Source organism: Halomonas sp. B23F22_10 (assembly GCF_043496975.1).
Classification (GTDB): Bacteria; Pseudomonadota; Gammaproteobacteria; order Pseudomonadales; family Halomonadaceae; genus Halomonas; species Halomonas smyrnensis.
Genome location: NZ_JBIEKF010000005.1, coordinates 56,526 through 276,897, shown reverse-complemented (window position 1 = coordinate 276,897; position 220,372 = coordinate 56,526). Strand labels below are relative to the sequence as shown.

The 220,372-nt window shown below is 68.6% G+C and carries 205 protein-coding genes, 1 tRNA gene, 2 other RNA genes and 1 pseudogene (1 of these 209 running past the window's edge); 107 read left to right on the top strand and 102 right to left on the bottom strand.

Going from position 1 to position 220,372, the window contains the following annotated elements; genetic code table 11:
- The 3 genes in view from dxs to ACGTNF_RS13500 are tightly spaced (at most 35 nt apart) and all read right to left on the bottom strand, a layout consistent with a single transcriptional unit that may run on beyond the window.
- Window positions 1-1,535: the 5' portion of a 1-deoxy-D-xylulose-5-phosphate synthase gene (dxs, locus tag ACGTNF_RS13510; protein ID WP_394602120.1), read on the bottom strand. It extends 430 nt beyond the left edge of the window; only the first 1,535 of its 1,965 coding nucleotides appear in the window; its start codon is at window positions 1,533-1,535; the stop codon falls past the left edge of the window.
- A 35-nt stretch (window positions 1,536-1,570) separates the two neighbouring features.
- Window positions 1,571-2,458 (bottom strand): (2E,6E)-farnesyl diphosphate synthase, encoded by an 888-nt coding sequence (gene ispA / locus ACGTNF_RS13505; RefSeq protein WP_394602119.1) that lies wholly within the window; start codon window positions 2,456-2,458, stop codon window positions 1,571-1,573.
- Window positions 2,445-2,747, bottom strand: a complete 303-nt coding sequence (locus tag ACGTNF_RS13500) for an exodeoxyribonuclease VII small subunit (protein ID WP_394602118.1) — start codon at window positions 2,745-2,747, stop codon at window positions 2,445-2,447. Before ACGTNF_RS13500 ends, ispA begins: the two co-directional genes overlap by 14 nt.
- A 296-nt stretch (window positions 2,748-3,043) precedes the next feature.
- Between ACGTNF_RS13500 and serA the strand changes: the two genes are divergently transcribed.
- From serA to ACGTNF_RS13475, 5 genes are all read left to right on the top strand, one after another.
- Window positions 3,044-4,294: a phosphoglycerate dehydrogenase gene (gene serA / locus ACGTNF_RS13495; protein ID WP_394602117.1), complete on the top strand. Its 1,251-nt coding sequence runs from the start codon at window positions 3,044-3,046 to the stop codon at window positions 4,292-4,294.
- A 152-nt stretch (window positions 4,295-4,446) separates the two neighbouring features.
- A complete protein-coding gene (gene trhO, locus ACGTNF_RS13490; protein ID WP_394602116.1) occupies window positions 4,447-5,427 on the top strand; it encodes an oxygen-dependent tRNA uridine(34) hydroxylase TrhO in 981 nt (326 codons plus the stop codon).
- 279 nt (window positions 5,428-5,706) lie between these two features.
- A complete protein-coding gene (locus ACGTNF_RS13485; RefSeq protein WP_394602115.1) occupies window positions 5,707-7,056 on the top strand; it encodes an 8-oxoguanine deaminase in 1,350 nt (449 codons plus the stop codon).
- Window positions 7,057-7,130: 74 nt separating this feature from the next.
- A complete protein-coding gene (locus tag ACGTNF_RS13480) occupies window positions 7,131-8,486 on the top strand; it encodes a uracil-xanthine permease family protein (protein ID WP_394602114.1) in 1,356 nt (451 codons plus the stop codon).
- A gap of 194 nt (window positions 8,487-8,680) precedes the next feature.
- A complete protein-coding gene (locus ACGTNF_RS13475) occupies window positions 8,681-9,517 on the top strand; it encodes an IclR family transcriptional regulator (RefSeq protein WP_394602113.1) in 837 nt (278 codons plus the stop codon).
- Window positions 9,518-9,581: 64 nt separating this feature from the next.
- Here ACGTNF_RS13475 and ACGTNF_RS13470 read toward each other — a convergent pair whose 3' ends face one another.
- Window positions 9,582-10,046, bottom strand: coding sequence for a MarR family winged helix-turn-helix transcriptional regulator (locus ACGTNF_RS13470; RefSeq protein WP_394602112.1), 465 nt, complete (start codon window positions 10,044-10,046; stop codon window positions 9,582-9,584).
- A 124-nt stretch (window positions 10,047-10,170) separates the two neighbouring features.
- On the opposite strand from ACGTNF_RS13470, the gene hmgA reads away from it, so the two are divergent.
- The 3 genes from hmgA to maiA all read left to right on the top strand — a co-directional run bounded on the left by hmgA (window position 10,171) and on the right by maiA (window position 13,241).
- On the top strand, window positions 10,171-11,478 hold the full coding sequence (gene hmgA / locus ACGTNF_RS13465; RefSeq protein WP_394602111.1) for a homogentisate 1,2-dioxygenase: 1,308 nt from the start codon (window positions 10,171-10,173) through the stop codon (window positions 11,476-11,478).
- An 87-nt stretch (window positions 11,479-11,565) separates the two neighbouring features.
- On the top strand, window positions 11,566-12,585 hold the full coding sequence (locus ACGTNF_RS13460; RefSeq protein WP_394602110.1) for a fumarylacetoacetate hydrolase family protein: 1,020 nt from the start codon (window positions 11,566-11,568) through the stop codon (window positions 12,583-12,585).
- 11 nt (window positions 12,586-12,596) lie between these two features.
- Entirely contained in the window at window positions 12,597-13,241 is a 645-nt protein-coding gene (maiA, locus tag ACGTNF_RS13455) for a maleylacetoacetate isomerase (RefSeq protein ID WP_394602109.1), read from the top strand.
- Between the two features lie 91 nt (window positions 13,242-13,332).
- Here the strand turns inward: maiA and ACGTNF_RS13450 are convergent, their stop codons facing one another.
- Window positions 13,333-14,178 carry a LysR family transcriptional regulator gene (locus tag ACGTNF_RS13450; RefSeq protein ID WP_394602108.1) on the bottom strand — a complete coding sequence of 282 codons (846 nt, stop codon included), beginning with the start codon at window positions 14,176-14,178 and terminating at the stop codon, window positions 13,333-13,335.
- Window positions 14,179-14,439: 261 nt separating this feature from the next.
- Here ACGTNF_RS13450 and ACGTNF_RS13445 point away from each other — a divergent pair, with 261 nt between their 5' ends.
- Both ACGTNF_RS13445 and pyrB read left to right on the top strand, forming a co-directional pair.
- A complete protein-coding gene (locus ACGTNF_RS13445) occupies window positions 14,440-16,206 on the top strand; it encodes a SulP family inorganic anion transporter (RefSeq protein WP_394602107.1) in 1,767 nt (588 codons plus the stop codon).
- 60 nt (window positions 16,207-16,266) lie between these two features.
- Entirely contained in the window at window positions 16,267-17,295 is a 1,029-nt protein-coding gene (gene pyrB, locus ACGTNF_RS13440) for an aspartate carbamoyltransferase (RefSeq protein WP_016854132.1), read from the top strand.
- 91 nt (window positions 17,296-17,386) lie between these two features.
- Here the strand turns inward: pyrB and ruvX are convergent, their stop codons facing one another.
- The 8 genes from ruvX to ACGTNF_RS13400 form a co-directional block, all read right to left on the bottom strand.
- Window positions 17,387-17,833 carry a Holliday junction resolvase RuvX gene (gene ruvX, locus ACGTNF_RS13435; RefSeq protein WP_394602106.1) on the bottom strand — a complete coding sequence of 149 codons (447 nt, stop codon included), beginning with the start codon at window positions 17,831-17,833 and terminating at the stop codon, window positions 17,387-17,389.
- 159 nt (window positions 17,834-17,992) lie between these two features.
- The gene (locus ACGTNF_RS13430; RefSeq protein WP_016854134.1) at window positions 17,993-18,553 is read right to left on the bottom strand and encodes a YqgE/AlgH family protein; all 561 of its coding nucleotides are present in this window, start codon (window positions 18,551-18,553) and stop codon (window positions 17,993-17,995) included.
- Window positions 18,554-18,625: 72 nt separating this feature from the next.
- A complete protein-coding gene (locus ACGTNF_RS13425; protein ID WP_394602105.1) occupies window positions 18,626-19,549 on the bottom strand; it encodes a TonB family protein in 924 nt (307 codons plus the stop codon).
- 16 nt (window positions 19,550-19,565) lie between these two features.
- Window positions 19,566-20,534 (bottom strand): glutathione synthase, encoded by a 969-nt coding sequence (gene gshB / locus ACGTNF_RS13420; RefSeq protein ID WP_016854137.1) that lies wholly within the window; start codon window positions 20,532-20,534, stop codon window positions 19,566-19,568.
- Between the two features lie 84 nt (window positions 20,535-20,618).
- Complete coding sequence (locus tag ACGTNF_RS13415) at window positions 20,619-21,341, bottom strand: CvfB family protein (protein WP_394602104.1); 723 nt, start codon at window positions 21,339-21,341, stop codon at window positions 20,619-20,621.
- Window positions 21,342-21,431: 90 nt separating this feature from the next.
- Complete coding sequence (locus ACGTNF_RS13410; protein WP_394602103.1) at window positions 21,432-22,163, bottom strand: 16S rRNA (uracil(1498)-N(3))-methyltransferase; 732 nt, start codon at window positions 22,161-22,163, stop codon at window positions 21,432-21,434.
- A 113-nt stretch (window positions 22,164-22,276) separates the two neighbouring features.
- Complete coding sequence (secB, locus tag ACGTNF_RS13405; protein WP_016854140.1) at window positions 22,277-22,798, bottom strand: protein-export chaperone SecB; 522 nt, start codon at window positions 22,796-22,798, stop codon at window positions 22,277-22,279.
- A gap of 42 nt (window positions 22,799-22,840) precedes the next feature.
- Window positions 22,841-23,263, bottom strand: coding sequence for a rhodanese-like domain-containing protein (locus ACGTNF_RS13400; RefSeq protein ID WP_016854141.1), 423 nt, complete (start codon window positions 23,261-23,263; stop codon window positions 22,841-22,843).
- Window positions 23,264-23,474: 211 nt separating this feature from the next.
- Here ACGTNF_RS13400 and gpmI point away from each other — a divergent pair, with 211 nt between their 5' ends.
- The 3 genes from gpmI (at window position 23,475) to ACGTNF_RS13385 (ending at window position 27,843) form a co-directional block, all read left to right on the top strand.
- Window positions 23,475-25,046 (top strand): 2,3-bisphosphoglycerate-independent phosphoglycerate mutase, encoded by a 1,572-nt coding sequence (gene gpmI / locus ACGTNF_RS13395; RefSeq protein ID WP_394602102.1) that lies wholly within the window; start codon window positions 23,475-23,477, stop codon window positions 25,044-25,046.
- Window positions 25,047-25,093: 47 nt separating this feature from the next.
- Window positions 25,094-26,212 (top strand): murein hydrolase activator EnvC family protein, encoded by a 1,119-nt coding sequence (locus ACGTNF_RS13390; RefSeq protein ID WP_394602101.1) that lies wholly within the window; start codon window positions 25,094-25,096, stop codon window positions 26,210-26,212.
- 311 nt (window positions 26,213-26,523) lie between these two features.
- The gene (locus tag ACGTNF_RS13385; protein ID WP_394602100.1) at window positions 26,524-27,843 is read left to right on the top strand and encodes a S41 family peptidase; all 1,320 of its coding nucleotides are present in this window, start codon (window positions 26,524-26,526) and stop codon (window positions 27,841-27,843) included.
- Window positions 27,844-28,007: 164 nt separating this feature from the next.
- Here ACGTNF_RS13385 and ACGTNF_RS13380 read toward each other — a convergent pair whose 3' ends face one another.
- The 4 genes from ACGTNF_RS13380 to ACGTNF_RS13365 all read right to left on the bottom strand — a co-directional run bounded on the left by ACGTNF_RS13380 (window position 28,008) and on the right by ACGTNF_RS13365 (window position 32,668).
- Window positions 28,008-29,300, bottom strand: coding sequence for a UbiH/UbiF/VisC/COQ6 family ubiquinone biosynthesis hydroxylase (locus tag ACGTNF_RS13380; protein ID WP_394602099.1), 1,293 nt, complete (start codon window positions 29,298-29,300; stop codon window positions 28,008-28,010).
- On the bottom strand, window positions 29,297-30,520 hold the full coding sequence (gene ubiH / locus ACGTNF_RS13375; protein WP_394602098.1) for a 2-octaprenyl-6-methoxyphenyl hydroxylase: 1,224 nt from the start codon (window positions 30,518-30,520) through the stop codon (window positions 29,297-29,299). Before ubiH ends, ACGTNF_RS13380 begins: the two co-directional genes overlap by 4 nt.
- Window positions 30,521-30,661: 141 nt before the next feature.
- Complete coding sequence (pepP, locus tag ACGTNF_RS13370) at window positions 30,662-31,999, bottom strand: Xaa-Pro aminopeptidase (protein WP_394602097.1); 1,338 nt, start codon at window positions 31,997-31,999, stop codon at window positions 30,662-30,664.
- Between the two features lie 81 nt (window positions 32,000-32,080).
- Window positions 32,081-32,668: a UPF0149 family protein gene (locus ACGTNF_RS13365; protein ID WP_394602096.1), complete on the bottom strand. Its 588-nt coding sequence runs from the start codon at window positions 32,666-32,668 to the stop codon at window positions 32,081-32,083.
- A 153-nt stretch (window positions 32,669-32,821) separates the two neighbouring features.
- Here ACGTNF_RS13365 and ACGTNF_RS13360 point away from each other — a divergent pair, with 153 nt between their 5' ends.
- The 3 genes from ACGTNF_RS13360 to ACGTNF_RS13350 all read left to right on the top strand — a co-directional run bounded on the left by ACGTNF_RS13360 (window position 32,822) and on the right by ACGTNF_RS13350 (window position 33,993).
- Entirely contained in the window at window positions 32,822-33,121 is a 300-nt protein-coding gene (locus ACGTNF_RS13360) for a cell division protein ZapA (RefSeq protein ID WP_016854149.1), read from the top strand.
- Window positions 33,122-33,167: 46 nt separating this feature from the next.
- Window positions 33,168-33,352: non-coding RNA, 6S RNA (gene ssrS / locus ACGTNF_RS13355), on the top strand.
- A gap of 8 nt (window positions 33,353-33,360) precedes the next feature.
- The gene (locus ACGTNF_RS13350; RefSeq protein ID WP_152477731.1) at window positions 33,361-33,993 is read left to right on the top strand and encodes a 5-formyltetrahydrofolate cyclo-ligase; all 633 of its coding nucleotides are present in this window, start codon (window positions 33,361-33,363) and stop codon (window positions 33,991-33,993) included.
- A gap of 504 nt (window positions 33,994-34,497) precedes the next feature.
- Here the strand turns inward: ACGTNF_RS13350 and ilvA are convergent.
- Window positions 34,498-36,117: a threonine ammonia-lyase, biosynthetic gene (ilvA, locus tag ACGTNF_RS13345; RefSeq protein ID WP_394602094.1), complete on the bottom strand. Its 1,620-nt coding sequence runs from the start codon at window positions 36,115-36,117 to the stop codon at window positions 34,498-34,500.
- Between the two features lie 48 nt (window positions 36,118-36,165).
- On the opposite strand from ilvA, the gene rpiA reads away from it, so the two are divergent.
- The 9 genes from rpiA to pelG all read left to right on the top strand — a co-directional run bounded on the left by rpiA (window position 36,166) and on the right by pelG (window position 50,541).
- Window positions 36,166-36,840: a ribose-5-phosphate isomerase RpiA gene (gene rpiA, locus ACGTNF_RS13340; RefSeq protein WP_016854153.1), complete on the top strand. Its 675-nt coding sequence runs from the start codon at window positions 36,166-36,168 to the stop codon at window positions 36,838-36,840.
- 228 nt (window positions 36,841-37,068) lie between these two features.
- Window positions 37,069-38,043 carry an NAD-dependent epimerase/dehydratase family protein gene (locus ACGTNF_RS13335; protein WP_152477729.1) on the top strand — a complete coding sequence of 325 codons (975 nt, stop codon included), beginning with the start codon at window positions 37,069-37,071 and terminating at the stop codon, window positions 38,041-38,043.
- Window positions 38,044-38,076: 33 nt separating this feature from the next.
- The gene (locus tag ACGTNF_RS13330; RefSeq protein WP_394602093.1) at window positions 38,077-40,884 is read left to right on the top strand and encodes a bifunctional glycoside hydrolase/polysaccharide deacetylase family protein; all 2,808 of its coding nucleotides are present in this window, start codon (window positions 38,077-38,079) and stop codon (window positions 40,882-40,884) included.
- A 28-nt stretch (window positions 40,885-40,912) separates the two neighbouring features.
- On the top strand, window positions 40,913-44,602 hold the full coding sequence (locus ACGTNF_RS13325; RefSeq protein ID WP_394602092.1) for a tetratricopeptide repeat protein: 3,690 nt from the start codon (window positions 40,913-40,915) through the stop codon (window positions 44,600-44,602).
- Between the two features lie 15 nt (window positions 44,603-44,617).
- Window positions 44,618-45,154, top strand: coding sequence for a hypothetical protein (locus ACGTNF_RS13320; protein WP_016854158.1), 537 nt, complete (start codon window positions 44,618-44,620; stop codon window positions 45,152-45,154).
- Window positions 45,155-45,161: 7 nt separating this feature from the next.
- Window positions 45,162-46,523 carry a PelD GGDEF domain-containing protein gene (locus tag ACGTNF_RS13315; RefSeq protein WP_016854159.1) on the top strand — a complete coding sequence of 454 codons (1,362 nt, stop codon included), beginning with the start codon at window positions 45,162-45,164 and terminating at the stop codon, window positions 46,521-46,523.
- On the top strand, window positions 46,510-47,595 hold the full coding sequence (locus tag ACGTNF_RS13310) for a tetratricopeptide repeat protein (RefSeq protein WP_394602091.1): 1,086 nt from the start codon (window positions 46,510-46,512) through the stop codon (window positions 47,593-47,595). Before ACGTNF_RS13315 ends, ACGTNF_RS13310 begins: the two co-directional genes overlap by 14 nt.
- Window positions 47,586-49,169 carry a GT4 family glycosyltransferase PelF gene (pelF, locus tag ACGTNF_RS13305; protein ID WP_394602090.1) on the top strand — a complete coding sequence of 528 codons (1,584 nt, stop codon included), beginning with the start codon at window positions 47,586-47,588 and terminating at the stop codon, window positions 49,167-49,169. The genes ACGTNF_RS13310 and pelF overlap by 10 nt, the downstream gene beginning before the upstream one ends.
- On the top strand, window positions 49,141-50,541 hold the full coding sequence (gene pelG, locus ACGTNF_RS13300; protein WP_394602089.1) for an exopolysaccharide Pel transporter PelG: 1,401 nt from the start codon (window positions 49,141-49,143) through the stop codon (window positions 50,539-50,541). The genes pelF and pelG overlap by 29 nt, the downstream gene beginning before the upstream one ends.
- A 27-nt stretch (window positions 50,542-50,568) precedes the next feature.
- Here the strand turns inward: pelG and waaA are convergent, their stop codons facing one another.
- Genes waaA through ACGTNF_RS13285 form a run of 3 tightly spaced genes read right to left on the bottom strand, consistent with a single transcriptional unit; the run spans window position 50,569 to window position 54,384 of the window.
- Window positions 50,569-51,867: a lipid IV(A) 3-deoxy-D-manno-octulosonic acid transferase gene (gene waaA, locus ACGTNF_RS13295; RefSeq protein WP_394602088.1), complete on the bottom strand. Its 1,299-nt coding sequence runs from the start codon at window positions 51,865-51,867 to the stop codon at window positions 50,569-50,571.
- Window positions 51,867-53,297 (bottom strand): bifunctional D-glycero-beta-D-manno-heptose-7-phosphate kinase/D-glycero-beta-D-manno-heptose 1-phosphate adenylyltransferase HldE, encoded by a 1,431-nt coding sequence (gene hldE / locus ACGTNF_RS13290; RefSeq protein WP_394602087.1) that lies wholly within the window; start codon window positions 53,295-53,297, stop codon window positions 51,867-51,869. Before hldE ends, waaA begins: the two co-directional genes overlap by 1 nt.
- Window positions 53,287-54,384, bottom strand: coding sequence for a glycosyltransferase family 9 protein (locus tag ACGTNF_RS13285; RefSeq protein ID WP_394602086.1), 1,098 nt, complete (start codon window positions 54,382-54,384; stop codon window positions 53,287-53,289). The genes hldE and ACGTNF_RS13285 overlap by 11 nt, the downstream gene beginning before the upstream one ends.
- Here ACGTNF_RS13285 and ACGTNF_RS13280 point away from each other — a divergent pair.
- Window positions 54,383-55,090: a 3-deoxy-D-manno-octulosonic acid kinase gene (locus ACGTNF_RS13280; protein WP_394602085.1), complete on the top strand. Its 708-nt coding sequence runs from the start codon at window positions 54,383-54,385 to the stop codon at window positions 55,088-55,090. The two genes, ACGTNF_RS13285 and ACGTNF_RS13280, sit on opposite strands and share 2 nt — an antisense overlap.
- Window positions 55,091-55,233: 143 nt before the next feature.
- On the opposite strand, the gene ACGTNF_RS13275 is transcribed toward ACGTNF_RS13280, so the two are convergent.
- A complete protein-coding gene (locus ACGTNF_RS13275; RefSeq protein ID WP_394602084.1) occupies window positions 55,234-56,355 on the bottom strand; it encodes a glycosyltransferase family 4 protein in 1,122 nt (373 codons plus the stop codon).
- 36 nt (window positions 56,356-56,391) lie between these two features.
- On the opposite strand from ACGTNF_RS13275, the gene ACGTNF_RS13270 reads away from it, so the two are divergent.
- From ACGTNF_RS13270 to ACGTNF_RS13260, 3 genes are read left to right on the top strand one after another with little or no spacing between them, the layout of a single operon-like run.
- Window positions 56,392-57,480 (top strand): glycosyltransferase family 9 protein, encoded by a 1,089-nt coding sequence (locus ACGTNF_RS13270; protein ID WP_394602083.1) that lies wholly within the window; start codon window positions 56,392-56,394, stop codon window positions 57,478-57,480.
- Window positions 57,477-58,244, top strand: coding sequence for a glycosyltransferase family 2 protein (locus tag ACGTNF_RS13265; protein ID WP_394602082.1), 768 nt, complete (start codon window positions 57,477-57,479; stop codon window positions 58,242-58,244). Before ACGTNF_RS13270 ends, ACGTNF_RS13265 begins: the two co-directional genes overlap by 4 nt.
- Window positions 58,231-59,871 carry a sulfatase-like hydrolase/transferase gene (locus tag ACGTNF_RS13260; protein ID WP_394602081.1) on the top strand — a complete coding sequence of 547 codons (1,641 nt, stop codon included), beginning with the start codon at window positions 58,231-58,233 and terminating at the stop codon, window positions 59,869-59,871. Before ACGTNF_RS13265 ends, ACGTNF_RS13260 begins: the two co-directional genes overlap by 14 nt.
- A gap of 7 nt (window positions 59,872-59,878) precedes the next feature.
- Here the strand turns inward: ACGTNF_RS13260 and waaF are convergent, their stop codons facing one another.
- Window positions 59,879-60,892, bottom strand: coding sequence for a lipopolysaccharide heptosyltransferase II (waaF, locus tag ACGTNF_RS13255; RefSeq protein ID WP_394602080.1), 1,014 nt, complete (start codon window positions 60,890-60,892; stop codon window positions 59,879-59,881).
- Window positions 60,885-61,841 (bottom strand): ADP-glyceromanno-heptose 6-epimerase, encoded by a 957-nt coding sequence (gene rfaD, locus ACGTNF_RS13250; protein WP_394602079.1) that lies wholly within the window; start codon window positions 61,839-61,841, stop codon window positions 60,885-60,887. The genes waaF and rfaD overlap by 8 nt, the downstream gene beginning before the upstream one ends.
- 273 nt (window positions 61,842-62,114) lie before the next feature.
- Here rfaD and glyQ point away from each other — a divergent pair, with 273 nt between their 5' ends.
- The gene (gene glyQ, locus ACGTNF_RS13245; RefSeq protein ID WP_040477865.1) at window positions 62,115-63,059 is read left to right on the top strand and encodes a glycine--tRNA ligase subunit alpha; all 945 of its coding nucleotides are present in this window, start codon (window positions 62,115-62,117) and stop codon (window positions 63,057-63,059) included.
- A 1-nt stretch (window position 63,060) separates the two neighbouring features.
- Window positions 63,061-65,127, top strand: a complete 2,067-nt coding sequence (gene glyS, locus ACGTNF_RS13240) for a glycine--tRNA ligase subunit beta (protein ID WP_394602078.1) — start codon at window positions 63,061-63,063, stop codon at window positions 65,125-65,127.
- 139 nt (window positions 65,128-65,266) lie between these two features.
- Here the strand turns inward: glyS and ACGTNF_RS13235 are convergent, their stop codons facing one another.
- Entirely contained in the window at window positions 65,267-66,199 is a 933-nt protein-coding gene (locus tag ACGTNF_RS13235) for a LysR family transcriptional regulator (protein WP_394602077.1), read from the bottom strand.
- Between the two features lie 104 nt (window positions 66,200-66,303).
- Here ACGTNF_RS13235 and ACGTNF_RS13230 point away from each other — a divergent pair, with 104 nt between their 5' ends.
- The 3 genes from ACGTNF_RS13230 (at window position 66,304) to gmhB (ending at window position 68,834) form a co-directional block, all read left to right on the top strand.
- Window positions 66,304-67,023 (top strand): SDR family oxidoreductase, encoded by a 720-nt coding sequence (locus ACGTNF_RS13230; protein ID WP_394602076.1) that lies wholly within the window; start codon window positions 66,304-66,306, stop codon window positions 67,021-67,023.
- 49 nt (window positions 67,024-67,072) lie between these two features.
- On the top strand, window positions 67,073-68,125 hold the full coding sequence (locus ACGTNF_RS13225; protein WP_394602075.1) for an SDR family oxidoreductase: 1,053 nt from the start codon (window positions 67,073-67,075) through the stop codon (window positions 68,123-68,125).
- Window positions 68,126-68,255: 130 nt separating this feature from the next.
- Window positions 68,256-68,834: a D-glycero-beta-D-manno-heptose 1,7-bisphosphate 7-phosphatase gene (gmhB, locus tag ACGTNF_RS13220; RefSeq protein WP_394602074.1), complete on the top strand. Its 579-nt coding sequence runs from the start codon at window positions 68,256-68,258 to the stop codon at window positions 68,832-68,834.
- A gap of 118 nt (window positions 68,835-68,952) precedes the next feature.
- On the opposite strand, the gene gyrB is transcribed toward gmhB, so the two are convergent.
- From gyrB to dnaA, 4 genes are all read right to left on the bottom strand, one after another.
- Window positions 68,953-71,373 carry a DNA topoisomerase (ATP-hydrolyzing) subunit B gene (gyrB, locus tag ACGTNF_RS13215; protein ID WP_394602073.1) on the bottom strand — a complete coding sequence of 807 codons (2,421 nt, stop codon included), beginning with the start codon at window positions 71,371-71,373 and terminating at the stop codon, window positions 68,953-68,955.
- Window positions 71,374-71,384: 11 nt separating this feature from the next.
- Window positions 71,385-72,500 carry a DNA replication/repair protein RecF gene (gene recF, locus ACGTNF_RS13210; RefSeq protein WP_016854180.1) on the bottom strand — a complete coding sequence of 372 codons (1,116 nt, stop codon included), beginning with the start codon at window positions 72,498-72,500 and terminating at the stop codon, window positions 71,385-71,387.
- A 4-nt stretch (window positions 72,501-72,504) separates the two neighbouring features.
- Window positions 72,505-73,608 carry a DNA polymerase III subunit beta gene (dnaN, locus tag ACGTNF_RS13205; RefSeq protein WP_152477708.1) on the bottom strand — a complete coding sequence of 368 codons (1,104 nt, stop codon included), beginning with the start codon at window positions 73,606-73,608 and terminating at the stop codon, window positions 72,505-72,507.
- Between the two features lie 70 nt (window positions 73,609-73,678).
- Complete coding sequence (dnaA, locus tag ACGTNF_RS13200; RefSeq protein WP_026068327.1) at window positions 73,679-75,145, bottom strand: chromosomal replication initiator protein DnaA; 1,467 nt, start codon at window positions 75,143-75,145, stop codon at window positions 73,679-73,681.
- Window positions 75,146-75,660: 515 nt separating this feature from the next.
- Between dnaA and rpmH the strand changes: the two genes are divergently transcribed.
- From rpmH to mnmE, 4 genes are all read left to right on the top strand, one after another.
- Window positions 75,661-75,795: a 50S ribosomal protein L34 gene (rpmH, locus tag ACGTNF_RS13195; protein ID WP_008959105.1), complete on the top strand. Its 135-nt coding sequence runs from the start codon at window positions 75,661-75,663 to the stop codon at window positions 75,793-75,795.
- Window positions 75,796-75,808: 13 nt separating this feature from the next.
- Window positions 75,809-76,204 carry a ribonuclease P protein component gene (gene rnpA, locus ACGTNF_RS13190; RefSeq protein WP_394602072.1) on the top strand — a complete coding sequence of 132 codons (396 nt, stop codon included), beginning with the start codon at window positions 75,809-75,811 and terminating at the stop codon, window positions 76,202-76,204.
- Between the two features lie 204 nt (window positions 76,205-76,408).
- Window positions 76,409-78,091, top strand: a complete 1,683-nt coding sequence (gene yidC, locus ACGTNF_RS13185) for a membrane protein insertase YidC (protein WP_394602071.1) — start codon at window positions 76,409-76,411, stop codon at window positions 78,089-78,091.
- A gap of 110 nt (window positions 78,092-78,201) precedes the next feature.
- The gene (mnmE, locus tag ACGTNF_RS13180) at window positions 78,202-79,572 is read left to right on the top strand and encodes a tRNA uridine-5-carboxymethylaminomethyl(34) synthesis GTPase MnmE (RefSeq protein ID WP_016854185.1); all 1,371 of its coding nucleotides are present in this window, start codon (window positions 78,202-78,204) and stop codon (window positions 79,570-79,572) included.
- A 29-nt stretch (window positions 79,573-79,601) separates the two neighbouring features.
- Here mnmE and ACGTNF_RS13175 read toward each other — a convergent pair whose 3' ends face one another.
- From ACGTNF_RS13175 to rdgB, 4 genes are all read right to left on the bottom strand, one after another.
- Entirely contained in the window at window positions 79,602-80,447 is an 846-nt protein-coding gene (locus ACGTNF_RS13175; protein ID WP_394602070.1) for a 23S rRNA (adenine(2030)-N(6))-methyltransferase RlmJ, read from the bottom strand.
- Window positions 80,448-80,523: 76 nt separating this feature from the next.
- On the bottom strand, window positions 80,524-81,195 hold the full coding sequence (locus tag ACGTNF_RS13170; RefSeq protein WP_016854187.1) for a YiaD family glycine zipper/OmpA-like lipoprotein: 672 nt from the start codon (window positions 81,193-81,195) through the stop codon (window positions 80,524-80,526).
- A gap of 78 nt (window positions 81,196-81,273) precedes the next feature.
- On the bottom strand, window positions 81,274-82,440 hold the full coding sequence (gene hemW / locus ACGTNF_RS13165; RefSeq protein WP_394602069.1) for a radical SAM family heme chaperone HemW: 1,167 nt from the start codon (window positions 82,438-82,440) through the stop codon (window positions 81,274-81,276).
- A complete protein-coding gene (gene rdgB, locus ACGTNF_RS13160) occupies window positions 82,437-83,045 on the bottom strand; it encodes an RdgB/HAM1 family non-canonical purine NTP pyrophosphatase (RefSeq protein WP_394602068.1) in 609 nt (202 codons plus the stop codon). Before rdgB ends, hemW begins: the two co-directional genes overlap by 4 nt.
- 386 nt (window positions 83,046-83,431) lie before the next feature.
- On the opposite strand from rdgB, the gene ACGTNF_RS13155 reads away from it, so the two are divergent.
- The 3 genes from ACGTNF_RS13155 to ACGTNF_RS13145 all read left to right on the top strand — a co-directional run bounded on the left by ACGTNF_RS13155 (window position 83,432) and on the right by ACGTNF_RS13145 (window position 86,966).
- Window positions 83,432-84,112: a LuxR C-terminal-related transcriptional regulator gene (locus tag ACGTNF_RS13155; protein WP_394602067.1), complete on the top strand. Its 681-nt coding sequence runs from the start codon at window positions 83,432-83,434 to the stop codon at window positions 84,110-84,112.
- A gap of 125 nt (window positions 84,113-84,237) precedes the next feature.
- Window positions 84,238-85,668 (top strand): sigma-54 interaction domain-containing protein, encoded by a 1,431-nt coding sequence (locus ACGTNF_RS13150; RefSeq protein WP_394602066.1) that lies wholly within the window; start codon window positions 84,238-84,240, stop codon window positions 85,666-85,668.
- A gap of 221 nt (window positions 85,669-85,889) precedes the next feature.
- Window positions 85,890-86,966 carry a transporter gene (locus ACGTNF_RS13145; protein WP_152480063.1) on the top strand — a complete coding sequence of 359 codons (1,077 nt, stop codon included), beginning with the start codon at window positions 85,890-85,892 and terminating at the stop codon, window positions 86,964-86,966.
- Between the two features lie 67 nt (window positions 86,967-87,033).
- Here the strand turns inward: ACGTNF_RS13145 and ACGTNF_RS13140 are convergent, their stop codons facing one another.
- The 9 genes from ACGTNF_RS13140 to ACGTNF_RS13100 form a co-directional block, all read right to left on the bottom strand.
- Entirely contained in the window at window positions 87,034-87,696 is a 663-nt protein-coding gene (locus tag ACGTNF_RS13140; RefSeq protein ID WP_394602065.1) for a hypothetical protein, read from the bottom strand.
- A gap of 23 nt (window positions 87,697-87,719) precedes the next feature.
- Window positions 87,720-88,433: a C39 family peptidase gene (locus ACGTNF_RS13135; RefSeq protein ID WP_394602064.1), complete on the bottom strand. Its 714-nt coding sequence runs from the start codon at window positions 88,431-88,433 to the stop codon at window positions 87,720-87,722.
- A 50-nt stretch (window positions 88,434-88,483) separates the two neighbouring features.
- Window positions 88,484-88,870: a hypothetical protein gene (locus tag ACGTNF_RS13130; RefSeq protein WP_394602063.1), complete on the bottom strand. Its 387-nt coding sequence runs from the start codon at window positions 88,868-88,870 to the stop codon at window positions 88,484-88,486.
- A gap of 102 nt (window positions 88,871-88,972) precedes the next feature.
- On the bottom strand, window positions 88,973-90,112 hold the full coding sequence (locus ACGTNF_RS13125) for a hypothetical protein (RefSeq protein ID WP_394602062.1): 1,140 nt from the start codon (window positions 90,110-90,112) through the stop codon (window positions 88,973-88,975).
- Between the two features lie 553 nt (window positions 90,113-90,665).
- Entirely contained in the window at window positions 90,666-91,901 is a 1,236-nt protein-coding gene (locus tag ACGTNF_RS13120; RefSeq protein ID WP_394602061.1) for an AAA family ATPase, read from the bottom strand.
- Window positions 91,902-91,937: 36 nt separating this feature from the next.
- Window positions 91,938-93,227: a glutamate-1-semialdehyde 2,1-aminomutase gene (hemL, locus tag ACGTNF_RS13115; RefSeq protein ID WP_394602060.1), complete on the bottom strand. Its 1,290-nt coding sequence runs from the start codon at window positions 93,225-93,227 to the stop codon at window positions 91,938-91,940.
- A 197-nt stretch (window positions 93,228-93,424) separates the two neighbouring features.
- Complete coding sequence (thiD, locus tag ACGTNF_RS13110) at window positions 93,425-94,288, bottom strand: bifunctional hydroxymethylpyrimidine kinase/phosphomethylpyrimidine kinase (protein ID WP_394602059.1); 864 nt, start codon at window positions 94,286-94,288, stop codon at window positions 93,425-93,427.
- Window positions 94,288-94,719, bottom strand: coding sequence for a protoporphyrinogen oxidase HemJ (hemJ, locus tag ACGTNF_RS13105; protein ID WP_016854201.1), 432 nt, complete (start codon window positions 94,717-94,719; stop codon window positions 94,288-94,290). Before hemJ ends, thiD (ACGTNF_RS13110) begins: the two co-directional genes overlap by 1 nt.
- Before the next feature lie 8 nt (window positions 94,720-94,727).
- Window positions 94,728-96,503 (bottom strand): chloride channel protein, encoded by a 1,776-nt coding sequence (locus ACGTNF_RS13100; protein ID WP_394602058.1) that lies wholly within the window; start codon window positions 96,501-96,503, stop codon window positions 94,728-94,730.
- A 128-nt stretch (window positions 96,504-96,631) separates the two neighbouring features.
- On the opposite strand from ACGTNF_RS13100, the gene argC reads away from it, so the two are divergent.
- The 25 genes from argC to ACGTNF_RS12975 all read left to right on the top strand — a co-directional run bounded on the left by argC (window position 96,632) and on the right by ACGTNF_RS12975 (window position 122,354).
- Entirely contained in the window at window positions 96,632-97,666 is a 1,035-nt protein-coding gene (gene argC, locus ACGTNF_RS13095) for an N-acetyl-gamma-glutamyl-phosphate reductase (RefSeq protein ID WP_394602057.1), read from the top strand.
- 223 nt (window positions 97,667-97,889) lie between these two features.
- Window positions 97,890-98,243: an iron-sulfur cluster insertion protein ErpA gene (erpA, locus tag ACGTNF_RS13090; RefSeq protein WP_016854204.1), complete on the top strand. Its 354-nt coding sequence runs from the start codon at window positions 97,890-97,892 to the stop codon at window positions 98,241-98,243.
- A gap of 114 nt (window positions 98,244-98,357) precedes the next feature.
- A complete protein-coding gene (locus tag ACGTNF_RS13085; RefSeq protein ID WP_152480053.1) occupies window positions 98,358-99,116 on the top strand; it encodes a transporter substrate-binding domain-containing protein in 759 nt (252 codons plus the stop codon).
- A 95-nt stretch (window positions 99,117-99,211) separates the two neighbouring features.
- On the top strand, window positions 99,212-99,883 hold the full coding sequence (locus ACGTNF_RS13080) for an amino acid ABC transporter permease (protein WP_016854206.1): 672 nt from the start codon (window positions 99,212-99,214) through the stop codon (window positions 99,881-99,883).
- 14 nt (window positions 99,884-99,897) lie between these two features.
- Complete coding sequence (locus ACGTNF_RS13075; RefSeq protein WP_394602056.1) at window positions 99,898-100,671, top strand: amino acid ABC transporter ATP-binding protein; 774 nt, start codon at window positions 99,898-99,900, stop codon at window positions 100,669-100,671.
- Window positions 100,672-101,208: 537 nt separating this feature from the next.
- Entirely contained in the window at window positions 101,209-103,104 is a 1,896-nt protein-coding gene (gene mnmG, locus ACGTNF_RS13070; protein WP_394602055.1) for a tRNA uridine-5-carboxymethylaminomethyl(34) synthesis enzyme MnmG, read from the top strand.
- A complete protein-coding gene (rsmG, locus tag ACGTNF_RS13065; protein WP_152480049.1) occupies window positions 103,101-103,754 on the top strand; it encodes a 16S rRNA (guanine(527)-N(7))-methyltransferase RsmG in 654 nt (217 codons plus the stop codon). Before mnmG ends, rsmG begins: the two co-directional genes overlap by 4 nt.
- Before the next feature lie 64 nt (window positions 103,755-103,818).
- Entirely contained in the window at window positions 103,819-104,589 is a 771-nt protein-coding gene (locus ACGTNF_RS13060) for a ParA family protein (RefSeq protein WP_016854210.1), read from the top strand.
- A gap of 37 nt (window positions 104,590-104,626) precedes the next feature.
- The gene (locus ACGTNF_RS13055; protein ID WP_394602054.1) at window positions 104,627-105,553 is read left to right on the top strand and encodes a ParB/RepB/Spo0J family partition protein; all 927 of its coding nucleotides are present in this window, start codon (window positions 104,627-104,629) and stop codon (window positions 105,551-105,553) included.
- Window positions 105,554-105,767: 214 nt separating this feature from the next.
- Window positions 105,768-106,154 (top strand): ATP synthase subunit I, encoded by a 387-nt coding sequence (locus ACGTNF_RS13050; RefSeq protein ID WP_394602053.1) that lies wholly within the window; start codon window positions 105,768-105,770, stop codon window positions 106,152-106,154.
- Between the two features lie 14 nt (window positions 106,155-106,168).
- Window positions 106,169-106,993 carry a F0F1 ATP synthase subunit A gene (gene atpB / locus ACGTNF_RS13045; RefSeq protein ID WP_394602052.1) on the top strand — a complete coding sequence of 275 codons (825 nt, stop codon included), beginning with the start codon at window positions 106,169-106,171 and terminating at the stop codon, window positions 106,991-106,993.
- A gap of 58 nt (window positions 106,994-107,051) precedes the next feature.
- Window positions 107,052-107,279: a F0F1 ATP synthase subunit C gene (atpE, locus tag ACGTNF_RS13040; protein ID WP_016854214.1), complete on the top strand. Its 228-nt coding sequence runs from the start codon at window positions 107,052-107,054 to the stop codon at window positions 107,277-107,279.
- Between the two features lie 75 nt (window positions 107,280-107,354).
- Window positions 107,355-107,825: a F0F1 ATP synthase subunit B gene (locus ACGTNF_RS13035; protein ID WP_026068332.1), complete on the top strand. Its 471-nt coding sequence runs from the start codon at window positions 107,355-107,357 to the stop codon at window positions 107,823-107,825.
- 14 nt (window positions 107,826-107,839) lie between these two features.
- Window positions 107,840-108,379 carry a F0F1 ATP synthase subunit delta gene (locus tag ACGTNF_RS13030; RefSeq protein WP_016854216.1) on the top strand — a complete coding sequence of 180 codons (540 nt, stop codon included), beginning with the start codon at window positions 107,840-107,842 and terminating at the stop codon, window positions 108,377-108,379.
- Between the two features lie 16 nt (window positions 108,380-108,395).
- The gene (gene atpA / locus ACGTNF_RS13025; protein ID WP_016854217.1) at window positions 108,396-109,940 is read left to right on the top strand and encodes a F0F1 ATP synthase subunit alpha; all 1,545 of its coding nucleotides are present in this window, start codon (window positions 108,396-108,398) and stop codon (window positions 109,938-109,940) included.
- 71 nt (window positions 109,941-110,011) lie between these two features.
- Window positions 110,012-110,893, top strand: a complete 882-nt coding sequence (atpG, locus tag ACGTNF_RS13020; RefSeq protein WP_394602051.1) for a F0F1 ATP synthase subunit gamma — start codon at window positions 110,012-110,014, stop codon at window positions 110,891-110,893.
- Window positions 110,894-110,959: 66 nt separating this feature from the next.
- Window positions 110,960-112,336, top strand: a complete 1,377-nt coding sequence (gene atpD, locus ACGTNF_RS13015) for a F0F1 ATP synthase subunit beta (RefSeq protein ID WP_016854219.1) — start codon at window positions 110,960-110,962, stop codon at window positions 112,334-112,336.
- A 24-nt stretch (window positions 112,337-112,360) separates the two neighbouring features.
- Window positions 112,361-112,792 carry a F0F1 ATP synthase subunit epsilon gene (locus tag ACGTNF_RS13010; RefSeq protein ID WP_394602050.1) on the top strand — a complete coding sequence of 144 codons (432 nt, stop codon included), beginning with the start codon at window positions 112,361-112,363 and terminating at the stop codon, window positions 112,790-112,792.
- Between the two features lie 340 nt (window positions 112,793-113,132).
- Complete coding sequence (gene mgtE / locus ACGTNF_RS13005; RefSeq protein ID WP_394602049.1) at window positions 113,133-114,503, top strand: magnesium transporter; 1,371 nt, start codon at window positions 113,133-113,135, stop codon at window positions 114,501-114,503.
- 80 nt (window positions 114,504-114,583) lie between these two features.
- Window positions 114,584-115,381, top strand: coding sequence for an undecaprenyl-diphosphate phosphatase (locus ACGTNF_RS13000; RefSeq protein ID WP_394602048.1), 798 nt, complete (start codon window positions 114,584-114,586; stop codon window positions 115,379-115,381).
- A 29-nt stretch (window positions 115,382-115,410) separates the two neighbouring features.
- Window positions 115,411-116,517, top strand: coding sequence for an FAD:protein FMN transferase (locus tag ACGTNF_RS12995; RefSeq protein WP_394602047.1), 1,107 nt, complete (start codon window positions 115,411-115,413; stop codon window positions 116,515-116,517).
- Between the two features lie 45 nt (window positions 116,518-116,562).
- Entirely contained in the window at window positions 116,563-117,930 is a 1,368-nt protein-coding gene (gene glmU / locus ACGTNF_RS12990; RefSeq protein ID WP_016854224.1) for a bifunctional UDP-N-acetylglucosamine diphosphorylase/glucosamine-1-phosphate N-acetyltransferase GlmU, read from the top strand.
- Window positions 117,931-117,940: 10 nt separating this feature from the next.
- On the top strand, window positions 117,941-119,773 hold the full coding sequence (glmS, locus tag ACGTNF_RS12985) for a glutamine--fructose-6-phosphate transaminase (isomerizing) (protein WP_394602046.1): 1,833 nt from the start codon (window positions 117,941-117,943) through the stop codon (window positions 119,771-119,773).
- Between the two features lie 14 nt (window positions 119,774-119,787).
- The gene (locus tag ACGTNF_RS12980; protein ID WP_394602045.1) at window positions 119,788-120,660 is read left to right on the top strand and encodes a DUF72 domain-containing protein; all 873 of its coding nucleotides are present in this window, start codon (window positions 119,788-119,790) and stop codon (window positions 120,658-120,660) included.
- A gap of 347 nt (window positions 120,661-121,007) precedes the next feature.
- Window positions 121,008-122,354, top strand: coding sequence for a sodium-dependent transporter (locus ACGTNF_RS12975; RefSeq protein ID WP_016854227.1), 1,347 nt, complete (start codon window positions 121,008-121,010; stop codon window positions 122,352-122,354).
- A gap of 99 nt (window positions 122,355-122,453) precedes the next feature.
- Here ACGTNF_RS12975 and ACGTNF_RS12970 read toward each other — a convergent pair whose 3' ends face one another.
- Complete coding sequence (locus ACGTNF_RS12970) at window positions 122,454-122,663, bottom strand: PA3496 family putative envelope integrity protein (RefSeq protein WP_394602044.1); 210 nt, start codon at window positions 122,661-122,663, stop codon at window positions 122,454-122,456.
- A 201-nt stretch (window positions 122,664-122,864) separates the two neighbouring features.
- Between ACGTNF_RS12970 and hexR the strand changes: the two genes are divergently transcribed.
- On the top strand, window positions 122,865-123,725 hold the full coding sequence (hexR, locus tag ACGTNF_RS12965) for a transcriptional regulator HexR (protein ID WP_026068333.1): 861 nt from the start codon (window positions 122,865-122,867) through the stop codon (window positions 123,723-123,725).
- On the opposite strand, the gene ACGTNF_RS12960 is transcribed toward hexR, so the two are convergent.
- A complete protein-coding gene (locus tag ACGTNF_RS12960) occupies window positions 123,688-124,830 on the bottom strand; it encodes a glycosyltransferase family 92 protein (RefSeq protein ID WP_394602043.1) in 1,143 nt (380 codons plus the stop codon). The genes hexR and ACGTNF_RS12960 overlap by 38 nt on opposite strands.
- Window positions 124,831-124,971: 141 nt before the next feature.
- On the opposite strand from ACGTNF_RS12960, the gene uvrD reads away from it, so the two are divergent.
- On the top strand, window positions 124,972-127,170 hold the full coding sequence (uvrD, locus tag ACGTNF_RS12955; RefSeq protein ID WP_394602042.1) for a DNA helicase II: 2,199 nt from the start codon (window positions 124,972-124,974) through the stop codon (window positions 127,168-127,170).
- Window positions 127,171-127,347: 177 nt separating this feature from the next.
- A complete protein-coding gene (locus ACGTNF_RS12950) occupies window positions 127,348-128,448 on the top strand; it encodes a TRAP transporter substrate-binding protein (protein WP_394602041.1) in 1,101 nt (366 codons plus the stop codon).
- Window positions 128,449-128,465: 17 nt separating this feature from the next.
- On the opposite strand, the gene ACGTNF_RS12945 is transcribed toward ACGTNF_RS12950, so the two are convergent.
- Window positions 128,466-128,873 (bottom strand): acyl-CoA thioesterase, encoded by a 408-nt coding sequence (locus ACGTNF_RS12945; protein ID WP_394602040.1) that lies wholly within the window; start codon window positions 128,871-128,873, stop codon window positions 128,466-128,468.
- A gap of 150 nt (window positions 128,874-129,023) precedes the next feature.
- Between ACGTNF_RS12945 and ACGTNF_RS12940 the strand changes: the two genes are divergently transcribed.
- The 6 genes from ACGTNF_RS12940 to cysZ all read left to right on the top strand — a co-directional run bounded on the left by ACGTNF_RS12940 (window position 129,024) and on the right by cysZ (window position 135,240).
- Window positions 129,024-129,968, top strand: coding sequence for a PstS family phosphate ABC transporter substrate-binding protein (locus ACGTNF_RS12940; RefSeq protein ID WP_394602039.1), 945 nt, complete (start codon window positions 129,024-129,026; stop codon window positions 129,966-129,968).
- 68 nt (window positions 129,969-130,036) lie between these two features.
- Complete coding sequence (locus tag ACGTNF_RS12935) at window positions 130,037-131,263, top strand: ABC transporter permease subunit (protein WP_394602038.1); 1,227 nt, start codon at window positions 130,037-130,039, stop codon at window positions 131,261-131,263.
- The gene (pstA, locus tag ACGTNF_RS12930; protein ID WP_394602037.1) at window positions 131,260-132,822 is read left to right on the top strand and encodes a phosphate ABC transporter permease PstA; all 1,563 of its coding nucleotides are present in this window, start codon (window positions 131,260-131,262) and stop codon (window positions 132,820-132,822) included. The genes ACGTNF_RS12935 and pstA overlap by 4 nt, the downstream gene beginning before the upstream one ends.
- A gap of 28 nt (window positions 132,823-132,850) precedes the next feature.
- On the top strand, window positions 132,851-133,663 hold the full coding sequence (gene pstB, locus ACGTNF_RS12925; RefSeq protein ID WP_152480272.1) for a phosphate ABC transporter ATP-binding protein PstB: 813 nt from the start codon (window positions 132,851-132,853) through the stop codon (window positions 133,661-133,663).
- A 24-nt stretch (window positions 133,664-133,687) separates the two neighbouring features.
- Window positions 133,688-134,416: a phosphate signaling complex protein PhoU gene (phoU, locus tag ACGTNF_RS12920; RefSeq protein ID WP_016855936.1), complete on the top strand. Its 729-nt coding sequence runs from the start codon at window positions 133,688-133,690 to the stop codon at window positions 134,414-134,416.
- A gap of 83 nt (window positions 134,417-134,499) precedes the next feature.
- Complete coding sequence (gene cysZ / locus ACGTNF_RS12915) at window positions 134,500-135,240, top strand: sulfate transporter CysZ (RefSeq protein ID WP_394602036.1); 741 nt, start codon at window positions 134,500-134,502, stop codon at window positions 135,238-135,240.
- Between the two features lie 73 nt (window positions 135,241-135,313).
- On the opposite strand, the gene phoR is transcribed toward cysZ, so the two are convergent.
- The 4 genes from phoR to ACGTNF_RS12895 all read right to left on the bottom strand — a co-directional run bounded on the left by phoR (window position 135,314) and on the right by ACGTNF_RS12895 (window position 138,868).
- The gene (gene phoR, locus ACGTNF_RS12910) at window positions 135,314-136,627 is read right to left on the bottom strand and encodes a phosphate regulon sensor histidine kinase PhoR (protein ID WP_394602035.1); all 1,314 of its coding nucleotides are present in this window, start codon (window positions 136,625-136,627) and stop codon (window positions 135,314-135,316) included.
- A 1-nt stretch (window position 136,628) separates the two neighbouring features.
- Window positions 136,629-137,318 carry a phosphate regulon transcriptional regulator PhoB gene (gene phoB, locus ACGTNF_RS12905; RefSeq protein ID WP_016855933.1) on the bottom strand — a complete coding sequence of 230 codons (690 nt, stop codon included), beginning with the start codon at window positions 137,316-137,318 and terminating at the stop codon, window positions 136,629-136,631.
- Window positions 137,319-137,442: 124 nt separating this feature from the next.
- Window positions 137,443-138,336 carry a 4-hydroxybenzoate octaprenyltransferase gene (gene ubiA / locus ACGTNF_RS12900; RefSeq protein WP_016855932.1) on the bottom strand — a complete coding sequence of 298 codons (894 nt, stop codon included), beginning with the start codon at window positions 138,334-138,336 and terminating at the stop codon, window positions 137,443-137,445.
- A 55-nt stretch (window positions 138,337-138,391) separates the two neighbouring features.
- Window positions 138,392-138,868: a chorismate--pyruvate lyase family protein gene (locus ACGTNF_RS12895; RefSeq protein ID WP_394602140.1), complete on the bottom strand. Its 477-nt coding sequence runs from the start codon at window positions 138,866-138,868 to the stop codon at window positions 138,392-138,394.
- 138 nt (window positions 138,869-139,006) lie between these two features.
- On the opposite strand from ACGTNF_RS12895, the gene ACGTNF_RS12890 reads away from it, so the two are divergent.
- From ACGTNF_RS12890 to ACGTNF_RS12880, 3 genes are all read left to right on the top strand, one after another.
- A complete protein-coding gene (locus ACGTNF_RS12890) occupies window positions 139,007-140,167 on the top strand; it encodes an NAD(P)/FAD-dependent oxidoreductase (RefSeq protein ID WP_394602034.1) in 1,161 nt (386 codons plus the stop codon).
- Between the two features lie 166 nt (window positions 140,168-140,333).
- Window positions 140,334-140,609, top strand: a complete 276-nt coding sequence (locus tag ACGTNF_RS12885) for an HU family DNA-binding protein (protein WP_016855929.1) — start codon at window positions 140,334-140,336, stop codon at window positions 140,607-140,609.
- A 77-nt stretch (window positions 140,610-140,686) separates the two neighbouring features.
- Window positions 140,687-141,043, top strand: coding sequence for a hypothetical protein (locus ACGTNF_RS12880; protein WP_394602033.1), 357 nt, complete (start codon window positions 140,687-140,689; stop codon window positions 141,041-141,043).
- 191 nt (window positions 141,044-141,234) lie between these two features.
- On the opposite strand, the gene recG is transcribed toward ACGTNF_RS12880, so the two are convergent.
- Together recG and ACGTNF_RS12870 are read right to left on the bottom strand one after the other, a co-directional pair.
- On the bottom strand, window positions 141,235-143,316 hold the full coding sequence (gene recG, locus ACGTNF_RS12875; protein WP_394602032.1) for an ATP-dependent DNA helicase RecG: 2,082 nt from the start codon (window positions 143,314-143,316) through the stop codon (window positions 141,235-141,237).
- On the bottom strand, window positions 143,313-144,233 hold the full coding sequence (locus ACGTNF_RS12870) for a hydrogen peroxide-inducible genes activator (protein ID WP_394602031.1): 921 nt from the start codon (window positions 144,231-144,233) through the stop codon (window positions 143,313-143,315). The genes recG and ACGTNF_RS12870 overlap by 4 nt, the downstream gene beginning before the upstream one ends.
- Before the next feature lie 101 nt (window positions 144,234-144,334).
- On the opposite strand from ACGTNF_RS12870, the gene ACGTNF_RS12865 reads away from it, so the two are divergent.
- Window positions 144,335-145,210: an SDR family oxidoreductase gene (locus tag ACGTNF_RS12865; RefSeq protein ID WP_394602030.1), complete on the top strand. Its 876-nt coding sequence runs from the start codon at window positions 144,335-144,337 to the stop codon at window positions 145,208-145,210.
- Here ACGTNF_RS12865 and thpR read toward each other — a convergent pair.
- The 7 genes from thpR to ACGTNF_RS12830 all read right to left on the bottom strand — a co-directional run bounded on the left by thpR (window position 145,207) and on the right by ACGTNF_RS12830 (window position 151,881).
- Window positions 145,207-145,764: an RNA 2',3'-cyclic phosphodiesterase gene (thpR, locus tag ACGTNF_RS12860; protein ID WP_394602029.1), complete on the bottom strand. Its 558-nt coding sequence runs from the start codon at window positions 145,762-145,764 to the stop codon at window positions 145,207-145,209. The two genes, ACGTNF_RS12865 and thpR, sit on opposite strands and share 4 nt — an antisense overlap.
- 184 nt (window positions 145,765-145,948) lie before the next feature.
- The gene (gene ridA, locus ACGTNF_RS12855; protein WP_016855923.1) at window positions 145,949-146,338 is read right to left on the bottom strand and encodes a deaminase RidA; all 390 of its coding nucleotides are present in this window, start codon (window positions 146,336-146,338) and stop codon (window positions 145,949-145,951) included.
- 90 nt (window positions 146,339-146,428) lie between these two features.
- Window positions 146,429-148,561: a RelA/SpoT family protein gene (locus ACGTNF_RS12850; protein ID WP_394602028.1), complete on the bottom strand. Its 2,133-nt coding sequence runs from the start codon at window positions 148,559-148,561 to the stop codon at window positions 146,429-146,431.
- A 54-nt stretch (window positions 148,562-148,615) separates the two neighbouring features.
- Window positions 148,616-148,879 (bottom strand): DNA-directed RNA polymerase subunit omega, encoded by a 264-nt coding sequence (gene rpoZ, locus ACGTNF_RS12845; RefSeq protein ID WP_016855921.1) that lies wholly within the window; start codon window positions 148,877-148,879, stop codon window positions 148,616-148,618.
- A gap of 126 nt (window positions 148,880-149,005) precedes the next feature.
- The gene (gmk, locus tag ACGTNF_RS12840) at window positions 149,006-149,620 is read right to left on the bottom strand and encodes a guanylate kinase (RefSeq protein WP_152480027.1); all 615 of its coding nucleotides are present in this window, start codon (window positions 149,618-149,620) and stop codon (window positions 149,006-149,008) included.
- A gap of 79 nt (window positions 149,621-149,699) precedes the next feature.
- The gene (locus tag ACGTNF_RS12835) at window positions 149,700-150,896 is read right to left on the bottom strand and encodes an MFS transporter (RefSeq protein WP_394602026.1); all 1,197 of its coding nucleotides are present in this window, start codon (window positions 150,894-150,896) and stop codon (window positions 149,700-149,702) included.
- 121 nt (window positions 150,897-151,017) lie between these two features.
- The gene (locus ACGTNF_RS12830) at window positions 151,018-151,881 is read right to left on the bottom strand and encodes a YicC/YloC family endoribonuclease (RefSeq protein WP_394602025.1); all 864 of its coding nucleotides are present in this window, start codon (window positions 151,879-151,881) and stop codon (window positions 151,018-151,020) included.
- Between the two features lie 110 nt (window positions 151,882-151,991).
- Between ACGTNF_RS12830 and rph the strand changes: the two genes are divergently transcribed.
- Complete coding sequence (gene rph, locus ACGTNF_RS12825) at window positions 151,992-152,729, top strand: ribonuclease PH (RefSeq protein ID WP_394602024.1); 738 nt, start codon at window positions 151,992-151,994, stop codon at window positions 152,727-152,729.
- Between the two features lie 137 nt (window positions 152,730-152,866).
- Here rph and ACGTNF_RS12820 read toward each other — a convergent pair whose 3' ends face one another.
- Window positions 152,867-153,634 carry an exodeoxyribonuclease III gene (locus tag ACGTNF_RS12820; protein ID WP_016855916.1) on the bottom strand — a complete coding sequence of 256 codons (768 nt, stop codon included), beginning with the start codon at window positions 153,632-153,634 and terminating at the stop codon, window positions 152,867-152,869.
- 91 nt (window positions 153,635-153,725) lie between these two features.
- Between ACGTNF_RS12820 and pyrE the strand changes: the two genes are divergently transcribed.
- The 3 genes from pyrE to rep all read left to right on the top strand — a co-directional run bounded on the left by pyrE (window position 153,726) and on the right by rep (window position 157,117).
- Window positions 153,726-154,406: an orotate phosphoribosyltransferase gene (gene pyrE / locus ACGTNF_RS12815; protein WP_394602023.1), complete on the top strand. Its 681-nt coding sequence runs from the start codon at window positions 153,726-153,728 to the stop codon at window positions 154,404-154,406.
- Between the two features lie 120 nt (window positions 154,407-154,526).
- The gene (gene trmL / locus ACGTNF_RS12810; RefSeq protein WP_394602022.1) at window positions 154,527-155,063 is read left to right on the top strand and encodes a tRNA (uridine(34)/cytosine(34)/5-carboxymethylaminomethyluridine(34)-2'-O)-methyltransferase TrmL; all 537 of its coding nucleotides are present in this window, start codon (window positions 154,527-154,529) and stop codon (window positions 155,061-155,063) included.
- On the top strand, window positions 155,060-157,117 hold the full coding sequence (gene rep, locus ACGTNF_RS12805; RefSeq protein WP_394602021.1) for a DNA helicase Rep: 2,058 nt from the start codon (window positions 155,060-155,062) through the stop codon (window positions 157,115-157,117). Before trmL ends, rep begins: the two co-directional genes overlap by 4 nt.
- A 96-nt stretch (window positions 157,118-157,213) precedes the next feature.
- On the opposite strand, the gene ACGTNF_RS12800 is transcribed toward rep, so the two are convergent.
- Both ACGTNF_RS12800 and ACGTNF_RS12795 read right to left on the bottom strand, forming a co-directional pair.
- A complete protein-coding gene (locus ACGTNF_RS12800; protein WP_394602020.1) occupies window positions 157,214-157,993 on the bottom strand; it encodes a c-type cytochrome in 780 nt (259 codons plus the stop codon).
- Window positions 157,994-158,239: 246 nt separating this feature from the next.
- Complete coding sequence (locus tag ACGTNF_RS12795) at window positions 158,240-159,391, bottom strand: baeRF3 domain-containing protein (RefSeq protein ID WP_394602019.1); 1,152 nt, start codon at window positions 159,389-159,391, stop codon at window positions 158,240-158,242.
- A gap of 233 nt (window positions 159,392-159,624) precedes the next feature.
- Here ACGTNF_RS12795 and ACGTNF_RS12790 point away from each other — a divergent pair.
- A tRNA-Arg gene (locus ACGTNF_RS12790) sits at window positions 159,625-159,701 on the top strand.
- A 193-nt stretch (window positions 159,702-159,894) separates the two neighbouring features.
- Window positions 159,895-160,641: a sulfite exporter TauE/SafE family protein gene (locus ACGTNF_RS12785; RefSeq protein WP_394602018.1), complete on the top strand. Its 747-nt coding sequence runs from the start codon at window positions 159,895-159,897 to the stop codon at window positions 160,639-160,641.
- A 48-nt stretch (window positions 160,642-160,689) separates the two neighbouring features.
- On the opposite strand, the gene ftsZ is transcribed toward ACGTNF_RS12785, so the two are convergent.
- Both ftsZ and ACGTNF_RS12775 read right to left on the bottom strand, forming a co-directional pair.
- Window positions 160,690-161,787 carry a cell division protein FtsZ gene (gene ftsZ / locus ACGTNF_RS12780; RefSeq protein ID WP_394602017.1) on the bottom strand — a complete coding sequence of 366 codons (1,098 nt, stop codon included), beginning with the start codon at window positions 161,785-161,787 and terminating at the stop codon, window positions 160,690-160,692.
- A 349-nt stretch (window positions 161,788-162,136) separates the two neighbouring features.
- A complete protein-coding gene (locus ACGTNF_RS12775) occupies window positions 162,137-163,063 on the bottom strand; it encodes a LysR family transcriptional regulator (protein ID WP_016855906.1) in 927 nt (308 codons plus the stop codon).
- A gap of 159 nt (window positions 163,064-163,222) precedes the next feature.
- On the opposite strand from ACGTNF_RS12775, the gene ACGTNF_RS12770 reads away from it, so the two are divergent.
- Window positions 163,223-163,999 (top strand): ferredoxin--NADP reductase, encoded by a 777-nt coding sequence (locus ACGTNF_RS12770; protein WP_016855905.1) that lies wholly within the window; start codon window positions 163,223-163,225, stop codon window positions 163,997-163,999.
- A gap of 153 nt (window positions 164,000-164,152) precedes the next feature.
- Here the strand turns inward: ACGTNF_RS12770 and glnK are convergent, their stop codons facing one another.
- The 3 genes from glnK to ACGTNF_RS12755 form a co-directional block, all read right to left on the bottom strand.
- On the bottom strand, window positions 164,153-164,491 hold the full coding sequence (glnK, locus tag ACGTNF_RS12765) for a P-II family nitrogen regulator (RefSeq protein ID WP_016855904.1): 339 nt from the start codon (window positions 164,489-164,491) through the stop codon (window positions 164,153-164,155).
- Window positions 164,492-164,635: 144 nt separating this feature from the next.
- Window positions 164,636-165,958, bottom strand: a complete 1,323-nt coding sequence (amtB, locus tag ACGTNF_RS12760; protein WP_016855903.1) for an ammonium transporter AmtB — start codon at window positions 165,956-165,958, stop codon at window positions 164,636-164,638.
- 39 nt (window positions 165,959-165,997) lie between these two features.
- On the bottom strand, window positions 165,998-166,336 hold the full coding sequence (locus ACGTNF_RS12755) for a P-II family nitrogen regulator (protein WP_016855902.1): 339 nt from the start codon (window positions 166,334-166,336) through the stop codon (window positions 165,998-166,000).
- 301 nt (window positions 166,337-166,637) lie between these two features.
- Here ACGTNF_RS12755 and ACGTNF_RS12750 point away from each other — a divergent pair, with 301 nt between their 5' ends.
- A complete protein-coding gene (locus ACGTNF_RS12750; protein ID WP_016855901.1) occupies window positions 166,638-167,039 on the top strand; it encodes an accessory factor UbiK family protein in 402 nt (133 codons plus the stop codon).
- Between the two features lie 74 nt (window positions 167,040-167,113).
- Window positions 167,114-168,619 carry a YifB family Mg chelatase-like AAA ATPase gene (locus tag ACGTNF_RS12745; protein ID WP_394602016.1) on the top strand — a complete coding sequence of 502 codons (1,506 nt, stop codon included), beginning with the start codon at window positions 167,114-167,116 and terminating at the stop codon, window positions 168,617-168,619.
- Window positions 168,620-168,664: 45 nt separating this feature from the next.
- Here ACGTNF_RS12745 and ACGTNF_RS12740 read toward each other — a convergent pair whose 3' ends face one another.
- Both ACGTNF_RS12740 and ACGTNF_RS12735 read right to left on the bottom strand, forming a co-directional pair.
- The gene (locus tag ACGTNF_RS12740) at window positions 168,665-169,174 is read right to left on the bottom strand and encodes a hypothetical protein (protein ID WP_394602015.1); all 510 of its coding nucleotides are present in this window, start codon (window positions 169,172-169,174) and stop codon (window positions 168,665-168,667) included.
- Window positions 169,171-170,154, bottom strand: coding sequence for an alpha/beta hydrolase (locus ACGTNF_RS12735; protein WP_016855898.1), 984 nt, complete (start codon window positions 170,152-170,154; stop codon window positions 169,171-169,173). Before ACGTNF_RS12735 ends, ACGTNF_RS12740 begins: the two co-directional genes overlap by 4 nt.
- 230 nt (window positions 170,155-170,384) lie before the next feature.
- Here ACGTNF_RS12735 and ACGTNF_RS12730 point away from each other — a divergent pair, with 230 nt between their 5' ends.
- Both ACGTNF_RS12730 and ACGTNF_RS12725 read left to right on the top strand, forming a co-directional pair.
- Window positions 170,385-172,559, top strand: a complete 2,175-nt coding sequence (locus ACGTNF_RS12730) for a malate synthase G (protein ID WP_394602014.1) — start codon at window positions 170,385-170,387, stop codon at window positions 172,557-172,559.
- 153 nt (window positions 172,560-172,712) lie between these two features.
- The gene (locus ACGTNF_RS12725; protein WP_394602013.1) at window positions 172,713-173,126 is read left to right on the top strand and encodes a PaaI family thioesterase; all 414 of its coding nucleotides are present in this window, start codon (window positions 172,713-172,715) and stop codon (window positions 173,124-173,126) included.
- Here the strand turns inward: ACGTNF_RS12725 and ACGTNF_RS12720 are convergent.
- A complete protein-coding gene (locus tag ACGTNF_RS12720) occupies window positions 173,102-173,494 on the bottom strand; it encodes a DUF423 domain-containing protein (RefSeq protein WP_394602012.1) in 393 nt (130 codons plus the stop codon). The two genes, ACGTNF_RS12725 and ACGTNF_RS12720, sit on opposite strands and share 25 nt — an antisense overlap.
- A gap of 232 nt (window positions 173,495-173,726) precedes the next feature.
- Between ACGTNF_RS12720 and thiS the strand changes: the two genes are divergently transcribed.
- The 3 genes from thiS to trmB are packed head-to-tail and all read left to right on the top strand — an operon-like array spanning window position 173,727 to window position 175,543.
- The gene (gene thiS, locus ACGTNF_RS12715) at window positions 173,727-173,927 is read left to right on the top strand and encodes a sulfur carrier protein ThiS (protein WP_016855894.1); all 201 of its coding nucleotides are present in this window, start codon (window positions 173,727-173,729) and stop codon (window positions 173,925-173,927) included.
- Window positions 173,928-173,960: 33 nt separating this feature from the next.
- On the top strand, window positions 173,961-174,758 hold the full coding sequence (locus ACGTNF_RS12710) for a thiazole synthase (RefSeq protein ID WP_394602011.1): 798 nt from the start codon (window positions 173,961-173,963) through the stop codon (window positions 174,756-174,758).
- Window positions 174,759-174,796: 38 nt separating this feature from the next.
- Window positions 174,797-175,543 carry a tRNA (guanosine(46)-N7)-methyltransferase TrmB gene (gene trmB, locus ACGTNF_RS12705; RefSeq protein WP_152479947.1) on the top strand — a complete coding sequence of 249 codons (747 nt, stop codon included), beginning with the start codon at window positions 174,797-174,799 and terminating at the stop codon, window positions 175,541-175,543.
- A gap of 357 nt (window positions 175,544-175,900) precedes the next feature.
- Here the strand turns inward: trmB and ACGTNF_RS12700 are convergent, their stop codons facing one another.
- The 7 genes from ACGTNF_RS12700 to ACGTNF_RS12670 form a co-directional block, all read right to left on the bottom strand.
- Window positions 175,901-176,815, bottom strand: coding sequence for an AEC family transporter (locus tag ACGTNF_RS12700; RefSeq protein ID WP_394602010.1), 915 nt, complete (start codon window positions 176,813-176,815; stop codon window positions 175,901-175,903).
- A 120-nt stretch (window positions 176,816-176,935) separates the two neighbouring features.
- A complete protein-coding gene (gene bamJ, locus ACGTNF_RS12695; protein ID WP_394602009.1) occupies window positions 176,936-177,634 on the bottom strand; it encodes a BamJ family beta-barrel-assembly machinery protein in 699 nt (232 codons plus the stop codon).
- Between the two features lie 133 nt (window positions 177,635-177,767).
- The gene (locus tag ACGTNF_RS12690; RefSeq protein ID WP_152480264.1) at window positions 177,768-178,211 is read right to left on the bottom strand and encodes a universal stress protein; all 444 of its coding nucleotides are present in this window, start codon (window positions 178,209-178,211) and stop codon (window positions 177,768-177,770) included.
- A gap of 25 nt (window positions 178,212-178,236) precedes the next feature.
- The gene (locus ACGTNF_RS12685; protein ID WP_026068539.1) at window positions 178,237-179,523 is read right to left on the bottom strand and encodes a TRAP transporter large permease; all 1,287 of its coding nucleotides are present in this window, start codon (window positions 179,521-179,523) and stop codon (window positions 178,237-178,239) included.
- A 31-nt stretch (window positions 179,524-179,554) separates the two neighbouring features.
- On the bottom strand, window positions 179,555-180,133 hold the full coding sequence (locus ACGTNF_RS12680) for a TRAP transporter small permease (protein WP_016855887.1): 579 nt from the start codon (window positions 180,131-180,133) through the stop codon (window positions 179,555-179,557).
- Between the two features lie 183 nt (window positions 180,134-180,316).
- On the bottom strand, window positions 180,317-181,339 hold the full coding sequence (locus ACGTNF_RS12675; protein WP_152479944.1) for a TRAP transporter substrate-binding protein: 1,023 nt from the start codon (window positions 181,337-181,339) through the stop codon (window positions 180,317-180,319).
- A gap of 112 nt (window positions 181,340-181,451) precedes the next feature.
- The gene (locus ACGTNF_RS12670; protein ID WP_394602008.1) at window positions 181,452-181,967 is read right to left on the bottom strand and encodes a TIGR02444 family protein; all 516 of its coding nucleotides are present in this window, start codon (window positions 181,965-181,967) and stop codon (window positions 181,452-181,454) included.
- A 50-nt stretch (window positions 181,968-182,017) separates the two neighbouring features.
- On the opposite strand from ACGTNF_RS12670, the gene ACGTNF_RS12665 reads away from it, so the two are divergent.
- Window positions 182,018-183,964: an ABC-F family ATP-binding cassette domain-containing protein gene (locus ACGTNF_RS12665; RefSeq protein WP_394602007.1), complete on the top strand. Its 1,947-nt coding sequence runs from the start codon at window positions 182,018-182,020 to the stop codon at window positions 183,962-183,964.
- A gap of 9 nt (window positions 183,965-183,973) precedes the next feature.
- Here ACGTNF_RS12665 and dtd read toward each other — a convergent pair whose 3' ends face one another.
- The 4 genes from dtd to thiD (ACGTNF_RS12645) form a co-directional block, all read right to left on the bottom strand.
- The gene (dtd, locus tag ACGTNF_RS12660) at window positions 183,974-184,411 is read right to left on the bottom strand and encodes a D-aminoacyl-tRNA deacylase (RefSeq protein ID WP_394602006.1); all 438 of its coding nucleotides are present in this window, start codon (window positions 184,409-184,411) and stop codon (window positions 183,974-183,976) included.
- A 63-nt stretch (window positions 184,412-184,474) separates the two neighbouring features.
- Window positions 184,475-185,053: a chalcone isomerase family protein gene (locus tag ACGTNF_RS12655; protein WP_152479941.1), complete on the bottom strand. Its 579-nt coding sequence runs from the start codon at window positions 185,051-185,053 to the stop codon at window positions 184,475-184,477.
- A 149-nt stretch (window positions 185,054-185,202) separates the two neighbouring features.
- Window positions 185,203-186,048 (bottom strand): universal stress protein, encoded by an 846-nt coding sequence (locus ACGTNF_RS12650; RefSeq protein ID WP_394602005.1) that lies wholly within the window; start codon window positions 186,046-186,048, stop codon window positions 185,203-185,205.
- Between the two features lie 99 nt (window positions 186,049-186,147).
- Complete coding sequence (gene thiD / locus ACGTNF_RS12645; protein ID WP_394602004.1) at window positions 186,148-186,969, bottom strand: bifunctional hydroxymethylpyrimidine kinase/phosphomethylpyrimidine kinase; 822 nt, start codon at window positions 186,967-186,969, stop codon at window positions 186,148-186,150.
- A 62-nt stretch (window positions 186,970-187,031) separates the two neighbouring features.
- Between thiD (ACGTNF_RS12645) and ACGTNF_RS12640 the strand changes: the two genes are divergently transcribed.
- On the top strand, window positions 187,032-187,463 hold the full coding sequence (locus ACGTNF_RS12640; protein ID WP_394602003.1) for a YqaA family protein: 432 nt from the start codon (window positions 187,032-187,034) through the stop codon (window positions 187,461-187,463).
- Between the two features lie 65 nt (window positions 187,464-187,528).
- Here ACGTNF_RS12640 and ACGTNF_RS12635 read toward each other — a convergent pair whose 3' ends face one another.
- The 6 genes from ACGTNF_RS12635 to ACGTNF_RS12610 form a co-directional block, all read right to left on the bottom strand.
- Entirely contained in the window at window positions 187,529-188,635 is a 1,107-nt protein-coding gene (locus tag ACGTNF_RS12635; RefSeq protein WP_394602002.1) for a TRAP transporter substrate-binding protein, read from the bottom strand.
- A 179-nt stretch (window positions 188,636-188,814) separates the two neighbouring features.
- Window positions 188,815-190,218 carry a TRAP transporter large permease gene (locus ACGTNF_RS12630; RefSeq protein ID WP_394602001.1) on the bottom strand — a complete coding sequence of 468 codons (1,404 nt, stop codon included), beginning with the start codon at window positions 190,216-190,218 and terminating at the stop codon, window positions 188,815-188,817.
- Window positions 190,218-190,778: a TRAP transporter small permease subunit gene (locus ACGTNF_RS12625; RefSeq protein WP_394602000.1), complete on the bottom strand. Its 561-nt coding sequence runs from the start codon at window positions 190,776-190,778 to the stop codon at window positions 190,218-190,220. Before ACGTNF_RS12625 ends, ACGTNF_RS12630 begins: the two co-directional genes overlap by 1 nt.
- A 143-nt stretch (window positions 190,779-190,921) precedes the next feature.
- Window positions 190,922-191,728, bottom strand: coding sequence for an endonuclease/exonuclease/phosphatase family protein (locus ACGTNF_RS12620; protein WP_394601999.1), 807 nt, complete (start codon window positions 191,726-191,728; stop codon window positions 190,922-190,924).
- Between the two features lies 1 nt (window position 191,729).
- Window positions 191,730-192,359 (bottom strand): thiol:disulfide interchange protein DsbA/DsbL, encoded by a 630-nt coding sequence (locus ACGTNF_RS12615; protein ID WP_016855874.1) that lies wholly within the window; start codon window positions 192,357-192,359, stop codon window positions 191,730-191,732.
- A 139-nt stretch (window positions 192,360-192,498) separates the two neighbouring features.
- A complete protein-coding gene (locus ACGTNF_RS12610) occupies window positions 192,499-193,164 on the bottom strand; it encodes a c-type cytochrome (RefSeq protein WP_394601998.1) in 666 nt (221 codons plus the stop codon).
- 177 nt (window positions 193,165-193,341) lie between these two features.
- On the opposite strand from ACGTNF_RS12610, the gene yihA reads away from it, so the two are divergent.
- Window positions 193,342-193,956: a ribosome biogenesis GTP-binding protein YihA/YsxC gene (gene yihA, locus ACGTNF_RS12605; protein ID WP_152479933.1), complete on the top strand. Its 615-nt coding sequence runs from the start codon at window positions 193,342-193,344 to the stop codon at window positions 193,954-193,956.
- 60 nt (window positions 193,957-194,016) lie between these two features.
- Here yihA and ACGTNF_RS12600 read toward each other — a convergent pair whose 3' ends face one another.
- From ACGTNF_RS12600 to argH, 7 genes and pseudogenes are all read right to left on the bottom strand, one after another.
- Window positions 194,017-194,790, bottom strand: coding sequence for an HAD family hydrolase (locus ACGTNF_RS12600; RefSeq protein WP_394601997.1), 774 nt, complete (start codon window positions 194,788-194,790; stop codon window positions 194,017-194,019).
- Window positions 194,787-195,707 (bottom strand): tyrosine recombinase XerC, encoded by a 921-nt coding sequence (locus ACGTNF_RS12595; RefSeq protein WP_394601996.1) that lies wholly within the window; start codon window positions 195,705-195,707, stop codon window positions 194,787-194,789. Before ACGTNF_RS12595 ends, ACGTNF_RS12600 begins: the two co-directional genes overlap by 4 nt.
- Complete coding sequence (locus ACGTNF_RS12590) at window positions 195,700-196,419, bottom strand: DUF484 family protein (RefSeq protein WP_394601995.1); 720 nt, start codon at window positions 196,417-196,419, stop codon at window positions 195,700-195,702. Before ACGTNF_RS12590 ends, ACGTNF_RS12595 begins: the two co-directional genes overlap by 8 nt.
- Before the next feature lie 43 nt (window positions 196,420-196,462).
- Window positions 196,463-197,296, bottom strand: coding sequence for a diaminopimelate epimerase (dapF, locus tag ACGTNF_RS12585; protein WP_394601994.1), 834 nt, complete (start codon window positions 197,294-197,296; stop codon window positions 196,463-196,465).
- A complete protein-coding gene (lysA, locus tag ACGTNF_RS12580) occupies window positions 197,296-198,576 on the bottom strand; it encodes a diaminopimelate decarboxylase (protein ID WP_152479928.1) in 1,281 nt (426 codons plus the stop codon). Before lysA ends, dapF begins: the two co-directional genes overlap by 1 nt.
- An 86-nt stretch (window positions 198,577-198,662) precedes the next feature.
- Window positions 198,663-198,767, bottom strand: a pseudogene (gene lptM / locus ACGTNF_RS16290) (LPS translocon maturation chaperone LptM); the annotation flags it as partial.
- Window positions 198,767-200,203: an argininosuccinate lyase gene (gene argH / locus ACGTNF_RS12570; RefSeq protein ID WP_394601993.1), complete on the bottom strand. Its 1,437-nt coding sequence runs from the start codon at window positions 200,201-200,203 to the stop codon at window positions 198,767-198,769. The gene argH and the pseudogene lptM, both read right to left, overlap by 1 nt.
- 300 nt (window positions 200,204-200,503) lie before the next feature.
- Here argH and hemC point away from each other — a divergent pair, with 300 nt between their 5' ends.
- From hemC to ACGTNF_RS12550, 4 genes are read left to right on the top strand one after another with little or no spacing between them, the layout of a single operon-like run.
- Window positions 200,504-201,436: a hydroxymethylbilane synthase gene (gene hemC / locus ACGTNF_RS12565; protein ID WP_394601992.1), complete on the top strand. Its 933-nt coding sequence runs from the start codon at window positions 200,504-200,506 to the stop codon at window positions 201,434-201,436.
- A complete protein-coding gene (locus tag ACGTNF_RS12560) occupies window positions 201,436-202,224 on the top strand; it encodes a uroporphyrinogen-III synthase (RefSeq protein WP_394601991.1) in 789 nt (262 codons plus the stop codon). The genes hemC and ACGTNF_RS12560 overlap by 1 nt, the downstream gene beginning before the upstream one ends.
- A 6-nt stretch (window positions 202,225-202,230) precedes the next feature.
- Complete coding sequence (locus tag ACGTNF_RS12555) at window positions 202,231-203,757, top strand: uroporphyrinogen-III C-methyltransferase (protein WP_394601990.1); 1,527 nt, start codon at window positions 202,231-202,233, stop codon at window positions 203,755-203,757.
- On the top strand, window positions 203,754-205,010 hold the full coding sequence (locus ACGTNF_RS12550) for a heme biosynthesis HemY N-terminal domain-containing protein (protein ID WP_016855861.1): 1,257 nt from the start codon (window positions 203,754-203,756) through the stop codon (window positions 205,008-205,010). The genes ACGTNF_RS12555 and ACGTNF_RS12550 overlap by 4 nt, the downstream gene beginning before the upstream one ends.
- A gap of 170 nt (window positions 205,011-205,180) precedes the next feature.
- On the opposite strand, the gene ybiO is transcribed toward ACGTNF_RS12550, so the two are convergent.
- Entirely contained in the window at window positions 205,181-207,508 is a 2,328-nt protein-coding gene (gene ybiO / locus ACGTNF_RS12545; protein ID WP_394601989.1) for a mechanosensitive channel protein, read from the bottom strand.
- A 281-nt stretch (window positions 207,509-207,789) separates the two neighbouring features.
- Here ybiO and crcB point away from each other — a divergent pair, with 281 nt between their 5' ends.
- Together crcB and ACGTNF_RS12535 are read left to right on the top strand one after the other, a co-directional pair.
- Window positions 207,790-208,176, top strand: coding sequence for a fluoride efflux transporter CrcB (gene crcB, locus ACGTNF_RS12540; protein WP_152479921.1), 387 nt, complete (start codon window positions 207,790-207,792; stop codon window positions 208,174-208,176).
- A complete protein-coding gene (locus ACGTNF_RS12535; protein ID WP_394601988.1) occupies window positions 208,173-208,562 on the top strand; it encodes a fluoride efflux transporter FluC in 390 nt (129 codons plus the stop codon). Before crcB ends, ACGTNF_RS12535 begins: the two co-directional genes overlap by 4 nt.
- A gap of 129 nt (window positions 208,563-208,691) precedes the next feature.
- Here ACGTNF_RS12535 and pgi read toward each other — a convergent pair whose 3' ends face one another.
- Genes pgi through pyk form a run of 3 tightly spaced genes read right to left on the bottom strand, consistent with a single transcriptional unit; the run spans window position 208,692 to window position 212,344 of the window.
- Complete coding sequence (pgi, locus tag ACGTNF_RS12530) at window positions 208,692-210,359, bottom strand: glucose-6-phosphate isomerase (protein ID WP_394601987.1); 1,668 nt, start codon at window positions 210,357-210,359, stop codon at window positions 208,692-208,694.
- Window positions 210,360-210,408: 49 nt separating this feature from the next.
- A complete protein-coding gene (locus ACGTNF_RS12525; RefSeq protein WP_394601986.1) occupies window positions 210,409-210,885 on the bottom strand; it encodes a methylglyoxal synthase in 477 nt (158 codons plus the stop codon).
- Window positions 210,878-212,344 (bottom strand): pyruvate kinase, encoded by a 1,467-nt coding sequence (gene pyk / locus ACGTNF_RS12520; protein ID WP_394601985.1) that lies wholly within the window; start codon window positions 212,342-212,344, stop codon window positions 210,878-210,880. The genes ACGTNF_RS12525 and pyk overlap by 8 nt, the downstream gene beginning before the upstream one ends.
- A 357-nt stretch (window positions 212,345-212,701) precedes the next feature.
- On the opposite strand from pyk, the gene gap reads away from it, so the two are divergent.
- Window positions 212,702-213,706: a type I glyceraldehyde-3-phosphate dehydrogenase gene (gene gap / locus ACGTNF_RS12515; RefSeq protein WP_394601984.1), complete on the top strand. Its 1,005-nt coding sequence runs from the start codon at window positions 212,702-212,704 to the stop codon at window positions 213,704-213,706.
- A gap of 90 nt (window positions 213,707-213,796) precedes the next feature.
- Here gap and ACGTNF_RS12510 read toward each other — a convergent pair whose 3' ends face one another.
- The 3 genes from ACGTNF_RS12510 to smpB form a co-directional block, all read right to left on the bottom strand.
- On the bottom strand, window positions 213,797-214,540 hold the full coding sequence (locus ACGTNF_RS12510) for a M15 family metallopeptidase (protein WP_394601983.1): 744 nt from the start codon (window positions 214,538-214,540) through the stop codon (window positions 213,797-213,799).
- A gap of 394 nt (window positions 214,541-214,934) precedes the next feature.
- Window positions 214,935-215,313: a transfer-messenger RNA gene (ssrA, locus tag ACGTNF_RS12505) on the bottom strand.
- 42 nt (window positions 215,314-215,355) lie between these two features.
- Window positions 215,356-215,847, bottom strand: a complete 492-nt coding sequence (smpB, locus tag ACGTNF_RS12500; RefSeq protein ID WP_016854004.1) for an SsrA-binding protein SmpB — start codon at window positions 215,845-215,847, stop codon at window positions 215,356-215,358.
- 129 nt (window positions 215,848-215,976) lie between these two features.
- On the opposite strand from smpB, the gene ACGTNF_RS12495 reads away from it, so the two are divergent.
- A complete protein-coding gene (locus tag ACGTNF_RS12495) occupies window positions 215,977-216,420 on the top strand; it encodes a type II toxin-antitoxin system RatA family toxin (protein ID WP_394601982.1) in 444 nt (147 codons plus the stop codon).
- Window position 216,421: 1 nt separating this feature from the next.
- Entirely contained in the window at window positions 216,422-216,721 is a 300-nt protein-coding gene (locus ACGTNF_RS12490) for an RnfH family protein (protein ID WP_394601981.1), read from the top strand.
- A 12-nt stretch (window positions 216,722-216,733) separates the two neighbouring features.
- Here ACGTNF_RS12490 and ACGTNF_RS12485 read toward each other — a convergent pair whose 3' ends face one another.
- Entirely contained in the window at window positions 216,734-217,156 is a 423-nt protein-coding gene (locus ACGTNF_RS12485) for an outer membrane protein assembly factor BamE (protein WP_016854001.1), read from the bottom strand.
- A 72-nt stretch (window positions 217,157-217,228) separates the two neighbouring features.
- On the opposite strand from ACGTNF_RS12485, the gene fur reads away from it, so the two are divergent.
- The gene (gene fur / locus ACGTNF_RS12480; RefSeq protein ID WP_016854000.1) at window positions 217,229-217,675 is read left to right on the top strand and encodes a ferric iron uptake transcriptional regulator; all 447 of its coding nucleotides are present in this window, start codon (window positions 217,229-217,231) and stop codon (window positions 217,673-217,675) included.
- A 101-nt stretch (window positions 217,676-217,776) separates the two neighbouring features.
- Here the strand turns inward: fur and recN are convergent, their stop codons facing one another.
- The gene (gene recN, locus ACGTNF_RS12475) at window positions 217,777-219,450 is read right to left on the bottom strand and encodes a DNA repair protein RecN (protein ID WP_394601980.1); all 1,674 of its coding nucleotides are present in this window, start codon (window positions 219,448-219,450) and stop codon (window positions 217,777-217,779) included.
- Between the two features lie 233 nt (window positions 219,451-219,683).
- Between recN and grpE the strand changes: the two genes are divergently transcribed.
- Window positions 219,684-220,313: a nucleotide exchange factor GrpE gene (grpE, locus tag ACGTNF_RS12470; protein WP_394601979.1), complete on the top strand. Its 630-nt coding sequence runs from the start codon at window positions 219,684-219,686 to the stop codon at window positions 220,311-220,313.
- The last annotated feature ends 59 nt before the right edge of the window (window positions 220,314-220,372 follow it).

Genomic DNA, 220,372 nt, shown 5'->3' with positions numbered 1-220,372 from the left:
AGCGGCTCGAGGTGCGCCGGCATCTCGCTGCCCGGGCCGGTGCCGCGCGGATAGCGCACCGCGGCGGGACCGGCGTGATGGTAGGCGGCGCTGAGCATGGCCCGGCACTCGGCCTCGTCGGCCGGCGCCAGCACCACCAGGCCCGGCACGCAGCGCAGGAAGGACAGGTCCATGGCGCCGTGGTGGGTCGGGCCGTCCTCGCCGACCAGGCCGGCGCGGTCGATGGCGAAGGTCACGTCCAGCTCCTGCACCGCCACGTCATGGATCAGCTGGTCGTAGCCGCGCTGCAGGAAGGTGGAGTAGATCGCCACCACCGGCTTCATCGCCTCGCAGGCCATGCCGGCGGCCAGCGTCACCGCGTGCTGCTCGGCGATCGCCACGTCGAAGTAGCGCTCCGGGTATTCCTGGGAGAAGCGGATCAGGTCGGAGCCCTCGCGCATCGCCGGGGTGATGCCGATCAGCCGCTCGTCCGCCGCCGCCATGTCGCACAGCCAGTCGCCGAAGACGTTGCAGTACTTTTTCGGTTTGGGCTTGGGTTCCGGCTCGGGCGCAGGCGCCGGCTTGAGCGGCGGCGGGGTGTCCTTCTTCTGCGGCTCGCCCTTCTCCAGCTTGGTGATCGCGTGGTAGCCGATGGGATCGGCCTCGGCGGGCAGGAAGCCGCGGCCCTTGCGGGTCTTCACGTGCAGGAACTGCGGGCCGTCCAGGTCGCGCATGTTGCGCAGGGTGTGGAGCAGCGCCGGCAGGTCGTGGCCGTCGATGGGGCCGATGTAGTTGAAGCCCATCTCCTCGAACAGCGTGGCCGGGCTGACCATGCCCTTCATGTGCTCCTCGGTGCGCCGCGCCAGCTCCAGCGCGCCGGGCAGGTGCGAGAGCACCTTCTTGCCGCCCTCGCGCATGCTGGTGTAGGGCTTGCTGGCGAGGATGCGCGCCAGGTAGCTGGCCAGGCCGCCGACGTTCTCGGAGATCGACATCTCGTTGTCGTTGAGCACCACCAGCAGGTTGGCGTCGACGTGACCGGCGTGGGCCAGGGCCTCGAAGGCCATGCCCGCGGTCAGGGCGCCGTCGCCGATCACCGCGCAGGCGCGGCGGTTCTCGCCGCGGGCCCGGGACGCCAGCGCCATGCCCAGCGCCGCGGAGATCGAGGTGCTGGAGTGGCCGACACCGAAGGTGTCGTACTCGGACTCGGCGCGCCGCGGGAAGGCGGCCAGCCCGCCGTACTGGCGGATGCCGGTCATGGCCTCGCGGCGCCCGGTGAGGATCTTGTGCGGATAGGCCTGGTGGCCGACGTCCCACACCAGGCGGTCGTGGGGCGTCTCGAGGGCATGATGCAGCGCCACGGTGAGCTCCACGACGCCGAGGCCGGCACCGAAGTGCCCGCCCGAGACGCCCACGCTGTAGAGCAGGTAGGCGCGCAGTTCGTCGGCCACCTGGGCGAGCTGGGCATCGTCCATGGCACGCAGGGCGGCCGGTGTTTCCAGGGTGTCGAGCAGCGGCGTGGCCGGACGCTCGAGCGGAATGTCATCGAACAGCTTCATGAAGACTCTATCTGTCAGGGCGGCCGCGGGCCGCCTCAGTGGTCACGCTCGATCATGTATCGGGCCAGTTCGGCCAGGGGCGCGGCGGCCTCGCCCAGCGGCGCCAGCGACGCCACGGCTTCCTCGACCAGCTCGTCGGCCCGGGCCCTCGCACCCTCGAGCCCCAGCAGGCTCGGATAGGTGGGCTTGGCGCGGGCGGCGTCGGCGCCGGAGGCCTTGCCCAGCGTCTCGGTGTCGCCGGTGACGTCGAGCACGTCGTCATGGACCTGGAAGGCCAGGCCGATGGCCTCGGCGTAGCACGCCAGGGCCTCCAGCCGGGGGTCGTCGTCGGCCACCGCGACCAGGCCCCCCAGGCGCACCGCGGCGCGGATCAGCGCGCCGGTCTTGTGGCGATGCATGGTGGCCAGCGCGGTGACGTCAGGGTGGCCGCCCACCGCGGCCAGGTCCAGCGCCTGTCCGGCAACCATGCCGTCGCGGCCGGCGGCGTGGGCCAGGGTGGCGATCATCGCCGGCAGCCGCGGATGGGCGGTCTCGGCCAGCACCTCGAAGGCCAGCGCCTGGAGGGCGTCGCCGGCGAGGATCGCCGTGGCCTCGTCATAGGCGCGATGCACCGTGGGCTGGCCGCGGCGCAGGTCGTCGTCGTCCATCGCCGGCAGGTCGTCGTGGACCAGCGAGTAGGCGTGGATCAGCTCCAGGGCCGCGGCCGGGGCGTCCAGCTCGGCATCGGCGGCACCCAGGGCGCGGCCGGCGGCGTAGACCAGCACCGGCCGCAGCCGCTTGCCACCGACCAGCACGCCGTGGCGCATCGCCGCCTCGAGGCGGGCATCGGCCACCTCCCGGCGGGCGAAGAGCGTCTCCAGGCGGGCATCGGCCCGTGCGCGATCGGCGGCCAGTCGCGCCACTAGGGTGTCAGCGTTCACCATCGTCCTCCGCGGGCGGGGCGTAGGGCTGCAGATCGATGCCGCCGCCCTCGCCTTCGGTCAGGGTGCGCACCTTGAGTTCGGCCTCGTCGAGGCGGCGCTGGGCGTCGCGGGTCAGGCGCACGCCCTTCTCGAAGGCTTCCAGCGAGCCCTCGAGGGTCAGTTCGCCGGACTCCAGCCGCTCCACCAGCGCCTCCAGGCGCTCGACGGTCGCGGCGAAGTCCGCCGGTGCGGCCTCGCCTTCGGAGGGGCTGTCTGCCTCGCCCCGGGGCCGGCTTTGCTGTTCCGCCATGGCTTTCCTCGTCAGTCGCTCCCACCATGAGGGCGACAGTATACACGCTCCCCCCCGGGGGTCGTCTGCCCCGGGCGTGCCGGGGCGGACGGCCCCCGCACGGCACGCCGGGCGGGCCTTATCATGCATGCGGCTCAAGTCGGCGACGCAGCATTTTCATCCCGGGATTTCCGCGCTGTGGTAGCATTAGCCACCTCATTTCGAGCCGACAGCGGTTCAGGCTTCCGCCCTGGCGAAGGGCGCCAGCACCGGCCTGAGCGGCATGCGGCGCGCACCGTAGAAGGGTTGATTCGACCATGGCCAAGACGTCCCTGGACAAGAGCAAGATCAAGATTCTGCTGCTCGAGGGCATCCACCAGAGCGCGGTGGACCACTTCCTCAATGCCGGGTACACCAACATCGAGCACCTGCCGACCTCGCTGGACGAGGAAACGCTGATCGAGAAGATTCGCGACGTCCACTTCATCGGCCTCCGCTCCCGTACCCAGCTCAACGAGCGCGTGTTCAGCGCCGCCGAGAAGCTGGTGGCCGTGGGCTGCTTCTGCATCGGCACCAACCAGGTCGACCTGGACGCGGCCCTGGTGCGCGGCATCCCGGTCTTCAACGCCCCCTACTCCAACACCCGCTCGGTGGCCGAGCTGGTGCTGGCCGAATCGATCATGCTGCTGCGCGGCATCCCCGAGAAGAGCGCCCGTGCCCACGAGGGCGGCTGGCTGAAGTCGGCCAAGAATTCCCACGAGGCCCGCGGCAAGGTGCTTGGCATCGTCGGCTACGGCAGCATCGGCGCCCAGCTCTCGGTGCTGGCCGAATCGCTCGGCTTCGACGTCATCTACTACGACGTGGTGACCAAGCTCGGCATGGGCAACGCCCGCCAGGTGGGCAGCCTCGAGGAGCTGCTGGCCCGCGCCGACATCGTCAGCCTGCACGTGCCGGACCTGCCCTCCACCCGCTGGATGATCGGCGAGGAACAGATCGCGCTGATGAAGCCGGGCAGCATCCTGATCAACGCCTCACGCGGCAGCGTGGTGGTGATCGAGGCCCTGGCCGAGGCGCTCGAGGCCGGCCGCCTCAACGGCGCCGCCGTGGACGTCTTCCCGGTCGAGCCCAAGGGCAACAACGAGGAGTTCGTCAGCCCGCTGCGCGGCCTGCCCAACGTCATCCTCACCCCGCACATCGGCGGCTCCACCCTGGAAGCCCAGGAGAACATCGGCATCGAGGTCGCCGAGAAGCTGGTGACCTACTCCGACAACGGCACCACCATCACCTCGGTCAACTTCCCCGAGGTGGCGCTGCCGTCGCACCCGGGCAAGCATCGCCTGCTGCACATCCACGACAACGTGCCGGGCGTGATGTCCGAGATCAACCGGGTGCTGTCCGAGAACGATATCAACATCCTCGGCCAGTTCCTGCAGACCAACGAGCGCATCGGCTACGTGGTCATCGACGTCAACAAGGACTACGGCCAGAAGGCACTGGAAGCGCTGAGCCAGGTCACCCACACCAAGCGCGTGCGGGTGCTCTACTCCGAGACCAGCTTCGAGGGTTGATCGCCCGAACGCCCCTCGCCCCGCTGACGACCCCGGCCACGCGCCGGGGTCGTCGCGTTCGGGCCCGGGATGCGCCCGCATCGGCGGAGCGGTAGAATGCCGCCACCCCAACCCGGTCCGTCCTTTGCGAGGACGACAACCAGGAGATCACCATGACCACACCTCAGACCACGGGGGGCATCGTCGTTGCCGCCCTGTACAAGTTCGTCACCCTCGACGACTTCGAAGACCTGCGCGAGCCCCTGCGCCAGGCCATGCTCGAGCACGACGTGAAGGGCACCCTGCTGCTGGCCCGCGAAGGCATCAACGGCACCGTGTCCGGCACCCGCGAGGGCATCGACGCCCTGCTGGCCTGGCTGGCCCGCGACCCGCGCCTGGCCGACGTCGATCACAAGGAATCCTACTGCGACGAGCACCCCTTCTATCGCACCAAGGTCAAGCTCAAGCGCGAGATCGTGACCATGGGCGTGGACGGCGTCGACCCCAACGACACCGTCGGCACCTACGTCGATCCCGAGCAGTGGAACGCGGTGATCAACGATCCCGAGGTGCTGGTGATCGACACCCGCAACGACTACGAGGTCGCCATCGGCTCCTTCGAGGGCGCCGTCGACCCGCAGACCAAGTCGTTCCGCGAGTTCCCCGAGTACGTGAAGGCGCACTACGACCCCAGCCGCCACAAGAAGGTGGCGATGTTCTGCACCGGCGGCATCCGCTGCGAGAAGGCCTCCAGCTTCATGCTGGGCGAGGGCTTCGAGGAGGTCTTCCACCTCAAGGGCGGCATCCTCAACTACCTGGAGAAGGTGCCCGAGGACCAATCGATGTGGCGCGGCGACTGCTTCGTGTTCGACAACCGCGTGACCGTGCGCCACGACCTCAGCGAGGGCGAGTACGACCAGTGCCACGCCTGCCGCATGCCGATCTCCGCCGAGGACCAGCGCTCCGAGACCTACGAGCCCGGCGTCAGCTGCCCGCACTGCTTCGACTCGCTGCCGGAGAAGACCCGCGCCGCCGCCCGCGAACGCCAGAAGCAGATCCGCCTGGCGAAAGCGCGCGGCGAGCCGCATCCGCTGGGCCGCGATCCGCGGCAGATGAAGCCGGCGCCCCGGCCGACCGCCGACGAGACCGACTGAGGCGGCATGGCGCCCCCGGCGTCGCCGCCCTCGCCACCGCCGCGTCCTCGACGCGGCGGTTTTTTTGCCCGGCCGAAAACGCCAGGCTCCGTTAGACTTTCTAAGACTTTCGTCGCGAGCCGGGCTCGACAGCGTGCCATGTTGTACACAATACTGTCTTGGTCTGCGACACAGACGCCGTACACAACACAACAAAGGCACCTGAACCAAGGCCCCGCGCCGAGACTCGACGAGGCTTGGGTAACCCTTTGTTGTCCACCGCACCCTCGGGAGGACAACATGACCGCCAATGCCCAGACCCTGTGGATCCGCCACCCCCGCGCCTGCAGCGATCCCGCCGCCGCCGGCGGGGTGGTGATCCGCGATGAACGCATCGTCGAGGCCGTGCCGGCGGGCGCCACGCCCGCCACGCCGATCGATGCCGCCTTCGACGCCTCTCGGCACGTGCTGCTGCCCGGGTTGGTGAACACTCACCACCACTTCTATCAGACCCTGACCCGCGCCTATTCGCCGGCGCTGAACAAGGCACTGTTCCCCTGGCTGACGACGCTCTACGACGTCTGGGCCCACCTCACCGAGGAGCAGCTGGCCGTCGCCAGCGAGCTGGCCATGGTCGAGCTCCTGATGAGCGGCTGCACCACCGTGGCCGACCACCACTACGTGTTCTCCGGCGCGCTTGAACACGCCATCGACGTCCAGGTGGCGGCCGCCCGCCGGCTCGGCGTGCGCGCCGCCCTGACCCGCGGCTCGATGAGCGTGGGCCGCGACGACGGCGGCCTGCCGCCGCAGTCGGTGGTGCAGGACGAGCGCACCATCCTCGACGAGAGCGCGCGGCTGATCGACGCCTATCACCAGCGCGGCGACGGCGCCATGACCACCATCGCCCTGGCGCCCTGCTCGCCGTTCTCGGTGAGCCGCGAGCTGATGCAGGAGAGCGCGCGGCTGGCCGAGGCCAGGGACGTGCGCCTGCACACCCACCTGGCCGAGACCGAGGACGAGACCGCCTACTGCGAGCGGCTGTTCGGCATGCGCCCGCTGGACTACCTGGAGGCCACCGGCTGGCTCTCGTCGCGCACCTGGCTGGCCCACGGCATCCACTTCGACGACGGCGAGATCGCCCGGCTCGGCGCCGCCGGCACCGGCATCGCCCACTGCCCGTCGTCGAACATGGTGCTGGGCTCGGGGCTGTGCCGCACCCTGGAGCTGGAGGCCGCCGGCTGCCCGGTGGGCCTGGCGGTGGACGGCTCGGCCTCCAACGACCACTCCAACCTCGCCGAGGAGATGCGCCAGGCGCTGCTGCTCGGCCGGCTGCGCTACTCACCGAGCGAGGTCAGCCACGACGACGTGATCCGCTGGGCGACCCGCGGCTCGGCCGGCTGCCTGGGCCGCGACGACATCGGCGGCCTGGTACCCGGCCAGCAGGCCGACCTGGCGCTGTTCCGCCTCGACGAGGCCCGCTTCTCCGGCGCCGAGAATCCCGTCGCCGCGCTGCTGCTGTGCGGCGCCCATCGCGCCGACCGGGTGATGGTCGCCGGCCGGTGGCGGGTGGCCGAGGGCCGACCGCTGGGCGTCGACCTCGACGAGCTGCTGGCCCGCCACGACCGCGCGGCCCGGGCGCTGAGGGCGTAGCGAACGGCAAACCGTAAAGCGACAGCACACATCACAGGGTTTCCGCTTCAACAACGACAACAGGAGCCACCACCATGTCGACCCCCGAGACCACCGAGACCGCCGGCGAGGCGGCGACGCCACGGGTGCGCAGCACCCACGACGTCAACGCCATGCCGCCCCTGCACCGGGCGATCCCCCTGGGGCTGCAGCACGTGCTGGCGATGTTCGTCGGCAACGTCACCGTGCCGATCATCATCGCCGGCGCCGCCGACCTGCCCGAGGACCAGACCGCCTTCATGATCCAGGCGGCGATGTTCGTCGCCGGCATCGCGACCCTGGTGCAGTCGCTGGGGCTGGGGCCGATCGGCGCCCGGCTGCCGATCGTCATGGGCACCAGCTTCGGCTTCGTGCCGGTGCTGATTCCCATCGCCGTGGGCATGGGCCTGCCGGCGGCGCTCGGCGCGGCGCTGTGCGGCGGCATCGCCATGGCGCTGGTGGGGCTCTTTTTGCCCTGGTTCCGCTTCCTGTTCCCGCCGGTGGTCACCGGCACCTTCGTGATCATGCTCGGCACCCTGCTGATGCCGGTGGGCTTCGCCTACGTCGGCGGCGGCTTCGGCGCCGAGGACTTCGGCGCCCTGCACAACCTGCTGCTGGCGGCGCTGGTGCTGCTGGTCACCCTCGGCCTGCACCAGTTCGGCCGCGGCATCTGGTCCGAGGCCGCGCCGCTGATCGGCCTGGTCGCGGGCTATGCGGCGGCCACCGCCTTCGGCCTGGTGGACGTCGGCCCGATCGCCGCGGCGGACTGGGTCTCGCTGCCCATGCCGCTGACCATCGGCCTGGAATTCCACCTGGCCGCCATCCTGCCGGTGGTGCTGCTGGCGGTGGTGACCTGCGCCGAGTCGATCGGCGACATCGTCGGCACCACCGCCGGTGGCCTCGACCGCGAGCCCACGGCCAGGGAGCTCTCCGGCGGGGTGATGGCCGATGGCCTGGCCAGCGTGTTCGCCGCCGTCTTCAACGCCTTCCCGCAGATCAGCTTCAGCCAGAACGTCGGCATGGTGGCGCTGACCGGGGTGGTCAGCCGCTTCGTGGTGGCCATCGGCGGCGGCTTCCTGGTGCTGGCGGGGCTGCTGCCCAAGCTCGGCGGGCTGATCTCGAGCATCCCCAACGCCGTGCTCGGCGGCGCCGTGCTGATCATGTTCGGCATGATCGCCAGCGCCGGCATCAAGATGCTCTCCCACATCGACTTCAACCGCCGCAACATGGTGATCATCGGCGTCTCGCTGTCGGCGGCCATCGGCCTGCCGGCCCAGGAGGGCCTCTACGCCGGCCTCGCCGACAACGTCCAGGCGATCATCGAGTCCGGGCTGATTCCCGGCGCGCTGTGCGCCATCGTGCTCAACCTGGTGCTGCCCGGCCGCGACCGCGTGTTCCGCAACGACGTCTGACACGCGACGCGCCCGGGGATCCCGCTCCGGCCAGCCCGAAGGTCCCCTCCCGGCCGCCTCGCCCGAGGCGGCCGTCTCGTTGGCCCCCTGCGCGCCGGCCGGCAAGTTGGAAACCATTTCCGCTGGCAAGACAGTTCCTGCCCGACGCGGTATGCTGAACGACTACTCGACCAGTCGCAGCAGGAGATCAGGCAGTGAGTGAAGGCAAGCGCAGAACGGCGGGACGCCCGGCGAGCGGCAAGGGCAGCGGCGGCCATAGCCAGTCCCTGGTGCGCGGACTCAACCTGCTGGAGCGCCTGGCGGGCAATCCCGGCGGCCTGGCGCTGTCCGAGATCGCCGAGCAGGCCGAACTCGCCCCCTCCACCACCCACCGGCTGCTCCAGGCCCTGCAGAGCCAGGGCTACATCACCCAGGACAACGAGCTCGGGCTGTGGAAGATCGACGTCAAGACCTTCCGCATCGGCAACAGCTTCCTCGAGGCCCGCGACTTCGTCGCCGCCAGCCGGCCCTTCCTGCGCCGGCTGACCGCCCAGACCGGCGAGACCGCCAACCTCGGCGTGCGCGACGGCAGCACCGCGGTGTTCCTGGCCCAGAGCGAATCGCCGCAGATGATGCGCATGATCACCCGCCTGGGCTCCCGGGCGCCGCTGCACGCCTCCGGCGTGGGCAAGGCGCTGATGGCCTGGCTGCCCGACGACGAGCTGGAGCGGGTGCTCGACGAGCGCGGCCTGGCGCGGGTGACCGTCAACACCCTCCACGACCCGGTGACGCTGCGCGAGAGCCTGGCCGAGATCCGCCGCCAGGGCTACGCCTGCGATCGCGAGGAGCACGCCATCGGCCTGCAGTGCGTGGCCGCCTGCATCCACGACGAGCAGGGCATCCCGCTGGCCGCCATCTCGGTCTCCGGCCCCAAGGCGCGGATTCCCGAGGCTCGCCTGCCCGAGCTCGGCGAGCAGATCCGCGAGGCCGCCGAGGAGATCACCGCCCGGCTGGGCGGCCGCATTCCCGCCGCCGACGAACTGCCGGCCTGATTCGACCGCTTCCCCCAGGCGGTGTTTGAAAAGGCAGCGAGCGCAGCCACTTTTCAGGCATCGCCTACGCCTCCAGCTTCGTCAGCTGGCTCTCGAGCCGGCTCATCAGCTCGAACAGCTGGCGATATTCCTCGATCGACAGCGGCGCCACCAGCGCCGCCTCCAAGGCCCGGGCCTCGGGAATCAGCGCCGCCAGCAGCGCCTCGCCCGCCGCGGTGAGCCTGAGCTCGTGGCGGCGCTGATCCTCCGGCGAGGGCCGCCGGCGGATCAGCTCCCGCGCCTCCAGCCCCTGCACCGCCCGCGAGACCCGCGCCTTGTCCATGCGCGTGGCCTCGCGAATCTGCTTGGCGGTCAGCTCCTCGCGATGATGCAGCCAGGCCAGCACCCGCCACTGGGCCACGGTCAGGTCGTGGCGGGTCTCGTAGAGGCGCGCCAGCGCCTGGCTGATGCGGTCGGCCAGGTGGTTGAGGCGGTAGGGCAGGAACTGGTCGAGGTCGAAGCGTTCGACGGGGGCATCATCGGGCGTCATGGGCATCTCGTCGGGGCGGTGTCGGGCGTACTACCAAGGTCGTGAGATGGTTGCATATGAAACCAATGGAGGCTAGCCTGCCCCTATAGTTTCATTTGAAACCATATCCCGCGAGGGCGCCACAATGACAACATCGCTCGACCATCAGCCGGGCTTTCGCAACCACTTCGCCAGCGAGGCGCTGCCGGGCGCGCTGCCCGAGGGCCAGAACTCGCCCCAGCGCTGCCCCTACGGCCTCTACGCCGAACAGCTCTCCGGCTCGGCCTTCACCGCGCCGCGCTCCCACAACCTGCGCAGCTGGTTGTATCGCATCCGCCCCTCGGTGGCACAGAGCGCCTACGAGCCGCTCGATGCCGGCCGCGTGGCCACCGCGCCGCCGGCGCGCCCCGCCGCCGACCCCAATCAGATGCGCTGGGACCCGCTGCCGCTGCCCGAGGCGCCCACCGACTTCCTCGACGGCCTGCTGACCGTCGCCGTCAACGGCGATGCCGCCACCCAGACCGGCTGCGGCGTGCATCTCTACGCCTGCAACCGCGACATGACCGAACGCTTCTTCTATGACGCCGACGGCGAGCTGCTGATCGTGCCCCAGCTCGGCGCCCTGCGGCTGCGCACCGAGTTCGGCGAGCTCGAGATCGGCAACGGCGAGATCGCGGTGATCCCGCGTGGGGTCAAGTTCCAGGTGCGCCTGGCCAGCGATTGCGAGCAGGCCCGCGGCTACGTCTGCGAGAACTACGGCAGCCCCTTCGAGCTGCCGGGCTTGGGGCCGATCGGCGCCAACGGCCTGGCCAACCCGCGCGACTTCCTGACCCCGGTGGCCGCCTATGAAGAGGTCGAGGGCGACATCGAGCTGGTGGCCAAGTTCTCCGGGCGCTTGTGGCGCACCCGGCTCGACCACTCGCCGCTGGACGTGGTGGCCTGGCACGGCAACTACGCGCCCTACAAGTACGACCTGGCCAACTTCAACACCGTCAACACGGTGAGCTTCGACCATCCCGACCCGTCGATCTTCACCGTGCTGACCTCGCCGTCGGACACCGCCGGCACCGCCAACCTCGACTTCGTGATCTTCCCGCCGCGCTGGATGGTGGCCGAGGACACCTTCCGCCCGCCCTACTTCCATCGCAACCTGATGAGCGAGTTCATGGGCCTGATCCACGGCGAATACGACGCCAAGGCGGAGGGCTTTTCGCCCGGCGGCGCCAGCCTGCACAACGCCATGTCGCCCCACGGCCCGGACGCAGAGACCTTCGACAAGGCCACCCAGGCCGAGCTCGAGCCACGATATCAGGGCGACACCCTGGCCTTCATGTTCGAGAGCCGCTACGTCTTCCAGCCCACCGAGACGGCGCTGGAGGCGGACTTCCGCCAGCGCGACTACGTCGACGTGTGGCAGGGGCTGGCCTCGCACTTCGACCCGAATCGGCGATAACCGCTACCGAAGAAGATGAGCGCCGGGGACAAGACGCTCTGGAAACCGGACGCCCCGAATCCTCTGACATACCAACAGGAACGCCCCATGAAACTCGCCACCCTGAACGTCGGCCGCGACGGCGAACTGATCGTCGTCTCCCGTGATCTGACCCGCGCCGTGCGCGCCACCGACATCGCCGCCACCCTGCAGCAGGCGATCGAGCGCTGGGACGAGCTCGCCCCGCGCCTCGAGGAGCGCTACGCGGCGCTCAACGCCGGTCGCGCCGAGGGCGCCTTCGACCTCGACGTCGCCGCCCTGCACTCGCCGCTGCCGCGCACCTACCACTGGGCCGACGGCTCCGCCTACCTCAACCACGTGCAGCTGGTGCGCCGCGCCCGCGACGCCGAGATGCCCGAGACCTTCTGGACCGACCCGCTGATGTACCAGGGCGGCGGCGACAGCTTCCTGGCGCCCACCGAGGACATCGAGGCGGTCAGCGAGGACCACGGCATCGACTTCGAGGGCGAGCTCGCCGTGATCACCGACGACGTGCCCATGGCGGTGACGCCGGAGCAGGCCGCCGGCCACATCAAGCTGATCATGCTGGTCAACGATGTCAGCCTGCGCGGCCTGATCCCCGGCGAGCTGGCCAAGGGCTTCGGCTTCTTCCAGGCCAAGCCGGCCTCCAGCTTCTCGCCGATCTGCGTGACCCCGGACGAGCTGGGCGACGCTTGGCAGGAAGGCCGCGTCCACCTGCCGCTGACCGTGCACCTGAACGGCGAGAAGTTCGGCGAGCCCGAGGCCGGCCCGGACATGATCTTCGGCTTCCCCGAGCTCGTCGCCCACGCCGCCCGCACCCGCCACCTGGGCGCCGGCGCCGTGGTCGGCTCGGGCACCGTGTCCAATCCCGACGCCGACGGCGGCCCCGGCAAGCCGGTCGCCGACGGCGGCGTGGGCTACAGCTGCCTGGCCGAGGTGCGCATGGTCGAGAAGATCCTCCACGGCGAGAGCCGCACCCCCTTCATGCGCTTCGGCGACCGGGTGCGCATCGAGATGTTCGACCGCGAGGGCAAGAGCATCTTCGGCGCCATCGACCAGCGGGTCGTGAAGTACGAGGCGCAGTGAGGAGGCAGGCCATGACCACGCTCTACGGCTATTTCCGCTCGTCCGCCGCCTACCGGGTGCGCATCGCGCTGAACCTCAAGGGCCTGGCCTACGACCAGGCCCCGATCGACCTGGTGGCCGGCGAGCAGCGCGGCGAGGCCTATCTGGCCGACAATCCCCAGGGGCTGGTGCCGACGCTGGTCACCGACGACGGCCTGCGGCTGACCCAGTCGCTGGCCATCTGCGAGTACCTGGAGGAGGTCCACCCCGAGCCGGCGCTGCTGCCCGAGGCCCCCGCCGAGCGCGCCCGGGTGCGCGCCCTGGCTCAGCTGGTGGCCTGCGAGATGCACCCGCCGAACAACCTGCGAGTGCTCAGGTACCTGACCGGCGAGCTCGGCGTCAACGAGGCGGCAAAGCTTGGCTGGTATCGCCACTGGGTCCACGAGGGCTTCACCGCGCTGGAAACCATGCTCAGCCGCGAGGCCGGCAGCGGCCAGTTCTGCCACGGCGACGCCCCGACCCTGGCCGATGTCTGCCTGGTGCCCCAGGTATTCAACGCCGAGCGCTTCGACTGCGATCTCTCGGCCTACCCGCGCATCCGGCGCATCGCCGACAACGCCCGCGCCCTGGACGCCTTCCGGCGGTCGGCCCCGGGCGAGCAGCCGGACGCGCGCTGAGCGTTCGGCAGCAGCTCCCCACATCCCATCTCATATTCCCCCGATGAAGAAGGGCGCCAACGGCGCCCTTCTTTTCGATGCGAACGCTCACTCACTTGAGCTTGCCGAGCAGCTCCCGGATCAGCTCGCGATGCTCGCCGTGGAGGCGATAGGCCACGTAGGCCCTGAGTTCGATCGGCGGCGCGTCCTCGACCATGAACAGCCGCTCCTCCCGGCAGTGAGGCGCCACGATGTCCCGCGGCAGGTAGGCGGCGCCGCCGCACTCCAGCAACAGGTTCAGGGCGATGCGCCCGCTGTTGACCCGGCCCCGCGCCAGCAGCCGCTGGGGGAAGTGGCCGTCGTGGACGCTGGCGAAGGCGGTGCCCCACTCGACCCGGATGTAGCCGTCGCCCACCGCCTGCTCGGCGCACTGGCCGGGGCGGCTCGACACCATCACCAGCGGAATGGTCGCCACCTCCTCCACACCCACCTCGCGAATACGCGGGGTATCGTAGAGGAAGCCGACGTCGATCATGTTCTGCTCGAGCTTCTCCACCACCCGCAGCGGCGTGCTCTCCTCGGCGCGGATGCCGAGCGTCGGGTAGGCGCGATAGATGTCGGTGAGCCACGCTTGGAGGAAGATGTCCCACAGGCTGGCGACGCCGGCCACCACTAGCCGCCGCTGGTGGCGCTCGCTGAGCGCGGTGTCTTCAAAGGCCCGCTCCCAGGCGTCGAGCAGGAAGCGCGCGTGGCGCTCCATGCGCTCCCCGGCGGGAGTCAGGCCGATGCGATGATGGCCGCGGCTGAACAGCGCCAGGCCCATGTGCTCCTCGAGCTGGCGGATGCGCGCGCTGACCGTGGAGGGCGAGACGCTGAGGCTCTCGGCGGCGCGGCCGAAGTTGCGCAGGCGGCTCACCTCGAGGAAGGTTTGCAGCAGTTGAGTATCCAGGGCGGTCACCTTCGGCTTTTCCGTTCATGAAGCCCAAAAAATTTTGTTTTTCAGGATAACGACTTTTCCATAGGCTATGCCCGCAAAGTCGACGAGCGAAGGCTAGACAAGGCAAACATTGGCGAGAAAGCGGAGTTTACGAGGGGTAAATGAGCATTTTGACCGGGCTCGCGCACGAGCCGACGTTTAACGCCGTATAGCCGAGCGCAGGCACTTTTGGGCATTGCCTAGGCTATCGCCTCCCATCCATCCGACATTCGAGGTTCCCCCATGGCGTCCCGACTCTCGCGTTACCTGCCTTTCCTGAGCTGGGGCCGGGACCTCGATCGCAGGATGATCTCCGCCGACCTGATGGCCGGGCTCACCGGCGCCATCCTGGTGCTGCCCCAGGGCGTCGCCTATGCCTTCATCGCCGGCCTGCCGCCGGAAGTCGGCCTCTATACCGCCATCGTCGCCGCCACCGTCGCCGCGCTGTTCGGCAGCTCCTGGCACATGATCTCGGGGCCCACCGCGGCGCTCTCCATCGTGCTGGCCAGCGTGGTCGGCGGCCTGGGCACGCTGACGCCGGCGGAGTACCTGGGCGCGGCGATCACGGTCACCCTGCTGGTCGGGGGGATCCAGCTGGCCATGGGGCTCTTGCGGCTGGGCAGCCTGGTCAGCTTCATCTCGCACACGGTGGTGATCGGCTTCACCACCGGGGCGGCGATCCTGATCGCCACCAGCCAGATGCAGCACGTGCTCGGCGTCGAGGTGGCCGGCCAGGGCTTCCTGGTCGAACTGGCCGGGCTCGTCCGCGCGCTGCCGGAGACCAACCCCTACGCGCTGGCCGTCGCCCTGATCTCGCTGATCACCTCGGTAGTCGCGCGGCGCCTCAACCGCCGCAGCCCGCACCTGCTGCTCGGCCTGGCCACGGGCAGCCTGGCCTGCTGGCTGCTGGACGGCGAGGCCCACGGCGTCGCGCTGGTCGGCGCCCTGCCCGGCACCCTGCCGCCGCTGACGCTGCCCGAGCTGTCGCCGGACAGCCTGCGCGTGCTGACCTCCGGCGCCTTCGCCATCGCCCTGCTGGGGCTGATCGAGGCGGTGTCGATCGCCCGCGCCATCGCCCTGCGCTCGCGCCAGGTGATCGACGGCAACCAGGAGTTCATCGGCCAGGGGCTGTCCAACATCGTCGGCGGCTTCTTCTCCTGCTACGCCAGCTCCGGCTCCTTCACCCGCTCCGGCGCCAACTACGACGCCGGTGCGCGCACCCCGCTGGCCTCGGTGTTCGCCGCCGCGCTGCTGGTGCTGATCCTGGTCTTCGCCCCGGGCATCACCGCCTACCTGCCGCTGCCGGCCATGGCCGGCGGCATCCTGCTGATCGCCTGGAACCTGATCGACGCCCGGCACATCGTGCAGCTGGTGCGCGCCAGCCGCCACGAGGCGATGGTGCTGGCAGCCACCGTCGCCGCCACCCTGCTGGTGGCGCTGGAGTTCGCCATCTATATCGGCGTGCTGCTGTCGCTGGTGCTCTACCTCAAGCGCACCTCGCGGCCGACGGTGATGGAGGTGGCGCCGCGTCAGGATCATCCGCGCCGCCATATCCGCAACGTCCACCGCTACGAGCTCACCCAGTGCCCGCAACTGAAGATGCTGCGCATCGACGGCTCGCTGTTCTTCGGCGCCACCGACCACGTGCAGCGTCGCCTGCGGGTGTTCAGCGCCGCGCCCGGCACCCGGGTGCTGCTGATCGGCAAGGGCATCAATTTCATCGACACCGCCGGCGTCGAGCTGCTGCTGCAGGAGGCCGAGCGGCTGCGCGACCAGGGCGGCGACCTGATGATCAGTTCGCTCAAGGGCACCGTGCTCGACGAGCTGCGCCGACGCGGCGACCTGGCCCGGCTGGGCGAGGAGCGCTTCTTCGAATCGTCCGCGGAGGCGCTCGACGCCATCGTGCCGACGCTGGACCCGGAGGTATGCCGGCACTGCACCCTGCGCGTCTTCGACGAGTGCGCCCAGATGCCCGCGCCGGACGAGGACATCCTGGCGCGGGAGGGCTGAAGCCAGGCGCCACGCGGAGTACACTAGCGCGCGACCCCCACCGCCAGCCGAGGCCCGCGCATGAGTTCTCACCTGCTCTCCGTCGATTCCCTGTCACGAGATGACGTCGATCACCTGATGCGCGTGGCGGCGCGCATGGAGCCGATCGCCCAACGCCGCAAGGTCACCCGGGTGCTGGAGGGCGCGGTGCTCGGCAACCTGTTCTTCGAGGCCAGCACCCGCACCCGCGTCAGCTTCCACACCGCCTTCTGCCGGCTCGGCGGCAGCGTCTGCGACACCACCGGCTTCACCTTCTCCTCCATGGCCAAGGGCGAGTCGCTCTACGACACCAGCCGGGTGATGAGCGGCTACTGCGACGCCATCGTGATGCGCCACCCGGAACAGGGCGCGGTGGCCGAGTTCGCCCAGGCCACCCACGTGCCGGTGATCAACGGCGGCGACGGCCCCGGCGAGCACCCCAGCCAGGCGCTGCTCGACCTCTACACCATCGAGAAGGAATTCGCGCGGCGCGGCAAGGCCCTGACCGGCGCCCACATCCTGCTGACCGGCGACCTGAAGTTCGGCCGTACCGTGCACTCGCTGATCAAGCTGCTGTCGCTCCACGACCCGATGCGCCTGACCCTGGTCTCGCCCCCGGGCCTGGAGATGCCGCAGCACCTGATCGAGCTGGTCGCCTCCCGCGGCCATCGGGTCGAGACCCGCGAGAGCCTGGCCAGCGACTTCTCCGACGTCGACGTGGTCTACACCACGCGCATCCAGAAGGAGCGCTTCACCGCCGAGATGAGCGAGGGCTTCAGCCTGTCGCGGGAGTACAGGGTGGACAAGGCGTTCATGGACCAGCGCGTCAACGACCACGCCATCGTCATGCACCCGCTGCCCCGCGACAGCCGCCCGGACGCCAACGACCTGGACGTGGACCTCAACGGCGATCCGCGCCTGGCGATCTTCCGCCAGACCGACAACGGCATCCCGGTGCGCATGGCGATCTTCGCCACCCTGCTCCAGGTCGAGGACCAGATTGAGAAGGACCTGCGCGACGTGCCCTGGTTCGTGCCGAAGACCGTCGGCGTGGACGACGCCCAGTTCTGACGGGCAAGAAGGAACGAGACAGACAGCCAGAAACGGTAACGGGCCGGCGAATGCCGGCCCGTTGCCGTCAGGAGAGCGGGAGCGAAGAGGATCAGGGCCGCGGCGGCAGCCCCTCTGCCCGCGCCAGCCAGGCCTCGAGGATCAGCACCGCGGCCAGGCCGTCGACGCTGTCCTCGCGGTAGTTGCCGCGGTGGCCGGCTTCCCGGGCGATGCTCTTGGCCTCGCGGGTCGAGCCGCGCTCGTCGGCCATCTCGCAGGGCACGCCATAGCGGCCGTAGAGGCGCTTGCCGAACTTGCGCGCGCGGGTGCTCATCACGCTCTCGCTGCCGTCCATGTTGAGCGGCAGGCCGACCACGAACAGGTCGGGCCGCCACTCGTCCACCAGCCGCGCGATCCGGTCCCAGTCGGGGATGCCGTCGCACGCCGGCAGCGGCTCCAGCGCCCGGGCGCTGGCGGTGAGCTCGTTGCCCACCGCCACGCCGATGCGGCGGGTGCCGAAGTCGAAGCCCAGGATCAGGCGCTGGCCACTGGCACTCATCGGCAAGGCTCCTCGAGGCGGCACCCGACCGACGAACGCGCCGAGCGACAGCCAGGCCAGGCGCCCGGAGGCGAGTCAGCGGAGTTGACGCGGGGGTCAATGAGCATCGCGAGTCTCCGGGCAACACCGCCTGGGCGAGCGCAGGCCGTTCCGTTCATGTCAGCTGTGGCCCGCTTCGCGGGTCATCAGGTTCAGATCGATGCCCAGCAGGTTGGCGCTGGCGCCCAGGCGCTGCTCCGGCGGCACCTCGAAGAGCACGTCGGCGCGGCCCTCCACGGTCAGCCAGGTGTTGTCCATCAGCTCCTGCTCGAGCTGACCGGACTCCCAGCCGGCGCAGCCCAGGCAGACCAGGAACTTCTCCGGGCCGCGGCCGGCGGCCAGCGCCTCGAGCACGTCCATGGAGGTGGTCAGGGCGATGTCGTCGGTCACCTGCAGGCTGGAGTCCCACTGCTGGCTGTCACCCTCGTGGAGGATGAAGCCGCGGTCCTTGTGCACCGGGCCGCCGTAGTAGACGGGGGCGCTAAGGTGCGGACTGGCGCTGCATTCCAGCTCGAGCTGCTCGAACAGCGCCTCGAGGGTCAGCTCCTCCATGGGGTGATTGACGATCACGCCCATGGTGCCCTTGTCGTCGTGGTCGCAGAGGTAGCTGAGGGTGCCGGCGAAATTGGGATCTTCCAGGTGCGGCATCGCCATCAGGAAGTGGTTTTTCAAGCTTTGCATGGAGCTCCCCAGCGGAAGGCAGCGCGCATCGGGCGCGCCTGCCGTTTGTCTGCGCGCACCGCCGTCGGGTAGCTAGCGCGCGCCGTAATCGTTGCCTTCGCCGAACCGCCAGATGCGGCTGATGGACAGGCTGTCCAGCTCGCCCATGCCCGCATCGAAGGGGCGGTACGGCGCGGCGCCGTGGACGGTGTCCAGGGCCGCCCGATCGAGTTCGGGATGTCCCGAGGATTGTATCACTTCCGCCCGCCTGACCTGACCGTCGCGGCCGATCACCACGCGGATGCGCAGCTGGCCGGCGAGCTCGCGCGGCGCCGGGTGGACGCGGTTGCCGTAGTCCTCGACCCGGCGCGTCCAGTCGTCGATGTAGCGGGCCTCGGCGGCCCGCTGGGCCGCCGGCCGCGCCGCCCCCGAGGCGTCGCCGGCATAGTCGGCGGACAGCCCCTGCTCGCGGATGCTGGCGGTGGCCTGGGCGAGCAGGTCGCGCCCCGAGGTCGAGGGCACGCTGGCGGCCGCGGGGGCCGTGGCCTCGGCCGAGCGGGGCGCACTCTCGCGCGGCTCGGGGCTGGCCGTCTGCTGCGGTCGCTCGGCGGTGGCCGGCGCCTCCGGCAGCGGGCGCGCCTCGGGTTCGGGAGATGCCTGGGCCTCGGGCTCCGCCGGCGTGGCCGGGTCTACCGCCTGGTCGACCTCCGCCGGCGGCACCGACGACTCGGCCCGGGGCGTGGCGCGTGACGCCGCCGGCGGCGATTCCACCGCCTCGCCGGCGGCGCGCTGGGCCGCCTCGGCCAGCGCCTCGGCCGTCACCGGCGCCTCGGCGGGGCGCGTCACCAGCACCACGTCGAGGCTGGTGCGCTCCGGCGGCGCCGGGGCGAACTGGCGGCTGGCCACCACGCCGATGACCGCCAGATGCAGCAGCAGCGACACGCCCCAGGCCAGCCAGTAGCGGTAGGCGCGCGTCACCGGCGCATAGCGGATCGGGTCGTTGACGGGGGCGGCCACGGCGGCGTCTCCCGGGTCAGCCCCGGCGCGCGGCGAGCCGGTCGGCGACGGCGTCCATCAGCTGGCCGGCGATGTCGGTGCCGCGCTGGTCGTCGATCTCGCGCACGCAGGTCGGGCTCGTGACGTTGATCTCGGTGATGTAGTCGCCGATCACGTCGAGGCCGACGAACATCAGGCCCTTCTCGCGGATCATCGGCTGCACCTGGCCGATCAGCCAGCGATCGCGGTCGGTCAGCTCGCGGCTGACGCCCTGGCCGCCGGCGGCCAGGTTGCCGCGGGTCTCGCCGGCGCTGGGAATGCGCGCCAGCCCGTACTCGACCGGCTCGCCGTCGACCAGCAGGATGCGGGTGTCGCCGTTCTTGATCTCCGGCAGGTAGCGCTGGGCCATGATCTGGCGCCGGCCGCCCTCGGTGAGGGTCTCGATGATCGCGCCCAGGTTACGGCCGTCCGGCTGGACGTGGAAGATGCCGCTGCCGCCCATGCCGTCGAGGGGCTTGAGGATGACGTCGCCGTGCTCGGCGTGGAAGGCGCGCAGTTCGGCATCGCGGCAGGACACCAGGGTCGGCGCGCAGCACTGCGGGAACTGCTGGGCGAACAGCTTCTCGTTGCACTCCAGCAGCGCGCGGGTGGGGTTCACCACCAGCACGCCCTCACGCTCGGCGAAGCCCAGCAGGTGCACGGCGTTGAGGAAGTGGCCGTCCACCGGCGGGTCCTTGCGCATCAGCACCACGTCGAGCTCGGCCAGCGGGCGCGCCTCGGCCTCGCCCAGCGTGTACCAGCGCTCGGCGTCGCGGAACACCTCGAGGTCGCACATCCGGGCGTGGGCCCGGCCGTCGCGCAGGAACAGGTCCTCCTGCTCCATGTAGTGCAGCGACCAGCCGCGGTCCTGGGCGGCCCACAGCATGGCCAGGCTGGTGTCCTTCTTGAAGCTGAGGTCGGCGATGGGATCCATCACCACGCCGACCTTGAGGGGGCGTTGGCTCATCGGTCTACTCGTCTGCGCCGGGCGATCCCGGCGGGGAATGATGGCGAGCAGTATGCCGCAGGGCCGCCATGGACTCCAAGGCGCTCAGTCCTGCTCCCCCCCGGGCGCGAAGCGGATGCCGCCGCTCTCGATGGTGATGCGGCGCTGCTTGTAGAGCCGGCCGATGGCCTGCTTGAAGGCGTTCTTGCTGACCCCGAGCCGGGCCTTGATCTCGCCGGCGGGGCTGGCGTCGGACAGCGGCAGATAGCCGCCGCTCTCGCGCAGCGCCTTGAGCACCGCCTCGCCGACCACGTCGAGCCGCGCCGGGCCCGGCGGCAGCAGCGACAGATCCAGGCGGCCGTCCTCGCGGACCCGCTTCACGTGGCCCTCCAGGCGCTGACCGCGGCGCAGCGGCCGGGTCACGTCGTCGTGATAGAGCAGGCCCCAGAAGCGGCCGTCGACCACCGCCTTGTAGCCGAGATCGGTCTGGTCGGCGATCACCAGCGCCACGGCGCTGCCGGCGGCCAGGCCTTCGGCATGGTCGTCGAGGTGGCGGTCGAGGCGCTGGGTGGCGAAGGGCCGGCCGCGGTCGTCCTCGCGGATCATCACCAGCACCCGGCGCCCCACCGTGGGGCGGAAACGCTGCTCGCCGAAGGGCAGCAGCAGGTCCCGCGAGTGGCCCCAGTCGAGGAAGGCGCCGGTCTCGTTGAGCATCACCACCGGCAGGTAGGCAACTTCGCCGACGCTGGCTCGCGGCTCGCGGGTGCGGCGCATGGGCTCACGGCGGGAATGGGCCGCCTGGGGGGCGGATCGGCGGGAGTCGGACATGATCGGGATTCCACTGCGAGTGTGCCGTCATTATGGGCGCGGCCCGACGACGGGAAAAGGCGCCGGGCGCGAGGGCGGAGCGAACGGGGCTCAGACGTCGCCGAAGCGATTCTGCAGCAGCGTCAGGGCGACCACCGGGGCGGTCTCGGTGCGCAGGATGCGTGGCCCCAGGGTCAGGGCGGCGAAGTCGGCGGCGGTGGCGGCGTCGATCTCGGCGTCCGAGAGGCCGCCCTCGGGGCCGATCAGCAGCGCCGCGCTGGCGATGGCGTCCTCGCGGTCCAGCGCGCCCGGGGTGCCGGGATGCAGCACCAGGCGCAGCGCCTCGTCGCGCCCGGCCAGCCACTCGGCGAGCGCGACCGGCGCATGCACCGGCGGCACGGTGGCACGGCCGCACTGCTCGCAGGCGCTGGCGGCCACGGCCTGCCAGTGGGCGAGCTTCTTGACCTCGCGTTCGCCCTTGAGGCGCACGTCGCCGTGCTCGGTGTAGAGCGGGGTGATCTCGGCCACGCCCAGCTCCACGGCCTTCTGGATGGCGTAGTCCATGCGATCGCCCTTGGAGATCGCCTGGCCCAGGTGCACCGCCAGCGGCGACTCGCCGCGACCCTCATGGAGCGCCTCGACGCGGGCCACCACGCGCTTGCGTCCGGCCTCGACCAGCACCGCCTCGGCCTCGCTGCCGTGGCCGTCGAACAGCCTCAGGGGGGCGCCCTCGCCGAGGCGCAGCACCCGGGCCACGTGGCGGGCCGGACCTTCCGGCAGGACGACGTCGGCGCCGACGGCCAGCGCGGCATCGACATGGATACGGGGGGCCTTGATCGCCATGGGGAAGACACTCTCCTGAGGACGGTCGAAACGATAAGCGCCGGAGCAGGCCTGCGCGAGGGAGATGCCCTCGCGCCGCTCTGCCCCGGCGCGATGCTGCCGGCGACGGCCGCTTACTGCGTGGCCTGCTCGCCTTGCTGCTGCTGCTGGGCCTCGCGCTGCTTCTTCTGGGCGTAGATCGCCTCGAAGTTGACCGGCGAGAGCATCAGCGGCGGGAAGCCGCCACGGTTGACCAGGTTGTCGATGCACTCACGCGCGTAGGGGAACAGCATGTTCGGGCAGAAGGCGCCCAGGGTGTGCTCGAGCTGGGAACCCTCGATGCCGCCGATGCGGAACAGGCCGGCCTGCTCGATCTCGGCCAGGAAGGAGGTGGTGCCTTCCTCGCTGTGGGTGACCTGGGCGGTGACCTTGATCACCACCTCGTAGAGGTCCTCGCCGACCTTCTGGTGGGTGGTGTTCAGGTCCAGGCCGACCTTCGGCTTGAACGGCTGCTGGAACACCGCCGGGGAGTTCGGCGCCTCGAAGGAGATGTCCTTGACGTAGATACGCTGCAGGGCGAACTGCACCTGGGGCTTGTCCTGCTGGCCGGCTGCCTCGCCGTTGGCGCCGCCGTTCGGGTTGTTGTCTTCCGCCATGGAAAGCAATCCTTTGGTCGTTGGAATGTTAGGAGGGCGCGATCACTTCTTGACCAGCGGCAGGCCGTCGGTCTGCCACTGGGTCATGCCGCCCTTGAGCTTGTAGACGCGCTCGAAGCCGGCCTTGGTCAGCTTGGCCATCGCCACGCCGGCGGTCTGGCCATGCTTGCAGGCCACGATGATCGGCTTGCTCTTGTACTTCTCGAGCTCGCCCAGGCGACCGTCGAGGCCGCTCTGCGGGATGTTGCGGGCGCCGGCGATATGGCCCGCCTTGAAGTCGTTTTTGTCGCGGATGTCGAGCACCACGGCGTCCTCGCGATTGACCAGCTGAGTGGCCTCGCTGGTGGTCACGCCGTTGGCCCCGCCGCTGCGGATCTCGTAGGCGATCCAGGCGACCAGCACCAGCGCGAAGGCGGCGACCAGTAGCGGGTGGTTCTGCACGAATTCGAACAGCTGATCGATCATGATTCGGAAAGACTCTTCTTCGGGTACGCGGTGAACGAAAACCGGCCGGGCCGGCGGCGCCAGTATACATGAAGCCGTGGGACCACCGGGGGCGTGCGATATGACGCCCGGCGGGACCGTGCGATATGATGCCGCAAGCAGAGGCAAGTCGCGACCCCGCCCGAGGCCACAGGGCCAGGGCGGCAACGACCCAACCAAGAGGCTTCGACGCATGACCGACTCATCGACCCCGACTCCCCGCCCGGTGGCCCTGATCATCCTCGATGGCTACGGGCACAACCCGGACCCCACCGACAACGCCATCCTGGCCGCCAACACCCCGGTGATGGACCGGCTGTGGGAGACCCGCGCCCATGCCCTGGTTCACACCGACGGTCGCTACGTGGGGCTGCCGGACGGCCAGATGGGCAATTCGGAGGTCGGCCACATGAACCTCGGCGCCGGACGCATCGTCTACCAGGACTTCACTCGCATCACCAAGGCCGTCGAGGAAGGCGAACTGGGCGACAACGCCATCCTCACCGGCCCGCTGGACGCCGCCGCCGAGGCCGGCCGCGCCGTGCACCTGCTGGGCCTGCTGTCGCCGGGCGGCGTGCACAGCCACGAGGACCACATCCTCGCCATGGCCGAGCTGGCCGCGAAGCGCGGCGCCGCGCGCATCTACGTCCATGCCTTCCTCGACGGCCGCGACACCGCGCCCAAGAGCGCCCGCGCCTCCATCGAACGCGTCAACGCCAGGCTGGCCGAGCTGGTCGGCGCCGACAACGGCTGCGTGGCCTCGCTGATCGGCCGCTACTTCGCCATGGACCGCGACAACCGCTGGGACCGCGTCGAGCAGGCCTACCGCCTGGCCACCGAGGGCAGCGCCGAGCACGTCGCCCAGAGCGCCGAGGCCGGCCTGGACGCGGCCTACGATCGCGGCGAGACCGACGAATTCGTCACCGCCACCGCCATCCTCACCGGCGACGCCCCGGTGCGCATGGAGGACGGCGACGCCGCCTTCTTCATGAACTTCCGCGCCGACCGCGCCCGCGAGCTGACCCGCGCCTTCGTCGAGGACGACTTCGCCGGCTTCGAGCGCCAGGCCCGTCCGCGGCTGGCCGGCGGCAGCCTGGTGACCATGACCCAGTACGCCGCCGACATCCCGGCCCCGGCCGCCTTCCCGCCGGAAGAGCTGCACAACACCCTGGGCGAGGTGATGGAGAAGCGCGGCCTGACCCAGCTGCGCATCGCCGAGACCGAGAAGTACGCCCACGTCACCTTCTTCTTCTCCGGCGGCCGCGAGGCCGAGTACGAGGGCGAGACCCGCGTGCTGGTGCCCTCGCCTCAGGACGTGAAGACCTACGACGAGAAGCCCGAGATGAGCGCCGTGGAGGTCACCGACCGCCTGGTCGAGGCCATCGAGTCCGGCGCCCATGACCTGATCGTGTGCAACTACGCCAACGGCGACATGGTCGGCCACACCGGCGACTTCGATGCCGCGGTCAAGGCCGTGGAGGCCGTCGACGCCTGCGTCGGCCGCGTGGTCGAGGCGCTCGAGAAGGTCGACGGCGCCTGCCTGATCACCGCCGACCACGGCAACGCCGAACAGATGGTCCACCCCGAGACCGGTGTCGCCCAGACCGCTCACACCACCTTCGACGTGCCGCTGATCTACGTCGGCCCGCGTCCGCTGAGCCTGGCCCAGGACGGCCGGCTGTGCGACCTCGCCCCGACCCTGCTGACGCTGATGGACCAGCCGGTGCCCGAGGAAATGACCGGCCGCGTGCTGATCGAGGCGTGAGCCGAGGGCGCTGCCCGGCCCGGCGGCGATGGCTGCCGGGCCTCGTGATGGCCGCCGCGCTGAGCGCCGCCCTGGGGGCCAGCCAGGCGACGGCGGTGGATGAACGCGAGGCGCAGGAGCGCCTCGATGCCATCGGCGAGCGCATCCAGGCGGCCACCCAGGACCTCTCCGCCACCCGCGACGCACGAGACGACGCCAACGAGGACCTGCGCGAGGTCGAGACCGCCCTGGCCGAGACCCATGCCCGGCTGGACGCGCTCCAGGCCGAGAAGCGCGACCTGGGTGACGAGGTCGCGGCGCTCGAGGACCGGCGCCAGGCCCTCGAGGACGAGCGCCAGGCCCAGCTGGCGGCGATCGAGGAGCAGCTCGACGCCCTCTACCGGCTGGGGCCGACGCCGCAGCTCAAGCTGCTGCTCAACCAGGACGACCCGGCCCGCCTGGATCGCCTGCAGGCCTACCTCAACCGCCTCGCCGAGGCCCGCCGGCAGCGGCTCGACGAGCTCGAGCGGCTCGACGCGGCGCTGGCCGACAATCGCCGCGACCTCGACGAGCGCGGCGAACGCCTGGCGCAGCTGTCCGAGACCCTGCAGCAACAGGGCGCCGAGCTCGCCCGCCGGGTCGACGAGCGCGAGGCCCTGGTGGCGAGGCTCGACGACCGCTTCGCCAGCGAGCAGGCGCGGCTGACCGAGCTCGACCAGGATCGCGCCCACGCCGAGCGGGTGCTGCGCCAGGTGCAGGAGCGCCTGGCACGCATGCAGCAGCCGCCGCCTTCCACCAACATCGCCGCCACCCAGGGCGACCTGCCGTGGCCGGTGCAGGGCGGCGTGACCTCGTCGTTCGGCCGCGGCGACGGCGTGCACCGCAACGGCCTGGTGATCCGCGCCCGCGAGGGCACGCCGGTCGAGGCGGTCCACGCCGGCCGGGTGGTGTTCGCCGACTGGATGCGCGGCTTCGGCAACCTGCTGATCCTCGATCACGGCGACGGCGTGATGACCCTCCACGCCCACCTGCAGCGCTTCACGGTCGGGGTCGGCGAGGCGGTCAGCGCCGGCGAGACCCTCGGCGCGGTGGGCGCCAGCGGCGGCCAGTCGTCCGCCGGGCTCTACTTCGAGGTGCGCCGCAACGGCGAGCCCATCGATCCCAACCGCTGGATCGCCCGGCGCTAGAGTTCATACTGGGGCAATGGCACCCCGGCAGCACCCCTCGAGGAGACGCATGAATACCTCCTTGTAGCTCCCGGCGCCCTGCTGCGCTTTCGCATCCTGCTTCGCTTGCAGGACCTGTGCTGACCATCCATGGCCAGCCCGTTCGGAAGGGTCTTCCTCACCCATGGCGCAGGAGCTCCTCTGCGGAGTGTTGCCGGGATCTCCTGCGAGAGCCTCCACCCTTCCAACAGCGTCCGCCGCCACGCTATTCCAATCGCGTCCGCCGCCACGCTATGCTGGAAACCCATCTGCGACACACCGCGAGAGAGTGCATGTTCCCGACGAACGCCCCGCTGCGGCGCCTGAAGGCGGCCCTGCTGCCGGTCGCCCTGCTGACCCTGCCGCTGCCCCTGCAGGCCGCCTCCGACGCCGAGCCGGCCGGCGACGAGCTGCCGGTGGCCGAGATCCAGGCCTTCGCCGAGGTGTTCGAGCGCATCAAGCGGGCCTACGTCGAGGAGGTCGACGACGCCACCCTGATGCGCAACGCCATGCGCGGCATGCTCAGCGAGCTCGACCCGCACTCCACCTACCTGGACGCCGAGGCCTACCGGAGCCTGCAGGAGTCCACCCAGGGCGAGTTCGGCGGCGTGGGCATCGAGGTCGGCAAGCGCGATGGCCAGCTCACCGTGATCACCCCCATCGACGACACCCCGGCCTCCCGCGCCGGCCTGCAGGCCCAGGATGTCATCCTGCGCATCGACGACACGCCCACCGAGGGCATGTCGCTGCAGGAGGCCGTCGACCTGATGCGCGGCGAGCCCGGCACCGACATCCGCCTGACCATCATGCGCGAGGGCGAGAATGCGCCCCGCGAGATGAACATCGAGCGCGAGGTGATCCGCACCGAGAGCGTCAAGCAGGAGCTGCTGGCCCCGGGCTACGGCTACCTGCGCGTCAGCCAGTTCCAGACCCGCACCGGCGAGCAGGTCGTCGATGCCCTGGACACGCTGCGCGACGAGGGCCCGCTGCAGGGTCTGGTGCTCGACCTGCGCAACAACCCCGGCGGCGTGCTGCAGGCCGCGGTCGACGTGGCCGACGCCTTCCTCGAGAGCGGCCTGGTCGTCTACACCGAGGGCCGGCTGCCGGACAGCGCCATGCGCTTCTCCGCCCACCGCGACACCGCCGCGCCGGACGTGCCGCTGGTCATCCTGATCAACGGCGGCAGCGCCTCGGCGGCGGAGATCGTCGCCGGCGCGCTGCAGGACCAGCGCCGCGGCGTGGTGATGGGCACCGAGAGCTTCGGCAAGGGCTCGGTGCAGCAGATCATGCCGCTGGGCGACGACGAGGCGCTGAAGCTGACCACCGCCCGCTACTTCACCCCCAGCGGGCGCTCCATCCAGGCGCTGGGCATCGAGCCCGACGTGCAGGTGGTGCGCGGCCGCCTCGAGGTCGCCGAGAACATCGGCATGCGGGTACGCGAGGCCGACCTGGAGGGCCATCTGGCCGGCAACGGCGAGGACGACGCCCGCGGCGAGATGAGCGAACGGCTGCGCGACGACTACCAGCTCGGCGAGGCGCTCAACCTGCTCAAGGCGCTCAACGTGCTCGGCGAGCGCGGTGCCGCCGCCGTCGGCCGAGGCAACGACGGCTAGCGCCAAGCCGGCAGGCGCCGAGGGCTCCCAACGACCGGCGTAGCGCCCTCGGCATCAGACAAGCGCCCTCGACGAAAGGCGAGAGCCCTCAGCGCCTGACAAGAGCCCTTGTTGGCAGGCGCCTTCAGCGGAGGGCGAGAGCCTTCAGCGCCTGAAAAGAGCCCTCATTTGCAAGAGCCGGGCAGCCGGCCCCGCCGCCCCGCCGCCTGCTGCATCAGCAGCCGCTTGAGCGGCGACAGCCGGTCGACGCAGGACATGCCCAGGTTGCGGGCCAGGGTCAGCGCCGGATGGCGGGCCCCGAACAGCAGCCGGAAGCCGTCCATCATCTTCAGCATGGCGGCGTTGTCGCCGCGGCGGCGCCGCGCATAGCGCGACAGCCACGCCTCGCTGCCCAGCCCCACGCCGCGCCGGCGCGCCGTCAGCAGCTCCTCGGCCAGCACCGCGGCATCCATCAGCCCCAGGTTCACGCCCTGCCCGGCCAGCGGATGGATGCTGTGGGCGGCGTCGCCCACCAGCGCCAGCCCCGGCAGCACGTAGCGTTCGGCGTGGCGCTGGGTCAGCGGCACCGCCAGGGCACCGTCGACCGGCTCCACCTCGCCCAGTCGACCGTCGAAGGCCGTGGTCAGCGCCTGGCCGAGGGCCGCGGGAGAAAGCCCACAGAGCCGTTCGGCGTGCTCCGGCGTGGTCGACCAGACGATCGAGCAGTAATGCTCGTCGCCCTCCACCGTCAGCGGCAGGAAGGCCAGCGGGCCGTCGGCCAGGAAGGCCTGACGCGCCACGCCGCCGTGAGGCTCGGCGGTATGCACCGTGGTCACCACCGCCGAATGGCCGGTCTCGCTGGCCGTCACGCCGATGCCGGCCAGCTCGCGCAGCGGCGAACGGGCACCGTCGGCGGCCACCACCAGCGGGGCGCCGAGACGTTCGCCGCCGTCCAGCACCAGCTCGCGCCCCCCCGGCCCGTGCTCGAGGCCCGTGACCCTGGCCCCGAAGCGCCGCGTCACCGTGGGCAGGCCGGCCAGCCGCGATTCCAGCGCCGCCACCACCACGTCGTTCTCGACGATATGGCCGAGCACCGGCAGGCCGGCCTCCTCGGCGGAGAACGCCACCTCGCCGGTGCCCTCGGCGTCCCACACGCGCATGCCGCGATAGGGGGTCACGCGCCGGCCCTGCATCCACGCCCAGGCGCCCAGCCCCTCGAGCAGGCGCTGGGAGACCGGCGTCAGGGCGCTGACCCGTCGCTCCGGGCGGCCGCGGCCCACGGCCTCGGCGTCCAGCGTCGCCGGGCGCGCGTCCACCAGCGCCACCGCCACGCCGGCCTCGCCCAGCAGGCAGGCCAGGGTCGCCCCGACCATGCCGCCGCCGACGATGATCGCCTCGCCGGCCGGTGTCGCGTCGCGGCGCATGCCGCTCGCCTCGTCATTCACGCCGTCGTCCTCCTTCTTGGGAACCGTCGTCATCGCTCCACCCCCATGGCCCGGCGGGCCAGGGTCCGGCGCAGCGGGCCCAGCAGGTTGAGCCCGATCAGGCCGGCGGCCCGGGCATGGGAGAGCAGGGGGCTGTCGAGGCCAAAGAGCCGGATCAGGCCGTCGCTGAAGCGGATCACGTCGTGGCGGTCGCCGCCGCGGCGGGCCTCGAAGTCGGCGAGGGTCTCGGCGCTGCCGGCGGGGTCGCCGCGGGCGGCGCCGGCCTCGATGGCGGCCACCAGGTCCATCACCCCGCGCAGCGCCAGGTTGAAGCCCTGGCCGGCCACCGGGTGCAGCGAGTGGGCCGCGTTGCCCATCACCGCCAGCCCCGGCCGGGTGGTCTCCCGGGCCGTGACCAGCGACAGCGGATAGGCGTGGCGCTTGCCGACCCGGCGGAAGCGCCCGGCGCGGTCGCCGAAGGCGCGCTGCAGCTGGGCCAGGAAGTCGCCGTCGGAGAGCGCCAGGCGGCCCTTCTCCTGGCCCGTCTCATGGGTCCATACCAGCTCCATGGCCTGGCCCTTGAGCGGCAGCAGGGCGATCGGGCCGTCGCCGGTGAAGCGCTCGTAGGCCCAGCCGTCGTGGGGCCGGTCGAGCTCGACGCCGGCGATCAGCGCGACCTGATCGTAGGGCCGCGCGCGGCTCTCGATGCCGAGGCGCTCCTTGAGCCCCGAGCGTCCGCCGTCGGCCAGCACCGTCAGCCCCGCCTCCAGGCAGGCGCCGTCGGAGAGCGTCAGCCGGTGGCCGCCGGCCACAGGCCGGATCTCCTCGACCCTGGCCGGGCAGTGCCAATCCAGCGGCAGCTCGGCCAGGCGGCGATGCAGCACGCGCCCCAGCCAGGCGTTGGGAATCACCTGGCCCAGGGCCTCGCCGCCGAGCTCCTCGGCGTTCAGCCGGGTCGCGCCCAGGCGCCCCTGCTCGCTGACATGGATGCGGCGGATCGGCGAGGCCTGCTCGGCCAGGCCGTCCCACAGCCCCAGGGTGCGGAAGTGCGCCACCGAGCCCTGGGCGATGGCGCTGGCCCGGGCATCGAAGCTCGGCTGCCAGGGCGCGTCGAGATCCGCCGCCATGGGCGCGGCCTCGATCACGGCCACCGTCAGCCCCAGCCGCTCGATCAGCGGCGCCAGGGCACAGCCCAGGCTGGCGCCCACCAGTCCTCCGCCGACGATGGCGATGTCCACGTGCCGCGGGGCCTCGCCCCCGCCCAGATCGCTCATGGCCGGCTCCTCTCATTCATCACGACTGTCATCACGGCCCTCGTCATCCGGCGCTCATGCCTCGGCGCCGGGGCGCCGATTCACGGCCCATTTTTCATAATGTACGTTACGTAATGGTAATATTTTAGCGCTTGCTAACGGTTATTCCTTGACCATCAGCGCCTCGATATCGGCCACCCGCTTGGGCACGTCGGCGGTCAATACCTCGTGACCCGCCTCGGTCACCGCCACGTCGTCCTCGATGCGGATGCCGATGCCGCGATAGGCGACGGGAATGTCGTCGTCCTCGGGCACGTAGAGCCCCGGCTCGATGGTCAGCACCATGCCCGGCACCAGCGGGCGCGGTTCGCCGTCCTGGCGGTACTGGCCGACGTCGTGGACGTCGAGGCCCAGCCAGTGGGAGGTGGCGTGGAGATAGAAGCGCCGCCAGGCCTCTTGCTCGAGGCAGGCGTCCAGCTCGTCCGGCAGCAGGCCGAGCTCGATCAGCCCCTGGGTCAGGTCGCGCACCACGCCGCGATGGATGGCGGCCAGGGTGGTGCCGGGGCGCACCGCCTCGATGGCGCGCTGCTGGGCGCCGAGCACCACCTCGTAGAGCGCGCGCTGCGCGTCGCCGAAGCGGCCGCCGACCGGGAAGGTACGGGTGATGTCGCCGGCATAGAGGTCGAACTCGGCGCCGGCGTCGATCAGCACCAGGTCGCCGTCCTGCAGCGCATCGGCGTTCTCGATGTAGTGCAGCACACGGGCATTGTCGCCGCCAGCGACGATGCTGGCGTAGGCCGGGCCGCTGCCGCCCTGCCACCGGAACTCATGCTCGAGCTCGGCCTGCAGCTGGTACTCGGCGAGCCCGGGGGCACAGGCGCGCATCGCGCGGCGGTGGGCCTTGGCGCTGACCGCGCCGGCATGGCGCATCAGCGCCAGCTCCGCCGGACTCTTGATCAGCCGCTGCTCGTGCAGGCGCGCGGACACGTCGGCGAAGGCCAGCGGCGGCCGCGCGCCGCGACGGGCGCCGGCCTGCAGCTCGGCGCGGATCGACTCGGCCAGGTGCAGCGCCTCGCTGTCGTCCAGCGGCAGATAGAGGGCGGTGCGGCCGTCGAGCAGCGCGGCGAGAGCCTCGTCGCGCTCGGCGTTGCCGAAGGCCTGGTCGAGGCCATGCACGCGCTCGGCCCCTTCCGCGCCCAGCCGGCGCCCGGTCCAGGCCTCCATCTCCGGGTCGCGATCCTGGCAGAACAGCACGCTCTCGCCGTCCTCCCGGCCGGGCAGCAGCAGCAGCAGGGCATCGGGCTCGGGGAAGCCGGTGAGATAGTGGAAGTCACTGTCCTGACGGAAGGCGTATTCGCTGTCACCGGAGCGGGTGACCAGCGCGGCGCCGGGCAGCAGCACGGCGGCATCGTCGGGCAGCGTGGCCATCAGGCGGCGGCGTCGTTCGCGGTATTCGGCCGGGTCGATGGCGGCGGGGCGAGGCAGGATCTCGGGCGGCATGGCAGCTCCTCGGGCAGGCGGGAGCCCCGCCGAGCGGCGGGGCGGGCATCACGCGGTGCCGGGCCGGCGGCCCGGACCGTCTCAGTGCTTGGTGTAGGACTCGGGGTCGTCGACCTTCTCGACCTGCGGCTGGCCGGGATGCTGCTCGGTGTAGAGCATCATGGCGGCCATGCGGGCGTGCTCGGTGAGGGCGAAGAGGTCGTTCTCGTTCTCCGGGTCGTCATCGAGGTCGGTGTCGATGGCGGCCAGCCCCTTGAGGTCGTCGACCGCCTCGCGCAGCGGCTCGGACCATGCCTTGCGCGGCGCATCGCCGGCATCCTCGATCACCTCGAGGAAGCCCAGGGTCCAGTCCTTCAGGCCCTGGGCGCGCTCGCCGAGGGAGAACAGGTCGTCGGGCAGCAGCGGCTCGTAGTTCATCTCGCTGGCCGAGAGCGCCTCGACGGTCTGGCGGCGCCAGCCCAGCAGGCGCTCGGCGGAGGGCTCGTCGCGGGGCTGCTCGACGCCCAGGTGCTGGCACACGACTTCCAGCCAGCCCTCGGCGCTGAGGTCGTGCAGCGCCAGCGAGGCGCACAGGCGGCCGTCGAGGAAGGCCGGCGACTGCATGCTGCCGTGCAGCAGGAAGGTGTCGGCGATGTCGGAGAAATCCTGGCGTTCGTTGATCAGAGACATGGGACCATCCGGTGCGAGGGCCGCGCGGCGCGTTGACCGGCCGCAAACGGCTCTCTTATAGTGACTTGACGTACGTATACCCCACGATGTTAACGCATCGGGCCCCCATGGCGCCGCACCCCGCGTGCTCCTCCGGGCCCGCCGGAGCCCCCCATGACCGACGCCTCGCGGCCCACCACCGAGATCACCCTGCTGGAGCGCCAGTACGTCATCGCCTGTCCGCCGGACGAGCAGGACAAGCTGGAGCGCGCTGCCCGCTACCTGGACCGCGCCATGCAGGGCATCCACGCCCAGGGCAAGGTGGTCGACCGGGAGAAGGTCGCCATCATGGCGGCCCTGAACATCACCCACGAGCTGCTCGAGACCCTCGAGGAGCGCCGCGCCGGCGAGAAGAGCCTCGGCGAGCTCAGCGCGCGCCTGGAGAAGGCGCTGGCCGACGCGCCCTCGCGCTAGAGGATTCTTCGCTTTGGACGCAGGCCTCGCTCTGCTAGGATAGAGGCGTTCCCTGGGGTGTTCGCCAGTCGTTAAGTCCCTCGAGCCTATGCGCAGTACCCAGGGGGCCAACAGCTAGTCCGGACCCGTGTGCATGTCCGTGCGACGGAAAGCCTGACGGTCCGGCTGCGGCCACCCACCTTGAACCACAGGGTTCAAGGGCCAGAATGACAGCGGCACTCTGGGGAACTCCTTTCTGCATGACCGATCTGCAAGACACCGCCGCCTGCACCGTGCGTGACGACGAGCGACGCGCCCTGCGTCGCGACCTCCGCCGTCGCCGTCGCCGGCTGAGCGCGCAAGAGCAATCTCAGGCCGCCCGGCGGCTATGCCACCAGCTGCGGCGCCTTCCCGAAGTGCAGCGCGCAAGGCGCGTGGCCCTCTACCTGCCCAACGACGGCGAGATCGACCCGACCCGCCTGATGCCCTGGCTGAACGGCCGCGGCGCCCGCGTCCATCTGCCCGTGCTGCGCCCGCTTTCGCCTAACGCCCTGTGGTTCGTGCACTACCACGCCGGCACGCCGATGGTGACCAACCGCTTCGGCATCCCCGAGCCCTGCACCCGGCATGGCGCCCATCGCGCACGCCGCACGCCGGCCTGGGCGCTGGACCTGATCCTGATGCCGCTGGTGGGCTTCGACGACGACGGGCAGCGCATCGGCATGGGCGGCGGCTTCTACGACCGCACCCTGGCCTTCACCCGCGGCCGCGGGCCGCGGCCGCGCCTGATCGGCCTGGCCCACGACTGCCAGCGCGTCGAGCGCCTGCCGGTGGCGCCCTGGGACGTGCCGCTGGATGCCATCGTCAGCGACCGGCGCGTCGTGCGCCCTTGATGGCCTCGCGGGCCATTCCGGCATGAAAAAAGCGGCCGATGCCTGAGCATCGACCGCTTTTTTTCGGGAATCGTCCTGACCGCTGGCGCCTACTGGCCGACCAGCGCCTGGGCGTAGCCGGTCGCCACGACACCGATACCGAAGATCAGCACCAGGATCATGACCAGGTCGGGCTTGCGCTTCATCGTCGACTCCCTTCGATGTGACGGCGCCGTGTCCGGATGACGTTCCGGGCATCGGCTGACGTTGACTGCTTTCGACTATACGGCGTCGAGACCGCCGCGAAAGGCGCATTTGCCCCCTCGAACACCGTTTGTTCACGGTTTCCGGCCAGCCGGCCGCGAGAGCAAGGCCGGAGGCCCGTCGGGGCCGCCTCGAGCGGGGCCACAGCCTAGCCGAAGCGACCGAGCATGACAACCGTCATGCTCGGGAATGAGAGCAAACGGCGCTGTCATGGCCGAGCGCAGCGCGCAAGCAACCGCTCACTCACGCCGCCCGGGAGCGTCACGCCATGAACAGGCGATAGGCGGGGTTGTCCGACTCCTTCCAGTAGCGATAGCCGATCTCGTCGAAGTGCTCCTCGACGTGCCCGCGATCGTCCTCCGGCAGCTGCATGCCGACCAGCACCCGGCCGTAGGCGGCGCCGTGATTGCGGTAGTGAAACAGCGAGATGTTCCAGTCGTGGGGCAGGTGGGTGAGGAAGTTCATCAGCGCGCCGGGACGCTCCGGAAACTCGAAGCGATAGACCTCCTCGTCGAAGCGCTCCTGGGGGCGACCGCCGCCGAGGTGGCGCAGGTGCAGCTTGGCCAGCTCGTTGTCGGTGAGGTCCTCCACCGGATAGCCGGCCTCGCGCAGCTTGTCGATCACCGCCTGGCGATCCTCGCCGCCCGGCTTGACCTGCACGCCGACGAAGATGTGCGCCTGCTCGGGGTCGGCATAGCGATAGCTGAACTCGGTGACCATGCGCTTGCCGATGGTGCGGCAGAACTTCTTGAAGCTGCCCGGCCGCTCGGGGATGGTCACCGCCAGGATCGCCTCGCGCTGCTCGCCCAGCTCGGTGCGCTCGGCGATGTGCTGCAGGCGATCGAAGTTGGTGTTGGCGCCGGAGTTGATGCACACCAGGGTCTCGCCGCTGGCGCCGGTCTGCTGGATGTACTTCTTGAGGCCCGCCAGCGACAGGGCGCCGGAGGTCTCGGAGACCGCGCGGGTATCCTCGAAGATGTCCTTCACCGCGGCGCACATCTCGTCGGTGTTGACGGTGATGACGTCGTCCACCAGGTCGCGCATCACCGCGAAGGGCGCCTCGCCGACCTGAGCCACGGCCACGCCCTCGGCGAACACGCCGACCTGGTCCAGCACCACGCGCTCGCCGCGGTCCAGGGCGGCCTTGAGGCTGGCGCTGTCCTCGGACTCCACGCCGATCACCTTGATCTCCGGGCGCAGGTACTTCACGTAGGCGGCCACGCCGGCGATCAGCCCGCCGCCGCCCACCGGCACGAAGATGGCGTCCAGCCGGCCGGGATTCTGGCGCAGGATCTCCACCGCCACGGTGCCCTGGCCGGCGATCACGTCGATGTCGTCGAACGGCGGAATGTAGGTGTAGCCGTGCTCCTCGATCAGTTCCTGGGCGTGGGCCGCGGCCTCGCCGAAGGCATCGCCCTTGAGCACTACTTTGGCGCCCCGGGCACGCACCGCGGCGACCTTGATCTCCGGGGTGATGCGCGGCATCACGATCACCGCCTTGACGCCCATCTGCCTGGCGGCCATGGCCAGCCCCTGGGCATGATTGCCCGCCGAGGCGGCGATCACGCCCTTGGCCTTCTGCTCGTCGCTGAGCTGCGCCATCTTGTTGTAGGCGCCGCGAATCTTGAAGGAGTAGACCGGCTGGAGATCTTCGCGCTTGATCAGAATCTGGTTGTCGAACCGCTTGGAGAGAAACGGCGCCGACGAGATCGGCGTTTCCCGGGCGGCCTCATAGACCCGGGCCTGGAGAATCTTCTTGACGGTATCTTCGAGCATCCTGACATTCCGATAGTAGCGCGAGGGGCCGCGTGACGCGGCGCGGAGGGAACCTCTATTGGTAGCATTCGCGCCGGCACGGCGTCCAGCACGGCGAGGCGCCATGGCCTATAATGGCGCGGCATTTCCACCCTCCAGCCAGACGAGCACTCCATGACCCAGGACGAACTCAAGGACGCCGTGGCCGCTGCCGCCATCGACGAGATCCGCCCGCTGCTCGGGCGCGACGTGGTGATCGGCGTCGGCACCGGCTCCACCGCCAATCGCTTCATCGACCAGCTGGCCGCGCTGAGCAGCGACTTCCGTGGCGCCGTGGCCAGCTCCGAGGCCAGCGCCGAGCGCCTGCGCAGCCACGGCATCGATGTCTTCGAGCTCAACGAGGTCGGCACCGTGCCCGTCTATGTCGATGGCGCGGACGAAGTGAACGCTCACCTTCAGATGATCAAGGGCGGCGGTGCGGCCCTGACCCGGGAGAAGATCGTCGCCGCCTGCGCCCAGCGCTTCGTGTGCATCGCCGACGGCTCCAAGAAGGTGAAGCGCCTGGGCGACTTCCCGCTGCCGGTGGAGGTGATTCCCATGGCCCGCTCCTACGTGGCGCGGGAGCTGGTCAAGCTGGGCGCCGACCCGGTCTACCGCGAGGGCGTGGTCACCGACAACGGCAATCAGATCCTCGACTGCTACGAGTTCATGATCGACGACCCGGTGGCCATGGAGGCGACACTCAACGCCATCGTCGGCGTGGTCACCAACGGGCTGTTCGCCGCCCGCGGCGCCGACGTGCTGCTGCTAGGCACCGACCAGGGCGTCCAGCGCCTGACGCCGGCCTGACGTCTCCTTGCACAGGGCCGGATATCGCCCGGCCCTGCCCCATCTCTCATACTCCCCCACGAGAAAAACCACCACAGCATAATTAGCCATTACAGGCGGTAGCGGTAGGCCCGCCCTCTTATCCTGCACCCAATAGGTTAATTTCTGTAACTGAGTAACCTTTCAGTTACGGAGATGGCAGCGGCCAGAAGAAGCCGTACGCCATGACAACACGGGGGGTAAGGGAACATGACGCAGTTCGCCCATCGGGTGCTGGTCACCGGCGGTGCCGGTTTCATCGGCTCCCATAGCGTCGAGTTACTGCTGGCAAGGGGGTATCGAGTGCGCGTGCTGGACAACCTTTCCAGCGGCAACCTCTCCAACCTGCCTCTGCAGAACAGGCGTCTGGAGTTCGTCAAAGGCGACATTCGCGATGCATCGAGCGTGGCACAGGCCATGCGTGACGTCAGCCTCTGCCTCCACCTGGCGGCTCAGGTGTCGGTCGTACGCTCCGTCGAGGACCCGGCCGCCTCGGCCAGCCACAATATCCTCGGTACGCTCAATGTGTTTCACGCCGCAGCGTCGGCTGGCGTCGAGCGCATCGTCTATGCCTCGTCTGCGGCCGTTTACGGCATCCCCCGATATTTGCCAATACGCGAGACACTCACTCCATCTCCGATCTCGCCCTACGGGCTGGAAAAGTGGGCGGATGAACGTTACGCAGAGTTGCTGCACACCTCTCAGGGTCTGTCGAGCCTGGGGCTGCGCTACTTCAATGTCTACGGCCCTCGTCAGGACCCGCAATCGCCCTATGCGGGTGTCATTGCACGCTTCCTCGACACGCTCCTGCTCGGACAGTCCCCTCGGATCTTCGGCGATGGCCTCCAGACTCGCGATTTCATCTACGTTCGGGATGTCGCGCGGGCCAACGTGTCGGCCCTGGAAACCGGACACCAGGGCGTCTGTAACGTGGCCACGGGGCAGCGCACCAACCTGTTGGGCTTGCTGGAGACTCTCGGCTCGCTGACCCATCACCCCCCCACCCTTCAGTTTTCGCCGGCCAGGCAAGACGACATTCGCGATTCGTGCGGGCATACCCAGCGCCTCGAGCAGTGGCTCGGCATACAGGCGGAGTGGTCGCTGGAAGACGGGCTCCACGCCCTGGTGTCCAGCACGATTCAGCAGCAGCCGGCCGATGCCATCACGACGACGTCCCATGGTTGAGAGAAGCACGGCACCGCGTGCGAGGTAGAAAAGATGCGCAACATCGTTGGGCTACTCTTCATCGCGATAGCGCTGGCAGCGCTTCCTGACACCGCGCGTGCGGCCACCCCGGACGGCGCCTCTTCGCCCAGCGTAGCCTTCTACTACGGGAATGACGCCCCACTGGAGTTACTGGATCAGTTCGACTGGGTGGCGATAGAAGCGGCCAATCTCGCGCCCAGGCAGCGGGAGCGGCTGGAGCGCCATGGTACGCAGGCCTTTGCTTACGTGAGTGTCGGCGAACTCGATGCCTGGCGTCCCCAGCCCTCGCATCTTCCGGACTCGGTCCTCCTCGAGGACAACCCTCACTGGAACAGCCGGGTGGCCGACCTCACCAGCGACGAGTGGCAACGCTACCTGCTGGAGGAACGCATCCAGCCACTGTGGAACGACGGCTACCGAGGACTCTTCCTCGACACCCTCGACAGCTATCGGCTGTTTGCCCCGGAGGGCAGGGCCGCTCGGCGTCAGCAGCAGGCGTTGGTCGAGCTGATCGGGGAGATACGACAACGCTTCCCCGACATGAAGCTGCTGGTCAACCGCGGTTTCGAGGTCCTCGATCGCATTCATGGCGATATCGTCGGTATCGCAGCCGAGTCCCTTTATCGTCGCTGGAACCCGGCGACCGGCATCTACGGTTCGGTGCCAGACACGGACAGTCAGTGGCTGCATGATCAGCTGAGTCGGGCGAGGGACGAATACGGCCTGCCCACCATCGCCATCGATTACGTGCCGGCCGCCGATCGTGCGCTGGCGCGCCGGACCGCCGAGCGGATAGCGGCCGAGGGGTTCATCCCTTGGGTCAGCGTGGCACAGCTTAATCAGGTGGGCGTTGGGCTCATCGAGCCGGTGCCTCGTCGCATATTGATGTTGTATGACAAGGCCTCTACCGAGGCGGGTGAGCTGGCCAACACCCATGCCCACCGTTACCTGGCCATGCCGCTGGAATATATGGGCTATGCGGCGGAGTATCATGACGTCAACGCCGCACTGCCCGATGACGTCCTGAATGGCCGCTACGCCGGCATTGTCAGCTGGTTCGATGGTCCGATCCCCGATGGACAACGCTACGCCGACTGGCTGCTCGAACAGATGCGCGATGGCCTGCGCGTCGTCATCCTGGGTGACCCCGGGATTCCATTGAATGGCGCCTTGGGCAACCACATGGGACTCATCGAGGGGGCCGAGCAGCGCCAGCTGCGCATCGCGGACCACGACGACATGCTGGGATTCGAAGGCATGCCTTCACGCCCCGCGCCTTATCAGCACGGCTATCAGACCACACGTGCCGACATCATCCGCCACCTGACCCTGGAGGCCCCGGGAGGCCGTTCCCTGTCCCCGGTACTGAGCGGGCCCTGGGGCGGGCTCGCCACCTGGCCCTGGATCCTTCAGCAGGCCGGCGAGGCGCAGCAACGCTGGATTCTCGATCCCTTTGCGTTCCTCGAGACCGCACTGGCCCTCCCCGAGATCCCCGTACCGGACCCCACCACGGAGAATGGTGCCCGCTACTGGATGACACAGATCGACGGCGACGCCTTTGTCAGTCGAGCCGATTTTCCCGGTTCGCATTTCACCGGCGAACTCATGTTGACGGAGGTCCTGCAACGCTACCGTGTGCCGACCACCGTGTCGGTGATCGAGGGAGAGTTCGGACCGCATAGCACGCATCCACATCTCCGCTCACAGCTGGAACCACTCGCCCGACGCATCTTCGAGTTGCCTTGGGTCGAGATGGCCAATCACACCTTCAGTCACCCCTTCCAGTGGGAAAAGCTCGACGAAGGCGATCTCGCCGGACAGGGCGAGACCCAGGCCGGCTTCAATTACAACCTGCCGATACCAGGCTACGCGTTCTCTCTGGAGCGCGAGATCGCCGGCGCCACGGCATACATCAATGACCACCTGGCGCCGCCCGACAAGTCGGTGTCCGTGGTGCTGTGGAGCGGCAACGCCTTGCCTCCGGAAGAGGCCCTTGCGCACGCCGAACGGATCGGCCTGCGAAACATGAACGGCGGCAACACCCACATCACCGACAGCTTCCCCACCTTGACCCGGGTGTCGCCCATGCTGCGTCCCCAGGGCGACTACCTGCAGGTATACGCCCCTCAGACCAACGAGAACATCTACACCAACCACATGCGCGGACCACTGTGGGGCTATCGTCGTGTCATCGAAACCTACCGGCTGACCGATCGTCCCCGCCGGCTCAAGCCGATCGACATCTACTACCACTTCTATTCGGCGGCGAGCCCCGCCGCACTGAAGGCGCTGCAGCAAGTCTACGACTACGTCAGCACTCAGGAGACGCTCCCGGTCTATACCAGCACGTGGAGCGATGTTGCCAGCCAGTGGTACGACCTGGGTATCGCCCGCAGGCTCGACGGTGGTTGGCAGATCCGCGCCGCCACTCGGCTTCGCACCCTGCGCCTGCCCCCGGCCCTGGGCTGGCCGGATCTGGCAGCCTCCCGAGGCGTGGCCGGCGTCAGGGACACCGACACCGGGCGCTATGTCGCCTTGAGCGGCGCCGGTGATTCCCTTCTTCAGCTGTCACCACAGCCTCCCGAGACCCCCCACCTGAGGCTGGCCAACGGCCGTATCTCCCGCTGGGAGCGACACGACGCCAAACGCCTCTCGCTGCGCCTTGCCGCCGAACAGGTCTCCTTGCGCATCGAGCTGGCCGGCATGGATGACTGTGATATCGACGCCCCCGGTGCCAGACAGCAGCAGCAAGGCGACCGGGTGATCCTGAGCTACGCTGGAAGCCACTCCGATCGCATCGAGGTGTCCTGTGACGACTGATCCCCTTCGTTCCCGACATCGGCATCCCATGCGCGCCGGTCACCTGCTCCGACCCTTGACCCTGCGGGGGCTGGGCATCCTGCTGGCGCTCATCCTGATCGGCCTCTTCCCGGCCCGCCACTTCCTGCAGCTCGGCGCCTCACCGGAGACCGCCTACGAACGCATGGCGATCCTCTACCATCAGGCCCTGCTCAGGGTCAGCCCCGACAACGTCGGACTGCGCCTTGCCCTGACCCGCCAGCTCATGGAGATCGGCGAGCTCGCCGCCGCACGCGAGACCTTGGCGCCACTCGGCGGCGACCACGACATCGACATCCAGTGGCTGCTGCTGGAGCTGAACTGGCAGGCCTACGCGGCCCTCCCCGCAGAGGCTCCCGAGCGGGCTCGCCACCTCGAGCGGCTGACCCGGCAACTCGCTGCGCTCGAGTCGCGCGATGATCTTCCACCACCGCACCTGGCCACGATCGCCCATCACTGGCTGGCAATCGGCCATCCCGCCCGCGCGGCCCAATGCTACGAGCAGCTGGCCGAGCGTGACTCACCGAAGGGCTACCACTGGTTGACCCAGGCCGGCTACTGGTGGCTCAAGGCCGGCGCACCGGAGCGCTCGGCCAGGGCCTGGCACCGGGCCTGGCAGATCGCCGGGAATGCCCCTCACGATCTCGGCTGGCTGGGGTGGGTGATCCCCGCGGCCCATGCCCAGCAGGATCCCCTCGGCTCCGAGGACCCGCCACGCCGGGAAGCCGCCCTGGCCGCCTTGACTGCCGCCGAACAGAGCGAGAGCGGCATCGGCGTGGCGTATGCACGGGAATATCTGAGCCACTATCCCGATGATGAAACGTTGCTGACGCTCGGGATTCGCCTGGCACTGGCTCATGACGAACCGGAACAGGCATTCGAATGGTCACAGCACTATCTCGATCTGCATCCCGATGACGTGGATGCCCTCGAGCGCCACGTCTCGATCGCCCTGGGCCTCGACCGTCTGGAGTCGGCCATCGAGGGCCTGGAGCGGCTGCAGCGCCTGGAACCGAATCAGCTCGACCACCTCGAGCGCCTCGCCCACACCCAGCAGTGGGCCGACCAACACCGGCGAGCGCTGGACACTCTGGAGCGGCTGGCCCGGGCCAGCGAACGGGCCGAGCATGATCGCGAGGTCGTGACCCTCGCGCTGAGTCTGCGCTATCGCACCACCGCCCTGGCCGCCCTGCGGCGCCTCAACGAGCGCGGCGAACTGACGCCTGATGAGCGCCATCTGCTGGTCGACCTGCTCGATGCCTTGGGCGAGCCGGACGCCGGCATCGCCCAGATACGCCGCTGGGAAGCCGCCGGCGACGGCGATCGGGAACTGCGCATTCGCCTGGCCACTTGGCTGGAACAGGTCGGCCGTCTCGAGGACGCACAAGATGCCTGGGCCAGGCTAGCGGGTCATTCCGGGCTGGAGGTCGAGGCGACCCGCGAGCGGAGCCGTCTTCTGACCCAACAGTGGCGACTCGACGAGGCCCTGACCGTCCTCGGCCGCATCGACCCCGACAGCACCTCGGCCATGGCCGACGAATACTGGCGCCAGCGCGCCGAGCTGGCCTGGCAAGTCGGCGATGCGAGGAGCAGCCGGCAGGCCTATCGGGCCCTGTTCGCCCGCCATGGCCTGGAGAACGATGAGGCGACGCGCCTCATCCGCACCGCGGGAGACAGCGGCGACCTGTCGCTGGCCATGCGGGTGACTCGCGAACGCTGGGAAGCCGAGCGCGACACCGACGCGATCATGGAGATGCTTGACCTTGCCCAGCGTGAGTCTCGCCCCGACCTCACGCGAGCGCTTTTAGCGATGGTCGAGCAGGATCCCGCCCCCCTGGCCGACTCGCCCCACTACTGGGGAGCCCTGGGCGCCCAACGGCTGCGGGAACGGGATGCTCCCGGTGCCGTCTCGGCGTACCGGGAAGCCCTCGCCCGAGCCCCCGGCGAGCCCTACCTCCGCGCCGGGATGCTCTATGCACTGGCCGCCGACGGGGAGCACGAGATGCTTCGCCAACGCCTCGGCGAATGGGCCGCCGCCGCCCGCGGTCATACCGACCTGATGGCCGCCATGGCCAATGGCCATCGCCAGCTGGGGGAGCTCGACCGGGCATTGAGATGGTATCGCTCGGCAGCCCAGGCTGCGCCTCGGGATACCTGGCTCCAGCTCGATCATGCCGACACCCTGGCATCGACCGGTCACGCGGCAACCGCCTATCGGCTGCGCCATCAGGCGCTCGCCGATCTGCTGCCCGAACTCGCGGCCAACCCGAGCGCCTCGACGCAGCCGGGCCGTGACAGCCGGGAAGATCAGGTCCGGGCACTGGACACACTGACGACACTGGCCGGCCCCGACAGCGGCCGCGGCTGGTACCACACCCTGCTGCTGAAGGCGTTCGACGACACGCCACCGACGGTGGAAGACAGTGATTGGCTGTTCGACGCCAATCTGGCCCTGAACCGGCCGCTGCACGCCCGCTACCTGCTGCTGCGGACCCGCGACCTGGGGCATCGCAGCCCCGACTGGCAGCGCCTGTCGGTCGCGCTGGAGAAGAATGATCGCGCCACCCTGAAGCGATTGCTCGACGATGACACGGCCGCCCTGTCAGCGGCCGACCGGCTCGCTGCCCTCCAGCGGCTGGACCGCCGCCAGGAAGCACTGGCGCTGGCCACCGACTTGACTGCCGCCGGCCATGACCAGCGAGCCGACGCCGTGGCGCTGGCCAACGAGCTGCCCCATCGCCTCGTCACTCGTGCCTCCCACGAGGAACTCGGCGACCTGAGCATCGACAGCGGCCAGCTGAGCTACGAGCGAGCCGGCGAACGCTGGTGGGGCAGGCTCGATCTGGCGAAGCGACGGCTGGATACCGGGAAGCTCGATCTCGAGGCGGACGGCCTGGAACAAGAGAGCGTCGCAGGGCTGACCCTCGGCTGGAACGGCGCACGCAGCGATACCCGGCTGCAGCTGGGCGGCGTCGAGACCGACGACGACACTCGGGTCCAGCTCCGGCTCGACCAGCGCTGGCAGGCGACGTCGCGCCTGGCGGGCGGCGTCTACGGTGCGCTGGGCCAGACCTCCGAGATCGGCGACCTGATGCGGGTACTGGGGGTCGAAGACCGAGTCGGCGCCAATCTCGAATGGCAGCCCACGGCCCGTGACGTCCTGTCGTTCGATGCCAGTCATCTGATCTTCCGCAGCCGCGAGGAGCATGAACGACTGGGCGACGGCATGCGCCTGGAGGCGGATTGGAGCCACGCCCTGGTGGCGGGCGCCAGCCGGCGGCTGGAGCTGCGCCTGATGGCCAGTCACGAGCAACACGATCCGGTGGACCAATTGCCCGAGGACACCGCCGCCCGCCTACCCGCCGGCAGCACACCGGACCGGCTGCTCGACGACAGCAACACCTTCGTGGGCGTCGGGATAGGCATTGCGCGAGGCGAGCCGGGCCACGCCTACCCCCGGGTGGCCTCTCCCAGGCTGCGTTTCGACCTGGATGCCGGCTACCACATGCCGAACGACGAGTTCGCCATCAATACCACCTTCGCTGTCGGCTCCCGGCTGCTGGGCAATGACGAGCTGGGGCTGCGGCTCACCCTCGATCAGGGCACCGAACAGGGGGCAAGCAACAGCGACGACACGCGCTTCGCCATTGCCCTGACCTATCAGTACTTCCTGGGCCGCCAAAAGGCCGCCCGCCACTAGCAAGGAGTGATGCCCATGTCCCGCTCATTCGCTTCCTCACTGGCCATGGCGACGCTCATCGGTCTCTTCGCGCTCGGCGGCTGCGCCGTGACCGACGTGCACCGCTCGGCCCCCCTGGACCCCGATGCACGCTGGGCGCTGCTGCCGATCGCCAACCACTCCGAAACGCCGTTGGCCGGACGACGCGCCGAATCCGGCCTGACCACCCTGCTGCACCAGCATGGCGTCGCGTCGCTGACCCAGGCCCCCCACCCGCCTCCCTCCGGGCTGCTCGACCTCACCGGCGGCCATGACCTGCAGGAGGCCCTGAACTGGGCCCAGCAGCAGGGTATCCGCTATGGCGTCACGGGCTCCGTGGACGAATGGCAGTACAAGACCGGCCTGGATGGCGAGCCCGCCGTGGGCCTGAGCCTGCGGGTGGTCGACGTCAACAGCGGCGAAACGCTGTGGAGCGCCAGTGGCGCACGCAGCGGCTGGGGCTTCAGCACCACCAGCGGCGTCGGCCAGGAACTGATGGCCGATCTGGTCGACGAACTGCCCCTGGAGCGCTGAGGTGAATATGGCGACGCGTTTCGAGCACATCCCGGTCGAGCCGCCACCGCGCTGGCTACGGATGCTGGAGACCCTGGTCATCAGCCTGGCGATACCCGCGCTCGGCTTCATCCTGCATCCCGAGGATCCACTGCTGCTGGAGAGCGGAACGGCCTGGCTGCTGGTGGCGGGACCGCTGTTGATCGGCATTCGTTACGGGTTTGCCTTCGGCTTCGGCAGCGCCCTGATCAGCGTCGCCCTGATCGGCGCCGAGACCTGGTGGCGAACCGGGGCGCTGGTGCCGGACCAGGCGCAGGCACTGCCCAATGCCGTGGCGGTGGTGCTGGTGGGAATGCTGTCGGGCGAGATGGCCGACACCTGGCAACGTCGGCTGCGCCAGTTGGCCACCATCAACCACGATCAGGCCACTCGGCTCGACGAGTTCGTCCGACACTATCATCTGCTACGCGTCTCGCATGATCAGCTGGCCGAGCGCCTGGCCGCCAATCCGTTCACGCTGCGCGATGCGCTGCATCGGCTCGCCCAGCGCTTTCAGCATCTGGCCGAGCACGGAGCACCGCTCCAGCACCACGGTAGCGAGATACTCAGCTTCCTGGCGCTCAACGGCCGTATCCAGCAGGCGGCGCTGATTCGCCTCGACGAACATCATCGTCCCCTCAAGGAAGCACCGGTCTGCTACGGCGGCGGGGTCGGCATCGATCACCAGGACCCGATGATCCTCGCCTGCCTCGAGCAACGCGAGATGCTCTATGCCGGCAACGCCGTCGACCCCCAGCTACCCGAACAGGGCTCGCTGCTCGCGGTGGTGCCACTGATCGATGTGCATGAGCGCATCCATGCCCTTGTCGCGGTCACGCAAATGCCCTTTCTCGACTTCCATCGCGGACAACTGCATCTGCTGGCGGTGCTCGGCGCCCAGCTCGGCGACCTGCTTCACCGGGCCGAAGCGCGTCAGGGGCATGCCTCGCCCGCCGATCTATCCGCCAGCCTGGCGCGTTGGGTCGCCCAGGCCCGACGCAACCACCTGTCTTCACTCCTCGTCACCCTGGAACTCCCGGAGACACTGGACGAGACGCATGGCCGGACCATCATCGACGAAGCCTTTGCCCAGCTGCGCGCCCTGGATCAGGGATGGGTGTTCGGCACGAGGCTGCACACGACCTGCTTGCATATCCTGATGCCGCTGGCCGACGAGCGGGCCGCCACCGCCTTCGCCGAGCGTCTCTGGCAGCGCCTGGAGACCCAGCTGCCACAAGATCCTCGCCAGGAAGGCGTACGACTTAGCCATCGGCTCATCGACGGCCACCGCTCGGCCAGGGCACTTCTGGACGGCCTCGACCTTCAGGAGCGCCACCATGCGGCGGCTTGACGCGCCACCGCGTTCTCCGCTGCCGGTGATCATCCCGTGGCTGCTCGCCGGGCTGACCCTGGAGGGCATCGCCGCCTACTGCCTGCTACTCACTCCCGAGCTGCTCTGGTGGCGCAGCCTGCCGCAGCACCTGATGGCCAGCCTGCTGCTCGCCGTCGGACTGTGGAAGGGACTGCCGAAGGATATCGCACACCCCATGGCCGGTACGCTGGCTTTCCTGCTGGCCTCGCTGATCCTGCTGCCAGGCATCGGTGCCGTGGGGATCGCGCTGGGGGTGCTGCCCGCCCTGCACAGCGCTCGTCGCACCAGGCCGAAGACCTGGCGCCCGCTTCCCATCCCCGACCTGCCATTCCGCGCCGTCCCCCTTCCGGCCGCGAACGACCCCACCCTCCGCAACGGTCTGGGCAGCGTGCTGTCGGGAGTCGGCGATCCCCAGCAGCGTCAGCAGGCGATTCTGGCCTGTCGACACCTGCCCCGGCGGCAGGCCGTCCCTTTGCTACGCCAGGGGCTGATGGATGCCAGCGACGATGTCCGCCTGCTCGCATACTCGATGCTGAATGCCATCGAACGCGAGCTGGATAGCCGACTCCTCGCCTTGACCCGGACCATCGCACAGGGCGACGACCCGGCCGGCCACCGCGCCGAGGCCATCTCGACCCTGTACTGGGAGTATGCCTACCTGGGCCTGGCGCAGGGCAGCACGCTGCGTTATCTGCTCGAACAGGCCCTGGCGTTCATCGACCAGGCGCTGGAGCATCGGACAACTGCCCAGCGCTGGCTGCAGCGCGGCAGGCTGTGCGCGACGCTGGGCGATGTCGCGGATGCCGAGCGCGCCTTCGCGCATTGCGAGCGCCTGGGGATGAACGACGACGACCTGGCACCGCATCGCGCGGAGCTGGCCTTCCGGCAGCGACGTTTCGCGGAAGTGCGCCGGCAGCTGGCCCGGCTCAGTGCCGCCGCTGCCGGCGATCCCACCTTGCATCCGGTGGCCAGCTTCTGGCGTGTGGACGCCGCCCCTCGGGGCGACACGGACACGACCGCCGCCCGGGAAAGACAGGAAGCATGGCAATGACGGACGGCTGGCCGACACTCAGGCGGCGCGCGCGCCCCGCCGACATCATCCTGTTGCTCGAGGGCACCTACCCCATGGTACGCGGCGGGGTCGCCGGCTGGGTCGACCAGCTGATCCGAGGACTGCCCGACCTGCGCTTCGCCCTGGTCTTTCTGGGCGGACGACGACAGGACTACGAGGGGATCCTCTATGCACGACCGGAGAACGTGGTGCACCTCGAGTGCCACTACCTGTTCGACGACATGCTGCAGTCCGGCACGCCGCGGCAACGGCGCGGCAACAGGCGCGCCTTCGCAGCCAGTCGCGAGCTGCATGAGACCCTGCGCGCTCCCGAGGCCAGCCCGGACGCCACCCTGTGTCAGGCCGCTCGGCTGCTGGGGCGTACCGGGGGCCTGAGTCAGGACGACTTCCTGTACAGCCAGGCCGCCTGGGAGCAGATCCTCGAGCACTACCATCGCGACTACCCTGATCCTTCCTTCATCGACTACTTCTGGTCGGTGCGCAACATGCACACCCCGCTGTTTCTGCTCTCGCGCATCGCCAGGCAGCTGCCGCCGGGACGCTGTCTGCATGCCATCTCCACCGGCTATGCCGGCTTTCTCGGAGCCCTGGCGCACCACATCACCCGACGGCCGCTGCTGGTCTCCGAGCACGGCATCTACACCAAGGAGCGCCAGATCGACCTGGTACAGGCCGACTGGATACGCGACCCGACCGACCCCCTGACCCATGGCTTCCAGACCCATACCGGTTACCTGCGGCACATGTGGGTTCGCTTCTTCCAGAGCCTCGGGCGCATGACCTACGCCTCGGCCTGCGGCATCACCACCCTCTACGAAGGCAATCGTCAGCGTCAGCTGCTCGATGGCGCCGCCGAGGACCGCACCCGTGTGATCCCCAACGGCATCGGCATCGAGCGCTTTCGCCCCCTGCGCGATACCACAGGGAGCACAGGGCGGCAGGTCGTGACGCTGCTCGGCCGAGTCACGCCCATCAAGGACATCAAGACCTTCATACGCGCCATGCACCAGCTGTTGTCGCGCGTTCCCCAGGCCGAGGGCTGGATCGTCGGGCCGGAGAGCGAGGATCCCGACTATGCGCGCGAGTGCCACGACCTGGTGCAGCAGCTCGGCCTCGAGACGCGGGTGCGTTTTCTCGGCTTCCAGCGCACCGAGACGATCCTCGCACAGTCCCGCCTGGTGGTACTGACCTCCATCAGCGAGGCCCAGCCCCTGGTGGCGCTCGAGGCCATGGCCGCCGGGGTGCCGGTGGTATGCAGCGACGTCGGCGCCTGTCGTGAACTGGTGCTGGGAAGCGATCGGTCAGAGCGACCCTCGGGGCGCATCGTCCCCATCGCCAGTCCCGGCGCCACGGCGGCTGCCATGGCAGAGCTGCTGGAAGACGACCAGGCCTGGCAACAGGCTCGGGAGGCGGGAATAGCCCGCGTCGAGACGGAATATACCGAGGCGCTGATGCTCTCCCGCTACCGGCAACTCTACGTCGATGCCGGGGCACTGCCCGGTGACGGGAAGGAGACGAGCAAAGATGGCGGGGATCGGCTTCGAACTGCGTAGGCTGCTGCGGCAGGACAGTTACCTGGGGCTGCTGCGTGCCTACAGCTACGCGGGCATCATCGGCTCCGGCCCCTGGGTCTTGTCGATCCTGGCCGTGATGGCGCTGGGGATGATCTCGGCCTCGACCCGGCAGGGTGCCAGCGGTCACGTCACCGAGTTCCTGGTTTCGGTGACCTGGCTGGTGGCCGCGTCGCTGATATTTACCGGCCTGGTGCAGCTGCTGTTCACCCGCTTCGTGGCCGACCGGCTATTCGAGCACCACGCCGAGCGGGTGCTGCCCAATCTCTTCGGACTACTGACCCTGGTGACGCTGGCGGCAGGCACGCTGGGGCTGGCGGCGATGCCCGCCTTCGCCGGCACCGGCGTGGTCTATCGACTGGAGATGGCGGTCGCCTTCGTGCTGCTGAGCAACATCTGGTGCGTGGCTGTCTTCGTGGCGGGCGTCAAGGCCTACCATCAGGTACTAGGCGCCTTTGCCCTGGGCTATGGCGCCACACTCGGCGCGGGCCTGCTGCTGCGCGACCTGGGGCTCGAAGGGCTGCTGGGCGGTTTCGTGCTGGGTCAGGGGCTGCTGCTCTACTGCCTGCTCTTCATGGTGATCCGCCACTATCCCAGCGAGCGGCTATGGGCCTTCGACCTCCACCGTCGGGGGCAACGCCATCTCTCGCTGATCCTGATCGGCCTGAGCTACAACCTGGGCATCTGGATCGACAAGCTGGCTTTCTGGTTCAATCCCGACACATCCGAGTCCATCATCGGCCCGCTGCGTGCCGCGCCGATTCACGACCTCCCGCTCTTCCTCGCCTACCTCTCCATCGTCCCCGGCATGGCCGTGTTCCTGATGCGCATGGAGACGGACTTCGCCGAGCGCTGCAGCGCCTATTACGAGGCCGTTCGCGGCGGCGATACCCTCGACCATATCGAGCTGCTGCGCGGCCAGATGATCACCAGCGTACGACGCGGCATCTACGATATCTTCAAGGTTCAGGGCATCACCATCCTGGCCCTGCTGATGGCCGGGCCGACCCTGCTCGACTGGCTAGGCTTCTCGGCCTGGTATCTGCCGCTGTTCAATATCTTCCTGGTGGCGGTAGGCATCCAGGTGCTGTTCATGGCGATCCTCAACGTGCTGTTCTATCTCGACCGCCTGAGGCCGGCGCTGTGCCTGTGCCTGTTGTTCGCGGGAACCAACCTGGGGCTGACGATGGTGAGCCAACAGCTGGGGCCGGCCTTCTATGGCTACGGCTATGCCCTGTCACTCCTGATCACCTCCCTGGTCGGCCTCGGCATGCTGGATCACGAGTTTCAGCGCCTCACGTATCAGACCTTCATGCTGCAGCCGCCTTGCCGCCCACCCCGGAGCCGCGCCTGATGCCGAAGGCGTGATGCAAGCAAGCACTCACTTCGCTTGGAGGAACCGATCCAGGCCTTCCAGCGTCCGCGCCAGGGCGCCGCGGTTGGCCTCGACCACCACCCGCCCGGCCGCGGCCAGGCGTTCACGCTCCGCCGCATCGCCGAGCAGGCGTGCGAGCGCGTCGGCGAGTGTCGTGGCGTCACTGACCTCCACCAGCGCCTGCCGCTCGCGCAGCGCCTCGGCCACGTCGGTGAAGTTGGCGAGCTCGGGGCCGGTCAGCACCGGCACGCCCATGGCGGCCGGTTCCAGCAGGTTGTGGCCGCCGATCGGCACCAGGCTGCCGCCGACGAAGGCCGCGTCGCCCGCACCGTAGAGCGTGGACAGCTCACCCATGGTGTCGCCCAGATAGACCGCGGTCTCGCCGGTCACCGCCTCGTCCCGCGAGCGCCGCGCCAGCGGCATGCCCGCGTGGCGGCACAGCTCGGCCGCCGCCTCGAAGCGCCGCGGATGGCGCGGCACCAGGATCAGCAGCGCCTCGGGACAGCGCTCCCGCAGCCGCGCATGGGCCTCGAGCAGTGCCTCGTCCTCGCCCTCGTGGGTCGACCCCGCCACCCACACCGGCCGCTTGCCGATCTCGGTGCGCAAGCGCTCACTCACGCCAAAGGCCTTGTCATCACGGGCCAGATCGAACTTCAGCGAGCCGGTCACCTCGGTCTTCCCCGCCGCCATGCCCAGCGCCCGGAAGCGTTCGGCGTCGGCCTCGGACTTGGCCCCCAGCCAGCTGACGTGGGACAGCGCCTCGGCCATCAGCCGCCCGAGGCGACGATAGCCCCGGAAGGCCCGCGGCGAGAGCCGGCCGTTGACCACCGCCACCGGAATGCCCCGTCGCTCGCAGCCGGCCAGCAGGTTGGGCCACAGCTCGGTCTCGAAGAAGATGGCGAGATCGGGGCGCAGGCGATCGAGGAAACGCCGCGCGGCGCCGGGGAAGTCCAGCGGCACGAAGTGATGACTCACTTCGGCCACATCCGCCTCGTACTGCAGGCGTTCGGCGACGGCATGGGCGCGCTCGGCCCCGGTGGCGGTCATGGTGGTGATCACCAGGCGGCGGTCGGGATGACGGCGCGCCAGGGCCTCGATCAGCGGGCGAGCGGCCTGCACCTCGCCCACCGAGGCACAGTGCAGCCACAGGCTATGGGCGCCCTCCGGCGAAACGGCGATGCGCCCCAGCCGCTCGACACGGGAGCGCCCGGGCAGGCTCTCCCGCCACACTCGCCGCCAGACCAGCGGCGAGAGCGACAGCAGCGCGGCGGAGTAGCCGCGCCGCGCCCAGGGATGGCCGGCCATCAGGCCTCGCGGTCGAGGATGGTGGAGATCATCGCCGTGGTGGAGACGCCGTCCTCGAAGCCCAGCACCTGCACCTCGCCGCCGGCCGCACGCACGGCCTCGCCGCCGGCGATGTCCTCGGGCCGGTAGTCGCCGCCCTTGACCAGCACATCAGGCAGCACCGCCTCGATCAGCTGCTGCGGGGTGTCCTCGGCGAAGGGCACCACCCAGTCCACCGCGCCCAGCCCGGCCAGCACCTGCATGCGCCGCGCCAGCGGGTTGATCGGCCGCTTGGGCCCCTTGAGGCGGCCGATGGAGGCGTCGTCGTTGACCGCCACGATCAGCCGGTCGCCGAGCCGGCGGGCGTGCTCCAGGTAGGCCACGTGGCCGGCGTGGAGGATGTCGAAGCAGCCGTTGGTCATCACCACCCGCTCGCCGCGGGCCTGGGCGGCGCGCACCGCCTCGATCAGCGGCGCCTCGCCGATCACCCCGAATTCGGCCAGCTTGTCGCCGTGCAGGGCGGTGTAGAGCTCGGCCACGGACAGCGTGGCGGTACCGGGTTTGGCGACCACCAGGCCGGCGGCCAGGTTGGCCAGGGTCATGGCCTCGGGGAAGCCGTGGCCCGCGGCCAGCGCCAGCCCCAGCACGCCGATCACGGTGTCGCCGGCGCCGGTGACGTCGAACACCTCCCGGGCGCGGGTCGGCAGGTGCAACGGCTCGTGGCCCTCGCGGATCAGCGTCATGCCCTTCTCGCTGCGGGTGATCAGCAGCGCCTCGAGCTCCAGCTCGGCGCGCAGCGCCTCGCCGCGTTCGGACAGGGTGGCATCGTCCGGGCAGGGGCCGGCGACGGCCTCGAACTCGGCCAGGTTGGGGGTGATCACGCTGGCGCCCCGGTACTTGCGGAAGTCGCTGCCCTTGGGATCAACCAGCACCCGCTTGCCGGCGGCCCGCACGCGGCCGATCAGCCCTTGGACATCGGCCAGGGTGCCCTTGCCATAGTCGGAGAGGATCACCAGGTCGGCGTCGTCCAGGGCCGTCTCGACCTCCTCCGCCAGTGGCCCGGTGTCCACGTCGCCGAGGCTCTGCTCGAAGTCGAGGCGGATCAGCTGCTGGTTGCGGCTCATCACGCGGAGCTTGGTGATGGTCGGAATATCGGCGCTGCGAGCGAAGTGAGTGCTTACACCGGCGTCCTCGAGGCGGCGGCTCAGCAGGTCGGCGTTGTCGTCGTCGCCGACCAGGCCGGCCAGCGCCGCCCGCGCGCCCAGCGAGGCGATGTTGAGCGCCACGTTGGCGGCGCCGCCGGGACGGTCCTCGGCCTCCTCGACCCGCACCACCGGCACCGGGGCCTCGGGCGAGATCCGCGAGGTCCCACCGTGGAAGTAGCGGTCGAGCATCACGTCGCCCACCACCAGCAGGCGTGAGTGCTCCAGGGCGGTCAGATCAAGCTTCATCGGAAGGCTCCCTTTCCTGACGGGACGCGGCGATGGCCAGCACCGCCTCGAGATTACGAATGACGTCGTCGGCCTGGATCAGCGACATGGCGTCGGGATGGCGGACCCGCTGCCCCCAGGACAGCGTCTCGGGATCCTTGTGCAGGAACTGGCGCACCGCATCGGGATAGCGGTTCACCACGTGCTCGCGCCAGCAGTAGGGCGCGGCCCGGTCCGGGTTGGTGGTGGCGAACAGGCCGACCACGGGGGTATTCAGGGCGTTGGCCATGTGCACCGGGCCCGAGTCCGGCGCCACCACCGCACGGGCGCCGTCGATCAGCGCCAGCAGGCCCTTCAGCGAGGAGCCGCCGATGGCGTCGATCACCGCCCCGGGCTGGGACAGCGCCTGGATGCGGCTGCCCATCTCGCGCTCCTGGGTGCTGCCGCCGCCGGTCAGCACCGTCTTCAGACCGTGCTGGACCCAGGCGTGCTCGACCACGCTGGCGTAGCCCTCCGCCGACCAGTTGCGGAAGTTGCGCAGCCGCGGGTTGGCGCAGGGGCTCATCAGGATATAGGGCGCGTCGCCGGTCAGCGTCGCGGCCTCGTGCCGGGCGGCGTCGGGGATCGGCATGTCCCACGCCAGCGAGAGATCCTCGACGCCCAGCAGCCGGGCGAAGTCGAGGAACGACTCGAGCACGTGGGCGCGGGGGTGCGGTGCCAGCTGGCGGTGGGTGAACCAGTGCTGGGCATCCTTGGCGCGGGCCTTGTCGTAGCCGACGCGCAGGTCGGCCTTGAGGCCCAGCGAGAGCACGCTGGCACGCAGCGCCTGCTGCATGTGCAGCAGCACGTCGAAGCGCGTGTCCGCGAGCTGCCGCCACAGCTCGCGCATCCCCGAGAGGCCGGTGGCCTTGTCGTAGACGACGAACTCGACCCCCGACATACCGGCCAGTAGACTGTGCTCGCCCTTGCCGATGATCCAGGTGATGCGCGCATCGGGCCACCGACGCTGCAGCGCGCGGATCGTCGGAACCAGGTTACAGACATCGCCCAGGGCGGAAAGGCGCAGCACGCCGATATGGGCGGGGCTGGCGGGCAGAGGATGCTTCATGCGATTGGCAACGCTTCAAACGGGAAAGGTTTACATTTTATATGATGCGGACAGTTTATGTGACGCCGATGGGGCGCCACAAATCGGCCCGCCAACCTTCGATCCCGACCACTGGCGCCGTCAGGGCCTCGTCACCGGCGAGGCCCCCGGCCGCGGCGCCAGCCTGTTCCTGGCCGCCGGCGAGGCCGAGTGGGTGCTGCGCCCCTACCGCCGCGGCGGCCTGGTGGCCCGGGTGAGCGAATCGCGCTATCTGTGGACCGGCGCCGAACGCAGCCGTTCCTTCCGCGAGCTGCGCCTGACCGCCCACCTGTTCTCGCTCGGCCTGCCGGTGCCCCGCCCGGTGGCGGCGGTCACGACCCGCCACGGCCCCGGGTACGAGGCCGCGCTGATCACCGTGCGCCTCTCCGGCGCCCGCGCCCTGGCCGAGCGGCTCCATGACGCCGACGACGCCCTGCTAGCGCGGGTCGGCGCCACGGTGCGCCGCTTCCACGACGCCGGCCTCGACCACGTGGACCTCAACGCCCGCAACCTGCTGATCGACGACGACGGCACCGTGTGGCTGATCGACTTCGACCGCTGCCGGCTGCGCGCGCCCGGCAAGTGGCAGGAGGCCAACCTCGAGCGGCTGGCCCGCTCGCTGGCCAAGTTCGACGCCGCCCCCGCCATGGCCGCCATCCGTCGCGGCTATGACTCTATTCAAGATTAGCGATGAGCTTTGCCGGCGCCTAAGCTCCGGGGTGCCGGACCATCGCGAGGGCGCTGTAAATACCTCCCTGTAAGCTACTTTTGCCTTCCTTGGCAAAAAATCCTCGCTCCACCTTACCCCCGGCGCTCATCGACTAGGATCTGCTACGCACCGTACTCCGTCACCAGCGCCTCGACGTGGCTCGCCAGGGTGAAGTCCTCCAGCACCCGCGCCCGGCCCGCCGCGCCGAGCCGCTCGCGCAGCGCGCCGTCGTCGACCAGCTCGGCCAGGGCCGCGGCCCAGGCCTCGGGCGATTCGGGATCGGCCAGTCGCCCGGTGTCCGGGCTCACCAGCTCCGGAATCGCCCCGCTCGAGGCCCCCACCACCGGCCGGCCGGCGGCCATGGCCTCGATTACCGTCAGCCCGAAGGCCTCGTTGCGCGACGGCGTGCAGACCACGTCCAGCGCCTGCAGGCAGCGCGGCAGGTCGGCGCGGAAGCCGGCGAAGGTCATGCGGTCACCGAGCCCCAGCGCCTCGACGCGCTCGCGCAGCGCCTCGACGAAGGCCGCGTTGCTACCCTCCTCGGCCGTCAGCCCGCCGATCATCACGCCATGCCAGGCCGCGCCAGCGCGCGTTTCGGCCAGCCGCGCCAGCGCCTCGATCCACACCCGCTGCCCCTTGCCCGGAGTGATGCGCCCCGGCAGGCCGATCGCCACCGCGCCCTCGGGCACGCCCAGCTCGGCGCGCAGCCTGTCGCGCTCGGCATCGGCCGGCTCGGCCACATAGGGCGCCGGATCGATGCCGAGATAGAGCCGGCGGATGCGCTCGGCGGGCAGCGGGAAGGCCTGGAGATTGCGGGCGCGGGTCGCCTCGCTGATCGAGAACAGCCGGGTGACGCGGCCGTAGGCCCAGCGATGGTAGACATCGCGCTTGGGCCGGGTGACGCCCATGTGATCGGTGAAGAACAGCCGGAGCCCCGGGCGCAGCGTGGCCAGCAGCGCGCCCAGGCGCAGGTCGCTGGACTTGTGGCAGTGGATGGCCTCGATGCCGTGGGCCTTGAGGTAGTCCAGTATGCGCCCGACCCGCCACAGCGCCTGGCCGCGGGACGGCACCGTCAGCGGCGTGACGCCGACGGCCTCCAGGCTCGCCGCCACCCGCGAACCGGCGAGCGCCAGGCCGTGGGCCTCCCACCCCTGGCGGGCCAGCTCGGGTATAATCCGCGCAGGATACATTTCCAGTCCGCCCCAGCCGTTCGAGAGGCAGAGCTGCATGACCTTGGGTCTCAAGGCATCCTCCATTCGGTATCGGGGCTCGGGAGCCCCATGACGAGTTTCTCCGATCAACGGCCGCCGCGCCTGCTGGTGGTTCGCAACGACAAGCTCGGCGACTTCATGCTGGCCTGGCCGGCCCTGGCGGCCCTCAAGGCCGCCTCGCCGCGCCCCCACGTCAGCGTGCTGGTGCCGAGCTACACCGCCCCGCTGGCCCGCGCCTGCCCCTGGATCGACGAGGTGATCCTCGACCCGGGCGACGACGCCGGTCATGAGGGTCGGCGCGAACTGCTGGCCGAGCTGAAGGCCGGCCGCTTCGATGCGCTGCTGACGCTGTTCTCCACGCCGCGCATCGGCTGGCTGGGCTGGCGGGCCGGCATTCCGCTGCGCCTGGCGCCGGCCACCAAGTGGGCCCAGCTATTCTACAACCGCCGCGTCACCCAGCGCAGGTCGCGCTCGGAGAAACCCGAGTACGTCTACAACCTGGAGCTCGCCGAGTCGCTGCTCGAGGCGCTGGGCATCACGGTGCCGGCGCGGCCGGCGCCGCCCTGCTGGCCGCTGGACGACGCCGAGCACGCCCGCCAGCGCCGTCTCGTGGCCGAGGCCACCGGGCTCAGTGATGACCGCCCCTGGCTGTTCCTGCACCCCGGCAGCGGCGGCTCGGCGGTCAACCTCGCGCCCGAGGCCTATGTGCGGCTGGCCCGCGACGTCGACGCTCGGCTGCGCGAGACGGACACGGCGCCGGCCTGGGTGATCACCGCCGGCCCCGGCGAGACCGACAACGCCGACGCCCTGTGCGAGACGCTGCGCGAGGCCGGGCTCGAGGCCCGGCGCCTGCCACCGAGCGCGGGGCTGGAGGCCTTCGCCAGGAGCCTCGCGGCCGCCGACCTGTTCATCGCCGGCTCCACCGGGCCGCTGCACGTCGCCGCCTGCCTGGACCGGCCCACCGCGGGCTTCTACCCCTCGCGGCGCTCGGCCACGCCGCTGCGCTGGCAGACCTGCAACGCCGAGGACCGGCGCCTGGCCTTCTGCCCACCCGAGGGCGCCCACGAGGCGGACATGGCATCCATCGATCTGGCCGCCGCCGCCGAGGCCATCGCCGCACGCCTGACTTCCTCTTCGATCAGCGAGACCCGCCCATGACGCCCATCTCCGGCATCATCATCACACTCAACGAGGCCGACAACGTCACCGACTGCGTCGTCTCCCTGCAACGGGTCTGCGACGAGGTGATCGTCGTCGACTCCGGCAGCCAGGACGACACCGTGGCGCTGGCCGAGGCCGCCGGCGCCCGGGTGATCCACCAGCCCTACCTCGGCGACGGCCCGCAGAAGGCCTTCGCCGTGCCCCAGGCCGCTCACGACTGGATCCTGGCGCTGGACGCCGACGAGCGCCTCGACGACGACGCCATCGCGGCGGTCCAGGAGCTGGCGCTGGATGACCCGCAGCAGGCCTTCCGCTTCAAGCGCCGCAACTTCGCCGGCCGCCACTGGATCCGCGCCGCGGGCTTCTATCCCGATCCGGTCACCCGGCTCTACCACCGCACCACCTCGGGCTATCTGCCCAAGAAGGCGCACTCCTCGGTGCAGGCGCCCTCGGTGGTCGATCTGGATGCCCATATCCGCCACTTCACCTACCGCGACCTGTCGCACTGGATCAGCCGCATCGACGCGCTCTCCAGCCGTGACGCCTGGGCGATGAAGGAGCGCGGCAAGCGGCCCTCGGCGGTACGGCCGGCGCTGCACGCGGCCACCGCCACCTTCCGCAAGCTGATCCTCAAGGGCGGCCTCTTCCAGGGCGCGGACGGTTTCACCGTGGCCATGACCACGGCGTTTCACGCCTACATGAAGTACGCCAAGCTCAACGAACTCTACGAGAACGAGCGTGCGGATCATGACCCGCGCTGAGCACACCCGGCCCATGCGATTCAGGCGCCCACGGGGATGGGCCCTGCTGACCCTCGGCCTGGCGCTGGGCTTCGCCGCCGTCACCGTGACCCGGCTACCGACACTTGCGCTGTGGCCGATCGCCGCCGGCTGGGTGTGGCTGGCCCATCGCCTGCGCTGGGGCGACGACGCGGCCGCGTCGATGCCGCGACGCCGCTGGCCCTGGTCGCTGCTGCCGCTGATCCTGTGGGGCATCTACGTCTACCTGGCCGACAGCTTCGGCAAGGTCGATCTCGGCGCGGTGTTCTTCCATCTGCAGGCCGGCATCAGCGATCACGGCGGCGGCGAGCGGCTGGTCGCGGCCATGCTCTATACCCTGGCCATGCTGGCGGTGCTGGCGGCCTTCACCTGGCTGGTGCGACGCGACGATCGCTGGGCCCGCCATGAACGCCTGCTGGCCGCGGTGCTGCTGCTCGGCAACCCGATGCTACTGGGGCTCGGCCAGCGCGGCATGGCCCTGGTCACCGAGGACGGTGCCTGGCTCGATCGCCGCTATGTGGCGCCGGTGATCCAGGCGGCGCCGACCGACCCGCCCAACCTGCTGGTGCTCTACCTGGAGAGCCTGGAGCGCACCTACGCCGACCGCGATCGCTTCGGCGACGCCTATGCGCCGCTCGCCGAACTGGGCGAACGCGGCGTGGTCTTCGAGGGCGTGCGTCAGATCGACAACACCGGCTGGACCATGGCCGGCATGATCGCCAGCCAGTGCGGCACGCCGCTGATGCCGGCCGGCCTGCTCCACGACAGCCAGTTCGAGCCGCTGGAGCGGGTCGTGCCGGGCATCGACTGCCTGGGCGACCTGCTGCAGGAGCAGGGCTATGCCCTGAGCTATCTCGGTGGCGCCAGCACCCGCTTCGCCGGCAAGGGGCGCTTCTACACCGGCCACGGCGTCACGCGGGTGCGCGGCCGCGAGACCCTGACCCCGCGGCTCGAGGATCCGGACTACCTCAACAGCTGGGGGCTGTACGACGACAGCCTCTACGACTTCACCCTGGAGGAGATCCGCCGCCGCGAGGCCGAAGGCGGCCCCTGGGGCGTGATCGCGCTGAGCCTCGGCACCCATCCGCCCGCCGGCTACCCGGCCCGCGCCTGCGAGGCACGCCAGGGCGAGCACGACGGCGAGGACATCCTCTACGCGGTGGAATGCTCGGCCTGGCTGGCCCGGCGGCTGGTCGAACGCCTGGAGGTCGAGGGGCTGCTGGACAACACCCTGGTGGTGCTCGCCAGCGACCACCTGACCATGCGCGTCTCGGCCTGGGACGAGCTGATCGCCGGCCCACGCGCCAATACCTTCATGCTGCTGCACAACGACCTGATACCGCGGCGCCTCGACCGCGAGGGTTCGACCCTCGACGTGCTGCCCACCATGCTGGAGGCCATGGGCTTTCGCGTCGAGAACCACCGCGCGGGACTCGGCGTCTCGCTGCTGTCGCGGGAACCGACGCTGGTCGAGCGCCACGGCCTGGAGGCCATCAACGCCCGGATGCAGGAGGAGACCGCCTTGCAGCGCCGACTGTGGAAGGGGCTGGATCTGCCCCGCCCGGAGCCGGCGTCGGTCCGGGCGGAACCTTCGGGCGAAGCGCCGTAGGCCGCGGCTAGCCGGCCAGGATGGCCGACAGGATCTTCTCCGGCGGCTGCCGCTTGAGGCAGTGGGTGTGCCCCAGCGGGCAGGTCCGCTCGAAGCAGGGCGAGCAGTCCAGCGCCAGGTAGTGGATCTCGGCGTTGCCGGTGAGCGGCGGCGTGTAGGCCGGCGAGGAGGAGCCGTAGATCGCCTGGATGCGGGTGCCCGCGGCGGCGGCCACGTGCATCAGCCCCGAGTCGTTGGTCACCGCCTGGCGGCAGTCGGCGAGCAGGTCCACCGCGTCGGCCAGCCGGGTCTTGCCGCACAGGTTATGGGCATGCTCGAGCCCGCCGGCGATGGTCTCGCCGGCGGGTTCGTCCTTGGGCCCGCCCATCACCCGCACCTCGAAGCCCTCGGCGATCAGCGCCTCGGCCAGGCGGCGGAAATACTCGAGCGGCCACTGCTTGGCGGGACCGTACTCGGCGCCGGGCATCATGGCGATGGCCGGGCGGCCGCCGATTCCGAGCGAGGCGTGCAGCGACGCCAGATTGGCGTCGTCGCGCCGCAGCGCCGGGCGCGGGATCGGGAAGTCGCCCCGCGCCGCCTCGCCGGCCGGCAGCCCCAGCGACACGAAGCGCTTCACGGTCTGGTCGAGCACGGCCTTGTCGAGGCGGCGACGCTCGTTGAGCAGCCCGTAGCGCTGCTCGCCGTGGAAGCCGACGCGCCGCGGGATGCGCGCCAGGAAGGGCACCAGCGCCGACTTCCAGGAGCGCGGCAGCACGATGGCGCGATCGAAGCGCCCGCGCAGCGAGGCGGCCAGCCGGCGCCGCGCGGCCCAGCCGAACTCGCCGTGGCCGACTTCCAGCGCGGCCACCTCGTCGACCTCGTCCATCCGCTCGAGGATCGGCCGCGACCAGGCCGGCGCCACCACGCCGATGGTCGCCGCCGGGTCGCGTTCCTTGAGCGTCTTGAACAGGCTCTGGGCCATGACCATGTCGCCGACCCAGGACGGGCCGACGACCAGGATGCGCTCGCCCGGGTCAGGCATTCAGCCACTCCAGGTAGGCCTTCACGCCTTCGGCGACGGTGTGGAACTCGCGGTCGTAGCCGGCCTCGCGCAGCCGCGCGATGTCGGCGCGGGTGTAGCTCTGGTAGCGGCCCTTGAGCTCGTCGGGGAAGTCGATGTACTCGATCTTGCCCTTGCCGTAGTAGTCGACCACCGCCTCGCCGATCGCCTTGAACGGCTCGGCGCGGCCGGTGCCGAGGTTGAAGATGCCGGAGGCCTCGGGGTGGTCGAGGAACCACAGGTTCACGTCGACCACGTCGCCGACGTAGATGAAGTCGCGGCTCTGCATGCCGGCCTCATAGCCGTCCCAGGCGCCGAACAGCTTGAGATCCTGGCCGCCGCTGATCTGGGTGTGGTGGTGGTAGGCGACGCTGGCCATCTTGCCCTTGTGCTGCTCGCGGGGGCCGTAGACGTTGAAGTAGCGGAAGCCGACCACCTGGCTCTCGAACTCGTCGTGGCGGGCGCGCACGTACTGATCGAACAACAGCTTGGAGTAGCCGTAGACGTTGAGCGGCTTCTCGTGCTCGGGCTCCTCGCGGAACACCTCGCTGCCGCCGTAGGTGGCCGCGGAGGAGGCGTAGATGAAGGGAATGCCCTTGAGCTGGCAGAAGTGCAGCAGCTCCTTGGAGTACTCGAAGTTGTTCTCGAGCATGAAGCGACCGTCCCACTCCGTGGTGTCGGAGCAGGCGCCCTCGTGGAAGATCGCCTCGATGGGCGGCAGGTGCGAGGTCTCGCCGTTGAGGGCGGCCTTCACCCGGGCCAGGAAGTCGTCCTTGTCCAGGTAGTCGCCGAGGGTGCAATCGGCCAGATTGACGAACTTGGTGCCGTCGCTCAGGTCGTCGACCACCAGCACGTCGTTACGGCCGCGCTCGTTGAGAGCCTTGACCAGATTCGAGCCGATGAAGCCGGCTCCGCCTGTCACTACGATCATGGGGATTCCTCTCTATGCGGTTGGAGCCACCGCGGTTGGGCCGATGATGAGGGGCGCCGGGGACGGAGCGAAGAGAGGGTCCTACGCCATGGATGGCGTCGGTAGCGCCCAGGGAGGGGTTCACAGCGCCCTCTCGCAGCTCCGTCGACGGATCAGCCCCGAGCCCTCGCCCGACGACGATGGCCCAAGGTATTCCGGGCTGCGCCTATAACCGATCTGCCCGTGATTGTATACTTGACCGCTCGTGAATTCATGGCCAACGGTGACCCGCCAATGACACAGTCGACGCCAGACGTGACAACCTTCCAGGGCCTGATCCTGGCCCTGCAGCAGTACTGGGCCGAGCAGGGCTGTGTGGTCCTCCAGCCCCTGGACATGGAGGTCGGCGCCGGGACCTTCCACCCGGCGACCTTCCTGCGCTCCATCGGTCCCGAGACCTGGAATGCCGCCTACGTGCAGCCATCCCGCCGCCCCACCGACGGCCGCTACGGGGAAAACCCCAACCGCCTGCAGCACTACTACCAGTTCCAGGTGGTGATGAAGCCGTCCCCGGCCAATCTCCAGGAGCTCTACCTGGGCTCGCTCAAGCGTCTCGGCCTCGACCCGCTGGTTCACGACATCCGCTTCGTCGAAGACAACTGGGAATCCCCGACCCTCGGCGCCTGGGGCCTGGGCTGGGAAGTGTGGCTCAACGGCATGGAGGTGACCCAGTTCACCTACTTCCAGCAGGCCGGCGGCCTGGAGTGCTACCCGGTCACCGGCGAGCTGACCTACGGCATCGAGCGCATCGCCATGTACGTCCAGGACGTCGACAGCGTCTACGACCTGGTGTGGACCGTCGCCCCCGATGGCACCAGGGTCACCTACGGCGACGTCTTCCTGCAGAACGAGCGCGAGCAGTCGACCTACAACTTCGAGCACGCCGACGTGCCGGCGCTGTTCGCCGCCTTCGATCACCAGGAAGGCGAATGCACCAAGCTGATCGAGACCGGCCTGCCGCTGCCCGCCTACGAGCAGGTGCTCAAGGCCTCGCACACCTTCAACCTGCTCGATGCCCGTCACGCCATCTCGGTGACCGAACGCCAGCGCTACATCCTGCGCGTCCGCACCATGGCCCGTGACGTGGCCCACGCCTACTACGAATCGCGCAAGGCCGCCGGCTTCCCGCTGGCCCCCGAAGCCCTGCGCCGCGAACTGCTTGCCGAAGGAGACGCTTGAGATGGCAGCCGATAGCTTTCTGGTCGAACTGGGCGTCGAGGAACTGCCGCCGAGTGCGATCGACAAACTCTCCGATGCCCTGGCCGAGGGCGTGTCCCGCGGGCTGGCCGACGCCGATATCACCCACGGCGAGGTGAAGGCCTACGCCTCCCCGCGCCGCCTGGCCGTGCACGTCGAGGCGCTGGCCGACAAGCAGCCGGACCGCGAGGTCGAGCGTCGCGGTCCGGCGCTGGCCGCCGCCTTCAAGGACGGCGAGCCGACCAAGGCCGCCCAGGGCTTCGCCCGCTCCTGCGGCGTCGAGGTCGACCAGCTGATCCACCTCGAGACCGACAAGGGCACCTGGCTCGGCTACCGCGAGCAGCAGCAGGGCGAGGCCACCACCGCCCTGCTGCCCGCCATCGTCGAGAAGTCCATCGCCGGGCTGCCGGTGCCGAAGAACATGCGCTGGGGCGCCTCGCGCATCGAGTTCTCCCGCCCCGCCCACTGGCTGGTGATGCTCTACGGCAGCGACGTCGTCGAGGCCAGCGCCCTCGGCCTGAGCGCCGGCCGCACCACCCGCGGCCACCGCTACCACGCCCCCGAGCCGCTCGAGCTGGCCCACGCCGACGACTACCTCGAGGCGCTGGAACAGGCCTGGGTGCTGGCCGACCGCGACAAGCGCCGCGAGCGCATCCGCGAGCAGGTGCTGGCCGAGGCCGAGGTACAGGAGGCCCAGGCGGTCATCGACGAGGACCTGCTGGTCGAGGTCAGCGGCCTGGTGGAATGGCCGGTCGCCCTGGCCGGCGGCTTCGACGAACGCTTCCTCGAGGTGCCGGCCGAGTGCCTGGTCTCCTCCATGAAGGCCAACCAGAAGTACTTCCACCTGCTGGACGCCGAGGGCAACCTCAAGCCCGGCTTCATCACCATCTCCAACATCGACAGCGCCGAGCCGGAGCAGGTGATCCGCGGCAACGAGAAGGTGATCCACCCGCGCCTGGCCGATGCCGCCTTCTTCTACGAGACCGACCGCCAGCAGCCGCTGGCCGCTCGCGTCGAGGGCCTCGCCAGCGTGGTCTTCCAGCAGAAGCTCGGTTCGCTGGGCGACAAGTCCCACCGCAACGCCGCCGTGGCCGCCTTCATCGCCGGTCGCATCGACGGCGACGTGCATCAGGCTCGCCGCGCCGCCGAACTGGCCAAGTGCGACCTGGTCACCGAGATGGTACTGGAGTTCCCCGAGCTGCAGGGCATCATGGGCCGCTACTATGCCACCCATGACGGTGAGGATGCCGAGGTCGCCCAGGCGCTCGAGGAGCAGTACCTGCCCCGCTTCGCCGGCGACGCCATCCCGCAGACCCGCGCCGGCCAGGCCCTGGCCCTGGCCGACCGCCTCGACACCCTGACCGGCATCTTCGGCATCGGCCAGCGCCCCACCGGCACCAAGGACCCGTTCGCCCTGCGCCGCGCCGCCATCGGCGCGCTGAACATCCTGATCCAGGGCGAGCTGAACCTGGACCTGCGCGAGCTGCTCGAGCTGGCCGCCGCCCAGCATCAGGAACTGCCCTACGCCGACGGCCTGGTCGACGAGGTACTGGCCTACATGCTCGACCGCTTCCGCGCCTGGGCCCAGGACGAAGGCATCGGCGCCGAGGTCTACCTGGCCGTGCGTGCCCGCCCGGTCACCAAGCCGCTGGACTTCGCCCGTCGCCTGCAGGCGGTGAACGCCTTCGCCCGCCGCGAGGAAGCCGCGGCCCTGGCCGCCGCCAACAAGCGGGTCTCCAACATCCTCGCCAAGCAGGGCGGCGACGTGACCGTCGAGGTCGACGCCGGCCTGCTGCAGGAAGACACCGAGAAGGCCCTGGCCGAGGCGCTGAGCGGCTGCCACCAGAAGGTCGCCCCGCTGTTCGCCGAGGCACGCTACAGCGATGCCCTGGACGTGCTGGCGACCCTGCGCGAGCCGGTCGACCGCTTCTTCGACGACGTCATGGTGATGGCCGATGACGAGGCGGTGAAGCGCAACCGCCTGGCCCTGCTGGCCAGCCTCCAGGCGCTGTTCCTCGAGGTCGCGGACATCGCCGAGCTCCAGCACTGAGGGAAGCACGCGATGCGAAAGGGCCGGCGAGGCGACTCGCCGGCCCTTCTTTTTGTGCCGATGTTTCATGTGAAACATTGGGGCAAGGAGGGCAGCCCTGCGACAGAAGGTGGCGACCACCGCTCCCCTCTCCGCACGATCACCATGTTCCACGTGAAACATCACGCGGTCTCGGGGACTGACAGGCGTCACGAAACCACTCCTTCAACCAGGCCACCAGGGCCTCCAGCCGCTGGGGACGATAGCGATCTCTCGCCATCAGAGCATGCATGCCGGAGGACGGCGGCATGTAATCGTCCAGGGCGCTCTCCAGGACTCCCTCATCGAGAGCCGCACGAATATCAGCAGACGACTTGAGAATCACTCCCGCGCCTTCCATGGCCCAGCGCCTCAACAGCGTCCCGGAGTTGGCTCTGAGTGAGCCGGCAACCGGCACGCTCAAAGCCTTGCCGCCCTCCTGGAAGTGCCACGGGGTCTGCGGTTCCCCGTCTCGCGTCAGTACCAGACAGTCGTGCGCATGCAGTTCCCGCGGGTGCATCGGGCGACCGCGGCGCGCCCAGTAATCAGGCGATGCCACGACTCGACGCTCGTCGTCGGCGAGCGGCACACCGATCAACGCACTATCGGTCAACGGGCCGACCCTGATGGCCAGATCTATCCCCCGACCGACGCCTCTCGATAGACCATCGCTGAGGTGCAATTCCAGCGAGACACGCGGATGGCGACGCTGGAAAGCGAGCAAGGCCGGAGCGATCCGTCGTTCACCCAGATCATGGGGAGCGGTCACCACCAGATCTCCGGACAGCGCGGCCTGGCGACGATGCATGCGATCCTCGGCCTGCTCCATGGCCGAAACGGCCTGCCGGCATCCCTGGAGGAAGGCCGCGCCCTCCTCGGTCAGCGACAGTACGCGCGTGGTTCGATTGAGCAGCGTGACGCCAAGACGATGTTCGAGGCGCTTTAATCGGTAGCTCGCCGACGACAGTGCCATGCCCTGCTGATGCGCGGCCGCCGACAGGCTGCCTGACTCTATGGTGGCAATGAAGAGTCGGTAGGTAAGAAGCTCGTCCATTATTCGACAATATTGAAGAGTGTTTTCGTCATACGAGTGTATATTGAATTCGCTACCGCGGTGAGGATGAATGCACATGCTACGCACGCGGAGGAGACGGACGCATGAAACGCTTCGATCAACAAACCCTCTTCATCGTCGGCGGCGGCTCCGGCATGGGCGCCGAGCTGGCCCGCCAGGCCAGCGCCCAGGGCGCGCGTATCGCCCTCGCGGGCCGTCGCCGCGCACAGCTGGACACCGTGGCGGCTTCCCTGGAGGGCCCCGTCAGCGTTCACCCGCTGGACATCAGTCGGCGCGAATCGCTCGAGACGGCATTGGACGAGATCGGCCAGGTCGATCATATCGTCAGCACGGCCGCGGACCTCACCTTCAAACCGTTCATCGAGCTCACCGACGAGGATATCCAGCGCACCCTGGACAGCAAGATCTGGGCCTCGATCCAGCTCGGACGCGCCGCCCATCACTATCTGGCCCCGAAGGGCAGCCTGTTGTTCTACTCCGGCGTGGCGGCCTACCGTCCGGCACCGGGCGCTAGCCTGGTCTCGTCCGCCAATCACTGGCTCGAAGGCATCATGAACGGACTGGCGGTCGAGCTCGCGCCGCGTCGAGTGAACGTCATTTCTCCTGGGGTGGTGGACTCCGCCACCTGGGACGGCATGGACGAATCCGCACGCCAGACGATGTTTGACGAGACGGCCAGGAGCCTGCCGGTGGGACGTGTCGGCCAGGTACAGGATCTGGCCACCGCGGGTCTCGCGATCCTCGAGAACGGCTATATCGACGCCCAGGTGCTACACGTCGACGGCGGTGGTCGTATCGCCTGATCGACGACGCATCATCTTCGCCCCTCCCCTTACCCAACATGGAGGCCCCATGAGCCAGCCCATCAAGGCCCTGATCGCCGGTGCCAGCGGCATCATCGGTCACGGCGTGCACCGCGCCCTCGATACGCCACACAACGTGGTCAGGGGGCTGGCACGCCATCCCATCGACGGCATGGACACCCTGTGCGTCGACCTCACCGATCCCGAGGCCACTCGCCGGGTGATCGCCGAGCAGGCCGCCGACACCACCCACCTGTTCTATGCGGCCCTGTCACCGGACGACGACCTCGCCGTGGAAGCGCAACGCAACGCGGCGATGCTCGAGAATCTGCTGGATGCCCTGGAGGTGGCCAATGCGCCACTCGAACGGGTCGTCATCTACCAGGGGTTCAAGATCTACGGCATCCATCTGGGCGCCAAGGTGCCGACGCCCGCTCGCGAGGACGACCCCAGCCATCTGCCGCCCAACCTGTATCAGGCTCAGCAGGCCATCCTGACGGAACGCGCCCGCAGCGCCCGCTGGGATCATGTTGTGCTGCGCCCCGACCTGATGATCGATGGCAACGTCCATGGCAACCCCATGAACATCGCCGTCGTCATTGGTGTCTTCGCGGCGCTGTCGCGTGAGCTGGGCGTGCCGATGCGCTATCCCGGCACCGAGGCCGCCTATCGCGTACTGATGCAGTTCACCGATGCCGACCTGCTCGGCGAGGCCAGCGCTTGGGCGGCGACCGCCGAGGGCATCGCCGGCGAGGCCTTCAACATTACCAACGGTGACGTCTTCCGCTGGGAACGGCTGTGGCCGGAAGCCGCCGAGCACCTGGGGTTGGAAAGCGCCTCTCCCGTGCCGATTCCGCTCACGCAGCACATGGCCGACAAGCAGCCGGTCTGGGAGCGCATCGCCAGGCGTCACGATCTGGTCGAAGAGCGGTTAGATCGACTGGTCGGCTGGGGCTTCGGTGACTTCATCTTCCGTACCGAGTGTGACGTCATCTCCGACGTCAACAAGATCTACCGGTACGGCTTCACCCCCCGCTGCGACTCCCATGAGCGGCTCCTTCATGCCCTGGATCGTCTGCGGGAACGACGCGTCATTCCTTGAATCGCCCCTCGCCGGCCACCGGGCCGATTGACGCCGCACCAAGTCGAGCGTCGGGCGTCACCCGACGCTTGGCATCTCCTGTTTCACATGAAACACTTCCGTGACTGTTCCCATTCTGCCCGGAGCCGTCATGCCGTGTGACGAGGCGCCTGCCGCCCAGCTAGTCATCCTCGACCGGGATGGCGTGATCAATCAGGATTCCGACGACTACGTGAAGTCGCTCGACGAATTCGTGCCCTACCCCCAGGCCATCAACGCCATCGCCCGCCTGTCGAAGGCCGGCTGGACGGTGGCCGTGGCCACCAACCAGTCGGGGATCGCCCGTGGCTATTACGACGAGGCAACGCTGGCGGCGATGCATGAGCGGCTGAAGGCGCTCGTCGCCGCGGCCGGCGGCGAGATTGCCCACATCGTTCACTGCCCGCACGGCCCCGACGATGACTGCGACTGCCGCAAGCCACGGCCCGGGCTGCTCGAGCGGCTGGGGGCCGCTCTCGAACTCGAGAGCCTCACGGGCAGCTGGATGGTCGGCGACAGCCTGCGCGATCTGGAAGCCGGCGAAGCGGTCGGCTGCCGGGCGGTGCTGGTGCGCACCGGCAAGGGCGAACGGACCCTGACCAGGCATCCCGAGCGCGCGAGTGACGATCGGACACGGGTGTTCGACGACCTGTCTGCCTTCGTCGACTGGCTGCTCGAACGACAGCCGTAAGCTGCCAGTCGGCAGACGGGAATCACCCACAGCAAAAAGAAAACCCCGAAGGCTTAACCTTCGGGGTTTTCTTGTGCGCGGCGCCAGCGATGTTTCACGTGAAACATCGTGCCGGGGATCAGATATCCAGATTGGCCACCAAAGCGTTGCGCTCGATGAAGTCGCGGCGCGGCTCGACCTCGTCACCCATCAGGGTGTTGAACATCATGTCGGCGGCCACGGCATCCTCGATGGACACGCGCAGCATGCGCCGCGTCTCGGGATCCATGGTGGTCTCCCACAGCTGCTCCGGGTTCATCTCGCCCAGGCCCTTGTAGCGCTGGATGGACAGGCCACGCTGGGCCTCGTTCATCAGCCACTCCAGGGCATCGTAGAAGCTGCCGATCGCCTGCTGACGCTCGCCGCGGGCCACGAAGGCGCCCTCCTCGACCAGACCGTCCAGGGTCTCGCCGAGGCCGGCGATGGCGCGGTAGTCGGCGCTGGTGAAGAAGTCGACGCCCCACACGTAGTCGCTGGTGACGCCGTGGGCGAGCAGGGTCACCGCCGGCAGGTAGAGGCCTCGCTCGCTGTCTTCTTCCAGGCGGAAGCGGTAGCGCGGGCCACCCTCGTAATCCACCAGGGCATCCATCTCGCGCTGCAGGTAGTCGATCCAGCCCTGCATCGCGGCACGGTCGCGCAGGCTCTCCTCGCCCTCGACGCGCGCGGCGTGGACGATCTTGCGTAGCACCACGTCCGGATAGACCCGCGACAGGCGCTCGATGCGGCGCATCACGTCACGGTACTGATCCACCAGCGACTGCAGGTGCTCGCCGCCGATGCCCGGGGCGTCGGCGCTCACGTGAAGGCGTGCGCCGTCCAGGGCGGTGGTGGTCAGATAGTCGGTGAGCGCCTGTTCATCCTTGAGGTAGCTCTCCTGCTTGCCACGCTTGATCTTGTAGAGCGGCGGCTGAGCGATGAACACATGACCGCGCTCGATCAGCTGCGACATCTGACGGAAGAAGAAGGTCAGCAGCAGGGTCCGGATGTGGGAGCCGTCCACGTCCGCATCGGTCATGATGATGATGGAGTGGTAGCGCAGCTTGTCGGGGTTGAACTCCTCGCGCCCGATGCCGCAGCCCAGCGCGGTGATCAGGGTGCCGACCTCGGCCGAGGAGAGCATCTTGTCGAAGCGCGCCTTCTCGACGTTGAGGATCTTGCCCTTGAGCGGCAGGATCGCCTGGGTACGACGATCGCGGCCCTGCTTGGCGCTGCCGCCGGCCGAGTCACCCTCGACCAGGAACAGCTCGGAGAGCCCCGGGTCCTTCTCCTGGCAGTCGGCCAGCTTGCCGGGCAGGCCGGCGATGTCCAGCGCGCCCTTGCGACGGGTCATGTCGCGGGCCTTGCGCGCCGCCTCGCGGGCGCGGGCCGCGTCCAGCATCTTGTTGACGATGGACTTGGCCTCGTTCGGCTTCTCGACCAGGTACTCGGCGAACTGCCGCCCCATCTCCTGCTCCACCGCGGTCTTCACCTCGGAGGAGACCAGCTTGTCCTTGGTCTGGGAGGAGAACTTCGGGTCCGGCACCTTGACCGAGATGATCGCGGTCAGGCCCTCGCGGGCATCATCGCCGGAGGTGTTGACCTTGGACTTCTTGAGCAGGCCCTCGGCCTCGATGTAGTGGTTCAGCGTGCGCGTCAGCGAGGCACGGAAGCCGGCCAGGTGCGTGCCGCCATCCCGCTGGGGAATGTTGTTGGTGTAGCAGAAGATGTTCTCGGCGAAGGTGTCGTTCCACTGCATGGCGATCTCGACGCCGACGCCGTCCTCGCGCTCGATGTTGAAGTGGAAGACCGGGTTGAGCACCGTCTTGTTGGTGTTCAGGTGGTCGACGAATGCCTTGAGGCCGCCCTCGTAGTGGAACAGCTCTTCCTTGCCGGTGCGCTCGTCCATCAGCCGGATGGCGACGCCGGAGTTGAGGAAGGACAGCTCGCGCAGACGCTTGGCCAGCACATCGTAGTGGAACTCGATGTTGTGGAAGGTCTCGGGCGACGGCCTGAAGTGCACCCGGCTGCCGCTCTGCTCGGTCTTGCCGACCACCGACAGCGGCGCCACGGGCACGCCATGACGGTAGACCTGCTCGTGGACCTGCTCGTTGCGCCAGATGGTCAGCTTGAGCTCCTCGGAGAGCGCATTGACCACCGAGACCCCGACGCCGTGCAGGCCGCCGGAGACCTTGTAGGAGTTGTCGTCGAACTTGCCGCCGGCGTGCAGCACGGTCATGATCACCTCGGCCGCCGACACGCCCTCTTCCTCGTGCACGTCGGTCGGAATGCCGCGGCCGTTGTCGCTGACCGTGATCGACTCGTCCGGATGAATGATCACCCGGATCTCGCTGCAATAGCCGGCCAGGGCCTCATCGATGGAGTTGTCCACCAGCTCGAACACCATGTGGTGCAGGCCTGTGCCATCGTCGGTGTCGCCGATGTACATGCCGGGCCGCTTGCGTACCGCATCCAGGCCCTTGAGGACCTTGATGCTCGATGAGTCGTAAGCCTGTTCGCTCATTGACTACTCCGTCATGAAGTCTGTCTGTCCGTTGGCAGCAGCTGCCCCTGCCCCGATTCGGTGCGTTTCACGTGAAACATCGCCACCGGCGTCTGCGCGCTCCACGCGCCGTCCAGCGCCTCCGGGTCGACACTGGTGATGAATGCCTGGCAGCGCATCCGTTCCAGCCAGGTGCAGAAGACTCGGCGGTGCGCTTCGTCCAGTTCGGCGGGGAGGTCGTCGATCAGATAGACGCAGGACTGGCCCGTGGCCTGCTCCAGCAGACGCCCCTGGGCCAGCTTCAGGGCACTCACCACCAGCTTCTGCTGGCCCCGTGAGAGCACCTCCACGGCCGGCCGCCGGTCGAGGCGAATGCCCAGGTCGGCCCGCTGCGGCCCCTGCTGCGTGAATCCCATCTGGCGATCGGTGTCCCGCCCCTGCTGCAGCACCTCGGCCAGGGAGCGCTTGCGGTCCCAGCCCCGCGAATAGCGCAGGGTCAGGCCCGGCAGCTCGATCAACCCGGCCAGGGTCTCGCTGAACACCGGCTGGAAGTCCGCCATCCAGTCGCGACGCAGAGCGTCCAGTCGTTCGCCCCACAGCACCAGCTCCTGCTCCCAGGCATCCAGTGAAGCATCGTGCATTCTACCATGCCTGAGCAGGGCATTCCGATGCTTGAGGGCCCGACGATAGCGCCGCCAGGCGTCGAGAAAATCGTGTTTCACGTGAAACACGCCCCAGTCGAGGAACTCGCGGCGGCCGGCCGGCGAGCCCTCGAGCAGGCGGAAGGCGTCGGGATTGATCAGCTGCAGCGGCAGCACCTCGACCAGCCCCGAGAGGCGATCCAGGCGCTCGCCGCCGAGACGCAGCTCGAGCTCCTCGGCGTCGCGGCGGCGGCGCACGCCTAGCGGCACGGGCGGGTCGCCCACCAGGCGACCGTGGAGAGTCAGGCTCTCGGCATCATGGGCGATGGCGTTCGGCAAGCGGCGCGTGCGGAACGAACGCCCCATGCCCAGCACGTGGATGCCCTCGAGCAGGCTGGTCTTGCCGCTGCCGTTGGCGCCCGTGAAGAGATTGATGCCCGGCCCGGGCGCGAGCTCCAGGGCCTGCAGGTTGCGCAGGCCCTGGAAGGAGAGACGATCGAGGGGCATTCCGTCAGAGGCGCATGGGCATGACGACGTAGAGGGCGTCGCCGCCGCCCGTCTCTTCCATCAGCGCACTGCTGTTGGGATCGGCCAGGGTCATCTGCACCCGCTCCTGGTCGAGCACGTTGAGCACGTCCACCAGATAGCCGACGTTGAAACCGATCTCCATGGCCGGCCCGGCGTATTCGATGGCCACGTTCTCCTCGGCCTCTTCCTGCTCGGGGTTGTTGGCCATGACCCGCAGGTTGCCCTCCTCCAGGTTGAGGCGCACGCCGCGGTACTTCTCGTTGGAGAGGATGGCGGTACGCGACAGCACCTGACGCAGCTCGGAGCGATCGGCGATGAACACCTTGTCGCCGTTGCGCGGCACCACCCGCTCGTAGTCGGGGAACTTGCCGTCCACCAGCTTGGAGGTGAAGGTGAAGTCGCCGGTGTGGGCGCGGATGTGGGTGGCGCCGAGGGTCAGGCTGACCGGCTCGTCGCTGTCGTCGAGCAGGCGCACCAGCTCGAGGATGCCCTTGCGCGGCACGATCAGCTTCTGCGACGGCTCGACCTGGATCTCGGCCGGACGCGAGCAGACCGCCAGGCGGTGGCCGTCGGTGGACACCGCGCGCACCAGGTTGCTGGCGAACTCCAGCAGCATGCCGTTGAGATAGTAGCGCACGTCCTGCTGCGCCATGGCGAAGGAGGTGGAGTCGATGAGGTGCTTGAGGGTGCCGCGGGGCAGGCTCAGCTCGACGCTGCTCTGGCCGTCCTCGATGCTCGGAAATTCGGCCACCGGCAGGGTCGAAAGCGTGAAACGCGAGCGGCCGCTGCGCAGCACCGCCCGCCCCTCTTCCAGCGACAGCTGGATCTCGGACTGGTCGGGCAGCGACTTGCAGATGTCCATCAGCTTGCGCGCCGGCACGGTGATGCCACCCGGCTGTTCGACCTGGCTGGCCACGGTGCGCCCGATCAGCTCGACCTCGAGGTCGGTGCCGGTCAGCGAGACCTGGTCCTGCTCGACCTGAATCAGCACGTTGGACAGCACCGGCAGGGTCTGACGACGCTCCACCACGCCGGCGACCAGCGCCAGCGGGCGCAGCAGCGCTTCACGGGAGATGGAAAATTTCATGTCGACTCCACTTCTCTTGTCCTGGAGGGATGGGGGCCGGCGCCGCGCCCGGCCCTTCGCATTCGGGCAATCAGCTGGTCAGCAGACGCAGCAGATTCTTGTAGTCCTCGCGGATGTCCGCGTTCTCTTCCTGAAGCGCCTGCACCTTGCGGCAGGCATGCAGCACGGTGGTGTGGTCGCGTCCGCCGAAGGCGTCGCCGATCTCCGGCAGGCTGTGGTTGGTCAGCTCCTTGGCCAGCGCCATGGCGACCTGGCGGGGGCGGGCCACCGAGCGCGAGCGCCGCTTGGAGAGCAGATCGGCGAGCTTGATCTTGTAGTACTCGGCGACGGTGCGCTGGATGTTGTCGACCCCGACCTGCTTGTCCTGCAGGGCCAGCAGGTCCTTGAGCGATTCGCGGATGAAGTCCTGGGTGATCGGTCGACCCATGAAGTGGGAGTCGGCGATGACCTTCTTCAGGGCGCCCTCCAGCTCGCGGACGTTGGAGCGGATCTTCTGGGCGATGAAGAAGGCGGCGTCATGGGGCAGATCGACCTTGGCCTGGTCGGCCTTCTTCATCAGGATCGCCACCCGGGTCTCGAGCTCCGGCGGCTCGATGGCCACCGTCAGGCCCCAGCCGAAGCGCGACTTGAGGCGCTCCTCCACCCCGCTGATCTCCTTGGGATAGCGATCCGAGGTCAGGATCATCTGCTGGCCGCCCTCGAGCAGGGCATTGAAGGTGTGGAAGAACTCCTCCTGGGAGCGCTCCTTGCCGGCGAAGAACTGGATGTCATCGATCAGCAGCGCATCGACGCTGCGGTAGAAGCGCTTGAAGTCGTTGATGGCGTTGAGCTGCAGCGCCTTGACCATGTCGGCGACGAAGCGCTCGGAGTGCAGGTAGACGACCCGCGCGTTCTCGCGCCGCCCGGCCAGGGCGTTGCCGACGGCATGCATCAGGTGGGTCTTACCGAGGCCGACGCCGCCATAGAGGAACAGCGGGTTGTAGGCGCCACCGGGATTCTCCGAGACCTGACGGGAAGCGGCCCGGGCCAGCTGGTTGGACTTGCCCTCGACGAAGGTCTCGAAGGTAAAGCTCGGGTTCAGGCCGCTGTTGTGCTTGAGGCTGCCTTCCACCTGCACCTGGCGCTCGCTGCCGGGCCGGCGGGGCACGTCGCCGCCCTCGTCACGCAGCTGGTCGATCTCGCTCTCGTCGGCCACGTCGCCGCGCGGCGGGGTCTGTACCGCCGGGGCCCGAGGCGCGGCGGAGACGGGGTCGCCCAGTTCGCGGGTCTGCGGGGCCGGCGACGCCACGCGCCGACTGCCCACGGTCACCACCACCTTGGGCGGCTTGGCCGGCGACAGTTCACGCATGAGCTCGCTGATGCGCTTGGCGAACTTGTCGCTGACCCAATCGCGCACGAAGCGGTTGGGGGCCAGCAGACGCAGCTGGTTGGCCTCACCTTCCTCCGCCTGCAAGGGGCGAATCCAGGTGTTGAACTGCTGGGAACTCAGTTCGTCCTGCAGGGTATCCAGACATTGTTGCCAGAGAGCGAGCGACACGCGACCTCACCATTCGGTTGAAGAACGACCGGACATTGTATCGCGCCACCGCCGGGTTATCCACATGGATGGCCGCTGCGGACAACGCTGTGGAAAACCTGCCCGGGGAAACGGGAGGAAGCTGGGCGTAATCTGGGCACCATCCCGCCCCTGTGGATGAGTGGCATATCCATGCACCGCTCGTCCACCGCCTGTCTCGACCTTCCCAAGAGGCTATCCACACAATTGTGATAACGGCAAGGATCTGATGTGGAAAAGGTTGTACTGGTTATCCACAGAAACCTTCCCCATCAATAATCACAGGGTGTAATAGAAAACCAATACCAGTAATGGTAGTGGATTCGCCATCGACGGGGAGAGAACGCCCCGGTGAAAAGTCGCAAGGAAAAATTGCGCCCGAGGCCCGATATCACTACAATTTCCGGTCCTGAGCCGAATCTACCCGGATTCCCCACCGGAACCCGGGCGCCTCTATTCGCCGATTTGTTCCAAAAACCACGTGGGAATAACGAGTTATGAAACGCACATTTCAACCCAGCGTTCTCAAGCGCAAGCGCGCGCATGGCTTCCGTGCTCGCATGGCCACCAAAAACGGTCGTGCCGTCCTGGCGCGTCGTCGCGCCAAGGGCCGCAAGCGCCTGAGCGCCTGATCGCGGACCTCCCGTGTCCAGTCAGGGCTTTCCCCGGCAGCTGCGCCTGCTGACTGCCGGGGACTACCGACGCGTCTTCGACAGCGCTGCCTTCAAGGTCCATGGCAAGGGATTGATGGCCCTGGCCTCCCCCAATGATCTGGGGCATCCCCGCCTCGGACTGATCTTCAGCAAGAAGAACGTGCGTCGGGCCGTCGACCGCAACCGCCTCAAGCGCATCGCGCGCGACTCCATTCGTCTTCGCCAACACCGACTTCCCCCTGTGGATATCGTGCTGCTCGCCAGACGCGGCGTTCAGGATCTGGACAACGCCACCGTCCACCGCCAGCTGCACGGCATGTGGAAGCGTCTGGAACGCGAAGCGAACAAGGCGACCGCCGGCGACTCATCTGCGGCAGAGCGTCGATGACGCTCCCTGCCCGTCGCTGTTGGCACCGCCCGGAGCCTGCATCCGCGTGATCACGCCAGACGCCATCCCGCTTGACCTCGCCGCGTTCCCAAGGGACGCTCTGCGAGCCAACGCTAGCCTGCCCCCGGCAGGCTTTCGCGTATGTCGGGCCGGCGAGCGGCATCGCGCCACCGGATTGTTCACCACCCATCGAGCAGACCCCTCATGGATGTAAAACGACTACTACTGCTGATTCCCCTGGCGGTCCTCGCCTACCTGATCGTCGTGCAGTGGAATCAGGATTACGGTCAGGTGGCCACCGCCCCCCAGGCCCCGACCATCTCCAACGAGAGCCAGACATCCTCCTCCGGGGACGGCGGCGGTGACGACCTCTCGGTGCCGACCCAGAACCGCTCGGCGGACGACATGGCCAGCGAGATGCCCGGCCAGGCATCCGGCAACAGCCGCGACCTGGTGGCCGTCTCCACCGACGTGCTGGACGTGCGCATCGACCCGCAGGGCGGCGACATCGTCTACGCCGCCCTCCCCCAGCACCAGTACGCGCTCGACTCCGGTCAGCCCTTCGTGCTGCTCTCCAACGACCGGACGCGCAGCTACGTGGCACGCTCCGGCCTGCAGCTGGAAGGCCACCAGGGCCGCCTGACCTTCTCTCCCGAGCAGACCGAGTACCGTCTCGCCGAGGGCGAGGACGAGCTGCAGGTGGACCTCTCGGCCAGCGTCGACGGCGTGGACGTCATCAAGCGCTTCACCTTCGACCGCGACAGCTATGCGGTGAAGGTCGACTACCTGCTGGACAACCAGGGCGAGACCCCGGTGACCGCCCGCTTCATCGGCCAGCTGGTGCGCGATGACAGCGCCGATCCGTCGAGCGGTCCGAAGATGGGCATGCGCTCCTACCTGGGCGCCGCCTATTCCACGCCGGAGGACAACTACCTCAAGGTCGACTTCGAGGAGATCCAGGAAGGCAACTTCGACAATCGCGACGTCGAGGGCGGCTGGGTCGCCATGATCCAGCACTACTTCACGTCCGCCTGGGCGCCAGCCCAGGACCAGCAGAACCTGTACTACGCCACCACCGACTCCCAGGGCCGCAACGTGGCCGCCTTCGCCGGCGCCAACCAGAGCGTCGCCGCGGGCGGCACCGCCGCCCTGGGCGCCACGCTCTACGTGGGGCCGAAGGTCCAGGAGCGCCTCGAGGCCGTGGCGCCGCACCTGGAACTGACCGTCGACTTCGGCTGGCTGTGGTTCATCGCCAACCCGCTGTTCTGGCTGCTGGATCATATCCAGGACGTGATCGGCAACTGGGGCTGGTCGATCGTCATCCTGACCCTGCTGGTCAAGGCCGCACTGCTGCCGCTCTCCGCCAAGGCCTACAAGTCCATGGCGCGGATGCGCAAGCTCGGCCCGGAGATGCAGCGTCTCAAGGAACAGTACGGCGACGACCGCCAGAAGATGTCCCAGGAGATGATGAAGTTCTACCAGAAGGAGAAGATCAATCCTCTGGGGGGCTGCCTGCCGATCCTGGTGCAGATGCCGGTCTTCATCGCCCTCTACTGGATGCTGCTCGAGTCCGTGGAGCTGCGCCACGCGCCCTTCATGTTCTGGATTCAGGACCTGTCGGTGAAGGATCCGTTCTTCGTGCTGCCGATCCTGATGGGCGCCTCGATGTTCGTGCAGCAGCTGCTCAACCCGACGCCGCCGGACCCGACCCAGGCGAAGATCATGAAGCTGCTGCCGGTGGTCTTCACCTTCTTCTTCCTGTGGTTCCCGGCCGGCCTGGTGATCTACTGGGTGGTGAACAACATCACCTCGATCGCCCAGCAGTACTTCATCACGCGCAAGATCGAGGCCGATCCCAGCGTCGGCAAGGGCATGAAGACCAAGTAACGGCTCGCCGTCACAGGTCTTCCCTCCCCTCCAGACCCCCGCCTCGGCGGGGGTCTGGCGTTTGCGGAGCCGGAACCGGACAATAGCCACGTCTCACCGAGGAGCCACCGATGGCCGAAAGCCTCTATTCCCAGGACACCATCGCCGCCTTGGCCACGCCCCCGGGGCGTGGCGGCGTCGGCATCATTCGCGTCTCAGGGCCCGCCTGCCGGTCGATCGCCGGCAGCCTGCTGGGCCACTGCCCTGCCCCGCGCTTCGCCCTCTACGGGCCGTTCAGGGGCGAGCAGGGCATGATCGACGAGGGCATCGCGCTGTTCTTCGAGGGTCCGAACTCCTTCACCGGCGAGGACGTGCTGGAGCTCCAGGGCCACGGCGGCCCGGTGCTCATGGATCTGCTGCTGGAGCGCTGCGTGCGGCTCGGCGCCCGCCTGGCTCGCCCCGGCGAATTCTCCGAGCGCGCCTTCCTCAACGACAAGCTCGATCTGGCCCAGGCCGAGGCCATCGCCGACCTGATCGAGGCCAGCTCCCGGGGCGCCGCCGAGAACGCCCTGCGCTCGCTGCAGGGCGAGTTCTCGCGACGGGTCGAGGGGCTGGTGCAGCGCCTGATCGAGCTGCGCATGTACGTCGAGGCGGCCATCGACTTCCCCGAGGAGGAGATCGACTTCCTGGCCGACGGCCACGTGGCGGCCAAGCTGGCCGAGGTCCGCGGCGAGCTTTCCGAGGTGCGGGCGGCGGCGGCCCAGGGCGCGCTGATGCGCGAGGGCATGAGCGTGGTGATCGCCGGGCGCCCCAACGCCGGCAAGTCCAGCCTGCTCAACGCCCTCACCGAGCAGGAGACCGCCATCGTCACCGACATCGAGGGCACCACCCGGGACGTGCTGCGCGAGCACATCCATCTGGACGGCATGCCGCTGCACGTGATCGATACCGCCGGCCTGCGCGACACCCCGGACGCGGTGGAGCAGATCGGCGTGGCCCGGGCCTGGAGCGAGATCGAGAAGGCCGACCGGGTACTGCTGATGGTCGATGCCGCCACCACGGATGCCCTCGAGCCCATGGCGATCTGGCCGGAATTCGTCGAGCGCCTGGCCGATCCGTCGCGGCTGACCCTGGTGCGCAACAAGGTCGACACCAGCCAGGAAACGCCGGGGCTCGACTTGTCCACAGCCACCCCGGTGGTGCGGCTGTCGGCGAAGACCGGCGAGGGTGTGGATAACCTCAAGGAGCATCTCAAGGCGGTGATGGGGTTCTCGGCCACCACCGAGGGCCGCTTCTCGGCCCGGCGCCGCCATCTGGACGCCCTGGATCGCGCCGAGCAGGCCCTCGGCAACGGTGAGGCCCAGCTGGCCGGCTACGGCGCCGGCGAACTGCTCGCCGAGGACCTGCGCGACGCCCAGCAGGCGCTGGGCGAGATCACCGGCGAATTCAGCGCCGACGACCTCTTGGGCGAGATCTTCGGCAGTTTCTGTATCGGCAAATAGCCGCGAGCAAGGCTCCCTTGGGGCCTTGTCTACTCGCCCACCCACCAGTCACCGCGATGGCGGGCGGTGGGCCCCCACAGCGGCAGCAGCGCCGCCATGGCCTCGTTGATCCGCTCGTCGAGGCCCCAGGGCGGATTCACCACCAGCATGCCGCTGCCGTACATGCCATGGCCCTCACCGGGGTCGCCCAGCGTCAGTTCACTGCGCCAGATCTTGCGCAGCCCGCCGTCGCGGAGGCCCTCCAGCAGCGCCTGATGACGCCCGGCGGGCAGCATCGGATACCAGATCATGACCACCCCGTGGCGCGCCTTGCGCATGGCCGACAGCACGGTGTCGGCCACCTCGTCGTATTCCGCCTTGCGCTCGTAGCTGGGATCGATCAGCACGCACAGACGCGGCGTCTTCACCGGCAGCGCCTTCAGCAGCCCGGCCAGGCCATCGCCCTGGATGCGCTTCACCGCCTGGGGCAAGGCCTGATCGGCCAGGTGGCCATGCTCGCCCGGGTGCAGCTCGAACAGCCGTAGCCGATCCTGCTCGCGGAGGCGATGCGACAGCCACCAGGGCGAGCCGGGATAGTGGTCGAGCCCGCCGCCCTGCTGGACCTCAGCGATCGCCGCCAGCCAGTCGCCCAGCAGCGGCGAGGCCTCCGACAGCCCCGCCCTCTTCGCCCATAGCCTGGCCACGCCCTCCTGGTATTCCTGCAGCCGCGCCGTCTCGGCCGCGGCCAGCGGATAGAGGCCTCGACCGGCGTGAGTATCCACATACGTAATGGATGATTTTTTACGTAACAAGTGGTCGACGACGGCGTAAAGCGTCAGATGCTTGTGAACGTCGGCGAAGTTGCCCGCATGATAGGCGTGCTGATAGGAAAGCATGGCGGTGGTCGCGTCATCGGAAAGAAAAAGGGCCCGCCCCCTGACGGGGACGGGCCCGGCGAACGTGGGAACCCGATCAGCCCTGGGAGATGGGCGTCAGGGTGATCTCCACGCGACGGTTCTGGGCACGGCCGGCTTCGGTCTCGTTGCTGGCCACCGGCTGGTTCTCGCCGTAGCCGTTCATGTAGAGACGGTTGGAAGCCACACCGCTCTGCGAGAGATAGTTGCCGACCGCCTGGGCACGACGCTCGGAGAGCTGCTGGTTGTAGCCGGCGTCGCCGGTGCTGTCGGTGTGACCGGCGATGTTGACGCGTGTCTCGGGATACTGGGTCAGCACCGAGGAGACGTCATTCAGGGCGTTGCGCGCCTGCATGGTCAGATCACTGGAATCGAAGCCGAAGGTCACGCTGCTGGGCATGTTGAGAATGATGTCGTTGCCCTGACGTTCGACCCCGATGCCGGTGCCTTCCATGCTCTGGCGCAGTTCCTCTTCCTGCTTGTCCATGTAGGCGCCGATGCCGCCACCGGCGGCGGCCCCCACGGCGGCGCCGATCAGCGCGCGGTCACGACGACTGGTACTGCCGTCGCCGCTGAGCGCGCCGGCGGCGGCGCCGACCAGCGCACCGATGGTGGCGCCGGTGCCGGTCTGGCTGCGCTGGGTCTCACCGGTGTTCGGGTTGGTCGTGGTGCAGCCCACCAGCAGGGCGGCGGCCGCGAGCGGCGCGATCATGCGAACGGTCTTGGTCATAGCGTCGTCGACTCCATGTTGACGAATGGCATTCCGGCCGGCCCCTCTCTTTACCAAGCTATCTACCCGAGTCTTCACTCAGGCGTCGATCAGGGCCAGCAGCTCGTTCAAGAATAATAGACCCTGGGGGGAGGCTTGAAGCCTTTCGCCATCTTCCACCAGAAGTCCTTTTTTCCTCGCCGCTTCGAGACTTGCCTGCAGCCGGTCGAGCGGTCGGCCGGTGTGGGCCGACCAGGTCGACAGCGGCACGCCCTCGACGAGACGCAGCGCATTCATGGCGAACTCGAGCGGCAGTTCCTCGGGCGAGATCGGCTCGCGGCCGGCCACGAAGCCGCGCGGGTCATCATGCCGGCGCAGATAGGCCTCGGGCTGGCGGGTCTTCCAGCGACGCTCGACATGAAAGCCGTGATCGTCGTGGGCGCTCAGCTTGCCATGGGCACCGGCCCCGATGCCCAGATAGTCGCCGAATCGCCAGTAGTTGAGATTGTGGCGCGCGGCGCGGCCTGGCCGGGCATAGGCGGAAATCTCGTAGCGCGCGAAGCCGGCGGCCTCCAGCCGCTCGTGGCCGAGCTCCTGGATGTCCCAGAGGGCCTCCTCCTCGGGCAGCACGGGCGGGCGCGAGTGAAACTCGGTGTTGGGCTCGAGGGTGAGTTGATACCAGGACAGGTGCTCGGGGGAGAGTGCCAGGGCCTGGTCGAGATCGTCGAGGGCCAGCGCCGGCGTCTGGCCCGGCAGGCCATGCATCAGATCCAGGTTGAGGTTATCGAACCCGGCCTGGCGGGCCTCGGCCACGGCCAGCCGGGCCTCGTCACCGCTGTGGATGCGGCCCAGCTCGGACAGCTGGGCATCCTGAAAGCTCTGCACGCCGATCGACAGCCGGTTGATGCCCGCGGTGCGATAGCCGGCGAAGCGTCCTCTTTCGACGGTCCCCGGATTGGCTTCCAGGGTGATCTCGATGTCATCGGCGAACGTCAGCCGTGCCGAGATGGCATCGAGCAGGCGGCCATAGAAGTCGGCCGACATCAGGCTCGGGGTGCCGCCGCCGATGAAGATGCTGACCAGCTCCCGCCCCGCGGCCAGCGGCAGATCGGCGTCCAGATCGGCGATCAGCGCCGCCAGATAGGCCTCCTCGGGCAGGCTGGCTCCGGACCCGACACCGTGGGAATTGAAGTCACAGTAGGGGCACTTGCGCACGCACCAGGGCACGTGGATATAGAGCGCCAGGGGCGGCAGCAACAGGCTCATGAGGCGAAGGACTCGTCGCCGAGCTGCGCCACCAGGGCTTTCAGGGCGCGACCGCGATGGCTCAGCCGATTCTTCTCGTCGGCCGGGAGCTCGGCGGCCGTCCTGCCGCATTCCGGCACCCAGAACAGCGGGTCATAGCCGAAGCCCCCTTCGCCGCGAGCCTCGGTGAGGATCTCGCCGTCCCAGCTCTGCTGCACGATCAGCGGCACCGGGTCCTCCGCGTGACGCAGCATCACCAGCACGCACCAGTAGCGGGCCGTCCGTCGTGCCGCCGGCACATCCGCCAGGGACTCGAGCAGGTAAGCGTTGTTACGACCATCGTCCTTGGGCTCTCCGGAGAAGCGCGCGGAGTAGATGCCGGGGCGCCCCTGAAGCGCATCCACGGCCAGCCCCGAGTCATCCGCCATGGCCGGCAAGCCGCTGACGCGGCTCGCCTCGCGCGCCTTGAGCAGCGCATTCTCGACAAAGGTCAGGCCGGTCTCCTCGACCTTCGTCACGGCGAAGTCGGCCTGGGGGCGAACGTCCATGCCCAGGGGCGCGAGCAGCTGGTTGAATTCGCGCAGCTTGCCGGCATTGCCGCTGGCCAGCACAACAGTTGTCGTCATCTCGTCATCCGGTTGTTCATGATCATTGCGGCGGCATTCTAAGCGCCTCATGAAGTGAATGAAACACGCTGCGCTAGCGACGAATCTACCGCGCCCAAACATGAGAAAAAAACACAGCCAAACCAGGAAGCGATCAGTCTTTCGACTGATTTTATTCATCAATAGCGAGAGAAGAAATAACAACAGGATAATCTAATTCTCTAACTACTTGATAAATAATGAAGACTTCAAAAGATCGAAAGGGAATATATAGGGTGTTTTTTATGCCTTTTTGTTAGTTACATTTTCTTACATCCAGGACGAGACTTATTAAGGCCTTACTCTCATCCTATTACTCGTAAGGAATAAGGGGTCGAGTATGTCAGACATTCTTTCGAGGTCCGGTTATGGAAAGCAATGATCGCCTTATACAGCTGGTGACCGCGAACACGCCCCAGTCTCAGCTGTTCGCTGACTACCTGCGCCAGCAGCTCGACTGCCAGGTCGCCATCGTGCCGCCATCCAGCATACGGAAACCCAAGGTGACCAATGCCGATGAGGAAACCCTCATCCTGCTCGATGCCGACCATATGGACGATGCCGCGATGCAGGCTTGGCAATCTCATGTCGCGGAACGGCCTGAGACCTCCCTGGCGAGCTTCAACCTCAGGGACGAGGATCATGCCGTCGAGATATTGTCCTGTATGCATGTCAGGGGGATTTTCTACCGTGACGACAGCCTGCCACTCATCTGTAAAGGGCTTCGAACCCTCCAGGAAGGGCAGCTATGGATGTCACGCTCCCTGATGGGACGAATGCTGGAATTCTATCGGCGCCACCAGATCAACGCCTATCGACCGGCCTGCGGACTGACCCAGAGAGAGCTCGAGATCATCGGCCTGCTGGGCACCGGTGCTTCCAATATGGAAATCGCCGACCGGCTCTTTGTCAGCGAGCATACGGTCAAGTCACATCTCTATAATATCTTCAAGAAAATCGATGTCCATAACCGGCTACAGGCGGTCAATTGGGCGCGGCATAACCTCGGAGCCCCACCTCCTATCCCTCAGAAATCTCATCACAGCTAGGTCGCCTAGACTAGAAAATTCATGAGAATTTCTCCCGAACCGAATGCTAGATTTCACGCCGTTAGAATGGTGCTTGGCCTCATTTTTTCGCAAACGATCGTTCCATAAAATATCAGGGATGTGCGATGAATCCTAACAAGAAGCTACTCTTCATTAGCCAGCCCATTGAAGATGGCGAAAGACTCATCGGGGAACTCGAAGCATGTGGTTGGGATGTCACACACATTCAAGAGCTGGACAGCATCCCCTTCACAGAAACCTACGCGGATTATGGCGTCGGCGTCGTGTTCCTGACACAAGACGACCTCGATAATATCAAGAGTTTCGAGAATGCGGCCAACAGGCTCGACACCAGGCTGATAGCCATCTGCCACCAGGATGTCTTCGATAACCTTCGTCACCATCAGGGTATCGGCCGTTTGTTCTTCGGTTATCATATTATTCCGGTCGAAACGGAGAGGCTACATCACGCACTCGAAAATCTCCTGTCGGTCATCAATCTGGATAAAGACATCCTTGAGGAAGGTAGCCACCGAGGAAGGCATGAATGCCAGATGGTCGGTGAAAGCCCTGTCATAAAGACACTGTTCAAGACCATTCAAAAGGTGGGTGCCGTGGATGCCCCCGTCCTGATTCAGGGAGAGTCCGGTACGGGCAAGGAGTTGGCGGCCAAGGCCATTCACCGTTCCTCCGCTCGTGCGGAGTCTCCCTTCAATGCCATCAACTGCGGCGCCTTGCCGAGCAACCTGATCCAGTCGGAACTTTTCGGCCACGAGAAGGGATCCTTTACCGGTGCTTCACAGAGAAAGATCGGCATCATCGAGAACACGGATGGTGGAACACTCTTCCTGGATGAAATCGGCGATCTCCCCTTGGACATGCAGGTCAACCTGCTTCGCTTCCTGGAAAACCATACGATCCAGAGGGTAGGGGGGCTCAAGGAAATCGAGGTCGATGTTCGCGTTCTGGCTGCAACGCACGTGGATCTGGAAAAGGCGGTAAAGGAAGGGAAGTTCAGAGAGGACCTTTATCACCGCCTTAATGTCCTTCAGATTCGAGTCCCCCCCCTGCGTGAAAGAGGGGATGACATCGCGACGCTGGCCCATTACTTCTTCAACAAGTTCTCCAGCGAAAAGTCTTCCATTGTGAACGGCTTCAGCAAGGACAGCCTGTCCGTCATGCAGCTTTATGAATGGCCGGGTAACATCCGAGAACTGATCAATCGCGTGAGAAGGGCGATGGTCATGAGCGAGCACCCACTGATACGCCCCGGGGATCTAGGCCTGGAGCGTCGAGTGCTGAACTCTCGTCACGCGGCGAGTCTCGAGGAGGCGAGAGACCTGGCAGAACGGGGGGTCGTCCTGGCCTCTCTCACACGCCATTCCTTCAATATCCTACATGCCGCACGCGATCTGGGCATTTCCCGGGTCACTCTCTATCGCCTGATGGAAAAACACCAGATACACCGTGAAGATCAAGGGGGTGATGATTCGAGTCATGGGGAATCGGCGAGTTCGAAAAAACCTAACATACTGAATTTCAAGAGGGTTAAGTGATATTACACCTCGCCTGAACAAGCCGTTGGCGATCCCTTCGGCAGACCGGGCCGCTGCAGGCAGTCACACAACGTTAGCCGGTAGCACCACGCTTACACTCAACAGAATGACATGTTGATCTATGCTCTCCATGAGCAGCACAAGAAAAGGCCCGATGACTTGGAAGCCGTTAGGCTCTTACAGCGCAAGGCCTTGAACCAAGGGATAAAAGGGATAACGTCATGAAACTGATCCAAAGAGGTTTCACGCTAGCCTGCGGCCTGGCACCGCTCGCCATGGCCGGACATGCCTGGGCTCAGACGGACAGTAACGGTGCCATCGACCCCGTGGGGCAGCGTCCCCCCCCGGTGGAAGAAGCGCCAGAGATTCAGGCCATCCCGGACATCGGTGGGGTTCTGACCCCCAAGGGGCGCCTCGTCATCGAGCCCGAGTTCCAGTACTCCCACGCCAGCGTCAATCGGCTGACCTTCCGCGGCGTCGAGATACTCAGCACGCTGCAGGTCGGCGTGCTGGCCGCCGAGGATGTCGATCGCGATACCTTCACCACCTCCGTCACCGGCCGACTCGGGGTGACCGACCGGCTCGAACTGGAACTGCGCGTGCCATACCTGCACCGGGACGATACGGCCAGCTTCAGCGTCAATGAGGCCAACGAACCCTTCGATCTCGATAGAAGCCAGTCCGGGGATGGGCTGGGTGATATCGAGCTGGCCGCCCACTACCAGATGAACAGCGGCCAGGGGGGCGGCCCCTTCTTCGTGGGTAACCTGCGCTACAAGTCGACCACCGGGACGGGGCCCTTCGATGTCGATCGCGACAGCAATGGCATCGAGCGCGAACTGGCCACCGGTTCGGGCTTCCACTCGATAGAGCCCAGCCTGACCGTGCTGCTCCCCTCCGCACCGGCGGTCTACTTCGCCAACCTGGGCTACCTGTTCAACCTCGAGGACGATGTCAACGAAACGATCGGTGAGGTCAGAGTCAAGGAGGTCGATCCGGGGGATGCCGTAAGGATGAGCCTCGGCATGTCGTACTCGATCAACCCACGCTCCTCCTTCACGCTGGGCTACAAGAACGACTTCATCCAGGAGACCGATACCACCTTCGTCAATACGGAAACCGGCAGTACCGTCACTCAGAGCGGCCGCTCGCTGAATGTGGGCTCCATGCTGCTCGGCTGGTCCTACCAGATGTCCGACGATTCGGTGTTCAACCTGGGGCTGGAATTCGGCGTGACCGAAGACGCCCCGGATACCACTCTCACCCTGCGGACTCCCTTCGGCCTGAATGTCTTCTGATCGACAATGACTCACGAGAAAGGCTGCCCGAAGAGGCAGCCTTTTTTTGTTTGTTTCGTGATATCGTTCAGCGAGGGAGCATGCCCTGCAGCGAGTTGAGAATCGCCCCTCTCTGGCGGGAAGAGCGCATCTCGCCGATATTCATGACCTGCACGCTGACGTCGATCTCGTTACTGATGCTTTGCCCGCTGGCCGTGGTCGACAGGCTGCTGACGATCGCATCGCGCGTGATGTTGTGCAGCGCTGCCGTCATCCCCCCCTGGCCATCGCTCATGAGGACACCGGAAAAGTCGGAAAGCCCGGTGAGGTCGATCTTGCCGCCGATACTCGCTGCATCGACGCCCCCCGGCCCACCCACCTGGGTGACGGACTCGGACCCCGATTGCTCCAGCGTGCTGGACAGCACCCTGGCACCGGCATTGTCGAAGGCCACCTGGGTGATGTAGCGAACCCGTTCATTGATGGCCGTGGTCAGCTTGGCGCCGAAGTTGAGATCCATGCCCGCCAGTCGAAAGCCGCCACGAAGCTCTGCCATGCCTTCGTCAGGCAACACTACCCCTCGGTAGTAGATATCGTGCGTTCCCGCCGACAGGATGCCCGAGGGGGATGTCGCGGCCGGGGATGCCGACGCCATCGCCAGGGAAACCGACGCGACCAGGAGGCCGATACTCCGCCGGCAACCTTTCCACCGGCTCACCGCCATTGCGTGTCCTGCATGCTGCATGCTCATGGTTGATCACTCCTGCGAGATCATCACCTACCCAGCTCGTTGGCGCCTGGCAGTGTCAGCAGATACGATCCCACGCTGGTGCGTCGAACCCCCGACTCGATCGGGGAGGGGGGCCGCACGCGCCAGTCCCGTTCACTGTTGAAGTTCGCTCGTGCCACCTCGATTTCGTTGCGCACACCGAGCACCTTGTTGCTCCATAACGTCTCGAAGATATCCTTGGGCACCACGACCGTTCCGGCCGCCGGATCGCCCACCAGCACGTTGTCGGCATCCATTCCCTTGACGACGACGAAGTGCTTGTAGCCGCCGGTATTGACCAGCGTTATGGCCGGAACGCCGATGCGAATGAAGTCATCCAATGCGATATCGAAGCCGTCGGCGTTGAGCCCTCTGTCATCCAGGAATCGCTTCATGTCCAGCATGGAGAAGCCGTAGGTCTCGATCTGCTCACGATCCCCACGACGGATCATGGCCTCGAAGACCTCGCCCTCGCTGGTGGGACGGTCATAGTGATAGGTCATCAGGGTGGCGACGGCCGCCGATCCACAGCTGTAGTCGTACTGCTGGCGCACGACACCCTCCCAGCTGAGTTCCGCCAGGCTCTTGGCTTCGACCTCGAAGTGGCCGAAAGGATTGGAGATTCTCACCGTTCCCGCCTCGGCCGACGGAACGAACGATTCGGACGCCGACAACATCATGACGGCGAACAGGGCAGCGCCTTTCAGCTGCTTGCGCATGATCGAGCCCCCTGACACCGAACGGCGACTATGGCCGCTCGCGGTGTCGTTCATGGGTTAGCGATATAGACACTGATACCGATGGCGTTGTTGATCGCATTGGCATTCCCGGTCACGTTGTTGAAGATGCCGGTACCGCTGTAATGGCCCATCGAACCGCCTTCGAAGGTGATATTGCCTGTGACCATGTCACCATTGATCACCTTGAAGCTCGATCCGACACTGATGGCTTGCATGTCCTGAATGCTCTGAACCGTTACCTGGTCGAGCTGCACGTTGACGTCTCGACCCCGTGCCTGCTCCAGTACATCCATCGAGACTTCCTGCATCGATCCGAAGCCATCGGCCATTCCGGCATCGTCGGCCTGCAGGCTCGATGCCATGCCGGCAGACAATATGATGGCACCCGCGGCGAGCCACTGCACTGAACCTTTCATCGCTCTGCCTCCACTGACTATAAACGGACAGTGAGGGAACTGGCGGCACCTCGTCCGCCAGTTCCCGATTGGGCAAACGGGCCTCTCTCGAGGCCCGAGCCATCAGTTGCCGATGCTCACGCCGCTGTGGGCGGAGATGCTGGTACCAGACAGCTGCGAGTTGTAGAACCCGCTGGTGCTGTTCATGTTGGCGACACCGCCGTAGACGCCGCCGGCCGCCACGGAGATGCTGGAAGCGCCGGTGCGCAGGACGGCCGCGCCGCCATTGCCACCATTGCCACCGGCTGCGCCATGGGCGCCTGCGGCATAGGCATCGCCACCGACGCCTTTGCCGCCGCCGCCGCCGCCGCCGTAGCCGCTGCCGCCATGACCGGCCACTGCCCCGGCCCAGCCACTGCCTTTGCCGTCACCACCGGTGCCGGACCCCGCACCGGTGCCGGTGCCCGTGCCATGGCCTGCGGTGGAGTTGGCCTGAGTGGGACCGGCCCCTGCCTTCTGATCGCCGGAATCGTCGGCGGCGCCCAGGCCGAGGCCGAGCAGCGCACCGATCCCGGTTCCGGCGGCACTGCCATCATTGTTGCCGGCCCCGGAGAGGGCCCCGGCCGCGGAATCGCCACCTTCACCGGCACCCAGCCCGATGCCGGCCCCGGCCCCGGTGCCACCCAGGCCTGCACCCAGGCTAGCCGCTCCGGCATCACCACCGTCGTCACCTTCACCCTCTCCACCAGCGCCACCGAGGCCGGCGCCGATGCTGACGGCTGCGTTGATGCCGCCTTGCCCACCAGCACCACCTTGTGCCCCTGCGCCACCGATGACGACAATTCCAGTACCGACCACGGTGGAACTCATATTCTGTTCGGAGATCACGCTGACGGCGGTGTTATAGGACTCGCTCATCGCCCAGGCATCGCCACCGTCACCGGCCGGCCCGCCGTTACCACCGGAGCCATAGCCGAGCCCGGTCGCGCTCGCCGTCCCGCCTTTCCCCTTGCCTTCGCCATAGCCCAGGAGGGCGCCTACGCCGGTACCTGTGCCGTTGGCGTTGGAAGAACCACCAGCACCGACACCGTTGCCGGCGCCACCAGCACTGGAGCCCCCGGCCCCGCCAACGGCCTGTGCATCGGAGTCGACCGCCTGGAAGGCAAAGTCTCCATTGTTGGTCGGGTTGGCCTGAGCGGTGGAAATCGCCATGACCAGCGCCAGCAGGGAAGTTCCCGCGATTGCATATGCTTTGGTACTCATGATCACACTCCCGTTCGATTCGACAGAATCCCTTGCATCTTGCCGGACGATCTTCGGATCGTTGCCGGCGTCGGTGTCACGTCCTGCTGAGCCGGTGGTCTCTCTTGAACCCTTGAAGATCCCACTCGCAGGCATGAAACCTAGAGCACGGGGCGTGCCAGTTTTCGGTAACCTTTTGATAGTTCGGCTGAAGAAACCTGTCGACGTCGGGTCGCGGGCGGGGCAGGCAGGACAGGAGCGGGATATCGCCGAGCGGAGTGTCAGGCTGATGAAACAGTGGCTTCGATCGTGGCGCGGGAATGCGTGATTAAGATCTTTAAAAACAATTATTTAACATAATGAAACATATTAGGTACAAACCTGTTTCAGTCTTGACACTTTCGTCACGCCTCAACACTTTCATTTAATTTTCAATATCTTATGTAGTAACAGCCGACGCCGAACCACAAGGCGGGGTGCCAAGCCGATGTAACACTCGGCCACGCGTGAAAGAGAGGCTACAGGGGAGACGGCATGGAGAGACCGGCCTCGGCGGCCGGTCTCGGCGGGCACCTCAGCTCCAGTGCATATGCTCCTGGATCAGCCCGGCCAGGGTCTCGCCGGCGTTGTCCGCCGTGGTGTCCAGCCGCACGAGGTGGAAGCGTTCCTCGTCGGAGAAGGGTTCGAAGGCCGCCTGCTGATGCGACAGCACCGCCAGGCCTTCCTCGGGGGTCACCCCGTGGCGACCGGCCCGCTTGGTGATGCGACGGGTCAGGGTCGCCTGATCCGCCTCGAAGCTGACCATCAGCACCGGCAGGCCACGGCTCTCGGCCTGATGCCGCAGCCAGTCGCGCTGTGCCCGGGTCAGGCAGGTCGCGTCGATGCAGGCCGGCAGGCCGGCATCCAGCAGATGGCCGGCACACTGCGCCAGGCGCTGGTAGGTGCGCTCGGTGGCCGTCTCGCCGAAGATATCCACAGCCGCCTCGCCCTCCACGGCCTGTGGAGAAAGTCCATGCAGGCGACGGCGCTCGGCATAGGAGCTGACGCGCACGGCGCCCAGCCGCGTGACCAGGTTGCGGGTGAAGCGGCTCTTGCCGCTGCCCGACACGCCCACCCCGATCACCAGCGGGGGGAAGCGGAACTCCGCATGGCGCTCCGCCAGTTCCAGGTAACGCCGGCAGGCGGCCATGGTCTCCGCCCGCAGGGCAGGGCGCTCGTCGTCGCCCTCGGCCGCCTCCAGCCGGCGCAGGGCCCGCCGTGCGCCGGCCAGGCACTCGAGCACCCGGAACACCGACAGCAGCCGGGCGGCCTGATAGTCGCCGCTCAGCCGCAGGTAGGCATCCAGCGCCTGGCGCGCCAGCCGGGCCTCGTCGCGTACCTCGAGCCCCACCAGCAGCGAGGCCAGATCCGCGGCGGGATCCTGCACGACCTCGGCGCCGTGGCCCTGAAGGTCGCGGTCGATGGCGTTGGCCATCACCACGCGTCCCTCGTCCAGCAGGCGGCTGTCATGCTGCTCGCAGGCCCAGCTGCGCGCGACGACATGGGCCTCGCGCGCCTCGAGCACGGGTGCCAGGCGGGCGAGGTTCTCATCCAGCCAGCGGCTCAGGGCCCGCAGCCGCTGACAGTCTTCGGCGGCGGCGATCAGCGACGTCAGGGCCTGCGTCTCGGCGGCCACCCGCTGGTGCACGGCCTGCTGCAGGGAATCGGCCGCCTCGATGGCGTGATCGGCATGCCAGGCGCTCAGGCTCTCGACCAGCGTCTCGAGGGTGAAATCGCGGGCCGGACTTCCGGGGGCGTGTCGCTGGTTCATCGTTCTTCTCCGTTCACGCGGTCTTGTCGGGTGCCGTCAGTCCTGGCGCATGGCGGCAAAGGCCGCCTCGGCCGCGTCCAGGGTCAGCTGGATGTCCTCGGGCGCATGGGCGCTGGACATGAAGCCGGCCTCGAAGGCGGAGGGCGCCATGTAGACGCCCTGCTCGAGCATGGCGGCAAAGAAGCGGCGGAAGGCGTCGCCGTCGCAGGCGGTGGCCTGGGCAAAGTTGTCGACCCGGCTCTGGCCGGTGAAGAAGATGCCGAACATGCCGCCGGCCTGCTGGGTGATCATGTCGATGCCGGCGGCATCGGCCCGCTCCTGGAGGCCGTGGCACAGGGTCTCGACGCGCTGGCTGAGGGCGTCGTGGAAGCCCGGTTCGCGCAGCTTGGTGAGCAGGGCGATGCCCGCCGCCATGGCCAGCGGATTGCCGGCCAGGGTGCCGGCCTGATAGACGGGACCCAGCGGCGAGATGTTCTCCATGATGCCGCGGCGGCCGCCGAAGGCACCCACGGGCATGCCGCCGCCGACGATCTTGCCCAGGCAGGTCAGGTCGGGCTGGACGCCGTAATGCGCCTGGGCACCGCCCATGGCGACGCGGAAGCCGGTCATCACCTCGTCGAAGATCAGCACGCTCTCGTGACGATCGCAGACCCGGCGCAGGGTCTCGAGGAAGCCGGGCTGCGGCGGGATGCAGTTCATGTTGCCGGCCACCGGCTCGACGATGATGCAGGCCACCTGGTCGCCGATCTCCTCGAAGCACTGCTCGACCGCGTCCGGATCGTTGTACGGCAGGGTCACGGTGTGCTCGGCCAGGGCCGCCGGCACGCCCGGCGAGCTGGGCTCGCCGTGGGTCAGGGCGCCGGAGCCGGCCTTGACCAGCAGCGAGTCGGAGTGGCCGTGGTAGTTGCCCTCGAACTTCACGATCTTGTCGCGCCCGGTATAGCCGCGAGCCAGGCGGATCGCCGACATGGTGGCCTCGGTGCCGGAGTTGACCATGCGCACCATCTCGATGCTGGGGATCATCTCGCAGATCAGGTCGGCCATGGTGGTCTCGATGGCCGTGGGCGTGCCGAAGGAGAGGCCGCTGTCGAGCCGCTCGCGCACCGCGCCGAGCACTTCCGGATCGGCATGACCGGTGATCATCGGCCCCCAGGAGCCGACGTAATCCACATAGCGCTTGCCCTCGACGTCGAACAGATAGGCGCCCTGCGCCCGCTCCATGAACACCGGCGGACGTTCCAGGCCCTTGAAGGCGCGCACCGGCGAATTGACGCCTCCGGGGATGTGGCGGCAGGCCCGTTCGAAGAGCTGAGCGGATGTGGTCATGTCAACCTCATTTGCTGTTGAAAGTAAGCGTCGTATCGCGCCGGAGCCGCGCGGTCACGGCCTTCGGCCTGTGGATAATTCTCTGGACAAACTCTTGGCGAGCGGTGATTCCCCGGTGAACGTCGCCCATTGCCATCGAAGATGTCTCCGTCATGGCTCATTCTCGATGTTGAGACCGTGGATGACCAGCCCGGCGCCTAGGCGCCCTGCTCGAAGCGGGCCACCGGCAGCCGCCACAGGCGCCTCGGCAGCCACTGGCCGGCGGCGTCATCGGCCTCGTTTTCATCCCCCGGGCGCCAGCCATGGGCCAGGGTCTGCCAGGTGTAGTCCTGGGCCTGCTCACAGGCGACCACCAGCGATTCGCCCTGGGCCAGCCGGGAGGCCAGCGCCGAGGCCAGGGTGCAGCCGGAGCCGTGGAAGGTGCCGGACAGTCGCGGCCAGCGCCACTGGCGATCGCCGTCCGGCACGTGCAGCGTGTGCACCACCTGGTCCGCCGGCGTCCGCGCCTCGGGCTCGTCGGTGCCGGTGACCAGCACCGCCTGGCAGCCCAGATGCATCAGTTCGACGACCCGCTCGGTGTCATCGCCGCAGTCGGGGCCGGCCAGGCGGGCCAGCTCGCGGCGGTTGGGGGTGAGGATATCCACAAGGGGCAGCAGCCGTCGGCGGAAGGCTTCGACCAGAGCGGGGGTGGACAACTCATGCCCGCCGCCGGCCCTGAGTACCGGGTCGACCACCACCGGCACGCCCGGGCGGCGCTTGATGATCTCCACCACCGCATCGAGGGCCGCCTCGGAGGTCAGCAGGCCGACCTTGATGGCGGTGATCTCGATGTCCTCCAGCGCGGCGGCGGCCTCGCGGATCAGCACGGCGTCCACCGGCTGCACGGTCGCGACGTCGCGGCAGTTCTGCACCGTCAGTGCCGTGGGCACGGTCAGCGCCCAGCCGCCGCAGGCGGCCACCGCCTCGCTGTCGGCCACCAGGCCGGCGCCGCCGGTGGGATCGTGGCCGGCCAGCACCAGTACCGCCGGCAGGTGAGGGTGGGTCTGCGCCTCTTCAGCCATCAGAACGGCTTCAGCACGGCGAGCAGGACGACCAGCAGCAGGGCGACCACCGGCAGCTCGTTGAAGATCCGGAAATAGCGATGGCTGCGGGTACAGCGAGCGTCGGCGAACTGCTTCAGATAGATCAGGCACACGTGGTGATAGGCCACCAGCGCCGCCACCAGGGTCAGCTTGGCGTGCATCCAGCCCTGGGACAGCCAGCCGGGATTCAGCGCCAGCAGCCCGCCGCCGAACACCAGCACGGCGATCATCGAGGGCGTCATGATGCCCCGGTAGAGCTTGCGCTCCATGGTCTTGAAATACTCGATGGCCTGCGACTCACCGCGGTCCCGGGCCATGGCGTGATAGACGTAGAGGCGCGGCAGATAGAACAGCGCGGCGAACCAGGTCACCACGGCCACCAGGTGCAGGGCCTTGATCCAGAGGTACATGTCGACTCCTAGCCGGGGGATGCATCGCTGTAGCGATAGTAACGCTCGATGGCGTCGCGGGTGATGATACCGGAAATCCGCTTCTGCTTCGGCCGATGCCCGTGCTCCACGTAGAGCGCATCGGCATGCTTGGTATTGAGCCGCGAGAAGGCTTCGGAGAGCGTCGCCTGCAGGTGGATCGGCGCCAGGTCGAGGCGCTGGCCGGGAATCTCCAGCAGGTCCAGGCGGCCCTCCTTGTCGATCAGCTTGTCGGTCTCGTCGTGCTCGAGCATCCAGCGCGCCAGGTCGGCCGCCTTCAGCGCCAGGGTCGGCTTGGCGTCGCTGGAGCGTTCGATCATGATCCACACGGGGTTGGCCTCGAGCAGCGTGCTGGCCTGATCGAGCGTCACCCAACGCCGCGTGCGCACCAGCGCTCGCTCCATCACCGCCGGCACCGAGACCCGGTTGAGGGCCTGCATCAGTGGCTGCTGCAGCGGATGCAGGCCGTGGCGCGTCACGCTGATGAAGAAGCCGTCGCAGCCGCACAGCTGGCGCGAGGTCAGGCATGCCACCACCACCGCCAGCATGCCGGGCAGGATCAGGTTGGGATTGTGGGTCAGCTCCAGCAGCGCCATCAGCGCCGCCAGCGGCGCCTGCAGCACCGCCCCCATCATCGCGGCCATGCCCAGCATGGCGTAGACGGCCGGGCCGGCGGCGAGCTCGGGCATCAGCTGGGCGCCCAGCAGGCCGCACAGCGCGCCGGCCGCCCCGCCGGCCACCAGCACCGGGCCGATGATGCTCACCGGGATGCCGCAGGCCACGGCGAAGGCGGTGATCAGCAGCTTGCCGATGGCCACCGCCAGCAGCACGTCGAGGCTCAGCGAGCCGCCGATGGTCATCCCCAGGGTGTCGTAGCCCATGCCCTGCACCTGGGGATACCACCAGGCCAGGACGCCGACCACGCCCCCGGCCAGGGCGAAGCGCGCGGCGAAGGGCACCCGCTTGAGGCGATCGCCGGCGCGGGCCACGCGCACGAAGCCGCCGGCCAGCAGGCCGATGCCCAGCGCGCTCAGCACGATCCAGGGCAGGTTGAGCAGCGATCCCAGGGCGATGCCGGTGTCCTCGAAGGGCAGCTCGAAGCCGAACACCGCCTGGGACACCACCGCCCCCATGGTCGAGGCCAGGATCACCGGCATGAAGCCGGTGATGGTGTATTCCATCATCACCACTTCCATGGCGAAGATCACGCCGGCGACCGGCGTGTGGAACGAGGCCGAGATACCCGCCGCGGTGCCGCAGGCCACCAGCACGCGCAGGCTGTTGTGGGGCAGGCGCAGGCGCTGGCCGAGCCCGCTGCAGGCCGCCGCGCCCAGGTGGATGGCGGGCCCCTCGCGGCCCGCCGAGAGCCCGCCCAGCACCGAGATCAGCCCCACCCACCACTGGGTGAACCAGTTGCGTACCGGGAAGCGTCCCTGATGGTAGGTCAGCCGCTCGATCACGTGGGCGATGCCGATCTGACGGCCGGCGGGCCGCAGCCACCACAGCCAGGCGCCGATCAGCGTCACCGCCAGCATCGGCAGCAGGGCACGGGTCAGCGGCGGCAGCGCCTCGAAGTTTTCAGGATTGTCATCCGGCAGGAAGGCCATGGCGCCCAGCAGCAGCGCCAGGCGAAACAGCACCATCAGGCCACCGGTGATCAGGCCGGATACCAGACCCAGCACGCAGAGCTGGGGCAAGGCATCCACGCTGGCCAGCTGGCGGCGGAAACGGTCGAGACTAAAGCGAGGGAGTGGCAGACGCGGCAAGGTATCCTTCCTGTTCGGCCCCGGCCCCTATTTCAACCCGGGCCCGGCGAGGCTGGGTGGGAGCCCTTCCTCTTGTGTATCATATCCTCCCACCCAGGTCCCAGCGTCCACCATTGAGGAGCCCCATCGTGATCAAGGTCGGAATCGTCGGCGGCACCGGTTATACCGGCGTCGAACTGCTCAGGTTGCTGGCTCGCCATCCGGAGGTCAGCGTCGAGGCCATCACCTCGCGCAGCGAGGCCGGACTCGGTGTCAGCGAGCTGTACCCCAACCTGCGCGGCCACTATGACGAGCTGCGCTTCAGCGAACCCGACCCGGAGCGTCTGGCGGCCTGCGATGCGGTGTTCTTCGCCACGCCCCACGGCGTGGCCCACGCCCTGGCCGGGGAGCTGCTCGAGCGCGGCACCCGGGTCATCGACCTGTCGGCCGACTTCCGCCTGCGCGACGCCGAGGAGTGGGCCGCCTGGTACGGCCAGCCCCACGGCGCGCCCGAGCTGCTCGAGGAAGCCGTCTATGGCCTGCCCGAGGTCAATCGCGAGCGTATCCGCCAGGCACGCCTGATCGCCGTGCCCGGCTGCTACCCGACCGCCGTCCAGCTCGGCCTGCTGCCGCTGCTGGAGGCCGGCCTGATCGACGCCGGGCGCGTGATCGCCGACTGCAAGTCCGGCGTCACCGGCGCCGGCCGCGGCGCCAAGGTGCCGTCGCTGCTGGCCGAGGCCAGCGAATCGATGAAGGCCTACGGCGCCTCCGGCCACCGCCACCTGCCCGAGATTCGCCAGGGCCTGGGCGACGCCGCCAACGGCCCGGTGGGCCTGACCTTCGTGCCGCACCTGACGCCGATGATCCGCGGCATCCATGCCACCCTCTACGGGCGCCTCACCGGCGAGCCGGACGACCTGCAGGCGCTGTTCGAGCAGCGCTTCGCCGACGAGCCCTTCGTCGACGTCATGCCCGCGGGCAGCCACCCGGAGACGCGCAGCGTCAAGGGCGCCAACGTCTGCCGGATGGCCGTGCATCGCCCCGGCGACGGCGACACCGTGGTGGTGCTCTCGGTGATCGACAACCTGGTCAAGGGCGCCTCCGGCCAGGCCGTGCACAACCTCAACCTGATGTTCGGCCTCGACGAATTCGCCGGCCTCGACGCCCCGGCGATGATGCCCTGATACCACCGCTCCCCACACTGGCGGAGCCCGGGGGCCGGGCGCAGCGAGGGTCTTTTTCCAGGGAAGGAAAAAGTAGCGTACAGGGACGTATTCACAGCGCCCTCGCGGAGGCCGGTCCCCGGGATACTTCCGCCCGGACCTCCCCAATAGTTGACCCTTTTGCTAAGGGTTATGGATAATCGTCGTCCTGCACGACATTCATCGATTTCCGGGGAGGTCACCCATGAGCGGTGCCGCATCCTTCGTTCCTACCCCTCTGCTGCTCTCCGACAGCGCCAAGGCCCGTCTCAAGGCCCTCGGCGAGGCGGAAGGCAAGTCCGGGCTCACGCTGAGGGTCTACGTGACCGGCGGCGGCTGCTCCGGCTTCCAGTACGGCTTCGACCTCGCCGAAGACACCGCCGACGACGACACCCTGATCGAGTTCGGCGACGTGGCGCTGGTGGTCGACCCGCTCTCCTACCAGTACCTGGTCGGCTCCACGGTCGACTACGAGGAAGGCCTGGCCGGCGCGCGCTTCCTGATCCAGAATCCCAACGCCACCACCACCTGCGGCTGTGGCGCCTCCTTCATGGTCTGATCGCGAACGTTGACGACCAGCCCTGCCGCAACATTTGCCGAGACTTGACGCTCTCACGGCAACTCGCCATGGTTGATTTGTACTCCACAACAAATCACTCCAATGGAGAAGCACATGAAGCGTCAATTCACGGTCGCCTCACTGGCGTCCTGTCTCGCCCTGGGCCTCGCCACCTCGGCCCACGCCCAGGAGACCCTGGACGTCGTCACCGATCCGAGCTTCGTGCCCTTCGAGATGATGGACCAGGAAACCGGCCAGATGGTCGGCTTCGACATGGACATCGTCGCCGAAGTCGCCGAGCGGGCCGGTTTCGAGTACAACCTGCGCACCATGGACTTCAACGGCATCATCCCCGCCGTCCAGACCGGTAACGTCGACATCGCCATCGCCGGCATCACCATCACCGACGAACGCGCCGAGATCGTCGACTTCTCCGATCCCTACTACGACAGCGGCCTGCGCCTGCTGGTCAACGCCGGCGACGACAGCATCCAGTCCATCGAGGACCTGGCAGGCAAGTCGGTCGGCACCAAGATCGGCTCCACCAGCTACGACTACCTCCAGGCGAACCTGGGCGACGACGCCGACATCACCCCCTATCCGGGCTCCAGCGACATGTACATGGCGCTGCTCGGCGGCAGCGTCGATGCGGTCTTCTACGACGCCCCCAACGTCGGCTACTTCTCCCAGACCCAGGGCGAGGGCCGGGCCAAGGTCGTCGGCCCGCTCTACGAGGGCCAGCAGTACGGCATCGTGCTGGTCAAGGGCAGCGACTGGGTCGAGCCCGTCAACGAGGCCCTGGCCTCGATGAAGGAAGACGGCACCTACGACGAGATCCACAGCAAGTGGTTCGGCAGCGCCAGCGGCGAGTAATCGTCGCCCCACGCCGGAACGGGGTCGGGTCACATGACCCGACCCCGTTGCATTTCGGCGCGTCACTCTCCCGCGCACCCTGACGGAGTTCCCACGTGGACGTCACCTTTCAATTCGACTGGCAGGCGGCCTTCGCCTCCATTCCCCATCTGCTGACGGGGATTCCCTATACGCTGCTGATCTCCTTCGCCGGCCTGGCGATCGGTTTCCTGATCGGCATCCTGTTCGGCCTGCTGCGCATCAGCCCGTCGCGCTGGCTGCGGGTACCCGCCGTGGCCTACATCGAGGTCTTCCGCGGTACCCCGGTGCTGGTGCAGGTGCTGTTCATCTTCTACGGCCTGCCACAGCTGCTCGGCGGTCCCATCAACGCCCTGGTGGCCGGCATCGCCGCCATCGCGGTCAACTCCGGCGCCTATATCTCGGAGATCGTCCGCGGCGGCGTGCAGTCCATCGAACGCGGCCAGCGCGAGGCGGGGCTGTCGCTGGGCCTGTCTCGGCAACAGACCTTCCGCTACATCATCTGGCCCCAGGCCCTGCGGCGCATGATCCCGTCGCTCGGCAACCAGGGCATCATCAGCATCAAGGACACCTCGCTGTTCTCGGTGATCGGCGTGGGCGAGCTGGTCCGCCAGGGCCAGGTCTACATCGCCACCACCTTCAACGCCCTGGAGGTCTATCTGATGGTGGCCATGCTGTACCTGGTCATCACCCTGTCGCTCTCCGCGGCGCTGCGCCTGCTCGAGCGCAAGGGCCTGGTCGGACAATGAAGGAAGACACGCACATGAACCAACCGACGTCCCCTTCCGGCGGCGAGCGCATCGTCCGCATGGAGAAGCTCAACAAGTCCTTCGGCGACCTGCACGTGCTGAAGAACATCGACCTCGAGGTCACTCCCGGCGAGGTGGTAGTGATCATCGGTGCCAGCGGCTCCGGCAAGTCGACCCTGATCCGCTGCATCAACGGCCTGGAGGAGTTCCAGCAGGGCGACCTGGAGGTCGATGGCAATCCCCTCAAGCCCTACGGCAAGGCCACCCAGGCGCTGCAGAAGATCCGCACCGAGGTCGGCATGGTGTTCCAGCAGTTCAACCTGTTCCCGCATCTGAGCGTGCTGGACAACGTCACCCTGGCGCCGATGAAGGTGCGTGGCATGGACCACCGTGAGGCCACCGAGACCGCCGAGCGCCTGCTCGACCGGGTCGGCATCGCCGACCAGGCCGCCAAGTATCCGACCCAGCTCTCCGGCGGCCAGCAGCAGCGCGTGGCCCTGGCCCGGGCGCTGGCCATGGAGCCGCGGCTGATGCTGTTCGACGAGCCGACCTCGGCGCTGGACCCGGAGATGATCGGCGAGGTGCTCGACGCCATGCGCGAGCTCGCCAACGAGGGCATGACCATGCTGATCGTCACCCACGAGATGGGCTTCGCCCGCGAGGTGGCCGACCGGGTGATCTTCATTCACAAGGGCGAGATCGCCGAGGAAGGCCCGCCCGAGTCGATCTTCGATTCGCCTCAGGCCGAGCCCACCCGGCAGTTCCTGTCCCGGGTGCTCAAGCACTGACGAGCGCCGTTCATCCCGGCCTCAACGGCCCCTGTCGTCCGCGACAGGGGCCTTTTTTTGGCCGTTTTCGGCCTGTGGACAAGATTTTCCGCGATGGGCGGCTCAGCCGGGGCATGGCGGGGCTGGGGACAGATCGGGTGGTTGTTCACAGCCGCGGTGACAAGCCCGGAAGAACTCCGTGGACAACCCGTGTTCGAGCCGGCTTGTGGGTAACCCAAGGGGTTACCCACAGCCCCCGAACATGCCCTCCGCAGGCGGTCCGCGCCTTTTCCCTGTTTCTATCAACATTTCAACCTGTTGATAAGCAATAATTAAAATCAGTTATCCCCGGAAAATGTCCACACCAGTAGTTACTACCACAACAGAACTTCTTCTTTATTTATATGTTTCTTTATTTAAGTCTCGGCGGAAGGAAGGTGGATTCCCCTGGGCGGGTGTGGAAAACCCTGACGATTACCCACAAGAGGGTTATACTGGCGGGCTGATTCGACCCCTGAACCGCAACATTCGGCGCACCGGCGCCGATCGAGGTGAACCTTGGAGTACCCCGACCGCTACGACGTCATCGTCATCGGCGGTGGCCATGCCGGGACCGAAGCCGCCCTGGCCTCGGCTCGCATGGGCTGCCGGACCCTGCTGCTGACCCACAACATCGAGACCCTCGGCCAGATGTCCTGCAATCCCGCCATCGGCGGGATCGGCAAGAGCCATCTGGTCAAGGAGATCGATGCGCTGGGCGGCGCCATGGGACTCGCCACCGACAAGGGCGGCATCCAGTTTCGGGTACTCAATTCCCGCAAGGGTCCCGCCGTTCGCGCCACCCGCGCCCAGGCCGATCGCGTGCGCTACAAGGCGGCGATCCGCGGCATGCTGGAAAACCAGGCCAACCTGACGATCTTCCAGCAGGCCGCCGGCGACCTGATCGTCGACGGAGACACCGTGCGCGGCGTGGTCACCGAGACCGGCGTGCGCTTCATGGGCGAGACCGTGGTGCTGTGCACGGGCACCTTCCTCGGCGGGGTGATCCACATCGGGCTGGACAACAGTCGCGGTGGCCGGGCCGGCGATCCGCCCTCCAACGCCCTGGCCGAGCGCCTGCGTGCGCTGCCGTTCCGCGTCGATCGCCTGAAGACCGGCACCCCGCCGCGCATCGATGCCAAGAGCGTGGACTTCTCGATGCTCGAGGAGCAGCCGGGCGATACCCCGACGCCGGTGATGTCCTATCTCGGCAGCCGCGAGATGCACCCGCGCCAGATCAGCTGCCATATCGCCCAGACCAACGAGCGCAGCCACGAGATCATCCGCGCCAACCTCGATCGTTCGCCGATGTTCTCCGGCAGCATCGAGAGCGTCGGACCGCGCTACTGCCCGTCCATCGAGGACAAGGTGCATCGCTTCGCCGACAAGGCGAGCCACCAGATCTTCATCGAGCCGGAAGGCCTGGATACCCACGAGCTGTATCCCAACGGCATCTCGACCTCGCTGCCGTTCGACGTCCAGCTGCAGGTCGTGCGCTCGATGAAGGGCCTGGAGAACGCCCACATCACCCGTCCGGGCTACGCCATCGAGTACGATTTCTTCGATCCGCGAGACCTCAAGCACTCGCTGGAGACGAAATTTATCCACAACCTGTTCTTCGCCGGGCAGATCAACGGCACCACCGGCTACGAGGAGGCCGGCGCCCAGGGGCTGCTGGCCGGCCTCAACGCGGCCCGTCGAGCCAGCGGGCTCGAGGCTTGGTGGCCGCGGCGCGACGAGGCCTACCTCGGCGTGCTGGTCGACGACCTGATCACCCTGGGCACCAAGGAGCCCTATCGGATGTTCACCTCGCGGGCGGAATATCGCCTGCTGCTGCGCGAGGACAACGCCGACCTGCGACTCACCGAGGCCGGCCGTGGCCTGGGCCTGATCGATGACCGCCGCTGGGCCGCCTTCAGCGCCAAACGCGAAGGCATCGAGGCCGAGAGCGCGCGCCTCAAGGCCAGCTGGGTGCAGCCCGGCACCGAGGCCGCCGGTCGCGTGGCCGAGAAGACCGGCCAGCCCCTGGCCCGCGAATACAACCTGCTGGACCTGCTCAAGCGTCCGGAGCTCGGCTATGCCGACTTAGCCGGGCTGGTCGGCGAGCCGGTCGAAGACGAGCGCGTCGCCGAACAGGTGCAGATCCAGGCCAAGTACCAGGGCTACATCGATCGTCAGCAGGACGAGATCGACAAGCTCAAGCGGCACGAGGCCACCCGGCTGCCCGACGACTTCGACTACGAGCAGGTCGAGGGGCTGTCCAACGAGATCCGCCAGAAGCTCATCGAGACGCGGCCCGAGACCCTGGCCCAGGCCGGTCGTATCTCCGGCGTGACCCCGGCGGCGGTCTCGATTCTGCTGATTCACCTCAAGAAACGACGCCTGCTGGACGACACCCGAGTGGCCAACGGATGACCCCGAACGATACGATCCTGAACGACCGCCTCGAGCGCGGCCTGGCCGAGCTCGGCCTCGACGTGGCGGCGGATCGCCGCGAGCGGCTGGTGGCCCTGGTGGGCCTGTTGCACAAGTGGAATCGCGCCTATAACCTCACCGCGGTACGCGATCCCGAGGAGATGGTCGCGCGGCACGTGCTCGACAGCGCCGCCGTGCTGCCCTTCGTGACCGGTCCGAGCCTGCTCGATGTCGGCGCCGGCCCGGGCCTGCCGGGGCTGGTGCTGGCGATTCTCGCGCCCGAGCTCGACGTCACGCTGCTCGACAGCAACGGCAAGAAGGTACGCTTCCAGCGTCAGGCGGTGATGGAGCTGGGCCTTGCGCGGGTCACGCCCGTGCAGGCCCGGGTGGAGGCCTTCGAGGCCCCCGCCGGCGGCTTCGATCAGGTCATCTCGCGGGCCTTCGCCAGCCTCGAGGACTTCCTCGCCCTGAGCCGGGAGCTGCCGGGGGAGGGCGGTCAGTGGCTGGCGATGAAGGGGCCCGCCGTGGAGGACGAGCTCGCCGGCCTGCCGGAAGGGATCGCGGCAGTGGCCCGCCATACGCTGAGGGTGCCCTTCTCGGTCGGCGATCGCCGCCTGGTGATCCTCGAGCGCGCCCCCGGGGAGCGCTGAGCCGCCTCCGGGGAGCCCGCCGGGCGCCGCCGTGAACCCTGTCTCCCAACGCAAGGATGTCGTCGTGACCAAGATTATCGCCTTGACCAACCAGAAGGGTGGTGTGGGCAAGACCACCTCCGCCGTCAATCTGGCCGCCAGCCTGGCCTCCCTCGAGCGCCGCGTGCTGCTGGTCGATCTGGATCCCCAGGGCCACGCCACCATGGGCAGCGGCGTCGACAAGCACTCCCTCGACGGCAGCGTGCTCGACGTGTTGCTGGGCGAGAAGCGTGCCACCGAGGTGATCCTGGACTGCCCCGAGGCCGGCTACGCGCTGCTGCCCGGCAACGGCGACCTGACCGCCGCCGAGGTCGAGCTTCTCGACCGCGAGGAAGGGCGCGAGCAGGGCCTGGTCAAGGCGCTGGGCGAGGTCGCCGGCGAATACGACGTGGTGCTGATCGACTGCCCGCCGTCGCTCAACATGCTGACCGTCAACGGCCTGACCGCCGCCGACGGCGTGCTGATCCCGCTGCAGTGCGAGTTCTACGCCCTCGAAGGGCTCTCGGCGCTGCTCGATACCGTTGAGCAGATCAAGGCCAGCGTGAACCCGGGTCTCGAGATCCATGGCATCCTGCGGACCATGTTCGACGGCCGCAACAGCCTGACCCGCGACGTCAGCAAGCAGCTGCGCGACTACTTCGGCGATGCCCTGCTCAAGACCACCATCCCGCGCAACGTGCGGGTCGCCGAGGCGCCCAGCCACGGCCTGCCGGTCACCAAGTATGCCCGCTTCTCGCGGGGCAGCCAGGCACACCGGGTGCTGGCCAAGGAACTGATTCGCCGCCTGTCGCTGTAGCCGACACCGTTTGGTGCTTACCGATGAGGGGAACTCGATGACGCGCAAACAACGCGCTCTGGGACGCGGGCTGGATGCCCTGATCGGCGCCGGCGCCCGCCGCCGCGAAAGCCTGGATCTGCCCGGGGCAGAAGAGGCGCCGGAGGAGGGCGAGCTCAACGGCGCCGAGCCGATGGCTTCCGCCGCCGACGAGCGGCTCGAGCGCCTGCCGCTGGGCCAGCTGTCCCGCGGCAAGTACCAGCCGCGCCGCGACATCCAGCCCGAGGCCCTCGAGGAGCTGGCCGACTCGATTCGCGCCCAGGGCGTGATGCAGCCGATCGTGGTGCGGCCGATCGGCGAGCAGCGCTACGAGATCATCGCCGGCGAACGGCGCTGGCGGGCCGCGCAGCTGGCCGAGCTCGACGTCATTCCGGCGGTGATCCGCGAGGTCACCGACGAGGTCGCCCTGGCCCTGGCCCTGATCGAGAACATCCAGCGCGAGAACCTCAATCCCATCGAGGAGGCGCTGGCGCTCAAGCGACTGCTCGACGAGTTCGAGCTGACCCAGCAGCAGGCCGCCGACGCGGTAGGCCGTTCCCGGGCCCAGGTGGCCAACCTGCTGCGGCTGCTGGCGCTGGACCCCGAGGTGCAGACGCTGCTCGAGCGTGGCGATCTGGACATGGGCCATGCCCGGGCACTGCTGGCGCTGTCGGGCCCCAAGCAGCGCCAGGCCGCCCACGAGGTGGTCAACAAGGACCTCACGGTGCGCGCCACCGAGGCGCTGGTGAAGCGACTCGCGGAGGGACAGCCGGCCAAGGCCGAGGCGCCGGCCGCGAGCCCCGATGTGGCGCGTCTGGAATCGCGCCTCGGGGACCTGCTCGGCGCGCCGGTGAAGATCCAGCACGGCCGCGGCGGGAAGGGGCGAGTGACCATTCGCTATTCGAGCCTCGATGAGCTGGACGGCATCCTCGGCCATATCAAGTAGCCCCAGTTAGGGTGCTAAACGGTTTGCCGAAACTTATCGACTTTTAGTCGTAAGCTGGGGCGTTTTCGCGCGATATCGGCCCGCGATCGGTTGAAGGCATCGAGGGGGTTCCCTATAATCGCGCCGGGCTCGCCATTGGCTACTGCGAACGGCGGGCGCGAGGAAACGGGATGCCGATGTCGGCCCCAATGTCGGCAACGTGCACGGAGATCCCATGGCAGCCAGGTACAGGCGCCCGATTCTCGGATGGTTGATGGCCGCGCAGGTTGCTATGCTCGGTGCGCTGTCCGGCTTGGGATGGCTCCTGGGAAGCCCGGGAGACGCGGTCTCGATCCTGCTGGGTGGCGGTGTGGCGCTGATCGCCAACGGCTACTTCGTCTGGCGAATGTTTCGTCATCGGGGCGGCCGCCAGGCGCGCCGGATGGTGAGCGGCCTCTATCGTGCGGAGGCGGGAAAGTTTGGTTTGACGGTGGCTCTGTTCGCGGTGGTGTTCATCGCAGTGCCCCCCTCAAATCATGCTTTATTCTTTGGCGTTTATGTGGTGATGCTGTTCGTTCACTGGCTGGCCGCCTGGCTGGGCACGCGACCATTACCCCACTGAAATCGAGGCAGCTCATGGCAGGCAATAACCCGACTCCTGTGGAGTATATCCAGCACCATCTGCAAAACCTGACATATGGCTACCACCCCGAGAACGGCTGGTCCATCGCGCACTCCGCTGGCGAGGCTCAGGAGATGGGGTTCTGGGCCATTCACCTGGATACCATGGGCTGGTCGCTGGCCATGGGCGCGCTGTTCATCTGGCTGTTCCGCAAGGTCGGCAAGGCCGCGACCACCGGTGTGCCCGGCAAGCTGCAGAACGCCATCGAAATGGTCTTCGAGTTCATCGAATCCACCGTACACGGCGCCTTCAAGGGCAAGAATCCGCTGATCGCGCCGATCGCGCTGACGCTGTTCGTGTGGATCTTCCTGATGAACCTGCTCAAGCTGGTGCCGGTCGATTTCGCCCCCGCCCTGTTCGCCCGCTTCGGGGTCGAGTACATGAAGCTCGTACCGACCACCGATCCCAATGCCACCCTGGGCATGGCGCTGGGCGTGTTCTGCCTGATCATCTACTACAGCATCAAGGTCAAGGGCCTCGGAGGGTTCGCCAAGGAACTGTCGCTGACGCCTTTCAACCACTGGCTGCTGATCCCCTTCAATCTGGTGATGGAAATCATCGGCCTGCTCGTCAAGCCGCTCAGCCTTGGCCTGCGTCTCTTCGGTAACATGTTTGCCGGCGAGGTGATCTTCATCCTGATCGCCCTGCTGCCGTTCTGGGTGTCCTGGACCCTCAACGTTCCCTGGGCCATCTTCCACATCCTGGTCATCACCTTGCAGGCGTTCATCTTCACCGTCCTGACGGTGGTCTACCTGAACGCTGCTCACGAGCATCACTGAATCGCGTAATACCCGATAAACCCTTGAAACTTAACCTCAACTCGTAAGGAGTATCATCATGGAACTCGTCTACATCGCCGCTTCCCTCATGATCGGCCTGGGCGCTCTGGGTACTGGTATCGGCTTCGCTCTGCTGGGCGGCAAGCTGCTCGAGACCACCGCTCGCCAGCCGGAGCTGGGCAACCAGCTGCAGACCAAGACCTTCCTGATGGCCGGCCTGCTGGACGCCGTGCCGATGATCGGCGTTGGTATCGCGATGTACCTGATCTTCGTTGTCGCCGGCTAACGATTGGCATACCGAGCGCGCTGCGCTCGGTTTGCTTGTTTCCGGTCGCCACGAATCTGTCAGAGGTACGCCCCTGTGAATATCAACATGACGCTTATCGGACAGATGATCGCCTTCGCGATCTTCGTCTGGTTTTGCACCAAGTACGTGTGGCCGCCGATCAGCAACGCGCTCCATGAGCGCCAGAAGAAGATCGCCGATGGCCTGGATGCTGCCAGCCGTGCTTCTCGCGACCTCGAACTGGCCGAACAGCAGGCCAGCGAGACGCTGCGTGAAAGCAAGGAGCAAGCGGCCGAGATCCTGGAACAGGCCCACAAGCGGTCCACCCAGATGATCGATGAGGCGCGCGACCAGGCCCGCCAGGAAGGCGAGCGCATGATCGCCCAGGCCAAGTCCGAGATCGACCAGGAAGTGAACCGCGCGAAGGAAGAGCTGCGTGGTCAGGTCTCGCGGCTCGCCATCGTCGGTGCCGAGCGAGTCCTGGAAGCCTCCATCGACGAGAAGCAGCACGGCAAGCTCGTTGACCAACTTGCCGAAGAGCTTTGAGGAGGAGGTGACCCATGGCGGAACTGTCTACCGTCGCTCGCCCCTACGCCAAGGCGGCCTTCGAACACGCCGTCGGACGTAAGGCGCTCGAGGACTGGTCCGGCATGCTCACCACCGTGGCGCATGTCGTCGAAGACGACGACATGCGCCGTCGGGTGCTGGGCAACCCGCGACTCTCCAGCGCACAGAAGGTGGATGCGATCGTCGAGATCTGCGGCGATGCCGTCGACGACGACGTGCGCAACTTCCTGCGTCTGGTCGGACAGCAGGGTCGCCTGACGGCCCTGCCGGTCATCGCCGAGCAATTCGAGCTGCTCAAGGCCCAGCAGGAGAAGCGCATGGACGTCGACATCGTCTCTGCCTTCCCGCTGGACGAAGCGCAGCAGGACAAGCTCGCGAGCGCGCTGGCCAAGCGTCTGAACCGCGAAATCTCCATTACCACTCAGGTGGATTCCACCCTCCTGGGAGGCGTCATCCTGCGCGCCGGCGACACCGTCATCGACGGGTCGGTGCGCGGTCGACTGAACCGCCTCCACGAGGCCCTTTCCGCCTGAGTCTGAGGGACATGGCATGCAGCAACTGAATCCTTCCGAGATCAGCGACATCATCAAGCAGCGTATCGAGAAGCTGGATGTCGCGACCGAAGCCCGCAACCAGGGCACCATCGTCAGCGTGTCTGACGGTATCGTGCAGATCCACGGCCTCACCGACGCGATGTTCGGCGAGATGATCGAGTTCCCCGGCGGCATCTACGGCATGACGCTGAACCTCGAGCGCGACAGCGTCGGCGCCGTGGTGCTGGGCGACTACCTGCAGCTCGAAGAGGGCATGACCGCCCAGTGCACCGGCCGCATCCTCGAGGTCCCGGTGGGCCCCGAGCTGCGCGGTCGCGTGGTCGATGCCCTGGGTAACCCGATCGACGGCAAGGGCGAGCTCGGCACCGACAAGACCGACGCGGTGGAAAAGGTCGCCCCGGGCGTCATCACCCGTCAGTCCGTCGACCAGCCGATCCAGACCGGCTTCAAGTCCATCGACGCCATGGTGCCGATCGGCCGCGGCCAGCGTGAGCTGATCATCGGCGACCGCCAGATCGGCAAGACCGCGATCGCCATCGACGCGATCATCAACCAGAAGGGCACCGGCGTCACCTGTGTCTACGTGGCCATCGGTCAGAAGCAGTCGACCATCGCCAACGTGGTGCGCAAGCTCGAAGAGCACGGCGCCATGGAGCACACCATCGTGGTCGCCGCCGGCGCCGCCGATCCGGCCCCGATGCAGTTCCTGGCCGCCTACTCCGGCTGCACCATGGGCGAGTACTTCCGCGACCGCGGTGAAGACGCCATGATCGTCTATGACGATCTGTCCAAGCAGGCCGTGGCCTATCGTCAGGTCTCGCTGCTGCTGCGTCGTCCGCCGGGCCGTGAAGCCTTCCCGGGTGACGTCTTCTATCTCCACTCCCGTCTGCTCGAGCGCGCCGCGCGCGTCAACGCCGACTACGTCGAGAAGTTCACCGACGGCGAAGTCAAGGGCAAGACCGGCTCGCTGACCGCGCTGCCGATCATCGAGACCCAGGGTGGCGACGTCTCCGCGTTCGTGCCGACCAACGTGATCTCCATCACCGACGGTCAGATCTTCCTCGAGACCGATCTGTTCAACTCGGGCATCCGTCCTGCGATCAACGCCGGCCTCTCGGTGTCTCGTGTCGGTGGCTCCGCCCAGACCAAGATCGTCAAGAAGCTCGGCGGCAGCGTGCGTCTGGCCCTGGCCCAGTACCGCGAGCTGGCGGCCTTCGCCCAGTTCGCCTCAGACCTGGACGAGGCCACCCGCAAGCAGCTGGAGCACGGTCAGCGCGTCACCGAGCTGATGAAGCAGAACCAGTACGCGCCGATGTCCGTGGCCGAGATGGCCGTCTCCCTGTATGCCGCCAACGAGGGCTACCTGGAAGACGTCGAGGTCAACAAGGTGCTGGACTTCGAACGTGCCCTGCAGGACTACATGAAGGCCGAGCACGCCGAGCTGCTCGACAAGATCAATGAGTCCGGCGACTACAGCGACGACATCAAGAGCGGCCTCAAGGCCGGTCTCGACAAGTTCAAGGCCACTCAGAGCTGGTGACCCCGCCGGCCCGCTCCTCCCGGGGAGCGGGCCCTGGAGCTTTCTGAGGGCCACGAACGGAGTAGATCGCTATGGCAGCTGCAAAAGAGATACGCACCAAGATCGGCAGCATCAAGAACACGCAGAAGATCACCAGTGCCATGGAGATGGTCGCTGCGTCGAAGATGCGCAAGGCGCAGGACCGGATGAAGGCCAGCCAGCCCTACGCCCAGCAGATCCGCAAGGTGGTCGGCCACGTCGCCGACGCCAACCCCGAGTACAAGCATCCGTGGATGCTGGATCGCGAGGTCAAGCGGGTCGGCTACATCGTGGTGTCGAGTGACCGCGGCCTGTGCGGTGGCCTGAACGTCAACATGTTCAAGGCCGTCGTCAAGGAGGCCAAGGCCTGGCGCGACAACGGCGCCGAGCTGGAATTCTGCGCATTGGGCAGCAAGGCCACCAGCTTCTTCCGCAAGTACGGCGGCAGCCTGGTCGCGGCCAAGAGCGGCCTGGGCGAGGCGCCGGAAGCCGACGAGCTGATCGGCAGCGTGAAGGTGATGCTGGACGCCTACGACGAGGGCAAGCTGGATCGTCTGTACGTGGTGTTCAACGAATTCGTCAACACCATGACGCAGAAGCCGGTGGTTCGCCAACTGCTGCCCCTGTCGCCCGAGATGGGTGCCGAAGAGCAGAACGAAGAAAACAAGCGTCCCGGAAACTGGGACTACCTGTATGAGCCGGATGCCAAGGAGCTGCTGGACAGCTTGCTCGTGCGTTTCGTCGAGGCGCAGGTCTATCAGGCGGTGGTCGAGAACGTGGCCTGCGAACAGGCCGCGCGGATGATCGCCATGAAGAGTGCCACCGACAATGCCGGCAATCTGATCGACGACCTGGAGCTGGTGTACAACAAGGCCCGTCAGGCGGCCATTACCCAGGAAATCTCCGAGATCGTCGGTGGCGCCGCCGCCGTATAACGCCGAGGAAGGGCGAATCCCTTCCGGCAACCGGGTTTCATTTGCAGGTATTTGAGAGGAACCAAGATGAGCGGACGTATCGTACAAATCATCGGCGCGGTGATTGACGTAGAGTTTCCGCGGGACGATGTTCCCAAGGTCTACGACGCGCTGAAGGTCTCGGATGCCGAGACCGTTCTCGAAGTCCAGCAGCAGCTGGGCGACGGCGTGGTGCGCACCATCGCCATGGGCTCCACCGAGGGCCTCAAGCGTGGCATGGACGTCACCAACACCCAGGCCGCCATCTCCGTGCCGGTCGGCAAGGAGACCCTGGGTCGGATCATGAACGTGCTCGGCGAGCCCATCGACGAGGCGGGCGAGATCGGCGAAGAAGAGCGTATGCCGATCCACCGCAAGGCACCGGGCTACGCCGACCAGGCCGCCACCAGCGAGCTGCTGGAGACCGGCATCAAGGTCATCGACCTGGTGTGCCCGTTCGCCAAGGGCGGCAAGGTCGGCCTGTTCGGCGGCGCCGGTGTCGGCAAGACCGTCAACATGATGGAGCTGATCCGCAACATCGCCACCGAGCACAGCGGTTACTCCGTGTTCGCCGGTGTCGGTGAGCGTACCCGTGAGGGCAACGACTTCTATCACGAGATGCAGGAGTCCAACGTTCTCGACAAGGTGTCGCTGGTCTACGGCCAGATGAACGAGCCGCCCGGGAACCGTCTGCGCGTGGCCCTGACCGGCCTGACCATCGCCGAGAAGTTCCGCGATGAAGGCCGCGACGTGCTGCTGTTCGTCGACAACATCTACCGCTACACCCTGGCCGGTACCGAGGTGTCCGCACTGCTGGGCCGCATGCCCTCCGCGGTGGGTTACCAGCCGACCCTGGCCGAGGAGATGGGCGTCCTGCAGGAGCGCATCACCTCCACCAAGACCGGCTCCATCACCTCCGTGCAGGCGGTGTACGTGCCCGCGGACGACCTGACCGACCCGTCCCCGGCCACCACCTTCTCGCACCTCGACGCGACCGTGGTACTGGCGCGTTCCATCGCCGAGCTGGGTATCTACCCGGCCATCGACCCGCTGGATTCCACCTCTCGTCAGCTGGATCCGTTGGTCGTCGGCGAGGAGCACTACAAGACCGCTCGCGGCGTGCAGGGCGTGCTGCAGCGCTACAAGGAGCTCAAGGACATCATCGCCATCCTGGGCATGGACGAGCTGTCCGACGAGGACAAGCTGGCCGTGTCTCGGGCGCGTAAGATCCAGCGCTTCCTGTCGCAGCCGTTCTTCGTCGCCGAGGTCTTCACCGGCGCTCCCGGCAAGTACGTGTCGCTGAAGGAAACCATCCGTGGCTTCCAGGGCATCCTCGACGGCGAGTACGACGAGCTGCCGGAGCAGGCCTTCTACATGGTCGGCACCATCGACGAGGCCGTCGAGAAAGCCAACCAGATGAAGTAATCCCTCCACCTGGGAGACGTCATCATGACGAAAACCTTCAAGTGCGAGATCGTCAGCGCCGAGGCGTCGATCTTCTCCGGCGAAGCCGAGCATGTCGTGGCAGCCGGTCGCGCGGGGGATCTCGGGGTATTGGCGGGGCATACGCCGCTGCTCACCGAACTGGCCCCCGGCCCGGTGCGCATCGTCCGTGGCGGAGGTGAAGAGGATCACTTCTATGTCTCGGGCGGCTTCCTCGAGATTCAGCCCGAGGTCGTCACCGTGCTCGCCGACACCGCCGTGCGCGCCGACGACCTGGACGAGGCCGCCGCCGAAGAGGCCCGCCAACAGGCCCTCAAGGCGATGCAGGACAAGTCCGCCGAGCTGGACTACAGCCGCGCCACGGCCGAACTGGCCGAGGCCGCTGCCCAGCTGCGGACCATCCAGCAGCTGCGCCGCAAGGTGGGTCGCAGCAGCTAAGGCTGTGCGCCCCGCCCCGCGCGATGAAAGCGCCCCCGACTCGGTCGGGGGCGCTTTTTTTTGGCGATCCCCCGCAAGAGATGACGGTGCGGTGAATCGCCGCCCGGCGTGGGCATCACCGGTTGCCGTCTATGATCCCGCCGATCACTGGCGGCCGACGCCGAGAACGGTGCCGGACGGGTGGGCGTCGCTGCGTCAGTGGTGGGAAGGCCTGGTCGGCATCTGATCGGGCCGCCTTCCGATAGGGGAAGCTGACGCCCTCCACGCCCTGTGCGATCATGTTGCCCCCTGGCCCGGCCGGGGGGCGTTTTCGTTCGCGCCGGCACAGGGAGGAAAGATCATGCCGCTCAGCGATGCCCTGAATCGCCACAAGGAAGGCCTGCTCGTCGCCCTCGAGGCGGATGATCGCGCGCGCCTGAGCGCCCAGCTGCCGGAGCTGCGCTCCGCGGACATCGCCGAGATCCTCCAGGACCTGCTCGAACGCGAGCAGGAGCTGCGCGCCCGCGCGCTGCTGGACCGCCTGCCGCTGGAGCGGCGTGCCAACGTGATGGGCTATCTGCATGGCGAGGAGCAGCTGGCGATCGTCGCGGGCATGGGCGACGACCGCCTTCAGGCGGTGCTCGAGGAAATGGGCGGCGACGAGCGTGCCGACCTGTTCAAGGTCCTCGACGACGATCGCCGCGAGGCGCTGCTCAGGCGCATGGCGCATCAGGAGCGCGAGGAGCTCAAGCGCCTGGCCAGCTACGAGGAAGGCACCGCCGGCGCGCTGATGACCTCCGACTACGTGGCCATTCCCGCCGGGATGACGGTGTCCCGGGCGATGATGCGGGTGCGCCAGACCGCGCCGGACGCCGAGACGGTCTACCAGCTCTACGTGATCGACCCCGAGGGTCGCCTGGCCGGCACCATGTCGCTGCGCCAGCTGATGGTGGCGCGGCCCGGGGCCCGGGTCGACGACATGATGATCCATGACGTCATCCATACCTCGGTGGACACGCCTCAGGAAGAAGTCGCCCGGATCGTGGCCCGCTACGACCTGCTGGCCCTGCCGGTAGTCGACGAGATGCGCCGGCTGGTCGGCATCGTCACCCACGATGATGCCCTCGACGTGATGGAATCCGAGGCCACCGAGGATTTCCACAAGGGGATGTCGATCGGCGCGCTGGAGGGCGGCGTCAGTCGGGTACCGCTGCTGAGCCTGTATCGCAAGCGGGTGACCTGGCTGGTGCTGCTGGTGTTCGGCAACCTGCTCTCCGGGGCCGGTATCGCCCACTACGAGGCGACCATCTCGGCCCAGGTGGCGCTGGTGTTCTTCCTGCCGCTGCTGATCGGCAGCGGCGGCAACGCCGGCGCCCAGGCGGCCACCCTGACGGTGCGCGGCATGGCCACCGGCGACGTCGGGGTGCGCGACTGGGGCAAGCTGTTCGGCCGCGAGCTGCTGGTGGCCGGCTCGCTGGGGCTGACCATGGCGCTCGCCGTGGCGCCGATCGGCGTGTTCCGCGGCGGCGAGGCGGTGGCCATGGTGGTCGCGGTCAGCATGATCGTCATCGTGTTGGTCGGCAGCCTGCTGGGCCTGTGCCTGCCCTTCGTGCTCGATCGCCTGGGCTGGGATCCGGCCACGGCCTCGGCGCCGTTGGTCACGACCCTGATCGATGCCACCGGGGTGCTGATCTACTTCGGCATCGCCACCATGGTGCTGCCCGTCGGGTAAGGGAACGCCAACACGAAGGGCGGGTCAGTATGCCCTCGTGACGTTTATATCTCCTTGAATTCGCTTGATTGAGACCGACCATGGATTGGCTACAGATCGTTGTGCTTTCTCTCGTCCAGGGGCTGACCGAGTTCCTGCCCGTTTCCAGCTCCGCGCACCTGATCCTGGTGCCGGTCTTCTCCGACTGGTCCGATCAGGGGCTGGCCTTCGACGTGGCCCTGCACCTGGGCAGCCTGATGGCGGTGGTGCTCTACTTCCGCCACGAGCTGGTGACCATGACGGCCAGCTGGGGGCGCAGCGTCGCCGGCCGCGGCACCGACGATGACGCCCGCCTGGCCTGGTGGGTGATCCTGGCGACGATACCGGTGTGCGTGGTGGGGCTGGCCTTCCAGGACGTCATCTCGGAGGTGATGCGCTCGCCGCTGGTGCTGGCCGGTGGCCTGATCGTCTTCGGGGTGGTGCTGGGCATCGCCGACTGGCGCCATCGCGGCACCCGCAGCGAGTATCGCATGAGCGGCCGCGATGCCCTGTGGATCGGCCTGGCCCAGGCGCTGGCGCTGATTCCCGGCACCTCGCGCTCGGGCATCACCATGACCGCGGCGCTGGTGCTCGGCCTGTCGCGGGAGGCGGCGGCACGCTTCTCCTTCCTGCTGTCGATCCCGGTGATCGTGCTGGCCGGTGGTCTGGAGGCCCTGGCGCTGGCTCAGGCGTCGGTGCCGGTGGCCTGGGGCGATCTGGCGGCGGGCACCGTGCTCTCCGGTATCAGCGCCTACCTGTGTATCCATTTCTTCCTGGTCTTCATTCGCCGCATCGGCATGCAGCCCTTCGTGGTCTATCGCCTGTTGCTGGGTATTGCCCTGATCTGGTTGTTCGGTTGATGCAGTACCGACCTATTGTTGGAGCTTCCATGTCACTCCCACGCCTTCGCTTCGCCTTTGTGACGCTGATGCTGATCGTCCTGCTGGCCGGCTGCTCCGAGCGGACGCTCGAGACGCCGGTCACGCTCGAGGGCGATATCTTCGGCACCTTCTACCAGGTGACGCTGGCCGACCCGATCACCGCCGAGCGCCGCGACGAGCTTGAGGCGGGCATCCTCGACGAGCTCGAGGGCGTCGATGCCTCGATGTCCACCTATCGCGACGACGCCGAGCTGGTGGCCTTCGATCACGCCCCGCTGGGCGAGTGGCAGACGCTCTCCGCGCCCTTGATCGAGGTGCTGTCGATCGCCCGTCGGGTGGGCGAGGCCAGCAACGGCGCCTTCGACGTCACCGTGGGCGGGCTGGTCAACCTGTGGAGCTTCGGCCCCGAGGCGAGGCCGCGCGAGGTGCCGGAAGACGACCTGATCGAGCAGCGCCTCGCCGAGGTCGGCATGGACACCCTGGAGATCGATGCGGATCAGCGTCGGGCGCGTCGCCTCAAGGACGTGTTCGTGGACCTCTCCGGCGTGGCCAAGGGCTACGCCACCGATCGGGTGGCGGCCTATCTGGCCTCCCAGGGCCTCGACAACTATCTGGTCAACATCGGTGGCGAGCTCGAGGTGGCCGGCCATCGCGACGGCGAGGCCGAGCCCTGGCGCATCGGCGTCGAGATTCCCCGCGATGGTCGGCCCCGGGCCAAGTACGTGCTGCCGCTGGAGGACACCTCGGTGGCCACCTCCGGCGACTATCGCAACTACTTCGAGGAAGACGGCCGGCGCTACTCTCATACCATCGATCCGCGCACCGGCCGCCCGATCCGGCATCGCATGGCCTCGGTGACGGTGGTGGACGATTCCAATGCCCGCGCCGACGCCTGGGCGACCGCCATGTCGGTACTCGGCGAGGACGAGGGCATGGCGCTGGCCGTCGAACATGACCTGGCGGTGATGATGCTGGTACGCAACGCCGCCGACGACGACTGGATCAGCCTGGCGAGTCCGGCCTTCGCGGCCCGCTTCGGCCGCGACCGGCTCGAGGAGATGGGCATCGAGGTGATGGACGAGCCGGTGGCCGGCGTGGCGGTCGAGGCGCCCTAGGCACTAGAATGGCCCGATTCAATGATGGATCGACAAGGAGTCACGATGAGTCTCGACGTGGTGATACTGGCGGCCGGGCAGGGGACCCGGATGCGTTCGACCCTGCCCAAGGTGCTGCATCGCCTGGCCGGCCGGCCCCTGGTGAGGCACGTGATCGACACCGCCGCCGGTCTCGAGGCCGATCGGACCCACGTGGTGGTGGGCCACGGCGCCGATCGCGTGCGTGAGGCGCTGGCCGACTGCCCGGTGCGTTTCGCCCGCCAGACCGAGCAGAAGGGCACCGGCCACGCCGTGGCCCAGACGCTCGATCATCTCGGCGAGGGCAAGGTGCTGGTGCTCTACGGCGACGTGCCGCTGACCCGGCGCGAGACCCTGCGCGACCTGCTGGCGCGGGTCGACGAGCAGCACATGGCCCTGCTCACCGTGACCCTCGATGACCCCAGCGGCTACGGTCGCATCCTGCGCAACGAGGCCGGCGAGGCGGTGGCCATCGTCGAGCACAAGGACGCCTCCGAGAGCGAGCGTGCGGTACGCGAGTGCAACACCGGCATCATGGCCATGACCGCCGCCCAGCTGCGCCGCTGGCTGCCGCAGCTGTCCGCCGACAACGCCCAGGGCGAGTACTACCTGACCGATGTCATCGCCATGGCCGCCGCCGAGGGCGTGAGGATCGCCACCGCCCAGCCGGCCCGGGCGCTGGAGGTAGAAGGCGTCAACAATCGTCTGCAGATGGCGCAGCTGGAGCGCGCCCACCAGCGCGACATCGCCGAGTCGCTGATGACCGCCGGCGTGGCCCTGGCCGATCCCTCGCGCCTCGACGTGCGCGGCACCCTGACCTGCGGCCATGACGTCGAGATCGATGTGGGCTGCGTGTTCGAGGGCCACGTCGAGCTGGGCGAGGGCGTGCGCATCGGCCCCTACTGCGTGATCCGCGACAGCCACGTGGGCGCCGAGAGCGAGATCGAATCCCACAGCGTGCTCGAGGGCGCCGTGGTGGCCGGCCACAACCGCATCGGGCCCTTCGCCCGGTTGCGACCCGGCTCGCGCCTGGCGGTGGGGGCCAAGGTCGGCAACTTCGTCGAGACCAAGAACGCCGAGGTGGGCGAGGGCAGCAAGATCAACCACCTCAGCTATGTGGGCGATGCCCGGCTCGGGCGAGACGTCAACGTCGGCGCCGGCACCATCACCTGCAACTACGACGGCGCCAACAAGCACCGCACCGAGATCGACGACGGGGCCTTCATCGGCTCCAATACCGCCCTGGTGGCGCCGATGCGCGTCGGCAAGGGTGCCACCGTGGGCGCCGGCTCCACGCTGAGCCGCGACGTGGCGGACGATACCCTGGCGGTGAGCCGCGGACGCCTGATCAGCAAGGACGACTGGCAGCGGCCGGTCAAGAAAGACGACCTCTAAGGAGCGAACCATGTGTGGCATCGTCGGCGCTGTCGCCCAGCGCAACGTACAGGGCATCCTGCTGGAAGGGCTCAAGCGGCTCGAATATCGCGGCTACGACTCCGCCGGCATGGCCGTGCTGGGCCGTGACGGCCGGCTCGAGCGTCGTCGTGCCCTGGGCAAGGTCGCGGCCCTGGAGGAGGCGCTGGCCGCCTCGCCCCTGGCCGGCCACAGCGGCATCGCCCACACCCGCTGGGCCACTCACGGCCGGCCCAGCGAGGAAAACGCCCATCCCCACCAGTCCGGCGAGCGCCTGGCGCTGGTGCACAACGGCATCATCGAGAACCATGAGGCGCTGAAGGCCGAGCTCGAGGCCGAGGGCTATGCCTTCAGCTCCGAGACCGATACCGAGGCGTTGGCCCACCTGATTGCCCGCGAGGCGCAGGGCGGCGACCTGCTGGCCGCCGTGCAGCGCGTGCTGGCGCGCCTCGACGGCGCCTACGCGCTGGGCGTGGTGCATGCTGACGAACCCGGCGTGGTGATCGGCGCCCGCCAGGGCAGCCCGCTGGTGGTCGGCGTCGGCATCGAGGAGGCCTTCCTGGCCTCCGATCCGCTGGCGCTGCTGCAGGTCACCGACCGCTTCATCTATCTGGAAGAGGGCGACGTGGTGCGCCTCTCCGGTGCCGGCAGGATCGAGATCTTCGATGCCGGCGGCGACGCCGTGGAGCGTCCGGTGCAGACCTTCGAGCACGGCGACGGCGCGGCCAGCAAGGGCGGCTATCGCCACTTCATGCTCAAGGAGATCCACGAGCAGCCGGAGGTGATTGCCGCGGCCTTGGAGGGCCGGCTCGGCGATCGCAGCGTGCTGGTGGAGAGCTTCGGCCCCGAGGCCGAGGCGCTGTTCGGTAAGGTCCGCCAGATCCACCTGGTGGCCTGCGGCACCAGCTATCACGCCGGCATGGTGGCGCGCTACTGGCTGGAGCGCTATGCCGGCGTGCCGGTGCAGGTCGAGGTGGCCTCCGAATTCCGCTATCGCCGCGTGGTGGTGCCCGAGGGCACGCTGTTCGTGACGCTGTCCCAGTCCGGCGAGACCGCCGACACCCTGGCCGCGCTGCGCTTCGCCAAGCGGCTCGGCTATCTGGGCAGCCTGGCGATCTGCAACGTGCCGGGCAGCTCGCTGGTGCGCGAGTCGGACCTGACGCTGATGACCCAGGCCGGTCCCGAGATCGGCGTGGCCTCGACCAAGGCCTTCACCACCCAGCTCACCGCCCTGATGCTGCTGACCCTGGCGCTGGGCCGGGTGCGCGGCCAGGACGCCGACGAGCAGGCGACGCTGGTCGAGGCGCTGCGTCAGCTGCCGGCCCGGGTCGGCGAGGTGCTGGCGCTGGATCCGGCCGTCGAGGCGCTGTCCGCGGCCTTCGCCGAGAAGCATCACGCCCTGTTCCTGGGGCGCGGGCCCGAGTTCCCGGTGGCGCTGGAGGGCGCACTGAAGCTCAAGGAGATCTCCTACATCCATGCCGAGGCCTATCCCGCCGGCGAGCTCAAGCACGGGCCGCTGGCGCTGGTCGACGCCGAGATGCCGGTGATCGCGGTGGCCCCCAACGACGCCCTGCTCGACAAGCTCAAGTCCAACCTCCAGGAGGTCCGGGCCCGCGGCGGCGAGCTGTTCGTGTTTGCCGACGAGGGCGTGGCACTGGAGGACGGCGAGGGTATCCGGGTGTTGCGTCTGCCCAAGGTGGAGGAGGCCCTGGCGCCGATCCTCTACACCGTGCCGCTGCAACTGCTCTCCTATCATGTCGCCGTGCTCAAGGGCACCGACGTCGACCAGCCGCGTAACCTGGCCAAGTCCGTCACCGTGGAATGAGGGACGAGGCCGCCATGGCCGCCAGTGAGCCGCCGCGACTGCACCTTGGCTTGCCGATGTGGGCCAACCTCGACTGGCGCGGCGGGCTCTATCCGCCCCACGGCGGCAGCGACGATCTGCTGGGCGACTATGCCCGGGTGTTCTCCTCGGTGGAGGGCAACACTACCTTCTACAGCGGCGCGCCCCGCGCCGAGACGGTGGCGGCCTGGGCGCGCCAGGCGCCGGCCGGCTTCCGCTTCTGCTTCAAGCTCCCGTCGTCGCTGACCCACGAGCGGCGCCTGGTGGACGTCGCGGCGGGCTTCGATGACTTCCTCGCGGCCCTGGCGCCGCTGCACGATCGCCTGGGGCCGATGATGGTCCAGCTGCCGCGGGACTTCGGCGCCGAGGAGCTGCCCCGCCTCGAGGCCCTGCTGGACCGCTGGCCGAGCTGGCTGCCCTGCGCGGTCGAGGTGCGCCACCGTGAATTTTTCCACAAGGGGTCGGCCGAGGCGGCCCTCAACAGGTTGTTGATAAGTCACGGCGCTAACCGGGTCATGCTCGACGTGCGGCCGCTGTTCTCCACCGCCGCCGGTGATCATCCGGGCATGCAGAAGGCTCAGTACGAGAAGCCGAAGCGGCCGTTACATGTGATTTCCACAGGGGAATTTCCCGTGGTGCGCTTCATCGGCAATGTTGACGAGTCGATCAATATCGACTACTTCACGCCCTGGATCGAACGCCTTGCCCTGTGGATAAAACAGGGGAAAACCCCTTTCCTGTTTGTGCATACCGCCGATAATCGCCGCGCCCCGCAGCTGGCGCGCCGGCTCTATTCGTCGGTGGCGGCACGGGCCGGACTGCCGCCGATGGCGGACTTTCCGGGCGAGCGCCAGGCCACGCTGTTCTGAGCCGCCGGGCGGCCCGTTTCGAACGACAGAGCGCGCGCTGCGTGGTTTTGCCGCCATGGGTGGCCTCCGGGAAGACGATCGGATATGTTACCCCTCGCTCGTCACTTGCCATCGAATATCGTGGACCCTCACGCCTAACCCCTGTGGGGTGTCGCGATACCTCCTTGCGGTTTCCACCCTTCACCCCACCGGTGGAAACGTAGCCCTGGTAGTGATCCTGCTTGGCATGCGTTTTATGCCCTTGAATGCGCCGTACCGAGATCCGGCACGGCGTGGACGTGGCGACAACAATCAGAACGTCATCGCATCCGATCGATCGATGGCGACACGACCCTTCAAGGTGAATTATGTCCCTCAAGCAACAGCAACACGCGCACTGGTCGTCCCGGCTGGGCTTCATCCTCGCGGCCACAGGCTCGGCGGTCGGCCTGGGCAATATCTGGAAGTTCCCCTACATGGTGGGCGAGAGCGGCGGCGCGGCCTTCGTGCTGGTCTACCTGCTGTGCATCGCGCTGATCGGCCTGCCGATCCTGGTCACCGAGTGGATGATCGGCCGCCGCGGCCAGAACAATCCCGCCAACGCCATGGCCGACCTGGCCGAGGCCTCCGGCCGCACCCGGGCCTGGATGATCGTCGGCATCAGCGGCATCCTCGGCGCCTTCCTGATCCTGTCCTTCTACAGCGTGATCGGCGGCTGGTCGCTGTACTACACCCTGAACTCCGTCACCGGCGCCTTCAGCGGCCAGGATGCCGACGGCATCGGCGCGCTGTTCAATGCCATGCTGGGCAGCCCGGGCCTGCTGCTGGCCGGCCACTCGGTGTTCATGCTGCTGGTCATCGGCATCGTCGCCCGCGGCGTGACCAAGGGCATCGAGAGTGCCGCCCGCATCCTGATGCCGGCGCTGGGCGTGCTGATGGTGGTGCTGGTCGGCTATGGCATGACCACCGGCCACTTCGGTGAGGCCGTCTCCTACCTGTTCAACCCGGACTGGAGCAAGCTCTCCGGCGAGACCGTGCTGGCGGCCCTGGGCCATGCCTTCTTCACCCTGTCGCTGGGCATGGGCATCATGATGGCCTACGGCTCCTACCTGGGCGAAGAGGTCGACCTGCTGAAGACCGCGCGCACCGTGGTGATCATGGACACCGTGATCGCGCTGGGCGCCGGCCTGGCGATCTTCCCGCTGGTGTTCGCCAACGACCTCGACGTGGCCTCCGGCCCGGGGCTGATCTTCGTCACCCTGCCGCTGGCGTTCGGCCAGATGGGCGGCGGCATCGTGGTCGGCCTGCTGTTCTTCCTGCTGCTGACCTTCGCCGCCCTGACCTCCGCCATCTCGCTGCTCGAGCCGGTGGTGGAGTTCGTCGAGGAGCGCACGCCGCTGCCGCGCGTGGGCTCCGCCCTGGTGGCCGGGGTGGCGGCCTGGGCGCTGGGCATCGCCGCGCTGCTGTCGTTCAACCTGTGGAGCGACCCGGTGCTGTTCGGCCTGAACGTCTTCGACCTGCTGGACAGGGTGACCAGCAAGTTCATGCTGCCGCTCACCGGCCTGGGCGCCATCGTCTTCACCGCCTGGTATCTCGACAAGGAGAGCGTGCGGCGCGAACTCGGCATGGACATCTACGACTTCAGCCTGTGGAGCCTGATCACGCGCTTCATCGCGCCGATCGGCGTGGCGGTGGTGTTCTTCACCAGCCTCTAAGGTCGAAGCCGTGGCGATACCGGGGCCGACCCCGACGCGAGAGCCCCGCCCCGTGCGGGGCTCTTCGCGTTCGGGGGCCTGCGCTCGCGGGAGTCGGGATCAGTGCATCTCGTCGGCGTCGTCCCCGGGCAGGTCGGCGATGTCCTGGCTGAGACGCTTGAACTCCTCGTGGAGCTCGATGCCGCGGCGGGCGCGCAGGTTGCGCTGAGCGGCGGTACGGGAGCGTTCTTCGTGCTCGACGACTTCCATGCTCATGAAGATGTCGAGGAGTTCGCTCTTGACGGAGGATAAGCGTTCGACATTACGCATGATCGACTCTCCTGTCTGCAGTGGGGGTGTCGGCATCGGCGTGGGGCGCTGCGCGACACTGCAATTCTTACTATACCCCTCTTGACAGAATGATGAAGATCGGAATGTCAACGATCCTTTCGGCGCCTTGCTGCCCATGGGGGCGTCGGTTGGGGCATACTGTAGGCATTGCCCTCGAATCCGCCGACCCAGGAGTGCCGCGTGAGCCTTGGCCTGTTCGATGAAATGAGACGCCGCATGACGCACTTCCGCCGCTCCGAGCAGAAGGTGGCGAGGTTCGTGCTGCGCAATCCCGATGAGGTGATCCACATGCGGATCGTCGACCTGGCCACCGAGGCCAAGGTCAGCGAGCCCACCGTGGTGCGCTTCTGCCGCGCTCTGGGCTGCAACGGTTTCCAGGACTTCAAGCTCAAGCTGGCCCAGATGCTGGCCACCGGCAGCCAGTTCGCCCAGTTCTCGATGAACGACAGCGACTCGGTGGCGGAATTCTCCCAAAGCATCTTCGACTCCACGGTGGGTACCCTGCTGTCGGTGCGCGACCGGCTGGACAACGATGCGCTGAGCCAGGCGATCAATGCCCTGGGCATGGCCAATCGGGTCGAGTTCTACGGCTTCGGCGCCTCCGGCGCGGTGGCCTTCGATGCCCAGCACAAGTTCTTCCGCCTGCAGATCTCCACCGCCGCCTACACCGACCCGCACATGCAGAACATGTCGGCGGTGACCCTCAAGGAGGGCGATGTGGTGGTGGCGATCTCCCAGACCGGGCGCACCCGGGCGCTGGTGGCCAGCGTGCGCCTGGCCCGGGAAGCCGGCGCCACGGTGATCGGCCTGTGTCCCAGCGGCTCGCCGCTGGCCGAGGAGGTGACCCTGCCGCTGTACATCGACGTCCACGAGGACACCGAGATCTACACCCCGATGAGCTCGCGGATCGCCCATCTGGTGATGATCGACGTGCTGGCGGTGGGCGTGGCCAAGTCCCGTGGGCCCAGGCTCGCCGAGCAGCTCAAGTCGGTGAAGAAGAGCCTCAACTCGCTGCGCTATCCGGAGCCCGACGAGTCCTGAGAGCGTCTGAGGCAATGGAAGCGTTGTCGGGACGCCGCTGGACATGGCTGTCATCGAGGATCAGCCCCTCCGGGCCGACTTCCGCGAGCTTGTTGAGGTGTGGCTGCCAGTTCGTGGTGATGCCCAGGAAGTGCAGGAAGTAGCCGTGACGGCTGGTCATGCGCTCTGGCCGGTTGCGCCGCATCACATGCCAGAAGGGGATGGGCAGGGTGCTCCAGGTATTGTGCTGGGAGATCACGTCCACGGCGTCGGTGTGGCAGATGAACTTGCGCGCCGTCTGACGTCGCTGCGCATGGCGCCAGACGAAGTCGAAGTGGGTGTAATCGTCTCGCTCGGGAGGCACGAAGGGCACGTTGTAGCTTTCGAAGTACAGGGTGCTGCTGCCTGAGAGCTCGTTCTCGAGCCGATTCTTTTCCGCGATCAACAGTTCATCGATGTCGAAATTGAACAGTCGGCCCTGACGGGCGAACTTGCTCAGGCAGTGATTGAGGGCACCCGGCTGAGCGAACTTGTTGTGCCGCCTTCCAGGGGGGCCATAGGGGAAGTTCCAGCGGATCACGGTCGCGCGGCCGCGAAGGCATGCCTCCAGAGCGTCGATGTTGTCGCTGCCGTTGTCGTAGAGAATGACATCGTCGATGCCGTAGTTGCCCCGATGGAAGTCGACCCAGGTGGAGATCCACTCCGGTCGATTGTTCTTGGAGATCGCGGCCAGCACCGTGCGCCCTCGAGGCAGCTCCGACGCGTGAAGCCGTAGCCTTGCCGTGAAGCCATCCAGCTCGAAGGCGATGTCATGCGCCGCCCCGGGAGTGACGCCTGCCTCCAGCGTCACGAGTTTCTGCTCGGGAAGGTCGCGCAGGCGATAGCGGACCCGCGAACCGTTGATCCACAGCCTCATCCCATCCAACACCGGCTTGAGATTGAGCGCGGGCGGTCCGATGGCCCTCAGCGTCGGGCCATCGGCATCGATGAAGACATCGTAGAACAGGGTCCTGTCATCGAAGTGCTCCAGCTCGTTCGACGGCATGGCGTTACTGAGATTGGGGCGACGCCGCAGGGAGGAGGGATCGGGCAGTCGAACGGGGTTCAGGGCGGCGAGGTCGGCCATGGTGGGGTCCAATAACATTAAGCACTACGGTGGATCCTAACTGGCTGCCCGATCCTATGTCAGCAATGTCGGCGGCCGGCCGTGGCCGGCGCGATATGGTAAGCTGTCGGGCCATTTTCCGAGCAGCGATGCCTTCCCGCTATGGACGACGTCACGGCGATTCTCGACCACATGAACCCGGCCCAGCGTGAGGCCGTCAGCGCGCCCCAGGGCAACATGCTGGTGCTGGCCGGCGCCGGCTCGGGCAAGACCCGGGTGCTGGTGCATCGCATCGCCTGGCTGATGCAGGCCGAGGGGCTCTCGCCCTACGCCGTGCTGGCGGTGACCTTCACCAACAAGGCGGCGCGCGAGATGCGCACCCGCCTGGAGGCGCTGCTCGGCATCTCGCTGCGTCACGTCTGGGTCGGCACCTTCCACTCCATCGCCCATCGCCTGCTGCGCACCCACTGGCAGGACGCGCGGCTGCCCCAGCACTTCCAGATCATCGACGGTGACGACCAGCTGCGCCTGATCAAGCGGCTGCTCAAGGACAACAACGTCGACGACGAGCGCTTCCCGCCGCGCCAGGTGCAGTCGTTCATCTCCGGCTGCAAGGAGGAGGGGCTGCGCCCGCATCAGGTGGACGCCCACGGCGACGCCTACATGACCCAGATGGTCGAGCTCTACGAGCGCTACCAGCTGACCTGCGAGCGCGGCGGCCTGGTCGACTTCGGCGAGCTGCTGCTGCGAAGCCTCGAGCTGTTGCGCGACAATCCCGCCCTGCTCGCCCACTACCAGGAGCGCTTCGCCCACGTGCTGGTCGACGAGTTCCAGGACACCAACACCCTGCAGTATGCCTGGCTGAAGCTGCTCACCGGCATGACCACGCCGATGACCGTGGTCGGCGACGACGACCAGTCGATCTACGGCTGGCGTGGCGCGCGAATCGAGAACATCCGCCGCTTCGAGGACGAGTTTCCCGCCACCAAGACGGTGCGCCTGGAGCAGAACTACCGCTCGACCAGCGCCATCCTCGACGCCGCCAATGCCCTGATCCGCCACAACTCGGAGCGCATGGGCAAGGAGCTGTGGACCGCCGGCGACCGCGGCGAGCCGATCTCGCTGTACGGCGGCTTCAACGACCTGGACGAGGCGCGCTTCATCGTCGACACCATCCGCGAGAAGGTCGAGGAGGGCATGACGCGCCGCGAGATCGCCATCCTCTATCGCTCCAATGCCCAGTCGCGGGTGATCGAGGAGACGCTGATCCGCCAGGGCGTGCCCTACCGCATCTACGGCGGCCAGCGCTTCTACGAGCGCCTGGAGATCAAGAATGCCCTGGCCTACCTGCGGCTGCTGCTCAACCGCGACGACGACGCCTCGCTGGAGCGGGTGATCAACGTGCCGGCACGCGGCATCGGCACCCGCACCGTCGAGGTGCTGCGCGAGCGCGCCCGCCACGTCGGCATCTCGCTGTGGCAGGCGCTGCACGACGCCCAGCTCGACGGCTCGCTCAAGGGGCGCGCGGTGTCCTCGGTGAAGGCCTTCGCCGACCTGATCGAGCGGCTCGACGACGAGACCTCCGGCATGGCGCTCCACGAGATCATCGATCACGTCAACGAGCGCACCGGACTGGTCGAGCACCACCGCAACGAGAAGGGCGAGAAGGGTCAGGCCCGGGTCGAGAACCTCGAGGAGCTGGTCACCGCCGCCAAGGCCTTCACACAGGGCGAGACCCTGGACACCTTGGAGGCCGGCGAGGGCATGGCCGCGCTGGAGGCATTCCTCGCCGAGGCCGCGCTCAACGCCGGCGAGCACGAGGCCGACGAGTTCGAGGACTGCGTGCAGCTGATGACCCTGCACTCGGCCAAGGGCCTGGAGTTCCCGGTGGTGTTCGTGGCCGGCGTCGAGGAGGGCCTGTTCCCGCACAAGATGTCGATGGAGGAACCCGGCCGCCTCGAGGAGGAGCGCCGGCTGTGCTACGTGGGCCTGACCCGGGCGATGCAGAAGCTCTACCTGACCCACGCCGAGCTGCGCCGGCTGCACGGCAAGGAGACCTTCCAGCGGCCGTCGCGCTTCCTGCGCGAGCTGCCCGAGGACTGCCTCGAGGAGGTGCGGCTGCGCGGCCAGGTCTCGCGGCCGGTCACCGCCTCGCGCCCCGGCCCGCGCCAGGAGAGCGTCGACGGCGGCGCCGAGCTGCCCTCGCTGGCGCTGGGCCAGCGGGTCAGCCACCCGATCTTCGGCGAGGGCGTGATCCTCAACGCCGAGGGCGAGGGCGAGCGCGCCCGGGTGCAGGTCAGCTTCGAGGGCGAGGGCGACAAGTGGCTGGTGCTGGGCTTCGCCAAGTTGACGCCTCTCTAGCGATCACACACCAAGAAACAAGGTCCTCGATGTGGTGAGGGGCGCCGGATCAGCCCCGAACTATCCTGTACAGTCGTTCGCTTGCTGATAAATGCCGCTTTCGCGATACTGCCCGGCGGACACCGATATGCCGCTCGGCATGCGATACGAAAAGAACAGCAAGGAGCCGCCCTCCCCATGGAGCGTCGCAACTTTCTCAAGACCAGCCTCAAGACACTGGGGGCCGGCACCGCCGGTGCCGTCGCCGCCCCCTTCGTCAACACCGCCAGCGCCCAGGAGACCATCACCTGGAACATGGTGACTTCCTGGCCGAAGAACTTCCCGGCCCTGGGCACCGGCGCCAACGACCTCGCCGAGCGCATCGAACGCATGTCCGGCGGCCGCATGCGGGTCCGGGTCCACGGCGCCGGTGAACTGGTACCGGCCCTGGAGGTGTTCGACGCGGTCTCGGCCGGCACCGCCGAGATGGGCCACTCCGCCTCCTACTACTGGCGCGGCAAGGTCGCCGCGGCCCAGTTCTTCACCGCCGTGCCGTTCGGCATGACCACCACCGAGACCAACGCCTGGCTCTACCACGGCGGCGGTCAGGCGCTGTGGGACGAGCTCTACGCCGAGCACAATCTCAAGCCCTTCGCGGTGGGCAACACCGGCACCCAGATGGGCGGCTGGTTCAAGAAGGAAATCCACTCGCTGGACGACATGCAGGGCCTCAAGCTGCGTCTGCCGGGCCTGGCCGGCGAGGCCATGAACGGCATCGGCGTGACCACCATGACGATCCCGGGCAGCGAGATCTTCACCTCCATGGAGACCGGCGTGCTGGACGCCGCTGACTGGGTCGGCCCCTACAACGATCTGGCCTTCGGCCTGCATCAGGTGGCCGACTACTACTACACCTCGGCCTGGAACGAGCCCAGCGCGATCCTCGAGGGCACCGTCAACCTGGAGGCGTGGAACGCGCTGCCGGACGACCTCAAGGTGGTGGTCACCGAGGCCGCCCGCGCCTCCAACCTGGCGATGATCAGCGAGTTCGCCTTCCGCAACGCCGAGGCGCTGCGCAGCCTGGTCGACGAGCACGGCATCCAGCTGCGTCAGTTCCCCGACGACGTCATGGCGGCGCTGCACGAGTCGTCGCAGCAGGTCCTCCAGCAGCAGGTCGAGAACGACGAGGCCTCGAAGCGGATCTTCGAGGCCTATCGCGACTTCCAGCAGCGGGTCAGCGCCTTCACCGGCATCGGCGAGCTGGCCTACCTGAAGTCACGGGAGACGCTCGTCGGCTGAAGGAAGATCAGGGCGGCTCAGCCGCTCTGACGCACCGCGCGGATGCGGCCGTTGTCGTCCAGCGCCACCGTCACGAAGCGGGCCTCGGTGACCTTGTGCAGTTCGTCGGGGTCGCGCTCGTGGGGCGAGCGGCTCCACACCTCGACGTCGATCTTGATCGAGCTGTGGCCGATCTCGCGGACCCCGGTGAAGATGTTGACCATCGAGCCGACCCGCACCGGGCACAGGAAGTCCATGGCCTCGACGGCCACGGTGGCGGTTCGCCCCCCGGCCTCGCGGCCGGCGGCGAGCTCGGCGGCCTGGTCCATGTGGCCGATCAGCCAGCCGGCGGGGATGTCGCCGTGGAAGTTGGTGTCCTGGCGGCGGGCGACCAGCTTGAGGGTCAGATGGCCGCGCGGGGCCGGGATGTCATCGAGTTCGCTCATGGCACGGGTTCGCCTGGCTTGTTGTTGTAAGGGATCGCATCGCGGTGAGAGGCCGAAGGATCGGTGAGTCATGATAAACGTCGAGGGCGCGGCTGCTCTACCCTGTGGGGGAGAGAGCCGCGCCCGATCCGTATGAGCTGGAGGAGAGTCATGATAGCGGTCCTACGACGCGGCCTGACGGCCTGGCTGCTGGTGGTCGCCGGGCTGTGGGGCGCGCCGGCCTCGGCCGATTACCATGTCGGCACCCTCGATACCGTCGGTTCCGACACCATGGCGGGGCTGATGCTGCGCTGGGGCGAGCTGCTGAGCCAGCGCTATCCGGGGCTTAGGGTGCAGCTTCAGGCGGCGGGGTCGGCCAGTGCGCCGCCGGCGCTGACCGCCGGCACCACGCTGCTGGGGCCCATGTCGCGGCCGATGGACGACGAGGAGCGCGCGGCCTTCGTCGAGCGCCACGGCTACCCGCCGCGGGAGGTGGTGGTGGCGCTGGATGCGCTGGTGGTGGTGGTGAATCGCCACAACCCGCTGAAGAGCCTGTCGCAGCGCGAGTTCGATGCAATCTTCTCCGAGACCCGGCGCTGCGGGGCCGAGCGGGCCATCCAGCGCTGGGAAGCGCTGGGCCTCGCGTCTCCCGCCGGCCCCATCGTGATGCACGGCCGCAACGCCGTGTCCGGCACCCACGGCCTCTTTCGACGCGAGGGGCTGTGCGGCGGCAGCTTCCGCCCCGAGGTCAACGAGTATCCCGGTTCGGCCGCGGTGGTGGAGGCGGTGGCCGGCGATCCGCTGGCCATCGGCTATGCCGGCCTCAATCACCTCACGCCCGGGGTGCGGGCGGTGCCGCTGCGCGATACCGAGGGGCGAGTCCACCTGCCCGATCCGCTGGCGGTGCGGGGCGACGATTATCCGCTGGCCCGGGCGCTGCGCATCTACGTCAATCAGCCGCCGGGTAAATCGCTGCCCGTCGCCGAGCGAACCTTCCTCGAGCTGGTGCTCTCGGTCGAGGGCCAGGCCATCGTCGAGGAGCTCGGCTTCGTGTCGCTGCCCACAGCGACCCTGGCCCGCCAGCGCCGGATACTGGAGCTCGACGATGGGGCGTGACAGTGTCACCGCTTTGTCATGAGAATGTCGTAACCTTCCGTTAACCCCTCGACGCCCGTGCGCTGACGATGCCCGACTCCTCCTCTTCACCGCTGCTGCGCCGTCGCCTGCGACAGGGACGGGATCGCCTTGCCACGGCGCTGATCACCGCCGGTGGCATCGGCGTGATCGCCGCGGTGATGGCGATCGGCGTATTCCTGGCGGTCGAGGTCCTGCCGCTGTTCTGGCCCGATGCGTCCGGCGAGTCGCCGCTGAGCCTCTCCTCGCTGTGGCTGCCCCAGCCCTATCCCGGCCTCGACGAACCCGTCTACCGCTGGCAGCCCGCGCTGCCGGAGGGCGATCCCGGGCCGCGCTTCAGCCTGGCGCCGCTGGCCTGGGGCACGCTGGAGGCCGCGGGCTGGGCGCTCGCGATCGCCGTGCCGCTGGCGCTGGGCGCGGCGGCGCACTCGGCGCTGTTCATGTCGCGGCGCCTGCGGGCCCATCTCAAGCCCACCCTGGAGCTGATGGAGGCCCTGCCCGGGGTGGTGATCGGTTTCCTCGCCGGCCTGGTGCTGGCGCCCTGGCTGGAGCGCCACCTCGGGCTGGGGCTGACCCTGCTGCTGCTGCTGCCGCCCGGCGTGGTGCTGGGCGGCGCCCTGTGGAGCCGGCTGCCCGGGCGGCTGCGCCAGCGTCTGCCGCTGGGCTGGTCGGCGCTGTGGCTGGTGCCCTGGCTGCTGCTGCTGTGGGCGCTGGCGGCCTGGCTGGCGCCGTGGCTCGAGGGCTGGTGGTTCGGCGGCGACCTGCGCACCTGGCTCGCCGCCCATCTGGGGCTCGACTACGCCAGCCGCAATGCCATCATCGTCGGCATGGCGATGGGCTTCGCGGTGATGCCGACCATCTATGCGCTGGCCGAGGATGCCCTGTCCGGCGTGCCGAAGAGCCTGGGCGAGGGCGCCCTGGCGCTGGGCGCGACGCGCTGGCAGACCCTGTGGCGCGTGGTGCTGCCCGCCGCCGCGCCGGGGGTGTTCTCGGCGGTGATGATCGGCGCCGGGCGCGCCGTGGGCGAGACCATGATCGTGCTGATCGCCAGCGGCAACACCGCCCTGATGAACCTCAATCCGCTGGACGGCCTGCGCTCCATGGCCGCCAGCATCGCCATCGAGCTGCCCGAGGCCGCCCCCGGCGGCAGCCACTATCGCCTGCTGCTGCTGGCGGCCCTGCTGCTGTTCCTCTTCACCTTCCTGGTCAACACCCTCGCCGAGGTGATCCGGACGCGTCTGCGTCGCCGCTACCGGCGCCTGGGAGACACGGCATGAGCTGGACGTGGCGACGCCCGGGACGCGCCCGCCTGCCCCGGGGCGAGGGCCCCTGGGCCTGGCTGGCCGCCGGCAGCATCTCGCTGTCGCTGCTGCTGCTGGCCCTGCTGCTGGTGCTGCTGGCCACGCGGGGGCTGGGCCATTTCTGGCCCAGCGACGTGGCCCAGCTGACCCTCAGCGACGGCCGCACCCTCGCCGGCCGGGCGGTGAAGCAGACGCCGTTGCCCGACAGTGAAGGCGAGGAGCGCCTCTATCGCACCGGCAACCGTGATCTGGACGGCGATATCTGGACCTGGGTGCCAGTGGCCGATATCGAGACCGAAGCCTATCCCGTCGACCTGGTGGTGCTGGAGCGGCGCCGCTGGGGGGACTTCATCGGCCGCCTGGTGGCCTGGAGGCCGGCCGAGGGCGAGCGCCTCGAGGGGCCGGAGGCCTGGCAGGCCCTGAGGGCGCGGCTGGCCGATCACGGGCGCCAGCGCGAGGCGATCGCCCGGCTGCGCGACCGGGTGCTGCTGCCGCTGGCCGGCGAGCTCGAGGGGCGCGGTGAGGACCCCGCGGCGGCGCGGGCGATGTCGGAGGTCGAGGCGCGCATGCGGGCCATGCACGAGGCGATGGCGGGCGACCTGGTGGTGATGGAGAGCGCCGACGGGCGCCGCATCCGCCTGCCCGTCGAGGAGATCGTCAGGGCCCGGCAACCCAACGACATGGGCGTCGCGGCCAAGCTGGTCGACTGGGGCGACGGCGTGTGGCGCTTCCTCTCCGAGGGGCCGCGCTCGGGCAACGTCGAGGGCGGGGTCTGGCCGGCGATCTTCGGCACTGTCTTGATGGTGATGCTGATGTCGCTGCTGGTCACGCCCTTCGGCGTGCTGGCGGCGGTCTATCTCAACGAGGTGGCTCACCAGGGCCGGCTGACCCGGCTGGTGCGGATCGGCGTGCGCAACCTGGCCGGCGTGCCCTCCATCGTCTACGGCGTGTTCGGCCTCGGGGTGTTCGTCTACGGCCTCGGGGGCCGCCTCGATCAATGGTTCTTCGAGGCATCGCTGCCGTCGCCGACCTTCGGCACCGGCGGCCTGCTGTGGGCCTCGCTGACCCTGGCGCTGCTGACGCTGCCGGTGGTGATCGTGGCCACCGAGGAGGGGCTGTCGCGGATTCCCGATCGCCAGCGCGAGGGCGCCCTGGCGCTGGGCGCGACGCGCCTCGAGATGCTGAGCCGGGTGGTGCTGCCGATGGCCGCCCCGGCAATGCTCACCGGGATGATCCTGGCGGTGGCGCGGGCCGCCGGCGAGGTGGCGCCGCTGATGCTGGTGGGCGTGGCCAAGCTGGCGCCCCAGGTGCCGCTGGACGGCGATTTCCCCTTCCTCCACCTCGAGCGCAAGTTCATGCACCTGGGCTACCACATCTTCGACACCGCCTTTCACAGCAACGATGTCCAGGCGGCGATGCCGCTGGTCTATGCCACGGCGCTACTGCTGGTGCTGGTGATCCTGGTGCTTAACCTGACTGCAATATTTCTGCGCCATTATCTGAGATCACGCCATGGTGGCCTCTCGCGATTCTGAGGGCGACCATGGTGCCAAGGGGTATGTGATGCCGGTCAAGCAGGACCCGGCTCCGCGACGCGGGGCCTTCGTCGATTTCGCGCCCGAGGCCTCCTGCCTGGAGGTCTCGGGCTTCGGGCTGCGTTATGGCGGCAAGCCGGCGCTGCGCGACCTGACCCTGCGGGTGCCGCGCAACCGGGTCACCGCCTTCATCGGGCCCTCGGGCTGCGGCAAGTCGACGCTGCTGCGGGCCCTCAATCGCCTGCACGACCTCAACGAGGACGTGCGGCGGGAGGGCGAGATCCGCCTCGAGGGCCAGGAGATCCACGCGCCCGAGGTGGCGGTGGCCGAGCTGCGCCGTCGGGTCGGCATGGTGTTCCAGGCGCCCAACCCCTTCCCGATGTCGATCTACGACAACGTGGCCTTCGGGCTGCGGCTGCAGGGCGGGCTGCGCAAGCGGCGCATCGACGACATCGTCGAGTGGTCGCTGCGCTCGGCGGCGCTGTGGGAAGAGGTGAAGGACCGCCTCCAGGCCTCGGCCTGGGCGCTGTCCGGCGGCCAGCAGCAGCGCCTGGTGATCGCCCGGACGCTGGCGGTGGAGCCCGAGGTGTTGCTGCTCGACGAGCCGGCCTCGGCGCTGGACCCGATCTCGACGCTCAAGGTGGAGGAGCTGATCCGCAACCTGAAGTCGAGCCTGACCCTGGTGCTGGTCACGCACAACATGCAGCAGGCGGCGCGGGTGTCGGACTACACCGCCTTCCTGCAGGACGGCGAGCTGGTGGAATACGCCCCCACCGATACCCTGTTCACCAATCCGCGCCTCGCGCGCACCGAGAACTACATTACCGGACGCATGGCCTGACGCCGGCGCCCTCAGGAGAGTCTCATGGACATCACTAGCGATATCCACAGCCAGCATATCTCGCGCCAGTTCAATCATGAGCTCGAGGAGCTCAAGACCCACCTGATGGCCATGGGCGGGCTGGTCGAGAAGCAGGTGCAGGACGCCGTCCGCGCCCTGCTCGACGGCGATTCCGCCCTGGCCGAGCGCGTGGTCGACAACGATCGTGCCGTCAACGACATGCAGATCAAGATCGACGACGAGTGCACCCAGATCCTGGCCCGCCGCCAGCCGGCGGCCTCCGACCTGCGCCTGGTGCTGGCGGTGATCCGCGCCGCCTCCGACCTGGAGCGCATCGGCGACGAGGCCAGCAAGATCGCCCGCAACGCCGTGGACCTGGTCGAGAACCAGAGCGGCACCCGCGGCTTCGTCGAGGTGCGCGTGATCAGCGAGCACGTGCGCAAGATGATGCGCGACGCCCTGACCGCCTTCGCCCGCTTCGACACCGAGCTGGCGCTCAAGGTGGTGCAGGAGGACGAGCAGGTCGACAGCGAGTACCAGAGCGCCATGCGCTCGCTGATGACCTTCATGATGGAAGACGCCCGGGCGATCTCGCCGGTGCTCGGCATCATGTGGATCCTGCGCGCCCTGGAGCGCGTCGGCGACCACTCCAACAACCTGGCCGAATACGTGGTCTATCTGGTCAAGGGCCTCGACATCCGCCACACGGCACCGGATGATCTCGGCGATGAGGTGCTCGGCGACGAGGGCTGAACCCCGCTCGACCGGCACTGTCCATGAAGCGGCCGTCGCCCCTGGCGACGGCCGCCGTCGTCGTGATGGAGGAAATGACACCGATGCTGGATGCCTTCTCGGCGCTGTCCCGGGGGACGCGCCTGGTCTACACCCCCGGCCTGCGCCGCTACGTGTTCCTGCCGATACTGGCCAACCTGGTGGTCTACGCCGCCATGCTGAGCTACGTGCTGACCCACTTCGGCGGCTGGCTCGACGGCTGGATGGCCATGGTGCCGGGCTGGCTCGACTGGCTGTCGTGGCTGATCTGGCCGCTGTTCGTGCTCAGCCTGGGGCTGATCGTGTTCTTCAGCTTCACCCTGGTGACCCAGCTGATCGCCGCACCCTTCTATGGCCTGCTGGCCGAGAAGGTCGAGCGCGAGGTCACCGGGCGTCCGCCGCTGGACGACCGCGGCCTGGCGCGCACCGCCATCGATGCCCTGGGCCGCGAGCTGGTCAAGCTGGGCTACATCCTGCCGCGCATGCTGCTGCTGTTCGTGATCGGCTGGATACCGGTGATCAACCTGATCGCGCCCTTGCTGTGGCTGCTGTTCTCGGCCTGGATGATGGCGGTCACCTACCTCGACTATCCGATGGACAACAACAAGGTGCCCTTCGCCGACATGCGTCGCCGCCTCGCCGCGCGCCGCTGGCCGACGCTGACCTACGGCGGCTGGGTGATGCTGATCACCTGGCTGCCGCTGGCCAACCTGCTCCTGCTGCCCGGCGCCGTGGCCGGCGCGGTGCTGATGTGGGAAGACCACTATCGGGCGCTCGCGCCCGACCCCGCCCCGGCGAGGCGCTGACGCTCCAGGCGTCGTGATCGCGTGACCTCCCTCCGCCCGGCCTGCGTCGGGCGGAGTCGTGTCCGGGACGGAATCAGGCGCGCCGCGAGGACGGCGCGGCGTCGGTGAGGCGCGCGGCGGGGAAGATGCAGCGGAAGGTGGCGCCCTCGCCGAGCCGGGAATCGATCTCCAGCTGGGCATCGTGGCGCAGCAGCACGTGCTTGACGATGGCCAGCCCCAGGCCGGTGCCGCCGGTGGCGGTGCTGCGGCCCTTGTCGACCCGGTAGAAGCGCTCGGTCAGGCGCGGGATGTGCAGCGGGTCGATGCCCTCGCCGTCGTCCTCGACCTCCAGGCAGGCGCCGTCGCCCCAGGGACGCCAGCGCAGCACGATGCGGCTGTCCTCGCCGGCGTAGCGCACGGCATTGAAGGCCAGGTTGGAGACGGCGCTGTGCAGCTCCTTCTCCGAGCCGAGCAGGGCGCGGGGCTCGTCGATCTCCACCTCCAGTCGATGATGGCTCTCGGACAGCGCCTCGGCGTCGCGGCGCACGGCCTCGAGCAGGCTGGCCGGGTCGAGGTGGACGTCGTCGTGGCCGCCCTGGTCGTTCTCCAGCCGCGACAGCAGCAGCAGGTCGTTGACCAGGTTCTGCATGCGCCGGGTCTGGCTCTGCATCTGGCCGATGCCGCGGCCGAGGCGCTCCGGCAGCATCTCGGCCATGTCGCCGTAGGTCTCGAGGTAGCCCGTCAGCACGGTGAGCGGGGTGCGCAGCTCGTGGGAGACATTGGCCACGAAGTCGCGGCGCATCTGCTCGAGGCGGTGCAGGCGGGTGATGTCGCGGGCCATCACCAGGCGTTCGTCGTCGCCGTAGAGGGTGATCTGGAACTGCAGGATCAGGTTCTCGTCGATCGGCGAGCACAGCGTCAGCGGCTCGCGGTAGTCGCGGGCGTGGAAGTAGTCGACAAAGCTCGGGTCGCGGAGCAGGTTGGTGATGTGCTGGCCGCGGTCCAGGGTCGGCTTGAGGCCCAGCATCCGCTCGGCGGCGCTGTTCCACCACTCCATGTCGCCGTGGCGGTCGAGCATCACCACGCTGTCGCGCATCGCCTCGGAGGATTCCTGGATGCGGCTCAGGGTGTCGCGCAGCCGCCGCTGGGTGATGCGCTGCCCCTTCTGGTAGCGGTAGAGGCGGTCGAACAGTTCCCCCCACAGCCCCATCGCCGAGGGCGGCTCGTCATGGGGGTGATGGGTCAGCCATTCCTGCAGCGCGTGGAGCTGGCGCATCTGGTAGAAGAGGTAGATGGTGAGCCCCACGGCGAGGCCGAGGCCGCTCAGGGCGAAGGGCCAGCCGATCAGCGCGCCGGCGGCCACCAGGGACGCCAGCCGCCAACATTCGCGTCGCCACAGCCGGCCCATGTCAGGCCTTGGCGGAGAAGCGGTAGCCGGTGCCGCGCACGGTCTGGATCAGCTGCTGGTGCGGCTCGCCCAGCGCCTTGCGCAGGCGGCGGATATGCACGTCCACGGTGCGCTCCTCGACGTAGACGTTGCCGCCCCAGACCTGGTCGAGCAGCTGGCCGCGGGTGTAGGCGCGTTCCTGGTGGGTCATGAAGAACTGCAGCAGGCGGTACTCGGTGGGGCCGATCTCCAGCGACTGGCCGTCGATGCTGACGCGGTGGCTGACCGGGTCGAGCATCAGGCCCTCGACCTGGACCGGATCCTCGACGCCGCGCGGCGTGGCCCGGCGCAGGACCGCCTTGAGGCGCGCCACCAGCTCGCGGGGCGAGAAGGGCTTGGTGATGTAGTCGTCGGCCCCGGACTCGAGGCCCTGGATCTTGTTGTCCTCTTCGCCCTTGGCGGTGAGCATGATGATCGGCAGCTCCGAGGTGCCTTCCTCGCGCTTGAGCCGGCGGGCGAGCTCGACGCCGCTGGTGCCGGGCATCATCCAGTCCAGCAGCACCAGGTCGGGCTGGTGATCGACGACCATGGCGTGGGCGCTCTGGGCATTGTCCGCCTCGAGCACGCGATAGTCGGCCATCTCCAGCGCCACGGCGATCATCTCGCGGATGGGCGCTTCATCATCGACGATCAGTACGGTCTTGGCGGTCATCCCGGGGCCTCATGGTCGAGAGCAGTGACATATTGGTGACGATGACAGCATGTCCTTGTGACAATACCGTGACAGCCTCGTCCTGTCGCCCCCGCTCAGCGCCGCGGTTTTTTCCCGCCCGGCGTCACGCGCCGGCGCCCGGCCACAGCGACAGCGCGATGCCGGCGAACACCAAGAGCCCCGACCAGTGATTGTTGAGGAAGGCCTGGAAGCAGCGATCGCGATCGCGGTGGCGGATCAGCCGCTGTTGGTGGACGAAGGTCGCCGCCATGGCGGCCAGGCCGAGCCAGAAGAAGCCGGTGAGGCCGAGGCGCTCGCCGGCCCAGGCCAGCAGGGCGAGCGTGGCCAGCTGCAGCAGGCCGATGATCCGCTTGTCGGCGCGGCCGAACAGTACCGCGGTGGACTTGATGCCGATGCGCAGGTCGTCGTCGCGGTCGACCATGGCGTACTCGGTGTCGTAGGCCACGGTCCACAGCACGTTGGCGGCGAACAGCAGCCAGGCCTCCAGCGGCACATGGCCGAGCACCGCGCCGAAGGCCATGGGAATGGCCCACGAGAAGGCCGCGCCCAGCACCACCTGGGGCAGATGGGTGTAGCGCTTCATGAAGGGATAGACGAAGGCCAGGATCACGCCGCCCACCGACAGCATCACGGTGAAGGCATTGGTGAAGCACACCAGCACGAAGGCCGCCAGCACCAGGCCGGCGAACAGCCCCTTGGCCTCGCCTTCGCCGATGCGTCCGGTGGCCAGCGGACGTGACTTCGTCCGCTTCACGTGGCCGTCGAAGTGGCGGTCGGCGTAGTCGTTGACCACGCAGCCCGCGGCCCGCATCAGGTAGACCCCGGCGACGAAGATCAGCAGCAGCCGGCGCTCGGGAACGCCCTCGGCCGCCGTCCACAGCGCCCACAGCGTCGGCCACATCAGCAGCCAGGTGCCGATGGGGCGGTCGAGGCGCGTCAGGTGCAGGAAGTCGGGCAGCCGGGCCAGCCCCTTGGGGCGCATCAGGGAACGTTCCATGTGGGTCTCTCGGTTGAATCGGACGACGCGGGTTTCGGGCGATGCCAGACGCAGCCTATCGCGCCGGCAGGGCCAGGTCATCCGCCATGGCGTCGAGGAAGAACTCCTGGACCAGCACCGCGAAGCGGCCGTGGCGCAGCACCGAGCGGCGACCCCAGGGGCCGGGCGCGTCGTGGAAGGGCGCCGGGTCGGCGCTGACCTCGATGGGGCCGCGCTCGAGGCCGGGCTGGCGGAACAGCCAGTGCCCCAGCGAGCGCTCGCCGAGGCCCGCCAGCCGCTGGCCGTGCAGGCCGTGGAGCGGGGCCACCGAGCGCGCCATCACCCAGGAACGATCGCCGAGACACAGCGCGACCTCGCGCCGCCAGACCAGGCGGTCCGGCGCCGTGCCCAGCGCCATGGCCTCGTCGCGGCGCGGCCGGCCCAGGCGCTGGTCGAGCAGCCTGACCCGGAAGCGGCGAGGCGCGCCGGCCTCGATCAGCCGCTGGGTCAGCGAGCCCCGGGTGGCGATCCAGCGCCACCAGGCCGGGCTCATGGCGGGGCGTGCCGCCGCCAGGGGGCGCCAGCGGGGCGAAAGGGCCGGGGCGTGATTCACTGCGCGACTCCGCGTCCAATGCAAGGGGCGGCTAGTGTACCATGGCGGCCCGTCGCGCCCCCTGCAGCGAGGAGCCCCATGAGCGCACCCCTGACCATCATCGGCTCCGGCATGGCCGGGCTGGGCCTGGCGCGCCAGGTCCGGGCCCTGCAGCCCGAGCGCCCCATCACCCTGATCACCGCCGACGGCGGCGAGGACTACTCCAAGCCGCTGCTCTCCACCGGCTTCGCCAAGCGCCTGCCGCCGGATCGCCTGGCCTCGCTCAGCGCCCTGGAGGCGGCCGACCGGCTCGGCGTGACGATGCGCACGCACACCCGGGTCGAGGCCATCGATCCGGCCGCGCGGACCCTGGCCCTCGGCGCCGAGCGGCTGCCCTGGGGCGAGCTGGTGCTGGCCACCGGCGCGGCGCCGGCGCCGCCCTTCGCCATGCCCGAGGCGCTGGCCGGCCGGGTCCATACCGTCAACGACCTCGACGACTACCGCGCCTTCCACGCCGCCCTGGCGGCGCTCGGCCGCCCGGCCCGGGTCGCCGTGGTCGGCATCGGCCTGGTGGGCTGCGAGTTCACCAACGACCTGGCCGCCGGCGGCCATGCGGTCGAGCTGATCGCCCCGGAGGCGGCGCCGCTGCCGCGGCTGCTGCCCGAGCCGCTGGGCCGGGCCCTGGGCGAGGCCTTCGTCGAGGCCGGCATCGCCCTGCACACCGGGCGCACGGTCGACGCGCTCTCGTCCGAGGGCGAGCGGGTGGCGCTGGGCCTGGACGACGGCACCGCCCTCGAGGCCGATCTGGTGCTGGTGGCCACCGGGCTGCGGCCGCGCAGCGCCCTGGCCGAGGCCGCGGGACTGGCCGTGGGGCCGGCCGGCATCCTCGTCGATCGCCGGCTTTCGACCTCGTCGCCCGGCATCCATGCGCTGGGCGACGTGGCCTGCGTCGACGGCGTCAATGCCATGTACGTCCAGCCGCTGCAGGCCGGCGCCAAGGCGCTGGCGGCGACGCTTGCCGGCACGCCCACCGAGGTACGCTACGGCCCCTGGCCGGTGCTGGTGAAGACACCGCTGCTGCCGGTGGTCTCGCTGCCGCCGACCCGTGCGCCCGCTCGCTGGCGCATCGAGGGCGAGGGGGCGGATCTGACCGCCCTGGCCGAGGATGAAGACGGACGTTTGATCGGATTTGCGTTGACAGGCGCCTGCGTGCGTCGGAAAGTCGAACTGGCGCGCGCTGCACCGCCGTTGCTAGGCTAGTGACGTCAACGACGGCGCCCCCGGTGTTCCGGGCCTGGCAGCGGCGTTGCCACACGGCGTCATGCGTCTGCCTCACATGCCATGGCAGGCGGGTGGTGCATGAATCAGCGCGAACAACAACGCGGCCGATGGGATCATCGGCAGGATGTCAAACCAGGAGGGCTGTATGCGCAAACCAGAACTCGCCGCGGCGATCGCCGAGCGTGCCGATCTGTCCAAGGACAAGGCCAGCCAGGTGCTGAACGTCATTCTCGACGAGATCACCGGCAGCGTGTCCGACGGCAAGGACGTGTCGCTGATCGGTTTCGGTACTTTCACCGTGCGCGAGCGTGCCGCCCGCACCGGCAAGAACCCCCAGACCGGCGAATCCCTGACCATCCCGGCCAGCAAGACCGTGGCCTTCAAGCCCGGCAAGGGCCTCAAGGACGCCGTCGCCAAATAAGGCGCGACGCGCGGCTCGATTCCCGGGCCGCGCGGCCTCACCCCCCTCATTTCCGCTTTCCGGCCAACGGTGTACCGATGAAGCTACGCCTGATGCTGTGGGTGCTCGGCGTGCTGCTCAAGCGTGCGCTGCGGCGCAAGCCCGCCTTTCGCGATCGCCTGGGTGACCTGAAACGCCTCGACTGGGGCATCGGCACCGAGAATCTCGCCATCGCCCGCCACTATCGGATGTCGCCCCGGGGCATCGAGACCGGCAGCGGCCTGCCGGTGGATCTCGACCTGGAGCTGCGCTTCGAGGACGCGGACACGGCGCTCCGGGTGCTCAGGAAGCCGACCCAGAAGGCCTTCCTCGACGGCATGATGGCCGGCCGCGTGCGGCTGGTCGGCGATGCCAGGGACCTCGACCGCCTGCAGGGCCTGCTGAAGTACCTGTAGCGCCGAGCTACAAGCGCCGAGCTACAAGCGCCGAGCTACAAGCGCCGAGCTACAAGCGCCGAGCTACAAGCGCCGAGCTACAAGAAAACCCCGAAGGCTTCCACCTTCGGGGCTTTCTTTTGCGGCGGACGATTTCACGCTCCTGGCTTGCAGCTTGCAGCTTGCAGCTTGCAGCTTGCAGCTTGCAGCTGTCAGACCTGCCCGTAGCGCCCGGCTTCCTCACCCAGCCAGCGGCGGATCAGCGGCCGGCTAGCCTCGGGGTGCTCGGCCAGCAGCGCCTCGGCCAGCGGCGAGATGCGCGGCAGCAGGTCGGCGTCGCGTTCCAGATCGGCGATCTTCATCTGCGCCAGGCCGGTCTGGCGGGTGCCCAGCACCTCGCCGGGGCCGCGGATCTCCAGGTCCTGCTCGGCGATGCGGAAGCCGTCGTTGGTCTCGCGCATCACCGTCAGCCGCTTGCGCGAGTGATCCGACAGCGGCGGGTGATAGAGCAGCACGCAGAAGCTCGCGGTGGCGCCGCGCCCGACCCGGCCGCGCAGCTGGTGCAGCTGGGAGAGGCCTAGCCGCTCCGGGTTCTCGATGATCATCAGGCTGGCATTGGGCACGTCGACGCCGACCTCGATCACCGTGGTGGCCACCAGCAGGTCCAGCTCGCCGGCCTTGAAGGCGGCCATCACCTCGGCCTTCTCGGTGGCCTTCATGCGGCCGTGGACCAGGCCCACGGCGAGCTCCGGTAGCGCCTCGACCAGCTCGTCGCGGCTGGCCTCGGCGGCCTGGCACTGCAGCGCCTCGGACTCCTCGATCAGGGTGCAGACCCAGTAGGCCTGGCGGCCCTCGGCGCAGGCGTGGCGGATGCGCTCGACCACCTCGGGGCGGCGCTCGTCGGGCACCACCACCGTCTTCACCGGGGTACGCCCGGGGGGCAGCTCGTCGATCACCGAGACGTCCAGGTCGGCGTAGGCGCTCATCGCCAGGGTGCGCGGGATCGGCGTGGCGGTCATCACCATCTGGTGGGGCGTCAGGCCGCCGGCCTCGCCCTTCTCGCGCAGCGCCAGGCGCTGGTGGACGCCGAAGCGGTGCTGCTCGTCGATGATCGCCAGGCCCAGCCGCTGGAAGTGGACATCGCCCTGGAACAGCGCATGGGTGCCGACCACCATCTGCGCCCGGCCGTCGTGGATCGCCGCCTTGGCGTCGAGCCGCGCCTTGCCCTTGAGCTTGCCCGCCAGCCAGGCCACCTCGATGCCGAGCGGTTCGAACCAGGCCTTGAAGGCGCGATAGTGCTGCTCGGCGAGGATCTCGGTGGGCGCCATCATGGCCGCCTGGCAGCCGCCGGCGATGGCAGACAGCGCCGCTATGGCGGCGACCACGGTCTTGCCCGAGCCCACGTCGCCCTGCACCAGGCGCAGCATGGGCCGCTCCTCGGCCAGGTCGGCGCGGATCTCGTCGAGCACCCGGCGCTGGGCGCCGGTCAGCGAGAAGGGCAGCTGGGTTAGGAAGCGGGCCTGCAGGCCGCGGCCGTCGGACAGCGCCGGCGCGCCGTCCTCCTGGATGCGCAGGCGTACCTCGCGCAGGCTCAGCCGGTGGGCCAAGAGCTCCTCCAGGGCCAGTCGGCGCGCGGCCGGGTGGCGGCCCTCGGCCAGGGCGTCCGGGTCGGCCTCCGGTGGCGGATGGTGCAGCTCGCGCAGGCAGTCATGCAGCTCGGGCAGGGCGTACTGGTGGCGCAGCGACTCGGGCAGCCATTCCGGCAGCGCCGCGGGGGCCTGCGCGAGCCGGGCCAGGGCCTGGTCGATCAGCGCCCGCAGGCGCGTCTGGTGCAGCCCCTCGGTGGTCGGGTAGATGGGCGTGAGGTGATCCTCCACCGCCGGCGCGCCCTCGCCGATCAGCCGATATTCCGGGTGGTAGATCTCGAGCCCGGTGGCGCCGGCCCGGGCCTCGCCGAAGGCGCGCACCCGGGCGCCGGGACGGAACTGCTGCTGCTGGGCCGGCGAGAAGTGGAAGAAGCGCAGGCTGAGGATGCCGGAGCCGTCCCTGAGCCGCACCAGCAGGCTGCGGCGCCGGCCGCGCACCACGTCGGCGGCCATCACCTCGCCCTCGACCACGGCCTCGTCGCCGGAGCGGAGGCCGGCGACGGGGGTGATGCGGGTGCGGTCCTGGTAGCGCAGCGGCAGGTGGAACAGCAGGTCGGCGACGGCATCGATGCGCAGGCGGCCCAGCTTCTGGGCCAGCGCCTCGCCGACGCCCTTGAGGTCCGTGACGGGGGCGTCGAGGCCGCTCATGCCGGCTCGGTCGTGGCCGCGCGGCAGTGGGCGATGGCGTCGGTCACCGCGTCGATGGCCTGGGGCCGCGGGAAGCTGGCGCGCCAGGCGATGGCCACGGTGCGTCCGGGGCCGGGCGGCGTGAAGGGCCGGCTGGTGAGCAGGCCGCTCTCGTAGTGGCCGGTGCCGATCGCCGAGCGCGGCAGCACGGTGATGCCGAGCCGCGAGGCGACCATGTGGCGGATCGTCTCCAGCGAGCCGCCCTCGGCGGTCAGGGTGTTGTTGGGGCTCGCGAGCTTCTGGCTGATCGCCGGGCAGGCCTCGAGGATCTGGTCACGGAAGCAGTGGCCCTCGCCGAGCAGCAGCAGGCGCTCCTGCAGCAGGTCCTCCTTGTCGATGCTCTCGCGCTCGGCCCAGGCGTGGTCGGCCGGCATCAGCACGTCGAAGGCCTCCTCGTAGAGGGGCTTGGTGACCACGTCGGTTTCGGTGAAGGGCAGCGCGACGATGATGGCGTCGAGCTCGCCGCTGCGCAGCTTGCGTCGCAGCTCGCCGGTGAAGCCCTCCTCGATGTAGAGCGGCATCTGCGGCGCGCGGCGGGTCAGCTCCGGGATCAGGTGCGGGAACAGGTAGGGGCCGACGGTATAGATGGCACCGATGCGCAGCGGGCTGGCCAGCTGGTCGCGGCCGGCGCTGGCGAGCTCCTTGATCACGCTGCTCTGTTCCAGCACGCGCTGTGCCTGCTCGACGATCTTCTCGCCCAGCGGCGTGACCTGTACGGTGGACTTGGAACGCTCGAACAGTGCCACGCCCAGTTCTTCCTCCAGCTTCTTGACCGCCACCGAGAGGGTCGGCTGGGACACGAAGCAGTGTTCGGCGGCGCGGCCGAAGTGGCGTTCCTGGGCCAGGGTTACGATGTAACGGAGTTCTGTTAGAGTCATTTCGGTGCCGGGGCTTCCTCGATTGTCGATGTGTCGCGGGCCCCACCCATAGGGCACCCCGAGGTCGTCATAGGGACTTTTTATCAGGGGGCGAGGGAAAGGTGAAGACAACGACGCTGATTCTGGGTTGTGGTGATATCGGCACGACGCTGGGCCGGGAGCTCAAGGCGGACGGCCACAAGGTCATCGGAGTGCGCCGCGATGCCGCCAAGCTGGCCGACAGCGGCCTGAAGGGCGTGTCGGCGGATCTCGGCGACGCCGCGGCGCTGGCCGAGCTGCCGGACGCGGAGGTGCTGGTCTACGTGGTCAGCGCCGACCGCTTCGAGGAGGAGGCCTATCGGGCGGCCTATCCGGACGGGCTCAAGGCGGTGCTGGCCGAGTTCAGCGCCCGCAAGCGCCCGCCGAAGCACGTCTTTTTCGTCTCCTCCACCAGCGTCTACGCCCAGCAGGGCGGCGAAATGGTGGACGAGGCAAGCCCCACCGAGCCGGGCGGCTTCTCCGGCGCGCTGATGCGCGAGGCCGAGCAGGCGCTGATCGATCACGACCTGCCGGGCACGGTGGTGCGCTTCTCCGGCATCTACGGTCCGGGGCGCGACCGCCTGATCCGCCAGGTCGGCGAGGGGCGCATCGCCGCCGCCACGCCGCCGATGTACTCCAACCGCATCCATCGCGACGACTGCGCCGGGGTGCTGGCCCATCTCATCGGGCGGGCGCAGGCCGGCGAGTCGCTGCATGAGCTGTATCTGGCCAGCGACTGCGAGCCGGCGCCGCTCCACGAGGTGATGGCCTGGCTGGCCAAGCAGCTCAAGGTCGAGGCCACCGAGACCATCCAGTCGCCGCTGCGCCGTCGGGCCAGCAAGCGCTGCGACAACGCCCGCCTGATCGAGAGCGGCTATCGCTTCCGCTTCCCCACCTTCCGCGAGGGCTATCTGCAGGTACTGCGCGAGGGCGGCTACCTGCCCGAGGCCACCACCTAGCGCCCCTCCTCCCTCCGGCCGTCGGCCGACACGCCCGGGAACGGCCCGGGCGTGCGCGCCAGGCACGCATAGCGGCTGCCCCGCGGGGTGACGGTCGAGTGGATCAACTCGACGCGCGAATACGTCCAGTCCAGCCCCACGGTCGGCAGGTCCTGGCCGGGCGGCCTTGCGGCCCGGCGCAGCAGGGTGACATGCGGCACGAAGCGCTCGGGGCGCCCCTCGACGCCGAGCCGCTCGAGCCCCTCCCACAGCTGATGCTGCAGGGCAACGAGTGCCGGATCGGGCTCGGCGCCGCCAACCCAGATGATGCCCGGACGGCAGAACTGGCCCCAGCGGTCGAGTCGCCAGCGGCCGGGAAGCAGGGTGAAACGCGTCAGCCAGTCGGCGATGGCCGTGGCCCGGGCGTCGGGCTGCTCGCCGAGGAAGGCGAGCGTGAGGTGAAAGCTGTCGTCCGGCATGCGCCGGCCGCCGCAGCGGGAGCGGGCGGTATCGGCCAGAACGCCGAGCCGCCGGCGCAGGGCCGGCGGCGGTACCAGGGCCAGAAACAGGCGCATGGTAGGAAGGCTCTCTTCAGAGAGGTAGCGGAAAGCGCGGATTCATGACGCGAGCGATGAGAGGCTGGTCGCCGCCGGAGCGCAGCTATCGGAGTGTAGCCTGCTACATGAGGATGGCGACGGTCCTACGCTTCGGCACCGCCGGCGGCCAGGATCTCGAGCGCAGCAATGAATCAGCCTTTCCTCAGTCGCCGATGACCAGCACGGCTTCCGCCTCGACCTGGCTGCCCTTGGGCAGGGCCTTGACGCCGACGGCGGCGCGGGCCGGGTAGGGCGCGTCGAAGAACTCTTCCATGATGCCGTTGACGATGGCGAAGTTGTCCAGGTCCACCAGGTAGAGGTTCAGCTTGACCACGTCCTTGAGGCCGCCGGCGGCTTCCTCGGCGACGGCCTTCAGGTTAGCGAAGACCTGACGGGCCTGGGCCTCGAAGTCGTCGGAGACAATCTCCATGGTGGCCGGGTCCAGCGGGATCTGGCCGGACATGTAAACGGTGTTGCCGGCCTTGATGGCCTGGGAGTAGGGGCCGATGGCGGCGGGTGCCTGGTCGGTGTTGATGACGGCCTTGTTGCTCATGGTGTGCTCCATGTGTTGTTGGCGATGATGGGGGTGTCCAATGACAGCGCCCCCGTCCGCCGCGACCGCGACGGACGGGGGCGCTGAGAGTCAATTGCCCAGGCGGGTGATCTTGCCGACGTGGGACAGGTTGCGCAGGCGCTTGATGATGCGCGCCAGGTGCACGCGGTTGCGCACCGACAGGGTCAGGTTGACGATCGACAGCCGGGCGTCGCGCTCCTCGATGCCGATGCGCTCGATGTTGGCTTCGGCGTCGGTGACCAGGCTGGCCAGCTCCGCCACCAGCCCGCGGCGGCTCTCGATCTCCAGGCGCAGCGGCACCGGGAAGTCCTCGTCGGCCTGATCGGACCACTCGAGGGCGAACAGCTTGTCCGGGTCGCTCTTGAGCTCGGCCAGGTTACGGCACTCGGTGCGGTGGACGACGATGCCCTTGCCCACCGAGAGGTGGCCGATGACCGGGTCGCCGGGCAGCGGATGGCAGCAGCGGGCGAACTTGATCACTATGCCCTCGGCGCCGCTGATCACGATCGGCCCCTGCTGGGGTGAGCTCTCCACGATCGGCAGCTGCTCGCCGTGATGCAGGTCGACCAGGCGCCGGGCGGCCACGTGAGCGACCCGGGCGCCCAGGCCGATCGATTCCAGCAGGGTGTCCTGGCTCTTCAGTTCGAACTCGGCCAGCAGCGTGGCCATCGGCCCGCCGGGCAGCTCCTCGAGGCTGGTCTCGAACTCCGCCAGCGCCTTGTTGAGCAGACGGCGGCCGAGCTGGACGGCCTCGGTGTGCTGCTGGTGCTTGAGCGCGTGGCGAATGGCCGAGCGCGCCTTGGCGGTGACCACCACGTTGAGCCAGGCCAGGCTGGGCTTGGCGCCGGGGGCGGTGATGATCTCCAGCGTCTGGCCGCTCTCGAGCCGGGTGGAGAGCGGCGCCAGATGGCGGTCGATGCGGCAGGCGATGCAGCTGTTGCCGATGTCGGTGTGCACGCTGTAGGCGAAGTCGATCACCGTGGCGCCCTGGGGCAGCTCCATGATGTCGCCCTTGGGCGTGAACACGTAGATATCGTCCGGGAACAGGTCGTTCTTGACGTGCTCGATGAACTCCAGCGAATCCCCGGCATGGCGCTGCATCTCGAGCAGCCCCTTGATCCAGGAGCGGGCCCGGGCGTGGCTGCCCTCGGCGATCGGATGATCGGTCTGGCCGGCCTTGTACAACCAGTGGGCGGCGATGCCGTTGTTGGCCATGGCCTCCATCTCGCGGGTGCGGATCTGCACCTCGATGGGCATGCCGCCGCTGCCGAACAGCGTGGTATGCAGGCTCTGGTAGCCGTTGGCCTTGGGGATGGCGATGTAGTCCTTGAAGCGTCCGGGCACCGGCTTGTAGAGGTTGTGCACCATGCCGAGGATGCGATAGCAGCTGTCGACGTCGTCGGTGATGATGCGGAAACCGAACACGTCCATGATCTCGGCGAACGACTTCTTCTGGTCGCGCATCTTGCGGTAGATCGACAGCAGGTGCTTCTGACGGCCCATCACCGAGCCGGTCAGGCCTTCCTCGTCGAGGCTGTTCTGCAGGGTGTCCTGGACCTGGCGGATCGCCGAGCGGCGGTGGCCGCGGGCGCTGGCCACGGCGCGCTTGATGCGCTCGGCGCGCATCGGGTGGATGGCCTGGAACGAGAGGTCCTCGAGCTCGACGCGGATGGTGTTGATGCCCAGCCGGTTGGCGATGCGGGCGTAGATCTCCAGCGTCTCGCGGGCGATGCGGCGCTTCTTCTCCGGGCGCAGCGCGCCCAGGGTGCGCATGTTGTGCAGCCGGTCGGCCAGCTTGACGATGATCACCCGGATGTCCCGGGACATCGCCATCACCATCTTCTGGAAGTTCTCGGCCTGGGCGACGGCCTTGTCCTCGAAGGTGATCTGGGTCAGCTTCGAGACGCCGTCGACCAGCTCCGCCACGGCCTCGCCGAACTGCGCGCCCAGGGCCTGCTTGGAGACGCCGGTGTCCTCGATGACGTCATGCAGCATGGCGGCCATCAGGCTCTGATGGTCCATGTGCATGTTGGCCAGGATGTTGGCCACCGCCAGGGGATGGGTCACATAGGGCTCGCCGGAGCGACGACGCTGGCCGTCGTGGGCCTGCTCGGCGTAGTAGAAGGCACGCTTGACCTGCTGGATCTCGTCCTGGGGGAGGTAGCCGCCGAGGCGGTCGGCCAGGTCATCGATGGTGAACATGCGGCGTGCCCTGAAGGTTACGTGATGGCCGTGCGGATGGCGGCGACGCCGGCATCACTCCTCGGCGGGGATGCCCGGTTCGCCTTCGGGGCGCGGACGCGCCGGGGCGGCTTCGATCGGCTCGTCCAGCACGCTGGAGTCGACCAGGCCGTCGGCGATCTCGCGCAGCGCCATCACGGTAGGCTTGTCGTTTTCCCAGGGCAGCAGGGCATCGCGGGAGCCGCGGGCCAGCTGGCGAGCGCGCTGGGTGGAGATCATCACCAGCTTGAAGCGATTTTCGACGTTTTCCAGACAGTCTTCGACGGTAACACGCGCCATGGATGCCTTCCTGAATGCTGACGGGCGAAGCCCCGGCCGGCGCCGCTGCGCCCCGGGGATTCACCGATGAATAGAGGGGTTAGATTACTCGACGCCCGGCTCGCCTGACAAGCGCCGCGGCCGCGCTCAGGAAAGCAGCGCGGCCAGCAGCGGCGCGTGGCGTTCGCGGGTGCGTTCGGCGCTCAGGCGCCGGGCGATGACCAGCGACTGAAGCTCGCGCTCGGCGGTGGTGAAGTCGTCGTTGATCACCACGTAGTCGTACTCGTCATAGTGCGACATCTCGCTGACCGCTTCGCGCATGCGCCCGGCGATCACGGCGTGCTCGTCGGTGCCGCGGCCGGACAGGCGACGCTCCAGCTCCTCCCGCGAGGGCGGCAGGATGAAGATCGATACCGCCTGGGGCAGCTGCTCGCGGACCTGACGGGCGCCCTGCCAGTCGATCTCCAGGATCACGTCCTGGCCGGCGGCCAGCAGCTCCTCCACGGCGCGCCGCGAGGTGCCGTAGTAGTTGTCGAACACCCGGGCATGCTCGAAGAAGTCGCCCTCGGCGATCATGCGCTCGAACTCGGCCCGGTCGACGAAGTGATAGTTCACGCCGTCGACCTCGCCTTCGCGGCGCGGCCGGGTGGTGTGCGACACCGAGACCTGGATGCCGTCGAGGCGTTCGATCAGCTCGCGTACCAGGCTGGTCTTGCCGGCGCCGGAGGGGGCGGAGACGATGAAGAGCGTACCTTGGGGCATGGCGGGTCCTGCGATATCGACGGCTGCGGAGGAGGGCGCGAAGTATCGCACACTTCGTGCCCGTGCCCCAGCCTTGGCCTCAGGCCGCGGCGGCCCTGATCTCGCGGCGCTCCAGGTAGCGGCCGGTGAAGAACATCGCCAGCCCGCCGAGGGCCAGCACGGCGCCGACCAGGCCGCTGGACGACCAGGGCGCGCCGCCCTTGATCACCACCGCGGCCAGCCAGGCGCCCAGGGCGTTGGCGCAGTTGAAGGCGGCGTGGTTCATCGAGGCGGCCATGGTCTGGGCATCGCCGGCGACGTCCATCAGCCGGGTCTGCAGCGCCGGCCCCAGCGCCATGCTGGTGCCCACCAGGCCGACGAACAGCAGGCCGGCGATCAGATGGTTGGCGGCGAAGAAGAAGCCGGCCTGCACCACCAGGCACCACACCAGGATGCGGGGGATGGCCTTGAGCAGATTCTTGTCGGCCAGTCGCGCGCCGACCAGGTTGCCGACGATGGTGCCGACGCCGAAGATCGTCAGCACCCAGGGCCCGATGGCTTCGCGCATGCCGGCCTGGACGGAGAGGGTCGGCACCACGTAGCTGAACACCGCGAACATGCCGCCGAAGCCGATGCTGGCCACGCCCAGGGTGAACAGCACGCGCTGCTTGGCCAGCGCGGTGAGCTCGCGCTTGGGGCTGGCATGGGGGTCGGGCGCCTGGCTCGGTACCCACAGGCGGATCAGTGCGGCGGTGGTCAGGGCGATGGCGCCGACGCCGAGGAAGGCGCTCTGCCAGCCCAGCCACTGGCCCGTCCAGGTGGCCAGCGGCGCGCCGACCAGAATGGCGGTGGTCAGGCCCAGCATCACCCGGCTGACCGCCTGGGCACGCTGTTCGATGGGCACCGCGGCGGCCGCGACCAACGCGGCAACGCCGAAGTAGGCGCCGTGGGGCAGGCCGGCCAGGAAGCGCAGCCCGACGAATGGCCAGAACGAGGTGGCCATGGCGCTGGCGACGTTGCCGACGGCGAACACCAGCATCAGCACGATCAGCAGGGTGCGGCGCGGCACCCGGGCGGCCAGCGCAGAGATCAGCGGTGCACCGACCACCACGCCCAGGGCGTAGCTGGAGATGGCGTAGCCGACATCGGCGGCGGCGACCTGAAGATCGCCGGCGACCCGCTCCAGCAGACCCATGATCACGAACTCGCTGGTGCCGATGCCGAAGCCGCCGAGGGCCAGCGCGAGCTCGGCCAGGCGGGGGTGGCGCGCGGTGGCGCCGGCAGAGGGTGTCGACATGGTAGACCTCGGGAAATAAAAAAGACCCTGACGGAGTCAGGGTCGCGTAAAATTACGACAAAAGTATAACGCAGATGTCGTTAGGAAGCGAAGAGGCCCGGGGAGCGAGCGCGGTGTCGCCTCACTCGATGTTCTGGATCTGTTCGCGCATCTGCTCGATCAGCACCTTGAGCTCCACCGCGCAGCGGGTGGTCTCGGCGACCACCGATTTAGAAGACAGGGTGTTAGCCTCGCGATTGAGTTCCTGCATCAGGAAGTCCAGGCGGCGGCCGATCGGGCCCTTCTGCTTGAGCTGGCGTTCGACCTCGCCGACGTGGGTCTCCAGCCGGTCGAGTTCCTCGGCCACGTCGGCCTTCTGGGCCAGCAGCACCAGCTCGGCCTCCAGGCGCTGGGGGTCGAGTTCGGTGCGCATCTCGGCCAGCCGGTCGAGCAGCTGGCTGCGCTGGCGCTCGAGGATCGTCGGCAGCAGGCCGCGGACCTCGTCGACCTGGGCGCGGATGCCGACCAGCCGCTCGCGGATCAGTTCGGCGAGTTGCTCGCCCTCCCGGGCGCGGCCGGCGATCAGGTCGGCCAGGGCGGCGTCGAACAGGGCGTTGGCCTCGGCCTTGATCGCCTCGAGGTCGAGTCCGGGCGCCTCGAGCACGCCGGGATGGTCGAGCAGCGCCAGGGCGTCGGGCATCGGCGCCTCGGGCACGGCTTCGCGCACCTCGCCCAGCGCCGTGCCCAGGGCGCGCAGCTTGGCATGATCGACGCTGGCCTCGGCGCGGCGCTCGGCGGGTTCGAAGCGCAGCGTGCACTCGACCTTGCCACGGGCCAGGCGGCTTCTCAGGCCGTCGCGGAAGCCGGGCTCGAGATCGCGCAGAGCCTCGGGCAGGCGGAAGTGAGGGTCGAGATAGCGCTGGTTGACCGACCGCAGTTCCAGTTGCAGCCGGCCCCAGTCGGCGTCGCGATCCTGCCGTGAGAAGGCGGTCATGCTGTGCACCATGGCGGGCTCCTAGTGGGTAGGTCGAGGTCGGGGCGAGTCAGTGTAACCGATTCCCCCTTCAGGCCGTGTAGAATGGCGGGCCATCCATTTCCGACTGCGAGAGAGCTGACATGGCCGAGGACTTCCGGCGTCCCAGCGGACGCGCCGCTGACGAGCCCCGCGAGATCCGCCTGACCCGTGACTACACCCGCCACGCCGAGGGCTCGGTGCTGGTCGAGTTCGGCGATACCAAGGTGCTGTGCAACGCCAGCGTCGAGGCCGGCGTGCCGCGCTGGCTGCGCGGCAAGAAACAGGGCTGGGTGACCGCCGAGTACGGCATGCTGCCCCGTGCCACCCACACCCGCGGCGGCCGCGAGGCGACCCGCGGCAAGCAGGGCGGCCGCACGCTGGAGATCCAGCGGCTGATCGGCCGCTCGCTGCGCGCGGCGGTGAACCTGAAGAAGCTCGGCGAGTACACCATCACCGTGGACTGCGATGTCATCCAGGCCGACGGCGGGACCCGTACGGCGTCGATCACCGGCGGCTGCGTGGCGCTGATCGACGCCGTGCGCTATCTGCAGCGCGAGAAGCTGATCAAGGCCGACCCCTTCCATCAGCTGGTCGGCTCGGTCTCGGTGGGCATCTACAACGGCGTGCCGGTGGTCGACCTGGACTATCCCGAGGACTCCCGCGCCGGTACCGACATGAACGTGGTGATGGCCGAGGGCGGCGGGCTGATCGAGGTGCAGGGCACCGCCGAGTCCGGCACCTACAGCCGCGCCGAGCTCGACGCCATGCTCGACCTGGCGGAGCAGGCCGGGACCTCGCTGTTCGCGCATCAGCGCGAGGCGCTGGGCATCCGCGGCTGAGGCAGCCTTCATTCCGGGAACGCGGATTGTCGTCGCGAGCGCCGCAGACCATCCGCGGTTCCCTAACGCAGCACGCCGGCCATCAGGCCGGCGTGCTGCGTCATGCCCGGGGCATGACGGCGACGAAGGGAGACGCGTTACAGCGGCAGGTCGTACTCGACGATCAGCGGCGCGTACTCGGAGAAGGTCGCGTCGTAGTCGATCCAGGCGTCCACCACGTGGCGGCGGAAGTTGGGGCCGACCAGCTGGTAGTCGATGCGCCAGCCTTCCTGGCGTTCGCGGGGCTGGTCCTGATCCAGCGCCGGCCACCAGGTGTACTCGCCGGCATCGCGGTTGATCTCGCGAAAGGTGTCGATGAAGCCGGTCGGGCCGAGCACCTGATCCATCCAGGCGCGCTCCTCGGGCTTGAAGCCGGGGGTCGTCTGGTTGTCGGCCCAGTTCTCCAGGTCGATGGTCTTGTGGGCGATGTGCCAGGTGCCGGCGATGATGTACTCGCGGCGCTTGCGGGCCATCTTCGACAGGTATTCCTGGTACTGGGCCATGAAGGCCTGCTTGGCGGCCGGATCACTGCCGTCGGGCATCAGGAAGCTGGCGATGCTGAAGCGGTCGTAGTCGGCCTGCAGGAAGCGTGCCTCGTGGTCGCACTGCGGGAAGCCGAGGCCATACATGATCGCCTTGGGGATCTTGCGGCAGTACAGGCCGACGCCCGAGAAGCCGTCCTGCTCGGCATCGAGGAAGTAGCCCTCGTAGCCTTCCGGATAGAGGATGCTGTCGTCGAGCTCGAAGCTCTTGGCCTTGAGATTCTGCACGCAGACGACATCGGCATCCTGGTTGGCCAGCCAGTCGAGAAAGCCCCGACCCACCGCCTCTCGGATGCCATTCACATTGATGGTGGCGATTTTCATACATGGTCCCTTTTGCGTCGCGCGTGTATGATACCCGACGTTTCGACGTTTGGGTAAATGGCGTCCGCCAATAGACGTGATAGGAGGCTCCGTGGCCGCATCGACCCTGCAACCCTATCAGCAGGCCTTCATCGAGTTCGCCATCGAGCAGGGCGTACTGCGCTTCGGCGAGTTCACCCTCAAGTCCGGGCGTACCAGCCCCTACTTCTTCAACGCCGGCCTGTTCAAGAGCGGCCGCGCCCTGGCGAAGCTGGGCCGTTTCTATGCCCAAGCCATCGCCGACAGCGGCCTCGAGGCCGACGTGCTGTTCGGCCCGGCCTACAAGGGCATTCCCCTGGCCGCGACCACCGCGGTGGCGCTGGCGGATCATCATGACCGCGACCTGCCCTATGCGTTCAATCGCAAGGAGGCCAAGGCCCACGGCGAAGGTGGCAACATCGTCGGCGCGGCGCTTGCCGGCCGCATCCTGATCATCGACGACGTCATCACCGCCGGTACCGCGATCCGCGAGGTGATGGGGCTGATCGAGGGCGCCGGCGCCGAGGCCGCCGGCGTGGTGGTGGCGCTGGATCGCCAGGAGCGCGGCGGCGACGACAGCGACCCGCGCAGCGCCATCCAGCAGGTCGAGGCCGCCTACGCCATGCCGGTGGTGAGCATCGTCACCCTGGACATGGTGCTCGAGTACCTCGAGGTCCATGCCGGCGACGCGCTGCGTGGCCACGCCGAGGCGATCCGCGCCTATCGCGACCGCTACGGCATCGCGGGCGACTGAGCCCGCCTGCCAGGGCGCCGAGACCGGCCGCCCGCTCGCTGCGCCTCGGGCCCCGTTTCGGGGCCCGAGTGCGTTGGCGGCCCTGTCCCACATCGGCCCCGCCGTCTACAGGAGTCATCGATGCTCGACGTGGTGCTCTACCAGCCCGAGATCCCGCCCAACACCGGCAATCTGATCCGCCTGTGCGCCAACACCGGCTTCCGGCTGCACCTGATCGAGCCGCTGGGCTTCACCCTCGACGACAAGCGGCTGCGCCGCGCCGGCCTCGACTATCATGAGTGGGCCCGGGTGCGGGTGCATGCCGACTGGGCGGCCTTCCTCGCCGAGGTGGCGCCGACGCGGGTGTTCGCGGTCTCAACTCGGGGCCGCACCGGCTACCACGAGCCCGCTTATCGCGAGGGCGATGCCCTGGTATTCGGCCCCGAGACCCGCGGCCTGCCCCAGGCGATGCTCGACGCCCTGCCCGAATCACAGCGCCTGCGCATTCCCATGCTGGCCGAGAGCCGCAGCCTGAACCTGTCCAACGCCGCCGCGGTGCTGGTCTTCGAGGCCTGGCGCCAGCTCGAGTTCGTGGGCGCCGGGCTTCCGGGCGCCGGGCTTCCCGAGACCGGCCTTCCCGACAGCGAGGCGATCGCCGCGCCGAGGAGTGACGCATGACCGAGAGCATCACCAGCCGCATCGCCAAGCTCAACCCGCGCCAGCAGGAGGCGGTGCGTGCCATCGACGGGCCCTGCCTGGTGCTGGCCGGCGCCGGCTCGGGCAAGACCAGCGTGATCACCACCAAGATCGCCTACCTGGTGCAGGAGTGCGGCATGAGCGCCCGACGCATCGCCGCGGTGACCTTCACCAACAAGGCCGCCCGCGAGATGAAGGAGCGGGTCGGCAAGATGCTCCAGGGCCGCCAGGGTCATGGCCTGACGGTGTCGACCTTCCACACCCTCGGCCTCAACATCATCCGCGGCGAGCTCAAGGCGCTGGGCTACAAGCCGGGCTTCTCGCTGTTCGACCCCGAGGACGCCAAGGCGCTGCTGCGCGACCTGATGAACAAGGACGCCCAGGTCGACGCCGAGGCGATCAACCAGGTCCAGGCGACCATCTCCAACTGGAAGAACGACCTGGTGCTGCCCGGCCAGGCGCTCTCTCATGCCAACAGCGAGGACGAGCTGTTCGCCGCCCGGGTCTACGAGGCCTACGGCCGCCACCTCAAGGCCTACAACGCGGTCGACTTCGACGACCTGATCCTGCTGCCGGTGACCCTGCTACGCGACGACCCCGAGGCCCTCTCTCGGTGGCGCAAACGCATCCACTACATGCTGGTGGACGAGTATCAGGACACCAACGTCAGCCAGTACCAGCTGGTGCAGCTGCTGATGGCCGAGCGCCAGACCTTCACCGTGGTCGGCGACGACGACCAGTCGATCTATGCCTGGCGCGGCGCGCGGCCCGAGAACCTGGTGACCCTGGGCGAGGACTTCCCGCGCCTGAACGTGATCAAGCTGGAGCAGAACTACCGCTCCACCGGCACCATCCTGCGCGCGGCCAACACCCTGATCGCCAACAACCCCCACGTCTACGAGAAGACCCTGTGGTCGGACATGGGGCAGGGCGCGGCGATCCGGGTGGTGGTCAACCGTCACGAGGAGGCCGAGGCCGAGCGGGTGGCCAGCGAGATCCTCACCCGGCGCATCAAGGAGCGCGCCGAATGGCGCGACTTCGCGGTGCTCTACCGCGGCAACTTCCAGGCCCGGCTGCTGGAGCTGAAGCTGCAGCACTACCAGATTCCCTACAAGCTCTCCGGCGGCACCTCCTTCTTCTCGCGCAACGAGATCAAGGACGCCATGGCCTACCTGCGGCTGTTGATCAATCCGGCCGACGACAACGCCTTCCTGCGCATCGTCAACGTGCCGCGCCGCGAGATCGGCCCCAGCACCCTGGAGAAGCTCGCCAACTACGCCACCGAGCGCGGCGGCTCGCTGTTCGCCGCCTGCCAGGAGCTGGGGCTGGCCGAGCTGCTGCCGGTCAGAGCCGTCGAAAGGCTGGGGAGATTTACCCACTTCATCGAGGGCGTGCGCCGGCGCATGGACGGCGGCGATGCCATCGAGGCCATCCGCGACATGCTGCGCGAGATGGACTACGAGGCCTGGCTCTACCAGAACGCCAGCGCGCCGACCATCGCCGAGCGGCGCATGGCCAACGTCTGGACGCTGATCGACCAGCTCGAGAAGTCGATGGGCGCCGACCCCGACGATGACACCGCCAGCACGGCCACCGAGACCGACGGCGTGGAGGCGGCAATCTCGCGGCTGGTGCTGCGCGACATCCTCGAGCAGCAGGCCGAGGAGGACGACTCCGACCGCGTGCAGCTCTTGACCATGCACGCCTCCAAGGGCCTCGAGTTTCCCCACGTCTACCTGATGGGGCTGGAGGAGGAGCTGCTGCCGCACCGCAACGCCATCGAGGTCGGCACGGTCGAGGAGGAGCGGCGCCTGGCCTACGTGGGCATCACCCGGGCGCGGCGCACCCTGACCATGACCCTGGCGCGCCAGCGCAAGGCCTACGGCGAGCTGATGGACTGCACGCCGAGCCGCTTCCTCGACGAGCTGCCGGAAGACGCCCTGGAGTGGGAAGGCCGTGCCGACCGCGAGGACCCGGAGAAGAAGCAGGCCCGCGGCAAGGATGCCATCGCCGGGTTGCGCTCGCTGCTGAACTGACGGCGATCCAGACCAGCGGAACGACGAGCGGGGCGCCACCGGGCGCCCCGCTTTTTTATGTCTACCGTTTCCGTCGTTGCCGGCCTGGCGCGAGAGTCACTGTGCCTCGCCGACCATGTAGTCGACGATGGCCTTGATCTCCTCGTCGGGCAGGCCGGCGCCGCCCTTGGGCGGCATGGTGCCGATGCCGTTGATGGCGCTGGCATAGAGGGTCTCCATGCCCTTGTCGATGCGCGGTGCCCAGGCCTCGGTGTCGCCGAGCTTGGGCGCCCCGGCGATGCCGGCGGCATGGCAGGCGGCGCAGGGCGCGCTGGCGTAGAGGGCCTCGCCGTCCGCGCCGCTCTCGGCCGGCGCCGCGTCACTGGCGGTGGCGCTGGCGTCTTCGTCGGGCGCGGCCGCGGTGTCATCGGCGGTGTCGGCGGCGGCCGGCACGTCCATCACCGGCTCGACCAGATAGGCCACCGCGGCGCGCACCTCCGCATCGGAGAGGTTGGGATTGCCGCCGCGGGCCGGCATGGCGTTGAAGCCGTTGAGGGCGTGGTCGAGCAGGGTGGCGAAGCCCTTGCCGGTGCGCTCGGCCCAGGCCGCCTCGTCACCGCGGACCGGGGAGCCGGCGGCACCGGTCTCGTGGCAGGCCATGCAGATGCTGCGATAGATGCCCTCGCCGTCGATGGCATCGCCGGCGGTGCCGGTGTCGCCGGCGCCGGCCGAGGCCATGGCGGTGCCGCAGTCCTCGCCCTCCAGGCACAGCTGGCCCACCGGCGCCAGGCGCTCGGCGAGGGCCTCGCGGTCCACCTCCTGCTGGGCATGGGCCGAGGCCGCGGTCATCAGGCCGAGCAACGTCAGGCACCCCAGGATCAGCTTGCTGGCATTCACTCTCACCACCTCTCATTGACGGTCTTGTTATCGGATCACGGACGGCGGCGTGATGGGCGCAGTATAGCGACAGTCCCCCACCCGGAAAATGTCGCCGATCAACGGCGCGGCGAACGAGGCCGGGGGGAGCCGCGGGGGCCAACGCAGCAGCGGCGACCCGAGGGTCGCCGCTGGTGGACCTGGTTCGGGGCATCGTGCGGGATGCCCCTTGGGGGCCGCGGATTACCGCGGCGCCGATATCGGCACTTACACCGGTTCCATGGCGTAGCGCAGGATGGCCGCCGCGCCGCTGTTGCCGGGCATCAGCTCGCTGGGCACGAAGACCACGTCGCCGTCGGTGTCGATGACGTGCCGCGCGACCGCGTCGAGCACGTCCTCCGAGCCGGTGCGGTCGTAGTCGACCCTGCCGCCTTCGCTATCGACGGTGCCCTCGATGCGGGCCTCTTCGTCGATCAGCAGCGTGCCGACCTGGCCGATGGTGGCCGAGTAGGCGATCTGCTCGAGATCGCTCTCGCCTTCGCCCTGGGCGGCCTTCTGCTGGTACTGCTCGATGAGGCGTTCGAGGTCGGTGCGCGTGGCGCGCTGGGCCACTTCGCGGGAGAGTTCGCTCAGCCGGTGCTGGCGAATCGCCTCGAAGGGCTCCTGATCCACGCCCTGCTCGAGCAGTTGGGGATGCTCGCTGACCTCGCGGAACAGGCCCTGATGCTCGGCGACCATGGCCAGCACCAGCGGGCGCTGCCGGGGATCGGCGTGATGGTCGCGGATGGCCTTGTCGACGGCCTGGAAGTACTGCTTGAGGTCCGTGCTGTCGTCGCCGCTGCGGTCGCCGTCCTTGCGGTTGGCGGAGGTCTCGGTCTTGCCCAGCGCCTCGCCCATGCCCCGCGGCACGTTGCTGTTGAGCGCCACCTCGGTCAGCTGGTCCTGGTTGCCGTCGTACAGCGCCACGTCATGCAGGCTGACGCACAGCACGCGGTACTGCATCCAGTGGGAAGCCTCGCGCAGTGCGGGGCGCAGGTGGAAGGCATCGCCCACGATGGCCTGGGCCTTCTCGGGGCGGGTCATCATCTTCCTGACCTCGAAGCGCTCGGGCGAGACGAAGACCGCCAGGCCGTTCTGCTGGTGGGTCCAGAAGGCCTCGTCGGTGCCGACGCTTTCCAGTCGTTCGATCAGCTCGGCGCGCAGCGACTTGTCGATGTCCTGACGCTCGAGTTCGAGTGCCGCCTCCTTGATCTGATCCTTGTAGAGGATGCGGTTTTCCTCGCGATAGTTGGAGACGGGGGTGGTGGGAACGTAGAGACTGATGCACGGCGATTCCTTCGCCTCGAGCAGCCCGTCGATATCCTGCCATTGAAGCACCGGTGCCTGAGTCTCGTTTGCCGTCGCTGTTGCGTTAGCCATGGAGCACTCCTGAGTTCTCGGTTGATGTCGTCCTTGCACTCCATGATCTGACGATGAGCGCCGGGGAATTCAAGGCGTGGGGATCGTTTGCACATTTCGTGCGCGAGTCTCTCGGCCCGCCGGCGGCGAGAGACGCTGTCTGCCGCCCGGTCAGGGCCGCGTCCCGGCTAGACAGTCGACAGGCGGCAAGGTAGGATGTGGCTCGCTCGATGGCGCTAGCCCTCGTGCACCGCGCGCCCTTAGCTCAGCTGGATAGAGCGTCGCCCTCCGGAGGCGAAGGTCAAAGGTTCGAATCCTTTAGGGCGCGCCACCGAATATCGAAAGGGCCCACGGTTATCCGTGGGCCCTTTTCGTTTGCCTCGCCTTTGTCCACAGCGCCTCGTTATCCACACCCCCTTTGCCGGCCGCGCGAGATGAAAGAGACGTGCTTGGCCCGGTATGCTCTCCGACTGGCTCACTGCAATGAGAACCCGCCGACCGACGCGGGGCACAAGGATGCGCACATGACCCTGCCCGACTACTCCTGGCTCGCCTGGACGCTGATCGTGCTTTCCACCTATCTCACCGGTGTCTCCAAGGGCGGTTTCGCCGGCGGCTTCGGCACCCTCTCGGTCCCGCTGATGGCGCTGGCCATCGGGCCCATCGAGGCGGCGGGCCTGCTGCTGCCGCTGCTGCTGGTGATGGATGCGCTGGCGGTGAAGGCCTGGTGGGGACATCAGGACATGGCCGAGGTGAAGCGTCTGCTGCCGGGGCTGGCCATCGGCGTGGCGGCGGCGAGCCTGGTGGCGGGCAGCCTGAACGAGCACCACGTGCGCCTGCTGCTGGGCGTGATCTCGTTGCTGTTCGTCGCCTACATGATCGCCAAGCCCGCCTCGTCGCGGCCGATCCGTGCCTTCTGGGCCTGGCCGGCGGGGATCGCCACCGGGATCACCAGCTTCATCGCCCATGCCGGGGCGCCACCGATGAACCTCTATCTGGTGCCGCGTCACCTGCCCAAGATGACCTTCATCGCCACCACGACCCTGATGTTCGCCTCCGTCAATCTGATGAAGCTGCCGCCCTACCTGGTGCTCGGCGAGATCAACCTGACCAGCATCTGGGCCTCACTGGTGCTGGTGCCGGTGGCCTGGGCGGGGGTGCGCAGCGGCCTGTGGCTGCAGCACCGCGTCAACGAGCGGCTGTTCTACCGGCTGGTGGTGCTGGCCATGGCGATCGTCGGCGTGCAGCTGATCGTCAAGGCACTGGGGTAGGCCGGCGAGGCCTGGCGCGGGAGGCCTGCCCGTCACCGCTCGGGTGCCTCAGCGCCGCTTCAGGCGGCTCAGGAAGTCGTCGAGATCCAGCAGCGAGCCGTCCCGTCGCTCGGCGGCCTCGGCCGGCGGGGCCCGGCGCGGCTCGGAGGCGGGGCGGGTCCGGCCGGGCGACGGCGGCCTCGAGCGGGCGACCTCCAGCCCGGTGGCGATCAGCGAGACCCGCAGCCGGCCCGCCATGTCGGGATCGAAGGCGGTGCCGACCACCCGCATGGCGTCTTCGCCGGCCAGTTCGGCGACCTGGCGCCCCACCTCGTCGAAGTCGGCCAGGCTCAGATCGGCACCGGCGGTGATGCTGACCAGCACGCCGGCGGCTTCGGCCAGGTCGGTGGCCTCCAGCAGCGGATGCTCCAGGGCCGCGCGCACCGCCGCGCCGGCGCGATCCTCTCCCGTGCCCTCGCCGGTGCCGATGCGCGCCCGGCCGGGCCGGCGCATCACCGCGGCCACGTCGGCGAAGTCGATGTTGATCAGCCCCGGCCGCGTGATGACCTCGGCGATGCCGGTCACCGCCTCGCGCAGCACGTCGTTGACGGCGGCGAAGGCGCGCATCATCGAGGCGCCGTGGCCGAGGGTCGGCAGCAGGCGGTCGTTGGGCACCACGGCCAGGCAGTCGACCCGGCCGTCGAGCGCGGCGATGGCCTCGTCGGCGGCCTGCTGGCGCCGCTGGCCCTCGAAGCCGAAGGGGCGCGTCACCACGGCCACGGTCAGCAGGCCCATCTCGCGGGCCAGGTCGGCGATGGCCGGGATCGCGCCACTGCCGGTGCCCCCGCCCATGCCGGCCATCAGGAACACCAGGTCGGCGCCGGCCAGCCGGGCGCGCAGGCCGTCGCGACTCTCCTCGGCGGCCTGCCGGCCGGCCTCGGGGTCGGCCCCGGCGCCGAGGCCGCGGGTGGTGGCGCTGCCGATGGGCATCGCCACGCCCTGGGGCAGCAGCTCGAGGGCCTGACGGTCGGTGTTCACGGCGATGGCGTCGATGCCGTCGAGATCGGTGGTGTCGATCAGGTGGCGGACGGCATTGCCGCCGCCGCCGCCGATGCCGACCACCTTGAGGGCAGCGGGATATTCCTGGGGAAGCTGTGGGTCGCTCATGCGTCCTGTCGCGGGGTCGGTGAGGAAGTGGGCGTCTCCCCATCATCGGCCATAGCACGGCCTTTTTGAAAGCTCGTCCTTTCACGGCGCTACCGACGGCGGCACGGTGGAAGCGCTTGCTTACGCCGAGGGTTCACGTTTCTGCGGGGCGCGGCCTGCAGCAGGATAGCTCCCGGCTCCTGGCCCCGTGGGCCGGTACAAGACCAACTCCCCCCCCCCCGCCCCATGAGAGTGACCATGCTGACTTCCCTGCGCTTGCGTATCTCGAACGCCGCCGCCGCGGCGCTGCCGGATGCGTGGGCCCGCCGCGGCGAGCCCGCCTGATCACGGGCATCGTCTCGCCCCGCCTTCAGGACTGGTGGGGCAGGTCGATCTCGTCGCTGCAGCGGATGCCTTCGGTCATCTGCCGGCATAGCTTGAGGAACTCGCGCATGCCGGGCGCCAGGTACTTGTGGCGATGCCAGATGAAGGCGAACTGACGGCTCAGGTCCAGGTCGGGGGTGGGGAGCGGCACCAGGCTGCCGCGGCGGAAGGCGTCGCGCAGCGCCAGGCGCGAGACGCAGCCGATCCCCAGCCCCGACTCCACGGCGCGCTTGATGCCTTCGGTGTGCTCCAGCTCGAGCAGGGTGTTGAAGCGCCCGCGCCGGTGCCGGGCGGCCTGCTCCAGGGTCAGCCGGGTGCCGGAGCCTTCCTCGCGCATGATCCAGTCCTCGCGCAGCAGGCGGTCGAGCTCCACCGGGCCCTGGCCGGCCAGCGGATGGCCCGGGGCGCAGAACACCGCCAGCTCGTCCTCCACCCAGGGTTGGGTGATCACTTCCTCGTCCTCGCACTGGCCCTCGATCAGGCCCAGGTCCAGCTCGTGGTGGCGCACGCCGTCGATGATGGTGCGGGTGTTGCGTACCTGCAGGCGGATGCGGCTGCCCGGATGCTGCTGCATGAAGTCGCTGATCAGCAGCGTGGCCAGGTAGTTGCCGATGGTCAGGGTGGCGCCCACATCGAGGGTGCCGACGCCCTGCTGGCCGCGCAGCAGTTCCTCGACCTCCTCGGCACGGTCGAGCAGTGCCACGGCCTTGGGCAGCAGCTGGAAGCCCAGGGCGTTGAGCTTTAGGCGCTTGCCGATGCGGTCGAGCAGGCGGCAGTCGAACTGGCGTTCCAGCTCGGCCAGGGCGGTGCTGGCCGCCGACTGAGACAGCGCCAGGGCGCGGGCGGCGTGGGAGACGCTCTCGTGCTGGGCCACGGCCACGAACACCTCGAGCTGACGCAGGGTATAGCGCATGGGGTGGGCTCCGGATCAGTATATCTGGAGTATAGATAAGCTTTATCCATACAACCCATTTAACAGATATCCTGCCGTCTCTTAGAATCCTCTGCAAAGATCAATCGGCGCAATTATGAGTTTTCGGTATATGCGCTCTCGCGAAACATAGGAGTCGGCATGAGCAAGTTCGCCCTGGAAGAAGTCCTCAGCGTTCATCACTGGAACGACACCCTGTTCAGCTTCAAGACCACTCGCGAGCGCAGCCTGCGCTTCAAGAACGGTCAGTTCGTGATGATTGGCCTGGAAGTCGACGGCAAGCCGCTGATGCGCGCCTACTCCGTGGCCAGCCCCAACTACGAGGATCACCTGGAGTTCTTCTCCATCAAGGTGCCGGACGGCCCGCTGACCTCACGCCTGCAGCACCTCAAGGTCGGCGATCAGATCATGGTCAGCCGCAAGCCCACCGGTACCCTGGTCACCGACGACCTGCTGCCGGGCCGCAACCTCTACCTGCTGTCCACCGGCACCGGCCTGGCACCGTTCATGAGCCTGATCCAGGATCCGGAGGCCTACGAGCGCTTCGAGAAGATCGTGCTGATCCACGGCGTGCGCACCGTCAGCGAGCTGGCCTATGCCGACTTCATCACCAAGGAACTGCCGGCCCACGAGTACCTGGGCGAGGAGATCAGCGAGAAGCTGGTCTACTACCCGACCGTGACCCGTGAGGAGTTCCACACCATGGGCCGTCTGACCGACCATATCCGCAGCGGCAAGCTGGCCGAGGACACCGGCCTGCCGCCGCTGGACCCGAAGCAGGACCGCGCCATGATTTGCGGCAGCCCGGCCATGCTCGACGAGACCAGTGCGCTGCTGGACGAGCTGGGCTTCAACATCTCGCCGCGCCTCGGCGAGCCGGGCGACTACGTCATCGAGCGCGCCTTCGTCGAGAAGTAAGCGGCCAGCGCCGAGCTACAAGCGCCGAGCGACAAGCGCCGAGCTACAAGCGCCGAGCTACAAGCGCCGAGCTACAAGCGCCGAGCTACAAGAAAACCCCGAAGGTTGAGCCTTCGGGGTTTTCTTTTGCTTCCGGCGATTTCAGCTTGCCGCTTAGACGGCGTCCTTGTCCGTCTCGCCGGTGCGAATCCGGATGACCTGCTCCAGGGCGGTGACGAAGATCTTGCCATCGCCGATCTTGCCGGTGTTCGCGACCTGGGTGATGGCGTCGATCACCTGCTCGGTCATCGGCTCGTCCACGGCCACCTCGAGCTTCACCTTGGGCAGGAAGTCGACGACGTACTCGGCGCCGCGATAGAGCTCGGTGTGGCCCTTCTGACGGCCGAAGCCCTTGACCTCGGTGACGGTGATGCCCTGGACGCCGATGTCGGAGAGCGCCTCGCGGACGTCGTCGAGCTTGAACGGTTTGATGATGGCGGTCACCAGCTTCATGGTCATCTCCTCGATGGTTCGTATCCGATGGCGCCACTCGCCATCCCTGACGGAATCATTGTGCCAGAGCATACACCCACGGCGTGAAGAACAAAAAAATGGCCCCGCGAGGGGCCATTTCGTGTTGCCGTCAGGGCGGGGCGATCAGGAACGCGCGGCCATGTGCGACTGGCCGGCGCTTTCGCTGCGGGCACGACCGGAGGAGCCGCCGCCACCGTGCACCTTGGAGACGGTGAACTCGGGGTAGGCCTCGAGACCGCACTCGGCCAGGTCGACGCCCTCGTATTCCTCTTCCTCGCTGACGCGGACGCCCATGATCGCCTTGATGATCAGCCACACCACCAGGCTGGCGAGGAAGACCCAGGCGAAGATGCCGAGGATGCCGATGATCTGGGCGCCGAAGGAGGCTCCGTCGTTGGTCAGCGGCACGGCGAGCACGCCCCAGATGCCGACCACGCCGTGGGCGGAGATGGCACCGACCGGGTCATCGAGCTTCAGCTTGTCGAGGCTGATGATGGAGACCACCACCAGCAGGCCACCGACGGCACCGATCAGGGTGGCGCCCAGGGCGCTGGGCGACAGCGGATCGGCGGTGATGGACACCAGGCCGGCGATGGCGCCGTTCAGGGCCATGGTCAGGTCGGCCTTGCGGAACCAGGCCTTGGCCAGGATCAGCGCGGCGATCACGCCGCCGGCGGCCGCGGCGTTGGTGTTCACCAGCACCTGGGCCATGTTGTTGGCGGAGCTCACGTCGGACACCTTCAGCTCGGAGCCGCCGTTGAAGCCGAACCAGCCCATCCACAGGATGAAGGTACCCAGGGTGGCCAGCGGCATGTTGGCGCCGGGGATGGCGAAGATGCTGCCGTCCTTGCCGTACTTGCCCTTGCGCGGACCGAGCACCAGCACGCCGGCCAGCGCCGCTGCCGCACCGGCCATGTGCACGATGCCGGAACCGGCATAGTCGGAGAAGCCGAGCTCGGAGAGCCAGCCGCCGCCCCAGGTCCAGTAGCCGGAGACCGGGTAGATGACGCCGGTCATCACCACGGCGAAGGCCAGGAAGGCCCACAGCTTCATGCGTTCGGCCACGGCACCGGAGACGATGGACATGGCGGTGGCCACGAACACGACCTGGAAGAAGAAGTCGGCGCGCATGGAGTAGTAGGGGGCGTCGTCGCCGCCGGCGGTGACCGCGGCCACGGTGTTGTCGTCACCCAGCAGGAAGCCCAGGTTGGGCAGGATGCCGCCCGCGTCGCCGGAGTACATCAGGTAGTAGCCCAGCAGCAGGTACATGGTGCAGGCGATGGCGAACAGGGCGATGTTCTTGGTCAGGATCTCGGCGGTGTTCTTGGACCGCACCAGGCCGGCCTCGAGCATCGAGAAGCCCGCGGCCATCCACATCACCAGGACGCCGCAGATCAGGAAGTAGAAGGTATCGAGCGCATAGCTCAGCTCGGTAATCTCGTTCATGGCTGTCACTCCAGACGGAAAGGGAGAGAGGCGGTCGGGTTAGACGGCGTCGGCACCGCGCTCGCCGGTACGGATGCGGATGACATCCTCGAGCGGGGTCACGAAGACCTTGCCGTCGCCGATCTTGCCGCTGTTGGCGGCGCTGCAGATGGCGTCCAGCACGGTGTCGAGGCGGCCATCATCGACGGCGATCTCGACCTTGACCTTGGGCAGGAAGTCGACGACGTACTCGGCGCCGCGATAGAGCTCGGTGTGGCCCTTCTGGCGGCCGAAGCCCTTGACCTCGGTGACGGTGATGCCCTGAACGCCGTTGTCGGCGAGCGCCTCGCGCACGTCGTCGAGCTTGAAGGGCTTGATAATGGCGGTAATCAGCTTCATCCCGGATCTCCCCATTGGATGAGCGCGGGCTGCTCCGCGCGGTGTGTGTGCAGGTTTTCCTGTCATTGCTTAAAACGTGCCACTAAACCGAATTTGCCATGGTTTTCATGATCTTGTTTTTCCAACCTGACCCGATGGTGAGATTCTGGTGCAGGCGGGGCAGGGCGCCGTGCACTGATTTGATGCCGGTGAGCGATCACTTCGCACCATCCGGGGGCGAAGCCCGCGGCACGCGGGAATGCGCCCGTCGAACGGCTTGCGTATCCTTGGAGTCAGCCCCATTCCACTCAGGAGAGAGATCATGGTCAGCCAAGACCGCATCGGCCGCCTGGCCCAGCAGATCGGCGAGCGCCTGCAGGGCGCCTCACAGGCGCCGGAAGACGTGCAGAAAGGCATTCAGCAGGTGGTGCGCGGCGCCTTCGACCGGCTCGAGCTGGTGTCGCGGGAGGACTTCGACATCCTGATGGACGTGCTGCAGCGCACCCGCGGCCGGGTCGAGGCGCTGGAGCAGCAGGTCGCCGCCCTGGAAGAGGCGCTGGACGCCAGCCGCTCGGGCGGCGAGGTGCCGGCCGTGGCGGACGAGGCCTCGATCGACGCTGCGGCAGCCGATGCTGCGGCAGCCGGTGCTGCGGCAGCCGGTGCCGCGGCGGACGAGGAGCCCCCGTCCTCCCCCGAGGAGGGCGCCGGCGAGTCCGGCCGCTGATCCCGAGCCGCCACCGGGCGGTCCCCGCCGTGCTGAACTAGCCTTAAGGGCAGAATCAGCGCGAGGGACCGCCGATGACCCTGTCGATCGTTCGCACCCGGGCCGGTCTCGGCCTCGAGGCCCCCGAGGTGCTGGTGGAAGTGCATCTGGCCAACGGCCTGCCCGGCATCACCCTGGTCGGGCTGCCGGAGACGGCCGTCAGGGAGAGCCGCGAGCGGGTGCGCAGTGCGCTCGTCAACGCCGGCTTCGACTTCCCGCTGCGTCGCATCACCCTCAACCTCGCGCCCGCCGACCTGCCCAAGGAAGGCGGGCGCTTCGACCTGCCCATCGCCCTGGGGATATTGGTGGCCTCGGGGCAGATTCCCGCCGCGGCGCTGGCCGAGACCGAATGCGCGGGCGAGCTCGCCCTGGACGGGGCGCTGCGCCCGGTGGCCGGGGTGCTGCCGCTGGCGCTGGCCACGCGCCGTGCCGGGCGGCGGCTGATCGTGCCCCGGGCCAACGCCGATGAGGCGGCGCTGGCCGGCGGCCTCGAGGTGCTGCCCGCCGATCATCTGCTCGAGGTGGTGGCGCACCTGCTGGGGCAGGCGCCGATCGCGCCCCATCGGGCGTCGCGTCCCGCCGAGGCCCCGTTGGCGGGGGCCGACCTCGCCGAGGTGCGGGGCCAGCATCAGGCCCGGCGGGCCCTGGAGGTCGCCGCCAGCGGCGGCCACAACCTGCTGCTGGCCGGCCCGCCCGGCACCGGCAAGACCATGCTGGCCAGTCGCCTGCCCGGCATCCTGCCACCGCTGACCGAGGATGAGACCCTGGAGGTGGCGGCGGTGCGCTCGGTGTGTGGGCTGCCGCTCGACGAGGGCTGGGGGCGCCGGCCCTTCCGGGCGCCCCACCACACCGCCAGCGCGGTGGCGCTGGTCGGCGGCGGATCGCGGCCCAGGCCCGGCGAGATCTCGCTGGCCCACCGCGGCGTGCTGTTTCTCGACGAGCTGCCCGAATTCCCCCGCCAGGTGCTCGAGGTGATGCGCGAGCCCATGGAATCCGGGCGCATCCATATCGCCCGCGCCAGCCACGAGCGGCGCTATCCGGCGCGCTTCCAGCTGGTGGCGGCGATGAACCCCTGCCCCTGCGGCCATCTCGGCGATCCACGCCGGGCCTGCCACTGCACCGCCGCCCAGATCCAGCGCTATCAGGCGCGGCTCTCCGGCCCGCTGCTCGACCGCATCGACCTGCAGGTGGAAGTGCCGGCGCTGCCGCCGGAGCAGCTCACCGCCCGTGAGCGAGGCGAGCCCTCGGAGGCGGTGCGCGAGCGGGTGCTGGCGGCCCGCGAGCGCCAGTGGGCGCGCGGCGCGCTCAACGCCCATCTGGCCAGCCGCGAGCTGGAGGAGGCCTGCGCGCTGAGCGGGGCGGATCGGGCCTGGCTGGCCGGGGTGCTGGAACGGCTGAATCTCTCGGCACGAGCCTATCACCGGGTGCTGCGGGTGGCGCTGACCCTGGCCGACCTGGCCGGCGAGGCACGCCCCGGGCGCGAGCAGCTGATCGAGGCGATCGGCTATCGCCAGCTCGATCGGCTGCTGCAGGGGCGCTGAAGGGAAGAGGTGTCGGCCTTGTCCGGGGGCTGGTCTAGGCCTCGCCTAGAGCGCGCTGGCGTCCAGGGCGCCATCCAGCTGCGCCTGCCACAGCGGCGTGTCGCTGCCGGGGCGGCGTAGGGTCAGCTGCAGGCGATAGGGCAGCAGGGTGCGGTCGGACAGCGCGAGACGCGGGCCGGCCGCGATCAGCCGGCTGTCCAGTCGCCACTGATTGGCCTCGGCATCCCGTGACAGCGCGGGCTGCCAGTCCAGCACCTGGGGGCTCTGCTCGAGGCCCAGCAGGGCGCGGGTCAGGCTCTCGAGCAGGCGATCGCTGCCGACACCGAGGCCGGCATCGACCTCCGGCGTGGCCAGCAGCAGCACCTCGTCGGTCAGGGGGCTCGGCAGCGGCGGCGCCTCGCCCACCCGCTCCGCGGCCCGTTCGCCGAGGCCGAACAGCGCCTGGCGGACCGTCTGGGGGTGCTCCGGGCCACCGGTGGCGCAGCCGGTGAGCAGCAGCACCGTCATCACAAGCGTCAGCAGGGGCGGCAGCAGAGTGAAGCGGCGACGGCTCATCGGCGGGAGGCCCTCCGGGCGGTGGGCGAGGGAGCGTCGGCTTCCTCGAGGTTGGCGATGAAGCGCGTGAGCTCCTCGAACAGCACTCGGCGGATCGGCTCGGCCTCGTTGACCAGGTGATGGCGGGCCTCGGGGTGGCGATGGACCTCGGCCCGCGGGAACTTGCGCGTCAGCACCTCCAGGTTCCACTCCCAGTCCACCGTCAGGTCCTGCTCGCCCTGCAGGATCAGCGTCGGCAGCGGGCTGGCCGGCATGGCCAGCAGCCGCGGCATCCAGCGGCGCATGGCGTCCACCCACTCCATGGCCAGCCGGTCCGGCTGCAGCGGGTCGCTCTCGCGCAGGAAGGTGGCGAAGTCGCTGTCGGTGGAGTTCTCGCGGAAGCGGCGCGGCACCGAGCGCACGAAGGGGCCCAGCAGGCGGTGCAGCCAGCTCGACTGGTTCCAGCCCCAGGGGCGCACCAGCGGGGCCAGCAGCGCCAGGCCGCTCCAGTGGCCGTCGTCGCCCCGGCGCAGGGCGTCGGTGGCGAGGATCGCCGCGCCGGTGCTCTGGCCGATGCCGACCCAGGGGCGGGGCGCCAGGTCGCGGGCGGTCAACTGGGTCTGCAGGTTGTCCAGACAGCTGCCATAGTCATCGAAGTCGGCGATGGTGGCGCGGGGGCCGCTGGACAGCCCGTGCCCCGGCAGGTCCCACAGCACCACCTGCCAGCCGCGCTCGAGCAGGCACTCGAGCAGGTGGCGGTAGAGGCCGAGGTGATCGTAGTAGCCGTGCACCACGAACACGGTGCCGCGGGGCGACGGCGGGCGCCAGATCTGGGTCCACAGGCGGAAGCCGTGAGCGTCCACGTATCCCACGTGCAGGCCCACCCGCTCGGCGAGCAGCGGCGCCAGGCCGTAGTGGCCCAGATAGCCCTTGAGCGGGCGGCCGGACGGATCGGCCGGGGCGATGGGGCCGAGCGCCTGCAGGGGAGTGAAGTCGGTCATCGAGTCCTCCGTGGTGGCTGACCATGCTAGCGCTCCGTCGGAACGGTCACCAGCGTCGGTTTCCAACGCCTCCGGCCTCGTCTATTGGTCGAGTCTCGGGGGTGGTTCGCGGGCGCCGGGTTTACATGTGGAAGTATTTTCCACAATATTGAGTGCACGCAGTCACCCTTGCCTGTCCGGCCGCTTGGCGCTTGGGGAGCGCCGAAACGCCTCGCATAGGAGAACGACCCATGACCCAACGCATCACTCGCCATCGCCTGCAGGTGGCCGCCGAGCTGGACCGCTTCGTCAACGAGCAGGCCCTGCCGGGCTCCGGCGTCGACCCCGAGGCCTTCTGGGCCGGCGTCGACGCCCTCTTTCATGATCTGACACCGAAGAACCGTGAACTGCTCGCCGAGCGTGACGCCATGCAGGCCGAGCTCGACGCCTGGCACCGCGAGAACCGCGGCCCGGTGCGCGACATGGCCGACTACCGCGGCTTCCTCGAGCGCATCGGCTACCTGCAGCCTGCGCCGGCCGAGGTCAAGGTCACCACCACCAACGTCGACCGCGAGATCGCCGTCCAGGCCGGCCCGCAGCTGGTGGTGCCGGTGAACAATGCCCGCTACGCGCTGAATGCCGCCAATGCCCGCTGGGGCAGCCTCTACGACGCGCTCTACGGCACCGACGCCATCGCCGACGAAGACGGCGCCGAGCGCGGCGACGGCTTCAATCCCAAGCGCGCCGAGAAGGTCATCGCCTACGCCCGCGGCGTGCTCGATCGCGCCGCGCCGCTGGCCACCGGCTCCCACGCCGAGGCCGTGAAGTACGCGCTGCGCGATGGCCACCTGGTGGTGAGCCTGGAAGGCGGGCGCGAGACCGGCCTCAAGGAGCCGGGCAAGCTGGTCGGCTACCTGGGCGAGGCCGACGCGCCGACCTCGGTGCTGCTGGCCAACAACGACCTGCACCTGGAGATCCAGATCGACGCCACCCACCCGATCGGCAAGACCGATGCGGCGGGCGTCAAGGACGTGGTGGTCGAGGCCGCGCTGACCTCGATCATGGACTGCGAGGACTCGGTCGCGGCGGTGGACGCCGAGGACAAGGTCGGCGTCTACGCCAACTGGCTGGGCCTGATGGCCGGCGACCTCGAGGAGCCGATCGAGAAGGGCGGCAAGCGCTTCACCCGCAAGCTGGCGGCGGATCGCACCTGGACCGCGCCGGACGGCGGCGAGGTGACCCTGCCCGGCCGCTCGCTGCTGTTCGTGCGCAACGTCGGCCACCTGATGACCACGCCGGCGGTGCTGGACGCCGACGGCAACGAGCTGCCGGAAGGTATCCTCGACGCGGTCATGACCAGCCTGCTGTCGATCCGCGATCTGCAGAAGGGCGAGGGCGTGGCCCGCAACTCCCGCGAGGGCTCGGTCTACATCGTCAAGCCGAAGATGCACGGCCCGAAGGAAGTGGCCTTCACCAACGAGCTGTTCGGCCGCGTCGAGGACCTGCTGGGCCTCGCGCGTGACACCCTCAAGATGGGCATCATGGACGAGGAGCGCCGCACCTCGGTCAACCTCAAGGCCTGCATCGCTGAGGCGACCTCGCGGGTGGTGTTCATCAACACCGGCTTCCTCGACCGCACCGGCGACGAGATGCATACCGCCATGCAGGCCGGCCCCATGGTGCGCAAGGGCGACATGAAGGGCGCCGCCTGGATCGGTGCCTACGAGCGCAACAACGTTCAGGTCGGCCTGGCCTGCGGGCTGCGCGGCCACGCCCAGATCGGCAAGGGCATGTGGGCCATGCCGGACCTGATGGCGGCCATGCTCGAGCAGAAGATCGGCCATCCCAAGGCCGGTGCCAACACCGCCTGGGTGCCGTCGCCGACCGCCGCTACCCTGCACGCCCTGCACTATCACCAGGTCAGCGTGGCCGAGGTGCAGCGCGAGCTGGAGGCCCAGGGTGAGCCGGACCTGCTCGACGAGCTGCTGACCGTGCCGGTGGCCGAGAACACCGACTGGTCCGAGGACGAGCTGCAGCAGGAGCTGGACAACAACTGCCAGGGCATCCTCGGCTACGTGGTGCGCTGGGTCGAACAGGGCGTCGGCTGCTCCAAGGTGCCGGACATCCACGACGTGGGCCTGATGGAAGACCGCGCCACCCTGCGCATCTCCAGCCAGCACGTGGCCAACTGGCTGTACCACGGCGTGGTCGACGAGGCCCGCGTGCGCGCCACCCTGGAACGCATGGCCAAGGTGGTCGACGAGCAGAACGCCGGTGACCCGGCCTACTCGCCGATGAGCGCCGACTTCGCCGGCTCCCACGCCTTCCAGGCCGCCTCGGACCTGATCTTCAAGGGCATCGAGCAGCCCTCCGGCTACACCGAGCCGCTGCTGCACCACTGGCGCGCCGTCCACAAGGCCGGCTGATCGCCAAACGCGCCGTTCGCCGCCCCCTTCATGGGGGCGGCGTTCGTTGGGGGCGAGAACAATGCGAGAAGGGAAAAGGGAGATGCCCCGGGTGTGCGTCGCGCGCGGGCTGGGCTATCTTGTGGCCATCGTTCAGCCGCAGGGAGCGCGCCCATGACCGTGATGACCGCCGCCGCCATCGAGGAATTCCTCGACGAGGTGTTTCCCCAGCGTGCCGGCACCATCGAGGGCGTCGGCGAGGGCCGCGCCACCATGAGCCTGGCCATCGAGGACGAGCACCTGCGCCCCGGCGCCAGCGTCTCCGGCCCGACCCTGATGGGCCTGGCCGACGTCTGCCTCTATGTGGCGATCCTGGCCCAGATCGGCCCCGAGCCGATGGCGGTCACCAGCGACCTGCACTGCCGCTTCCTGCGTCGCCCGCGAAGCGATCGCGACCTGATCGCCAATGCCCGGCTGCTCAAGCTGGGCCGGCGGCTGGCGGTGGGCGAGGTGCAGCTGTTCTCCGACGGCGAGGAGGCGCCGGTGGCGCTGGTCACCGCGACCTATGCCTTGCCCGATGCCGACTGACTGCGCCAGGCCGCCACGGCCAGTGCCAGCCAGCCGAGGATCAACAGCCCGCCGCCGATCGGCGTGACGGCGCCGAGCACCTTCACGCCGCCGATCGCCAGGACGTAGAGCGAGCCCGAGAACAGCGCCATGCCGGCCAGCCACAGGCCGAGGACCCAGCGCTGGCCGGCCAGCGGCCGCGCGGCGCGCCAGGCCAGCACGCCGAGCATCGCCAGGGCATGCCAGGCCTGGTAGCGCACCCCGGTCTCGAACACCGTCATCAGCCTCGGCGGCAGCGTGCCGTTCAGGGCATGGGCGCCGAAGGCCCCGGCCATCACCGTCAGGGCGCCGCACAGCGCCACCGCCATCCACCAGCCGCGATCCTGCATGCTGTCTTTCTCCCGTTGGGGTGTGTTCCGTGATGTCTGAGCAGGGGGCCGGGGACAGGCCAGAGCGGGGTCTTTGCCAGGGACGGCAAAAGGTAGCGCCCAGGGATGGGGTCACAGCGCCCCGCGGTGGCCTGTTGCCAGACCGGCCCCGCCAGGTCTGCGCCATACCGTACCCGGGGGCGCCCCGAGGCGCTACAATATGGGCCCGCGAAATCGCAGCCCGGAGGATGCCATGCAGATCCAGCTCAACGGCGAGGCGCGCACCCTGGAGGCCGAGGCCTCCGTGGCCCAGCTGGTCGAGACCCTCGGCCTGGCCGGACGGCGCATCGCCGTGGAGGTCAACGAGGAGATCGTGCCCCGAAGCGCCCACGGCGAGACGCGCCTGGCCGACGGCGACCGGGTGGAAATCGTCCATGCCATCGGCGGCGGCTGAGCCGCGAGATCCCCGCATAGGAGCCACAATAGAATGTCCGACTTCTTCCAGGACGCGCCGCTGCGCGTCGCCGGCCGTGAATTCGCCTCGCGCCTGCTGGTGGGCACCGGCAAGTACCGGGATGTCGACGAGACCGGCGAGGCCATCGCCGCCAGTGGGGCCGAGGTGGTGACCTTCGCCGTGCGTCGCACCAATCTGGGGCAGGACGCCTCGGCGCCCAATCTGCTCGACGTGGTATCCCCGGAGCGCTATACCCTGCTGCCCAACACCGCCGGCTGCTACACCGCCCAGGACGCGGTGCGCACCTGCCGGCTGGCCCGCGAGCTGCTCGACGGCCACAACCTGGTCAAGCTCGAGGTGCTGGGCGACGACACCACCCTGTATCCCAACGTGGTGGAGACCCTGGCCGCCGCCGAGACCCTGGTCAACGACGGCTTCGACGTCATGGTCTACACCAGCGACGATCCCATCGTCGCCCGCGAGCTGGAGCGCCTCGGCTGCTGCGCCGTGATGCCGCTGGGCTCGCTGATCGGCTCCGGCCACGGCATCCAGAACCCGCACAACATCCGCCTGATCATCGAGCAGGCCAGCGTGCCGGTGCTGGTGGATGCCGGCATCGGCACCGCCTCCGAGGCCGCCCAGGCCATGGAGCTGGGCTGCGACGGGGTGCTGATGAACTCCGCCATCGCCCACGCCCGCCAGCCGGTGCTGATGGCCGGCGCCATGAAGCAGGCGGTGCAGGCCGGCCGCGAGGCCTTCCTCGCCGGACGCATGCCGCGCCGCCAGGGCGCCGAGCCCTCCTCGCCGCTGGCCGGGCGCATCAACGCCTGATCCTGACCTTTCGACCTTCACGAGTTTCGACGCCGCGCATGAACGACGAACAACGCCCCGACACACCCTCGACCGAGGGTCCCGAGAGCCCCGACGCCCCGCTGCATCGCCGCGGGATCAAGAGCTACGTGCTGCGTGCCGGGCGCATGACCGCCGCCCAGACCCGCGGCCTCGAGGAGGTGTGGCCGCGTCTGGGGCTGACCCTCGAGGACGGCCGCCAGGACCTCGAGACGCTGTTCGGGCGTCGCGCCCCGGTGGTGCTGGAGATCGGCTTCGGCATGGGCGGTTCGCTGATCGAGCAGGCCGAGACCCATCCCGATACCGACTTCATCGGCATCGAGGTGCATGCGCCCGGCGTCGGCAAGCTGCTCGATGAGGCCGACAAGCGCGGCCTCACCAACCTCCGGGTCTATCGCGAGGACGCCCTGCTGGTGCTCGAGCGGTGCCTGCCGGAGGGCAGCCTCGACACCCTTCAGCTGTTCTTCCCCGACCCCTGGACCAAGAAGAAGCACCACAAGCGGCGCATCGTCCAGCCGGCCTTCGTCGAGCTGGTGCGCACCCGCCTCAAGCCCGGCGGCACCCTGCACATGGCCACCGACTGGGAGGCCTACGCCGAATGGATGGCCGAGGTGATGGCCGAGGCCCCGGGCTATCGGAACACCGCCACCGACGACACGGCGCCCTACGTGCCGCGCCCCGAGTTCCGCCCGCTGACCAAGTTCGAACAGCGCGGCGAGAAGCTCGGCCACGGCGTCTGGGACCTGATCTTCCGCCGCGTCGACTGAGCTTGCCCCTCTCGCGTCCTCCTGCGCCCCGGCCCTCGTGCCGGGGCGCTCGCGTTTGGCGGCGGCCGGCGAGGCGCGCGTGCATAAAAAAGGCCGCCGTGACGGCGGCCGAGGCACTTCCCCTGCGGGGTCGCAGAAGCCTGGACGATCTCGAACGAACGCGAGCGCAAAAGAAAGCCGCCCTGGGCGGGGCGGCGAAAGACCGTGACTAGCAATGAGGAGGAGAATCCCCGCGGAGGACTGGCAAGGCTCCGTGGGGTCTGACACGCACCTCGGCGATGTCATGGATGTAGAGTAAATCATTCTCATTTGTGTGGTCAACACTAACGAGAATCTTTTTTATTTGAGGGGCCCTGCTCAGGCGACGAGGCGCAGCCACAGCGGCAGGCTGATCATGGCCAGCAGGGTCTGGGCGGTGATCAGTGCCGCCATCAGCTCGGCATCGCCGCCCAGCTGCCGCGACAGGATATAGGCCGAGGTGGCGGTGGGCAGGGCGGCGAAGAGTAGCACCACGTCGCGGCTCACCGGCCCCAGGCCGAGCAGGATGGCCAGGCCCAGCACCAGGGCCGGCAGCAGCGCCAGCTTGATCAGGGTCGAGGTCCAGAGGCCGCCGTCGCGGCGCAGTATGGCCTGGGGGCGCAGCGCCACGCCCACCGCCACCAGGCCCAGCGGCAGCGCCGCCCGGCCGAGCAGGGCCACCGCCTCGTGGCTCCAGCCGGGCAGGCCGACCCCCGTGAGATTGAGTCCGGCGCCGGCCAGGCAGGCCAGGATCAGGGGGTTGCGGGCCAGGGCCCTCAGGCTGGCGCCCACGCCGCCCTTGCCCAGGGTGCCGGCGGCGAGGAAGGTCAGCACGCACAGCACGTTGACCAGCGGCACCATCAGCGCCACGGCGACCGCCGCCGCGGTGGCGCCGGCCGAGCCGTGCAGGGCGGCGGCGCCGGCCACGCCGACGTAGGTGTTGAAGCGCAGCGCGCCCTGGAAGACCGAGGTGAAGGCCGGCATGTCGAGCCCCAGCCGCGGGCGCAGCGTCCACAGGCCGACGGCCAGCAGCAGCAGGCTGCCGAGCAGCACCAGGGCCAGGCGGGCGACCGGCACCGCGCGGATGTCGGCCTCGGCCAGGGTGGCCACCAGCATCGCCGGGAACAGCAGGTAGTAGATCAGGCCCTCGAGGCGTGCCCAGAAGTCGCCGCCGGGCCAGGGGCCGCGGCCGAGCAGGGCGCCGAGCAGGATCAGCAGGAACAGTGGCCCGAGGGCGCCGATGATGCTTTCCATGACGATGCCATTCCCTGGTCAGTGGTGAGCGCGGCGCGTCGGGCCGCACAACGCAAGGCGGCCGGCCCCGAGAGAGGCCGGCCGCCGGTCACGCCATCGAGGCGCGCTCGCCGCGGGCGATCAGCCTTCGGCGTTGTCCGGGTTCACGTCGAGCAGCTCGACCTTGAACACCAGGGTCTCGTTGGGACCGATCGGGCCCTGACCGCGGCTGCCGTAGGCGAGGTCGGCCGGGATCACGACCTCCCAGATGTCGCCGACGTTCATCATCTTCAGGGCCTCCTGCCAGCCCTCGATGACCTGGCCGACCTGGAAGCTGACCGGCTCGCCGCGCTCGTAGGAGCTGTCGAAGACGGTGCCGTCGATCAGCTTGCCTTCGTAGTTGACCTGGACGGTGTCGCCGTCGCTGGGCGAGGCGCCGTCGCCGGCCTCGATCTCGCGATACTGCAGGCCGGAGTCGGTGACGGTCACGCCATCCTTCTCGGCGTTCTCGGCCTGGTAGGCCTCGCCCGCGGACCGGTTCTCCTCGGCGAGCTGCTGGGCCTCGGCGGCACGCTGCTGCATGGCCTGCTGCTGGAAGGCCTGCATGGTGGCGTTCATCTCGTCCTCGGTCATCTCCAGCTCGTTGTCGTCGAAGACGTCCTGCACGGCCTGGGTGAAGGCGTCGACGTCGAGGTCGGAGACGTCCTGCTGGATGCTCTTGCCCAGGGTCACGCCGAGGCTGTAGCCGAGCTTCTCGCCGTCGGTATCGGGGGCGGCCAGTGCCAGGGGGGCAGCGGTCAGCAGCGCCGTCAGGGATGCGGTAGTCAGCAGTCGCTTCATGAAAATGCCTTGTACTCCGGCGCCTTGGCGCCATCGGTGAATGGGACCCTTGGGACTCTAACAGGGCCGGGTCGGTTCCGCACCCGTCGCTACGGCGCGCGGACCGACCCGGCACAGGGGAGTCTTGGCGGTGTCAGACGACCAGCGTCGGGCAGTGCGCGGAGCCCGCCACCCGCTGCGACACGCTGCCCAGCAGCAGGCCCTTGTCGCCGTTGGTGCCCTGGGCACCGATCACGATCAGGTCGCAGTCGCGCTTGCGGGCGAAGCGCACGATGGTGCGCGAGGGGCGCCCGCCCTTGACGAAGGCGCGCACCCGATCGGCGGGCACGCCGAGCTCGGCGGCATGGGCCTTGGCCTGCACGGCGATCTCGGTGGCGTATTCCTTGAGGGCATCGTCGGGGATGTCGAGCCGTTCGGGCCGGATCATGGACAGCGAGGCCTCGAGCAGGCTGTGATGCTTGAACACGCACAGGATGTAGAGTTCGGCGCCGGTGAGCCGCTGCAGCGCGACCGCCTTGTCCAGCGCCTTGATGGCGCCCTTGGAGCCGTCCACCGGTACCATGATCCGTTTGAACATCATGAGCTCTCCTCTTCAATCCCGATCAGTCGCTGAAGGCCAGGTCGCGCAGGAACAGGGCGATCTGCGGGAAGATGATCAGCAGGGCGGCAGCGAGGATCAGCAGGAACACGAACGGCGGCGTGCCCTTGATCACGTCCAGATAGGGCCGCTTGAAGATCGCGATGGCGGTGAAGATATCGCAGCCGAAGGGTGGCGTCGCAGAGCCGATGGCCACCTGCAGGGTGATCAGGATGCCGACCAGCACCGGGTCCAGGCCGGTGGCCTCGATGGCGGGCGCGAAGATCGGCGTCAGCACCAGGATCACCACGATGGGGTCGACGAACATGCAGGCCACGAAGAAGGCCACACAGATCGCGATCAGCACCCCGGTGGGGCCGGCCTCGTTGATGCCCACCGCCTCGAGGATGGTCTGAGGAATCTGGGCGAAGGAGATGATCCAGGAGAACCCGTTGCCGACGGCGACCAGGATGAACACCACGGCGGTGATCAGGCCGGTGGACTTGGCGATGGCGTAGATGTCGTTGATCTTCAGCGAGCGGAAGATCACGAACTCGAGCAGGATGGCATACAGCACGCAGGCCGCGGCGGCCTCGGTGGGGCTGAAGATGCCGCCGTAGATGCCGCCGACGATGATCACCGGGAAGCCCAGCGGCCACAGCGCCATGCGTACCGCGCCCAGCCGCTCGCCCCAGCTCGCCTTGGGCTCGGTGGGCACCTTGCGGATCACGGCGTAGGCCACGCAGTAGGCGGAGAACATGGCGAGAATCAGCAGGCCGGGCCCGATGCCGGCGATGAACAGCTCGCCGATGGAGGTGCCGGAGATGACCCCGTAGATGATCATGCCGATACTGGGCGGGATCAGGAAGGCGATGTCGCTGGAGTTGATGATCAGCGCCAGGGTGAAGGAGTCCGAGTAGCCGGCCTTGAGCATGCGCGGGCGCAGCGGCGAGCCCACCGCCACCACCGTGGCCTGGGTCGAGCCGGAGACCGCGCCGAACAGGGTGCAGGAGGCGGCGGTGCTGACCGCCAGGCCGCCCTTCACGTGGCCGATGAAGGACATCACCATGTTGATCAGCCGTTCCGCCGACTGCCCCCGCGTCATGATGTCGGCGGCGAGGATGAACATCGGCACCGCGATCAGCGAGGCCGGCCGGATGCCCGCCATCATCTGCTGGATCAGCGTCTCCATCTGGCCCAGGCCGTTGAACATCATGAAGAAGCCGATCACCGCCGCGGTGATCAGCGGAATCATCATCGGAAAGCCCAGCAGCAGCAGGGCGATCATGGTCACCACCATAATGGTCGTCATTTTGCGTTCCCCCGGGTCGTGCCCATCATCGTCAGACTTCCGTTTCCGTATCCTTGTAGCCGTCGAGCACCGAGGTCGACAGGTAGACGTCGCGCGACGTCAGGTTCTTGATGGCGGTGAGCAGGTATTGGATGCCGGTGATCAGAAAGCCCAGCGGCACCCAGATGTAGATCAGATAGATGGGGAAGCCGAGCGCCGGCAGGATGCGTCCCTTGTCGTACAGGTCGAGGATGTAGAGCACCGAGAAGTAGAGCAGGAAGAACATCACCAGCGAGGTGAACAGCGAGATCACGATCATCAGCGCCCGTCGTCCGCCCACCGGCAGGGCATCGTAGATCGCCGACATGCGGATGTGGCGGCCGTGGCGCGCCGCATAGCCGATGCCGGCGAAGGTGATCATGATGATCAGGATGCGGTTGATCTCGCCGGAGAAGAAGATGCTCTCGCCGAACGCGAAGCGGCCGATGACGTTGGCGATGGTGTTGGCGGCCATCAGCAGCACGCCGAGGGCCAGGATCACCGCCTCGACCCTGCTGATGAAGGTGTCGATGACGCCGAGAAAGCCCGGCAGTCCGGAGCGATAGCGTTTTTCGGAATCTTCGTCGGTCATGGGCGTATTTCCCTGGAATCGTGGCGAACGGCATGACGCGAGAGCGACGTCCCTGTCGAGCAGCGTAACGGCTGGAGGCCATGCCGGGAGCCTCGCGGGTCAACGTTGGGTGAACGTTGCCCGGACGGAAACAAAACGGGGGCAGCCAGGCTGCCCCCCATCGTACCGATCAGGTGATCGCGATCACTCTTCGGCTTGTTGCACGGCCTCGAGGTCGGCCTTGAACTGGTCGAGCAGCGCGGCGCCGTCGTCGCCGGTCATTTCGAGGAAGGCTTCCTCGACCTGGGGGGCGCGCTCCTTGAAGGCCGCGATCTGCTCGTCGTCCAGACGGGTCACGGTGCACTCGTCGCAGGCTTCCATGATCTTGTCGAGCGAGTCCTCGGCGAGGCCCTTGATGTGCTCGATGGTGTGGTCATAGGCCGCGTCGGTGGCGTCCTGCACCAGCTGCTGGTCCTCGTCGGACAGGCCTTCGTAGAAGTCCTGGTTGGCCATCATGGCGGTGGTGAACCAGCCGTGGCTGGTGAAGGTCAGGTTCGGGGACACCTCGTAGAGGCCGCCGGACTCGATCCAGAAGATCGGGTTCTCCTGGCCGTCGATGATGCCGGTCTGCAGGCCGCCGTAGACCTCGCCCCAGGGCAGCGGGGTCGGGGTGGCGCCGAAGGCGTTGTAGGTCTCGGCCAGCAGCGGGTTGGTCATCACCCGGATCTTCTTGTTGTCGAAGTCCTCCGGCGAGGTGATCGGCTCGTCGGCGGTGACCACCATTTCCCCCTCGGGGAACATCTGCAGCAGCTTCAGGCCGTGCTCGGCGTAGAGCTCGGGGAACATCTCGTTGATGGCCTTGCTCTCGTCGAAGAACTCGAGCACGGTGTCCATGTCGGTCGGCATCAGATACGGGATGAAGAAGATCTGGGCCGCCGGGATCAGGGCGCCGGTGAAGCCGGGTGACTGGTCGACGAACTGCAGGATGCCGTTCTGGGTCTGCTCCATGATGTCGTCGGACTCGCCGAGCTCACCGAAGCGATAGACCTGAACGTTGTGGTCGGAGTTCTCTTCCACGTAGCGCTTGAATTCCTGGGCGAAGACGTCCTGTACGTCGCCCTCGTATTCCTCGTGGGCATAGCGCCAGTTATCCGAGTAGGCGGCCGTCGACATGCCCAGCATCAGGGCGCCGATACCCGCGGTGGCCAGCAGCTTGTGTGACTTCATTGATATGCTTCCTCTGCAGATTCAGTCAGCGCCGCGACCAGCAGGATCACGGTGAATTCGCTAACGAAAGAACGTTTTGTTTTTGCAGTGTTTATTCAGGCTAGTGGGGCGATCATTGAGGGTCAAGTTGGTCATTCAACCTTTCCAGCGCCGTCCGATGAGACGCTTTTGTCAGCCTGGCGTGAAAAGGTAGTGCATCCTTCAGGCCGTCGGCGGAGGTGAGAGAACGATGCGTGGCATCGCCGCGGCGGCTGTGCGCCTCGAGCCGGGCCAGGGCCTCGCGCTCGGCGTCGAGCTCGGCGGCCTTGAGCCGCTGGCGCAGCGCGGCGACGCTCTCGCGCTCGGCGGCCTCGGCCTTGAGCGACCGCCGCAGCCGGCGCAGCGGCGCGGTCACCTCGGCCTGCCAGCGGGCCACCGAGTCGGGCATGGGGCCGGCGGCCAGGCCGTGGTGGAACAGCCACAGCCGCCACAGCAGCTCGATCACCTCGAGGCCGGCGTCGTCCTGCAGGTGCAGGCAGGCCGCTTCCGCCCCGGGGCGGGCGTAGAGCGCCAGGGCGAAGTCCCATAGCGGATCGGTGGCGAGCCGGGCCCGCAGAGCGGCCGGCAATTCGGTAGAATCGGGTGTCATGATTCGGCTGTCGTCACGGCGGCGGCCCTATGCCTTCCTGTGGAGCCTTCATGATTGCACTGCGCCAAGTTTCCCTGCAACGCGGCACCCAAGCGCTGCTCGAGGACGCCGACCTGACCCTGCACGCCGGCCACAAGGCGGGCATCGTCGGGTCCAACGGCGCCGGCAAGTCGAGCCTGTTCGGCCTGCTGCGCGGCGAGTTCGCCCCCGATCGCGGCGAGCTCGAGATGAGCGGCGGCCAGCGCATCGCCCACATGGCCCAGGAGGTCGAGGCGCTGGAGCGCAGCATCCAGGACTACGTGCTCGACGGCGACCAGGCCCTGCGCGAGGCGGAAGCCGCGCTGGCCAGGGCTCAGGCGAGCGGCGACGCCCACCGCGAGGCCGAGCTGCATGGCACCATCGAGGCGCTGGACGGCTACAGCGCCCCGGCCCGCGCCGCCCAGCTGCTGGTCGGGCTCGGCTTCGACCAGGGCGACCTCGCGCGGCCGCTGTCGGACTTCTCCGGTGGCTGGCGGATGCGCGTCAACCTGGCGCGCACCCTGTTCATGCCCTCCGACCTGCTGCTGCTCGACGAGCCCACCAATCACCTGGATCTCGATGCCCTGCTGTGGCTCGAGCAGTGGCTGACCCGCTATCCGGGCACCCTGCTGCTGATCTCCCACGACCGCGACTTCCTCGATGCCGTGTGCGATCACATCGTGCACTTCGATCGCCGCTCGCTGGTGCTGTACCGCGGCAACTACTCCACCTTCGAGCGCACCCGGGCCGAGAAGCTGGCCCTGCAGCAGGCCGAGGCGGCCAAGCAGCAGGCGCGCAAGGAGGAGATCGAGCGCTTCGTGGCCCGCTTCCGCTACAAGGCCACCAAGGCCCGCCAGGCCCAGAGCCGGCTGAAGATGCTCGAGCGCATGGGCGAGATCGCCGTGGCCCACGTCGATTCACCCTTCCACTTCACGCTGCCATCCGCCGACCGCACCTCGCATCCGCTGCTGGTGCTGGACGAGGCGCGGCTCGGCTATCGCGGCGAGGACGGCGAGACCGTCCAGCTCGAGGGCGTCGACATGACCCTGCAGCCGGGCCAGCGCATCGGCCTGCTGGGCCCCAACGGCGCCGGCAAGTCGACGCTGATCAAGTCGCTGACCGGCGAGCTGGCGCTGCTCGGCGGGCGCCGGGTGCCCGGCGAGCACCTGGCCATCGGCTACTTCGCCCAGCATCAGCTCGAGGGGCTCGACCTCGCGGCCACGCCCTTCATCCACGTGCAGCGGCTCTCGCCGCGGGCCGCCGACCTGGACATCCGCAACTTCCTGGGCGGCTTCGGCTTCAAGGGCGACGACGCCTTCGCCGAGGTGCGGCGCTTCTCCGGCGGCGAGAAGGCGCGGCTGGCGCTGGCGCTGGTGGCCTGGCAGAAGCCCAACCTGCTGCTGCTCGACGAGCCGACCAACCACCTGGACCTGGAGATGCGCGAGGCGCTCACCGAGGCGCTGGCGAGCTTCGAGGGCACGGTGATCGTGGTCTCCCACGACCGCCACCTGCTGCGCGCCACCGTGGACGAGTTCTGGCGGGTCGCCGACCACCGGGTCACGCCCTTCGACGGCGACCTCGACGACTATCGCGCCTGGCTCAAGACGCGGCTCGAGAACGAGCGTCGCGAGGCCCGGGCCCAGAAGGTCGAGCGTCAGGAGGCCGCCGAGGCGCCGAAGGAGGATCGCAAGGCCGCGCGCCGCGCCGCCGCCGAGCTGCGCGAGAAGCTGCGCCCGCTCAAGCGCGAGCGCGACCGCGCCGAGCGCGAGATGGATAAGGTGCAGGCCTCGCTCGGCAAGGTGGAGGATGCCCTGGGCGACGCCGAGCTCTACACCGACGAGGCGCGCAAGGACGAGCTCTCCAAGCGGCTCGCCGAGCAGGCCGAGCTGGCGTCGCGGCTCGGCGAGCTGGAGCAGGCCTGGCTGGCCGCGGAGGAATCGCTGGAGGCGATGGAAGTGGAGCTGCGCGAGGCGACCTGAGGCGCCGGCTCAGCCCTCGAGCAGGAAGGTCACCGGGCCGTCGTTGACCAGCGCCACCTGCATGTCGGCGCCGAACTCGCCGGTGGCGACCCGCGGCCAGGCGGCCCGGGCGCGCTCGACCAGGGCATCGAACAGCCGCTGGCCCTCGGCGGGCGGCGCGGCGCTGGAGAAGCTGGGGCGCAGCCCCTTGCGGGTGTCGGCGGCCAGGGTGAACTGCGACACCAGCAGCAGGCCGCCCTCGGCCTGCTGCAGGTTGAGGTTCATCTTGCCATCTTGGTCGGAGAACACCCGGTAGTGCAGCAGCTTGTGCAGCAGCCGCTCGACGCCCTGCTCGTCGTCTTCCTGCTCGACGCCGATCAGCGCCAGCAGGCCGTGGTCGATGGCGCCGGTCTCGCGGCCGTCGACGGTGACGCTGGCGTGGCGAACGCGCTGGATCAGGGCTTTCATGGCACCTTCCTCTCTTCCCGCCCTCGGCGGCTGGCAAAAGCCGGCAGCCTAGCACGCCCGCGTTCAGCGCCCCAGCAGGTCGTCCCGGAAGCCGTCGCCCAGCGGCGCCTCGCCGAGCCAGATGCCGAACAGGGCATCGGCCAGCGCCGGCTCGGGTCGTGCATAGAGCGACTCGCCGTTCAGCGCCAGGCTCAGGGTCTCGCCGTCCCAGGTCAGGGCATAGCGGTCGCCCGGCGAGACATCGCGGTAGCGGGCGTTGAAGGCCGACAGCGCCGGCTCGAGCGAGCGGAAGTCGGCCGCGCCGAGCTGGTCGCGCAGGGTATCGCGGGTGACCTCGGCGAAGTCGCCGGCCTCGATGGCGTGGAAGTATTCGAGCTCCAGGCGCCGCGGCACGTTGGCCGACTGGGGCGCGGGCCGCGGAAAGCCCTCGGCCTGGTAGTAGGCGCCGGCGTAGGCGTCCCAGATCATGTAGCGGAACAGCCCGTGGCCGATCATCCGGAAGGGACGACCGTCGACCCGCTGGACGGTGTCGAAGCGGGCGTTCTTGACCACGACCTCCGCGCCGGCAGGCATGGCGGCGAGACCCGTGGCCAGCGCCAGGGCAAGCATCAGCGCGGCGAAGGGCAGGCGCAGCATCGGCATGACGACATCCTCCTGATAGGAACCTCCTATGCAGACACTATTTTATTGTAATGGTTCTGTACAGCTTCGCGGTGGCCTTGCGCGGATGCCGCCGTCGGTCACGGCCCTGCCTGAAAGGTCGGCGCGCGCAGGCACTCTTCGGGGATGGCCTACCAGCTGCGGCACAGCATGATGTCACAGTGCGGCTCGGCCAGGAGCCGCTCGGTGATCTGTCCGTGGCGGCCGAGCTGGCCGCGGCTGCCCAGCGCCAGCAGCTGGGGCGGCTGGCGCCGCAGGCGGGTCATCAGGACCTCCAGCGGGTCGCCCTGCTCGAGCTCCAGCTCCACCTCGGGCACGCGCTCGAGCTCGCCCATCAGCTGCTCGGTCTCCTGCTCCAGATGGCGGCGCAGCGTGGCGACCTCGCGGTCACGCCAGCGGGCGTAGTCGCTCGACGAGCCCAGCTCCCGCTCGCCGGGGATGTTCCAGGCGTGCAGCAGGGTCAGCCGGCTCTCGGGGAAGCGCTTGAGGGTCTCGCGCAGGGTGCGGCGGCAGGTCAGCGAGAAGTCCACCGGCACCAGGATGTCCTGCCAGGGCTGGGTGGCGGGATGGCTCACCGAGAGCACCGGGCAGGGCGCGCCGCGCAGCACCCGCGCCAGGGTGGTGCCGGTGACCAGGTCCGGCTGGCCGCGCTTGCGGTGGGCGCCGAGGATGATCATGTCGGCCTCGCGCTCGTGGGCCTCGCGGATGATCTCGGCGTAGGGCGCGCCGGCCACGGTCTGGATCAGGCTGGCCGGCTCGTCGAGGGCGTAGTCCTCGCGAAGGTCGGTGAGGGTGGCGGCGATGTCGGCCACCACCGCCTCCTCCAGGTCGTGCAGGACCCGGCGGGGCAGGTAGGGGTCGAGCACGTGGACGATGTCGAGCCGGGCGCCGGTCTCGTTCGCCAGCCGGATGGCCCGGGCGAAGGCGGCGCGGTTCTCGGCGGAGAGATCGCAGGCGAACAGCAGGGTGCGGGACATGGCACAACCCTCGTACGGCCGGAAGATGGCCGTTTCAGGATGGGCGCCCCCCGCGGCCCCTGCAAGGTGGGTTTTCCGGTACCGCCCGCTCGTGCGTTGTCACCACAGGGCGTGGAAGTGGTGCACCGGCCCGCGGCCCTGGCCCACCGCCAGCTGCGGGCTGGCGTCGAGGGCGGCGTGCAGCCAGCGCTTGGCCTCGCCGATGGCGCCGACGATGGCCTCGCCGTCGGCCCCCGGCGGCAGGTGGGCGAGCTGCGCGGCGATGGCCGAGGACAGCGCGCAGCCGGTGCCGTGCAGGTTCTCGGTGGCGATGCGCGGCGCCGGCAGCCACTGGCTGCGCTCGGGGGTGGCCAGCAGGTCGGGGCAGGTCTCGCCGCTCAGGTGGCCGCCCTTGAGCAGCACGTAGGGCGCCGCAAGGGCCTGCAGGGCGGGCAGTATGGCCTCCATGGCGTCCGGCGTGCGTGGCGTCTCGGCGTCGAGCAGCACCGCGGCCTCGGGCAGGTTGGGCGTGATGACATCGGCCAGCGGCACCAGCACGTCGCGCACCGCGGCGATGCCGGCGGCGTCGACCAGGATATCGCCGCTCTTGGCCACCATCACCGGGTCGAGTACGATCCAGCGCGGCCGGCGGCGGCCGAGCACCTCGGCCAGCGTCTCGGCCACGGCGCGGTCGGCGACCATGCCGATCTTCACCGCGTCGATGCGCACGTCGTCGAGCAGGTTCTCGAGCTGCTCGCCGATCACCGGCGCCGGCACCGGGTGGACGGCGGCCACGCCCCGGGTGTTCTGGGCGATCACCGCGGTGATCACGTTGGTGGCATAGGTGCCCAGCGCCGAGAGCGTCTTGAGGTCGCCCTGCAGGCCCGCGCCTCCGGAAGGGTCGGAGCCGGCGATGGTGAGAGTATGAGGAATGGAGGACATCGCGTGTCGTCTCGTGGCGTGAATCCGGCGCCTAGCATACGCCAGCGGCCGGGCAGGCGGCCATGCTGAGCCTGTTCCTGATCGCCCTGGCCAGCGCCACCCTGCTGCCGGGCGGCTCCGAGGCATGGCTGGCCAGGCAATGGTGCCAGGGCGGGGCGCTGCCGGCGCTGTGGGCGGCGGCCACCGCGGGCAACGTGCTGGGCAGCCTGATCAACGTGGCGCTGGGTCGCTATGCCCGGCACTTTCAGGATCGCCGCTGGTTTCCGGCCTCGCCGCGAGGTCTGGCACGTGCGGAGCGCGGCTACCGGCGCTTCGGCGAGGCCAGCCTGTTGCTCTCGTGGGCCCCGGTGATCGGCGATCCGCTGACCGTGCTGGCGGGTATCTTCCGGCTGCCCTGGTGGCGGGCCACGCTGTGGATTCTGGTGGCCAAGAGCGGGCGTTACGCGCTGGTGCTGGCGATGGCCGAGGCCTGGCTGGCGCCCTACTGCGGATAGGCGCGACCCTGCAAACGCAACAGGGCCGCCCGGAGGCGGCCCTGTTGTACGGTTGACCCGTGGTCTTACTCGGCGGCGCTGGTGGTGTCGCCTTCCGGGTTGCGGGCGTTGTAGTAGGCCTGCTCGGAGATGGCGTGGTAGTTCTCCACCTTCTCCTGGAAGGCGCGGTAGGACTCGTGGATCTTGCCGGCCATCTCGCTGGACTCGGCCAGCTCGGCGACCACGTCCTCGGAGTGCGCCTTGGCCTGGGCCAGCACGTCGTCCGGCAGACGGCGCAGCTCGACGTCGTGCTCGTTGATCAGCGTCTCCAGGGCGTCGTTGTTGCGGGCGGTGTACTCGTCGAGCACGTCGGCGTTCACGTCGCGGATGGCGGTGCGCAGGATCGCCTGGAGGTCGTCCGGCAACTCGGCAAAAGCCTCGTCGTTGACGATCGCCTCGAACATCACGGTCGGTTCGTGCCAGCCCGGATAGTAGTAGTAGTCCGCGGCCTGGTGGAGGCCGAAGGCCAGGTCGTTGTAGGGGCCGATCCACTCGGTGGCATCGATGGCGCCGGACTGCAGCGAGGTGAAGATCTCGCCGCCGGGCATGTTGACGATCGCCACGCCCATGCGGTTCATGACCTCGCCGCCGAGGCCCGGCATGCGCATCTTCAGGCCGTCCAGGTCGTCGACCGAGTTGATCTCCTCGTTGTACCAGCCGCCCATCTGCACGCCGGAGGCACCGGCGGCCATGACGTCGACCCCGAACGGCTCGTAGAGCTCGTTCCACAGCTCCAGGCCGCCGCCGTAGTGCAGCCAGGCGTTCATCTCCTGGGCGTTCATGCCGAACGGCACGGCGGCGAAGAACTGAGCCGCCGGGGCCTTGCCCTTCCAGTAGTAGGAGGCGGAGTGGCCCAGCTCGGCGGTGCCCTCGGACACGGCGTCGAAGACCTCGAAGCCGGGCACCAGCTGGCCGGCGCCGAACACCTCGATGGTCAGCCGGCCGTCGGACATCTGGTCGACCAGCTCGGCGAGGCGCTCGGGGCCCTGGCCGACGCCGGGGAAGTTCTTCGGCCAGGAGGTCACCATCTTCCACTCGAAGGTGTCCTGGGCCTGGGCCTGGGCCCCGACGAGCAGCAGGCCGGTGGCGGCACCGGCGAGGGTAATGGCGTTGGCGAGTGACGTGCGTTGCATGCTTGCTCCCTAGATCTGTTATGGCGTTGTTGAACCGGGGGGTCCGGCAGGCCAGGGCTTGCACCAGGCTCGGACGGGCCGAGCCGTCATGGGAAGGACGATGAGTCGCTTCCGACACTGTAGTCGTCGGCGCCCGCGTCTCCTCCACGGGGCGCCAACGCTGGGCTGGGCCGGCGCCGCTAGAACTGCTGCGGCAGCCAGGTGGCCAGCTGCGGGAAGAACGACAGCGCGATCAGCATCGCCAGCTGCAGGACGATGAACGGTATCACGCCGCGGTAGATGGCCGAGGTCGGCACCGACTCCGGGGCCACCCCGCGCAGGTAGAACAGCGCGAAGCCGAACGGCGGCGTCAGGAACGAGGTCTGCAGGTTGATGGCGATCATGATGCCCAGCCACACCGGATCGAGGCCCATGGCCAGCAGAATCGGGCCGACGATCGGCACCACCACGAAGGTGATCTCGATGAAGTCGAGGATGAAGCCGAGCAGGAAGATCACCAGCATCACGATGAGGGTGGCGCCGACCACGCCGCCGGGCATGCTCTCGAACAGGTGGGTGACCAGTTCCTCGCCGCCGTAGGCGCGGAACACCAGCGAGAACAGCGCCGCGCCGATCAGGATCAGGAACACCATGGTGGTGACGTCCACGGTGGAGCGCAGCACCTCCTTGAGGGTGGCCATGTCCAGGCGGCGATAGGCCAGGGCCAGCACCAGCGCGCCGAAGGCGCCGACTGCGGAGGCCTCGGTGGGGGTGGCGAAACCGCCGAGGATCGAGCCCAGCACCACCACGATCAGCACGATCGGCGGCACCAGTCCCTTGAGCAGCAGCAGGCCGAGGCCGCCCTCGTGGCCGAGCTCTTCCATCAGGTCGCGGCGATCCACGGCCGGCGCGGAGGCGGGCTTGATCCAGGCGGTCACGGCGACGTAGGCGATATACAGCCCCACCAGGATCAGGCCGGGCACCAGCGCGCCCATGAACAGGTCGCCCACCGAGACGGTCTTGGGACTGAAGATGCCCATCGACAGCTGGGCCTGCTGATAGGCGGAGGACAGCACGTCGCCCAGCAGCACCAGGGCGATGGAGGGCGGGATGATCTGGCCCAGGGTGCCGGTGGCGCAGATGGTACCGGTGGCCAGCGGCATGCTGTAGCCGCGCTTGAGCATGGTCGGCAGCGACATCAGGCCCATGGTGACCACGGTGGCGCCGACGATGCCGGTGGAGGCGGCCAGCAGCATGCCGACCACGGTGACCGAGATGCCGAGGCCGCCGCGCAGCGAGCCGAACAGCAGCGCCATGGCCTCGAGCAGCGTCTCCGCGACCCGCGATTTCTCCAGCAGCACCCCCATCAACACGAACAGTGGCACCGCGAGCAGCGTCTGGTTGCTCATGATGCCGTAGAGGCGGTTGGGGAAGGCGGCCAGGTAGCCGCCGTCGAAATTGGCATCGACGCCCAGTGCCTCGAGACCGAAGCCCAGGCCGGCGAAGGCCAGGGCGGTGCCGGCCAGCGACAGGGCGACCGGATAGCCGGCCATCAGGACGGTGCAGATCACGGCGAACAGCACCAGTGGCATGAACTCCAGCATCACAGGTGCTCCTCGTGGTGGTCGGGGACGTCGGCCTCGGGATCGATGCGGCCGGTCAGGATCAGCAGGTTACGCGAGGCCTCGACCACGCCCTGCAGGATCATCAGCCCGGCGAACAACGGGATCAGTGTCTTGAGCAGGAAGACGCCGGGAATGCCGCCGGTGTCCGGCGAGGTCTCGAGGATCGCCCAGGACTTGCCGACGTAGCCCAGGCTGGTCAGGATCACGAAGAGCATGAAGGGCAGCAGCAGCAACAGCGTGCCCAGGAGGTCGACCAGCGCCTTGCGCTTCGCCGTCAGGGCCCGATAGAAGATGTCCACCCGCACGTGGCCGCCGTGGCGCAGGGTGTAGCCGGCGGCCAGCATGAATACCGTGGCGTGCATGTACATCACCGATTCCTGCATGGGGATGCTGTTGATGCTGAAGGCATAGCGCAGCACCACGATCAGGAACTGGATCAGCATCATCAGCAGGATCAGCCAGGACAGGCTGCGGCCGAGCCACTCGGAGAAGCGGTCGAGCCGGGCCAGGAGGCTCGGTAGCTCGTGGGTGGGAGGCATGGGCGATCGCTCGAGGTTGCAAGGATGTCGAGATAGTAGCGCCGTGCGTTGAAACGGCCCAGCCGACTATACGGGAATTGGTCAACGCCTGTCAGGACGACGGGTGGGACATTGGTCTTACCCTTGTGCCGCCGTCTCCGGCCCTATCCTCGAGCCAGGCTGGCGTGGCAGGCGGCAGGCAGCCGGATCTCGATCGCCACCGGCAGATGGTCGGAGAACAGGTGCTCCAGCACCTCGACGCGGTCGGCCTCCAGCGAGTCAGAGAGCAGGATGTGATCCAGGGCGCGGCGGGGCTGCCAGGAGGGATAGCTGAGCGGCGGGCGCACCGGATGCAACGGCAGTGCCTCGCGGAAGCGCGAATGGGCGTGGATCTGGTCCGGCGTGCAGTTGAGGTCGCCCATCACCACCACGTGGCGCAGGGGCCGGATCAGCTCGCTGAGATAGTCGAGCTGGCGCACGCGGCCGCGATGGCTCAGCGCCAGGTGGGCGACGAACACGTGCAGGGCGTCGGGTCCCTCGCCGAAGCGGGCGTGGATGGCGCCGCGCCCGGGCAGGGTGCCGGGCAGTCGATGTTCCTCGATGCGCGCCGGCGGCAGCTTCGACAGCAGGCCGTTGCTGTGCTGGGCGACGCGCCCCAGGTTGCGGTTGAGCTGCTGGTAGTGGTGGGGGAAGCCGCCGTGGCTGGCCAGATAGTCGACCTGATTGACGTGGCCGGAGCGGAAGCTGCCGCCGTCCACCTCCTGCAGGCCGACGATGTCGAAGCCGCTGAGCACCTCGCCCATGGCGTCGAGGCGCTCGCCGCGGCGGGGGTGGGGCAGCAGGTGCTGCCAGCCCCGGGTCAGGTAGTGATGATAGGCCGAGGTCTGGATGCCCACCTGCAGGTTGAAGGTCAGCAGCTTCAGGGGCTTCGCGTGCGGGGCCAGGCCCCTGTCCTCGGCCTGATGACTCATGTTATTCGGCCCGCTCCTCGCGCACCTGCTCGACCAGGGCGTCGGCGATCTGCGGCATGTTGTCGAGGCTGCCGGCGGTGCTCGGGGTCACCACGAAGCGGCCGTCGACGACCAGCGCCGGCACGCCCATCAGCTGCATGTTGCGCATCCGCGCGTGGGCGCGGTTGACCTGGGACTTCACGCCGAAGGCGTCCAGGGCGTCGAGGGCCTCGTCCTCGCTGACGCCGTACTGGCCGAAGAAGGCCGCGATGTCCTCGTTGTCGGTCAGCTGGGCGCCCTGCTCGTGGATGGCGTCGAAGAAGTCGCTGTGCATCTCCTGCTGGATGCCCAGCTGCTGGGCGGCATAGAAGGCGGTGGCGTGGCGGTTCCAGGCGCCGCCCATGGTGGCCGGCATGCGCTGGAACTCGACGTCCTCGGGCAGCTCGTCGACCCAGGCGTTGAGGGGTTCTTCCAGGGCGTAGCAGTGCGGGCAGCCGTACCAGAAGGCCTCGGTGACCTCGATCTTGCCGTCGGCGACCTGGGTCTGGACCGGCTCGTCGAGCACGGTGTAGTCCTGTCCGGCGACCGGGGCAGCGGAGGCGAGGGTGGACAGGCCGAGGCCGGCCACGGCGACCATCAGTGACTTGAACATTCGGGGAGTCTCTCCTTGATTTGACGTGATCCGATCGCCGTCATTCGGGAACGGCGTTCGCGGCCTTGGAGTCGCCGCCGGGCCGTGGGTTCCCTGAAGGCGTCGAGCGCGGCGCGCGGCCGCGCTCGCGGGGCCCGGCTCAGTGCAGACCGTGTACGTAGTTGGCCACCGCCTCCATGTCGCGGTCGCTCATCTTGGCGGCGATGTCGCGCATGATAGCGCTTGGATCGTTGGCGCGCTCGCCGGCGGCGAAGGCCTGCAGGGTGGAGACGACATAGTCGCGCTGCTGGCCCGACAGGGCGGGATAGACGGCGCTGCCGATGCCCGCGCCGGTGGGCGTGTGGCAGGCCGCACAGGCCGGCAGGCCCTTCTCCATGTCGCCGGCGCGGTACAGCTCGCGGCCACGCTCGACCAGGGCGGGATCGGGGTCGGCCTGGCCCAGCGCCGGTTCCATGCCGGCGTAGTAGGCGGCCACGTCCCAGGCGTCCTGATCGGAGAAGCCGTCCACCTGGCCGGCCATCTGCGGCACCTGACGGTTGCCGTCGCGGATGTCCATGATCTGCTTGGCCAGGTAGGAGGCCTGCTGGCCGGCCAGGTTAGGGAAGGCCGGGGTGATGCCGACGCCCTGCTGGCCGTGGCAGGCGGCGCAGGCCGCGGCCTTGTCGCCTCCGGCGGCGGCATCGGCCTGCGCCAGGGACGCGGCATGGGCGGCGCCGGTGGCGGCATCGGCCTGCGCCAGGGACGCGGCATGGGCGGCGCCGGTGGCGCTCAGGGAAATGGCCAGGCTTGCCAGAAGCTTTCTCATCGCGAATCCACACTGCCGTTAGTGGTGGAGCTGGCCGGGCCGCCGGTCGCTGGCGTTGGGTGCACGGTGTATACTGCCGTCCCCGGCCGCAGACAAAATCGACTGCAGTATAAAAGGAACACCGGAATCGCGGAAATGCAACCCGCGACGCCCTTGATCGACGTCAGGAACCCCGCCATGTCGCGCCTCAATTACCAGGCAGCCAGCTTCATCACCAGTGCGCCGACGCTGGCGAAATGTCCCGCCGATGCCGGGGCCGAGGTCGCCTTCGCCGGCCGTTCCAACGCCGGCAAGTCCAGCGCCATCAACGCCCTGACGCGCCAGAAGGCGCTGGCGCGCACCTCCAAGACGCCGGGTCGGACCCAGCTGATCAACTTCTTCTCGCTGGACGAGGGCGACGCGCATCGCCTGGTCGACCTGCCGGGCTACGGCTATGCCAAGGTCCCCGAGCAGGTGAAGCTGGAGTGGCAGCGCCACCTCTCCGACTACCTGCGCCGGCGTTCCTCGCTGCGGGGGCTGGTGCTGCTGATGGACGTGCGTCATCCGCTCACCGAGTTCGACCAGACCCTGCTCGGCTGGGCCGACGAGGCCGACATGCCGGTGCATATCCTGCTGACCAAGGCCGACAAGCTGAAGCGCGGTGCGGCCAAGAACGCCCTGCAGCAGGTGCGCTCGCGGCTGCGCGAGTGGGAGGATCTGGTGAGCGTGCAGCTGTTCTCGTCGCTCAAGAAGGATGGCATCGAGGAAGTACATCAGCGCCTCGACGACTGGCTGCTCTCCGAACCCCAGTAAGCCTCGGCGTCGCTCGGCCGGTCGGCACCTTCCCCCGGCGCCCCGGTCGAGTGCTTCACATCATTCCTTACCCAGCCTCTCCAGCAGCGCCGGCAGCTCGCGGATATGCGAGAGCCGGTGCACGCCGGCCGGCATCGCCTCGCCGTGGGGCGTGTCGCCGGCGATCCAGGCCGCCTGCATGCCCAGCCGCACCGCCGGCAGGATGTCCTCCTGCCAGGAATCGCCGATATGCATCGCCCGCTCCGGCGTGGTGCCGAGCTTGGCTAGCGTCATCAGGAAGCAGCGCGGGTCCGGCTTGGGGGCGTGCATCTCGCCGGCGGCGATCGAGACCTCGAAGTGGCGCGACAGCTCGAGCCGGTGGAAGGCCAGGTTGCCGTTGGTGATCGAGGCCAGCCGGTAGCGCCGGCGCAGGTCCTCGAGCATCGGCTCCACCTCCGGATAGGGCGAGACGCGCAGGCGCAGGTGGTGGAAGTGTTCCATGGCCGCCAGCGCCCACATCCAGGCCGCCGAGCGGGGCAGGCCGAATTCCTCCAGCAGCGCACACAGCGCCTGCTCGCGGATCCAGGTGAAGTCGCCGCGGCGCAGCGGATGGCGCTCGGCCAGCTCGCGCCGGCGGCGCTGGTAGGCCTCGATCGGCTCCCGCTCGGCGAAGCGGCCCAGGGCGTGTTCGCCGCGCTCGTCGAGCCAGGCGGCGAGAGACGCGTCGAGCCAGGCGTAGTGCCCCTCCTCGGTGAGGGTCATCACGCCCTGGTTGTCCCACAGGGTATCGTCGAGATCGAAGGTCAGGGCCTGGAGGGGGCGCTGGCCGGGGGGAGAGAGGGGGCGTCGGGTCATGGGGAAGTGTCGCTGTCGTCGGGGCGGCGTCGCGCCCGGGGATGTGCCGCGTCGTATCCGGCGGCCAGGTGCTGCCAGTCCAGCCGGGTGTAGACCTGAGTGGTCGACAGGTGGGCATGGCCCAAGAGTTCCTGGACCGCGCGCAGGTCCTGGCTGGATTCGAGCAGGTGGCTGGCGAAGGAGTGGCGCAGGCGGTGCGGATGCAGGTGTTCGTCGAGGCCGCGCCGCCGGGCCAGCTGGGCCAGGCGCTGCTGGATCGCCCGGTGCCCGAGGCGCCCGCCCCGGGCGCCGACGAACAGCGCGCCCTCGCCGTCGCCCGCCAGGGCGCCGCGCACGCTTAGCCAGGCGTCCAGGGCCTGGCGGGCGCGTCCGCCCACCGGCACCTGACGCGGCTTGCCGCCCTTGCCCAGCACTCGCACCCGCTGGGGCTGGAGGTCGGTCAGGTCGAGGGCGGCCAGCTCGGCCAGGCGCAGGCCGCTCGAATAGAACAGCTCGAGCATGGCCTGGTCGCGAACCGACAGCGGCGAGCCGTCGTGGGGCGTGTCGAGGAAGCGCGCCAGGGCGTCCACGTCCACCGGGCGCGGCAGGTCCTTCGGCGCCTTGGGCGTGCGCACCAGCTCCGTCGGGTTGTGGGCCAGCCGGCCGTCGCGCCGCAGCCATTCGGCGAAGCGTGCCACGGCCGCGCGGCGTCGGGCCAGGCTGCGCGGCGCCAGGCCGCGGGCCCGCTCGCCGCCAAGGAAGCGGCGCATCAGGGCCACGTCCAGCGCGCCACCGTCGTCCACGTCCTGGGCCTCGAGGAAGGCGGCCAGCGCCGCCAGATCCTGCCGATAGGCGCTCACCGTGGCCGGGCTGGCCGTGCGGGCGAGTTCGGCGAGACAGGCCTCGACCTGGCGCGCCAGCGGTGTGTCGTCAGCCATGGCGGGCGGGCGTCAGCCGCACCAGCAGCCGGGCCACCACGTCGCCGACGTATTCGGTGAACAGGGTGTCCATGCTGGCGCGGAAGTGATCCGGATTGGGATTGGCCAGTACCAGATAGCCCATGGGCTCGCCCAGGGTCAGCCGCGCCAGGGCGCAGGAGCCGGCCTGATCGGGCGCCGGCGCATGGGGCAGCAGGCGCTTCCAGTCGGTGGGCGTGAGCCGCGTGCAGCGGCTGGCCCGGCCATCGAGCAGTGCGTTGAGGCGCTGGGCCGAGTGGTCGTCGAGTACCTGGCGAGGCGCCTGGGGCGGCGTCGGCTCGTCGTCGGTCAGCGAGGACGGGCACCACAGCGCCAGCGCCGGGACCTGGAAGCGCTCGCTGAACTGGGTCGCCAGCGCCTGGCCGAGGGCATCGCGGTCCTCGGCCTCGAGCAGCGCCAGCACCAGCTCGCGGGTGCGCCGATACTGGGCCTCGTTGTGACGGGCCGACTCGAGCAGCTGCTCGAGCCGCCATTCGGCCTGCTCGGCGCGGCCGCGCAGGTCGTGCACCAGGCGCTCCAGCAGGGAGGTGGCGCCCCGGGCCTCGGGGTGCGGTACCCGGAGCTGTTGCAGCAGCCCCTCGCGGCCGACGAAGAAGTCCGGGTGGCGGGCCAGCCACTGGGCGACGATGTCGGGGTCCAGGGTCTTGCGCGGCTCGGGGGCGGCTTGGCTCATGGGCGATCTCTCCTCTGCGTTGGGCGCGCGGTGTTGTCGGTCTTTATGCCAGGGGTACGCGTCCCTCGAAGACCCGCGTGGCGGGTCCGGTCATGGTCAGGTGGGTTTCGCCGCCGGGCCAGGCGATCTCCAGGTCGCCGCCGGGCAGGTGCACGGTGACCGGGCTCTCGAGCCAGCCCAGGCGGATGCCGGTGGCCACCGCGGCGCAGGCGCCGGTGCCGCAGGCCAGGGTCTCGCCGCTGCCGCGCTCGAAGACGCGCAGGCGGATTTCATGCGGCGACACGACCTGCATGAAGCCGGCGTTGACCCGCTTCGGGAAGCGCGGGTGATGCTCGATCAGCGGGCCCAGGCGCGCCACCGGGGCGGTGTCGACGTCGTCCACCCGCAGCACCGCGTGAGGATTGCCCATCGACACCACGCCGACCTCGAGGGTCTCGCCCTCGACGGTGAGCGCGTGCCGCGGGCGGTCCTCGTCGGCCTCGAAGGGCAGCGTCTCGGGGGCGAAGCGCGGGGTGTTCATGTCGACGCGCACCCGCTCGTCCTCCTCGACCACCAGGGTCAGGGGGCCGCCGGCGGTCTCGACGCGGATCTCGTGCTTGTGGGTCAGGCGCTGGTCACGCACGAAGCGGGCGAAGCAGCGGGCACCGTTGCCGCAGTTCTCGACCTCGCTGCCGTCGGCGTTGTAGATCCGGTAGCGGAAGTCCATGTCGGGGTCGCGCGGCGGCTCGACCACCAGCAGCTGGTCGAAGCCGATGCCGAAGCGGCGGTCGGCCAGCTCGCGGATCTGCTCGTCGCGCAGCCGCGCCCGCTGGCTGATCAGGTCGACCACCATGAAGTCGTTGCCCAGCCCGTGCATCTTGGTGAACTGCAGCAGCATCAAGGCGTCTCCGCGCTGTCGTCCGGCAGCACCGCCTCGCCGGCCCACAGGTCCTCGAGCCGCTCGCGGCGGCGCACCAGGTGGGCACGATCGCCGTCGACCATCACCTCGGCCGGGCGCGGGCGGCTGTTGTAGTTGGAGGCCATGACGAAGCCGTAGGCGCCGGCGGAGCGCACCGCCAGCAGGTCGCCCGGGGCGATGGCGAGCTCGCGGTCCTTGCCGAGGAAGTCGCCGGTCTCGCACACCGGGCCGACCACGTCGTAGGTGTCGCTGGCGCGTTCGGCGCCGGTGTCGACCGCCAGGATCGCCTGCCAGGCCTGGTAGAGCGAGGGCCGGATCAGGTCGTTCATGGCCGCGTCGACGATGGCGAAGTTCTTGGTCTCGCCGGGCTTGAGGAACTCGACGCGGGTCAGCAGCACGCCGGCGTTGGCGGCGATCGAGCGGCCCGGCTCGAACAGCAGCGTCAAACGCTCGCTGCCCGGCCAGCACGACAGCCGCTCGAGCAGCGCGGTGGCGTAGTCGAACGGCTGCGGCGGACGCTCGTCCTGATAGGTCACGCCGAGGCCGCCGCCGAGGTCGAGGTGCTCGATCTCGATGCCGTCCTCGCGCAGCTTCTCGAGCAGCACCAGCAGCCGGTCGAGGGCGTCGAGGAAGGGCGTGGTGTCGGTCAGCTGGGAGCCGATGTGGCAGTCCAGCCCGGTGACGCGGACGTGCTCCATGGCCGCGGCCCGACGGTAGACCTCATGGGCCTCGTCGACCGGGATGCCGAACTTGTTGTCCTTGAGCCCGGTGGAAATGTAGGGGTGGGTGCCGGCGTCGACGTCGGGATTGACCCGCAGCGAGACCGCGGCGACCTTGCCCATGCCCCGGGCCACGGCGTCGAGGCGCTCGAGCTCGGCCCGGGACTCGACGTTGAAGCACTTGATGCCCACCGAGAGCGCGCGCTCGAGCTCGTTCTCCTCCTTGGCCACGCCGGAGAACACGATCCTGGCCGGATCGCCGCCGGCCACCAGCACCCGCTCCAGCTCGCCCACCGAGACGATGTCGAAGCCGGCACCGAGCCGCGCCAGCAGGTTGAGCACCGCCAGGTTGGAGTTGGCCTTCACCGCGTAGCAGATCAGGTGCGGGTGGCTGCCCAGCGCCTCGGTGTAGGCGCGGAAGTGGCGCGCCAGGGTGGCCTTGGAGTAGACGTAGCAGGGGGTGCCGAACTCCTCGGCCAGCCGCGGCAGGGCCACGTCTTCCGCGTGAAGCACGCCGTCGCGATATTCGAAATGGTCCATCAGTCTTCCTCGGCGCTGCGTGTGTCGTCGGCGTTGGCGTCGTTGTCCTGGGTGTCGTCGCTCTGCTGGGCATCGCGGGGGCCGTAGCGCTCCGCCGCGGCCTCGTCGCCGGGCAGGTAGAGCGGGCCCTTCTGGCCGCAGCCGGCCAGCAGGGCGAGCGTCAGCAGGGCGAGGGGGGCGAGGCGGCGCATCAGCCCTCGCCTCCCTGGGTGCGATCGGCGCTCAGCGCGGCCAGGGCCTCGCGGGCGCGCTGGGCGGCGGCGCGCACCTGGTCCGGGGCGGTGCCGCCGATGTGGTTGCGGGCGGCCACCGAGCCCTCGAGGGTCAGCACCTCGAACACGTCCTGCTCGATCACGTCGGAGAACTGGCGCAGCTCCTCGAGGCTCATGTCGGAGAGGTCCTTGCCCTCGCGCAGCCCATAGGCCACGGACTGGCCGACGATCTCGTGGGCGTCGCGGAAGGCCACGCCGCGGCACACCAGGTAGTCCGCCAGGTCGGTGGCGGTGGAGAAGCCCTTGCGCGCGGCCTCGCGCATGCTGTCGGCCTTGGCCTCGATGGCCGGCACCATGTCGGCGAACGCCTTGAGGCAGTCCTGCACGGTGGTCAGGGCGTCGAACAGCGGCTCCTTGTCCTCCTGGTTGTCCTTGTTGTAGGCCAGCGGCTGGGACTTCATCAGCGTCAGCATGCCCATCAGGTGGCCGTAGACGCGGCCGGTCTTGCCGCGCACCAGCTCCGGCACGTCCGGGTTCTTCTTCTGCGGCATGATCGAGGAGCCGGTGCAGAAGCGGTCGGGCAGGTCGATGAAGTCGAACTGGGCGCTGGTCCACAGCACCAGCTCCTCGCTCATGCGCGACAGGTGCATCAGCAGGGTGCTGGCGAAGGCGGTGAACTCGATGGCGAAGTCGCGATCGCTGACGGCGTCGAGGCTGTTCTCGGCGGGGCGGTCGAAGCCCAGCAGCTCGGCGGTCACGTGGCGGTCGATCGGGTAGGTGGTGCCGGCCAGGGCGGCGGCGCCGAGCGGCAGCACGTTGACCCGCTTGCGGCAGTCGAGCAGGCGCTCGTGGTCGCGGGCGAGCATCTCCTGCCAGGCCAGCAGGTGGTGGCCGAAGGTCACCGGCTGGGCGGTCTGCAGGTGCGTGAAGCCGGGCATGATGGTGTCGGCCTCGCGGTCGGCCAGCGCGATCAGGCCCTGGCGCAGGCGGGCCAGCTCGGCGCCCACGGTGTCGATCTCGTCGCGCAGGAACAGGCGGATGTCGGTGGCGACCTGGTCGTTGCGCGAGCGGCCGGTGTGCAGCTTCTTGCCGGTGATGCCGATCTTGTCGGTGAGCCGCGCCTCGATGTTCATGTGTACATCCTCGAGGTCCACCGACCACTCGAAGGTGCCGGCCTCGATCTCCGCCTGGACCTCGTCGAGGCCTGCCAGGATGGCGTCGCGTTCGTCCTCGGTGAGCACCCCGACCCGTGCCAGCATGGTGGCGTGGGCGCGGGACCCCTGGATATCGTGGTGGGCCAGGCGCTGGTCGAAGTCGACCGAGGCGGTGAAGCGGGCGACGAAGGCGTCGGTGGGCTCGCTGAAGCGGCCGCCCCAGGACTGGTTGGTGCTATCGTTCGTCGGGGTCTGGCTCATCGGGCTGACATCCTGCATGACGGTGAGAGGAGGCGGCGAGCGGCGGGCCGTGCCGGCTTGACATGGCGGAAAGTGTACCAGAGTCCGCGGGTCAGGCGAGGGGGCGGGACGCTTCCGCGGCCGCCGCCCCGGCGCCCCGTTCATGCCTCGCGGCGACGGATTCGGAGGGCGTCCTGGCAGGGCGGCGATTTTCCTGGCCTGCCGGGTCCTTTATGATGAAGCTATATCAGAGATCACCGGGCGCCCGCGTGAACAGGCGCCGGCGCTATGAACCGGGACGGAGAGAAGCCTGTGCAAGCCATGACAACGTTGCGTATCGCCACCCGCAAGAGCCAGCTGGCCCTGTGGCAGGCCGAGCACGTCCGTGACCGCCTGATGGCGACGCACCCCGAGCTCAAGGTGGAGCTGGTGCCGATGTCCACCCGCGGCGACAAGATCCTCGACACGCCGCTGGCCAAGGTCGGCGGCAAGGGGCTGTTCGTCAAGGAGCTGGAGGAGGCGATGCTCGACGGCCGCGCCGACATCGCGGTGCACTCGATGAAGGACGTGCCGATGCATTTCCCCGAGAGCCTGGGGCTGTCGGTGATCCTCGAGGGCGCCGATCCCACCGACGCCTTCGTCTCCAATCACTATGCCTCCCTGGACGAGCTGCCCGAGGGCGCGCGCATCGGTACCTCCAGCCTGCGCCGCGGCCTGCAGATGCGCGAGGCGCGCCCCGACCTCGAGGTGCTGAGCCTGCGCGGCAACGTCCAGACCCGCCTCGGCAAGCTCGACGACGGCGAGTTCGACGCCATCCTGCTGGCCACCTCCGGGCTCAAGCGCCTGGGGCTGGGCGATCGCATCACCATGGAGCTGCCGCCGGAGGTCTGCCTGCCGGCCTGCGGCCAGGGGGCGCTGGGCATCGAGTGCCGCATGCACGATGCCGAGCTGATCTCGCTGCTGGCGCCGCTCGACGATCCGGCCACGGCCACGCGGGTGCGCGCCGAGCGCGCCATGAACACGCGCCTCGAGGGCGGCTGCCAGGTGCCGATCGGCGGCCACGCCGTGTTCGAGGACGACGGCCAGACCCTGTGGCTGCGCGCCCTGGTCGGCAATCCCGAGGGTACCGAGGTGCTGCGCGCCGAGGGCCGCGGCTCGATCCACGAGCCCGAGGCGCTGGGCATCCGCGTCGCCGAGGAGCTGCTGGACCTGGGCGCCGGCGATATCCTCGCCGAGGTCTACGGCGGCGGCTGATGGCGACAGCGCCGGTCCTGATCTGCCGTCCTGGGCCCCGGGCCGCGGCGCTGGCCGAGGCCATCGCCGCGCACGGCTTCGCCGTCGAGCGCGGCGAGGCCATGGCCCTCGAGGCCCTGCCGGAGACCCAGGCGCAGCGAAACGCCTGGCTGGACTTCGATCAGTTCCGGCGGGTGGTGGTGGTCAGCCCCTTCGCCGCCGAATGCCTGGTTGAGGCACTGGACCGCTACTGGCCGCAGCTGCCGGTGGGCCTCGACTACTATGCCGTGGGTGCGGCCACCGCCGAGGTGCTGCACCGCGAGCTGGGCGTGCGGGTGCACCTGGCGCCGGCCGGCAACGGCGACACCAGCGAGGCGCTGCTCGGCCTGGGGTCGCTCAAGCGCCTCGACGAGCAGAAGGTGCTGCTGGCGGCGGGCGAGGGCGGCCGGGCGCTGCTGGGCGAGACGCTCGCCGCGCGCGGGGCCGAGCTGACCCGGCTGGCGCTCTATCGCCGCCGCCTGCTCGACCCCGACGCGGCCTTCGCGCGGCGGCTCGCCACGGGCGACTATCGCGCCCTGGTGGTGACCAGCGGAGAAATTCTCGAACATCTGGCAAGATGGTGCTCGCGCGCCGCTTTGCACCAACCGCTAATCGTGTCCAGTACCCGGTTGGCTACACTGGCCGGCACGCTGGGGTTTCGTCGCCCCGCGGTGGCGGCGGGAGCCACGCCCGCCGCGCTGGCGAAGGCCGTGGCCGAGGGAGACCCGGAGAGGGCCGATGTCGATCATGACGATCTCGAAAAGGGCTAGCGACAGATGAGTAAGCAATACAACGATCAGGACGAACAACAGACGCCCTCCGGCGCCGGGAATGGCGCCGACTCGTCGCCCCAGGTCGAGGCCGAGGCGACCCCGAGCGGCGGCACTTCATCGCGCCGGTCCCGGCGTCGCGGCAAGGGCGGCGGCGCGGCCAAGGGCGGCGAGTCGAGCGGCGACAAGGCCTCTCCCCAGCCGTCGTCCGCCAAGGACGGCGAGTCGAGCGGCGGCAAGGCCTCTTCCCAGTCGTCGTCCGCCAAGGGCAGCGAGTCGAGCGGCGACAAGGCCTCTTCCCAACCGTCGTCCGCCAAGGCCGACGCTTCTGCCGGTAGCAAGGCCGATGCCGCCGCGCCGGCCAAGGGCGCCGCCTCCGGCGGCAAGAGCGGCGCCGCGGCCGCCTCTGGCAGTGCGGCGACATCGCGCGGGGCGAGCCAGCCGGCGTCGGGCAAGTCCGGCGGCAGCGGCGGTACCACCGCTGCCGGCGGCAATGACGGTTCCGGCAAGGGCGGCCGCAAGGCCGGCGCCGTGGCGCTGGGGCTGGTGATCCTGCTCGGCGCCGGCGGCGCCTACTTCGGCTGGCAGGTCTGGCAGCGGCTCGACGCCCAGCAGCAGAACCTGGCCGCGCTGCCCGAGCAGCCCGCGACCCAGGGCGAGCTGGACGACCTGGCCTCGCGGCTGGAGAGCGGCCAGAGCGAGCGCGAATCCGCCATCAGCGACCTGCGCAGCGAGTTCTCCGACTACCGCGGCAGCGTCGACGACGCCCTCGACCGGGTGCTCGAGGACCTGGCGAGCGAGCAGCAGACCGACGAGCGCGACTGGCTCCATGCCGAGGCCGCCTACCTGCTGCGCCTGGCCAACCAGCGCCTGCAGCTCGAGCGCGACGTCGAGGGTGCCATGGCGCTGCTGCGCACCGCCGACGCCCGACTGCGCGAGGCGGACAACCCGGCGCTGCTGCCGATCCGCCGCGATATCGCCTCCGAGCTGGCCGAGCTGGAAGCCGTGCCCCGGGTCGACCGCACCGGCCTCTACCTGGCGCTCAACGCCCAGCAGGAGCAGATCGCCGGCCTGCCGCTGGCCCAGGACATCGAGGAGATCGCCGCCAACTCCACCATCGAGGAGGCGCCCAGCGGCGGCTGGCAGCAGCAGCTCTCGCGCTTCGGCGAGGAGCTCCAGGAGCTGGTCACCGTGCGCAAGCATGACGAGGCCCTGGAGGCGCTGATCACGCCGGAGCAGGAGTCCTACCTGCGCCAGAGCGTGCGGCTGATCCTCGAGCAGGCCCAGCTGGCGCTGCTCAAGGAGGAGCAGGAACTCTTCGATGCCAGCCTCGACAAGGCGCTGACCCTGATCGACGGCTACTACGACACCGACGACGAGGGCGTGCAGTCGGTGATGAACCGGCTCGAGGAGCTCCAGGGCCGCACCATCCGCCCCGAGCTGCCCGACATCAGCGCGTCCCAGCAGGCGCTGGCCGAGTTCATCGATCGTCGCTTTGAGGCCGGCGGCAACGGCCAGGGAGGCGCATCATGAGAAAGCTGATCCTGCTCATCGTCGTCGGGCTCGCGGTCGGGGCCCTGTTCGGTCAGCTGATGATGTCGGTGCCCGGCTATTGGCTGGTGCGCGTCGGCGACACTTCCTACCAGACCTCCTTCTGGTTCGGCCTGGTGCTGCTGCTGGCCGCCTTCATCGTGCTGCACTTCGCGCTGCGCCTGCTGATGCGGCTGTCGCGGCCGGTGTCGCGCTTCAAGGTGTGGAACAGCCGCTCGCGCAACCGCACCGCCATGAAGCGCACCGTGCGCGGCCTGGTGGCGCTGGCCGAGGGCCGCTGGAAGCGCGCCGAGAAGTCGCTGGTCAAGGCCGCCGACGACTCCAGCACGCCGCTGGTCAACTACCTCTCCGCGGCGCTGGCGGCCCACTACCAGGGTCGCTACGAGCAGGCCGATACCCTGCTCAAGCGCGCGCACCTCAGCACCGAGGGCGCCGACACCGCGGTGGGCATGATGCAGGCCCAGCTGATGCTGGATCGCCAGCAGTACGAGGAGGCCCTGGCCATCCTCACCCGCCTGGATCGCCATCTGCCCAATCACCCGCAGGTGCTCAAGCAGCTCAAGCAGGCCTACATCAGCCTCAGCGACTGGGACGGCCTGCGCCGCCTGATGCCGCGGCTGGGGGCTCAGCAGCTGATCTCCCCGGAGGAGCGCGAGCAGCTCGAGCGGCAGGCCTATCGCGAGCTGATCGGCCGCGAGGCGCGTCAGCCGGGCGACATCGAGCGCGTCCGCAACCTGTGGGCCGACATGCCCGAGCCGCTGCGCAACAACGTCGAGCTGATCGTGCTCTACGCCGAGGCGCTGGTGCGGGGCAACGAGCAGGGCATCGCCGAGCGGCTGCTGCGCCACTCGCTCAAGGAGCAGTGGGACAGCCGCCTGGTGCTGCGCTACGGCCTGCTCGAGGTCGACGCCGCCCGCCAGCTGGTGGTGGCCGAGAAGTGGCTGCAGGAGCGTCCCAACGACCCGGACCTGCTGCTGTCCCTGGGTCGCCTGTCGCTGCGCAACGCCTACTGGGGCAAGGCCCAGGAGTACTTCGAGGCCAGTCAGCGTCAGCGCCCGAGCGGCGTGGTCTGCGCCGAGCTGGCGCGGCTCTATGCCAACCTGGGCGAGCACAACAAGAGCCAGCTCTACTACCGCCAGAGCGTCGAGATGCTCGACAAGTCGCTGCCCTCGCTGCCTCAGCCCACCGAGCCCGAGGACACCCTGTCCCGCGGCAACGCCCGTCGGGCGTCCTGAACAGGCCGCCCGCCGGCCGATGCCGGTGGGGCAGGCAACAGGAGAGCAGGAAACAGAAACAAGAGAAGGGGCTGCCGATCGGCAGCCCCTTCTTCATGGTGCGTTCTCCCCCATGGAGGAGGGCGTGAAAGGATCCGGGCGGCGTTCGTGGACGCCGCCCGGGAGCGAACTCAGTCCACGTCGTCCTGGTTGTGCACCTCGCGGCGGGCCGAGGTGTCGGCCGGGTTGAAACGATCGTCGACATGGTTGCCGTCCTGCCGCGGCTGGCCGGCCGGGCTGCCGTCGATCGAGAAGTTCTGCTGCATGACGCGCAGGTTGGCCGGCGGCGCACCGCCCTCCTTGTCGGCCCCGAAGTAGAGCGTGGTGTGGGGGAAGGGGATCTCGATGCCGGCGGCGTCGAAGTGCAGCTTGACCAGCCGGTTGTAGGCGCGGCCCACGGCCCACTGATCGCCCGGCGTGGTCATCAGGCGCACGCGGATGTTCACCGAGCTGTCGGCCAGCGCGATCACCCCGGCCACTTCCAGCGGCTCGAGCAGGCAGGGCTTGATCTCCTCGTCGTTGGAGAGGTCGTCGAAGGCATCGCGCAGCGCCTGGATCGCCTCGTCGATGCTCTCGCGGTAGGCGATGCCGTACTCGCCGACGTGGTAGGCGAAGTCGCGCATGTAGTTGGAGACGGTGTCGACGCTGGAGAAGGGCACCACGTGATAGGTGCCCGAGAGGTCACGGATGCCCACCGAGCGGATGCTCAGCTTCTCGGCCACCCCGGTGATGCCGCCCACCGTGATCACGTCGCCGGTGTTCATGGCGTTCTCGATCTGGATGAAGACGCCGGTGATGATGTCCTGCACCAGCTTCTGGGCGCCGAAACCGATGGCCAGGCCCAGCACCCCGGCGCCGGCGATCAGCGGGCCGATGTTGATGCCGATCTCGGACAGCACGATCATCGCCGTCAGCGTGACCAGGGCGATGGCCAGGGCGTTGCGGAACAGCGCCAGCAGCGTCTGGGCGCGGGCCGAGGGCACGCCCCCGGTCTCGGGGTTCAGCTTGTGCTCGATCAGGCTGGCCAGCCCCAGCCAGGCGGCGGCGGCCACGATCAGGATCATGAACACGCTGAGCAGCTTGCCGAGCAGGTCGCGGCCCGCCTCGGAGGCGTACCAAGCGGCGAGATCGAAGGCGCCCCAGGCGTTCAGCACCAGCATCACCACGGCGATCAGGATCCCCGCGCGTATCACCCGCAGCGCGGTAGGCACGTAGCTGTTGAGGCGCGCCTCGAGCAGCGGCAGCTTGCGGCGCAGCTCGTCGCTGAGCCGGATGCGGCGGCCGATGGTCTGGGTCAGGAAGGAGGAGATCAGCATGCCCGCCAGCACGGTCACCAGCGTCTTGAGCGTCGCCAGCATGACGAAGGGCAGGGCGGTCTCCGGCTTGGTCAGGGTCAGCACCAGCACCACGGTGAAGTAGGCCAGGGCGAACAGGTGCCAGGTACGGGCGAACAGCTGCAGCGAGACCCGGCTGGCGGTCATGGTGGTCTGCCCGGCCTTGTGGTTCAGCGCCCGGCGCAGATTGTGGCGATTGCGCATCACCACGGCCACGGCGTAGACGTAGGCGCCGAGCATGATCAGGGTGCCCACGGCGCTGCCCAGCGAGGGCGACAGGTAGGCGTTGACCAGCGGCACCACCACCATCAGCCCGTAGCCGGCCAGGCCGATCAGCCGGGCGATCCAGCGGTTCCAGTAGCGGGCGCTGTCGGCCCCGATGGGCAGCAGGCGCAGTCCCTCGTAGTGCGAGGCGAACAGCATCCGCACCGCGGCCTTGAGCAGCTCGATGACCAGGAAGGCGTTGAGGAACAGCGAGGCGCGGGTCGAGAGCTCGCCGCTCTCGCCCACCGCGAAGGTGGCCACCAGATTGCCGCCGACATAGGCCAGCGCCACCACCAGGGCATCGATCAGCGCCGCGATCCCGACGCACAGCAGCAGGCGCAGCATGGGCTGGAGGCCCTGGCCGTTCAGCGAATACTGGCTGAGGCGGGTGAAGAGCGGGCGGACCAGGCGGCGAATGGCGACGAACAGCACGAGGGTCGCCAGGATCACCATGCCCAGGTTCAGGGCGGCGCTGGTGAAGGCGCTCATGTCGAAGCCGCCATCATCGGTCAGGCCGCCGCCGAACAGGCCGACCAGGGTGTCGGCGGCCTGGCCGAGCTGGCCGCCCAGCTCATCGACGACGTGGCTGGTGGCTTCGGCCAGCTGGCGCGGCAGCGAGGGCTCGCTGGCGACTTCCTGCGCCGCCTCGGTGGCGGCGTCGGTCGGGATCTGGGCCTCGTCGCGCAGCTGGTCGATCAGCTGCTGGCGGGTCTCGGGGTTCTCCAGCAGGCTGGCCAGGGTGGCGTTGGCCGCCTGCTGGCCGTCGGCGCCCTGCTGCGCCTGCAGCGGCCCCGAGGCCAGCAGCAGGCAGGCCAGCAGCCAGCTGCCGAAGAGGAATAGGGTTCGTCTGGGGAGCGTCACGCGATGGGCCTCCTTGTCGTGGCGTGGATGTGTAGCGAAAACGGGGGATCGTCCGCATCTTCCCAGTCTGCGTGGAAGGCGTCGAGCCCCGAAGGTCCTGCAATAGTGTACGAGAGTTGTACATCTGTCGAAGTCTATGTCATCTTTGATGCCAAGCATCCATGACGATGTTCCCTGCAAGGCAAGCATGTCTTTCCGCCACCCCTCCCCGGGGGTGGCGTTTTTTTGTCGGGTCCCCGCGGCTTCGCTAGCATGGTCGCGAACTCACGCGGAGACGGATCATGAGCGGCGGCATCGTCGGCCTGGGGCTGGTGGCAGTGGGGGGCGCGCTGGGTGGCATGGCGCGCCTGGCGGTGGGTGACCTGGCGGCGCGCTGGCTGGGGCGTGGCTTCCCCTGGGGCACCCTGGCGGTGAACGTGCTGGGCTGTCTGGCGATCGGCGCCCTGGCGCCGGCGCTGGGCTGGCCGGTGACGGCGTCGCCCGCCTGGTCGCTGCTGGCGGTCGGCGGTCTGGGGGGCTTCACCACGGTGTCGTCCTTCAGCCTGCAGACCCTGACACTGTGGCAGGAGGGCCGCCCCGGCCCGGCCGTGGCCAACGTGCTGATTACCCTGGTGGCGGGGGTGGCCGCCGTGGCGCTGGGTTGGTGGCTGGCCGGAGGTGGTGCATGACGGGCTGGCGGAGCTATCTGGCGGTGGGCCTCGGCAGCGGCCTGGGGGCGCTGTCGCGCCATCTGGTGGGGCTCGGCGTGATGAAGGCGCTGGGCAGCGCCTTCCTGTGGGGCACCCTGGCGGTCAACCTGGTCGGCTCTTGGCTGATCGCCGCCTTCGCCGCCCGGGCGGCCCACCGCATCACCGGCCATGCCGCCCGCTGGCAGCCCTTCCTGGTGGCCGGCTTCTGTGGCGGTTTCACCACCTTCTCGCTGTTCGGCCTGGAGACGCTCTATCTGCTCGAGACGTCGCGCCTCTGGCTGGCGCTGGCCTATGGCGTCGGCAGCGTGCCGCTGTGGCTGGCCGCGGCCTGGTGGGGGCAGAGGGTCGGGCGTGGCTCTCCATAGGCGCCCGGCCCCGCGCCTGAGGGCATAGGCGCCCGACCCCGCGCCTGAGGGCACAGGCGCCCGACTCAGCGCCTTAGGGCATGGGCGCCAACGCTACGCCTCGGCTCATCGGGCGCCCTCTTCCTTGAATCAGCTCGAGGCCTTGCTGCGCTTGGGTTTCGGTTCCGACTTGGCCTTGGGCGCCTCGTCGGCGGCCGCCTGGCGCTTCTGGCTCGGGAAGCGCTCGCGCACCAGGGTCAGCAGGCCCTGGGTGGAGCCGTCGAAGTCCTGGCTGTGCTCGTCGATGCGCTCGCTGATCTCGCCGGCGATGCGCTTGCCGAGCTGCACGCCCCACTGGTCGAAGGAGTTGATGTTCCAGATCACGCCCTGGACGAAGACCTTGTGCTCGTACAGGGCGATCAGGGCGCCGAGGTTCTTCGGCGTCAGCTCGTCGAGCAGCAGGGTGCTGGAGGGGCGGTTGCCCGGGCAGCTGTAGGGGTCCAGGTCGCTGCCCTTCTGGCTGCCCTCCATGAAGGCGTTGGCCTGGGCCAGCATGTTGGTCAGCAGCGCGAAGTGGTGGTCCTCCATGCCGGGCTCGGGCTTGAGCGAGGCGATGAAGTCGATCGGCACGTAGCGGGTGCCCTGGTGCAGCAGCTGGAAGAAGGCGTGCTGACCGTTGGAGCCGGTCTGGCCCCAGACGATCGGGCCGGTCTTGTAGTCGACCGGGTGGCCGAAGATGTCCACCGACTTGCCGTTGGACTCCATGTCGAGCTGCTGCAGGAAGGACGGCAGCTGATGCAGCGCCTGGTCGTAGGGCACGATGGCGTGGGTCTCGGCGCCGGCGAAGTTGATGTACCAGATCCCGATCAGCGCCATCAGCACCGGCATGTTGGCGTCGTTGGGCGCGTTCAGGAAGTGCTGGTCCATCTCGTAGGCGCCTTCGAGCATCTCCATGAAGCCCTCGAAGCCCACGGCCAGCGCGATCGGCAGGCCGATCGACGACCACATGGAGTAGCGCCCGCCGACCCAGGCCCAGAATTCGAAGACGTTCTCCTCGCGGATGCCGAACGCCATCGCCGCCTTGCGGTTGGTGGAGGCGGCGACGAAGTGCGCGCCCACGTCGGCGTCCTCGCCGGCCTGCTCCAGGAACCAGCGCCGCGCGGTCTTGGCGTTGAGCAGCGTCTCCTGGGTGGAGAAGGTCTTGGTGGAGACGATGAACAGCGTGGTGGCCGGATCGAGTCCGTTGAGCACCTTCTGGATGTGGGCGCCGTCGACGTTGGAAACGAAGTGGAAGTTCAGGTCCGGGTGGCGGTACTTGAGCAGCGCCCGGCAGGCCATGTTGGGGCCCAGATCGGAGCCGCCGATGCCGATGTTGACCACGTCCTTGATGCGCTCGCCGCTGTAGCCCTTCCACTCGCCGCTGCGCACCGCCTCGGAGAAGCGCTGGATCTGCTCGCGGGTGCGCTGGATCTCCGGCATCACGTCCTGGCCGTCGACCATCAGCGGTCCTTCGCCGACGTTGCGCAGCGCGGTGTGCAGCACCGGGCGGTTCTCGGTGACGTTGATGATGTCGCCGGAGAACATCTGGGCGCGGCGCTGGACCAGCGCCGAGTGATCGACCAGCTCGAGCAGCTTCTCCAGCACCGCGTCCGAGATGTGGTGCTTGGAGTAGTCGAGGAACAGGCCGCCGACGCGCAGGCTCATCTTGTCGAAGCGCTTCGGGTCGGCGGAGAAGTAGTCGGCGATGCGGTCACTGGCGGTGTCGGCGTGCAGGCGCTGCAGGGCCTGCCAGGTGACGCTGCGGGTGAGCTGGAACATGCGGGGTGTCCTCGTTGAAGGCTATCTTTATGTCTTCTTGTCGCGGCGATCAGTCGGTACGGGCCGAGATCCAGCCGCCGGCATCGGGGATATCGATCTCGACGTCGCGGTCGAGCAGGGGCGAGCTGAGCAGGAAGTCCGCGCTGGCGGGATTGCAGGCCACCGGCACGTTCCACAGCGCGGCCAGGCGCAGCAGCGCCTTGACGTCGGGGTCGTGGGGCTGGGGCGCGAAGGGGTCCCAGAAGAACACCAGCAGGTCGAGGTCCTGCTCGGCGATGCGGGCGCCGATCTGCTGGTCGCCGCCCAGCGGGCCGCTCATCAGCGGCTCGATCTCGAGCCCCAGCAGCCTGGCGAGCCGGGTCGCGGTGGTGCCGGTGCCGACCAGTTCGTGGCGGGCCAGGGTGTCCTGCCAGCGCTCGGCCCAGGCCAGCATCTCCGGCTTCTTGCCATCGTGGGCGATCAGCGCGATGCGCTTGCGGGCCGGCAGGGTGCGGCGGATGTCCCGCCGCGGACGTGTCTCACTCATGCTGGGCTTCCACCTCGAGAATCCTCAGGGTATTGGTGCCGCCGTGGGCGTTCATGTGATCGCCGCGGGTAAGGATCACGTGGTCTCCCTGAACGGCGATGCCCTGAGCCACCACCCGGGCCAGTGCCTGGTCGTTGAGCTCGTCGGCCGACATCTCGCTGGTGTCGAAGGGCAGCGAGATGACACCACGATACAACGCCATGCGTCGCTGGGCGACGGGGCTGTGTGCCAGGCCGACGATCGGCAGCCCGGAACGGATGCGCGAGGCGATCAGCGGGGTGTAGCCGGTGGAGGTCATGCAGGCGATGGCGGCCACGCCCGACAGGTGGTTGGCGGCATACATCGCCGACAGGGCGATGGTCTCGTCGATCTTCGAGAAGCCCTCGTGAATGCGGTGGCCGGAGGACTGGGCGATGCGCTCGCGCTCGGCGCCGAGGCAGACCCGGGCCATGGCCTCCACGGTCTCGACCGGGAAGTCGCCGGCGGCGGTCTCGGCGGAGAGCATCACCGCGTCGGTGGCGTCGAGCACCGCGTTGGCCACGTCGAACACCTCGGCGCGGGTCGGCAAGGGCGACTCGATCATCGACTCCATCATCTGGGTCGCGGTGATCACCGCACGGTTGTGGCTGCGGGCGTGCTTGATGATGCGCTTCTGGGTGCCGATCAGCGCCTCGTCGCCGATCTCCACGCCGAGATCGCCGCGGGCCACCATCACCGCCTCGCTGGCCTCGATGATGCCGTCGAGCGTTTCGTCGTCGGCCACCGCCTCGGCGCGCTCGAGCTTGGCCACCAGGCCGATCTCGCGGCCGGCCTCGCCCAGCAGCGCGCGGGCCTCCTGCATATCGGCGGCGCTGCGCGGGAAGGACACGGCCAGATAGTCGACGCCGATGGCCATGGCGGTCTCGAGGTCGGCCTTGTCCTTGTCGGTCAGCGCTGGGGCGGAGAGCCCGCCGCCCTGCTTGTTGATGCCCTTGTTGTTGGACAGCTCGCCGCCCACCACCACCGTGGTGTGGATGGCGCTGCCGTCGACGCGGGAGACGTCGAGCACCAGCCGGCCGTCGTCGAGCAGCAGGCGGTCGCCGGCGCTCACGTCGTCGGCCAGCTCGCGATAGTCGCAGCCGACGCGGCTGGCGTCGCCGGCCTGGCCGTCGAGGGCCACGTCGATGACGAAGGGCGCGCCTTCCTCGAGCACGACCTTGCCCTCGGTGAAGCGGGCGATGCGGATCTTGGGCCCCTGCAGGTCGCCCAGGGCGGCGACGCTTCGGCCCTGGCGGGCGGCGATCTCGCGCACCGCGCTCAGCCGGCGGCGATGGTCGTCCGCCGAGCCGTGGGAGAAGTTGAGGCGCACCACGTCGACGCCGGCGGCGATCATCTGCTCCAGCACGCCCTCCCGGTCGCTGGCGGGGCCGAGGGTGGCGACGATCTTGGTGCGGCGGAGGGGGGTGGGGCGATCAGACATGCCGATTCTCCTGTGGGCGCGGCCGGTGCGGCGGGCGAGAAATGAGAGGGTCAAGATAGCGTAGCGGTAGTGATATTACGAAACAAAGCGCCTGCGACCAAAGTCGATGCCGGGGCGGTCTCGGCGGCCTTTTTTCCTTTAAACCCTTATGGGGAGAGATTTTAACTGGGTGCCGGAAGAGTGACGAGAGGCCCTGTGTTGTAAAATTACGAAAAACCACTTGTCTCGAACGCCATCCTGTTCCACATTGGGCGGCAGACGAGCCTTCGGGTCGCCCGCGAGGCGGCGAGTGCCGCTTCTCCGGCTCGACACGCTCCCATCCGACAAGTCGGTCACAGGTTTCGAGAGGATCCCGCCATGACGCTCAAGATCGCCATCAACGGTTTCGGTCGTATCGGTCGCAATGTGTTTCGTGCCCTGTACGAGGGTGGCTATCGCGACCGCGTGCAGGTCGTCGCCATCAACGACCTGGGTGATCCGGCCCTCAATGCCCACCTGCTGCGCCACGACACCGTGCACGGCCACTTCCCGTTCGAGGTCTCCCACGACGAGAGCAGCCTGACGGTCGACGGCGATCGCATCGAGATCAGCTCCGAGCGTGACCCGGCCCAGCTGCCCTGGGAGCGTCTGGGCGTGGACCTGGTGATGGAGTGCACCGGCCTGTTCACCAAGCGCGCCGATGCCGGCAAGCACCTCGAGGCCGGCGCCGGCCGTGTGCTGGTGTCCGCCCCGAGCCCGGACGCCGACGCCACGGTGGTCTTCGGCGTCAACGAGGGCGTGCTGACCGCGGAGCACAAGGTGGTGTCCAACGCCTCCTGCACCACCAACTGCCTGGCCCCGGTGGCCAAGGTGTTGAACGAGACGGTGGGCATCGAGAACGGCCTGATGACCACGGTGCACGCCTACACCAACGATCAGAACCTGTCCGACGTCTACCACACGGACCCCTACCGGGCCCGCAGCGCCACGCATTCCATGATTCCGACCAAGACCGGTGCCGCCGCGGCGGTGGGGCTGGTGCTGCCGGAACTGGACGGCAAGCTCGACGGCCTGGCGGTGCGCGTGCCGGTGATCAACGTCTCGCTGGTGGACCTGACCTTCACCGCGGGCCGTGACACCACCAAGGAAGAGATCAACGCCATCGTCGCCGAGGCGGCCCAGGCGTCGCCGGTGCTGGCGGTCAACGCCCAGCCGCTGGTGTCCATCGACTTCAACCATGACGCCAACTCCTCCACCTTCGACAGCAATCACACCCGCGTGACCAACGGTCGCCTGGTGAAGGTCATGGCCTGGTACGACAACGAGTGGGGCTTCTCCAACCGCATGCTGGATACCGCCCTGGCGATGCACGCCACGGCCTGATCTCGCCAGCGTAAGCACCGCGCCGAACGACGCCGGGCCACTTGAGTGGCCCGGCGTCGTCGTGTCTGGCCGTGGGAAGGCGGGGTGGCGCTAGACGCCGCGCCGCCAGCGGCTCTCCAGCGTCACCGGCCGGGTGGCGCCGTAGCGGGCGGCGGGATGGTCGCCGTAGTGGGCCCACAGTGGATCGCCGAGGTCGAAGTGCCACCACTCGCTCGGCAGGTTGGTGAAGCCCTCGGCGGTCATGGCGTGATACAGCAGGCGGCGATGGTCGCGGGCCCGGCGCTCGGCGTCGTCGGGCGCGCCCAGGCGCTCCAGCGCGGCGCTGTGGGAGGCCGGCACGGCCTCGTCGAACAGCGTGCCCATCTCCAGCGGCAGGCCGTCGGCATCGCACAGGGTGACGTCCACGGCGCCGCCGGTCAGGTGCGGGCTCGGTGCCTCCGGCGACTGGCTCGGCAGGGCGACGAATTCCCGGGTGCGCGCCGCCAGGGTCTCGGCATCGAGCTCTGGATGGCGCGCCAGGATCGTCTCCTGCAGCGTGTCGAAGAGGTACTGCTGCACCCGCCACGGACGCCAGCCGTCCATCACCAGCAGGCTGAGGCCCTCCGGCAGGGCGCGGGCCACCGCCAGCAGCCGGCGATACACGCCCTCGCGCACGTAGCATTCGTGGACGGCGCCGGGAATGCCGAGCCGGGCATAGACCGGGTAGGCGTGCAGTGGTGCGGGCGCCAGGCTGACCGGCACCAGCGGCTCATCGCACTCGACGATCGCTCGGCGCTCGACGGCGGCCCAGTCGGGCTCGGGGAATTCGGGGATGGGCGGAAGATGATCGGCCATGCGGGGCTCGCGTCCGGCGGGGAAGGCTTCATCATATCGCAGCGCCTTGCGCCCCGGGCAAGCCGGTCTCGAGGCCGTTGAAGCGAAGAAAGCCAGCCGGATAGGGTGGCTCTTCTCAAGCGAAAAACGCCGCCCGGGTGGGTGGCGTTTCTCTGGTGTTGATCGAGGCGGCGGAATCGACCCCGTGTCGTCGAGAGAGGGCCGACACCGCGTCGGCGACGCTTGGCTCTTACCAAACGAAAAACGCCACCCGGGTGGGTGGCGTTTCTCTGGTGTTGATCGAGGCGGCGGGAATCGACCCCGTGTCGTCGAGAAAGGGCCGACACCGCGTCGGCGACGCCTGGCTCTTCTCAAACGAAAAACGCCACCCGGGTGGGTGGCGATTCTCTGGTGTTGGTGGAGGCGGCGGGAATCGAACCCGCGTCCGCCGACACTCACCCATCGGCTCTACATGCTTAGTTCCGTCATTTGATTTAACGTCGCTGGCTCCGACGGGCAGGATCCAGAAACGCGATTCCTCTAAGATTTAACGGTTGACGCGAGGACAAGGCCAACCGCGATCCCATCAATCTGAGCTCGTGCCCTTTGGTGATGAATGGGCACATCACCGCCGGGTAGGACTAGAAGCTAGCGGCGTTTAAGCTGCCAGCGCGCCCTGAGCGTAGTTGTCGTCGTTTGCGACTATTTAATCGTGATGTTGGATTTACGAGATACATCACGCTCTCGGCATGCACCTCAGGGGTTGTCATCGGCGTCGAAGCCATGTCGCCCCCAAAACGTGGCCATCTTATCAGGATGGTCGAAGTTATGACACCTCAGCCGCGGTTTTGTTCGCGCATGATGCGGCCCTTCTGGCGCTGCCAGTCGCGGTCCTTCTCGGTGGCTCGCTTGTCGTGCAGCTTCTTGCCCGAAACCAGCGCCAGCTCGCACTTCACCTTGTTGCCCTTCCAGTACAGCTTGAGCGGCACGCAGGTGTGCCCCTTGTCCTGGGTGCGGGAGAAGATCCTGGCGATCTCCTTCTTGTGCAGCAGCAGCTTGCGCGTGCGGGTCGGGTCGGCGACCTCGTGGGTGCTGGTGGTGTTGAGCGGCGTCACGTGGCTGCCCAGCAGCCAGGCCTCGCCGTTCTTGACCAGGATGTAGGTGTCGGTGAGCTGTGCCTTGCCGGCACGTAGGCTCTTCACCTCCCAGCCGGCCAGCGACAGGCCGGCCTCGAAGGTCTCGTTGATGTGGTACTCGAAGCGCGCCTTCTTGTTCAGCGCGATGGCGTTGCTGCCAGGACCCTTGCCTTTACCTTTATTGCTGGCCATGGAACCTCGTGTCTGTGCTTGCCGGTGGCGGCCTGCCCCCTCCGATATGGGGGGAAGCGTGATACCATTCAAGGCCGAAATAACCGCTCATGATACGCCCTGGGCCCCTTGAAGTCAGCGGAGAGGTCAATGCCAACGGTCAATCGGTCCGCCCTGGTGCGGCACACCCCCCAGGAGATGTTCGATCTGGTCAACGATTTCGAACGCTACCCGGAATTCCTGCCGGGTTGTCGTCGGGCGCGGCTGATCGAACGGGATGAAGCGCACCTGGTCGGCGAGATGACCCTGGGGCGCGCCGGCATCGAGCAGAGCTTCACCACCCGCAACGACCTGCACGAGCCCGAACGCATCGAGCTGTCGCTGGTCGACGGCCCCTTCAAGCGGCTGCGCGGTCGCTGGCAGTTCCTGGCGATGGGCGACGGCGCCTGCAAGGTGAGCCTGGAGATGGAATTCGAGTTCGCCAACCGCCTGCTGGGCATGGCCTTCGGCAAGCTCTTCCAGCAGGTCGCGGGCCAGCTGGTGGACTCCTTCACCCGTCGCGCCGACGATCTCTACGGTCGGGGCCGTTACTGAGATGCTGCGCGTCGAGGTGGCCTTCGCCCTGCCGCAGCGTCAGCGCATCGTCGAGCTGACGGTGCCCGAGGGGACCACGGCCCGGGAGGCCGTGGCCCGGGCCGGGCTCGAGGCGCTCTTTCCCGAGGTGCCGGCCGAGACCTTCCGTGAGGCCGATCTCGGCATCTTCGGCAAGTCGCTGCGCGACCCCGGGGCCCGCGCGCTCGAGGATGGCGACCGCGTGGAGGTCTATCGCCCGCTCGAGCTCGACCCCAAGGCAGCGCGGGCGGCCAGGGCCGCCCGCGCATCGCGCTCTTCCTGAGGCCTTTCTCGGCTATTCCTCGTTCGGCACCACATTGAAGAGGTTGCCGCGCGAGCCGTCGGCCTCGCCGGACGGGCCGATGCCCTGCTTGGAGATCAGCGCCGGCGGTTGGGAGAAATCGCCCTCGTGCTCGACGGAGGCCAGGCGGTTGCCCTCGAAGGTCAGCGTCAGGCGGCGCTGTTCGATGTCGCCGTAGGCCTCGTCCAGGCGATAGACGTAGTCCCACTGGTTGGCATCGAAGGGCGCCTCGAGCAGCGGGCTGCCCATCAGGTCGATGACCTGCTGACGCGTCATGCCGGCGTGCAGCTGTTCGGTCATTGCCGGGGTCACCAGGTTGCCCTGGGCCAGGTCGCGCTTGTAGACGCCGAAGTAGCTGCAGCCGCTGACCAGCGTCAGGGCGACGGAAAGGGTGACAATTCTGCTCAGCTTTTGCATTTGCGGCCGTTCTTCACTATCGTGGTTTCGGTCGATCATAACCGACCCTACCCGATACTGCGAAGAGCAACCATGGCCGACCAGAACCATGAACTGCGCAAGGCCGGTCTCAAAGTGACCCTGCCGCGCGTCAAGATCCTGCATATCCTCGAGAATGCCACCAATCAGCATCATCTGAGCGCCGAGGACGTCTACAAGACGCTGCTCGACTCCGGTGAGGACGTGGGTCTCGCGACCGTCTATCGGGTGCTGACTCAGTTCGAGTCCGCGGGCCTGGTGACGCGCCACAACTTCGATGGCGGCCACGCGGTCTTCGAGCTGACCCAGGAAGAGCACCACGATCACATGGTGTGCCTGGACAGCGGCGAGATCGTCGAGTTCTTCGACGAGACCATCGAACGCCGCCAGCAGGAGATCGCCGAGGAGAACGGCTACGAGCTCGTCGATCACGCGCTGGTGCTCTACGTTCGCCCGAAGGGGTCCAAGGCGACCCGCCAGGAGCTGAACCTGAAGAAGTAAGCGCCGGCGACCGCCACCGAACAGCGAACGGCCCCGATCCATCGGATCGGGGCCGTTTTCGTTGGTGAGGAGGATGACGTGGCGGCGAGCGTGGGAGCGCCTTAGTGGCGGGCACGCTGGCTGGCGTCGAGCATCTCCCGGGCGTGGGCCAGGGTCTGGTCGGTCAGCGTCATGCCGCCGAGCATGCGCGCCAGCTCGCCGACGCGGCCGGCCTCGTCGAGCAGCGCCATGCGGGTCAGGGTGGTGTCGTCCTCGGCCTGCTTGGCGATGTGCAGATGCTGATGGGCCTGGGCCGCGACCTGGGGCAGGTGGGTCACGGTCATCACCTGGCCGTTGCCGCCCAGCCGGCGCAGCAGCTGGCCGACGATCTCGGCGGTGGCGCCGGACACGCCCACGTCGACCTCGTCGAACACCAGGCTGGGGATGGTGGAGTGCTGGGCCGCCACCACCTGGATCGCCAGGCTGACGCGGGACAGCTCGCCGCCGGAGGCCACCTTGGCCAGCGGGCGGGCCGGCTGGCCGGGGTTGGCGCTGATCAAGAAGCGCACCCGGTCGAGCCCCTCCGGGGCCGGCGCCTCGCGCTCGCTGACCTCGACCTCGAAGCGGGCCTTGCCCATGGCCAGGAAGGCCAGCTGGTCCTGCACGGCGGTGCCGAAGCGCGCGGCGGCGGCGCGGCGGGTGGTGCTGACGGCCTCGGCCTGTTCGCGCCAGCGGGCCTCCAGGGCGTCGACCTCGGCGGCGAGCGCCTCCAGGTCGTCGCCGCCGTCTTCCAGCTCGGCCAGCTCGGCGGCCAGGCGCTGGTGCAGCTCGGTCAGCTCCTCGGGGGAGACGTGGTGCTTGCGGGCGATGCGATGGACCTCGCCGAGGCGCTCCTCGACCCAGGCCAGGCGTTCGGGGTCGAGCTCGACCCCGGCGGCGAAGTGGTTGAGCTCGCGCCCGGCCTCCTCGACCTGGATGCAGGCGTCGCCGAGCATCGTCAGCGCCTCGGCCAGGGCGCCGCGGTCGCTGCCGGGCAGCGCGGAGAGATGGTTCACGGCCTGCTGCAGCAGCGGCAGGGCGCCGCCCTCCTCGCCGTCGCAGCAGGTGGCGGCGAACTGGGCCTCGCGCAGGCGCTCCTCGGCGTGGGCCAGCTCCTCCTGCTCGGTCTCCAGGCCGGTCAGCTCGTCGTCGGCCAGCGCCAGCTGGTCGAGCTCCTCGACCTGATAGCGCAGCAGCTGGCGGCGGGCGCGCAGTTCATCGCCGTCCTCGGCCAGCCGCTTGAGGCGACGCTTCGCCTCGCGCCACTCGCGGAAGGTCTCGCCCAGGGCGGCCACCGCCTCGTCGTGGCCGGCGAAGTCGTCGAGCAGCCGCAGGTGGGTCTCTTCACCGAGCAGCGCCTGGTGGGCGTGCTGGCCGTGGATCTCGATCAGGTGGCCGCCCAGCGCCTTGAGGTCGGCGACGGTGGCCGGCTGGCCGTTGATCCAGGCCTTGGAGCGCCCGCCCCGGGTCACCACGCGGCGCAGCAGGCAGTCGTCCTCGGGCAGCTCGCGGCCGGCCAGCCATTCCCGGGCCGCGGGCAGGGCGGCGATGTCGAAGCGCGCGCTGAGGTCGGCACGCTCGGCGCCGTGGCGCACGCTGCCGGCATCGGCGCGCTCGCCGAGGCACAGCCCCAGGGCGCCGAGCAGGATCGACTTGCCGGCCCCGGTCTCGCCGGTGATGGCGGTCATGCCGCCGCCGAGCTCGAGCTCCAGATGGTCGACGATGGCGAAGTCACGAATGGCGAGCTCTGTCAGCATGATGCCTCCCGGGGCCGGTTTCGGAACGACTGGCGAAACTACTGGTTATTCATCCACTGGCTTGTGCGTTTATACAGTAGTTCAGCGGGGGGAACAACGCACGCCCCGATTCCCGTGTCTTCTCTCCCTTGAGATCGAGGCGGCCAGCCCCATATAGCTGGCAACGACATTTTTCACCGACATATCAGTCTCGCCGGCGGCCACGGCCGCCGGCCGGCATTCAGGAGAGACGCATGGCTAAAGATCCGCAGACCCCGCTGGACGACGAGCTGGCCCGCCAGCAGGACGAGGCCGATACCCAGACTCAGGTCGAGCCGGAGCCCGTCGAGGGCGAGCTGGAAGGCGCCGCCGAGGCCGCCGAAGAGAACGCCGAGGCGGCCTCCGACACCCCGGAGGCCGAGATGCTGGCGGCCAAGGTCGAGGAGCTCGAGCAGGCGCTGGAAGAGGCCAAGGACCAGTCGATGCGCACCGCCGCCGAGGCCCAGAACGTGCGCCGCCGCGCCGAGCAGGAGGCCGAGAAGGCGCGCAAGTTCGCGCTGGAGAAGTTCGTCAAGGAGCTGCTGCCGGTGGTCGACAGCCTGGAGAAGGCGCTCGAGGCCATGGGCGAGGACGCCACCGAGGCGCACCGCGAGGGCGTCTCCATGACCCTGAAGATGCAGATCGACGTGCTGAACAAGTTCGGCGTCGAGCAGGTCGAGCCGTCCGGCGAGCCCTTCGACCCGCAGTACCACGAGGCCATGGCCATGGTGCCGAACCCCGAGCTCGAGCCCAACACCGTGATGGACGTGATGCAGAAGGGCTACCTGCTCAACGGTCGCCTGGTGCGCCCGGCGATGGTGGTGGTCAGCCAGGCCGCCGGCTGAGGCGAGGCGAAATCGGCCCGGGCCCCTTGAAATGGCGTCGAGGGCCCCCAGATAGACAG

What these genes read in the sequence shown, in the direction of transcription:
- ACGTNF_RS13365 (WP_394602096.1), bottom strand. Translation starts at nt 32,668, where the DNA reads ATGTCTCTGATCAACGAACGCCAGGATTTCTCCGACATCGCCGACACC.
- ACGTNF_RS13350 (WP_152477731.1), top strand. Translation starts at nt 33,361, where the DNA reads ATGACCGATCTGCAAGACACCGCCGCCTGCACCGTGCGTGACGACGAG.
- ACGTNF_RS12610 (WP_394601998.1), bottom strand. Translation starts at nt 193,164, where the DNA reads ATGAGAAAGCTTCTGGCAAGCCTGGCCATTTCCCTGAGCGCCACCGGC.
- ACGTNF_RS12655 (WP_152479941.1), bottom strand. Translation starts at nt 185,053, where the DNA reads ATGCCGATGCTGCGCCTGCCCTTCGCCGCGCTGATGCTTGCCCTGGCG.
- rpoZ (WP_016855921.1), bottom strand. Translation starts at nt 148,879, where the DNA reads ATGGCGCGTGTTACCGTCGAAGACTGTCTGGAAAACGTCGAAAATCGC.
- ACGTNF_RS12720 (WP_394602012.1), bottom strand. Translation starts at nt 173,494, where the DNA reads ATGCAGGATCGCGGCTGGTGGATGGCGGTGGCGCTGTGCGGCGCCCTG.
- ACGTNF_RS13140 (WP_394602065.1), bottom strand. Translation starts at nt 87,696, where the DNA reads ATGAGCATGCAGCATGCAGGACACGCAATGGCGGTGAGCCGGTGGAAA.
- ACGTNF_RS12770 (WP_016855905.1), top strand. Translation starts at nt 163,223, where the DNA reads ATGAGCAAGTTCGCCCTGGAAGAAGTCCTCAGCGTTCATCACTGGAAC.
- ACGTNF_RS12625 (WP_394602000.1), bottom strand. Translation starts at nt 190,778, where the DNA reads ATGCCTCCCACCCACGAGCTACCGAGCCTCCTGGCCCGGCTCGACCGC.
- rfaD (WP_394602079.1), bottom strand. Translation starts at nt 61,841, where the DNA reads ATGATCGTAGTGACAGGCGGAGCCGGCTTCATCGGCTCGAATCTGGTC.
- ACGTNF_RS13325 (WP_394602092.1), top strand. Translation starts at nt 40,913, where the DNA reads ATGCGCGCCGGTCACCTGCTCCGACCCTTGACCCTGCGGGGGCTGGGC.
- ACGTNF_RS13175 (WP_394602070.1), bottom strand. Translation starts at nt 80,447, where the DNA reads ATGCTTTCCTATCAGCACGCCTATCATGCGGGCAACTTCGCCGACGTT.
- hemJ (WP_016854201.1), bottom strand. Translation starts at nt 94,719, where the DNA reads ATGTACCTCTGGATCAAGGCCCTGCACCTGGTGGCCGTGGTGACCTGG.
- ACGTNF_RS12560 (WP_394601991.1), top strand. Translation starts at nt 201,436, where the DNA reads ATGGCGACAGCGCCGGTCCTGATCTGCCGTCCTGGGCCCCGGGCCGCG.
- ACGTNF_RS13135 (WP_394602064.1), bottom strand. Translation starts at nt 88,433, where the DNA reads ATGCGCAAGCAGCTGAAAGGCGCTGCCCTGTTCGCCGTCATGATGTTG.
- atpB (WP_394602052.1), top strand. Translation starts at nt 106,169, where the DNA reads ATGGCAGGCAATAACCCGACTCCTGTGGAGTATATCCAGCACCATCTG.
- ACGTNF_RS12555 (WP_394601990.1), top strand. Translation starts at nt 202,231, where the DNA reads ATGAGTAAGCAATACAACGATCAGGACGAACAACAGACGCCCTCCGGC.
- ACGTNF_RS12940 (WP_394602039.1), top strand. Translation starts at nt 129,024, where the DNA reads ATGATAGCGGTCCTACGACGCGGCCTGACGGCCTGGCTGCTGGTGGTC.
- ACGTNF_RS12750 (WP_016855901.1), top strand. Translation starts at nt 166,638, where the DNA reads ATGGTCAGCCAAGACCGCATCGGCCGCCTGGCCCAGCAGATCGGCGAG.
- waaA (WP_394602088.1), bottom strand. Translation starts at nt 51,867, where the DNA reads ATGGCCGGCCATCCCTGGGCGCGGCGCGGCTACTCCGCCGCGCTGCTG.
- maiA (WP_394602109.1), top strand. Translation starts at nt 12,597, where the DNA reads ATGACCACGCTCTACGGCTATTTCCGCTCGTCCGCCGCCTACCGGGTG.
- ACGTNF_RS13360 (WP_016854149.1), top strand. Translation starts at nt 32,822, where the DNA reads ATGACCGACGCCTCGCGGCCCACCACCGAGATCACCCTGCTGGAGCGC.
- rpiA (WP_016854153.1), top strand. Translation starts at nt 36,166, where the DNA reads ATGACCCAGGACGAACTCAAGGACGCCGTGGCCGCTGCCGCCATCGAC.
- ACGTNF_RS12710 (WP_394602011.1), top strand. Translation starts at nt 173,961, where the DNA reads ATGTCCGACTTCTTCCAGGACGCGCCGCTGCGCGTCGCCGGCCGTGAA.
- ACGTNF_RS12670 (WP_394602008.1), bottom strand. Translation starts at nt 181,967, where the DNA reads ATGACACCCGATTCTACCGAATTGCCGGCCGCTCTGCGGGCCCGGCTC.
- ftsZ (WP_394602017.1), bottom strand. Translation starts at nt 161,787, where the DNA reads ATGAGCGACCCACAGCTTCCCCAGGAATATCCCGCTGCCCTCAAGGTG.
- rsmG (WP_152480049.1), top strand. Translation starts at nt 103,101, where the DNA reads ATGACCCCGAACGATACGATCCTGAACGACCGCCTCGAGCGCGGCCTG.
- atpD (WP_016854219.1), top strand. Translation starts at nt 110,960, where the DNA reads ATGAGCGGACGTATCGTACAAATCATCGGCGCGGTGATTGACGTAGAG.
- glyQ (WP_040477865.1), top strand. Translation starts at nt 62,115, where the DNA reads ATGACACAGTCGACGCCAGACGTGACAACCTTCCAGGGCCTGATCCTG.
- mnmE (WP_016854185.1), top strand. Translation starts at nt 78,202, where the DNA reads ATGGCCGAAAGCCTCTATTCCCAGGACACCATCGCCGCCTTGGCCACG.
- ACGTNF_RS12755 (WP_016855902.1), bottom strand. Translation starts at nt 166,336, where the DNA reads ATGAAGCTGATTACCGCCATTATCAAGCCCTTCAAGCTCGACGACGTG.
- ACGTNF_RS13480 (WP_394602114.1), top strand. Translation starts at nt 7,131, where the DNA reads ATGTCGACCCCCGAGACCACCGAGACCGCCGGCGAGGCGGCGACGCCA.
- glmS (WP_394602046.1), top strand. Translation starts at nt 117,941, where the DNA reads ATGTGTGGCATCGTCGGCGCTGTCGCCCAGCGCAACGTACAGGGCATC.
- rpmH (WP_008959105.1), top strand. Translation starts at nt 75,661, where the DNA reads ATGAAACGCACATTTCAACCCAGCGTTCTCAAGCGCAAGCGCGCGCAT.
- ACGTNF_RS13330 (WP_394602093.1), top strand. Translation starts at nt 38,077, where the DNA reads ATGCGCAACATCGTTGGGCTACTCTTCATCGCGATAGCGCTGGCAGCG.
- smpB (WP_016854004.1), bottom strand. Translation starts at nt 215,847, where the DNA reads ATGGCCAGCAATAAAGGTAAAGGCAAGGGTCCTGGCAGCAACGCCATC.
- gmk (WP_152480027.1), bottom strand. Translation starts at nt 149,620, where the DNA reads ATGCCCCAAGGTACGCTCTTCATCGTCTCCGCCCCCTCCGGCGCCGGC.
- ACGTNF_RS13500 (WP_394602118.1), bottom strand. Translation starts at nt 2,747, where the DNA reads ATGGCGGAACAGCAAAGCCGGCCCCGGGGCGAGGCAGACAGCCCCTCC.
- ACGTNF_RS13335 (WP_152477729.1), top strand. Translation starts at nt 37,069, where the DNA reads ATGACGCAGTTCGCCCATCGGGTGCTGGTCACCGGCGGTGCCGGTTTC.
- hldE (WP_394602087.1), bottom strand. Translation starts at nt 53,297, where the DNA reads ATGAAGCTTGATCTGACCGCCCTGGAGCACTCACGCCTGCTGGTGGTG.
- ACGTNF_RS13130 (WP_394602063.1), bottom strand. Translation starts at nt 88,870, where the DNA reads ATGAAAGGTTCAGTGCAGTGGCTCGCCGCGGGTGCCATCATATTGTCT.
- ACGTNF_RS13260 (WP_394602081.1), top strand. Translation starts at nt 58,231, where the DNA reads ATGACCCGCGCTGAGCACACCCGGCCCATGCGATTCAGGCGCCCACGG.
- ACGTNF_RS12495 (WP_394601982.1), top strand. Translation starts at nt 215,977, where the DNA reads ATGCCAACGGTCAATCGGTCCGCCCTGGTGCGGCACACCCCCCAGGAG.
- ACGTNF_RS12935 (WP_394602038.1), top strand. Translation starts at nt 130,037, where the DNA reads ATGCCCGACTCCTCCTCTTCACCGCTGCTGCGCCGTCGCCTGCGACAG.
- dapF (WP_394601994.1), bottom strand. Translation starts at nt 197,296, where the DNA reads ATGCTGCTGCAGTTCACCAAGATGCACGGGCTGGGCAACGACTTCATG.
- ridA (WP_016855923.1), bottom strand. Translation starts at nt 146,338, where the DNA reads ATGAGCAACAAGGCCGTCATCAACACCGACCAGGCACCCGCCGCCATC.
- ACGTNF_RS12725 (WP_394602013.1), top strand. Translation starts at nt 172,713, where the DNA reads ATGACCGTGATGACCGCCGCCGCCATCGAGGAATTCCTCGACGAGGTG.
- bamJ (WP_394602009.1), bottom strand. Translation starts at nt 177,634, where the DNA reads ATGAAGCGACTGCTGACTACCGCATCCCTGACGGCGCTGCTGACCGCT.
- pepP (WP_394602097.1), bottom strand. Translation starts at nt 31,999, where the DNA reads ATGCCGCCCGAGATCCTGCCTCGCCCCGCCGCCATCGACCCGGCCGAA.
- ACGTNF_RS13320 (WP_016854158.1), top strand. Translation starts at nt 44,618, where the DNA reads ATGTCCCGCTCATTCGCTTCCTCACTGGCCATGGCGACGCTCATCGGT.
- ACGTNF_RS12650 (WP_394602005.1), bottom strand. Translation starts at nt 186,048, where the DNA reads ATGTCCCGCACCCTGCTGTTCGCCTGCGATCTCTCCGCCGAGAACCGC.
- ACGTNF_RS13445 (WP_394602107.1), top strand. Translation starts at nt 14,440, where the DNA reads ATGGCGTCCCGACTCTCGCGTTACCTGCCTTTCCTGAGCTGGGGCCGG.
- atpE (WP_016854214.1), top strand. Translation starts at nt 107,052, where the DNA reads ATGGAACTCGTCTACATCGCCGCTTCCCTCATGATCGGCCTGGGCGCT.
- ACGTNF_RS13230 (WP_394602076.1), top strand. Translation starts at nt 66,304, where the DNA reads ATGAAACGCTTCGATCAACAAACCCTCTTCATCGTCGGCGGCGGCTCC.
- ACGTNF_RS12785 (WP_394602018.1), top strand. Translation starts at nt 159,895, where the DNA reads ATGACCCTGCCCGACTACTCCTGGCTCGCCTGGACGCTGATCGTGCTT.
- ACGTNF_RS12880 (WP_394602033.1), top strand. Translation starts at nt 140,687, where the DNA reads ATGAAGCTACGCCTGATGCTGTGGGTGCTCGGCGTGCTGCTCAAGCGT.
- ACGTNF_RS12680 (WP_016855887.1), bottom strand. Translation starts at nt 180,133, where the DNA reads ATGACCGACGAAGATTCCGAAAAACGCTATCGCTCCGGACTGCCGGGC.
- crcB (WP_152479921.1), top strand. Translation starts at nt 207,790, where the DNA reads ATGAGCGGCGGCATCGTCGGCCTGGGGCTGGTGGCAGTGGGGGGCGCG.
- atpA (WP_016854217.1), top strand. Translation starts at nt 108,396, where the DNA reads ATGCAGCAACTGAATCCTTCCGAGATCAGCGACATCATCAAGCAGCGT.
- grpE (WP_394601979.1), top strand. Translation starts at nt 219,684, where the DNA reads ATGGCTAAAGATCCGCAGACCCCGCTGGACGACGAGCTGGCCCGCCAG.
- pgi (WP_394601987.1), bottom strand. Translation starts at nt 210,359, where the DNA reads ATGTTCCAGCTCACCCGCAGCGTCACCTGGCAGGCCCTGCAGCGCCTG.
- ACGTNF_RS13145 (WP_152480063.1), top strand. Translation starts at nt 85,890, where the DNA reads ATGAAACTGATCCAAAGAGGTTTCACGCTAGCCTGCGGCCTGGCACCG.
- ACGTNF_RS12830 (WP_394602025.1), bottom strand. Translation starts at nt 151,881, where the DNA reads ATGGTGCACAGCATGACCGCCTTCTCACGGCAGGATCGCGACGCCGAC.
- ACGTNF_RS12895 (WP_394602140.1), bottom strand. Translation starts at nt 138,868, where the DNA reads ATGAGCCCGGCCTGGTGGCGCTGGATCGCCACCCGGGGCTCGCTGACC.
- trmL (WP_394602022.1), top strand. Translation starts at nt 154,527, where the DNA reads ATGCTCGACGTGGTGCTCTACCAGCCCGAGATCCCGCCCAACACCGGC.
- ACGTNF_RS13075 (WP_394602056.1), top strand. Translation starts at nt 99,898, where the DNA reads ATGAACCAACCGACGTCCCCTTCCGGCGGCGAGCGCATCGTCCGCATG.
- ACGTNF_RS13430 (WP_016854134.1), bottom strand. Translation starts at nt 18,553, where the DNA reads ATGCAAAGCTTGAAAAACCACTTCCTGATGGCGATGCCGCACCTGGAA.
- phoR (WP_394602035.1), bottom strand. Translation starts at nt 136,627, where the DNA reads ATGGGCCGGCTGTGGCGACGCGAATGTTGGCGGCTGGCGTCCCTGGTG.
- fur (WP_016854000.1), top strand. Translation starts at nt 217,229, where the DNA reads ATGGCCGACCAGAACCATGAACTGCGCAAGGCCGGTCTCAAAGTGACC.
- ACGTNF_RS12820 (WP_016855916.1), bottom strand. Translation starts at nt 153,634, where the DNA reads ATGAAAATCGCCACCATCAATGTGAATGGCATCCGAGAGGCGGTGGGT.
- gmhB (WP_394602074.1), top strand. Translation starts at nt 68,256, where the DNA reads ATGCCGTGTGACGAGGCGCCTGCCGCCCAGCTAGTCATCCTCGACCGG.
- ACGTNF_RS12960 (WP_394602043.1), bottom strand. Translation starts at nt 124,830, where the DNA reads ATGGCCGACCTCGCCGCCCTGAACCCCGTTCGACTGCCCGATCCCTCC.
- glyS (WP_394602078.1), top strand. Translation starts at nt 63,061, where the DNA reads ATGGCAGCCGATAGCTTTCTGGTCGAACTGGGCGTCGAGGAACTGCCG.
- ACGTNF_RS12525 (WP_394601986.1), bottom strand. Translation starts at nt 210,885, where the DNA reads ATGAGTGAGACACGTCCGCGGCGGGACATCCGCCGCACCCTGCCGGCC.
- ACGTNF_RS13385 (WP_394602100.1), top strand. Translation starts at nt 26,524, where the DNA reads ATGTTCCCGACGAACGCCCCGCTGCGGCGCCTGAAGGCGGCCCTGCTG.
- ACGTNF_RS12795 (WP_394602019.1), bottom strand. Translation starts at nt 159,391, where the DNA reads ATGGCTAACGCAACAGCGACGGCAAACGAGACTCAGGCACCGGTGCTT.
- ACGTNF_RS13380 (WP_394602099.1), bottom strand. Translation starts at nt 29,300, where the DNA reads ATGACGACGGTTCCCAAGAAGGAGGACGACGGCGTGAATGACGAGGCG.
- ACGTNF_RS12690 (WP_152480264.1), bottom strand. Translation starts at nt 178,211, where the DNA reads ATGTTCAAACGGATCATGGTACCGGTGGACGGCTCCAAGGGCGCCATC.
- ACGTNF_RS13460 (WP_394602110.1), top strand. Translation starts at nt 11,566, where the DNA reads ATGAAACTCGCCACCCTGAACGTCGGCCGCGACGGCGAACTGATCGTC.
- ACGTNF_RS12665 (WP_394602007.1), top strand. Translation starts at nt 182,018, where the DNA reads ATGATTGCACTGCGCCAAGTTTCCCTGCAACGCGGCACCCAAGCGCTG.
- ACGTNF_RS13400 (WP_016854141.1), bottom strand. Translation starts at nt 23,263, where the DNA reads ATGATCGATCAGCTGTTCGAATTCGTGCAGAACCACCCGCTACTGGTC.
- glnK (WP_016855904.1), bottom strand. Translation starts at nt 164,491, where the DNA reads ATGAAGCTGGTGACCGCCATCATCAAACCGTTCAAGCTCGACGACGTC.
- ACGTNF_RS12945 (WP_394602040.1), bottom strand. Translation starts at nt 128,873, where the DNA reads ATGAGCGAACTCGATGACATCCCGGCCCCGCGCGGCCATCTGACCCTC.
- pyrB (WP_016854132.1), top strand. Translation starts at nt 16,267, where the DNA reads ATGAGTTCTCACCTGCTCTCCGTCGATTCCCTGTCACGAGATGACGTC.
- ACGTNF_RS12885 (WP_016855929.1), top strand. Translation starts at nt 140,334, where the DNA reads ATGCGCAAACCAGAACTCGCCGCGGCGATCGCCGAGCGTGCCGATCTG.
- pyk (WP_394601985.1), bottom strand. Translation starts at nt 212,344, where the DNA reads ATGTCTGATCGCCCCACCCCCCTCCGCCGCACCAAGATCGTCGCCACC.
- glmU (WP_016854224.1), top strand. Translation starts at nt 116,563, where the DNA reads ATGAGTCTCGACGTGGTGATACTGGCGGCCGGGCAGGGGACCCGGATG.
- uvrD (WP_394602042.1), top strand. Translation starts at nt 124,972, where the DNA reads ATGGACGACGTCACGGCGATTCTCGACCACATGAACCCGGCCCAGCGT.
- ACGTNF_RS12730 (WP_394602014.1), top strand. Translation starts at nt 170,385, where the DNA reads ATGACCCAACGCATCACTCGCCATCGCCTGCAGGTGGCCGCCGAGCTG.
- ACGTNF_RS12685 (WP_026068539.1), bottom strand. Translation starts at nt 179,523, where the DNA reads ATGACGACCATTATGGTGGTGACCATGATCGCCCTGCTGCTGCTGGGC.
- thiD (WP_394602059.1), bottom strand. Translation starts at nt 94,288, where the DNA reads ATGGCTGAAGAGGCGCAGACCCACCCTCACCTGCCGGCGGTACTGGTG.
- ACGTNF_RS12735 (WP_016855898.1), bottom strand. Translation starts at nt 170,154, where the DNA reads ATGACCGACTTCACTCCCCTGCAGGCGCTCGGCCCCATCGCCCCGGCC.
- ACGTNF_RS12870 (WP_394602031.1), bottom strand. Translation starts at nt 144,233, where the DNA reads ATGACTCTAACAGAACTCCGTTACATCGTAACCCTGGCCCAGGAACGC.
- waaF (WP_394602080.1), bottom strand. Translation starts at nt 60,892, where the DNA reads ATGCCTGACCCGGGCGAGCGCATCCTGGTCGTCGGCCCGTCCTGGGTC.
- rph (WP_394602024.1), top strand. Translation starts at nt 151,992, where the DNA reads ATGGCCGAGGACTTCCGGCGTCCCAGCGGACGCGCCGCTGACGAGCCC.
- ACGTNF_RS12630 (WP_394602001.1), bottom strand. Translation starts at nt 190,218, where the DNA reads ATGCTGGAGTTCATGCCACTGGTGCTGTTCGCCGTGATCTGCACCGTC.
- recN (WP_394601980.1), bottom strand. Translation starts at nt 219,450, where the DNA reads ATGCTGACAGAGCTCGCCATTCGTGACTTCGCCATCGTCGACCATCTG.
- recG (WP_394602032.1), bottom strand. Translation starts at nt 143,316, where the DNA reads ATGAGCGGCCTCGACGCCCCCGTCACGGACCTCAAGGGCGTCGGCGAG.
- ACGTNF_RS13225 (WP_394602075.1), top strand. Translation starts at nt 67,073, where the DNA reads ATGAGCCAGCCCATCAAGGCCCTGATCGCCGGTGCCAGCGGCATCATC.
- ACGTNF_RS13415 (WP_394602104.1), bottom strand. Translation starts at nt 21,341, where the DNA reads ATGTCCGACTCCCGCCGATCCGCCCCCCAGGCGGCCCATTCCCGCCGT.
- yihA (WP_152479933.1), top strand. Translation starts at nt 193,342, where the DNA reads ATGTCGCGCCTCAATTACCAGGCAGCCAGCTTCATCACCAGTGCGCCG.
- hemC (WP_394601992.1), top strand. Translation starts at nt 200,504, where the DNA reads ATGACAACGTTGCGTATCGCCACCCGCAAGAGCCAGCTGGCCCTGTGG.
- pelG (WP_394602089.1), top strand. Translation starts at nt 49,141, where the DNA reads ATGGCGGGGATCGGCTTCGAACTGCGTAGGCTGCTGCGGCAGGACAGT.
- ACGTNF_RS12775 (WP_016855906.1), bottom strand. Translation starts at nt 163,063, where the DNA reads ATGCGCTATACCCTGCGTCAGCTCGAGGTGTTCGTGGCCGTGGCCCAG.
- ACGTNF_RS13270 (WP_394602083.1), top strand. Translation starts at nt 56,392, where the DNA reads ATGACGAGTTTCTCCGATCAACGGCCGCCGCGCCTGCTGGTGGTTCGC.
- rdgB (WP_394602068.1), bottom strand. Translation starts at nt 83,045, where the DNA reads ATGACGACAACTGTTGTGCTGGCCAGCGGCAATGCCGGCAAGCTGCGC.
- thiS (WP_016855894.1), top strand. Translation starts at nt 173,727, where the DNA reads ATGCAGATCCAGCTCAACGGCGAGGCGCGCACCCTGGAGGCCGAGGCC.
- gyrB (WP_394602073.1), bottom strand. Translation starts at nt 71,373, where the DNA reads ATGAGCGAACAGGCTTACGACTCATCGAGCATCAAGGTCCTCAAGGGC.
- ACGTNF_RS12600 (WP_394601997.1), bottom strand. Translation starts at nt 194,790, where the DNA reads ATGACCCGACGCCCCCTCTCTCCCCCCGGCCAGCGCCCCCTCCAGGCC.
- serA (WP_394602117.1), top strand. Translation starts at nt 3,044, where the DNA reads ATGGCCAAGACGTCCCTGGACAAGAGCAAGATCAAGATTCTGCTGCTC.
- ilvA (WP_394602094.1), bottom strand. Translation starts at nt 36,117, where the DNA reads ATGGCGCCTCGCCGTGCTGGACGCCGTGCCGGCGCGAATGCTACCAAT.
- dtd (WP_394602006.1), bottom strand. Translation starts at nt 184,411, where the DNA reads ATGAAAGCCCTGATCCAGCGCGTTCGCCACGCCAGCGTCACCGTCGAC.
- thiD (WP_394602004.1), bottom strand. Translation starts at nt 186,969, where the DNA reads ATGTCCTCCATTCCTCATACTCTCACCATCGCCGGCTCCGACCCTTCC.
- hemW (WP_394602069.1), bottom strand. Translation starts at nt 82,440, where the DNA reads ATGAGCCTGTTGCTGCCGCCCCTGGCGCTCTATATCCACGTGCCCTGG.
- ACGTNF_RS12835 (WP_394602026.1), bottom strand. Translation starts at nt 150,896, where the DNA reads ATGTCGACACCCTCTGCCGGCGCCACCGCGCGCCACCCCCGCCTGGCC.
- argH (WP_394601993.1), bottom strand. Translation starts at nt 200,203, where the DNA reads ATGAGCCAGACCCCGACGAACGATAGCACCAACCAGTCCTGGGGCGGC.
- ACGTNF_RS12995 (WP_394602047.1), top strand. Translation starts at nt 115,411, where the DNA reads ATGTCACTCCCACGCCTTCGCTTCGCCTTTGTGACGCTGATGCTGATC.
- recF (WP_016854180.1), bottom strand. Translation starts at nt 72,500, where the DNA reads ATGCCCCTCGATCGTCTCTCCTTCCAGGGCCTGCGCAACCTGCAGGCC.
- ACGTNF_RS12640 (WP_394602003.1), top strand. Translation starts at nt 187,032, where the DNA reads ATGCTGAGCCTGTTCCTGATCGCCCTGGCCAGCGCCACCCTGCTGCCG.
- gshB (WP_016854137.1), bottom strand. Translation starts at nt 20,534, where the DNA reads ATGAGCCAACGCCCCCTCAAGGTCGGCGTGGTGATGGATCCCATCGCC.
- ACGTNF_RS12745 (WP_394602016.1), top strand. Translation starts at nt 167,114, where the DNA reads ATGACCCTGTCGATCGTTCGCACCCGGGCCGGTCTCGGCCTCGAGGCC.
- ACGTNF_RS13170 (WP_016854187.1), bottom strand. Translation starts at nt 81,195, where the DNA reads ATGACCAAGACCGTTCGCATGATCGCGCCGCTCGCGGCCGCCGCCCTG.
- amtB (WP_016855903.1), bottom strand. Translation starts at nt 165,958, where the DNA reads ATGAACGAGATTACCGAGCTGAGCTATGCGCTCGATACCTTCTACTTC.
- ACGTNF_RS13155 (WP_394602067.1), top strand. Translation starts at nt 83,432, where the DNA reads ATGGAAAGCAATGATCGCCTTATACAGCTGGTGACCGCGAACACGCCC.
- ACGTNF_RS12595 (WP_394601996.1), bottom strand. Translation starts at nt 195,707, where the DNA reads ATGGCTGACGACACACCGCTGGCGCGCCAGGTCGAGGCCTGTCTCGCC.
- hmgA (WP_394602111.1), top strand. Translation starts at nt 10,171, where the DNA reads ATGACAACATCGCTCGACCATCAGCCGGGCTTTCGCAACCACTTCGCC.
- ACGTNF_RS12485 (WP_016854001.1), bottom strand. Translation starts at nt 217,156, where the DNA reads ATGCAAAAGCTGAGCAGAATTGTCACCCTTTCCGTCGCCCTGACGCTG.
- atpG (WP_394602051.1), top strand. Translation starts at nt 110,012, where the DNA reads ATGGCAGCTGCAAAAGAGATACGCACCAAGATCGGCAGCATCAAGAAC.
- ACGTNF_RS12590 (WP_394601995.1), bottom strand. Translation starts at nt 196,419, where the DNA reads ATGAGCCAAGCCGCCCCCGAGCCGCGCAAGACCCTGGACCCCGACATC.
- ACGTNF_RS13285 (WP_394602086.1), bottom strand. Translation starts at nt 54,384, where the DNA reads ATGAAGCATCCTCTGCCCGCCAGCCCCGCCCATATCGGCGTGCTGCGC.
- ACGTNF_RS13050 (WP_394602053.1), top strand. Translation starts at nt 105,768, where the DNA reads ATGGCAGCCAGGTACAGGCGCCCGATTCTCGGATGGTTGATGGCCGCG.
- ubiA (WP_016855932.1), bottom strand. Translation starts at nt 138,336, where the DNA reads ATGGAACGTTCCCTGATGCGCCCCAAGGGGCTGGCCCGGCTGCCCGAC.
- ubiH (WP_394602098.1), bottom strand. Translation starts at nt 30,520, where the DNA reads ATGAGCGATCTGGGCGGGGGCGAGGCCCCGCGGCACGTGGACATCGCC.
- ACGTNF_RS12550 (WP_016855861.1), top strand. Translation starts at nt 203,754, where the DNA reads ATGAGAAAGCTGATCCTGCTCATCGTCGTCGGGCTCGCGGTCGGGGCC.
- cysZ (WP_394602036.1), top strand. Translation starts at nt 134,500, where the DNA reads ATGCTGGATGCCTTCTCGGCGCTGTCCCGGGGGACGCGCCTGGTCTAC.
- ACGTNF_RS12980 (WP_394602045.1), top strand. Translation starts at nt 119,788, where the DNA reads ATGGCCGCCAGTGAGCCGCCGCGACTGCACCTTGGCTTGCCGATGTGG.
- ACGTNF_RS13000 (WP_394602048.1), top strand. Translation starts at nt 114,584, where the DNA reads ATGGATTGGCTACAGATCGTTGTGCTTTCTCTCGTCCAGGGGCTGACC.
- ACGTNF_RS12890 (WP_394602034.1), top strand. Translation starts at nt 139,007, where the DNA reads ATGAGCGCACCCCTGACCATCATCGGCTCCGGCATGGCCGGGCTGGGC.
- ACGTNF_RS13085 (WP_152480053.1), top strand. Translation starts at nt 98,358, where the DNA reads ATGAAGCGTCAATTCACGGTCGCCTCACTGGCGTCCTGTCTCGCCCTG.
- secB (WP_016854140.1), bottom strand. Translation starts at nt 22,798, where the DNA reads ATGGCGGAAGACAACAACCCGAACGGCGGCGCCAACGGCGAGGCAGCC.
- ACGTNF_RS13055 (WP_394602054.1), top strand. Translation starts at nt 104,627, where the DNA reads ATGACGCGCAAACAACGCGCTCTGGGACGCGGGCTGGATGCCCTGATC.
- ACGTNF_RS13310 (WP_394602091.1), top strand. Translation starts at nt 46,510, where the DNA reads ATGCGGCGGCTTGACGCGCCACCGCGTTCTCCGCTGCCGGTGATCATC.
- thpR (WP_394602029.1), bottom strand. Translation starts at nt 145,764, where the DNA reads ATGCGCCTGTTTCTGGCCCTGGTACCGCCGCCGGCCCTGCGCCGGCGG.
- pelF (WP_394602090.1), top strand. Translation starts at nt 47,586, where the DNA reads ATGGCAATGACGGACGGCTGGCCGACACTCAGGCGGCGCGCGCGCCCC.
- ACGTNF_RS12950 (WP_394602041.1), top strand. Translation starts at nt 127,348, where the DNA reads ATGGAGCGTCGCAACTTTCTCAAGACCAGCCTCAAGACACTGGGGGCC.
- lysA (WP_152479928.1), bottom strand. Translation starts at nt 198,576, where the DNA reads ATGGACCATTTCGAATATCGCGACGGCGTGCTTCACGCGGAAGACGTG.
- ACGTNF_RS13390 (WP_394602101.1), top strand. Translation starts at nt 25,094, where the DNA reads ATGGCCGCCGCGCTGAGCGCCGCCCTGGGGGCCAGCCAGGCGACGGCG.
- ACGTNF_RS13120 (WP_394602061.1), bottom strand. Translation starts at nt 91,901, where the DNA reads ATGAACCAGCGACACGCCCCCGGAAGTCCGGCCCGCGATTTCACCCTC.
- mgtE (WP_394602049.1), top strand. Translation starts at nt 113,133, where the DNA reads ATGCCGCTCAGCGATGCCCTGAATCGCCACAAGGAAGGCCTGCTCGTC.
- pstA (WP_394602037.1), top strand. Translation starts at nt 131,260, where the DNA reads ATGAGCTGGACGTGGCGACGCCCGGGACGCGCCCGCCTGCCCCGGGGC.
- ACGTNF_RS12620 (WP_394601999.1), bottom strand. Translation starts at nt 191,728, where the DNA reads ATGAGTCATCAGGCCGAGGACAGGGGCCTGGCCCCGCACGCGAAGCCC.
- ACGTNF_RS12510 (WP_394601983.1), bottom strand. Translation starts at nt 214,540, where the DNA reads ATGGCCGATCATCTTCCGCCCATCCCCGAATTCCCCGAGCCCGACTGG.
- ACGTNF_RS13125 (WP_394602062.1), bottom strand. Translation starts at nt 90,112, where the DNA reads ATGAGTACCAAAGCATATGCAATCGCGGGAACTTCCCTGCTGGCGCTG.
- pstB (WP_152480272.1), top strand. Translation starts at nt 132,851, where the DNA reads ATGCCGGTCAAGCAGGACCCGGCTCCGCGACGCGGGGCCTTCGTCGAT.
- ACGTNF_RS13235 (WP_394602077.1), bottom strand. Translation starts at nt 66,199, where the DNA reads ATGGACGAGCTTCTTACCTACCGACTCTTCATTGCCACCATAGAGTCA.
- ruvX (WP_394602106.1), bottom strand. Translation starts at nt 17,833, where the DNA reads ATGAGTGCCAGTGGCCAGCGCCTGATCCTGGGCTTCGACTTCGGCACC.
- ACGTNF_RS13150 (WP_394602066.1), top strand. Translation starts at nt 84,238, where the DNA reads ATGAATCCTAACAAGAAGCTACTCTTCATTAGCCAGCCCATTGAAGAT.
- ACGTNF_RS12635 (WP_394602002.1), bottom strand. Translation starts at nt 188,635, where the DNA reads ATGCAACGCACGTCACTCGCCAACGCCATTACCCTCGCCGGTGCCGCC.
- ACGTNF_RS12975 (WP_016854227.1), top strand. Translation starts at nt 121,008, where the DNA reads ATGTCCCTCAAGCAACAGCAACACGCGCACTGGTCGTCCCGGCTGGGC.
- trhO (WP_394602116.1), top strand. Translation starts at nt 4,447, where the DNA reads ATGACCACACCTCAGACCACGGGGGGCATCGTCGTTGCCGCCCTGTAC.
- ACGTNF_RS13315 (WP_016854159.1), top strand. Translation starts at nt 45,162, where the DNA reads ATGGCGACGCGTTTCGAGCACATCCCGGTCGAGCCGCCACCGCGCTGG.
- gpmI (WP_394602102.1), top strand. Translation starts at nt 23,475, where the DNA reads ATGACCGACTCATCGACCCCGACTCCCCGCCCGGTGGCCCTGATCATC.
- trmB (WP_152479947.1), top strand. Translation starts at nt 174,797, where the DNA reads ATGAACGACGAACAACGCCCCGACACACCCTCGACCGAGGGTCCCGAG.
- ACGTNF_RS12740 (WP_394602015.1), bottom strand. Translation starts at nt 169,174, where the DNA reads ATGAGCCGTCGCCGCTTCACTCTGCTGCCGCCCCTGCTGACGCTTGTG.
- ACGTNF_RS12490 (WP_394601981.1), top strand. Translation starts at nt 216,422, where the DNA reads ATGCTGCGCGTCGAGGTGGCCTTCGCCCTGCCGCAGCGTCAGCGCATC.
- ACGTNF_RS12675 (WP_152479944.1), bottom strand. Translation starts at nt 181,339, where the DNA reads ATGAAGTCACACAAGCTGCTGGCCACCGCGGGTATCGGCGCCCTGATG.
- dnaN (WP_152477708.1), bottom strand. Translation starts at nt 73,608, where the DNA reads ATGAAATTTTCCATCTCCCGTGAAGCGCTGCTGCGCCCGCTGGCGCTG.
- ACGTNF_RS12970 (WP_394602044.1), bottom strand. Translation starts at nt 122,663, where the DNA reads ATGCGTAATGTCGAACGCTTATCCTCCGTCAAGAGCGAACTCCTCGAC.
- ACGTNF_RS13280 (WP_394602085.1), top strand. Translation starts at nt 54,383, where the DNA reads ATGCGATTGGCAACGCTTCAAACGGGAAAGGTTTACATTTTATATGAT.
- ispA (WP_394602119.1), bottom strand. Translation starts at nt 2,458, where the DNA reads ATGGTGAACGCTGACACCCTAGTGGCGCGACTGGCCGCCGATCGCGCA.
- ACGTNF_RS13265 (WP_394602082.1), top strand. Translation starts at nt 57,477, where the DNA reads ATGACGCCCATCTCCGGCATCATCATCACACTCAACGAGGCCGACAAC.
- hemL (WP_394602060.1), bottom strand. Translation starts at nt 93,227, where the DNA reads ATGACCACATCCGCTCAGCTCTTCGAACGGGCCTGCCGCCACATCCCC.
- phoB (WP_016855933.1), bottom strand. Translation starts at nt 137,318, where the DNA reads ATGACCGCCAAGACCGTACTGATCGTCGATGATGAAGCGCCCATCCGC.
- ACGTNF_RS12615 (WP_016855874.1), bottom strand. Translation starts at nt 192,359, where the DNA reads ATGTTCAAGTCACTGATGGTCGCCGTGGCCGGCCTCGGCCTGTCCACC.
- ACGTNF_RS13030 (WP_016854216.1), top strand. Translation starts at nt 107,840, where the DNA reads ATGGCGGAACTGTCTACCGTCGCTCGCCCCTACGCCAAGGCGGCCTTC.
- yidC (WP_394602071.1), top strand. Translation starts at nt 76,409, where the DNA reads ATGGATGTAAAACGACTACTACTGCTGATTCCCCTGGCGGTCCTCGCC.
- ACGTNF_RS13485 (WP_394602115.1), top strand. Translation starts at nt 5,707, where the DNA reads ATGACCGCCAATGCCCAGACCCTGTGGATCCGCCACCCCCGCGCCTGC.
- erpA (WP_016854204.1), top strand. Translation starts at nt 97,890, where the DNA reads ATGAGCGGTGCCGCATCCTTCGTTCCTACCCCTCTGCTGCTCTCCGAC.
- ACGTNF_RS12700 (WP_394602010.1), bottom strand. Translation starts at nt 176,815, where the DNA reads ATGGAAAGCATCATCGGCGCCCTCGGGCCACTGTTCCTGCTGATCCTG.
- ACGTNF_RS13010 (WP_394602050.1), top strand. Translation starts at nt 112,361, where the DNA reads ATGACGAAAACCTTCAAGTGCGAGATCGTCAGCGCCGAGGCGTCGATC.
- rep (WP_394602021.1), top strand. Translation starts at nt 155,060, where the DNA reads ATGACCGAGAGCATCACCAGCCGCATCGCCAAGCTCAACCCGCGCCAG.
- gap (WP_394601984.1), top strand. Translation starts at nt 212,702, where the DNA reads ATGACGCTCAAGATCGCCATCAACGGTTTCGGTCGTATCGGTCGCAAT.
- ACGTNF_RS13410 (WP_394602103.1), bottom strand. Translation starts at nt 22,163, where the DNA reads ATGGCGATCAAGGCCCCCCGTATCCATGTCGATGCCGCGCTGGCCGTC.
- ACGTNF_RS12535 (WP_394601988.1), top strand. Translation starts at nt 208,173, where the DNA reads ATGACGGGCTGGCGGAGCTATCTGGCGGTGGGCCTCGGCAGCGGCCTG.
- ACGTNF_RS12850 (WP_394602028.1), bottom strand. Translation starts at nt 148,561, where the DNA reads ATGTTCACCATCGATGACCTGGCCGACCGCCTCGGCGGCTACCTCCCC.
- phoU (WP_016855936.1), top strand. Translation starts at nt 133,688, where the DNA reads ATGGACATCACTAGCGATATCCACAGCCAGCATATCTCGCGCCAGTTC.
- ACGTNF_RS13470 (WP_394602112.1), bottom strand. Translation starts at nt 10,046, where the DNA reads ATGACGCCCGATGATGCCCCCGTCGAACGCTTCGACCTCGACCAGTTC.